Below are 230,686 nucleotides of genomic sequence, written 5' to 3' on the forward strand. Positions count from 1 at the left end.
CGCGGAGGACCTGCCGACGGGCTCACTGCACGAGCTCAAGGCCGAACTCGACCGCCGGTGGCCGCAGCTCGCGCTGCCGCCCGGCTGGCCAGCGCGGCAGCTGCGGCAGCGGGCCGAGCGCATGGTCGAACGCCTCGCCGACTACCTGGCCGACGCGGGCGCGCCGCTCGCGGTCGAGGCCGAGTTCGACCTTGAGGTGGGCCGGGCGCGGTTGCGCGGCAAGATCGACCGGGTCGAGGACGCGGGCGAGGGCGCGGCGATCGTCGCCGACCTCAAGACGGGGCGCAGCGCCCCGACCAAGGAGAAGGCGGCCACGCACCCGCAGCTCGGCGCGTACCAGCTCGCCGTCGAGGGCGGCGCGCTCGAACTGCCGCAGGGCACGCGCAGCGCGGGCGCCCGCCTCGTCTACGTCGGCGCCGACACGGTCCGAGCCACGCGCCGCGAGCAGCCCGCGCTGGTCCCCGAGCCCGACGGCACGAGTTGGGCCAGCGCCCTGGTCGCCGGAGCGGCCGATGCCATGGCCTCCGCGCGGTTCGCCGCGCACACCAATGACCTGTGCTCGATGTGCCCGGTGCGCCGGTCCTGCCCGTTGCGGCCTGAGGGAAGGGGAGTGGTCGCGTGAGCGGCGAGGACGAGCAGCGCGGGTTCGACGAGCTCGGGCACGCGTTCACCGGTGGGCTGTGGACCGGCGCCGAGGCGGCGGGCGCGTCGCTCGCGGACTGGTCGGCGCTCGACGCCGAGCCGGTCGAGGCCCCCGCGCCGGCCCCGACCCTCACCGCCCGCGAGATCGCGCGTCTCATCGGCCGTCATGAGCCGACCGACGAGCAGGTGGCCGTGATCGAGGCCCCGCTCACCCCGACGCTCGTGGTCGCGGGCGCGGGGTCCGGCAAGACCGAGACCATGGCCGCGCGCGTCGTCTGGCTCATCGCGAACGGGCTGGTCGAGCCCGAGCAGGTGCTCGGCCTGACCTTCACGCGCAAGGCGGCGGGCGAGCTGCAGACGCGTGTGACCTCCCGCCTGGCCCAGCTCGCCCGGGCGCGCGGACGGGCGCCGGGCGCCGACACCGCGATCGACCTGCTCGCGCGGCCCACGGTCGCGACCTACAACGCCTACGCCGCCTCGCTCGTCACCGACCACGGGCTGCGCCTGGGCGTGGAGCCCGGCTCACGGCTGCTCGGCGAGGCGAACCAGTGGCAGCTCGCGAGCCAGCTCGTCGAGTCCTGGGACATGGACCTGGGCACCGACCGCGCGGTGTCGAGCGTGGTGGGCGCCGTCATCTCGCTCGCAGGCGAGCTCGGCGAGCACCTCGTGCCCGTCGAGGACGCGCGCGCGGCGCTCGACGCGATGCTTGAACGGCTTGAGGCGCTGCCGCTCGGCACGCGGCAGCGCACACGCGGCGCCGACGTCGAGAAGCTGCTGCGCAGCCTGGGCGAACGCCGCAGCCTGCTCGACCTGGTCGCCGAATACCGACGCCGCAAGCGTGCGTCCGACGCCCTCGACTTCGGCGACCAGATCGCGTTCGGAGCCGACCTGGCCCGGTCGGTCCCGCACGTGGGCGAGGTGGAGCGCGCACGGTTCCGTGTGGTGCTCCTCGACGAGTACCAGGACACGTCGTACGCGCAGGTCGAACTGCTCGCCGGGCTGTTCGGCGGCGGCCACGCGGTCACCGCCGTGGGGGACCCGCACCAGTCGATCTACGGCTGGCGCGGCGCCTCGGCCTCGGGGCTCGCCCGCTTCCCCGAGCGGTTCCGCCGCGTCGACGGCGCACCGGCGCAGGTGCGCTACCTGTCGACGTCGTGGCGCAACGACGCCGCGGTGCTCACCGCCGCCAACGTGGCCTCGGCCCCGCTGCGCGCCCCCCGGCCCGCCGCCGCGCTGGTCGATCCTGTCGAGAGCACGTCGGCCGCGGTCCACGTCCCACCGCTGGCCCTGCGCCCGGGTGCGGGCCAGGGGGCGGTCGTCGCCCACGTCGCGGCGACCATCGAGGAGGAGGCCGAGACGGTCGCGCAGTGGGTCGCGGCGCGCTGGCGTCCGGGCTCGCATCCCGCCGGGCGCACGACGGCGGCGGTGCTGTGCCGGGCCCGGTCGCAGTTCGCGGCCGTCGAGGTCGCGCTGCGCCGCCGGGGCCTGCCGGTCGAGGTCGTCGGGCTGGGTGGGCTGCTGTCGACGCCCGAGGTCGTCGACGTCGTCGCGCTGCTCGAGGCGGTGCACGACCCGTCGCGCGGCGACTCGGTGCTGCGGCTGCTGACGGGACCGCGCGTCAACCTGGGCGCCGCGGACCTGCACGCGCTCGGCTCGTGGGCGCACGACCTCGCGCGTGCCGACGACCCGCGCCGTGCCGCGGCCTGGCTCGGCCGCTCGGGGCGCGACGGTGATGATGAGCCGAGCGGACCGGACGATCCCGCCGTGGTCGAGGGCGACGTCGTCGACCATCGCTCGCTCGTGGACGCGCTCGACGACCTGCCGGCCCCCGGCCGCGCCGCGCGCGACGGACGTGTGCTGAGTGCGGCGGGTCACGCCCGCCTGACGGCGCTCGGCGGGGTGCTGCGCGGCCTGCGTGGACTGACCTACCTGTCGCTGCCCGAGCTCGTGGTCCAGGCCGAGCGCGCGCTGGGCCTGGACGTCGAGGTCGCCACGGCCGATGTGCTGGGGCAGGTCGTGCCCGACGCGGGCGAGCGCGTCAGTCGCCGGGGGCGCGAGCACCTGGACGCGTTCCGCGACGTCGCCGCGACGTTCGCGCAGTCGGCCGACGTCGCGACGCTCGGCGCCTTCCTCGCCTGGCTCGGCGTCGCCCAGGCGCAGGAGCGCGGCCTCGACCTGCCGGTGCGCGAGCCCGACCCGGACGCCGTCCAGGTCATCACGGCGCACGCCGCCAAGGGCCTGGAGTGGGACGTCGTCGCGGTGCCGGGCCTGGTCGACGGCGTGTTCCCCACGATCGCGCAGACGTCCTCGGGGCAGCGCGCCGACTCCGGGTGGCTGACCGACGTCGGCGCGCTGCCGTACCCGCTGCGCGGCGACGCCGCGGACCTGCCCGTGTTCGGCTGGGCCGCGGCCGCGGACACGCGCGAGCTGGAGGAGCGTCGGGTCGAGTTCCGCCTGGCGTGCGGTGAGCACGCGCTCGCCGAGGAGCGCCGGCTCGCGTACGTCGCGTTCACCCGCGCGCGCCGCGAGCTGCTGCTGGCGGCGCACTGGTGGGGCGCCGCGGCCAAGCCGCGCAGGCTCTCACCGTTCCTGACCGAGCTCGTTGAGGCGGGAGTGGTCGAGGAGGGCGGCTGGAGCGCGCAGCCCGAGCCGGGTGAGGGCAACCCGCGCGACGCCGACGAGGTCACCGCCTCGTGGCCCGCGCCCGACGACGCAGACGGAGCCTCGCCGCGCGACGTGCTGCGCCAGGGCGCGGGGCTGGTCGACGCCGCGGCCGCCGCGCGCGCGGATCGGCCGGCGGGCGAGCTCAGCGCGCCCGCGGGTGTGCTGCGCGACGCGTCAGGCCACGACGTCGTCGAGCTCGCGCGCATGCTGCTGGCCGAGCGTGACGAGCGATCGGGCCACCGGGTCGAGCTGCCCGCGCACATCTCGGCCTCGGGCCTGGTGCGGCTGGCGGCCGACCGCGAGGCGTTCGCGCTGCAACTGCGCCGTCCCGTGCCCACCCAGCCCACGGTCCACGCGCGCCGCGGCACCCGCTTCCACGAGTGGGTCGAGCGGCACTTCACGTCGTCGTCGCTGCTCGACCTGGAGGACCTGCCCGGCGCCGACGACGCCGACCTGCCGGGCGACGCGGACCTCGACGCGCTCAAGGAGCGGTTCCTGGCGAGCGAGTGGGCCCACCGCACGCCGATCGCCGTCGAGCAGGACGTCGAGACGCCGATCGCCGGGGTCATGACCCGCTCGCGGATGGACGCCGTGTTCCCGGACCCGGAGCGCGGCCCGGACGCCGTCGTCGTCGTCGACTGGAAGACCGGGCGCCCGCCCGCCGACGACGAGGCGCGCGCGGCGCGCGAGGTCCAGCTCGCGGTGTACCGGCTGGCGTGGTCGCGCTGGACGGGCCTGCCGCTCGACCGGGTCAGCGCCGCGTTCTGCTACGTCGCGGCGGGTCAGACGGTGCGCCCCGAACGGCTGCGCACCGAGTCGGAGCTGGAGGCGCTCATCACCGCCGGCGCGTGACGCGGGCTCGGGCCCGATCGGACTCGCTCAGACCGCGTCCTCGCGCGTGGCCTCGTCCAGGTCCGCGAGCATCGCCTCGGCGTCGGCGACCACCTCGGGCAGGCCCTGGCGCACACCGTGCAGCAGCCAGCGCGCGAGCGCGAGCTCGCCGACGAGCAGCGCGCGGTCGACCAACCGCGGGTCCTGCAGCTCGGTGCGACGCAACTGGTAGGCCTCCATGATCGAGTCGACCGACTCGGGCGGCGCCGCGACCAGCAGCCAGGCGAGGTCGTCGGCGGGGTCGGCCACGCGCGCATCCGACCACCCGGTGACCGCGATGACGCGCCCGCCTGCGACGAGCACCTGGTCGGCCGCCAGGTCGCCGTGCACCACGACGGGCCGGAACCGCCACAGGGCGACGTCCTCGAGGGCCGCCTCCCAGCGGCGCAGGAGCGCGGTCGGGACGCGGCCGGTCGTGGCCGCCTCGTCGAGCTCGACCAGGCGCCGCTCGCGGTAGGTCTCGGCGGTGTAGGACGGCAGGCCGCACGTCTCGACGACCGAGGCGGGCAGCTCGTGGACGGCCGCGAGGGTGCGTCCGAGGTCGGCCGCGAGCCCGGGTCCCGGCGTCAGCGACTCGATGTCGAGCGGGGCGCCCGCGATGTGCTTGTGCACGACGGCGTGGCCACCCTCGGGCAGCAGCGCGGACCCGGCGATGCGGGGGACGGCGAAGGGCAGCACGCCCGCCTCGTGGTACCGGTGCAGCGCGTCGAGCAGCCCCATCTCGGCCTCGAGCGCGGCGCCGGCCACCGCCGACTGAGGCGCGCGCACCTCCCACAGCGTCCCGTCGCTCGCGGTCACGACGGCGACGTCGTACTCACCGGGCGCGTCCTCCTGACGGACCGCTCGGGCGTCGAGGCCCGGAACGGCCGCCGTGGCGAGCGCGGCGAGGGCGAGGGCGGAGCGTGGCACGTGACCACCGTAGCGGCGTTCCGGGCGCGTCCCGGCCTCCGGGCGCGCGTGTCGGCTCCGGTGCGACGACGGCGCCCGCGGCGCCGCTACGGTCGTGGTGTGCCCACACCCCTTGGCGCCGTGGCGGCCCTCGACCTGCCGTTCGCCCGCGCCCGCCACGACCGGGCGGCAGCGCGCCGCGACACCCCCGACCTGCTCGAGCGCCTGTGCGCGGACCCCGCCACGCGCGTGCTGGTGCTGCACGGCGACCGGCTCGCCGTCGTCGGCGATCCCGCGCGCCTGGCCGTGGTCGGGCCCGCCGGCCTGCCCGCCCCACTCGACGCGAGCCCCACGCCGCCCCCGCACCTGGACGCGGCTGACGACCCGGCCGACGCCCCGCGTGACGCGCCGCGCGAGGAGGGGCCGCCGCTGTGGCTGTTCCTGGGCGAGCACGACGGCGTCGCGTACACGGCGCTGGCGGCGCCGCAGACGACGTCCGCGCTCGCCATGCTCTCGGCGGCCGCCGCCGACGCCGCCGACGCGGGGGAGCCGCGTGGCGTTGCGTGGGCGACGCTGCGCGAGCTCGACGCGCTCGACGACCTGCACCAGGGCCTCGCCACGCAAGCCGTCGCGCTCGCGAACTGGCATGCGGTGCACGCGTTCTGCCCGCGTTGCGGCGCCCCGACGCGCGTGCGCGACGCCGGCTGGGTGCGCTGGTGCCCGGTCGAGGACCGCGAGCTGTACCCGCGCACCGACCCGGCGGTGATCATGGCCGTGGTCGACGACGCCGACCGGATCCTGCTGGGCCACGCGGCGCACTGGCCCGCGGCGCGATTCTCGACGCTCGCGGGCTTCGTCGAGCCCGGTGAGAGCCTGGAGCAGGCGGTGCGCCGTGAGGTCGCCGAGGAGGCCGGGGTGCGCGTCGGGGCGGGCGCCGACGACGTCGTCTACCGCGGGTCGCAGACCTGGCCGTTCCCGGCCTCGCTCATGCTGGGCTTCCGGGCGCGGGTCGAGGGCGTCGGGGCCGATGTCACGCCCGACGGCGTCGAGCTCACGGACGTGCGCTGGCTCACGCGAGCGGCGCTGTCGGCCGCGCTGGCGTCGGGCGACGTCGTCCTGCCACCACGCCTGTCGATCGCGCGGGCGCTCATCGAGGAGTGGCACGGCGGGCGCCTGCCTGGCGCCTGAGGTCAGCCGGCGAGCGCCCGCTTGACGTCGGCGAGCGACGGGTTGGTCGCGGCCGAGCCGTCGGGGAACACGACGGTCGGCACCGTGCGGTTGCCGCCGTTGACCTGCTCGACGAACGCCGCCGTCTCGGGCTGGTCCTCGATGTCGATCTCGGTGTAGCCGATGCCCGCGGAGTCGAGCTGCGTCTTGAGCCGGCGGCAGTAGCCGCACCACGTCGTCGAGTACATGGTGATGGAGCCGGGGGCGGGCAGCGTGGGGGCGGCGGTCATGTGTCCTCCAGAGTCGGACGTGTCAGGTGCGGCTGCAAGAATCGCGTGCGATGTCATCCGTCGCCAACTCCGCCGCGTCCTTCGGTCATCCCGACGCGATCCTCGACGCGCTCGACCCCGAGCAGCGTGAGGTCGCCACGGCCCTGCACGGGCCCGTCGTCGTGCTCGCCGGGGCCGGCACCGGCAAGACGCGCGCGATCACGCACCGCATCGCCTATGGCGTGCGCTCGGGCGTCTACAAGCCGACGACGGTGCTGGCCGTGACGTTCACGGCGCGGGCCGCGGGGGAGATGCGCACGCGCCTGCGCGACCTGGGCGTGGTCGGCGTGCAGGCTCGCACGTTCCACGCCGCGGCGCTGCGCCAGCTCGGGTACTTCTGGCCGCGCGTCATCGGCGGCGCGCCGAGCCGGATCGTGGAGCACAAGGCGGCGCTGGTCGCCGAGGCGGCGCGGCTCGTGGGGGTGAGCGTGGACCGCGTCGCGGTGCGCGACCTGGCCTCGGAGATCGAATGGGCCAAGGTGAGCCTGGTCGCCGCCGAGGACTACGCGCGCCGTGCCCTGGCCGAGGGGCGCCCGGCGCCCGCGGGCTTCGACCACCAGCAGGTCGCGCGGCTGGCGACCGCGTACGAGGAGGTCAAGGGCGAGCGCGGGGTCATGGACTTCGAGGACGTGCTGCAGATCCTCGCGGGCATCCTCGCCGAGAACCGGACGGTCGCCGAGGAGGTGCGGGCGCAGTACCGCCACTTCGTGGTCGACGAGTACCAGGACGTCTCGCCGCTCCAGCAGTTCTTGCTCGACCAGTGGCTCGGTGACCGCTCCGACCTGTGTGTGGTCGGCGACCCGTCGCAGACGATCTACTCGTTCACGGGCGCGAGCCCGCGCTACCTGCTCGACTTCCGCAAGCGCTTCCCGCGGGCGCACGAGGTGCGGCTGGTGCGCGACTACCGCTCGACGCCCCAGGTGGTGCGCCTGGCCAACGAGCTGCTGCGCCGCGGGCGTGTCACGGGGGCGCTCGAACTGCGCGCGCAGCGCCCCGCGGGCCCGCCCGTCGCCTTCACGGCGTACGACGACGACGACGCCGAGGCCGCGGGCGTCGCCGCGAAGGCGGCCCGGCTCGTGGCGGAGGGCATGCGCGCGAGCGAGATCGCCGTGCTGTACCGCACCAACGCGCAGTCGCAGGCGTTCGAGGCGGCGCTCGCGGACGCGGGGGTCGGCTACCAGGTGCGCGGCGGCGAGCGGTTCTTCCAGCGCAAGGAGGTGCGCGACGCCATCGTGCTGCTGCGCGGCGCCGCGCGATCGGCGGACCCGGACCAGCCGATGCCCGAGCAGGTGCGCGACGTGTTGACCTCGGCCGGCTGGTCGCCCGCGCCCCCGGCCGCGCGTGGCGCGGCGCGCGAGCGGTGGGACGCGATGGCGGCGCTCGTCGGGCTGGCCGACGACCTCGCGCGCACCGGCCCGGCGACGATCGCGAGCCTGGTCGCGGAGTTGGAGGAGCGCGCGGCGGCGCAGCACGCGCCGACGGTCGACGGCGTCACGCTCGCGTCGCTGCACGCGGCCAAGGGCCTGGAGTGGGACGCCGTCTTCCTGGCGGGGATGAACGAGGGGCTCATGCCGATCTCGCTTGCGGAGACCGACGACGCGGTCGCCGAGGAGCGGCGCCTGCTGTACGTGGGCGTCACACGCGCCCGGGTGCGCCTGGAGGTGTCGTACGCGCGCTCACGCGCCCCGGGCGGTCGCGCGAGCCGCAAGCGCACGCGGTTCCTCGACGACCTGTGGCCCGAGGCGGGCGGGGTCCGGCGCTCCGCGGCGCGCAGCCGCCCGCGTGAGCTGTTGACAGGGGAGCACGACGCCGCGCTGTTCGAGGCGCTGCGCGAGTGGCGCCGCCAGGTCGCGGCCGAGAACGACCAGCCCGCCTACACCGTGCTGACCGACCAGGTGCTCGCCGCGGTCGCCGAGGTGCGCCCCACCTCGACCATGCAACTGGCCCGGATCCAGGGCATCGGCCCGGTGAAGATCGACCGGTACGGGGCCGCCGTGCTGGCCGTCGTGGCGCGCTCCGACGACGCGTCGGGCGACGCGTCGAAGAAGTTCTGAAAAAAGATGTGGCATTCGCGGCGAGGGGCCCTATCCTCGGAGAGTCCCTGACCGAGGGGCGCACGCCGCAAGGCGCGCGTCCGAGCGCATAAAGGAGGTGGAACCTGTGGAGACCATGAACATGACGACGGCGCACTTCGAGCTCACGCATGCCCCCAGCTACGACGTGACGTCCCGTCCGCGTCGGCGTGACGCCATTGATCCGTTCGGCGCCAAGCGCGCTGGGCTCGGCGGCGACCGCCTCGCCATCGCACTCGACTCCGCCCCTGGGAGAAGTCCGGTCTAGCCGGAGTTCCAGGCCGCGGAGTCCTCCCAGGACCCGCGGCCTTTGTTCTCGGCGACGAGGACGGCGCACTCCGATGAGTGCGCGCCGTTCCGCAGGTCCTGAAAGAGCCACCACTGACTTTCAGCACCTGACGGAGGAACCGTGCGACTCGCGCACCTACTGGACGAGCGACACCTGGAGATGGCTCCTGGCGCCGCCGCCTGGACTCCCCACCAACCCCTGCCCAGCGCCTCGAACGGCTTGAGCGCCGCGAGCGCTGGGACTGTCCACACCCCCACGCAGGCGGGGGCCAGCGGCGTCGACCTGGAGTTCGACGCCGTGATGAGCAGCGTTCTGCCGTGCCGGTCGCACGACCCGGAGCTGTGGTTCGCCGAGCACACCGCGCAGGTCGAGCAGGCCAAGGCCCTGTGCCGCACCTGCCCGCTGCGCGAGGGTTGCCTCGCCGGCGCCCTGGAGCGCGCCGAGCCCTGGGGCGTGTGGGGCGGCGAGGTCTTCGTCGACGGCGCCATCGTGGCCCGCAAGCGCGGGCGCGGGCGGCCCCGCAAGTCGGAGAGCCAGGCTGCGTGACCCTCACTCACGGCTGAGGGTCACGCAGCCGCACCGCCGGTGCGGCCGTAGCTCGCGGGCCAGCGGCAGCACCTGGGGCAGGGCGAGCTCGACGAGCGATCCGGCCGACGCCGGCCGGATCCCGTCCAGGTGCGCGAGCACCTGGGCGCTGGCCACCGCCGCGGCGCCCGCGGCCAGCGCCGTCTCCTGTGGCGGCTCGCTCACCTGCCGCAGTTGCGCGGCCAGCGCGGGCCAGGCGGGGTCCTCGTCGGCCCGGTGCAGGTCGGCGCACCGCGCGCACGCGGTGACCCCCGGCAGCACGAACGGCCCCACGACGACGTCGGCCTCGCGCACCGTCACCGTCAGGTGCGCCACCCCCTCGCCCATGAGCCGCGCGTAGCGTGCGGGCGCCGGCGCGTGCGCCTCCACCAGGACGACGACGTCGGCGGCGCCGTCGGGCAGCACGCGCGTGCGCGGCGCGACGCGTGCGACCGCCTCGCCCAGCGCGGCGCCACGGGGCCGCCCGACGTCGGTGGGGGCGTAGGCGCCCAGGCCCAGGTCGGTGGTCAGGACGGGCGCGCGGTCGCGCGCGACGAGTGTGCCGACCCCGGCCGTCGCCAGCTCCACAGCGAGCGCCGCGCCGAGGCGGCCCAGGCCGGCGACGGCCACCGACGCCCGCGCGCGGCCGGCGAGCGTGCGCCTGCCCGCGCCGTCGGCGCGCAGCGCGCCGAGTGCGGGGGCGTCGGCGGCGCCGTCGCCGACCGCGGCCACCGCGGCCACCGCCTCGCCCGCGGGCGGCGCCGGGTGCAGGAAGCCGCCGCGGCGCAGCACGCCGACGATCTCGCAGCGGCGCGCGGGCGTCACCCCGAGCCGGTCGGCCGACGCGACGGGGGAGGTGTGCCGGCGTGTGGCCAGGTCGCGCAGCCAGGTCACCTCGGCCGGGTCGAGCCCGGCCAGCCGCAGCGCCCACCGCGGGTCGGTGCCGAGCTGCACCTCGCCGCCGCCGCGGTCGAGCACGGGTGTGCCGGAGCGCAGCCGCAGCCGCGCGAGGGTCTGGTCCGAGGTCACCGCGTCAGGGTGCCAGCCGCGGCCGATCGACGTCGGGCGTCATCCACAGGCCCGCACGTGGCCGGTCTGGGTGTGTGAATGACCACAAGGAGGGAACATTTCGGTACGGTCGGGATGTGGCCACTGACGCGCGCTCGTCCGTCGAGGTCCGTCGCAGCCGGCGGCGGACCGCCACGGTGAGCGCGTACCGCGAGGGTGACCGCACCATCGTCGCCATTCCCGCCCGCTTCTCCCGCGCCCAGGAGCAGGAGTGGGTCGCCAAGATGCTCGCGCGGCTCGAGAGCAAGGAGCGGCGGCGGCGGCCCAGCGACGACCAGCTCATCGCGCGCGCCCACGACCTGTCCGAGCGCTACCTCGACGGCAAGGCCGAGCCCTCCAGCGTGCGCTGGTCGGACAACCAGGGGCGGCGCTGGGGCTCGTGCACGCTGACCGACCGCTCGATCCGCATCTCGACGCGTGTGCGGGGGATGCCCTCGTGGGTGCTCGACTACGTGCTGCTGCACGAGTTGGCCCACCTGCTGCACGCGGGCCACGGGCCCGAGTTCTGGCGGCTGCTGGAGGCCTACCCGCGCACGGATCGCGCCCGCGGGTTCCTTGAGGGCGTCTCGTTCTCGCAGGACGACTGAGCCGCCCCTGGCGCCCGGGCGACGGCGGTCAGTCGTCGCCCAGCAGGTCGGCCAGGGCTTGGTCGAGCTCGCTGTCGGCCATGGCCTGGGCCGCGCGCCGGGCGAGGTAGCCCGCCGGGTCGTCCAGGTCGAGCGGCCCGGGCAGCAGGTCGGGGTGGTCCCACACGGCGTCGCGCCCCTCGGCGCCGCCCGCCGTGTACACGTGCGCGAACAGCGCCGCCGCGTCGCGCGATCGGCGCGGGCGCAGCTCCAGGCCCACGAGCGAGGCGAAGGTCTGCTCGGCCGGCCCGCCCGCGGCCCGACGTCGTCGCAGCATCTCGCGCAGAGGCACCGCGTGCGGCAGGTGGGGCAGCGCGGCCTGCGCGCTGACCTCGTCGACCCAACCCTCGACCAGCGCGAGCGCCGTCTCCAGCCGCAGCAGCGTGGCCTTCTGCTCGGGCGTCGGCTGCACGCCGAACACCCCGCCGCCCGACAGCGCGCGCCGCAACTGGTCCGGATCGGCAGGGTCGACGTCGCGCACCTGCTCCTCCAGTGTGTCCAGGTCGATCGTGATGCCGCGCGCGTACTGCTCGACCAGGCCGGTCAGGTGCGCGCGCACCCACGGCACGTGTGTGAACAGGCGGGCGTGCGCCGCCTCGCGCACCGCGAGGAACAGACGGACCTCGTCCGCGGGAGCGTCCAGGCCCTCGGCGAACGCGGCGACGTTGGTCGGCACCAGCGCGGTTCCCGGGTCGGGCAGCAGCGGCAGCCCGACGTCGGTCGCGCCGAACACCTCGCGCGAGAGCGTGCCCGCGGCCTGGCCCACCTGCATGCCGAACGCCGCCGCGCCCAGCCGGCGCATCACCTGGCCCGGCTCGAGCCCGCCCAGGCCGAGCTGCTCCAGGCCCAGCTCCTCGCCGCCCGCGAGGCCCGGCAGCTGCACGCCCAGGTCGACGTCCTCGGGGAGCTGGTCGCCCAGCACCGTGGCGAGCGCGTCGGCCATCGACGCCGCGACCGGCGCCACCAGGCGGCTCCACGCAGGCAGCGTCGCCTCGACCCACTCCGAGCGACTCCACGCGTGCGCCTGCCCGCCCGACGGCGGCAGCGTCGTCGCCGCGTCGAGCCACAGCTCGGCGACTCTCAGAGCGTCCGTGGCCGCCTTGGCCTGGCCGGCCGTGAGCGACGGGTCGCCCTCGGCGATCGCCACCTGGCGCGCCAGGTCGTGGGCCACGCTCGTGTTGACGGGTCCGTCGCCCGGCGTAGACAGCAGGCGCTGGACCTGGGCGAGCACCTGCCGCATGGCCGCCGAGTCGGGCAGCGGGCCGTCGCCCATCAGGGCGGACGGATCCAGCCCCTGGGCGCGCATCTGCGCCAGAACCTCGTCCGCGCGGTCGCCGAAGAGCTGACCCAGCAGCTCAAGCAGTCGGCGCTCGCGGTCGTCGGCGTCGTCGGGGTGGGTCATCGCGCTGCTCCTCGGGTGGCGCTCACATGCTCGCCCGGAGAGCCGGGCTCGGTGTTTCACCGTAACCACGACGACGACGCGGCGTGCGCCGCGGTTCCCCCTTTCGCCCACAGCGGAGCCACGTGTCCGCGAGCGCTCGTCGCGGCAGGGATGATGGGTCGGTGGCTTCGACACAACCTCGCACCCGGCTGCTCACCGGCTCGCTCCTGGTCACCGCCGCGCTTGCCGCCGCGACCCTGGTGCTGCCGACCGGATTCGTCGTGCGCGGCCCCGGACCCACCGAGGACACGCTCGGCGCCCAGAACGATGTCCCGCTGGTCGAGATCACCGGCGCGGACACCTACCCGGGGTCGGGTGAGCTGCTGCTGACCACGGTGTCGGTGGGCGGGGGCCCGGTGAGCGACGTGTTCGCCGCCGACGTCCTGTACGCCTGGGCCTCGCCGCAGCGCGCGGTGCTGCCCACGGAGGCGGTGTTCGCCGTCGGGACCACGCGAGAGCAGCAGCAACAGCAGAGCCAGTTGCAGATGACCACCTCGCAGCAGTCGGCCACGGCCGCCGCGCTGACCGAGCTCGGGTTCGAGGTGCCCGCGACGCTCACCATCGAGGGAGCGGTGACCGGCTCGCCCGCGGACGGCGTCGTCGAGCAGGGCGACGTCATCCGCACGCTCAACGGTGAGGCCGTCACGTCACACGGCGACCTGCTGTCCGATCTGGCGAAGGTCACGCCCGGCGACGACGTCGTGCTCGGCGTCGAGCGCGACGGGGTCAGCAAGGACCTCGCCGTCACCACCAGCGACGGAACCACGCCCGACGGCGGACGCCGGGCCGCGCTCAATGTGTTCGTCTCGTCCCAGTTCGACTTCCCGATCGACGTCTCGATCCGCATCGACGACATCGGCGGACCGAGCGCCGGGATGATGTTCGCGCTCGCGATCATCGACCGGCTCACACCCGAGGACGAGCTCGACGGCCAGGTCGTCGCCGGCACCGGCACGATCGACGTCGACGGCGTCGTGGGGCCGATCGGCGGCATCGAGCAGAAGATGCACGGCGCCCTGCGCGACGGCGCCGGTTGGTTCCTCGCGCCCGAGGCCAACTGCGACGAGGTCGTCGGGAACGTGCCCGACGGGCTGCGGGTCGTCGAGGTCTCGACGCTCGCGCAGGCGCGCGACGCCATCATCGCGATCGGGGCGGGCGACGGCGACGCGCTGCCGACCTGCTCCTGAGGCCCCGCGCCGCGCGCCCGGGCGAGCCGGCGCGGCCCCGCCGCGGCCTCGCTTTGGCGACAGTGCGAGCGGCTCGCCGTGCCCTGCGTGCTACCACGCAGGCGACAACGGTGGGAACCTGGGGCGACCCGAGGACGTTAGCCCAGACGGCCGCGTCTGCCACGCGGCCCGCATCCATCCGAGGTAGGTACTCGTGTCGTTCGCACCACCCCGCCGTCCATCGCCGTCCGCGCGGCGCCGTCCCAGCCCGATCGCCATCACGGTCATCGTGCTCGCCGCCCTGGTCGCGGCCGTGCTGCTGCTCGCCCAGTTCTGGACCGAGGTGATGTGGTTCCAGGCGCTCGACTTCGGGCGCGTCATCTGGACCCAGTGGATCGCGCGAGCCGTGCTGTTCGTCATCGGGTTCGCCCTGATGTCGTCCGCCGTGTACTGGTCGTTCCGGATCGCCTACCGCTCACGGCCCATCTACGCCCCCTCGACGCCCGAGCAGGCGACGCTCGACCAGTACCGCGAGGCCGTCGAGCCGCTGCGGCGGGTCGTGATGGTCGCGGCCCCGGTGATCGTGGGGTTCTTCGCGGGCGTCGCCGCGGCGTCGCAGTGGCGCACGGCGCTGCTCGCGGTCAACGCGGTGCCGTTCGGCACACGCGACCCGCAGTTCAAGATCGACCTGAGCTTCTACGTCTTCCAGCTGCCCGCGCTGCGGTTCGCGCTGAGCCTGCTCATCGCCGTCGTCATCGTCTCGGGGATCGCCGCGCTGCTGACGCACTACCTGTACGGGGGCCTGCGCGTCGGCCCGCTGCAACAGGGCGCCGAGCGCACCACGCGCGCCGCGCGCGTCCAGCTCGCCGTGACCGCGGCGGCGCTCATGCTGCTGCTGGCCGTGAACTACTGGCTCGACACGTACTCGCTGCTGACGTCGGCGGGCGACAAGTTCGACGGCGCCACCTACTCCGACGTGCACGCCGTGATCCCGTCCAAGGTGATCCTCGCGGGCGTCGCGGTGCTCGTCGCCATCGCGTTCGTCATCGCCGCCGTGCGCGGCAACTGGCGCCTGCCCGCGATCGGGGTGGGCCTCATGGTCGTCTCGGCCATCGCGATCGGCGGCGTCTACCCGTGGGTCGTCCAGCGCTTCCAGGTCAACCCCAACGCGCAGGAGCTCGAGACCCCGTACATCCAGCGCAATATCGACGCCACGCTCACCGCGTTCGGGCTCGACGACATCACGACGCGGCAGTACGACGCGGCGACGACGGCCGAGGCCGGGGCGCTGCGGCAGGACGCCGAGACGACGGCGTCGATCCGCCTGCTCGACCCGCAGATCGTCAGCCCGTCGTTCCGCCAACTCCAGCAGAACAAGCAGTACTACAACTTCACCGACAACCTCGCGGTCGACCGGTACGAGATCGACGGTGAGTCGCGAGACACCGTCATCGCGGTGCGCGAGCTCAACCTCGCCGGCCTGGGCGCGTCGCAGCGCAACTGGGTCAACGACCACACGGTGTTCACGCACGGCTACGGCGTCGTCGCCGCCTATGGCAACCAGACCGGCCCCGACGGGCGACCCGCGTTCTTCGAGGGCGGCATCCCGACGCAGGGCTCGCTGACCGACTCCCAGGAGTACGAGCCGCGCATCTACTTCAGCCCGCAGACCACGACCTACTCGATCGTCGGCGCCCCCGAGGGCGCCAACGCGTGGGAGCTCGACTACCAGGCCGACGACGACCAGGGCGGCGGCCAGGTCAACACCACCTTCCCGACGAGCCAGGCCACGGCCGGGCCGGGCATCGGCTCGATCTGGAGCAAGCTGCTGTACGCCGTGAAGTTCGGCTCGCAGGAGATCCTGTTCTCCGACCGCGTCACCGGCGAGTCGCAGATCCTCTACGACCGCAACCCGCAGGAGCGCGTCGCCAAGGTCGCGCCCTGGCTGACGCTCGACAACCGCATGTATCCCGCCGTCGTCGACGGGCGCGTCAAGTGGATCATCGACGCGTACACGACGTCGCAGGCCTACCCGTACTCCACGTCGACGCCGGTGAGCGAGTCGATCGCCGACTCGCTGACCTCCCCGCAGGGCCTGCCGCTGCAGCTGCCGGAGAGCGTCAACTACATCCGCAACTCGGTCAAGGCGACCGTCGACGCCTATGACGGCACGGTGACCCTGTACGCGTGGGAGCCGAACGACCCGGTGCTCCAGGCGTGGGAGAAGGTCTTCCCGGGCGCGGTCGAGCCGATGTCCGAGATCTCGGGCGACCTCATGAGCCACCTGCGCTACCCCGAGGACCTGTTCAAGGTGCAGCGCACGCTCCTGGAGAAGTACCACGTCACCGACGCCGGCCAGTTCTTCTCGGGCCAGGACTTCTGGAAGACCCCGCAGGACCCGACCACGGCGTCGGGCGCGACCCCCGCGACCGGCACGACGGCGGGACCGCTGCAGCCGCCGTACTACCTGACGCTGCAGATGCCCGGGCAGGACTCGGCGGCGTTCTCGCTGACCAGCCTGTTCATCCCCGGCGGCCAGTCCGACCGGCAGATCCTCACCGGGTTCCTCGCGGTCGACGCCGAGGCCGGATCGGAGCAAGGGGTCAAGGCCGACGGCTACGGCAAGCTCAGGCTGCTGGCCATGCCGCGCGACAACACCGTGCCCGGACCCGGCCAGGTGCAGACCAACTTCAACACCAACACGACCATCTCCACGCAGCTCAACGTGCTGGAGATCGGCTCGTCGGTGATCAAGCGCGGCAACCAGCTCACGCTGCCCATCGGCGGCGGCCTGCTGTACGTGCAGCCGGTCTACATCCAGTCCGCGTCGGGCACGCAGTTCCCCCTGCTGCGCAAGGTGCTGGTGGCGTTCGGCGACTCGATCGGGTTCGCCGACACGCTCGACGAGGCGCTCGACCAGGTGTTCCAGGGCGACTCGGGCGCCACCGCGGGCGACGCCGGCGAGGCGCCCGACGAGGTGCCCGTGATCCCGACGGAGCCGCCAGCGGGCGAGGAGACGCCCACACCGTCCCCCGGCGACGCGACGACCCCGCCGCCCGCCACGGGCGACGCCCGCAGCCAGCTCAACCAGGCGCTGACGGACGCGAACAAGGCGATGCAGGACGGCCAGGCGGCCCTCAAGGACGGCGACTTCGCCGCCTACGGCGAGGCGCAGGACCGGCTGCAGGACGCCCTGGAGCGCGCCGTCGCGGCCGACCAGGCGCTGGGCGACACTGCGGGGTGAGCGTGTGACCTCCGTCGCAGGAGGTCGTGACCTGCGGCCCGACCCCGGGAGCGGATTTGGAGGTTCCCGGGGTCGTGCCGTAATGTTCTGGGAGTCGACGCGGGGTGGAGCAGCTCGGTAGCTCGCTGGGCTCATAACCCAGAGGTCGCAGGTTCAAATCCTGCCCCCGCTACGAAAAAGGGCCCCTGACCAGGCAGAACGCCAGGTCAGGGGCCCTTCACTTTGCCCTCAGAACGCGAAAGTCCGTTCAAAAGTACGTACAGAGAGCTGAACGGGCCCCAGAACCGTCACCGATGTCCACAGACATGACAACCGGCGAGGGTCGCCACACTGAGAGTGTGCCGATACGCGACGGCGCGGAGCAGGCTTCGGCCAACGCGCGCGACTGTCAGTCGGTGACGACGCCGGACGCGCTGATCCCGGCCCGGGTGTGGCTCACGGCTCGGCAGACCGGCGAGTTCGAAGCCGACGGGCGCGCGGTCGCGTGGACGCCTCGCCAGGTGCGCGCGCGGTACGACGACCCGCACGGCCGCACCGGTTACGCGTGGGTGTGGTCGTCAGCCGTGACCCGGCGCTGAGGGGCGGCATGAGCCCGGATGACAGCGGCGCGGCCCGCCCCGATCACCCGAGGCGGGCCGCGCTGGCATCTGATTGTCGTCAGGGCGTCACAGACACCTCGAAGGTCGCGCCGTCGGGCAGGGCGCCCGCGCCGAAGAACGACGTCTCGAACCTGGCGCTGCCACCGGCCGGGAGCCGGTCGATGAATGTGAACGTGCTGCCGACGATCTCGCCCTCGGCGTTGCGGGCGACCACCGCCACGCGCAGCGAGGTCTGGTCCTCGGCGAACGTCGACGTCACGACGCCGGACACGCGTGTGGAGAACCGGTCGGTGGTCGAGTCGACGTCCGAGACGTCGAACGAGCCGATGCTGTCCGGGCGGATCGTGTTGGCCCGGGTGGGCTCCGGCCCGCGGACGTTCAACTCGGCGATGTCGTTGTCGCCGATCGAGAGGAAGGACCCCTCGATGACGGTGCGCCCGGGCAGGAGCGTGGCGAACGCGCTCGACGAGTCGAGGATGACGCCGTCCGCGTCCAGCGCCTCCACGGTGATGCGCGATCCGAGGCCGCCGGAGCGGGCGAAGACGAGGTCGGGGTTCGGGTTGTCGACGACGACGACGTACCACCAGCGCGACCCGTCGTCGCCGAAGGCGTGCTCGACGACGTTCAGCGGCTCGACGTCGGACGTGGCGGCGGCGTCCTCGGCGTCGGTCCCCGCGTCCGCCTCGGCGTCCGGGTCGGCGTCGTCGTCGGTCGGGTCGAGCGGCTGCCACGTGGACAGGTCGTCGGCCGCGTCCACGGTGTCGTCCGCCGCGCTGAGGAACGCGACGTTGATGGCGACGCCGACGACGAGGGCGGCCGAGCCCAGGATGACACCGGCCAGCGCCAGCCTCCTCCCGGCGCCGAGCCTCGCGGCCGCGCGCAGCCCGACGAAGGCCAGCACCGCGCCGACGACGCCCATGACGACGGCGCCGATGCCGAGCACAGGGACGACCGAACCGAGCAGGCCGAGCAGCGCCAGGATGAACCCCACGGTGGCCATCCCGTTGCCGGGCTTGGCGGACGCGGGGGGCGGGCTGACCGGGGCGGTCAGGTCAGGGGCGGGGGCAGGGGCAGCGACACTGGTTACTCCTGTGGGTGGGACCGGCGCTCCGGTCGTACCGGGAGTTCCTATCAGCCGGGCGCCGGGCCCCCAGTGCCACGGGCGCGATGCGGACGCGGTTGTGGCTCACGCTCCGCTCGCCCGTCGCCGCGGCGCACCGCCACGGCGCGCCGTGCGTCGAGGTGGCTGATCGCGGCGTCCCCGATCCGGGCCAGGCTGTGCCGCTCGTCAGAGTCCACGTCTCCGTACTTGGAGCCGTCCACGCCGCGGAACCTCACGTGGTCCTATACCTCACGGACCACCGCGTCGAGCAGGCGGGCGCGGCCGAGCCGGGCCGAGTTCGGCAGCAGGAAGCGCACCTGCGCGGCGATGTCGGCGATGTCGGCGGCTTTCACGCCCAGGAGAGTGGGCGTCCCGCGCGCCGAGGGCGGGCGGGAGCCCGTCAGACGAGCCGGTAGCGGACCGAGTCACCAGCCGCTCCGCGCGGGGCGGGAAAGGGGCCCAGTCGGACACGTCGCCGTGCCCGTGGGCGGCGGGCGCAGCCGATGAGCACGGACCCGAGGGCGGTCTTGGGCCGGCGCGCGCGTGGGAGATGACGAGCTGGACCCCGCCCAGGCCGCGGGCCGAAGGCGCCGCTGGAACGCGGTCCAGAACGTGCCGTCCTCGGAGTCGTCCACGTCGAACCCGAGGACCGCACGGCGCTCGTCGGCGCGCGCTCCGGTCGCGGTCACGACGGCCTGGGACACGATCTGCCCGCCCTTGCCCGTGCCCAGAGCAGCGACGGGAAGAACGACCGTTCGCAGCTTCGGGATCCGCAGGTCCAGGTCACCAGTCGTGGTCGTGAGCATCCGATACCGGGTCCGGGTGCGCTGGGTTGTGCGCGCACTGGTGCGTTCGAACGGGCCGCGCTGATCACGTCGGTCGCCTCCGCATCGATCAGCTCCTGGTAGAGCGTTTGGGTCGCGACCCTGATCCGGGCGCCATCGTGCGATGTGCCCTTCCGTGAGTTCCCTAGTCCGGTCTCACTGACCATCGCACGATGGCCTTCTACGTCGTGGCCATGACGCTCAGGCCCGAGGAACCCACCACCCCCGGGACGTCACCTGGCGACGGTGGTCGGGGCGGGTTTGAGTGCTCTGGCCGGATCAGCGACAACGTGGGTGCTGGTGCGGGTGAGTGCTGGTGGCAGTACCACTCGACGGCGCGGCGTTGGTGGTCGGACGTCATCCCGCGGTGGCGGCGTAGTAGGTCGCCCAACTTGAAGAGCGCGCGATTGGCTCCGCATTTGGAGAGACCGATGCCGAGGAGTCGCACCGGGCACGGCTCGGCGAATGGCCTGCCACGCCTACGCGGTGGCGAAGCGGGGCTTCTTCTCTCCGGCTCGCACGGGCGTCGTGGCGAAGCGGTTGGACGGCGGCGCCAGTGGGCAGTTGAACTGGTCGCTGAAGCCGCACGGGGGGACGACGGCGCGGTTGAAGTCGAGGACGACATCGGCCGTGCGATCGCGCTCGCCTTCGGGGAGCGCGACGTGGAGGAACCGGCCCGCGCCGTACGTCTCCGAACCCGTCGTCGCGTCGGCGAAGACAACGAGGAGCGTGTCGCCATTGTCGAGCGTCGTCAGCCGGTGGTCGGCTTCGCCGACCCGCACCACAATCTGGCCGGGGGCGTCGTGGGTTCGGGTGCGGCCGCCGTCGCGCAGATGCTCGAACGCGGCGGTCGCGCCGACCGGATTGGGCTCGTAGCGGCCGCTGAGAATCCACGACGGGTCGTACGGATACGTGTCGACCCCCTCGAAGGGATCGCGCGCGCGATCTCGGTGCGCCCCGCGTTCATCATGTGCGACGAGCCCGTCTCGGCGCTGGACGTGTCGATCCAGGCCCAGATCGTGCGGTTGCTGCGGTCGTTGCAGTCCGACCTCGGGCTGACGTACCTGTTCATCTCGCACGACCTGTCCGTAGTCCGTGACATCGCGACCCGCGTGGCCGTCATGTACCGAGGGAAGGTGGTCGAGGTCGGCCCGACGGAGCAGATCTTCACCGACCCGCAGCACGAGTACACGCGTGCGTTGCTCTCCGCGATCCCGATCGCCGACCCTCGCCGGGCCCGGGCGTGGCAGACTCGCCTTGGTCCGTCTGGGCCGCGAGGGCAACAAGGCAGACAAGAGGACTGATCGCATGCCGTCCGACGACACGCACGAAGCACCGACGAGGCCCACGCCGTCGCAGGAGGCGAGAGCGAAGTTCCGCGAGGCTCTTGAGCGCAAGGCGTCGGCCACCACGCGCCACAACGAGGGGCAGCGCAACCGCGGCTCCGTCACGGGCTCCGAAACGTCAGGACCCACCCAGCGCAGGTTCCGTCGCAAGAGCGGCGGCTGACCGACCCCGGCAGGTCGCGGCCTGCACGCGTTCCGAGATGACGGCCCCCGCAGCCGATTGCTGCGGGGGCCGTCATGTCCGCAGGGCCGGTGGCGGGGCCCGGTGGCGCTCCGCGGGATCGGCGACGACGCCGGCGCCGTGACGTCCTCGGGGTTGTGCCCGGCGAGTCTGCCCGCGATCTCATCGCGCGCCGTCTGAGCGACGGCTCCAGTTCGATGACCCGACGCGGCCGTACCCGCGCCCGCCGGACAGGTGCGCTGTGGGGAACCTCACCGGGCAGCGTCCCGGCGCCGGCGTCAGACCAGCAGCTCGGACGGCGTCGGTCTCATTGAGGAGATCAGGTCCGTGGGGGCGGACCGTTGGCGCCTGCGGCTGTTCGCGGCCTTGAGCGCCGATCGAGCTTGAGGAAGGGGAACCACAATGGTGTGGACCACAAGGCTCTTCACGCAGGGGAGGTCTGCCGACTCGGTCGGCGGGCCACGACGAAGCGGACCACGACGAGGCGGACCGTGCTGGCCGCACGCCCTCGGCGCGCAGGGGCGATCGCGACGAAAGGCACGTCTCTGGGTGCGCAGGCTCGGGGCGGCGATCATGAGCGCATTGCTCGGCGTCGGCCTTGTGATCACACCGGTGGGTCCGAGCGTCGCGGCCGGAACCGGGACTCGTCTCGACATCGAGAACCAGTTCATCTCGGTGGGCACGGCGTTCGGCGTCTACGTTCCCGAGGGCGGGACGCTTGACCTCGACCTGCACATCTTCGCTCACCGGGACACCGACCGGTCGGTCCCGAGTCTGCGCATCATCGTCACCTCGCCGTCAGGCGAGCGCACGGAGTTCAATCCGGAGATCACGCCTCAGGTCGTCAAGAAGCAGTGGTTCCGCAAGGCGAACCTGAGCGACACGTCGGCGGGTGTCTGGTCGATCGCCGCATTTGGTGGCAGTCCGCTGGCGCAGATCCCGACGATTGACGCCGACGCCCGAGTTCCGTCCCGTCGGGTCTATTACGGCCCCGAGAGCGCGATCACACCGCGGGACGCCTCCGGTGCGGCCCTTGACGGTCACGTGTGGGCTGAGGTGCTCACAGGGTGGAACGACTCGAAAGAGTATGGCAAGTTCAAGAACGCCCCCGCGGTCGCCGGCTCAGACCGCACCCTCTATCACCTTTCGAGACTCGGTGTGCTCTATCAGTCGATCGAGCACGGATTCGATGGGATCTACTCCAGTCTCCTGACCGACAATTACGGCGTGGTTGGCGCGGGGACGTGCGCGCGCACGTACAAGTCGAGCATCTTGACCAAGCCGCCCCGGGCCTCCGCTGCGTGTCCCGGGTTTGTCCAGTATCGGATTTTTCTTGAGCCGCCCAGCGCTGACCTTCCGACGCAGACGGCGAAATGGTTCGACGGTCGAACCGAGGACACCTGGGTGAGGCCGATCTACGCCCCCACGAGCCTCGAGTCGGTGCGATATGCGCCGGATGGCGCGCGCTTGGCGGCGTCGCAGTGGGGAGGCGTGTTCACGGCCGAGGCGACGGGCATGGAGGGCAACCTCGTCACAGAGATCGACACCAATGGAAATGGCGTCTACACCGACGCGGTGGACACCCGTCTGGAGTCGATCGGCGTTCCCGGGGGAACACTGAAGGTCACGTGGGATGGGAAGAACGGCAAAGGGGAGCAGTTGTCCTTGAATGCTCCGGTGCGCGCGCGCTTGAGTTGGGATATGGCCGCAGAGATCCATATCCTCTCCATGGACATCGAAGCTCGGACCGAGGGGATCGAGATCAAGATGCTCGAAGGACCTCGTCCGGGAGACCAGATCGTCCGCTGGGATGACAGTGAAGTCGCGGCCGATCTCGCTGGCGTGGCGGTTGTGGGTGTGCGCCCCGATCCGATCTCCACGGGCGGTCCTTCGGAGAACGGAGTCGACTCCGCGGGCGGAGTGCACCGGTGGGGCGAGTACATCGTCAGCGCGAACAAGGTCGCACCCATCCCCGGCTCCTGGGCCGATCACTCCATGATCGACGACTACAACATCTTCGTCGAGCACTCCGAGATCGAACTCGCGCTGGACGCCGCAATCGCGATCAGCAAGGCCTCCTCGCACGACGCGGCGGCCGGCGCCCTCGCCCCGGGCGACGTGGTGACCCACACCGTCGAGATGCGCAACTCGGGCAGCCTCGACCTTCCCGGGCAGACGGTCGTCGACGACGTGAGCGATGTCCTGACGCGCGGTGACGTCGTCGTGGACTCGCTTCAGGCATCGAGCGGAGCGGCCGTCTTTGACGCGAAGGCGAAGGCGATCCGATGGACCGGGGATCTGGGCCGAGCCGGCGTCACGGAGGACCCCGACGTTCCCGACACGGTGACGGTCTCCTATCGAGTCTCGGTCAAGGCGACTGAGGGGATCGTGACGGACGGGGAGGTGGTCGACAACGCCTGCGTCGAGGGCCGGGTCGGCGACGACGGGGCCGCGTTCTGTGACAGTGTGCGCGACCCCGTCGACTTCCCGGCGTGGGGGTTGGACCTGACCAAGGTGGGCAGGAACCTCGACGGCTCGGTGACCACCGGGCTCGAAGGCGCCGGTTTCGAGTTGCGCGTCGACGACGGCGGGGCCCCGGGGGACATGGCGACGAGGACCGTCGTGAACGACGTCGCGCACACGACGTCGGCGCAGGACGTCACGATCGACGCGGTCGTCGACACCCCAGGCCTCTATCGGGCGCGCGCGGTTCCACCGGGCACGTATTGGCTTGTCGAGGTGCAGCCCCCGCCCCCGTACGCGCTGGCGGCGAACCCGGTCTGCCTGCGGGCGACGGCTGATCGGGTTGACGGCGTGTGGGCACAGCGCCTCACGCTGTGTGAGGGCAGTGACACGCTGGTCTCGACACCTCAGGTGGTGGTCGATGGGAGCGACGGGTCGGATGCCCAGTTCGCGCTCACCTTCACCAACAACCATCCCCTCACCATGCCGCGCACCGGTGGGTCGGACGGGACGCGCCTGGTCTCGCTGGCCGCCGGATCCCTCGCGATCGCCGTGATGGGAGTGTCCATCTGGCGTCGCAGGAGGCCCACGGTGATGTCGCGGGGGGATCAGTGAGCCTCTGAGGCCGGACGGCGCGCGCGGGGCGAACGCCGTCAGCCCGCGGTCAGCTGGTGCACATAGCCGTCGGCCGGGTTGAAGTCGGTGATGCCGAGGTACTCCTGCGCCCAGCGCGTGACGTAGTCCAGGGGGTCGACGTCGCGGTACAGCTCGGGGTAGGCCCACTTGGCGAAGAAGAGCGGCGTGATCTGGTTGCCGGCGAGGTCGAAGGCCCAGGCGTTGTACAGGAACGTGTTCCCGCTCGTGACGGCGTCGAGCTGCGCCCAGCCGGGCTGACTGGTCAGCTCGGCGGCCTTGGCGGCGTAGTCGGCGTCGCTCGTGCCGCCGTAGATGTTCGTCGTCTCGACGGCGATCAGGTCGGGGCTCCCGGCGATCACGGCCTCGGGGTCGATGTCGATCTGGTTCCCGGCGACGTCCGCGAACAAGTTGCGCACTCCGGCGGCCTGGATCGCGAAGTTCTTGCCGCCCTCGTTCCCGGTGCTCTTGCCGGCGGAGTCCTGGTAGAACAGGACGGCCTGCTTCGCCGGGTCCTGGGGGCTGCGCTCAAGGAGCGTGGCGATGTCGTCGGAGAAGGCGTGGACCTTGGCGGCCTCCTCCTGACGGCCGAGGACCTTCGCCGCCAGGTCGATGGACGCGTCCCACTGGTCGAAGACCCAGGTGCTCAGCACGACGACAGGGATGTCGAACGCCTCGAGCGAGCTCGCGAGCTCCTGCCAGCCGTGATTGCGGTAGATGAGGACGACGTCGGCGCCCTTGGCCACGATGGCCTCGGCGTTGAGCTCGGTGCCGTTCGCGCCGACCGAGAGGCTCTCGGGCAGCTTCGAGGCCGCCAGGCGCTCGATGGTCTGCTCGTCGGTGCCGACGATCTGGTCACGCGCTCCGAGCGCCAGTGCGAGGTCGACGTTGAAGCTGCCGATGACGACGGCGCGCTGTGCGGGACCGTCGAGGTGGACGGCACGGCCCTGGTCGTCGACGACGTCGACGGCCGCCGACGTCGCGGGCCCCGCCTGGGGCTCGGCGCCGGCCGAGGTGGGGGCGCATCCGGCGGCGGCCCCGAGGAGGGCTGCGGCGGTGATCAGCGCGGTGGCGTGGCGGGCGATGGCGTGGCGGGCGATGGCGCGGGTCATGGGTGTGACTCCTGGGGTGCTGGTCAGGGACGGAGGAGGGGCAGGGTCTCGCCTGCGGTGACGGCGAACGGCAGCCGGTTCGCGGCCGGCGGCAGCGGGCACGAGTGGCTTGGCGCGAACGCGAACGGCGGCAGGTAGGCGCGGTTGAAGTCGAGCGTGACGACGTCGGACTCGCCCGGGTCGGGCAGCAGCAGGAACCGGAAGCGGAACGTCTCGGCGCCGCTGGTCGCGTCCGCGAAGGACACCATGAGGCCTGGCTTGCCCGGCACCGGGCTGCGGAAGGCGAGCAGCTCGTGCTCGGCGCCGTCGTAGGGGAAGACGATGCGGCCGACGAGCTCGCGGTCGTAGATCTCGCCGTCGGACTGGTCGGTGACCAGGCGGGAGCCCGGGGCGCTGCGCACCAGACGGCCTTCGATGACCCAGGCGGGGTCGGCGTCGAACGTGCCGAAGCCCTCAAGCGCGGCGCGCGACGGGTTCTCGTGGTCGAAGACGCGCAGGGCCTGGTCCTCCAGACGGCGGAACCAGGCGAGGATCAGGCGCCCGTGGCGGACCTCCTGTCCCTGACGCAGCACGATCGTGCCGTCGGTGACGGCTGGGCCGTCCCCGACAACCTGCACGTCACCTGTGGTGAGGCCTTCGGCGTGGACCTCGGCGCCGCGCGCGAACCAGCGTCCGGGCAGGTCGGGGAGCGCCTGCGGGGTGGGGGTGAGCCAGTAGGTGCCGACGACGGCGGCGCTGCCGTACGGGCCGGTGACGGCCCGCAGACGGCTGGCGCGCCAGCGCTCGAGCCCTGCGGCCCAGGTGGTGTCGGTCGTGGTGATGGTCATGCGGGTTCCTTTGGTCGGGGTGAGAACGTCGCGGGTGGAACGGGGTGTGACGAGGTCAGGCGGAGGCCCTGACGGGCTCCAGGTCCGCAGCGGCCGGTCGGGCGGCCGACGGCGACATGGAGCGGGGACGGACCTCGACGACGCCGGGCGCCGGGTGCGTGACGTCGATCTCCAGGCCGTACACCTGGCTCAGCGTGGCGGCGTCGAAGGTCTCGGCGGGGCGCCCTGCGCGCAGCACGCGGCCCTCGTGCAGGAGCGCGCTGTGGCCGCAGAACCAGGCGGCGTGGTTGAGGTCGTGGATGACGACGAGCACGGCGACCGACTTGTCTGCGGCGACCTGCCGGACGACCTCCAGAGTCTCGACCTGGTAGCGCAGGTCGAGGGCCGAGGTCGGCTCGTCGAGGATGAGCACACGGGGCTCCTGGGCCAGGGCGCGGGCGACGAGCACGCGCTGCGCCTGACCGCCCGAGAGCTCGGCCATGGGCCGCGCCGCCAGATCGCGCAGGCGCAGGCGTTCGAGCTCGCGCTCGACGATCTGGTGGTCCTGGGCGCGCGGGCGCATGCCGATGTGCGGGGTGCGTCCCAGCATGACCATGTCGCGGACCGTGAGGTCGAACGGGGTCGCGGAGACCTGTGGCACGTAGGCGACGAGCGACGCGTGCTCGCGGCGGGGGAGCCGGTGCAGGTCACGGCCGTCGACCGTCACGGCGCCCGAGGAGGGGCGCGCGATGCGGGCGACCACCTTCGCGAGCGTGGACTTGCCGGACCCGTTGGGTCCGAGCACGGCGGTGAGCTCGCCGTCGGGCACGTCGAGGTCGACCCCGAGCAGCACGCGCCGCTCGCCGTAGCTGACGTGCAGGTCACGGATCCGCAGGCTCATGCGGCTGCCCTCCGGCGGCGCAGGACGAGCTGGATGAACACCGGGGCGCCGACGACCGCCACGACGATCCCGACGGGCACGACGGCGGGGGCGATGATCGTGCGCCCGATCGTGTCGGACACCAGGAGCAGCAGTCCGCCCGCGAGCATCGACGCCGGGATGAGCACCCGATGGTCGGAGCCGAGCGCGAGGCGGGCGATGTGCGGGGCGACGAGCCCGACGAACCCGATGATCCCGCAGGTGGAGACCACGACCGCGGCCAGGAGCACCGAGACCGTGATCAGGCCCGTGCGCAGCGCGGGGACGTGCACGCCCAGGCTGGTGGCGGCGTCGTCGCCCGCGAACGCGACGGCGTTGAGCCGCACCGCGAACCACAGGGCGATGGGCGCGGCGGCGGCGAGCACCAGGGCGACCAGGCCGACGTCGGTCCACCGCGCCTCGTTGACCGATCCGAACGTCCAGCGCACGATGCGCTGGAGCGTGTTCTCGTCGGCGGTGAACTGCAGCGCCGAGGTCAGCGCCTCGAACAGCTGCGTCAGCGCGATGCCGAGCAGGAGGAGGGTCGCGGCGCCGAGGCTGCGGGCCGCTGCGACGCCGAGCAGCGCGCCCGAGACGCCGAGGGCGACTGCGAACGCGGCGAGGGCGACGACGCCGCCTGAGGCGGACGGTCCGATGAGCAGGATCGCCGCGGCGGCGCCGAACGCGGCGGCCGGCGAGACGCCGAGGGTGAACGGGCTGACGAGCGGGTTGTGGAGCAGGGCCTGCATCAGCACACCGGCGAGCGCGAGTGCGGCGCCCGCGGTGAGGGCGAGCAGGGCGCGAGGCAGGCGCAGCCCGGTGAGCACGGTGTAGGCGGAGGCGAGGTCGCCCGTGCGCTCCTGGCCGAGCGCGGTCGCCTGGACGGCCCGCCACATGGTGGCGGGGCTGACGCCGGCGGTGCCGACGCTCACCGACACGGCGAGCGCGACGACGGTCAGGGCGACGCCGGCGAGCAGGACGACGGAGGCGGGCACGCGCCGGCGGGTCGCGAGGCGACTGGGTTCGTCGGGCCTGCGATCGGCGTCTGGCGTGGGCGCCGGGTGGGTGGTGAGGGTGGAGGTCATGGGTCTCTTCCAGGCAAGGGCGTGCGGGCAGCACAAAGCGGCTCTCGACGAGCGGATGTGCGGGAGCGTGAGGTGTGGCGGGAGGGCGCGGGTCGCGGGTCAGCGACGGCGCAGGCGCACGCTCACGAGCGAGGGACAGCACATGGGCGCGCCGGACATGCCGGGGGCTGCCATGGTGACCACTCGCGTGCTGGACATGGGGGCACTGTGACACCGCGACGCCGCGATGCCAAACGGTGGACCATCCGTCCCGGATGGTGGACTGATTCGCTCAGCTCGGGTAGCGCGCCCCGACCGGGACGGCGACGTCCAGCACGTTCTGGGGCGGGGCTGCCGGGCACGTCGGCTGCGGCGAGTAGGCGCACCAGAAGTTGCGGGCCCGGTTGAAGTCGACCGTCATCACGTCCGACCCCTCCGGCAGGTCGAGGTCGATGTGTCTGCCGCGCGGATAGGTCTCGACGCCGTTCGTCGTGTCGCGGAAGATCAGCCGCGCCGCCACGCGCGCGGTCGAGATGAGGGTGAGCCTCCAGGTGCGTCCCGCGATGTCGAGGTCGAGCGTGCCCGCGTCGCCGTAGTGGTTGGTCACTCCGGCGAGGGACGACGGCAGGGCGACACGCCCCGGGCGCGCCGGGGGAGTCCAGCGACCCTGGAGCCGCCACGCGGGGTCGAGGTCGTAGGTGGGGGTGCCGGGGTAGGTCAGACGCCGCGGGTTGTCCGGGTCGCGCGGTCGGACGTAGACCCCCTCCGTCCGGTGCACGACGTCGATCCACACCGAGCCGTGGAAGATCCGGGTGGGCGAGTCGAGCGGGACCCTGACGCGCCCTGCGACCTGCTCGGTCCCGACGTGCAGGCTCTGCCCGGCGTCGAGGTCGGCGACCACATGCCCGCCCTCGACCCACCACAGCCCCGGCACGCCCGCGATCCGCGTCGGATCGGCGTCGAGCCACGTCAGTCCGGTCATCGCGAGGAAGCCGTACGGCTCGGTGAGCGCGGCCTCGGCCTCGCCATACCAGTCGCGCCACTGCGCGACGTACTGCTCGTCCGTCGTCTCCCGCGTCCCCCACCTCGACATGGGCGCGAGGGTAGGGCGACGCGGGCGTCGTGCGCGTGCTCAGGCCACTCGTCTCAGATGCCGGACACGTGGGGGTCCGAGGCGAGCGCAGGCGCGGGCCCCCGGCCTACGCCGTCGGCCCCGGGCCTACGCCGTCGTCTCTGTGACGGTGACCTGCGCGCCGTCGGCGACGACGCGGAAACTGCGGGGACCGACCCGCACTCCGTCTGCGACCACGCGCGCGCCCGGTGCGAGCGCCGACGTCGCGCGCAGCCCTCCGGCGCCGTCGGGAGCGAGGCCGAGCTGCGCGGTCAGGATGGCGACCGCCGACGCCGCGGACCACGCCTGCGGGTGGCACGAGGCGGGGTAGGGGAGCGGCGCCGGACCGTCTCCGAGCGCATTGCCGCCAAAGAGCTCGGGCATCTGGAAGTCGAAGTGCGGCGCCGCCGCGAGCAGACCGTCGGCGAGCGTCAGGGCCTGGGCGCCCAGACCCGCGCGGGCCAGGCCGAGCACGGCGATCGCCGTGTCATGGGTCCACACGCTGCCGCGGTGGTAGCCCAGCGGCCAGTAGCCCGCCGAGGTCGTCGACATGGTGCGCAGGCCGTAGCCCGAGGACATGTCCGAGGCGACGAGGCGCGCGGCGACCTCGCGCTCCTCGTCGGGGGTGAGGATGCCCGTGCCGACGACGTGGCCCATGTTGGAGGCGACCGAGTCGACGGGCGCGCCGTGCCTGTCGAGCGCGATGGCGAGATAGCGGCCCGCCTCGTCGCTGAGCCAGAAGCGCGCGCGGAAGCGGTCGGCCAGCGCGGCAGCCCACGAGCGCCACTCGGCGCCGTCGCGCCCGAACGCCTCCAGGAGGTCGGCGGCGCCGGAGGCCGCCTCATACGCGTAGGCCTGGACCTCGGCGAGCGCGATCGGACCCTCGGCCAAGCGCCCGTCCTTCCACTGGATGGAGTCGCCCGAGTCCTTCCATCCCTGGTTGGACAGGCCGTGGCCCGTGGTGTCGGCGTAGTCGAGGAATCCGTCGCCATCGCTGTCGCCGTGATCGCGCATCCACGCCAACGCGCGCTGCAGGGGATCGATGAGCGCGGCGACGTCGTCGTCCGCCATGCCCCAGCGCCAGGCGTCGACCAGAAGGGTGATCCACAGCGGGGTCGCGTCGACCGTGCCGTAGTACTCGGGCGGGAGGGACAGGCCGCCCTCGCCGGTCAGTTGCTGGCTGCGGATCTCGTGGAGGATCTTGCCCGGCTGCTCCTGGGTGCCTGGGTCGTCGGCGACGCCCTGGCGAGCCGCGAGGGTGCGCAGGGTTCCCCGTGCGAGGTCTGTGCCGAGCGGCAGGAGCAGACGGGCCGCCCACAGGCAGTCGCGCCCGAAGAGCGTGAAGAACCAGGGGGCGCCGGCGGCGAGGAAGGTCTCCTCGGGGGCGAAGTGCGCGCTCATCCGCAGGCTGGCCAGGTCGGCGAGCGACCGGCGCACGAGCGGCGCCAGGCGCGAGTCGGTCGCCTCGACCGCCGGGGCGGACCACTCCGGGGTGGGGCTCGACGGCGGGCCGACGACGGCGCCGTCGACGCGCGAGACGACCTGCCACGTCACGGTGGCGGGCGCGCCGGAGGCGACGGTGACCCGCCAGGTGAGCGTCGCGCCCGACTCGTCGACCGCGACGGTCGCCGCCGGCGCGGTGACGCTCACCTGCGTGCTGGCGTCGGCCCAGCGGGCGGAGCCGTCGACGAGGGCGGGCGCCAGCGGGGTGGTCGCCAGGCCCTGCTTGACCGTCTCGGTGCGCGCGAGGTCGCTGGTGAGCCGGATGGTGACCGTGCCGCTGACGGGGTGGGCCGTGCCCGCGGACAGCTCAAGCGACTCGGCCATGCGCCCGGGCGTCAGGGTGCGCCGGCGCCGCAGCATGGTCGTGGGATCGGCGCCCTCGCCGTCGATCATGCGCAGCACCGAGACCGACTCGTGGGCGCCGGGACCCATGGGCCCCGAGGAGATCGCCTCCGGCAGCGCGCCATCGACGCGAACAACGGCGGACGCGAGGACGCGCACGTCGGCGTGGTAGACGCCCTGGAGGCCGGTCGGGGCGATCTGCCCGTCGGCGGCGCACCACGCCTGGCTCGGGGCGCGGACGGTCGCGGTCAGGTCGTCGAGGAAGGGCTGGACAGGTGCGGTCTGACCTGCGGACATAGGGATCGCGACTCCTTCGACGCTGGGGCGTGTGGCGTGATGTGGACAGGGGACCGATCGGCATTTGATCGATCAATTGCGGTGCGACCACATCGACGGTACCTTCATGGCATTCGATCGATCAAACGTAATGATCGGCCGGCCCGGCGACGACGTCGACGAGGGGCCGGCGACGAGGGACACGACCCGCGAGGAGGCGGAGATGCGCGCAGGAAAAAAGGCCACCATGGCGGACGTCGCGGAACGCGCCGGCGTTTCGCGCCAGACGGTCTCCAACGTGCTCAACACCCCCGCGAAGGTGCTCCCCGACACTCGCGCCCGGGTCGAGGCGGTGATCGCCGAGCTCGGCTACCAGCTCAACTCCGCCGCACGCCAACTGCGCACGCAGCGCTCGTTCGTCGTCGGGATGTGCGTCCCGCCGGCCGCCGGAGGCATCTCGGGCCAGGTGCTCGACCGGTTCCTGCACGCGCTGACGGCCAAGGCGCAGGAGTCCGGCCTGCGGGTGATGCTCTTCACCGCGGCTGACGACAGCGCGCAGATCGACCAGTACGGGCGGCTGCTGTCCACCAAGTCGGTCGACGGATTCGTCCTGACCGACTCCCACCCCGACGACGCCCGCGTCGTCTGGCTCGACGAGCACCACGTCCCGTTCGTCTCCTTCGGCCGTCCGTGGGCGTCTGACGGCGACACCGAGCGCCCCGCCGCGTCCCGCCACGCGTGGGTCGACGTCGACGGCCGAGCGGGCGCGCGCGACGTCACCGAGCGACTCATGGCGGCCGGGCACAAGCGGATCGTGTTCCTCGGCTGGCCGCTGGGCTCGGGCGTCGGGGACGACCGGTACGCCGGCTACGCGGCGGCCATGGACGCCGCAGGGCTCGACGCCGTCGTCGTGCGCGCCACCGAGGGCGTCAGCGAGGGCGCCGGGGCGGCGGCACAGGCGCTCGACGACCCCGAGGTCACCGCCCTGGTCGCCGTGTCCGACGCGCTCGCGCTCGGCGCCCTCTCCGCCGCCCGGGAGATGGCCCTCACCGCCCCCGAGCGACCGCAGGTCGCCGTCACCGGGTTCGACAACTCGCCCGTCGCCGCCGCCGTCGACCTGACCAGCGTCGACCAGCGCACCGAGGAGGTCGCGTCGGCGGCGATCGACCTCCTGCTCCCTCAGCTCGCCCCGGGCGCCCAGGTCCCCGACCGGACCGCGCGCCCGGCGGCGATGCACGACGCCGACCGGCACGTGCTCATCCAGCCGCGGCTCGTCGAACGCGCGTCGAGCCGAACCGATCGCTGACGGCCCAGCACCGTCAGTCACCACCACGGGCAGCACCGATGCGGGCCCAGCGACACCACGAGGAGAAACCCATGACACGCCAGCCCACCCGCCGCCTCACGCGCGGCCTCGCCGCCGCCGCGGCGCTCTCCGCTGTCCTCGGCCTCACCGCGTGCGGTAATGGCGGAGGCTTCGCCGACGAGTCGCCCGCCGCCGACGCGGGCGACTCGACGGACACGACCCTCTCGGTGCTCATCGGCTCGTCCGGTGACGCCGAGACCGCGTCGGTCCAGGCCGCGATCGACGCCTGGTCGGCCGCCACCGGCCACAGCGCCGAGCTCAAGGTCGCCACGGACCTGAACCAGCAGCTCGCCCAGGGCTTCGCCGCCAAGACCCCGCCGGACGTCTTCTACGTCTCGACCGAGTCGTTCCCCGGCTGGGCCGAGAACGGCTCGCTGTGGGCCTACGGCGACCAGCTCGACGCCGAGTTCTACCCCGGCCTCGTCGACTCGTTCACCTTCGACGGGCAGTTCTTCGCCGCGCCCAAGGACTTCTCGACCCTCGCCCTCATCATCAACGACGACGCGTGGCAGGCCGCGGGCCTGACCGACGCCGACTACCCGACCACCTGGCAGGAGCTGGCCGACGTCGCCGAGACGCTCACGACCGACGGCCAGGTCGGCCTGTCCTTCGGCCCCGAGTGGGCGCGCATCGGCGCGTTCATGGCGCAGGCCGGCGGCGGCCTGCTCGACGCCGACGGCAACGCCGCGGTCGACTCCGACGCCAACCTTCAGGCGCTCGAGTTCGTCAAGCAGATGCTCGCCGACGGCGTCGCGGCCTTCCCGTCGGCCATCGGCGCCGGGTGGGGCGGCGAGGCGTTCGGCTCGGGCGGCGCCGCCATGACCATCGAGGGCAACTGGATCTCCGGCGCGCTCTCGGCCGACTTCCCCGACGTCAACTGGACCGCCGTCGAGCTCCCCCAGGGCCCCGGCGGCGACCGTGGCACGCTCCAGTTCACCAACGCGTGGGGCATCGCCAACGACTCGCAGAACAAGGACGTCGCGCTCTCGTTCGTCGAGTTCATGGTCTCGGACGCCCAGCAGATGCAGTTCGCCAAGGACTTCGGCGTGATGCCGTCCGTGACGAGCGTCGCCGACGAGTGGGCCGCCGAGTTCCCCGAGATGGGCGCCTTCATCCGGGGCGGCGAGTACGCCCAGGGCGTCCCGCCGCTTCAGGGAATCGGCTCCGTCCTGTCGGACTTCAACGCGCAGCTTGAGGGCCTGAGCACCGGCGACCCGGCCTCGATCCTCAGCTCGGTCCAGTCGACCCTCTCGGCCCTCCAGTAATGTCCGCCACCGCAACCGGAGGGGCGGTGGCCCGGCGCCGCCGCCCCTTCGGGGGTCGCAACGGCGGGCAGACTGCCGCGGGTTGGCTGTTCGTCTCGCCCGTCATCGTGATCCTGACCGTCTTCATGGCCGTGCCCATCGTCATGGCCCTGTGGGTCTCGGTCTCCGACTGGACCGGGCGCGGCAACCCGTTCGGTGGTGGCGCGAACTTCGTCGGCATGGCCAACTACGCCGACCTCCTGTCCGGCGAGACGCTGGCCTCGCGACAGCTCGGCACCGCGCTGCGCAACAACGTGTACTACGTGCTGCTCGTCGTGCCGATCCAGACCGCCGTGTCCCTGGGCCTGGCCGTGCTGGTCAACCGTCGGCGCCTGCGGGGGCGCGGGTTCTTCCGCACCGCGTTCTACTTCCCGTCGGTGACCAGCTCGGTCGCCATCACTGTCGTGTTCCTCTTCCTGTTCTCGGCCTCGGGCGCCGTCAACCGGACCCTCGCCGCACTCGGGGCCAACGGCCCGAACTGGTTCGCCGACCCGCGCGGGCTGATCCACATCGTGCTCGGCGGCCTGGGCGTGACCTCCCCGCCCGAGGCGCTGCGCGCGGCGCCGCTGCTCGGCGTGAGCTGGTGGGACTGGCTCGCCGGCCCGTCGGTCGCGATGAGCGTGTTCATGATCATGGCGATCTTCACGACGTCGGGCACGTTCATGCTGCTGTTCGTCGCTGCGCTGCAGAACATCAGCGCCGAGGTCGAGGAGGCGGCGCTCGTCGACGGCGCGACCGGCTGGCAGCGCCTGCGGTACGTGACGATCCCGATGCTGCGCCCCACGATCTTCACAGTTGTGACGCTCGGCCTGATCGGCACGTGGCAGGTGTTCGACCAGATCTACACCGGCTCGCAGGGCGCCCCCGCCAACACGACCATGACGCCCGCCTTCCTCTCCTACCAGATGTCGTTCATCGACCAGCGGTGGGGCAACGGCGCGGCGATCGCGTTCATCCTGTTCGCGATCATCGTCCTGATGACGCTCATCCAGCGCAACGTGCTGCGCGAGCGCGAGACGGTGCCACGCCGCAAACGCTTCTACCGCGACGGCGTCGTGCCGTCCGGCGCCGCATCGGGCGAGGGGCCGGCCGCGGGGCCGGCCGCCGGGTCGAAGGAGGCCGTGCGATGACCGCCTTCGCCGGCGCCATCGCGCCGCAGCCGCTCGCGCGCCGCCGCCTGCGGATCTCCTCGGTGATCGTCTACGCGCTGCTCATCGCGCTCGCGTTGATCTACATCTACCCATTCCTGCTGTCCATCGCCAACGCGTTCAAGACCGACGCCGAGGCGGCGGCCAACCCGCTCGCCCTCATCCCGACGACGCCGACGCTCGCCGCGCTTGAAAGGCTCTTCGCCAACTCGGACTTCCCGATCTGGCTGAAGAACTCGGCCATCGTCACGGTGTGCGTGACGCTCGGACGCGTCTTCTTCAACTCGCTCGCCGGCTACGCGCTCGCGCGGCTGCCGTTCAAGGGGCGTGGAGCCGTGTTCGGGGCGATCGTCGCGATCATGGCGGTGCCCGGCGTGGTGCTGCTCATCCCGCGGTTCCTCGTGATCAACACCCTCGGCATCTATGACACCTACGCGGGCCTGATCATCCCCTTGCTGGTCGACGCCGCGGGCGTGTTCATCATGAAGAACTTCTTCGAGTCGGTTCCCCCGGCGGTCGAGGAGGCTGCCCGGATCGACGGGGCGGGCACGTTCCGGATCTTCTGGTCCATCGTGCTGCCCATGGCCAGGCCGGCGATCGTCACGCTCGTCATCCTGTCCTTCCAGGGGTCGTGGAACGAGCTCTCCCACTTCATCGTCGCCTCGCAGTCGCCGGCGCTGACCACACTGACCCGTGGTGTCGCGGGGCTCGCCGCGGGTGGCCTCGGCCAGGGCTCGCAGTTCCCGCTGCGCCTGGGCGCCGCTGTCCTGATGACGATCCCCGTCGCCATCCTGTTCTTCGTGTTCCAGAAGCGGATCATGAACGCGAGCTCCGGAGCGGTGAAGGAGTAGCCCGGACCGCGGTTGCGATGACGCCGTGGCGCCGTGACGGCGTCCCGACGTTGTCGAACAAGGTCGGCCAGCCCAGAGGCTTGCCTCAGCCATGCAGGATGGTCTATACCTCAGCCGCTCATCATGAAGCGTCGACAACGTTATTGGCGGCCCATCTGTCTAGGCCAATCTGCTCGAAACGCTCTCGACACCGATGTGTAACCCAGCCTCTTGCCGGGAGGGTTGACAGATTGGTATACACCTGTGATGCTCACCGTGGTGTAAGCCAGACCACATCGTGGCGGGATCACAGGAGGCAGGGATGAGGAACCGACGACTGGTGGCGACCCTCGCGGGCATCACCACGGCGATGACCCTCGCAGGGTGCGGCTTGTCCGGAGCTCAGGCGGACGACGCGGGATCGGAGCCGTCGAGCTCTGATGTCACTGGCGAGATCACAGGTGACGTGACGCTGCAGACTTGGGCGCTGAAGGCGGGCTTCTCGGACTACATCGAGGGTGTCATCGCCGCTTTCGAGGAGAAGTACCCCGGCACACACGTCAACTGGATCGACCAGCCAGGCGAGGGGTACGAGGACAAGCTGCTCGCTCAGGCGAGCGCGGGGGAGTTGCCCGACGTCACCAACACGACGCCCGCGTTCGGCTTTCAGCTCGCCAAGGAGGGTTTGCTGGAGGACTTGACGCAACTCGACGATGAGCTCGACTCGACCTACGTCGCAGGGGCGCTCGAGGGCTTCCAATTCGCTGGCATCGAGGGCACCTACGGCTACCCCTGGTACCTGACGACTGAGCTGAACTACTGGAACACCGATCTGCTCACCCAGGCCGGGCTCGACCCTGAGAGCCCGCCGCGGGACTTCGACGAGCTCCTCGCAGCAGCGCGGACCGTGAAGTCGGCGACCGACGGCCAGGCCTACCTCATGAGCAAGAAGCCGAACCTGGGAGACTTCGCCTCGGCGGGCGTCAAGGTCATCAACGACGAAGGCACGGAGTTCGTCTTCAACTCCAAAGACGCCGTCGCCCTGCTCGACGAGTACCGCCAGGCCTACGCCGACGGGTTGCTGCCCCAGGACGTGCTCACCGACAAGTTTCTCGGTCACACCGAGCTGTTCAAGAAGGGCGCGGTCGGATGGACGACCGGAGGCGGCAACTTCATCGCGGGCGCCATCGCCGACAACCCGTCGCTCGAGGACAAGTTCGCCCTCTCGCCCCACTTCGGCACCCCGCCGCTCGATGTTCAGGGCGTGTCCGTGCCGAAGACGTCGAAGAACAAGGCCACGGCGATCGCGCTTGCCCGCTTCCTGACGAACGCCGAGAACCAGGAGGCGTTCGCCGACCTCGTTCCGGGCATCTTCCCGTCCACGCTGTCCTCGCAGTCGGACTTTGCCGCGTCTGACGGCAGTGACATCGCAGAGGCGAAGGCGATCGCCTTCGCCTCGCTCGACGACGCGCGTGTGCTGGAGCCGGTCCAGGTCTCCTCGGCGATGTCCACGATCATCAACCAGGAGATCGCGGCGGCGATGACCGGACAGGTGTCGTCGCGTGAGGCGCTCGACACGGCCGTCGAGAAGTGCAACCAGATGCTCTCCGAGTAGAGCCGCCCGCGGACGGGGCCGGGTCGTCGACCGTGACACGGCCCCGTCCGATCAGCGCGACCCCAAACGAACGGAGGAGCCGATGAGCGCGACGGCACAGGCCGGCGGAGCGCGGTGGTCCGCACAGGCGGGCGGCGGCGCAGAAGGTCAGAGCGAGTCGATCGGCGCCAGCCGACCGACCACGGCAGCATTCGGACGCGCCCGGAGGATCCGCACCCACAGTTGGTTCGCGCCGTGGCTGCTGTGCCTTCCGGCGATCGCCTTTCTCGTGGTCTTCAACCTCGTTCCCGCCATCAACGTCGTCGTGCTCGCTTTCACGAACGCCAAGATGCTCTCCGGCGGGACGTTCGTCGGAGCGGACAACTTCGTGCGGATGCTCCACGACGACCAGGTCGGCACCGCCTTGGTCAACGGGCTGGTCTACCTGGCGGTCTGCTTGCCCTTCCTCTTGGTCCTTCCGCTCGGTTTAGCGGTCTTGGTCGAGAAGAAGATCCCGGCGATCGGCTTCTTCCGGACGATGTTCTACACCCCGGTCGTCGCCTCCGCGGTGGTGGTCGGGCTGATTTGGACCTGGTTGCTCGACGATCGCGGCGCGATCAACGCGATCGCCAAGAGCCTCGGGCTCATCACGCGGTCGGTCCCCTTCCTGACCGACCGATGGCTGCTGCTCCTGAGCGCCATCAGTCTGACGATCTGGAAAGGCCTGGGGTACTACATGGTGATCTACCTGTCCGCGCTGGGCAGCGTGCCTCGCGAGTTGCACGAGGCGGCGGCCGTCGACGGCGCGTCCGCGTGGCGGCGGTTCTGGAGCGTGACCGTTCCAGGCGTGCGCGGCACGATGTTCCTCGTCGGGGTGCTGATCACCGTCGGGGCCCTGCGGGTGTTCTCGGAGCTGTTCATCCTGACTAACGGGACCGGCGGTGTCGGCGGCGCAAACGTATCGATCGTGATGCTCGTCCAGATGTACGCCAGCGGCTTCAACGGCAACCTCGGCTACGCCTCGGCGTTGTCAGTGCTGTTGTTCGTGGTCACGTTGGTTCCCCTCGCGGTCATCGCACGAGTCCAGCGCAGGACTGAGCAGTGACCGCGGCCGAAACCTCGACCGGCGCTGCGATGTCCAAGGTCGGCCGATCGCATCGAGGCTTCTCGTCCGTCCGCCCGAGTGAACTCGTCGTCCGGTACGCATGCCTCCTGGTCGTGCTCGCGGTGACGATCGGGCCCTTCCTGTGGCAGCTGTCGACGTCACTCAAGGGCCCGGCTGACGACATCTACAGCTCCACGCCACGACTCTTCCCCTCCGATCCGACGCTTGCGAACTTCATCGAGGCGGCCACGAAGATCCCGATCCTCGGGTTCGCCGCGAACTCTTCGCTCGTCGCGCTGCTTGTGGTCGGTGGGAACATCATCGGCGCGACCATGGCTGGTTACGCGCTCGCGCGACTGAGGTTCCGAGGCCGAGGCGTTGTCCTGGGGGCCATCCTCGCGACAATGCTGTTGCCGGCAGAGTCGACGATCGTCGCGCAGTACCTCACGGTGCGCGAACTCGGCTTGGCCGACACACTGCTCGGGGTCGCGCTTCCAGCGATGGTCTCAATGATCAACATCCTCTTGATGCGTCAGGCGTTTCTCGCGGTGCCGAAGGAGCTGGACGAGGCCGCGATCGTCGACGGCGCGAACGTCTGGCAGCGCTTCTGGCGCATCGGGCTCCCCAACGTTCGGGGCATGGTGGCGGTGATCTCCGTCTTCGCGTTCATCGCGGCTTGGGACGACTTCCTGTGGCCGTTGCTCGTGCTGACGACCCCCGAGAAGTTCACGCTGACCGTCGGGCTGCAGTACCTCTCGGGCGCGTTCTCGTCCAACCCGCGTGTCGTCGCGGCCGGCACCATGATCGCCTTCATCCCGATCGTCGTCTTCTTCCTCGTTCTCCAGCGGCAGTTCTTTCGAGGCGTCGACGCGGGCGCCATCAAAGGGTGACCGCCGACGCCTCACCCAGCGGTGCGAGCACGGCCGAGCAAGGTCGGAGCGCGCCGCCACGACCAAGGACGGTATCGAGAGGAGCAGTGAAAGGCATGAGTCACGATCGCGCAGTCTCGCCTTATCGATGGGCTGTCTTGCGGCGCGCGCCACGCGCGTTGCTGGTGCTCGCGCTGGCCGCGGTGGGGATGAGCGTCCCTCCACCCACGGCGAGCGCCGATGCCACCGAGGTCGACCGCCCGACAGTCGTGGCCGCGGACGGCGCGCAATGGGCCATCGACGCGGTCAACACTGGTCGAGGCGCTGGGATGCTCGTCCAGTACACGCCGGACTACGGGTTCTCCACCTTCACCAACCCCTGGGGAGCAGAGGCCGTCGTCGAGGCCACCGCGGAGCCGAACACGTACCAGGTGCTGACGGTCGGCTCGGCCCAGAGGGATCTGTCGACCAGCGGGAACCGCCAGATCCCGGCCGATGGCTTCGTCCTGTCTGCCGGCCCGGACGGCAGCCCCGACGCCGTCGCCTTCATCACTGACCACTTCACGCCCGGAGATCTGGTCACGATCGTGCGCCCGACGTCGCTGAACGCCAGCAACCCGCTGGCCGTGGTCGACCCGACGCCCGAGACGAACCCTTCCGGCGCCGAGTTCCCCGGTTACCGAGGCGCTGACCAGCTCATTCAGTACACTCCGGCCTTCGGGCAATCCACTGGCACCAACGAGTGGGGATATGAGCTCGTTGTACGCTCCGGGGTCGTGGCCGCGGTCGGTGGGGCGAACTCTGCCATCCCTCCTGACGGCTACGTCCTGTCCGGCCATGGCGTCGCGGACGCGTTCCTGCGCGCCAACGGCATCGTCGGCGCATCGGTCGAGATCGAGGCAGGCGCTGTCCGGATCCGCTCGGACGTCGGAACGGCGATCAGCAGCGCGACCGCCGAGGTCGCCAGGGTCGCCCAAGCTGTCTCGGAAGGCGACGCCAACTTCCTCGACGCGGACTTCGCCACTGCGAACGACGCGCTCACCCGCGCGGACGCCGCTCTGAGAGTGGCACGGTCCGCGATGGGCGTCGACGACCAGACGGCCCTATGGCAGGTCGACCAGGCCCTGGCCGCCTCGCGCGCGGCGTCGTACGCCGCGACGCCCAGCCGTGTCGCCGAGTCTCGCGGCGTCTGGTACCGACCGGTCGAGCTCGACGCCGAGGCGGTTCGAGCGACCGTGGCGAGGATGGCGCAGACGGGCGTCAACGAGCTCTACCTGGAGACCCTGTGGGGTGGATACACCATCTACCCGAGCGCGGTCGCCGCTCGGTACGGACTACCCGCGCAGCGCCCCGAGTTCGCCGGCTTCGACGCCCTGGCGGTGTGGAAGGCGGAGACCGAACGGGTGGGCATCGCGCTGCACGCCTGGGTCGACGGACTCGCCGTCGGCAATGAGCTGGGAGACGGTGTCGGTCCGATCGTGACCACTCACCCCGAGTGGCTCGCCCAGCCCCGTGACCATGCCGGCTCGGACGCCGCGTTCCCGTCCGCCAATGGGTTCTACTGGCTCGACGTCACCGATCCCCGCGCTCGGCAGTACTTCCTCGATGTCACCTCCGAGATGGTCCACCAGTACGGCCTCGCGGGCCTGAACCTGGACTACATGCGCTACCCGTCGAACGGGAGCTGGCAGAGCGCCTACAACTTCTCCACCGATGCCGTCGCGACGTTCCAGGCCGCCTACGGAACGGACCCGCTGACACTGTCGGGGGACGACGAGGCAGCGTGGTCGCAGTGGACCACGTTCGTCGAGTCCGAGGAGAATCGCATGGTCGGCGAAGTCTCCCGGGCGGTGAAGGCGGTCAAGCCGGGCGCAGTCGTGTCTGACGCGCCGGAGGCCGGGACCGAGGCGGACAAGATCGGCCAGTGGTCCCACGTGCTCGACGTCGTCATCCCGCAGGCCTACACCACGAACCTCGACGCGATCCGCCAGCGGGTCGACACGGTCGTGCACAGCATGACCGGGGGTCAGCTGGTGTACGCGGGGCTCAGCGCGATGTACGAGCGCGGCGGTGCGGACGCGACCGTCCAGCAGACCCAGGCGGCGCGAGACGTGGACGCCGGGTCGGTGATCTTCGCGTTCGGCCAGGCGGGGCCAGCGCACGTCAGCGCGCTCTCAAGCGGGCCGTGGCGTGAGTCGGCGGTGTCGCCGGGCGTCCACCCGATCGAGGCGACACGTGCCGTCGTCGACGACGCTGTGGAGCGGATCGCGGCCTCATACCTCCCCCGCAAGGGGCTCGACAGGGTCATCGCCACGACGCTCACCGCCCGGCTCAAGGCGGTCAAGGCCGTCCTGGGGGGCGAGGCGCGGCCCATCCAAGTCACCGTCGCCTCGCGCCAGGTCGCGGCGCTGCAGTCCGTCGTCGAGCGCGAGCAGTCCGCCGGGCGCATGGATGCCGCGGTCGCTGCCCGCCTGCGTGACAGTCTCGGCGAGTGCGCCACCTTCCTCGCGTACGCGTCAGCGAGGAACATGCGATGAGGATCGGGACTGACGACGTCGCGCACCTGCGCGCAGGAGGGGTCTCGCTCGTCGTGGCGGTCGGTGAGGGGCTGCCGCGCGTCGTGCACTGGGGGCCGGACCTTGGGTCATTGAGCCAGGAGCACCTGCGGGCGCTCGTGACGTCGTCAGTCCCGCCGATCGTCTCAGGTCCCGTCGACGCAGTCGTGCCGCTGGCGGTGCTGCCCGAGGCGCATCGAGGCTGGTTTGGCACCCCCGGCGTCAGTGGGCACCGGGGCGGGCGCGACTTCTCGCCGGCCTTCACATCACGGGCCGTTGAGCACACCGAGCACGATCAGGGCGCCCAGCGCCTGGTCGTTCATGCCCGCGACGCGAAAGCCCTCTTGTCACTCGTGCTCACGATCGAGTTGGCCTCGTCGGGTCTCGTCACGCTCCGAGCGACCCTCACGAACGACGACCATGACAGTGAGTACTGGCTCGACCAGATGAACCTCGCGCTGCCGGTGCCGACCGAGGCGACCGAACTGCTCGACTTCACCGGGCGGCACCTGCGCGAGCGTGCGCCACAGCGAAGCCCGTTCACACAGGGCACACACCTGCGGGAGAACCGGCGCGGACGAACCGGATCGGACGCTGCGACCCTCTTGATCGCGGGCCGCCCCGGATTCGCTTTCGAAGCGGGTCAGGTGTGGGGTGTCCACGTCGGCTGGTCGGGCAACCACCGCGTGCTTGCCGAGCGCAACGCCGAGGGACAAGGTGTTCTGGCGGGTGGCGAACTGCTGCTGCCCGGCGAGTTGCGCCTCGCGCCCGGGCAGTCCTACACCACGCCCACCGTCTACGGATCGTGGGGTGACGGGCTCAACGCATTGTCCTGGCGCTTCCATGACTACCTGCGTGCCCGCCCGAACCACCCGAGCCCGCGGCGGGCGGTCCTGCTCAACACCTGGGAGGCGGTCTACTTCGCTCAGGATGTCGAGACCCTGAGCGAGCTCGCGGACGCCGCGGCCGACGTCGGGATCGAGCGGTTCGTGCTCGACGACGGATGGTTTCGTGGCCGTCGCGACGACTCCGCGGGGCTCGGGGACTGGTTCGTCGACCCCGACGTGTGGCCCGATGGACTCGACAAGTTGGTTGAGAGGGTCCGCGAGCGCGGAATGGAGTTCGGCCTGTGGTTCGAACCCGAGATGGTCAACACCGACTCCGACCTGGCGCGCGCCCACCCGGAGTGGATCTTGTCGGCCGGAGAGCGCCTGCCTCCGGAGGCGCGCCACCAGCAGGTGCTCGACCTGACCGAGCCGGAAGCCTTCGAGTTCGTGCTCGCTCGCCTCGACGCACTCGTCCTTGAGTACGGGATCGACTTCGTCAAGTGGGACCACAATCGGGACCTCGTCGACGCCGGACACGAGGGGGCGCCCGCAGTCCACTGGCAGACGCTCGCCGCCTACCGGCTGATGGACACCCTGCGAGAGCGGCATCCGGGGTTGGAGATCGAGTCGTGCGCCTCAGGCGGTGCGCGTGTGGATCTGGGTGTTCTGGAGCGCACTGACAGGGTCTGGGCATCCGACGCGATTGACGCCCTCGAGCGGCAGCACATCGAACGCTGGACCCGTCTGCTGCTGCCACCCGAGTTGATCGGGTCGCACATCGGTTCGGCGTGGGCCGCCGCGACAGGGCGCACGCACGAGCTTGAGTTCCGCGCGGGCACCGCGTTCTTTGGCTGCCTTGGCGTCGAGCGGGACCTGCGGCGCGCCGACGCGGCAGAACGCCAGGCGTTGCGCGAGTGGATCGCCCTGTACCGGCGCCACCAGGTTCTGTTGCACACAGGCCGGTTTCACACTGTCGACCACGGCGACGATTCGCTCCACGTGCACGGTGTGGTCGCACGCGATCAGAGTGAGGCGATTTTCTCGTTCGCCGCTGTGGCGACCTCGCCGTACGCCCGGCCGGGTTTGGTCCGGCTTCCCGGACTTGACCCCGACGCCGAGTACCTGGTGACGCCTGTCGCACTGGCGTCGCAGGTCGAGAAGTTCATGGGGCGGACCGTGCCGCCGTGGTGGGCGACTGGAGCACGGCTGCCGGGAGGCGTCCTGTCGCGCCGCGGAGTGCAGATCCCCGCGCTGTTCCCTGAGAGGTTGACGATGGTGCATCTGGTCCGGACGGTGGAGTCCACGCCATGACCGTGACGCCCTCATCCCCGGCGCGCGCGGCCTGGTGGCGTCAGGCGGTCGTCTACCAGGTCTACCCGCGCAGCTTCGCGGACGGCAATGGCGACGGTGTCGGTGACTTCGCCGGCATCCTGGGCCGGATCGGTCATCTCGAGGCGCTCGGGGTCGACGCCGTGTGGATCAGCCCGTTCTATCCGTCGGCGCTTGTCGACGGAGGCTACGACGTCGACGACTACACCGACATCGATCCCCGTATCGGCACGCTTGAGCAGTTCGACCTGCTGGTGCACGGCCTGCACGAACGAGGCATCCGATTGATCATCGACCTCGTTCCGAACCACTCCTCGAACCGGCATGCTCGGTTCCAGGCAGCGCTCGCCGCAGGGCCGGGATCGCCCGAGCGGGATTGGTACGTGTTTCGAGACGGCAGGGGAGAGCACGGCGAGCTGCCGCCCGCCGACTGGCGCTCGCTGATGGGCGAGCCCGCGTGGACGCGCGTGCCGGACGGACAGTGGTACCTCCACCTGTTCACCTCCGAACAGCCCGACTTCAACTGGTCCAACCCGGCGGTCCGCGACTTCTTCACACAGGTGCTGCGCTTTTGGGGGGACCGGGGCGTGGACGGGTTCCGCGTCGATGTCGCCAACGGCCTGACTAAGCGGCTCGACGCCGACCTGCCAAACCAAGAGCAGCTTGATGACGCCTCTGCGCACGCGGTCGGCGATCACCCGCTGTGGGACCGCGACGACGTCCAGAGCGTCTACCGACAGTGGCGGCGCGTGTTCGACGAGTACGACCCGCCGCTGATGGCGGTCGCCGAGGCGTGGGTGAGCGCCGATCGGCGACTCCGGTACACCGCGCCCGGGTCACTCGACCAGGCGTTCGGCTTCGACCTGCTGCGAGCGCCCTGGGACGCGAGCGCGTTCCGTCGGGTCATCGCGGAGAGCTACGACCTCGCTGACCGCTCGGGAGCCCCGCCGACGTGGGTGCTCTCCAGCCACGACGTCGTGCGGCACGCGACCAGGTACGGGCTCGTCGGCGCCGGTGACGAGAACGACTGGCTGCGCAGCCGAGGGGCGCAGCCTATCGAGGACCGTGAGGTCGGGTTGCGGCGGGCGCGTGCGGCGACTCTGCTCGCGCTCGCCCTGCCAGGCTCGGCCTACCTCTACCAGGGCGAGGAGTTGGGTCTGCCTGAGGTCATGGTCCCCGACGACCAACGTCAGGATCCCGTGTTCTGGCGCAAGGACGGGCTGGAGGTTGGCCGTGACGGATGCCGAGTCCCGCTGCCGTGGACCACGGATGGCACGTCGTTCGGCTTTGGCGCCGGCGGTGCTCACCTGCCTCAACCGTCATGGTTCGGCGAGTACGCGGTCGACGGTCAGGAGCGCGACCCCGCGTCGACGCTCACGCTCTACCGCCGCGCGCTGAGGCTGCGCCGGGTGTTGCAGGTCGCCGAGAGCATGCGGCTCCTCGACCTCGGCAACGGTGTCGTCGGCTTCGAGCGTCCCGGTGGATGGATATCTGTCACCAACTTCGACGAGGCGCCTGTGCCCTTGCCCCGCGGGGAGGTGGTGCTCGCGAGTGACGCGGAGGCGGTGCGAGCTGGACTCCTCGGACCGAACGCCACGGTCTGGCTCACGCAGAACGGTGTTCAGGCCGCTGCCGCGTCCCGAGTCGTCGGAGGCGACCCGTCATGAGGATCGCGTTGCTGCCGCTCGATGAGCGCCCTGTCAACGTGCGCCTGCCCGCTGAGGTCGCGGCGGTCGCGGGCGCCGAGGTCGTCGTGCCTCCTGCGGGAGCGCTGCCGCGGATGCGTGTGCCGGGTGACGTGGACGTCCTCGGCGACTGGCTGGTCGGCCAGTGCCTCGACCCTGCCACCGACGCAGCGGTCGTGTCGCTTGAGATGCTCCACCACGGCGGTTTGCTCCCCTCGCGCCTGAGTCACGACGACCTGTGGAGCACCCTCGGGCGATCACAGGTGTTGCGCACCATCCGAGCCGCTCGACCGAGCCTGCCGATCGCCGCGCTGTCCGTCGTCATGCGCGCAAGCGACTCCTATGTGGCGGATGAGGAGCCCGAGTACTGGACGCTGTACGGCCGTGACCTGCACGCCGTCGGCGCGGACCTGCACAGGAGCTTCCTGGGAGAGCCGACGTCGGGCGCCGGCGCCCGCGTGCCGCATGAGGCGCGCGCGGACTTCCTGCGTCGTCGGCTCCGCAACCACCTGGTCAACCTTGCGGCGCTTGACCTCGTGGCTGACGGCGTGATCGCCCCGTTGCTCGTCACGGCCGACGACACCGCGTCCCGATCCGCCGGATCGGTCGAGCAGGCGTGGATCGCTCACTGGTCGCGTGCGCTGTGCCGGCCGGAGGGGTCTGTCGTCAGCCACCCTGGGGCCGACGAGGTCTCGGCCGTCCTGGTCTCTCGCGCGCTCGGCGCCCTCGACCCGCGACCGGTGTCGATCGCCGTCGCGTGCGCAGACCCGCTGGGGCTCAAGCGCACGGCGCCCTACGAGAACGCGCCGGTGGGTGTGGGGGCGGCGTCGCAGATTCGCGCGTCGGGCAGTGTCGTCGCTGACGGGCCGGGCGACGCGCTGCTGGTCGTGCACGCGCCCGATCCCATCGGCGGGGACTGGCGCGGGAGGATGCCCCACGACTGCGGGCGCGAGCCCGGGCCGGCCGCTCGGGGGGACGAGGCCGTGCGATCGACCGCCGCGGTCATCCGAGCCGCGCTCGACGCGGGCGCCGCCGTGGGCCTGGCCGACGTCCGATACGCCAATGGAGCAGACCCGCGGCTTGTCACGGAGTTGTTGGAGCAGGGGCTCATCGAGAGGCTGTCCGCCTACGCGGCGTGGAACACCGCAGGGAACACTCTCGGGTCGGTCGTGGCGACGCTCCGCGCCGGAGTGATCGGCAGGCGCGCCGGCGCCTTCGACGCTCACGCGGCGCGAAGGCTGCTGGTGGGGCGTGTCCTGGAGGATTGGGGGTACCAGGCCGTGGTGCGCACCCGCCTGACGGGGACGCTCGACCCTCAGGCAGGAGAGGACCCCGCCGCCGACGGCCGTGGGGACAGCTACCTCGCCCGCGCGCGCCGTGAGCTCGCGGGGCTCCTTGAGCGTGTCTCGCCCGGAGCGCGGCTCGACCGCGTCACCCTGCCGTGGCGTCGTTCGTTCGAGGTCGAGTTCGACGTCCGACTGCCCCACGACAGACCGCGGGGGGCCTGAGTGCGTTGCTTTCTGGGGGTTGACGTCGGCGGAACGAAGACCGCCGCCGCCGTGGTCGACGCGTGCGGGCGGGTGCTGCTGAGCTCCGTCGTCGCGACGCCCGCACGGCTCGGGGGAGCGGCGGTGCTGGAGGCCGCAGGCGCTGGTGCGGCCTTGACGCTCGAGCGCGCCCGTGCGGAGGGTCTGCGACCCGAGGCATGCGGCGCCGGTGTGGCTGGGGTCATCGGCCCCGACGGGGTCGTCACCAGTGCGACCGAGGCGCTGCCAGGCTGGGCCGGCGTCGATGTTCGATCGGGCCTGGCGGCAGCGACCGGCCTGCCGGTGCGTGTCGTCAACGACGTTCACGCGCTCGCTCTCGGTGAGGCTCGGTTCGGCGCCGCGGCGGACGCGCGAAGTGTCCTGGTCGTCGCCGTCGGGACCGGCGTCGGCGGCGCCTTCGTCCACGACCGGAGGTTGGTCGCGGGGCGCAGCGGAACCGCCGGGTCGATCGGGCACACTCCGGTCGCAGGTCGTGAGGGCCGCCGGTGCCCGTGCGGCGCCGAGGACCACCTGGAGGCCTACGCCTCGGGTCCGGCGATCGTGAGCCGCTACGCCGCGCGTGGTGGGCAGGGCGAGCGCCTGGAGGACGTTGTGGCCGCTGCGGGGCGCGGAGACGACGCCGCGCGCACGGTGCTGGTCGAGGCGGGGACCCTGATCGGGCAGGTCGTGGCAGGCGCCGCCAATCTCCTCGACCCGCACGCGATTGTGTTGGGCGGCGGGGTGCTGCACGCAGGGGCTCACCTGCTCGATCCGCTCAGGCGGGCCTTGATGGCGCACACGCTGCCGGGACCGCGCGCTGCGCCGGTGAGCGCTACGGCGCCGCTGCCCCATGGGAACGTCGTCGGTGCCGCAAGCCTGGTGATGGATGGTATAGACCTTTAGGATGGCCTTATGACGGCAGAACCCGGGGTCACAGCCCCGCCTCGCTCGAAGTACCTGCAGATCAAGGACGCTCTGCTCGAGGCGTACATCGACGGCAAGCCGGCCGGCAGCGCTCTTCCCCCCGAGCGGGTCCTCGCGGCTGACTTCGGCGTCACTCGCGTCACCGTGCGTCGCGCCATCGACGAATTGGAGTCCGACGGGTTGGTCTACCGGGTTCAAGGCGGGGGCACGTACTCCGTCGGCCCGTCGATCGCCAAGTCGCTGCGCCTGACGTCGTTCAGCGAGGACGTCCGGGCTCGTGGCAGGACGCCAAGCTCGCGACTGTTGGAGGTCGCTCACGGCGCCGCTGGTGACGAGGTCGGGCGCAGCCTCCACCTCAGTCCGGGGGACGGTGTCGTGACCGTCCGGCGCCTGCGCATGGCAGACGGCGAGCCGATGTGCCTGGAGGTGTGCGCTCTCGCGGCAGCGACCGTCCCTGGCCTGGAGGACCTCGATCTGACTGGCTCGCTCTACGAGTTGCTCGAGCGGCACTACGGCATCGCGCCCACGCGCGCCGAGCAGCTCATCGAGGCGACGGTGCTCGACGAGCATGACGCCGCGATGCTCGGCGTGCCGCCGTTCTCCGCGGCGCTGCGCGCGACACGGACCTCGTACGACTCGCGAGGTGGTCCCGTCGAGTACGCGGTGACGACGTACCGGGCCGACCGGTACTCGCTTCGGTTCGCCGTGCGCAGGGACTGACGGCGGATCCTCCCAAAATCGTTGCATGGCCGAGATAAATGGTATATACCAAAGCCTGTGAAATTGACTCCCGGCTCGCGCCCCCGAGGGACCGGACGTCCATCTCGTGATGTGACCGTCGCGAAGCTGGCTCACGGCCTGGTCGTCTCCGCGCAGACCCACCATCCGGGCGGACCGCTCGACCACCCCGCCACGCTGGTGCGCCTCGCCCTGGCGGCAGGGCACGGCGGGGCTGCCGGCTTCCGGGTCGCGTCCCCGGACGTCGTCGCCCTGCTGAGCGGGAGCACGGACCGACCGGTCATCGGCATCACGAAGCGTCGCGTGCCAGGCCAGGAGGTGTTCATCACTCCGTCGGTGTCCGACGCGGTGGCCCTGGTGAACGCGGGGGCGGACCTTGTCGCGGCGCATGCGGCGACCCGAGGACGACCAGCGGAGACGTTCGGCGAGATCGTCGCCGCCTGCCACGCACTCGGGGTGCCCGTGATGGCGGACTGCGCAACCGAGGCCGAGGCGCATGACGCCGTCGAGGCAGGCGCGGACCTCATCGCGACCACCATGGCTGGGTACACCCGAGAGACGAGGGACGTCGTCCCGCCCGCACTGGAGCTGGCGGAACGGTTGGTGCGCGCCCTCACGGTCCCGGTGGTCGTCGAAGGGGGTGTCTGGGACCCGGCTGTCGTCACCGCGGCCTTTGCGACGGGTGCGTATGCGGTCGTCGTCGGCTCGGCCGTGACCGACCCCGAGCGCATCACGCGACGGATGGTGGCGGCGATCCCGCCGATCCCCGAGAACAGGTCCGCTGTCGAACAGGTCGACGCGCGTGGCCCCTGGGCCTCGACCCCGAATGGAGAGTGTCGGTAACCATGAGAGTGGGAATGATCGGCGCCGGCGGAATCGCCGTCGAGCACGCCGCCGCCTGGGCGGCGCTCGGTGCTGAGATCACGGTCTTCAGCGCCGAGGGTGCGCAAGACCTTGCGACGGAATGCGGCGGGAAGGCGGTCGCCAGCCTCGACGACCTTTTGGGCCGCAGCGACGTCGTCGACGTCATGACGCCGACGGACACGCATTACGAGTACACGCTGGCCGCAATCGAGGCCGGCCGGCACGTGGTGTGCGAGAAGCCGCTCGCGCGCACGCCGGCACAGGCTGGTGAGCTCGTGTGGGCAGCCGCCCGTGCGGGGGTGCAGCTCTATCCGGCCCAGGTTGTGCGCTACTTCCCGGAGTACGTCGCCACCCGGAACGCGGTTGCCGCCGGGCGTGTCGGACGCCCCGCCGTGCTGCGGCTCACGCGAAGCGGCGTGTTCCCCTCGTGGTCGCCATGGTTCGCCGACGACGCACGGTCGGGTGGGATCGTCGCTGACCAGATGATCCACGACCTGGACATCGCGCGGTGGATTGCTGGAGAGGTCCGTGAGGTGTACGCGCTGCGCTCGCGCGCCGACCAGCGGCAGACCGCGCACGTCACGCTCACCCATGTGAGCGGAGCCGTCAGCTCGGTCGCCGGGCTGTGGGGTCCGCCGCACCTGGCGTTCCGCACCGCCGTCCACGTCGCCGGCGACCGCGGAGTCCTGCGGTACGACTCTGCTCAGCCAACTGGTGTGCGAGCCGACCTCGCCCCGGTCGCGGTCGACGGGCGACCTCGCCCCGCCGCGGTCGGAGGTGAGAGCCCCTATCTCGCGCAGTTGCGTGAGTTCGCAGCGGCATTCGACGGCGGGCCACTCCCGCGCGTCGACGCCGTCGACGGGGCGATCGCCGTCGAACTCGCCGCCGCCGCCCAGACCTCGATCGCGCGCGGTGAGCCTGTGCGCGTCGACACAGCGGCACGCGCGTGCGCACTGGCTGCCGCTGTCGGCACCACGGATCGGAGAAGCGCGTGAACCACGACAAGCCCCGCCACGCCGACCTGAAGGTCGCGGTGCTCTCCTTCGCGCACCCACACGCCGAGGCGTACGCGGACCTGCTCACCGCATGGCCTGGCGTCCAGGTACTGGCCGCCGACCCCGACGGCTCGACCGAATCGGGTGGGGGCCCCCGGGGTCGGGAGCTTGCACAGACTCTCGGCGTGGACTACGTCGAGACGTATGCCGAGGCGTTCGCCTGGGGTCCCGACGCCGTCATTGTGTGCAGCGAGAACGCCCGTCACCGCGACCTGGTCGTCGCCGCCGCCCGGGCGGGGGCGCACGTGCTGTGCGAGAAGCCGCTCGCCACGAGCGCCGCCGACGCGCGCGCCATGATCGAGGCGTGCGACGGAGCCGGCGTCTTCCTCATGACCGCCTACCCGGTCCGGTTCAGCCCCGAGTTCGCGACGCTGCGCGCGCACGTGGACGCGGGATCCCTCGGACAGGTGATGGCGTTGGTGGGGACCAACAACGGAAAGATCCCCCTGGACGGGCGGCCCTGGTTCGTCGACCCCAGGCTTGCGGGAGGTGGAGCGCTTGTCGACCACGTCGTGCACGTCGCAGATCTGCTGGATGCCTTGCTGGGCGTGCGAGCGGAGTCCGTCCGTGCGGCGACGAACCGCATCCTGCACGCTGACGATCCGCGTGTGACCGTCGAGACCGGTGGGCTGGTCAATGTCACCTACCCCGGTGGGGTGATCGCCACGATCGACTGCTCATGGAGCCACCCGAACGCAGCGCCCAACTGGGGTGGGCTCACGCTTCAGGCGGTCGGCACAGAGGGTGTCATCGACATCGACCCGTTCGGCGCCCACGTTGCCGGGACGGCCGAAGACCAGCCCGCGTGGCTAGCGTTCGGCGGCGATCTTGACCGTGCGATGCTCGGGCATTTTCTGGACGGCGTCCGCAGCGGCGTGGCTCCGCAACCAGACGGGCCCGCGGGACTCCGCAGCCTGGAGGTGATGTTGGCCGCTCAGGAGTCCGCGGCGACGGGTCAGGCGGTCCGACTGGCCACGTGAGTGTGCCGCTGCCGGGCTCGCCCGCGGGCGCTCCTGCCGTCCAGGTGATCAGTTGATGGCGGGTCCGGACCGCGGACGCATACGGTCTGCTCAGGCGCGTCCGGCGACCGGAGCGCGCACCATCGATCATGCGGTGTGGGGGATGATGAAGTCGCTTAGCAGGCCACGGCTGGCGGTCGCCGTCGTCGGCGCCGGGCAGCGCGCCGGGATCGGGCGTCATGTCGCGGCGGTCCGCGACGACGCCGCGGTGAGCGCCGTCGTCGACAGCGACCCGGTCGGCCTCGACCGCGGCCGGACCCTGTTCGGCGACGTCCAGACCTTCGCCAGCCACCGCGACCTGATCGCCGCGCGCGCCGCCGACGCGGCGATCATCACGACCCCCGACGACACCCACGCGGACATCGCGGTCGACCTGTTGCGGGCGGGCGTGGCCTGCTACTTGGAGAAGCCGCTCGCCACGACGCTCGCGGACGCCGACCGGGTGCTGGCGGCCGCGGCCGAGAGCGGGACGCCGCTGTACGTCGGGCACAACTACCGGCACGCGGGCGTCGTGCGCGCGATGCGAGGGGTGATCGAGCGCGGCGAGATCGGTGAGGTCAAGGCCATCTGGGTGCGCCACTTCGTGGGGCATGGCCCGGACTACTACTTCAAGGACTGGCACGCCGACCGGTCGCGCACCGGCACGCTCCTGCTGCAGAAGGCGAGCCACGACATCGACATCGTCCACTACCTCGCGCGGGGGTACACGCGCCGCGTGGTCGGCATGGGCGACCTCATGGTCTACGGCGAGGTGGCCGACCGTCGCGAGCGGCCCGGGCAGACGATGGCGGACTGGTTCTCGCTCGCCAACTGGCCGCCCGCGAGCAACACGGGGCTCAACCCCGTCGTCGACGTCGAGGACGTCTCGATGATGCTGATGACGCTCGACAACGGGGTGCAGGCCAGCTACCAGCAGTGCCACTTCACCCCGGACTACTGGCGCAACTACACGGTCATCGGCACGCAGGGGCGACTGGAGAACATCGGCGACACGGCCGGGGGAGTCGTGCGCGTCTGGAACCGCCGGCACGACTGGCAGATCCACGGGGACGCCGAGCATCCGATCGAGGGCGTGACCAGCGGGCACGGGGACGCGGACGTGGCGACCATGGCGGAGTTCCTCGGCCTGGTCATCGACGGCGCGCCGACCGTCGTCTCACCCGTCGCCGCCCGCGCGGCTGTCGCCGCGGGGGCGCTCGCCGCGCAGTCGCTGCGCGACGGGTCGCGCCCACGAGACGTGCCGCCGCTGGCCCGGTCGGTGCTCGACCACTTCGCCGCCACGACGCGGTCGCCGGTCTGAGCGCGGGGCCAGCCGCGTCAGCCGAGCACCTCGCGCAGCGGGCGCCGGGGCGATCGTCGCGGGTGCCTGGTCGGGTCGACGGCGCCGAGGCGCAGCACCTGCAGCAGCGCCTCGTCCCGCAGGCTCAACAGGTCGCCCGCCCGCGCGCGGGCCTCGTCGTCCTCCACGACCTGGCCGAGGAACCCGACCCGGGCCTCCTCGGCGGTCGCCGCGAGCATGGCGCGCTGCATCGCGGCGCCGGCCCGGACCCAGGTGGTGGGCCCGTCGGGGGCTCCGGCGAGCACGAGCAGCCGCGGGCTGACCTCGAACACGTCGGTGGATGGCGCCGCGGTGTCGCCCGACGGCGCAGGAGCCCTTCGCGGGGAGGTCGGTGAGACCGCGAACTCGCGCCGCGGCACGTTGCCGCTCGGGTCGCCCGGCCCGATCAGCGTGGGCGGGATGCCGCGACCGCCGTCGGGCTTTGTCCACCGTTGGACCTCGGCGAGATAGGCGACGTCGTCGCGCCATCGCGCCTCGACCGCCCGGGTGAGGTCGACCAGCGCCGCCGTCTGAGCGGGGTCGGGGCGCAGCGCGCGGATGTGCCAGCCGTCGCCCGCGGCGCTCGCGGCCGCCATGACCGTGTCCCACGCCGCCGCCTCCAGGTCGCCGTAGAGCGGGCCGCGGCTCGTGCGGCGCTCCAGGATGGCGGTGTGGAGGCGGTCGTCGAGCGGGTCGCCGCGGGCGTCGTCGGCGATCTCCACGACGGCGACGACGGCGCCGGTCAGGGTCGCGGTGGCGCCGCTGGCCGCGCCCGCCTCGTGCGGGTCGAGGTCCGGGAACACCTGGGTGCGGGTGGTGCGTCCGGTCCGCACGCGCATGCCCAGCTCCAGGTTCGCGATCGCCGCGCCGAGGGACTGCAGAAGCCAGCGGCCCTGGCGGTCGATGATCCGCGGGCGCAGGGTGGGGTCGACGCGCACGGCGACCCCCTGGGCGATCATGGTGAAGTGCCAGGGCTGGCTGTTGTGCACCGACGCGGCGAGCGTCGCGTCGCTGACGGCCGAGCGCAGCTGCCGCTTGAGGGGGCCTACGACGCCAGGCACAGCGCCCACCCCCCAGCGGGAATCACGATCGCCAGGCCGTACGTCGCGGCTCGCACGATCTCGGGCGGGTTGAGGTGCAGGTCGTGCAGGGCGTGGTAACCGCGGTGGCAGCAATGCCACAGGATCACGCCCAGCGTCGCGAGAATGGCGAACGACGCCGCCGGGTGGGTGGCGACGCCGGCCAGCGAGCGGTACGTCGTCGCCGCGTCGCCGAAGACCTCGAACGGGACGATGACGCCGAAGACGATCACGACGGCGGGCATCACGAGGACGGCCAGTTGGCCGCCCCCGGCGAACAGCGCCCACATCACGGACTCGTTGTTGCGGCTCTCCCAGCGCCTCATGACGCGCTCCTCCAGATCCAGACGACGGTCGCCGCCAGGACGGCGAGAGCGACCACGTATTGCGCCGCGACGATCCAGCGGCCGGACAGGTACGCCTGGCCGATGCGCACGCGCACGATCTTGGGCGCGGCGGCGTACCAGGTGGTGGCGTGGACCAGCGTCATCGCCAGCACGAACACGATGAGGACGACGTTGAGCGGGTGGCGCTGCAGCGTGACCCACGAGTCCCACGCCTGCGGGCCGCGGTGCAGCGCGACCATGCCGACGACGAGGTCGAGCAGGAAGAGCCCGACGATGAAGGACGAGACCTCGCGCAGGGCGTAGGCGCGCATCTGGCGCGAGCGGAGGAACCAGGTGCGCGGCATCGGCCGGGAGACCGGCCGCCGGGCGCTCGCCGGCTGGCCCACGCCGCGCGCGTCCAGGACCGCCAGGACCCCGGACATGTCGCGCCGCGGGCTCGGTGGTGCGGGACTCGATCCGGGCGTGCGGTCGGCGTGGGTCATGGTGATCCCCTCCGTGCGGTCTTGTCGCTCAGGTCGCCGGCCGTGCCCTTGTGCGGCGTGACGAACTCGGCGGCCCAGGCCAGCGCGGTGGCGATCTTGGCCTGCTGGATCGCCGCCGCGGGGTCCACGCCCTTGGGGCAGACCGTCGAGCACGCGCCGACGAAGGTGCAGGGCCACACGCCGTTCTCGGTGTCGAGCACCGGCAGACGTCGGTCGGACCCGCTGTCACGCGTGTCCTTGTCGTAGCGGACGGCCGCGGTGATGGCCGCCGGCCCGAGGAAGTCCGACGCGATGCCGACCTGCGGGCAGGCCGCGTAGCACAGCAGGCAGTTCACGCACATCGTGAAGTCGTGGTAGGCGACCATCTGCTCGGGGGTCTGGGTGTTCCCCTCGCGCCCCGGTGACCCGTCGGGCGCCTCGGCGCCGGGCACGACCCACGGCATGACCGAGGTGAGGCGCGCGAGGAACGGCTCGAGGTCGACGACGAGGTCGCGGTCGACGTCGAAGTTCTCCAGCGGCTCGACGCGCAGCCCCTCGTCGGCGTACGTGCGCAGGAACGTCTCGCACGCGAGGCGCGGGCGGCCGTTGACCATCATCCCGCAGCTGCCGCAGATGCCCATCCGGCACGACCAGCGGAACGCCAGCGACGAGTCGACGTGGTCCTTGACCCAGTTGAGCGCGTCGACCAGGGACGTCTCGGTGCTGTACGGCACCTCGTACGCCACGGTCCGCGGTCCGTCGCCGTCGTCGGGCCGGTAGCGGAACACCTCCAGCCGCACCGTGCCGAGGACCTCGGTCGAGCCGCTGCGGCTCTCGCCGGGTCCGCGACCGTCGTCCGGGCCGGGCGGGGTGGGGGCCACCGCCTCCGCGTCGTGGTCGTCGCTCATTCCTCGTCCTTCCCGGCGGCGGCCGCCGCCTTGGCGCCGGCGGCGCCGTACTCGCGCGCGGACGGTGGGGACGTGGTGATGACGACGTCCTGATACCCGATCAGCGGCGCCTGGCCGGGTCGGTGGGTGGCGACCGAGTGCGCCAGGAACCGCTCGTCGTCGCGGGCGGTGTGGCCGTCGAGGCGCTGGTGCGACCCGCGCGACTCGGTGCGCCGCAGCGCCGAGTGGACCATCGTCTCCGCCACGTCGAGCAGCGCGCCGAGCTCGACGGCCTGGGCCCAGTCGGTGTTGTAGACGGGGCAGGTGTCGCTCACGCGCACGTCGCGGTGCCGGTCCTTGAGGCCCGCGATCACCGTCGCCGCTCGGCGCAGGCCGTCGGCCGTGCGGAAGATGCCGACCTCGTCGTCCATCACCCGGCCCAGCTCGGTGCGGATCTCGCTGGGGCTCTGCGTGCCGCGGCCCATCATCGCGACATACCGGTCGGCGATCTCGGCGCCGGCGGCGCGCACCGACGTCGACGGCCCGCGCGGCTCCCGCCACGCCAGCTCTGCGGCGCGCTCGCCCGCGACGCGCCCGAACACGACGAGCTCGGCGAGCGAGTTGGATCCGAGTCGGTTGGCGCCGTGCAGGCCGCTGGAGGCGCACTCGCCGACCGCGAAGAGTCCCGGCGTCGACGTCTGGGTGGTCACGTCGGTCTCGATGCCGCCCATGGTGTAGTGCGCCGTGGGCGCCACCGGGATGGGCTCGCGCGCGGGGTCGACGCCCACGTACTGCTCGGCGAGCTCGCAGATCAGAGGCAGGCGCTCGCGCAGGTAGGCGCGGCCGAGATGGCGCAGGTCGAGGTGGACGGCGTCCCCGCGCGGGGTCGGGATGGTGCGCCCGGCGCGCTGCTCGTGCCAGAACGCCTGCGAGAGCCGGTCGCGCGGGCCCAGCTCCATGTGCTTGGTCTTCGGCTGCCCGACGGGGGTCTCGGGCCCCAACCCGTAGTCCTGCAGGTATCGGTACCCGTCCTTGTTGAGCAGGACGCCGCCCTCGCCGCGGCAGCCCTCGGTGATGAGGATCCCCGAGCCGGGCAGGCCTGTGGGGTGGTACTGCACGAACTCCATGTCGCGCAGGCGCACGCCCGCGCGATAGGCCATCGCCATCCCGTCGCCGGTGACGATGGCGCCGTTGGTGTTCTGCGCGTAGGCGCGCCCCGCACCCCCGGTCGCGATGACGACGGCGCCGGACTCCAGCAGCACCGGGTAGCCGTTGCGCTGGTCGTAGGCGACGACGCCGGCGACGGCGCCGTCCCGCACGACGAGCTCGAGCGCGAAGTGCTCGTCGAAGCGCCGGATCTGCGCGAACTGCAGGGACGTCTGGAACAGCGTGTGCAGCATGTGGAAGCCGGTCTTGTCGGCGGCGAACCAGGTGCGCGGGCGGCTCATCCCACCGAAGCGGCGCACATTGACCGCGCCGTCCGGGCGCCGGCTCCACGGGCAGCCCCACCGTTCGAGCTGGTACATCTCCGCCGTCGCGTGCTCGACGAAGTACCGCACCACGTCCTGGTCGCACAGCCAGTCGCCACCCGACACGGTGTCGTCGAAGTGCCGATCGAGTGAGTCGTCCGCGCCGACCACGCCCGCGGAGCCGCCCTCGGCGGCGACCGTGTGCGACCGCATCGGGTAGACCTTGGACACGAGGGCCACCGTGAGCGTGGGGCGGGTGCGGGCGACCTCGATCGCCGCGCGCAGGCCCGCTCCGCCCCCGCCGACGATCACGACGTCGACCCGTTCGACCAGCATCAGTCGGCGCCCGGCGCCGTGGGCGCGACCGTCATCGACAGCACGTCGAGTGCGGCGTCGAGCCGCTCGGCCGTCAGGTCGCCGTCCAGGTGGCCGAGGGCGACGACCGCCTCGCGGATCGTGAGTCCCTCACGCACGGCGTGCTTGGCGACCTTCGCGGCCGCCTCGTAGCCGATGACCCGGTTGAGCGGCGTGACCACCGACGGGGAGGACTGGGCGAACACCAGGCACCGGTCGGCGTTCGCGACGATCCCGTCGACGCACTTGCGGGCGAGGTGCCGCGACCCGTTCGCGAGCAGGGTGATCGACTCCAGCAGGTTGCGCGCGATGAGCGGCAGCTGCACGTTGAGCTCGAACGCGCCCGAGGCGCCCGCCACCGCGATGGCCGCGTCGTTGCCGATGACCTGCGACGCGACCTGAAGCACCGCCTCGGGAATGACCGGGTTGACCTTTCCGGGCATGATCGACGACCCGGGCTGCAGGTCGGGCAGCGCGATCTCGGCCAGCCCGGTGCGTGGGCCCGAGCCCATCCAGCGCAGGTCGTTGCAGATCTTGGTCAGGCTGACCGCGATCGTGCGCAGCGCGCCGGAGGTCTCCACGAGCGAGTCTTGGGCGCCCTGCGCCTCGAAGTGGTTGCGCGCCCGCGTGAGCGGCAGCCCCGTGTGCTCGGCCACGAGCGCGATGACGCGCTGCGGGAAGCCGGGCGGGGTGTTGATGCCGGTGCCCACGGCCGTGCCGCCGAGCGGGAGCTCCGCCAGGCGCGGGAGGGCTGCGCGCACGCGCTCGGCGCCGTAGCGCACCTGGGCCGCGTAGCCCCCGAACTCCTGCCCGAGCGTCACGGGCGTGGCGTCCATCAGGTGCGTGCGCCCCGACTTGACGACGTCGGCGAACGCGGACGCCTTCGCCTCCAGCGCCGACGCGAGCTCGTCGAGCGCCGGGAGCAGGTCGTGCAGCACGGCCGCGGTCGCGGCGATGTGGATCGAGGCGGGGAACACGTCGTTGCTGGACTGTGAGGCGTTGACGTGGTCGTTGGGGTGCACGGGCTGCCCGAGCCGCTCGCCGGCGAGCGTGGCGATGACCTCGTTGGCGTTCATGTTGGACGACGTGCCCGAGCCGGTCTGGAAGACGTCGATCGGGAACTGGTCGTCCCGCAGACCCGAGGTGACCTCGGTGGCGGCCGCGACGATCGCCTCGGCGACCGGCGCCGCGATGACGCCCAGCTCCTGGTTGGCGAGCGCGGCCGCCCGCTTGATCTGCCCGAGGGCGGCGATGTGCGGCGGGGACAGCCGTGCGGACGAGATGGCGAAGTTGTCCACCGCGCGCTGTGTCTGGGCGCGGTACTTGGCGCTCACGGGCACCAGGACCTCGCCCATGGTGTCGTGCTCGACGCGGTAGCCCGTCGGGTGGTCGCTGGACTGGGTCATCGGGTGCTCCCTCGTGTCGGCGGCGCTCGGTGCGCCGGGTGGCGCTCGACGGCGCCGGGTCGCGGGACGCTCGGCGCTCACCACATGCCGAGCACCTTCATCCACACGCCGCCCAGGCCCATCCAGATCGCGATGTTGAGGACGCCGATCGCCAGGCCGTAGCGCCACCAGTGGCCGATCGACACGTAGCCGGCGCCGAACAGGACGGGCGCCGGCCCGGACGAGTAGTGGGTGCAGGAGGCGAAGAGGGAGGAGATGAAGCCCAGGACGAGCGCGGCGAACAACGGCGGCGCGCCCGCGGCGATCGCCGTGGCCAGGAAGGCCGCGTACATGGCCGACACCTGGGCTGTGTTCGACGCGAACAGGTAGTGGGTGAAGAAGTACACGAGCGTCAGGATGATGAAGGCCACCACCCAGTCCATGCCGGCGACCAGGCCGGACATCTGCTCGCTCACCCACGGGATGAGGCCGAGCTTGTTGAGCTGCGTCGCCATCATCACGAGCGCGGCGAACCAGACCAGGGTGTCCCACGCCTGCCGCTCGCTCTTGACGTCCTCCCAGGTGAGCGCGCCCACCACGAGGAGCACCCCCAGGCCCGCGAGCGCGGCCGTCGTCGCCGACATGTCGAGGGCGACGTCGCCGACCGTCCACAGCAGCAGCAGGAGCACCAGGGTGCCGACGACCGCCCACTCAGGCGCCGTCATCGGGCCGAGCTCCTTGATCTGCCTGCCGGCCTGGGCGGCGGCCTCCGGCGTCCTCTTCACCTCGGGCGGGTAGATCCGGTAGAGCACCGCGGGCACGATGGTCAGCGACGCGACGCCGGGGACGACCGCAGCCAGGGCCCACTGGCCCCAGCTGATGGAGACGCCCTGGTCGCCGGCCAGCTGCGCCGCCAGGGGGTTGGCCGCCATGGCGGTCAGGAACATCGCCGAGGTGACGACGTTGACCTGGAACGCGGTCAGCGTCAGGAACGACCCCACGCGCCGCGACGACGGCGAGTTCGGCTCGCTGCCGTACGTCGAGGAGATCGAGCGCAGGATCGGCATGATGACGCCGCCCGCCCGCGCGGTGTTGGACGGCGTCGCGGGCGCGAGAATCAGGTCGGTGAGCGTCATCGCGTAGGCGACGCCCAAGATGCGCGAGCCGATCTTCGACACGAGGTACAACGCGATCCGCGCGCCGAGCCCGGACTTGATGACCGCGCGTGAGATGAGGAACGCGGTCACGATGAGCCAGATCGTCGAGTTGGAGAAGCCGGACAGCGCGTCGGCCGGCTCCAGGGTCTTGGTGACGATGACGACCGCGACGCCGATGAGGCACACGGCGCCCATGGGCAGGGGCCGGGCGATGACGCCCACGATGGTGGCGACGAACACCGCCAGGAGATGCCAGGCCTGCTGCTCGATCCCGCTCGGTGGTGGGATGAACCAGATCACGAGCGCCACCCCGACGGGGATGAGCAGTCGGCCGAGGGAAGCGGGGCTGAGCGCGGTCACCCGCGCCGGCGGTCCGGCGGACCCGGCGCCGCCTGGCGCCGCGGGTCCAGGGCCCGCGTCCGCGGGCGGTGTGGGCGTGGGTCGAACACTGGGAGTGGATGCCATCGGTATCGCCCGTCGTCGCGCTGCGTGCCTGAGCCTGGCCGGCGTCATCTCCGGCCGAGCGCTCAGACAGCGGGTCTGGGTGGCCCGTCGACGCTCACGCTATTGACGCGCCGGCGCCGCAGATCCGCGGTTTGCTGGGCTATGGAGTTGTGTGCTTTGCGATCACGGCGGAGCCTGAGATTTGTCGCCGGGTCACGCCTCTTGTGTTCATAGAGAAAGTGGGCGAGTCGGACCCCTCTCGCGAACAGCGGATGCCGCGGGCGTCAATTCCGCGTGCGCATTGTTTATCGGGGCTCCTTGGGCTGATCGCTCTCGGGTCATAATGGCGTTGTGGAGCGACCGGTCCGCGAATATCCGACAATGGCGCCGGCCCGAACGGGCGCGCGCCATCATGCGACCGACGGCGCGCCCCTGCGCGAGCGTGACAGCCGCGAGCGTCACAGCCTGGGCCGGCTGGCCGGCGGCGTCGTGGCCGTGGCGCTGATCGCCGTCGTGGGCGTCGGGGTCGTCCTCGGGTACGCCGCGGCCCGCGCCGCCGCGTTCGACCAGGCGCGCGCGACCGTGCGGTCGGCCGCCCTGCTGCTGGCCCAGGATCGCGACGTCGTCGACGGTGCGCTCGCCCCCGCCCCGGCCGCCGCTCTGCGCGCTCGCGCTGAACGGGCGCGCAAGACGGCCGGCCTGGACTTCGTCGTGGTCATGGCCGTCGACGGCACCCGCTGGACCCACCCCGACCCGGAGCGCGTGGGCGAGCCGTACATCGGGTCCATCGCCGCGGCGCAGGCGGGCGGCGTCGTCGTGGAGGAGCACGTCGGGACGCTGGGGCCCTCGGTGCGCGCCGTCGCCCCGGTCCTGGGGCCGAGCGGACGGCCGATCGCCCTGGTCGCCGCCGGGACCCGAGTGGGCGCCATCCACGCGACGGTGGCCAGGAGGGTCGCGGTGCTGGTCGCGGTGGGCGCGGCCGCCGTCGCCGCCGGCACGACGGTCGCCTCGCTGGTGCACCGCAGGGTCGACCGGCAGGCGCACGGGCTCGGCCCGCGCGCCATCGTGCGCACGCTCGCGCAGCACCAGGCGTTGCTCGGTTCGGTGCGGGCCGGTTACCTGCTCGTCGGCCCCGACCGGCGTGTCGAGCTGTGCAACGACGAGGCGGGTCGACTGCTGGGGCTCGACGACGTCGTCGGGCGCCGGATCGCCGACCTCTCGCTGGAGCCCGGGCTCGCCGAGCTGATCGCCTCGGGACGCCGAAGCGCCGGGCAGGTCCACACGGCCGCCGGGCGGACCGTCATCGTGACGCAGGTGCCCGCGCGGAGTGACGCGCACGCCCCCGGGTGGGTCACGACGATCGCCGACCACACCGATGTGGTGCGGATGGCCGGGGTCATCTCCTCCCAGAAGACGCTCATCGACGCGCTGCGCGCGCGAGCGCACGAGGCGGACAACCGGCTGCACACCGCCGTCCTGCTGGTCGAGCTGGGCCGCGACGCGCAGGCCGTCGAGTTCGCGACCGGCGCCCTGGAGCTTTCCCGCGAGGTCGCCGAGCGTCTGTCCGCCGCCGTCGACGACGCGGCGCTGGTCGCGCTCCTGCTGGGCAAGAGCGCACAGGCCCACGAGGCCGGGGTTGAGTTGCGGTTCGCGCGGAGGTTCGCCATCCCCGCGACGCACCTGCCCGCCGAGGACCTCGTGGTGATCCTCGGCAACCTCGTCGACAACGCCGTCGAGGCGGCCTGCGGCGCGGCCGAGCCGCGGTGGGTCGAGGTGCGCGCCTGGGTGTCGGACGCGCCGGCCGACGCCGGACCCGACGGGTCGACGCTCGTGGTCGAGGTCGCCGACTCGGGGCCCGGACTGCCCGCTGACGCCGTCGCCCGCGCGTTCACGCGCGGGTGGACGACCAAGTCCCCCGCCCCCCAGTCGCCGGGCGAGCGGGGGATCGGGCTCGCGCTCGTGGACAGCGCCGTGACCCGGCTGCGAGGCTCAATCGAGGTGCGCCGCGAGCGCGGCGCGACCTTCGCGGTGCGTCTGCCGCTGCGCAGCGCGGCGCCGCCCGTCCCGGCCGGGAAGGAGGCGCGCGGATGATCCGCGTGCTGGTCGTGGACGATCAGCGAGCCGTGGCGGACGGGCATCGCGTGCTGGTCGACCGGGTGCCCGGGTTCGTGACCGTCGCGGTGACGCACAACGGCGAGGACGCGCTCGTGCGGGTCGCCTCGGGCGGGGTCGACCTGATCCTGTTGGACTTCGGCCTGCCCGGCATCCACGGGCTGGAGGTGTGCCGCCAGCTCCAGCAGACCGAGGCGCCCGTCGACGTCATCGCGATCACCGCCGACCGGAACCTGGTCACGCTGCGGCAGTCGGTGCGCCTGGGCATCGTCGGCTACCTGCTCAAGCCCTTCTCGTTCGCCGCGCTGCGGCAGACGCTGGAGCGTTACGCGGCCTTCCGTGTCGCCGTCGCCGGTGACCGGCCGGTGGACCAGCAGGAGATCGACGCGGCGCTCGACCGGCTCCGGGAGCGGTCGCACACCGAGATGCCCAAGGGCATGAGCCGCGAGACGCTCGACGACGTCCGGCACGCGGTCGCCGTCGCGCCGGACGGGCTCACCGCGGCGCAGGCCGCCGCCGCGACCGACGTCTCGCGCGTGACCGCGCGCCGCTACCTCGAGTTCTTGACCCACTCGGGCGGGTGCCTGCGTGAGCCGATCCGCGGCCATGCGGGCAGACCCGAGATCCGCTACCGGGTGCGGCCCATCTGAGGGCGGCCGTGGGCGCGGCGCCCGTCGCCGCCTCGTCGCCTACTCGGGCCCCGGCCGCGTCGCCGGGCCCGCGGCGGGGCAGGAGGCGGCGATCGCGCGGACCGCGGTCTCGGACGCCGCGACGGCGGCCAGGATGCGCTCGGCGTCGTGGGCCAGCCGCAGGCCCGCGGGGGTCAGGGACACCTGCCGGGTGGTGCGGTCGAGCAGCCTGGCGCCCATCTGCGACTCCAGTTGGCGGATCGCCTGGGACAGCGCCGGCTGGGTGATGTGGAGTTGGTGCGCGGCGCGGCTGAAGTGCAGCGTCGCGGCCAGCCCGGCGAAGTACCGCAGTTGGCGAAGCTCCAACGTGACCTCCAGGTCGGTAGGTGGCGCACGCGGGTGACGTGAGGACGTCGAGAAGACTCCTCGTGGCTTCCGCACTGGTCAAGCGGCGAATCCACCTGATGAGACGGCGTCGGGCGCGCCGTGCTCGGCGCCGGGATCTATCCGACCTTCTTATGACACATCGTGGCAATACGCGTGAATCACCCGGGTGACGTGCTGCTTCTACGTTCGCGCTGTGCCGACGGCGCCCCGTGGAACCGCGGGGCGCGTGGCTCGCCAGACCGTGACCGAGAGGTAGGCAAATGACTGAGAAGTTGGATGTCCTGGACGAGAGGGCCGCCAGCGGCGTCTCTCGCCGCCGCTTCCTGCAGGCCGTCGGCATCGGCTCATCCGCCGGGGTGATGCTGGGCGCCATGGGGGCGATCGGCCTGGCCCCGACCGCCGCCGCCCACGGCAACGGGCCGGGCGGCATCGCCCACAAGCAGGACTGGCGCTGGCGCCCGCCGACCCAGGCCGACTTCCACGCCAAGGGCAAGGACAACAAGAAGCACGTCATCGTCATCGGCGCCGGCCCGGCCGGGCTCTGCTCGGCCTACGAGCTGCAGAAGGCCGGCTACAAGGTCACGGTGCTCGAGGCCCGCCACCGTCCCGGGGGGCGCACGCTCACCGTGCGTCCGGGGGACAAGGAGACCGACATCGACGGTGTCACCCAGGTCGCCCAGTGGGACGACGGCATCTACATGAACTGCGGCGCGGGGCGCGTCGCTCAGTGGATGGTCACGCTGGAGTACTACCGCGAGCTCGGTGTCCCGTACGAGGTGATGACCAACGCCAACGCCGAGGCCTACCTCTACAACGAGGGCCGCGGGTCGACTCCGGGCAACCCGACCAAGTACCGCACCGCGAAGGCCGACTTCTACGGCACCGTGGGCGAGCTGCTGACCCTCGCCACCGACCAGGGCGCGCTCGACGCGAAGCTGACCGCGCAGGACAAGGACAACCTCAAGTCCTTCCTCAGCTCTCTCGGCTCGCTGCGCAACGGCGTGTACTGGGACGCCCCCACCCACTCGAACCGCGGTTACGCGCAGTACCCCACGGCGTGGAACTTCGAGGAGACCGAGCTCCCGCCAACCCGTCCCACGATGTCCGAGACGCTCGCGAGCCGGTTCGGCAACTACTTCCAGTTCGAGCACAACTGGGAGCAGGCCATGCTCATGTTCCAGCCCGTCGGCGGGATGGACACCACCTACCAGTACTTCGTGCGCGCGATCGGCGAGAAGAACGTGTTCTTCAACTCTCCGGTCACGGGCGTCGAGAGCACGTCGAACGGCGTCAAGGTCACCTACCAGGACAAGCACGCCAAGAGCTACCAGCTCAGCGCGGACTTCGCCGTCGTCGCCTCACCGGCGCACATCGCGCGCGGGTTCACCAACAACTGGGGAGCCGACATCGACACCGGGCTCGGCGAGTTCGCCAAGGGCTCGGCAGCCGGAAAGATCGGCCTGCAGTACAAGTCGCGCTGGTGGGAGACCGACCACCACATCTACGGCGGCATCACCGAGACCGACATGGACCTGCAGCACATCTGGTACCCGTCCTACGGCTACGGCCAGCAGAAGGGCCTGATCGTCGGGTACTACAACACCGGCACGGCCGCCAGCACGTACGGCGCGCTGGCGCCGAAGGACCGCGAGGCGCGCGCCGTCGCGCAGGGCGTGAAGATCCACGGCGAGAAGTACGCCACGGAGCTTGAGCACTCGTTCTCGATCGCCTGGCACAAGGTGCCCTACATCGAGGGCTCCTGGGCCTACCCCAAGCAGGACTCGGCGTACTTCCACAAGCTCCAGGAGGGCGCCGGCAACGTGTTCTTCGCCGGCGACTGGATGTCCGAGGTCTCCGCCTGGCAGCACGGCGCGTTCTGGGCCGCGCGCTACGCCGTGCAGGCGCTGCACGAGAAGGCCCTGGCGACGGTCTGACCCTCGCCCGTCGGCGCCGGGCCGTCCGTCCGGACGGCCCGGCGCCCCGATCCCCACAGTGCGCGGCGTGCGCCGCCTGGAGCCAAGGAGTCATCGAGATGGGCATGCTCAAGCCGTGGCACATCATCGTGCTGGTCGTCGTCATCCTGCTGATCTTCGGGGCGCAGCGCCTTCCCGACCTGGCCCGCAGCGTCGGCCAGTCGCTCAAGATCTTCAAGAGCGAGGTCAAGGACCTCACCTCCGACGGCGAGCAGCCGCCCGTCGTCTCGACGGGGGCGCCGACTGCGGCGCCTGAGGCCTGACGGCGAAGGGCGCAGACGGTGCTCGACATCAACGGTGGTGAGCTGCTGGTCATCGCCGTGCTCGCCGTCGTGCTGATCGGGCCCGAACGCCTGCCGCAGTACGCGCAGCAGCTCGCGACGCTCGTGCGCGACGCCAAGCGCTGGCTGGCGCAGGCCAAGGACCGCGTCGCCGACGAGCTCGGCCCCGACGTCGACGTCGACTGGTCGCGACTCGACCCCCGGGCCTACGACCCGCGCGCGATCGTGCGCGAGGCGCTGCTCGACGACCTGCTGCCCGGCGGGGTCCGGCGACCGGCCGGCTCGGTCGAGGACGTCGCCGTGCGGCGCCCCCAGGGCGCGGTGTCGCTGCCCGACGAGCCCGACGGCCCTGACGAACCGGACGGCGTGGCGCACGGCGTCGGCGGCGGCCGCCAGGCCGAGGCGGCCTGACATGGCGTCACCGACCACGGCGCCCGCGCGCGACGCGTCCCGCGAGGCGCTGACCGACTCGCCGCCCGTCGACGGAGCGCGGGCGCCGGGCCGCCGCGCCCGCATGCCGCTGCGCGGGCACCTGCGCGAGCTGCGCACGCGGTCGTTGTGGGTCGCGGTCGGCTTGGCGGTCGGGGCGCTGTTGGGTTGGGCGCTCTACGACCCGCTGCTGGCGCTGCTGACCCGCCCGCTCCACCTCGCCGCGTCGACCGAGCACCGGGACATCGCCCTGAACTTCACGGCGCTTGGCGCGCCGCTCGACATCCGGCTCAAGGTCTCGCTGTTCCTGGCGGTGCTGGTGACCTGCCCGTGGTGGCTCTACCAGGTCTGGGCGTTCATCACCCCGGGCCTGACCGCGCGCGAGCGGCGGTACGCCGTCGGCTTCCTCGGCGCGGCCGTGCCACTGTTCCTCGGCGGCGGGGCGCTCGCCTGGTGGGTGCTGCCGCACGCCGTCAACATCCTCGCCTCGTTCGCGCCCGAGGGGACGTCTCAGCTCGTCAACGCGCAGGACTACCTGACCTTCGTCATGCGGCTGGTGCTGGCCTTCGGGGTCGCGTTCGTGGCGCCGGTGCTGCTGGTCGCGCTCAACCTCGCCGGCGTCGTCCGTCACGAGCCGCTCGCCCGGGGCTGGCGCTGGGCGGTGCTGGCCGCGTTCGTGTTCGCCGCCGTCATGACGCCGACGCCGGACGCGCTGACCATGGTGCTGGTCGCCGCGCCGATCTGCGCGCTCTACTTCGCGGCGCTCGGGGTGGCGGTGTGGCACGACCGCCAGGTCGACGTGCGCGTGTGAGCCGGATCCTTCAGCAGACGCCAGCCGGGCGATGTTTGGCGAGAGGGGGCGTCGTCAGGCTCCTGGGCGCACCGGAGGACTCGCGCCGACGGACGGTGGCCACGAGCTCCAAGCGCTTTCGGAGCACCACGGAAGCCCGGCTGCCCCATTCGGTGACGCGGTTGTTAGGAGCGCTCCGGGCCAACCTCGGACATGTGACGCCCGGCCGACGCCACAGATTGATGACCCCGCGCGGGTTGACCGCCAGAGACAGCGATGACTCTCATGGCCGATCCCAGGCATTCTCAGAGCCAGTTCCTGCCCGGGTGAGTGGCGGGGGAGAGTCACCGATCGCCTCCACCAGCGTTCGTCAGACGGATCATGCGTCGCACGCCGTTGATCCAGTTCTCGCGCAGCGCCTCCTGCGCGGCCGGGATGTCTCCGTCGCACACGGCCCTCGCGATCTTCACGTGCTCAGCGGCCACACGCGAGACGACAGTGTGGTCGGAGACAAGCAGCCGCTCGTAACGATGTATGGCCTGGCGCGTGTTCCGCATCATCTCGCCGAGCCTTTGGTTCGGGCAGCCGCTGGTGAGGAGTGTGTGCCATGCGTCGTCGTTCGCCGCGACGTGTGCGAACTGGACGTGCTCGGCGCGGAAGTCCCCGGCGAGGGTCAGCAGGCGCCTCCCGATCTCCGGGAGCTGATCCGTTGCCGTGAGCGAGACCGCCAGGCCCTCGAGTGCGGAGACGATCGGCGCGAGCTCCTCGAGCTCCTCCGCGCTGAACGGCTTGAAACGAAAACCCTTTCCCTCAACCCAGTCGATCTGGTCGGCCTCCGCGAGTCCGATCAACGCCTCTCGCAGCGGAGTGCGACTCACTCCGAGGTCAGCCGCGAGTTGCGCCTCGCTGATGCTCTGGCCGGGCTCAACAGCCCCTGAACGCATGCGAGCGAGCATCTCGTCGCGGACCTGGCTTCGCAGGGAGTGCCGTCGGATCTTCACGTTCACCGCCCTTCGTCGGTCGTTCTCTGACTCAATCTCCGGGGCCAGATCGGCGGCATCTCGAGCCCGCGCCTGTCCGCACCTGCCTTCGGCAACTCCGCTCCGCGCGCTCCTCGTGTGTCGAGAGCCTGATTGCCAGAGTTGAGGAGCCGCACGGCCTGCGCGTGAAGCTCACGTGTCCCCGCTGCGAGACACGATGTGCCGTTGTGCAGCGTGATCGGCTCACCGAAGGCGTCGGTACACCACCCACCCGCGCCGTTGACGACCGGCACGAGCGCGCACACGTCCGACTCCACGACGTCACCACTCTCCACAGCGATGTCGAGCGCCCCCGACGCGAGACTTCCAAAGCCGAAGGAGCCAGAGCCATACACGCGCCAGGCCGTCGCCGCGCGGAGCGCGTTCGCTCCCGCCTCATGCTCCAGAAGGGTGACTTCTGGATATCCCCATGCGACAACCGCGTCTTCGAGGGATCGCAGGTCTCGAGTACTCGTCTCGACGCCGTTCCTCCGCGTGGCCGAGCCGACCACGCCAACCCATCGATCTCCTGATGCGGGCGCATCGATGACGCCGATGACGGGCTCCGAGCGATGGCAAAGGGCGATCAGGGTGGTGAAGACCGGTATTCCCGCGGCAAAGGCACGGGTGCCGTCGATGGGGTCCAGGACCCAGACGAATTCGGCGTCCCTTCGCTCAGGCTCGAACTCCTCTCCGACGATGCCGTGCCGAGGATACTGGTCGTTGATTCGCGCACGAAGCGTGGACTCGACGACCAAGTCAAACTCCGTCGCCGGATTCGACTCGGATTTGCATTGAGCCGCGGCGCCCGCCGAGTTTCCAGAGAGCAGGCTGCGTGAGATGTCAGCGAGCTGCTCGGCGAACCCGACAAACTCCGCACGGCGAGGGTGATCCGAGAATGACTCAGTCTCGGACATTCTTAACCCTGCGCCGCATTCCATGCCTCTTCGAACGCCTTGCGCTCGGCTGGGCTGTCCTTATCGTCGCGCACGATGTTCAAAGAGGACAGGCTCGGCAGGTCCAGGTATTCGCCAACTTCGATGTCGGTGCGGCTCGGGCGCCGGAACGTCTTCTCGAGAATCTTGATCTGTGTCTCCTTGGAGATCATTGCGTCGACAAGTCGCCGCGCGCCGTCGGGATTCGCTGCCTTCTCGATGACGGCGACCGCCTCGTAGGTGGTCGACACTCCGTCGCTGGGGTAGACGATCCTGATGCTCTCCTGGCCGCCGGCGATGTACGCGTAGATGTTGGACTCGTAACCGAGGCTCACCGCGTACTCGCCCTGCGCGACGGCGGGGTACAGCGTGTCCGTGTCGTCCGTGACCTCAAGATTCTGCACCAGCCGTGCGAAGTCGTCCCCGAGGGCCTTGTACGCGCCGTACAGCGCGGTGTACGTCGTGCCGGAGTCGAGGGGGTTCCCGGAGAGCACCTTTCCCTTCCAGCGAGGATCGGTGAGGTCGCTCCACGAACTCGGAATCGCACCCTCGGGCGTCTGGTCGAGATTCACCATCAGCGCGGCCACATGGACGTTCTGCGCCGTCCATTTGTAGTCGGGCGCGACCGCGTCATCGGGTAGGGCGGCAGCTTCGGGCGACTGGTAGGAGGCGAAGAGTTCGGCATGCCCAGCGAGGACCCCGGGAACAGCGTTGCCGAAGACATCGGCGCTGTTGCTTCCGTCTTCGGCCGCAATGCGCTGCAGGAGCGCGCTCGTCGATCCCTGTTGCACGACGCTCACCTTGAGCGGGGGTTCGAGGGATCCGCCGGCTTCGGTGAAGTTCTGGTTCACCGTGGCGTTGTTGTTGCTGTAGAGCGTTACCGTGTCAGCGCTCGTTGGCGCGCGTTCGCCAGAGCACGAGGCAAGCGTCGCGGCAAGCACCAGCAGTGCCCCGCCTGTCGCCAGAGGTCGTCCCGTCATGGTCTCACTCCTTCTGTGCGGTGGGCTTCTACGTGAACAGTCTGACTTTGAGAACTCGCGTTGCGACGAGAATGGGAGCCAGGGCGAGCACGCAAAGGACGAGCCCGTATGCCGCTGCCTGTCCGTTCATTCCGGCGAACATGAGTTGGAAGATCCGGATATTGATGGTCTCTTGGCCGGCGGAATAGACGACGAGAGAGGCGCTCAGTTCGCCAATGATGGTGACCCAAGTGAGGATCGCCGCTGCCGCAATCCCTGGAAGCATGAGCGGAAGGACCACGCGAGCGAAAGAGCGCAGGGGTGGGACGCCCAGACTGACCGATGCCTCCTCGATCGACTCCGGAATCGAGTGGATGCTGCCGGAGGCGCTTCGCACGCCGTGGGGGAGCCTGCGCACAACGAAGACGAGTATGATGATGAGCGCGGTGCCGGACATATTCCAGGGCCGTCCTCCGAACGACATGACCACTCCGATGCCGAGCACGGTTCCGGACAGAGCCTGGGGGAACATGACGAGATAGGAGAGGAGGGGAGACAGGAGGTTCTTCTTTCGCACAATGACCGTGCTCACGACAGCGCTGAGAATGACGCCGATGATACACGCGACACCTCCGAAAACCAGCGTATTCCTGATCGGGTAGGGATCCGAGACCATGATGCTTGCGAAGTTGTCGACGGAGAACTCCCCCCAGTGGAGCACGGGCCCGGTGCTCTTGGTGAACGCCATCACCGCGGTCAACCCGAAAGGCAGGAGCGTCGCTGCGACGATGATCGTTGCGATACTCGTCAACGCGAAGCCGTGCGGTCCTCGCAGGGGGATCGGCGTCCAGGATCTACCCTGGACCATGTGGTAGCGACGCCCGCCGATAAGGAGGTTCTGTCCGAGGAGCGTGAGAGCGATGATTGCCACTGACACGGTCGCCAGGGTGCTCTGCATCTTCGGATCGGCTCCCGTCTCGGCCAGGAAGACCCTGTAGGTCATCGGGGCGAGGAGTTCGACGCGCTTTCCCACAACCGTGGCGGTTGTGAAGTTGCCCAAGGTGAGAGAGAAGACGAGGATGGTTGTTGAGAGCACGGCGGGGAGGATTGCTGGGATAGTGACTCGCACGCGGGCCCTGAAGGGCGTTGAGCCGAGGCTCACCGCCGCCTCCTCCAATTGTGAGTCGAACCCCTTGAATGCGGCCAGTGTCCCGAGGTAGACATAGGGAAATGAGAATAGCGGCATCACAAGCAGGAGGCCGGCCCAGCCGTACATGCTCGGGAACCCGATCCCCACGTCGCGCAGCCAGTTGCTGACCACTCCGTTGTTTCCCAGCAGCATGAGCCAGGACTGCGAGATGATCAGTTCGGGGATAAGGAGTACGGCGATGGGAAGTGTGCCGAGCACGGACTTTCCCCAGAACCGATAGCGCGTGTTGAAGTAGGCGAGAAAGACTCCGATGACTGTTGAGATCGCTGAGACGAGCGCAGAGAGCAAGAGCGAGTTCCTCAGCGCTCTGAAGTACTTCCCCTCCGTCACGAACTCTCGCCAGCCGTCGAGTCCGCCACCGGTGGCTACGGAGCGAAGGATCACGTTCGCGATCGGCGTCACAACGAAGATGAGCGCGAGCGCGACCGAGATCACGGTGAAGACCAGCCATGGTGAGAGGCTCTGGCCGGGAGTCCTCGGCGCCGGCGGGTGTGTCGGCGCCGGGCGGGAGAGCCTCATGACCTCATCACCAGGACGTCTTCGCGTGGAAACTCCACGCACACACGGTCACCGGGTCCGAAGCCTGGCTCCGAGGCCGCCGTGGACACCTCGATCTCCTGACCGCCCGGAACGCGCACACGGTGGACCTGGCGTGAGCCGAGGAACTGGTGCCTGGTCACTTCGCCGCGCACAGCGGCCCCCAACGTGAGAGCCGCGGCGGAGGCCCCTGACAGCCGCAGGGCCTCGGGTCGCGCAACCGCGAAGACGTCGGCGCCAACGAGTTCGGTGCGCGCGACTCCGCAGAGGGTCGAATCTCCGAGACGAACATCGACGGGGTCACCCGGGACGAACCGCCTGCCCTCGGGAAGGGCCACGCGAAGGACGTTCGCCGCGCCGATAAAGTCGGCTGTATAGGTCGATACCGGGTTGCGGTAGACGTCGGAGGGGCTCCCCAGTTGGTCGATCGTTCCTGCGCGCAGGACGGCCATCCGGTCGGAAAGAGCAAGTGCCTCCTCTTGATCGTGTGTCACGAACACTGTCGTGATGCCGAGCTCACCCTGGATGTCGCTGATCGACTCCCGCACCTGAACGCGCAGCTTCTTGTCGAGATTCGACAGCGGCTCGTCCATCAGGAGCACCCTGGGCTTGATCACGAGGGCGCGTGCGAGCGCCACCCTCTGTCGTTGCCCACCGGAGAGCGCGGCAGGCATCCGATCCCCGAGTCCTGCGATGCCCACCCTCATGAGTACCTCGTCGACCAGTTCTGCGATATCAGATCGATTCGTCTGCCGTGCCTTGAGGCCGTAGGCGACGTTAGCGTTGACAGTTCGATCCGGGAACAGTGCATAGTCCTGAAACACCATGCCGATCTCACGGCGGTACACGGGCAGCTCTGTCACTGCGGTGTCGCCGAAGTGGATTTCACCGGACTCGGGGCTGATGAAGCCTGCGATCGTGCGAAGCAGTGTTGTCTTGCCGCAGCCCGAGGGTCCGAGGAGCGTGAAGAACTCTCCGTCCCCAATAGATAGACTGAGATCGTCGAGCACTCGGTTGCCGCCATACGCGACGCTGAGTCCGTCGATCGTAATCGAAGTCATTGCGGACTCCTTTCGTTGTCGACGCTGACAACTGAACTGTGAGTGCGCTGGCCGCCCAGGGGTGGCGCCTAGGCGGTGCCTCCGCCGTCGACCACAATTGACGCACCGGTGATGTAGCTGGCTCTGTCGCTCGCGAGCCAGACGACGGCCTCGGCGACCTCGTCGGGAGTTCCCATCCTGCCCAAAGGGCGGTCGGCGGCTTGGTCCCTGAAGGCGATCTCATCCTGTCCCAACTGACGCGCCTCGTCGCGCACCATTTGGGTGAGGACGTCGCCGGGGTTGACGGAGTTCACCCGGATGCCCTGACTGCCGTGGTCGATCGCGAGCGCCCGAGACATGTTGACCACGGCGCCCTTGGACGCGCAGTAGGAGATCGCGTTGTCGCCGCCCTTCAGTCCCCATCCGGAGCCTGTGTTGACGATCGATCCGCCGCCTTGGGCGGCCATGATGGGAATCACCCGTCGTGAGACGAGGAACACCGAGCGGACGTTGACGCCCATGACGAGGTCCCAGTCGTCGACGTTGGTGTCGAGGATGTTCGTGCGGCGAATGATGCCGGCGTTATTGAAGAGCACGTCGACGCGGCCGTATGCGCTGAGCACCTCATCGACGGCGGCGTCGACGGCGATGGCGTCGCTGACATCCACCTCGATCGCGATCGACTCGCGTCCGGAGTCGCGGATGTCCTGAGCGACCTGCGCAGCCGCAGCGTGGTCGATGTCGAGCAGGGCGACCCGGGCTCCCTCGCGCGCCATGGCCTTCGATGTCGAGGCCCCGATCCCTCCGCCGCCTCCGGTGACGATGGCGACTTTTCCCTCAAGCAACACGCGCTCCTCCTTTGGTCGCGCTCCGCAATCGGTATCGGCTCGTCGTCCGGACGCCGGTGATGACTGTCACGACTCCGCTGAGTCGGTCATCGGTGGCGGCGTCTCCTGAGTCGATGAGCAGGGGGCGCCCCTGCAGGTCCAGGAGTTTCTGCTCCGACGCCACGACGATGAGGTTCGTGGGTGGGATGGCGTCCAGGACGCGATGCGAGATCTGCTGGTTTCCGCGTCCGATGACAAATCCGTGCCCGCCGATGACCGAGACGACGATGCTGAGGGGTGACCCGGTGGCGACTTCCAGGAGGTCGGCCTCTGACGCGTCGCGGACAAGAGGTACGCCGTCTCGCACGATGTCGACGCCGAGCGGGCCCTTGTCGTAGCCGATCAGCCGTGCGAGCTCCCGCATCGTGCTGCCAGGACCGATGGCCGTCGTTCGCTCGGCGCTGACCCTTGCGAACGCCCCTTGGGCGGCGGCGGCGACGGCGTCTCGCTCGCCCGTGGGGACGGAGCCCTTTCGCGCCTGAGTTCGGCCTGCGATGACCGGCACCCTCATGACGCTGTACACCGTCGGGGCGACGACCTTCTGTCGCAGCGTCTCCTCGTCGACGTCGAGTACGTCTCGGACTGCCGTCGGCACGTGGCCGCCTTCCCAGGCCGCTGCGGTCGCGCCAGCCGCCTGGGGTGAGACTCCGAAGACGCCGGAGTACATCTTGACGCCGCTTGGCACGCCGAGTCCTGCGGCGCCATCGGGTAGCGACAAGGCCACGTCCCGTGCGGTTCCGTCGCCACCGGCGAAGAGCACGAGATCCACCCCCTCGTCGATGAAGGCTCGTACGGCGGCCACCGTGTCGCATGCTCTTGTCGGGTATGTCGGGCTGAAGACCACTCGTGGCGAGAGCGCCGCTTCGCGGACGGCGTCCTCGCCCATCCTCCCCGCGACGGTGACCAGCCGGGCTGAGGGGACCTTCCGGGCGACCACACGCAGCGCCTGCGCCATGCGTTCGTGGGCGCGTGATCGTCCGCCGCGCGCCTCTGCAAGCCGCTGGATGTCGACGCCGTCGGAGCCGGACAGGCCCGCGGTTCCGCCGACCCCAGCCACGGGGTTCACCAGCACGCCGATCATGGCGACCCACGCGTTCCGAAGTACTTGCGGCGGTAGGCGCGCCAGGTGACTGCCCATCGCTCGGGATCATCGAGGTCCGCGTGCTCAGTCCGGTGCACGGTGGAGCGGTGCGGAGCAGTCTGAACTGTCTCGGGGCTCTCGTGCGCCTCGCGGCTCACCTCGGCGAGCGATGCCGCATAGAGATCGAGCTCCTGCCTCGAGTAGGACTCCGTGGGCTCGAGCGTGAACGGCTGTGGCACGACGTGCGGATGATGACTCGTCCAGTAGTGCAGGCCGTAGTCAGCCATCCGGAGTCCGATCTCCTCGGAGCTCACGCCCGTGGCCTCGAAGAGCTCTTTCCAGGAGTACCGCACTTGCTCGATCCGGCGTCGGCCCTGGGCATAGGGGACGCTCGCCCCGGGAATCCGGCGCACGAGTTCAAGCAGATAGTTATTGTTGAGCACCGCGATTTCGGCGACCTCGCGAAGACCCTCTGCGCCGAGCGAGCGAATCCAGGAGTACGCGCGCACAATGTTCGGCACGACCCCGTAGAACGGCGCGACCGCACCGATCGATCGAGGCGCCGCACCCGTCGTGACGAATCGATCGCCCTTTTTGACCACTCGTGGACCAGGCAGGAGCTCCGCGAGCTTCTCAGTCACTGCGTTCACGCCGCCTCCGGGCCCGCCAGACCCGTGGGGCGTGCTGAAGGTCTTGTGAAGGTTGAAGTGGCAGAGGTCGAACCCGGCTTCGCGTGCACGGGTGATCCCGAGTATGCCGTTGGCATTGGCCTGATCATAGGAGGCGAGGGCGCCGACGGCGTGCGCTGTCTCCACCCAGCCTCGAATGTCTGGGTTGAAGATCCCCGTATCCTCTGGATTCGTGACCATGATCGCGGCTGTGCGGTCGCTGATCGCCGACTCGAACGCGCCGCGGTCCGGATAGCCGCTCTCGTCCGGATAGATGGTGATGACGTCGTAACCCGCAGCCTTGGCCGCCGCCGCGTTCGACGGATGGCTGAAGATCGTCGTGATCACCTCGCGCCGCCGCCCGCCCTCGCCACGGAGGTCGTGATACGCGCGGATGAGCGAGGCGTTCATCCAGATTGCCGACGAGCCGCCTTGGGTCTGCAGCGACACCGCATCCATCCCGGAAATTGCCCTCATTATCTCCTGAAGTTGCCAGATGATCTCCAGCACACCCTGGACATCGTCGTCGTCCTGCATGGGGTGCAAGGACTTGAGCTTCGGTGTGTCGATGAGCCGTTCGTTGACCTTCGGCGAGTACTTCATCGTGCAGGTCCCTTGGCCGACATCGATGTTCAGATCCGCGCCAAGGGTTCCCTGCGACAGGCGCAAGTAGTGCTTCAGGACGCGCATCTGCCCGATCTCGGGGAGGTCGAGGCGCGATCTGCGACGGAGGGACTTCGGGACGAGGGCGGCCGCGTCGCCGACCACCGCGGAGACTTCGGATTCGACGGCGGACACGAGGACGCCCCGTTGCCCCGGCGCGTGGAGATCGAAGATGATCCGCTCGTCCCACCGGGCTTGGTGGAACCGGGGAAGATGCGGCTTCGGCAGGAGTGGAAGGCTCATTGCCGCGCCCCGTTCTGCGCGTCGACGTCGCCCAGAGCCGCGGCGATGGCGTCTGCGAGACGGTCGATCTCCTCGCGCGTCGTCATCTCCGTGACGCAGATGAGCAGACTCCGTTCGTCGAGCACGACACCCGCGTCGATCTGTGCGCGGCGGGTCGCCGCGACGACGTCGACCGCGCTCGCGCTCTCGAACTCGACGCAGAACTCTCGGAAGTGCAGCGCGGGGTCACTGAGCCTGGCGCCGGGGATCGCTGCGACTCGCCGCTGCGCGTAGGCGGTGCGGGCGAGGATGGTCTCGCCAATGTCGCGCATTCCGCGGGGTCCCATCAGGGCGAGATAGACGCCAGCGGCGATACCCCAGAGGGCGGCTGCCGTCCCCACCCACTCCTTCCCCTCTTCGCGCAGCGCGAACGACGTTCTTTCGTAGGCGACGTCTCCGAAGCCGAGTTCGCCCGGCACGGATGTGCTCGCGAGGCCGAAGAGGCGAGACGGCAGCTCCATCACGAACTGAGGGTCGTCGTGCAGTGCGATGAAGCCGCCGCGGGCGCCGCCAAACCACTGGTGCAGACCAAGTGACTGGATCTCGCCGGTGACGATGTCGGCACCCAACCCCGCGGGCGGCTCCAAGACGCCGTAGAGAAGCGGCTCCGTGCCGACCACGACGATTGCCCCCGCTGCGTGGGCGAGCTGCGAGATCTCTGACAGGTTCTCCTCGATCGATCCCCGCACGCTGGGTGTCTCAATCCAGACGGCCGCGACATCGTCGTCGAGTGATGCGGGAAGCGCGGAGATGTTGGCCACGCTGGCGCTCGTCGGGATTGTCTCGACGCTGAGGAACCCGCTGACGAAGTCGCGGACCTTGTCGAGCTTGTGCGGGTGAGGGTCGCTCAACTGCAACACGCGCCGACGCCCGGTGATGCGGCCCGCCATGGCGACTGCGGTTGCCGCCGCCTGGTAGCCGTCGTAGGTCGGAACGTTGACGACATCCATCCCGAGGAGCTCCCCCATCAGGGATTGGTATTCGAACAGCGCTTGGAACCGTCCGTGGTCGTCGTACGGTTCACCGGCGTAGGCGGTGAGGAACTCGCTCCGTCCGATGACCTCGTCCACTACTGCGGGCACCGAGTGCCGATAGACCCCGAAACCTAGAAACGAGGTCCGCTCATCCGTGGATGCGTTTCTGGACAGGAGATCCGCGACGTGTCGCGCGAGATCCTGCTCCACCGGCAGCGCCGGGGGGAGGTCGAGTGCACCCTGTACGCGCAACGCCTCGGGCACGTCTGCGAAGAGTTCTTCGACACTCGTCGCATTGATTGCGTCGAGCATCGCCTGACGCACCTCAGAGGCGGAGTTTGGAATGTACGGATGAACGTAAGACAGCGGCATCGCGACACCTCGCACAAGTTCGACATTGAACGGCGCAAGACTCATCGGGCATTCTGTGTGCAGTCGACAGTAGCGTCGCCGATTTGGGTGGTCAAGGGCGACGGTCAGAGTGTTCGTCTCGTTCGCGACGCCTACGCGCTCCGCACACCTCGCTTGCGTTCCGCATGACGTGAGGCGAACGGGGTACGTGGGCGCCCAGGGGCGCGTTACCACTCTCGCGCGGAACAGTAGTCGCAGCGGCCGGCACTGAGCGCCGCCGTTGAGGATCGCCCGCGGCCCAGGCCGCGGCACCGCGACCCAGACCGCGGTGCCCGCGACCCACAGGACGCGACACCGCCGCGCCTGCGCGCAGGCGCGGACGGGCCGTCGGACTACAGGTCCCGGTCGTCGCAGTACCCGCCCGCGGGGACGCGGTCACCGCAGGTGTCGCCGAAGCGCTCGTACTCGCTGTCGAACGGAGCCTGCATGTACAGCTCGTCGCAGGCCCCCATGTCGCCCGCCTCGCAGGCGTCCCACAACGTGTCGAGGACGGGGTCGTGGCCGAGGCCCGAGTCCCCGGAGCTGGCGATTGCGCCGACGACGAGCAGGACCGCCAGCACCCCGTAGGCCGCGGTCTGCAGCGCGCCGAGCACGATCCCGGCGATCGCCAGTCCGCCGCCGGAACGCCCCGTCCGGGCCACGCGCCGCAGCGCGACGATGCCGAGCGTCAACGGCACGACCGCCAGGCCGAGCAGGCCGGTGACCAGGGCGGCGATCGCCAGGCCGTCCGTGCCCTGCCGCGGGGGCTCGCCCCACACGCTGGCGGGGTGGAGGGGCGCGGCGGGGGCGCTCGAGGCGCCCGCGTACCGGTCGTCACCCGCAGGCCCGTACCCGCCGGGCGGCGGCGGGCCCGCGTCGTGCGGGCCGGGTGGCGTCGAGTGGTTGAGGGGGTTGGTCACGGCGGTCCCTTCGTCGGTGTGAGGCTGGCCTGGCAGCCGGGCGATCAGGCCGTGTCGCGGCTACTCAAGCAGTCGACGCGCATCCGAACGGCCAGGTGGCGCAGGAGGAGCGCAGGTGGCACTCAGCGTCCGCGCAGGCAAGGCGCTGAGGGGCCGAGTGATCACTTTGATGAAAAGTGCGTGAACCCTCCCTACTGTGCTCATGAGCAGTCATTCGCGGCCGCACGGGAGCGGCCTGTCGGGAGGTGGGACGTGTCCGTCGTCTTCGTCCGTGCCGAGATCGCCTCGCAGCCGCGCACCTGGCGCGAGGCGGTGGGGCTGCTGCCTGCGGTCGCGGCCGCGCTGCCGCAGCCGGGTGAGCGCGTCGCCGTCGTCGGCTGCGGCACGAGCTGGTTCATGGCTCAGGCCTACGCCGCGCTGCGGGAGGCGTCGGGGCACGGGGAGACCGACGCGTTCTCCGGCTCCGAGTACCCGCTCGGCCGCGCGTATGACCGGGTGTTGGCCATCTCGCGCTCCGGCACGACGACGGAGGTCGTCGGGCTGCTCGACGGGCTCGCCGACCGTCCGACGACGCTCCTGACGGGCGTCACCGGCTCGCCCGCGGGGGCGCGCGCCCAAGCCAGTGTCGTCCTGGACTTCGCCGACGAGCACTCGGTCGTCCAGACCAGGTTCGCCACGACGGCGCTGCTGCTCCTGCGCGCCCACCTGGGTGCCGACGTCGAGCCGGTCATCTCCGACTGCGCGGCCGCGCTCGCGGTCGACGTCGACCACCTGCTCGGCGTCGAGCAGGTGACGTTCCTCGGGCGCGGTTGGGCGTACGGCCTGGCCAACGAGGCCGCCCTGAAGGCGCGCGAGGCGGCGCAGTTCTGGGCCGAGTCCTACCCGAGCATGGACTACCGCCACGGCCCGATCGCCATCGCGCAGCCCGGCCGCCTGGTGTGGTCCCTGGGCCGCGCGCCGGGCGGCCTGCGCGAGCAGGTCGTCGCCACGGGGGCGCGCTTCGTCGAGCACCACCTCGATCCGCTCGCCGGGCTCGTCGTCGCGCAGCGCTTCGCGCTCGCGCTCGCGCTCGGCCGCGGCCTCGACCCCGACGTGCCGAGGTCGCTCACCCGCTCGGTGATCCTGCCGTGAGCCCGACGCCGTCGCTCGGCGCGGGCCCGCCCGTCCTGGCGTTCGACGTCGGTGGGACGAGCATCAAGGGCGCGCTCATCGACGCCGCGGGGACCGCTCACGGCGTCACGCGTCTGCCGACGCCGGCCGCGGGCCCGACGTCCGCGCAAGCCGTGCTCGACGCCGTCGCGCGTCTCGCCCCCTCGCTGACCGCGCAGGCGCCCGAGGGCGTCGCGCCGACGGCGCTCGGCATCGCGGTGCCGGGGGTCTTTGACGACGAGGCGGGCGTCGGCGTGTACTGCGAGAACCTCGGGTGGCGCGACGTCGACTTCCGCAGGCTGGTCCGGGCGGGCTTCGACCTGCCCACCGTGGTCGGCCACGACGTGCGGTCGGCCGGACTCGCCGAGATGGCGGTCGGCGCGGGCGCGGGCGCCCAGAACGCGCTCGTGCTCGCGCTCGGCACCGGGATCGCCGCCGCGGTCTTTGTGCGCGGCGAGCCCGTCACGAGCGGGGGCTTCGCGGGCGAGATCGGGCACACGGTCGTCGTGCGGGGCGGCGAGGCGTGCGCGTGCGGCAACCAGGGGTGCCTGGAGGCCACGGCCTCGGCCGCGGCGATCGCCCGGCGCTACAACCGGGCGCGCGGCGCCCGGGTGTCCGGATCGCGTGAGGTGCTGGCCGCCGCACGCGCCGGCGACGCGGTGGCGCGCGCGGTCTGGGCGTCCGCCACGGACGCGCTCGCCAGCGCGATCGCCCCGTGCGTCGGCCTGCTCGCGCCCGAGGTGGTCGTCCTGGCCGGTGGGCTCGCCGAGGCGGGCGACGCGCTGCTCGCCCCGGTCGTCGCGCGCCTCGACGAGCTGCTGACCGTCACCCCGGCGCCGCCCGTCGTCAAGGCGACCGCGGGCGAGAACGCGGGGCTGCTCGGCGCCGCCCTGCGCGCCCGGGCCGTGGCCGAGGCGGGCTCGCGGTGATCGTCACCCTGACCCCCAACCCCGCGGTCGACCTCACCATCGCCGCCGACGCGATCGCTCGCGGCGGCACGAGCGTCGTGGACGCCGCGTCCGCGCGCGCGGGCGGCAAGGGGATCAACGTCTCGCGCGTCCTGGCCCAGGTGGGCGTCGCGACGCGGGCCGTGGCGCCCGTGGGGTCCGCCGAGGCTGCCTGGTTCGCCGCCGACCTGGCCGGCGTGGGCCATGCGCTGATCGAGTGCGACCGGCCGACCCGCCGCTCGTACGCGCTGCACGAGGCCGCCGCCGACGTCACCTCAGTCGTCAACGAGCGCGGCGCCCCACTGGCGCCCGGGGAGTGGGCGCGCGTGCTGCGCGCCCTCGACGCGGCGCTCGCCGCCGGCCCGCGTGGCGACCCGGCCGCGGCGCTCGCGGTGTGCGGCTCGATCCCGCCCGGAGCCCCGGACGACCTGGTGGCGCGCGTCGTCGCGCTCGGCGCCCGGTGCGGGGCGCCCGTCGTCGTCGACACCTGCGGCCCCGGCCTGTTGGCCGCCGCACGGGCGGGGGCGACGCTGGTCAAGCCCAACCGCGACGAGCTCGCCGAGGCGGTGGGCGACGCCGGTCCGCTCGCCGGAGCGGCGGCGCTGCAGGCGCTCGGCGCGCGCGTCGTGATCGTCTCGCTCGGCCCGGACGGACTGGTGGTCGTCCCACCCCGCGGCCCGGCCGTCCGCGCGCGCCTGGCGGCGCCGCTGCGGGGCAACCCGACGGGCGCGGGCGACGCCGCCGTCGCCGGAGCCGTCTCGCTGCTGGTCGACGCCCCGCTCCGGCGCGCCCTGCTCGGCGGCGAGGTCGCCGCGACGACGGCGGTCGCGCGGCGCGCGGCGGCCTGGTCCGCGGCCGCGGTGCTCATGCCCCGTGCGGGCGAGCTCCACCCCGACCACCCCCGGCTTGAGCGCGAGCTCATGGTCGAGGCCATCGACCGCAGGGAGTGATGATGCCGCTCGTCCCCACGGCGCAGCTCATCGAGCGCGCCACCGCCCGGCGCCGCGGCGTCGGCGCCTTCAATGTTCTCCACCTGGAGACCGCCGAGGCGCTGGCCGGGGCCGCCGAGGACGCCGGCCACGGCCTCATCCTGCAGATCTCGCAGAACCTCGTTCGCTTCCACGGCGCCCTGCGGCCCGTCGCGTCCGCCACGATGGCCGTCGCGTCCGCGTCCAGCGCGCCCATCGCCGTCCACCTGGACCACGCGCAGGACGAGGACCTGGTCGACGAGGCGATCGCGCTCGGCTTCGGCTCGGTGATGTACGACGGCGCGGCCCTGCCCTACGGCGAGAACGTCGCCGCGACCCGGCGGGTCGTGGCCAGAGCGCGCGCCGCGGGGGTCTTCGTCGAGGCCGAGCTCGGCGAGGTCGGCGGCAAGGACGGCGTCCACGCCCCAGGGGCGCGCACCGACCCCGACGAGGCGCGCGGGTTCGTCGCGGACACGGGCGTCGACGCGCTCGCCGTCGCCGTCGGGTCGTCGCACGCGATGGCCACGCGCACCGCCACGCTCGACATCGCACTCGTCGCCGACCTCGCCGACGCGGTCGCCCCGCCGTTGGTGCTGCACGGGTCGTCGGGGGTCCCCGACGACCAGATGGTCGCGGCGATCCGCGCCGGCATCCGCAAGGTCAACGTCTCGACACACCTCAACAAGGCGTTCACCGGCGGCGTGCGCACCTGCCTCGCCGCAGACGCCGCCGTCGTCGACTCCCGCGCGTACCTGGGCGCCGGACGCGCCGCGATGCGAGACGAGGCGGCGCGCCTCCTGCGGCTCTTCGCCACGTGACCGAAGGTGGGCGCATGGACCGCGACGAGAGGCTGTCCCAGATCGCCGACGCCGTCACCGCCGACGGCTCGATGAGCGTCGAGCAGGTCATCGAGCGGTTCGGCGTGTCCGCGGCCACCGCGCGTCGCGACCTCGACGCGCTCGCGGGCCAGCAGCTCGTCACGCGCACCCGCGGCGGCGCCGTCGCGAACGCGACCTCGGGAGACCTGCCGCTGCGCTACAAGGCGGCCATCGCCTCGGGCGCCAAGCACGCCATCGCGGCGTACGCCGCCGGGCTGGTCCGCCCCGGCGCCATCGTCGCCTTCAACGGCGGCACCACCACCACACTGGTGGCGCGGCACCTCGCCATCCGCTCCTCTGCCGAGGACGCCTTCGGCGTGGCCGGGCTGACCGTCGTGACCAACGCCGTCAACATCGCCAACGACCTCATCGTCCGGCCCCGGATCCGCGTCATGGTCACCGGCGGCGTCGCCCGCACGCGCTCCTACGAGCTCGTCGGCCCGCTCGCCATGTCCACGCTCCCCAGGGTCCACGTCGACACCCTCTTCCTCGGGGTGAGCGCCGTCGACCCCGCGCGCGGCCTCTACGCCGACCACGAGGGCGAGGCGGAGGTCAACGACGCGCTGCGGCGCATGGCCGAGGCGACCTACGTCGTGGCCGACGGCTCCAAGCTGCGCGCCACGGCCTTCGCGCTGATCTGCGGCCTCGACGACGTCACCGCCGTCATCACCGACGACGGCGCCGACCCGCACGACGTCGCGGCCCTGCGCGCCCGGGGCGTCGAGGTCGTGCTCGCCCCGCGGCCGGGCGCGCCGTCGCGCGACGCCCACCGCTGACGGCCTGGCGCGCGGCGGCTCAGACGAGCACCAGCACCAGGTCGCCGCCCTCGACCGGCTGGGCGCCTGACAGCACGACGCGCTCGACGACGCCCGCGATCGGCGCGGTGATCGCGGCCTCCATCTTCATCGCCTCGATGGTCGCGACGGTGTCGCCGGCGGCGACCGTCTGGCCCGCCTCGACCCCGACGGTCACGACGCCCTGGAACGGCGCGGCGACGTGCCCGGGGCGCGCGGGGTCGGCCTTCTCGGCCGCGGCGACGGCCGCGGTGACCGAGGTGTCGCGCACGCTGGCGGGCCGCAGCTGGCCGTTGATGGTCGCGAGCACGGTGCGGAAGCCCTGCTCGTCGGGCTCGCTGATCGCCTGGAGGCCGAAGATGACGGTCTTGCCCTCCTGGAGCGTGACCGGGTGCTCCTCGCCCTGGCGCAGCCCGTAGAGGTACTCGCGGGTCGGCACGACGGACAGGTCGCCGTACCTCGCGCGCGACTCGGCGTACTCGCGGGTCGGGCCGGGGAAGAGCAGCTCGTTGAGCGTGCGACGGCGGGTCTGGCCGTCCGCGGCGAGGTCCGCCCGCTGCTGCGCCGTGAGCGCCTGCGGCGCGGGGGTGTGGCCGCGCCCCGCCAGGGCCTTGGAGCGGAACGGCTCGGGCCAGCCGCCGGGCGGGTCGCCGAGCTCGCCGTTGAGGAACCCGACGACGGAGCGGGGAATGTCGAACTTGCCGGGGTCGTCCGCGAACTGCGCCGGGTCGGCGCCCACGGCGACCAGGTGCAGGGCGAGGTCCCCGATGACCTTCGACGACGGGGTCACCTTGGGGATGTTGCCGAGGATGTCGTTCGCCGCCGCGTACATGTCCTCGATCTGCTCGAACTTCTCCCCGAGGCCCAGCGCGATGGCCTGCTGGCGCAGGTTGGACAGCTGGCCCCCAGGGATCTCGTGGCGGTAGACGCGACCGGTCGGCGCCCGCAGCCCGGACTCGAAGGGCGCGTACGCGCGCCGCGTCGCCTCCCAGTACGGCTCGAGCGCGTTGACCGCGGCGAGGTCCAGCCCGGTCTCGCGCGGGCCGTGGTCGGTCGCGGAGACCAGCGCGGACAGGGGTGGCTGCGAGGTGGCGCCGGCCATGGAGGCGGTCGCCGCGTCGACGGCGTCGACCCCCGCGTCGATGGCGGTCAGCAGCGTCGCGAGCTGGCCTCCCGCGGTGTCGTGCGTGTGCAGGTGCACCGGCAGGTCGAAGCGATCGCGCAGCGCGGTCACGAGGGTGCGCGCTGCGGGGGCCCGCAGCAGGCCCGCCATGTCCTTGATCGCGAGCACGTGCGCGCCGGTCTCGACGATGCGCTCCGCCAGCCGCAGGTAGTAGTCGAGGGTGTACAGCCGCTCGCCCGGGTCCGACAGGTCGCCGGTGTAGCACAGCGCGACCTCGGCGACGCCAGTCCCGGTCTCGCGCACCGCCTCGATCGCCGGGCGCATCTGCTCGACGTCGTTGAGCGCGTCGAACACGCGGAAGACGTCGACGCCGGTCGCCGCGGCCTCCTCGACGAACGCCCGGGTGACGTCGGTCGGGTAGGGCGTGTACCCGACCGTGTTGCGCCCGCGCAGCAGCATCTGCAGGCAGATGTTCGGCACGGCCTCGCGCAGCGCGGCCAGGCGCTCCCACGGGTCCTCGGCCAGGAACCGCAGCGCCACGTCGTAGGTCGCCCCGCCCCAGCATTCGAGCGACCAGAGCTGAGGTGTGGTGCGTGCGACGTGGCCGGCCACCGCCACCAGGTCACGGGTGCGCACACGGGTGGCGAGCAGGCTCTGGTGCGCGTCACGGAACGTCGTGTCCGTGACGGCCACGTCGTCGCGCGCGCGCAGTCGCCGCGCGAACTCCTCGGGGCCCACCGCGCGCAGCAGTTGGCGGCTGCCGTCAGGCACGGGCGCGTCCCGGTCGATCGGCGGGAGCTTGGCCGACGGGTCGACGCTGATCGGCGCCGGCCCGTAGGGCTGGTTGACGGTCACGTCGGCGAGGTAGCTGAGCAGCTTGGAGCCGCGGTCGCCCGAGCCGCGCGCCTGGAGCAGGTGCGGGTGGGTCTCGATGAACGACGTCGTCGCCCGGCCTGCGGCGAAGTCGGGGTCGGCCAACACCGCCTGCAGGAACGGGATGTTCGTGGAGACGCCCCGGATGCGAAACTCGGCCACGGCGCGGCGCGCCTTCTGCACGGCCTGCTCGAAGGTGCGGCCTCGGCAGGTGAGCTTGGCCAGCATCGAGTCGAAGTGGGCCGAGACCTCGGCGCCGGTGTACGACGTGCCTCCGTCGACGCGGACGCCGCCGCCGCCGGGGGAGCGGTAGGTGGTGATGACGCCGGTGTCGGGTCGGAAGCTGTTGGCCGGGTCCTCGGTCGTGATGCGGCACTGCAGCGCCGCGCCGCGCAGCGTGACGGCGTCCTGCGCGAGCCCGAGGTCAGCGAGCGTCTCGCCCGCCGCAATGCGCAGTTGCGACTGCACGAGGTCGACGTCGGTGACCTCCTCGGTCACGGTGTGCTCGACCTGGATGCGCGGGTTCATCTCGATGAACACGTACTGGCCGCGCGGGTCGAGCAGGAACTCGACCGTGCCGGCGTTGCGGTAGCCGATCTCGCGCGCGAACCGCACGGCGTCGGCGCACATGCGCTCGCGCAGGCCGGGCGGCAGGTGCGGGGCGGGGGCGATCTCGACGACCTTCTGATGCCGTCTCTGGACCGAGCAGTCGCGCTCGTACAGGTGGATCACGTCACCGGCGCCGTCGGCGAGGATCTGGACCTCGATGTGGCGCGGGTCGACGACCGCCTGCTCGATGAAGACGGTGGGGTCGCCGAACGCGCTTTGCGCCTCGCGCATGCAGGTCTCGATCGCCTCGCGCAGGTGCGCGGCGGCCGGGCCGGGCTCGTCGACGCGCCGCATGCCGCGCCCGCCGCCGCCGGCGACGGCCTTGACGAAGAGCGGGAACGGCAGCGCGGAGGCGGCCTCGATCAGCGCGTCCACGTCGGTCGACGGCGCGATGGACGCGAGTGTCGGCACTCCGGCCGCCCGCGCCGCGGCGATCGCGCGCGCCTTGTTGCCCGTCAGCTCCAGCACGTCGGGGCTCGGGCCGACGAACGTGATGCCCGCCCGGCGGCACGCCTCGGCCAACGCGGGGTTCTCCGACAGGAAGCCGTAGCCGGGGTAGACGGCGTCGGCGCCCGCACGCTGTGCGACCCGCACGATCGCCTCGGGGTCGAGGTAGGCGCGGACGGGGTGGCCGCGCTCGCCGATCTCGTACGCCTCGTCGGCCTTGAGACGGTGCTCGGACCGGCGGTCCTCGTGCGCGAACACCGCGACCGTGCGGGCGCCGAGCTCGTAGGCCGCGCGGAAGGCGCGGATCGCGATCTCCCCGCGGTTGGCCACCAGGACCTTGGAGAACATGCGCGGACCGGAGCCTTGCGGCTGAGACGTCATCGTTACCCCATCGTTCGTCGTCGGCGGTGGGCCCGTCGACGCACCTCGGGCCGTCGCCCTCACCAGCGGGCGACGGGAGCGATGCGGTCAGCGGGGGCCGTGTGCGGCGCCGAGACTGTCGTGATCGTCCGGTGACGGTCGGCGACGACGCCCCGACGACCGGATGGGGAATGTACCACGCAGCGCGCAGGGGCCGAGCCGCGGGCGTTCGGCCCGACCGGAGGGCGTGACGCGCTCAGGCCGCGACGAGCCCGACGACGCGCATGGAGCCGTTGGCGTAGCAGGACTGGATCATGACCGACCCGCTCAGGCCGATCACCTGGTCGGCGCCGTTCTCCAGGCCTGCGGCGACGTCGCGGGAGCTGACCACGCGGTAGACGCCGAGGCCCTGGATCTCGACCAGGTCGCCGACGCGCAGGGCGAGGACGGGCTTGCCCCCGCAGTGGCGATGGATCGCGAGGTACGTGACGCCGAGATAGTCGCCGACCCCGCGCACCTGGGTCAGCCCGCCCGTGCAGGCGTCGATCGCCGCCTGCGCGACGCCGTCTGCCGAGTTGGCCAGCCACGTCCGCCACGCAATGGGCGCCGGCTGCGCGTCATGCCCGGGTCGCTGCTCGGTCGCGGGTGGGGGTTCGGGGGCCTCGCGGGTCGCCGGCTCGACGCTCGTGAGGTAGGCGCCCGAGACGAACCCGCCGTCGAGGAGCCGGTAGAACGAGCCCCCACGGCCGTTGACCGTGACGCGGGCGCCCGCGCGCAGGACGCCGACCTTCGCATGGCCGGTTCCCGGGCCGGCGCGGACATTGAGCGTGGTCGTGGTCCACAGATCCCGCGCCGCGATGCTCTCCACGGCGATGTCCTCCACGGCGACGTCAACGGCCGCGACGGCCTGCGCGGGGGTGGCCTGCTCCTGCGCGGCCTCGGCGGCCGCGCGCTCGGCGGCGGCCGCCTGCTGCGCTGCCGCCGCTTCGGCTGCGGCCTGCTCCGCGGCCTGGCTGGCGGCGGCCTCCTCGGCGGCCGCGCTCTCGGCGGCCGCCAGCGCCGCGGCCTCTCGCGCGGCCTCGCGCGCGGCGGCCTCTTGCGCCGCGATCGCCTGCGCGACGGCGGCGCACTGGGCCTCGGCGCGCTCGCGCTCCAGGCGCGCGCGGTCGGCCGCGCTGAACGTCACCGACGGTGGTGCGGCAGCGGGCGTGGGCGGGCTCACCGCGGTGGCGGCGCACAGTGCGCCGCTGACGCCGATCGCGGTCAGCACGGTGGCGGCGCTGTGGGCGAGGCTTCTCATCGTGGTCCTCCGTGAGCGCGACGAGCCGCTGGGCTCGGCCTCCAACACGTGGAGCGGGGGCACCACAATTCTTTGTCGCAGGGAAGGATTTTGAGAGGTATGGATCTTACGTCCCGTCGTCTTATCCATGCCATCACGGGTCATGCGGGAGTATTGCGAGAATGCGGCCAGACTTCGCGCATGGTGACGAATGGCTCGCGACTCACCGACCCGGCCGGTGCGCGCCGTGCGGGCCCCGTCCCGTTCGCGCGCCGCCCGTTCGGCGGCCGAGGCCCGGGCTGACCGGCTGCGGGGAGGCGGCCCGACGGCGGCGGCACGTCCTGGCGCAGTGCGGCGTCTGCGTCGACCCGGCCCGCCGGGTCGACGCGCCCGCCCCTCATCTCTGCGCAGGTCAGCGCGCTCGTGGCGGCCCGCTGGCGGCGGTCACGTTGTCGCGGGCGGCGCCTGCGTTCACCGCGGCGCAGCGCCTCGCGCCCGTGACGGCGCGGTCGCCACGACCGATCGCGCAGGCGCCGGGCGGGACGCCAACGATGCCGGCGGCGACGTCGTCGGGAGGACGACGGGGGGTCGATGTGCGGCGCCCGACGACCCCGCGCACACTTCGCATAGCATTCCCCGAACTGCTTTGGTGAGAATGTCGCGCCTTGTGCGCGCACTGTCACCTCAGGCGCGTGGCCGCATCCGCAGGTCGTTCATCCCGCCGTCGACGGCGATGGCCGTGCCCGTGGTCGATCCGGCCGTGGGGCTGGCCAGGTAGGCGACGGCGTCGGCGACCTCCTGCGCCTCGACCAGCCGTCCGTGCGGCTGGCGTGCCTCGAGCGCCGCACGCTCGGCGGCCGGGTCGTCGGCCCTCGCGAGCAGCCGACCGATCCACGGCGTGTCGGCCGTGCCGGGGTTGACGCAGTTCACCCGGATGCCCTCGCTCAGGTGGTCGGCGGCCATGGCTCGCGTCAGCGCGAGCACCGCCCCCTTGCTGGCGCTGTACAGCGCGCGCTGCGGCAGGCCCGCGGTCGCGGCGATCGAGCCGGTGTTGACGATGGCGGCCGCCGGCGAGCGGCGCAGGTGCGGCAGCGCCGCGCGGGTGACCCGGACGGCGCCGAGCACGTTGACGTCGAGCACGCGCCGCCACTCCTCGTCGGGGTTGTCGGCGACGGTGCCCTGGGCGCCGACGCCCGCGTTGTTGACCAGGATGTCCAGGCGGCCCAGCTCGCGCACCACGGTCGCTACCGCGTCGCGCACGCAGGCGTCGTCGGCGACGTCGGCGCGCACGCCCAGCGTGCCCGCCGGGGCTGCGGCGGGGTCGAGGTCGAGCACGGCGACGCGCGCGCCGCGGGCGGCGAGCGTGGTGGCCACCGCGGCGCCGATGCCGCTCGCGCCACCGGTGACGACGGCGACCAGGCCGTCGAGGTCGCCGCTCACGATCGCGTCCACGCGCGGAACTCCTGGCGCTGGCGGCCCAGGCCGTCGATCGCGAGCTCGACGACGTCGCCGGGTGCGAGGTACGGGAACCGCCCGCTGAGCGCGACGCCCTGCGGCGTGCCGGTCAGCAGCAGGTCGCCCGGTTCGAGCGTGAGGTACTGCGACAGGTGGTGCACCAGGTGTTCGACGCCGAAGATCAGGTCGGCCGTCGTCGAGTCCTGGCGGGGCTCGCCGTTGACCCAGCTGCGCAGCCGCAGGCCGCGGTGGTCGACCTCGTCGGGCGTGACGAGCCATGGCCCGGTCGGGGTGAAGCCGGGGGAGCACTTGCCCTTGCTCCACTGCCCGCCCGACTGCTCCAGCTGGAAGGCGCGCTCCGAGACGTCGTGGACGAGCACGAACCCGGCGACGTGGCCCAGCGCCTCGTCGGGGGAGTCGAGGTAGGCCGCGCGGCGGGCGATGACGACGCCGAGCTCGACCTCCCAGTCGGTCTTGACGCTGCCGCGCGGGATGGTGACGGCGTCGTGCGGCCCGACGACGGTGTTCGGGGTCTTGAGGAACACCACCGGGACCGAGGGGGGAGCGGAGCCGGACTCGGCGGCGTGCGCGGCGTAGTTCATGCCGACGCAGATGACGGCGCCGGGGCGCGCGATGGGCGCGCCGACGCGCAGCCCGGCCGTCTCGATCGCGGGCAGTGCGCCCGCGGCGAGCGCGGCGGCCACGCGCTGGGGGCCGTCGCCCGCCAGGAACGCGCCGTCGATGTCGTCGGTGAGGCCGGACAGGTCGTAGGCGGTCTGGTCGTCGATGAGCACGGGGCGCTCGGCGTCGAGCGGGCCCAGGCGGGCGAGTCTCATGGTGCTCCCGTTCGCGGCGTTCGGCGGCGCCGGGTCGGAGGGTCGGATGTCTGAGGCAGACTAGGGCAGGCGAAAGGGCTATGTCACCCCGTTGACGCACCAGACATCAGATGTCTACGGTGACGGTGTGTCACCACACGGTGGCCGGCACCCGAAAGGAGCGCCGTGAGCCGCTTCACCGCGTTCGTCACCGACGACGTGCGGTTCCCCACGTCGCAGTCGCTCGACGGCTCCGACGCCATGAACCCCGACCCCGATTACTCGGCCGCCTCCCTGCGGCTGGGCTCCGACGCCGGCGACGGCCTGGAGGGACACGGCTTCGTCTTCACCATCGGCCGCGGCAACGACGTCCAGGTTGCGGCGATCGAGCTGCTGCGCGACCACGTCGTGGGCCGCGACGTCGAGGCGACCCTCGCCGACCTCGGCGGGCTGTGGCGCGAGCTCGCGCACGACAGCCAGGTGCGCTGGCTCGGCCCCGAGAAGGGCATCGCGCACATGGCGATCGGCGCCGTGGTCAACGCGATGTGGGACCTGCGGGCCAAGCGCGAGGGCCGGCCGCTGTGGCAGGTCCTCGCGTCCTTGAGCCCGGCCGAGCTGGTCGACCTGGTCGACTTCCGCTACCTGTCCGACGCCCTGACGCCCGGCGAGGCGCTCGAGCTGCTCGAGAAGGCCGCGCCCACACGCGCTGATCGCGAGGCCGAACTGCTGCGCTCGGGCTACCCCGCCTACACCACCACGCCCGGATGGCTCGGCTACGACGACGCCAAGCTTGTGCGGCTGTGCCGGCAGGCCGTGGCTGACGGCTTCACCCAGATCAAGCTCAAGGTCGGCGCCGACCGCGACGAGGACGTGCGCCGCCTGGCCCTGGCGCGCGAGGCGGTCGGACCCGCCGTCGCGATCGCCGTCGACGCCAACCAGCGCTGGGACGTGGCCGAGGCGATCGAGTGGACCGCCGCGCTCGCGCCCTACGACGTCGCGTGGGTCGAGGAGCCGACCAGCCCCGACGACGTGCTCGGGCACGCCGCGATCGCGCGCGGCGTGCGGCCCATCCCCGTGGCGACGGGCGAGCACGCGGCCAACCGGGTCATGGTCAAGCAGCTCCTGCAGGCCGGAGCCGTCGAGGTGCTGCAGATCGACGCGTGCCGCGTCGCGGGCGTCAACGAGAACGTCGCCAACCTGCTGCTGGCCGCCAAGTTCGGCGTGCGCGTGTGCCCGCACGCGGGCGGCGTCGGCCTGTGCGAGGTGGTCCAGCACCTGGCGATGTTCGACTACGTCGCCGTCTCCGCCTCGACCCAGGGCCGGTTCGTCGAGTACGTCGACCACCTGCACGAGCACTTCGTCACGCCCGCCGTCGTCGCCCAGGGCCGCTATGTGGCGCCGACGGCGCCCGGCAGCGGGGCCGAGATGCTCGCCTCCTCTCTCGAGGCCCACCGGCGCCGCCATGCGTGACGACGACCTGCTGCGTCGCCTCGCCGGCGCCGGACGCCTGGGCTACGGCGCCGCGAACGTCGGCAACCTCCACCGCGCGCTGTCCGACGACGACGCGCGCGCCGTGCTCGACGCCGCGTGGGAGGCGGGCGTGCGCCACTACGACACCGCGCCCCACTACGGCCTGGGCCTGTCCGAGCGCCGGCTGGGCGAGTTCCTGCGCACCAAGCCGCGCGACGAGTTCCTCGTGTCCACCAAAGTCGGGCGCCTGCTCGTTCCGCACCCCGCGGGCGCGGGCGCCGACGACCTGGCGAACGGCTTCGCGGTTCGGGCCGATTGGCGGCGCGTGTGGGACGCCTCGGGCGCGGGCGTGCGCCGCAGCCTGGAGGAGTCGCTCGGGCGGCTGGGCCTCGACGCCGTCGACATCGTCTACCTGCACGACCCGGAGCGGTACGACCTCGACCGCGCGTTGGGCGACGGGCTGCCCGCACTCGCCGCGCTGCGCCAGGCGGGCCTGGTGCGCGCGGTCGGCGTCGGGTCGATGGACCGCGAGGCGCTGACCCGTGCGGCCCGCTCCGGGCTGGTCGACCTGCTCATGGTCGCAGGCCGCCACACGCTCGCCGACCCGGGCGCCGGCGACGACGTGCTGCCCGCCTGCCGCGAACACGGTGTGCGCGTCGTGGCCGCCGCCGTGTACAACTCCGGCCTCACCGCGCGCTCGACGCCGCCCGACGACGCGCGCTTCGACTACGGCCCCGCGCCCGCGGCGCTGCTCGCGCGCGTGCGCCGCATCGCCGAGGTGTGCGCGGCGCACGGCGTCGACCTGCCCGTCGCGGCGACGCAGTACCCGCTGCGCGCCGACGTCGTCGACGCCGTCGTGATCGGCGGCGCCCGCCCCGACCAGGTGCGCGCCAACGCCGTCCGCCTCGCCACCCCCGTCCCGCAGGCACTGTGGGACGACCTCGCGCGCGCGGGGCTGGCGTGATCGTCGACGCCCACCTGCACGTGTGGGACCGCACGGTGAGCGAGTACGCCTGGATCCCGCCGGGCCCGCTCGCGCGGAGCTTCGGCCTCGACGACGTGCGCGTGGCGCTCGCAGCGGCGGGCGTCGAGGCGGTGGTGCTCGTCCAGGCCGAGGACTCCGAGGCCGACACGCACGCGATGCTCGCCGCGGCCGGCGACCCCCTGGTCGCGGGGGTCGTCGGCTGGGTGCGGCTCGACGACCCCACGACCGCGGCGGCCCAACTCGGCGCCTACGGGCGCCGTCTGTGCGGCGTGCGCCACCTGGTGCATGACGACCCGCGCGACGGCCTCCTCGACCTGCCCGCGGTGCGCGCGAGCCTGCGCCTGGTGGCCGAGGCGGGGCTCGCGTTCGACGTGCCCGACGCCTGGCCGCGCCACCTGGGCGCCGTCGCGGCGCTCGCGGACGCGCTGGAGACGCTGCCCGTCGTCGTCGACCACCTGGGCAAGCCGCCGCGCGGGACCGACGCCATGGACGCCTGGGAGCGCGCGCTGCGCGCCGTGGCGGCGCGCCCTCGCGCGGTCGCCAAGGTCTCGGGGCTGGCGCGGCCCGGGCAGCCGTTCACGGCGCAGGCGCTGCGACCCGTCTGGGACGTCGCGCTCGACGCGTTCGGACCCGCGCGGCTCATGTACGGCGGTGACTGGCCGATGACGGCGCCCGAGGGCGGGTACGGCCCGCACTGGGCCGTGGTGCGCGAGCTCATCGACGAGCTCAGCCCGGCCGAGCAGGCCGACGTGCTGGCCGGGACCGCGACGCGGACCTACGCGCTGCGTCGCTGAGACGTCCGATCCGGCTCCTGCGGCGCCGTCATGGCGCGCGCGAGCCACCGCTCCACGCCCGCGATATGCACGGTCAGGCACGCGCGCACCAGGTCGGCGTCGCCCGCCGCCATCGCCTCGACGAGCGCGCGGTGCTCATCGAGCGTGCGCCCGACGGCGTCGGACTCGGTGAGCCCTCGCCACACGCGCGCGCGGTGCGTGCCGCCCGAGAGCTGGTCGAGGATGCCGCTGAGGTAGGAGTTGCCCGACAACTCGGCGATGCGGCGGTGGAACGCGAGGTCGTGCGTGACCAGGTCTTCGACCGACGTGGTGTCGACCGCGGCGACGAGCGCGCCCAGCGCGGCGATGTCGTCGCGTGACGCGCGGCGCGTCGCGAGCGCTGCGGCGGCCGGCTCCAGGAGGCGCCGCACCTCGAACAACTCAAGCAGCGTGCTGTCGCGGTGCAGGTCGACGATGAACCCGACGGCCTCAAGCAGCAGGCGCGGCTCCAGGCTGGTGACGTAGGTGCCGTCGCCGCGGCGCACGTCGAGCACCCGGATCACCTCGAGCGCCTTGACCGCCTCGCGCAGCGAGCTTCGCGAGAGCCCGAGCCGCTCGCTGAGCTCCTTCTCGGGCGGCAGCCGGTCGCCCGGGCCGAGCTCGCCTGTCAGGAGCATCTCCTTGATCTTGACGATCGCCTCGTCGGTCACGGCCATGGGGCCGAGTCTAGGCGCCAGACATCCGATCTTTGTGCGCGTCGGGGAGCGGGGACGGGCCGCGCGTCGGGTCAGCCCGGGCCGCCGTCGTCAGTACGGGTGGCAGGCCACGCCGTGGTCGGGACGGTACGTCCAGGTGTGCGCCGTCTCGCTCACGAGGGTGCTGCCGCGGAACACCCGGCGCGTGTTGGTGATCGTGAAGCCGTCCTGCCCGACCGGGCTCGGCGCGCAGTTCGCGTCGGTCGAGACGTTGACGGTGGCCGGTCGGATGTTGCGCTTGGGGCCGGCGACCGACTCGACGCGGAAGTGCTCGGTGCCCCAGATCTCCACATGCAACTGCCCACCGCTGACCCACGAGCGCAGCACGGCGCCGTAGGGCGTGTTGTTGCGGAAGCGCAGGTCGATCGAGCCGGTGAAGATCGTCGCCTCGCGTCCGGCGGGATAGCGGGGGATCCAGACCGAGTGCGGCTGACGCTCGACGATCTCGAACCCGGCGAAGTGGGCGGCGTTGTAGACGTTGGTCGCCATCTGCGACAGGCCGCCGCCCAGCCCCGGCACGAGCCGTCCGCCCACGATCACCGGCGCGTTGCCGAACCCGCGCGCGGGCGTGATCGGACCGAGCGCGTCGAGCAGCGAGAACGTCTCGCCGGGGCGCACCAGCGTGCCGGTGAGCAGTTCGGCGCCGCGCCGCAGGTTGTTGGTCCGCACGGCGTCGGCCGTGACCCCGGTCGAGAAGCTCGCGACGACCTCGCTCACGCCGAGCGCCTCAAGCGCCTCGCGCGTGCGCTCGGGCGCCTGCTCGACCAGGTCGACCTGCGCCGTGCGACCGGCCCCGGAGGCGTCGGCCTCCTCGAAGAGGGCGGCCGCGCCCACCGCGGTCGCCAACGCGTCGGCGTCGAGCGTGGTGCCCGGGACGCCGCCGGCGATCTGGGGCCGTCCGGCCGCGAAGGTGAAGTGCGCGTTCTGCGGGGCGGCGAGCAGGCCGGTGGTGCGCTCGACGACGGCGGTGTGCAGCGCCTCGCCGTCGAACCCGACGACCAGTTCGCCGGCAGCGGGCTCGAAGGCCGCCGCGTCCGCGAGCACCGCGGCGGGCAGTTCGGGCCGCTGCCCGGCGACCTCGACGACGACGGGCGCCGCGACGATCTGGCGGGCCTGGGCGTAGGCGGCGTCGGTCGCGTCCTGGCCGATCGCGGGGGGCACGGGCTGCGCGGGCACGTCCAGCGGACCCGTCTCGACCAGCCAGCGCGAGGCGAGGGCGTGTGCGGCGTCGTCGGGAGCGACGTGCGAGCCCTCCTGGGCGGCGGTGGTCACGGCCTGCGCGTCAGCGAATCCGACAGACCCGTCGACCGGCTCGACCTCAAGCCGCTCGGCGAGGGTCAGGGCGGCGGCGTCGAGTCGGGCGCGGTCGACCAGCACGACCGGATCGGCCTCGTTGTGGCCGTCGATGTGCGCCCACAGGCGCAGGGGGTGCAGGGAGAAGCCCGTGAGCCGGTCGACGGTCGCGGCGGCGTCGAACGCGAGTCCCGCCTCAGCCGGGTCGACGGTCGCGCTCGCCGTCGCGGCGACCAGTTCGACGGGCTCGCCGACTCGGTCGGCGAGCGCGTCGTCGAGGGCCGTGACCGCGGCGTCGCGGGCGAGGCCGCCCAGGTCGACGCCTGCGACGGTGGTCCCCGCCGGGACGCGGCTCGACGCGAGCCATTGGGCCCCGGCGTAGGCGCCCGCCAGCACCGCGACGCCGGCCACGCCGGCGAGCGCGCGGCGCCTGCGGCGCGAGCGGGCAGCGCCGTCCATGGGCTCGGCGGGCGTCCCGGCGGCCGTCGCCGCTGCGGGCGTCTCTGCGGCGGGTGGGGTTGCGCTGGGCGGCTCGGTGGCCGGAGCCGCTTGCGGCCCGGCGGCGGGCGGTGGGACGGCGGGCAGCGCGAGGGTGACCGCCGTCGAGCGGGGGGTGCGCGGGCCCTGGCCGGCGCGCGGGGTCAGCGGCGCGGGCGCGAGGTCGCGCTCGGTCGAGTGGCCCATCGGGACGCTCCGTACGGTGGGTGGGGCAGCGGCGGGCGGAGGGCGGCAGCCACTGCGGGACAGCGAGCCGCGGGCAGCGGCCTGGTCGAGCCGACCCTAAGGGGCCGATGGCGCCGCGGAGCCGCCCCGTCGCGCTCGTGTGCGGGCTGGCGGCGGGCGGTGACCGTCCGCCCCGTGCCCGAGCGGCGGACTGTCCAGCCTGTGGGCACTTGCCCGGATCTGTCCCGCTCGGGCTTTCCAGCGGCGCGTCCTTCTGGAAAAGTGCGACCCATGTCGCAGACCCTCACCGCCACGCCGTCGCGCACCCTCGTCGAGATCCTGCCCGCCGGGAGGGTCCGCACCGTCGCCGCCGTCGTCCTCGGCGCCGTCGTCGTCGCCGCGCTCGGACAGGTCGCCGTCCCGCTGCCGTTCACGCCCGTCCCGCTCTCGCTCGGCACGCTCGCCGTGCTCGGTGTGGGCGCCGCGCTCGGGCCGCGGCTCGCGCTTGCGTCGGTCGGGCTGATGGTCCTCGCGGGTATGAGCGGGCTGCCGGTCTTCGCGGGCGCCACGAGCGGCTGGGCGTTCGCCTCGTTCGGCTACGTGCTCGGCTACCTCCCGGCGGCCGCGCTCATGGGTCGGCTCGCGCGCTCGGGCGGCGACCGCTCGGTGTGGCGCACGTTCGCGGGCGCGGCCGGGGCCAGCGTGCTCGTGTACCTGGTCGGCGCGCCGTGGCTCGCCGTCTACGCCCACCTCGGGCTCGCCGAGACCCTCGCCGCGGGTGTGACGCCGTTCCTCGTGGGCGACGCGATCAAGTCGGCCATCGTCGCGGGCATCCTGCCGTCCCTGTGGGCCGCCCAGCGCTTCGTCGCCGCCCGCCACTGACCGCCCGAGCCGCCCCAGCATGTCGGTGTAGGGGTTCGGCTCGGCGACTGCGGTCCAGCAGCATGCCCGTGCTCGCCGCCATCGACGCGCGAAAGGCGCCAGCACGTCGTCCGCGAAGCCGGCCGCCCAACCGCCGCTGCATGACGCCGTCGAGGGTGACGCTCTCAAAGACGCTGATCGTTCCCATCGGGCCTTCCCCTCCCAGGAGCCAGCCTCGCGGGCCATGATGGAGGGCACCACTCGACGGCGAGCAGGCAGGAGTAAGCCCATGAAGGCGACGGTGGGGGATCGGATCATCCGAGCGTCGGGCAAGGTCGACGGCACGGTGCGCGATGGTGTGGTCACCGAGGTCAGGGGCGCGGACGGCGCGCCGCCCTACACGGTGCGCTGGTCGGACACCGGAGAGGAGTCGCTGGTCTTCCCGGGCGGCGACTGCCTCGTCGAACCGGTCGACGCGCAGGCCGACGTGGCACAGGTGGAGGTCGCACACCCGCGAAGCCGCTCGTGGGTGGTGCGGGTGGCGCTCGTCGAGTCGGGACCGAGCACGACGGCGGAGGCGACGCTCGTCGCGGGCGACGTCGGCAGCCTGCGGGCCGTCGGGCGGGCGCAGAAGGACCCCGCCGACGCCGAGGTCCCCGTCGTCGGCGATGAGATCGCCGCCGGGCGGGCGCTGCGGCGCCTGGCCGACGCGCTGCTCGGCCAGGCAGAGGCGGACATCGCGGCGTCGACGGGCACGCACGGCCACGTCCACACGTGAGCAGGGCGCGCGCGCCGCGTCAGCCCAGGAGTGAGCCGCCGTACTTGAGCAGCACGATCGCGACCGTCGCGATCAACCAGGCGGCCAGGAGGAAGCCGAGGCCGCCGCTGCGCACGACCGACATCGCGACCCGTTGGACGCGGGGCGGCCAGTGGAGGTTGTTCTCCAGGATGTTGAGGTGCAGCATCGAGAAGAAGACCACCGTGGTCGCCAGTTGCACCGTCAGGCACCAGACGCACAGCGCGTGGATGGTGAACACGGCCTCGAAGAACAGCCAGTAGGCGAACACGAACCCGAACAGGTAGATCGTCTGCGCGGCGATCATGAACCACTTCGGGAACCGCGTCCCGGCCAGGCCCAGCACCGCCACCGTGATGACGACCGGCTCGGCCGCCAGCCCCAGGAACGCGTTGGGGAAGCCGAACAATGACGCCTGCCACGACAGCGCGACCGTCGAGCACGAGAAGATCGCGCTGAAGTCGCACGCCAGGGAGGCCGCGGGATCACGCGCGAGGTTCACCGCCTCGGTCGACAGCACGAACGCCGCGAACAGTGAGATGAGCGCGCCGACGAGCATCTCGCCGAACAGCCAGCGACGGGAGTGGAAGAAGCCCGACGGTCGCAGGTCGCCGTCGGGCGTCGTGTCGCCGGGCGTCAGATCGTCCGGGACGGTGGTGGGCGCTGTGGTCAACAGGGCTCCCCTGATCGTTTTCGGGAGTGTCGCGGTCGTGGTCAGGCTAACGCGCGCCCCTGCGCGCGCGATGGCAGTCTGACACGGTGAGCGACCCGCACGTACTCGGCGCCCCGCTGGCCCCGGTGACGATCGTCGAGTACGCCGACCTGGAGTGCCCTTACTGCCGGGCCGCGGCGCCCGTCCTGCGCGAGGTCGTGGAGTCCTCGCAGGGCCGCGTCAGCCTTGAGTTTCGACACTTCCCGCTGTTCGAGACACACCCGCACGCGCTGACGGCGGCGCTCGCCGTGGAGGCGGCCGCCGAACAGGGCCGATTCTGGGAGCTGGTCGACGAGCTGTTCGCTCATCAGGACAGGCTGACCGACGAGGACCTGGTCGAGCACGCGCACCGCGTGGGCCTGCCGCGGCCGCACGAGGTCGCGGGCCCCGTCGCGCAGCGCCACGCCGAGCGTGTGCGCGAGGACTACGCCACGGGTCTTGCGGCCGGCGTCGACGGCACGCCGACGATCTTTGTCGACGGCGTCCGGTTCCGCGGCCGCCCGACACCGGAGCGCCTGCGCGAGGCCGTCGAGCGGGCGGCGGCCGCGCGGTTCAGCTGACCATCCCGGCGCCCCGCCGCTCGGGCTCACCCCGCGGCGGGCTCACCCTCGAACGGCTGGTCCGCGCCCGACTCCGGCGCGAGCCACGGCCCCCCGGGCAGCGTCGGCGGCGGGCCGTCGCCGCTCCCGGGCGAGCACAGTGGCCACCGCTCGCCCATCCAGCGCAGCAGCACCGAACCGGCCGCGGCCGCGACCAAAGAGCCCGCCAGGATGCCGATCTTGGCCTGGTCGCGCAGGGCCGGGTCGTCGAAGGCCAGCGCGGTGACGAACAGCGCGATGGTGAACCCGATCCCCGCGAGGGTCGCGCCGCCCAGCAGGTGTGAGTACCGCACACGCCCGGGCAGTTGCCCCAGGCCTGTGCGCAGCGCGATCGCCGAGAAGGCGAAGATGCCCGCGGCGTTGCCCACCACGAGCGCGACGGCGACACCGATGGTCAGCGACGACGTCGCCGCGACCCGAAGCGCCTCGCCGTCGACGCGCACACCCGCGTTGGCCAGCCCGAACACCGGCACGACGACGAACGCGCTCCACGGGTGCAGCACACGCTGCAGACGCTCGCCTGCGGGGACGGCGGCGCGTGCGGCGAGCTCGGTCAGGTGCTGTTGCTGGGCCGTCGTCTCCAGCGCGAGCCGGCGGGCATAGGCGGGGACGGCGGCGACGTCGTCGGGCCGGGCGCGCGAGGCGGGCACGAGCAGGCCGAGCGCGACTCCCGCGAGCGTGGGATGCACGCCCGAGGCGTACACCGCGAACCACAGCGCGACACCCACGATGGCGTACGGGCCAAGCCGCCACTCGCGCATCCAGCGCAGCCAGCCGAGTGCGCCCACGAGCACCGCCGCCGCGCCGAGCGCGACCCAGCTCACGTGCGCCGTGTAGGCGACGGCCAGCACACCGATCGCGCCCAGGTCGTCGACGACGGCGAGGGTGAGCAGGAACAGGCGCAGTTGGTCGGGGCATCGCGGGCCGAACAGGGCCAGCACGCCGATGAGGAACGCCGTGTCGGTCGACATGACGACGCCCCACCCGTGCGCGGCGGGGCCGGAGTGGTTGAACGCGAGGTAGATCGCCACCGGCACGCACAGCCCGCCGAGCGCGCCGAGCGCGGGAACGGCGACGGCGCGGCGGTCACGCAGGTCGCCGACGGTCGCCTCGCGGCTGATCTCCAGGCCGATGACCAGGAAGAACAGCGCCATCGCGCCGTCGTTGACCCAGCCCTCCAGCGGCAGCGCGAGGCGGTGGCCGCCCAGGTCGAGGCCGAGTGGGGTGTGCCAGAACGCCTCGTAGGCGCCATGCCAGGGGCTGTTGGCCCACACGAGCGCGGCGAGCGAGGTGCCCAGAAGCAGCAGCGCGCCGCCCGCCTCGGTCGCCAGGAACGCGCGCACGCCCGGGGCGAGCGGGCGCAGCGTGACGCGCAGTGGCGGGCCCGGGCGTCGCGGATCGCTCACCGTGCCATGCTCGCAGCGTCACGCCGCTGGCGCCGCGCGGGGAGCCAGCGGGGCCGCGGGAGCGGCTGGAGCGGCGGCTCAGGGCTGGGCGTACTCGGCCTTGACCACGAGCACGGGCACCGACGCGTCGAGCAGCACGCGCTGGGTCGTCATGCCCAGCACAAAGGTGCCCTCGCTTGAGCGGTTGCGCGTGCCGATGGCCACCAGGGTCGCGTGCGCGTCGTCGGCGGCGTCGAGGATGGCGTCGCTCGGCTCGTCGTCGGCGGCGCGGAAGGTCACGGCGGGCGGGGCGACGCCCGCGGGCAGCGCGTCGAGCTCGGCGGCGAGCGAGGCGGGCACGGAGTCGCCGGGGTTGAGCACCAGGACGGCGAGAGGCAGGTGTCGCCGTGCGGCCTCGGCGATGCCCGCGCGCAGTGCGGCCACGCCGTGATGGGAGTCGTTGCAGGCCACGAGCACGGTCATGCGATCACCTTCTCACGCATGCGCGCTGGGCACAGCCACTTCGGCGCGTCATTCTCACGGGCCGACGCCCGGTGTCGTCAGGCCGGCGGGCAGCAGTGTGGGGAGGGTGTCGAGCAGGGCGCCGACGCGCGCGCGCCGCGCAGCGCCGGACAGGCGCTCGGCGGGCGCCGTGATGCTCACGGCGGCGATCGGGCGCCCGGCGCGCAGCACGGCGACGGCGACGCACGCGATTCCGGGCTCGTTCTCCTGGTTCTCCTCGGCGTATCCGCGCGCGCTGGCCTGGGCGAGCGCGTCGCGCAGCGCGGCGGGGTCGGCGTCGTCTCCCGCCAGGCGCGCCAGGGCGGCGTCGTCGAGCGCGTCGCCCGCGGCCTGCGCCGCCGCGAGCCAGGCGCGGCCCAGCGCCGTCGTCGCCGCGGGGCGGTGGCGCCCGACGGCGGACCACACGCGCACCGCCCGCTGCGGCTCGACCTTGTCGAGGTAGACGATCTCGCGCCCGGCCAGGGCGCCCAGGTGCACGAGCTCGTCGACCTGCTCGCTCAGGGCCGTCAGGGCCGGGCGCAGCAGGCCGGGCAGGTTCTCCTCGCGCAGGAACGTGCTGGCCAGCGTGAGCGCGGCGGCGCCCAGGCGGTAGGCGCCGCCGGGCGTCTGCTCGGCGTAGCCGCGGTGGCGCAGCGCGGCCAGCGTGCGGTGCAGCGTCGTCTTGTGGACGCCGACGTCGGCGGCGAGGTCGGCGAGCGGGGCGCCGTCGGCGCCGGCGCGCGCGAGCGCGTCGAGCGCGAGCAGTGCCTTGTCGACGGCGCCGATGGGGCTCGGGTCGGCCACGGGGGACTCCTTCGGGTAGTCTGCGTTTCGCAGGTTACAACATGCGTTCACCATCACGAAACGCACTTCGAACTCATCACGAAACGGAGCACCGATGGACGCCACAGTCCTCGACCGGATCGCCGCGCTGCGCATCGTCCCCGTCGTCGTCGTCGACGGCGCGGACGAGGGCGCGCGCCTCGCCGACGCCCTCGTGGCGGGCGGTCTTCCCGTCGCCGAGATCACCCTGCGGCTGCCGGGCGCGCTCGACGCGCTGCGCGCCGTCGCCGCCGAGCAGCCCGACGTGCTCGTGGGCGCCGGCACCGTGGTCACCGCCGACCAGGTCGACGAGGTCGTCGAGGCCGGCGCCAAGTTCCTCGTCTCGCCCGGCACCTTCGAGCCCGTGGTGCGGCGCGCGCACGAGCTCGGCGTGCCGATCCTGCCCGGCGTCGCGACGGCGTCGGACGTCATGCGCGCCCTCGACCTGGGCGTGCGCGTCGTCAAGCTCTTCCCCGCCTCGATCGCGGGCGGCCCCGCCGCCATCAAGGCCCTCTCGGCCCCGTTCGGCCAGGTCCGGTTCATGCCCACGGGTGGCGTCAACGCCGCCAACCTGCACGACTACCTCGACCTGCCCTCGGTCATCGCCGCGGGCGGCTCGTGGATGGTCGAGCGCCCGCTGGTCACCGCGGGCGACTGGGCCGAGATCACCCGCCGCACGGCGCAGGCCGTCGCGCTCGCCGCGCCCCGCTCGACGACCACGGAGGGCTGAGATGAGCACCTCGATCACCACCCGCCCCGCCGCCGAGTGCCGCTACGACGTCGTCGCGCTCGGTGAGGTCATGCTGCGCCTCGACCCGGGCGACCGCCGCATCCGCACCACCCGCACCTTCGACGCGTGGGAGGGCGGCGGCGAGTACAACGTGGCCCGCGGCCTGCGCCGCGCCTTCGGCCTGCGCGGCGCCGTCGTGACCGCGCTCGCCGACAACGAGGTGGGGCGCCTCGTGGAGGACTTCATCCTCACCGGCGGGCTGGACACCTCCTGGATCCAGTGGCGCGCGTACGACGGCATCGGACGCACAGTGCGCAACGGCCTCAACTTCACCGAGCGCGGCTTCGGCGTGCGCGGCGCCGTCGGCGTCTCCGACCGCGGCAACACCGCGATCGCGCAACTGCGCCCGCAGGACGTCGACTGGGACGCGCTGTTCTCGCAGGGCGTGCGCTGGCTGCACACCGGCGGCATCTTCGCCGCGCTGTCGGAGTCGTCCGCCGACGTGGCCGAGGCCGCCATGACCGCAGCGCGCAAGCACGGCACGATCGTGTCCTACGACCTCAACTACCGCCCCTCGCTGTGGAAGGGCATCGGCGGGCCCGAGCGCGCGCAGGAGGTCAACAAGCGCCTCGCCTCGCTCGTCGACGTGATGATCGGCAACGAGGAGGACTTCACGGCCTCGCTCGGCTTCGAGGTCGAGGGCGTCTCCGAGGACCTGACCGACCTGGACACGGGCGCGTTCCGCGCGATGATCGAGCAGGCCTCGGCCGCCTACCCGAACTTCCAGGTCATCGCCACCACGCTGCGCGGCGTCAAGACGGCGACGCGCAACGACTGGGGCGCCATCGCCTGGTCGCGCGCCGAGGGCTTCGTCGAGGCGACCCACCGCCCCGACCTGGAGATCTACGACCGCGTGGGCGGCGGCGACTCGTTCGCCTCAGGCCTGGCGTACGGGCTGCTCGAGCTCGACACGCTGGAGCAGGCGGTCGAGTACGGGGCGGCGCACGGCGCCATCGCGATGACCACGCCGGGCGACACGACGACGGCGACGCTGGCCGAGGTCGCCAAGCTGGCCGGCGGCGGCAGCGCCCGCGTCCAGCGCTGACCCGCCCTCCCCGCACCCGCCAACCCGCACGCGCTCGGTAGGGTCGGCGGGTGCGGCGCGTTCTGGGGCAGTGGGTCGATCCGTTCATCGTCACGCTGCTGGCCGTCCTGGCGGTCGGGCTGCTCCTGCCGCTGCCCGGCGCCGCGCTGCGCGCGCTCGACGTCCTCGCGCGCGGCGGGGTCGCGCTGCTGTTCCTGCTCTACGGCGCCCGCCTCTCGACGCGCGAGGTATGGCGCGGGCTGGCCCACTGGCGGCTGCAGGGTGGAATCCTCGCCGCGACGTTCGTGCTCTTCCCGGTCGTGGGCCTCGCGCTCGCCCGCGTGGTCGAGCCGTGGGTCGGCGCCGCGTTCGCGCTTGGGGTCGCCTATGTCGCCCTGCTGCCCTCGACCGTGCAGTCCTCGGTCGCGTTCGTTTCGGTCGCGCGCGGCAATGTCGCCGGGGCGATCTGCGGCGCCACGGTCTCGAACATGCTGGGCATGTTGGTCACGCCGCTGCTCGTGCTGACCCTCCTGAGCGACGCCGTCGCGGGCGGCGCCGACGTCGCCACGGTGGGCCTGACCCGGCTCGGTGACGTGCTGCTCGGGCTGCTGGCCCCGTTCGTCGTCGGGCAGCTCGCCCAGCCGTGGGTGGGCGGATGGGTGCGCGCGCGCCGCCCGCTGACGCTCGCGGTCGACCGCGGCGCGATCCTGCTCGTGGTGCTCGCCGCGGTCGCGGGCGCGACGGCGGCCGGCACGTGGGCGGGGGTCTCGGCGTGGGCCGTGCTCGCGCTGCTGGGCGTGTGCGCGATGCTGCTCGCCGTCGTGCTGGCGGCCACCTGGTGGGGCGGCAAGGCGCTGGGCCTGGACGTCCCCGACCGCATCGCGCTGTTGCAGTGCGGGGCGACCAAGTCCCTTGCGACCGGCCTGCCGATGGCGGGCGTGCTGCTCCCCGCAGCGGCCGTGGGCTCCGTCGTCGTCCCGGTCGTCCTGTTCCACCAGCTCCAACTGGTCGTCTGCTCCATCCTCGCCCGCCGCCTAGCCCTCCGCCCACCCCTCTAACCCCGACCTCCCCGACCCCCGACCCCGACCGCTGCCGCCGAGGTACCGGTTCTCCGGCGAGGTACCGGTCCTCGGTCACGAATCGGGGGTGTGGTGACCGAGGACCGGTATCTCGCGGGTTAGGCGGGGTGGAGTTGGGTGCGGATTTGGCGCTTGGCGCGGGTGAGCATTCCCGTCATGCCGTTGAGGCGGAGGGGGCTGACGGCGCGGGTCAGGCCGAGGGTCATCGCGAAGTCGTCCGGGACGGCGAGCACCTGCTGCGGGGTCAGGCCCGTCAGCCCCTGGGCGAGGATCGAGGCGAAGCCGCGCGTCGTCGGCGCCTCACGCGGAGCCGTCGCGTAGAAGTGCACGCCGTCGGCCTCGACCTCCGCGAACGCCCGCACGGGGGACTGGCACTCCTCGACCTTCTCCAGCAGGGCCGGGCTCGCCGCGTACCGCTCGGGCAGCTCGGGCAGCTCGCCCGCGAACTCCAGCAGGAGTTGCAGCCGGTCGCGCTCGCCGAGTTCCAGGAAGCTGTCGCGGATCTCGGCGAGCGGGGCGGGCAGGTCGGTGGAGTCGGTCATGGGTGCAGTCTCTCGCGGATGGGCCGGGGTCTCGACAGGCTCGACCGCCGGGGTCGCGGCCGGGGTCTCGACAGGCTCGACCGCCGAGACCCCGGGGCTCGGGGTCAGGCGGCCGCGACCGCGGTGCGCAGCGCGGCCGGGACCTCGCCGGGCTCGTCGCCCGTCACGATCGGCACGCGCACCGCGTTGCCCCATTCGGTCCACGAGCCGTCGTAGTTGCGCACGTTCTCCAGGCCGAGCAGGAAGCGCAGTGCGAACCACGTGTGCGAGGACCGCTCGCCGATGCGGCAGTAGGTGATGACGGCGTCGTCGGCCTGGATGCCGAGGCCGCCCTCGCGGTAGATGGCCTCAAGCTCGGCGCGCGTCTTGTACGTGCCGTCGGCCGCGACCGCGGTCGCCCACGGGACGCTGCGCGCCGTGGGGATGTGGCCGCCGCGCAGCACGCCCTCCTCGGGGTAGTCCGGGATGTGCAGGCGCTCACCCGTGTACTCCTGCGGCGAGCGGATGTCGACGAGCGGCCCGCGGCCCAGGTGGGCGAGCACGTCCTGCCGGAACGCGCGGTAGGTGACATCGTCGCGCTCGACGACGGGGTAGTCCACCGCGACCGGCTCGACGACGTCGGTGGTCAGCTCGCGGCCCTCGGCGGCCCACAGGTTGCGGCCGCCGTCGAGCAGGCGCACGTCCTGGTGGCCGAACAGCGTGAACACCCACGCCGAGTACGCGGCCCACCAGTTGTTCTTGTCGCCGTAGAGCACGATCGTCGTCTCGCGCCCGATGCCCTTGGAGCCGAGCAGCGCGGCGAAGCCGGCGCCGTCGAGGTAGTCGCGCTCGACGGGCTGCAGCAGGTCGGTGTGCCAGTCGACCTTGACGGCGCCGGGGATGTGGCCGGTCTCGTAGAGCAGCACGTCCTCGTCGGACTCCACGACGACGACGTCGGCGTCGTCCAGGTGCTGCGCGAGCCACTGCGTCGACACGAGGCGGTCGGGGTGGGCGTACTCGGCGAACTTGGGCGACGGGTCGAGCGGTGCGGTCATGGCTCCTCCTGAGGTGCGTGCGGTGTGGCGGGGACGGTCGGTGGGTCGGGTGCGCCCGGGCCTCGGGCGGGGCTCCGGTCGTGGGCCGGCGAGCGTCGACCCGTCCGCATACAGAACCACTCCGGGCCTGTCGTGCGTCCCAGACGATCACGCCGTCTCGCGATGTGGGACCGTCATATGGACCCTCGCGCCTCGCGCGCGGCGCGCCCGCGAGGGCTTCTGTGATGCGCGTCACCATGTCTACACTGACGATCAGTCCCGGACGACGACGTCGGAGGCAGCATGCGAGCGCGCACCGTCCCCACCGCGAGCGGTCGGACCGCCTCGGGCGGGCGGTCCCGTCGGGGCTCGCGGTGGGTGCGCGCCGCGCACGACAGGTTCCTCGCCACGGGCACGCCGCCCGCGGGGCTCGACCCTGTCGTCGCCGAGTCGTGGCGGCGCAGCCTGCGCTCGGGCGTCGACCCCGACGAGCCGCACCCCGGGCGCATCCTGAGCGCCGACGAGCTCGCGCAGTACCGCGAGCGCCACCCGCTCGCGGCCGCGATGCCGCTCGCGCGCGCCATGCTCATCGAGTCGGCCGTCGACGACGGCCTGGTGGTCGCGGTGTCCGACGACGTCGGCCGGCTGCTGTGGGTCGAGGGCGCCAGCCGGGCGCGCGGCGCCGTCGACCGTGTGGGTTTCGTCGAGGGGGCGGTCTGGCGCGAGGAGTCCGCCGGCACCAACGCCCCGGGCACGGCGCTGGCAACCCGCCGCCCCGTCCAGGTCCTGGGCGCCGAGCACTTTGCGCGCCCGGTCCAGGCGCTCAACTGCGCCGCGGCGCCCGTGCGCGACCTGCGCACGGGCGCCGTGCTCGGCGTGCTCGACGTGACGGGCGGACGGGCGGCGGGCTCGCGCATGGTGCTCGCGCTGGTGCGGGCCACGGCGGCGAGCCTGGAGGCCGAGCTCGCGCGGATCGCGCGCGAGCACTCCGGCGCGCACACGGCGCCCGGCGCGTACGCCGCGCCCGACGCGCTTGTCGCGGCGAACGGGCTCGTCGCGGCCAACGGGCTCGCGGCAGCCGAGGGGCTCGGCGCGGCGCTCACGCCCGGCGCCGCCGTCGACCTGTCCGTGCTCGGACCCCGCCCGGCCTTCGCCACCCCGCGTGGCCCGGCGCCCCTGCCCCTGCGCCACGCCGAGATCCTGCTGCTGCTGGCCGCCCACCCGGCAGGCCTCGGCGCCGACGAGCTCGCCGTGCTGCTGCACCCCGGCGAGCTGTCCGACGTCGCCGTGCGCGTCGAGATGTCACGCCTGCGCCACTCGGTCGGGCCGGTCCATGTGGGCTCGCGCCCCTACCGGCTCGCCCGGCCGCTGCGCACCGACGCCGACGTCGTGCGCGGCTGCCTCGCAGCCGGTGACGCCGTCGGCGCCCTGGCCGCCTATCCCGGGCCGCTGCTGCGCCGCTCCACGGCCCCCGGCGTCGAGCGGCTGCGCGCCGACCTGTCCGCAGAGGTGCGCGCGGGGGCGCTCGCCGCGGGCGGGCCCGCGCTTGAGGCGTGGGTCGCCTCACCCGAGGGCGCCGACGACCACGAGGCGTGGACTCGCCTGGCCGCGCTCGCCCCGCCCGGCGGCCCGCTCGCCGCGCGCGCCCGCGCGCACCTGAGCGTGCTCGACGACCTGCTGCGCTGAGGTCCCGTGCGTGGGTGCAACGCAGATGCAACGTCGCGCGCCCTACGGTGCGCGCAACGGCACGAGGTCGTGCCGCGACCGCTGCAGAGAGGCAGGACAGATGACCGTCTACGCAGCCCCCGGCCAGGCCGGGGCCGTCATGGAGTACAAGCCGCGTTACGACCACTGGATCGGTGGGGAGTACGTCGCGCCGTCGAGCGGGGAGTACTTCGCCAACCCCAGCCCGGTCACGGGACAGACGTTCACCGAGGTCGCACGGGGGAACGCGGCCGACATCGACCGGGCGCTGGACGCCGCGCACGGCGCCGCGCGCGCGTGGGGCCACACGTCGGCGACCGAGCGCGCCAACATCCTCAACAAGATCGCCGACCGCATGGAGGCCAACCTCGAGAAGATCGCGGTGGCCGAGGCGTGGGAGAACGGCAAGCCGGTGCGCGAGACGCTCGCCGCCGACATCCCGCTCGCGATCGACCATTTCCGGTACTTCGCCGGGGCGATCCGCGCCCAGGAGGGCTCGATCAGCGAGATCGACGGCGACACCATCGCCTACCACTTCCACGAGCCGCTCGGAGTGGTCGGGCAGATCATCCCGTGGAACTTCCCGATCCTCATGGCCACGTGGAAGCTGGCGCCGGCGCTCGCGGCGGGCAACGCCGTCGTGCTCAAGCCCGCCGAGCAGACGCCGTCCTCGATCCTGTACCTGATGGAGCTGCTGGCCGACCTGCTGCCGCCGGGCGTGGTCAACGTGGTCAACGGGTTCGGCGCCGAGGCGGGCAAGCCGCTCGCGTCCTCCGCGCGCATCCGCAAGATCGCCTTCACGGGTGAGACCACCACGGGCCGCCTGATCATGCAGTACGCGAGCCAGAACATCATCCCGGTGACGCTCGAGCTGGGCGGCAAGAGCCCGAACATCTTCTTCGAGGACGTCGCCTCGGCACGCGACGACTTCTACGACAAGGCGCTCGAGGGCTTCACGATGTTCGCGCTCAACCAGGGTGAGGTGTGCACCTGCCCGTCGCGCGCGCTCATCCAGGAGTCGATCTACGACCAGTTCATCGGTGAGGCCATCGAGCGCACGCGCGCGGTCAAGCAGGGCAACCCGCTCGACACCGAGACGATGATCGGCGCGCAGGCCAGCAACGACCAGCTCGAGAAGATCCTGTCCTACATCGACATCGGCAAGGCCGAGGGCGCCAAGGTGCTCACGGGCGGCGCGCGCGCCGACCTCGGCGGCGACCTGGCGGGCGGGTACTACGTGACGCCCACGATCTTCGAGGGCAAGAACGCGATGCGCGTCTTCCAGGAGGAGATCTTCGGGCCCGTGGTCGCGGTGACGACGTTCAGCGACTTCGACGACGCCATCAAGACGGCCAACGACACGCTCTACGGCCTGGGCGCTGGGGTGTGGACGCGGGACATCCAGAAGGCCTACCGCGCCGGTCGCGAGATCGAGGCCGGGCGGGTGTGGACCAACAACTACCACGCCTACCCCGCGGCGGCGGCGTTCGGCGGGTACAAGGGGTCCGGCGTCGGGCGCGAGAACCACAAGATGATGCTCGACCACTACCAGCAGACCAAGAACCTGCTGGTCAGCTACAGCCCGACAAAGCTCGGCTTCTTCTGATCGGCGTGCGGCGACCGGACCTGTCGGGACCGCGCGGCATGACGCGGTCTCGGCGGGCCCGCTCGCCGGGGCGCATGACGACCTCGGGGGTGTGAGATGACGACGGCGGTGGCTCGCGTCGCCGTGACCGACGACGCCGCGGCGCTGCTCGCGCGGCTGCGACGACGGCACGGCGAGCTCATGTTCCATCAGTCGGGTGGCTGCTGTGACGGCTCGAGCCCGATGTGCTACCCGCTGGGCGACTTCATCACGGGCGACGCCGACGTCCACCTCGGCGACCTCGCGGTGACGCCCGAGGACGGGGAGGCGTTCGCCGTGCCCGTGTGGATGAGCCGTGCGCAGTTCGAGTACTGGCGGCACACGCACCTGACGATCGACGTCGTGGCGGGGCGCGGGGCCGGGTTCAGCCTGGAGGCGCCCGAGGGCGTGCGGTTCCTCGTGCGCTCGCGCCTGCTGACCGACGCCGAGTGGGAGGCGCTCGGCGAGCGCCCCGGACGGTGACTAGGCCGCTGACTGGTCCCCGGGCTTGGCGGTGAAGCGCGCGTAGATGTCGGTGAAGATCGGCTTGTCGTTCTGGTACCAGAACCACACGCCGATGCCGCCCAGTGGCAGCAGGCTCCACTCGGTCAGGAACCACGTGACGGTCGCGGCGATCAGGACCAGCGCGAACACACCGAACGTCGACCGCTTGGCCATCGCGAGGTAGTAGACGGCCAGGCGCGCGACGTCGCGCGTGCGGAAGGCGAAGAACGTCGCGATGGCCACGGCGTGCAGCGCCCACACCCCCACGAGCGCCGAGATGAGCGCCAGCACGATGCGGTACGCGGCGCCTAACCCGGCGAGGTCGCCGTGCGCGAGCGTGAACCCGATGATGGCGAGCACCACGACGGCGGGCGCCCACACCCGCAGCACGTCGGCCCAGTTGAGGCGGTAGCCGCGCCAGAACGCCCGGGCGGGCGCCAGGTCCTCGTCGGTGTAGCGCGCCCGCACCGTGTACAGCGCGGCCGACAACGCCGGGCCCAGCGGCAGCGCGGCGATCGCGATGAACGGCGCGTTCGCCGGTGACGGGTCGATCACCAGCATGAACGCGAGCGTCGGCAGGCTGACGAGCGCCATGAGGGCGGTCAGCACGATGTACCAGTAGATGGACTTGGTCGCGCGGCCCAGGGCGCCCTCGCCGAAGTCGCCGGGGACGCGGCGCGCGGGGCGCTCCGGGGGCTCGAACGGGGTCGGCTGGCCGGGCTGGCCGGGCTCGTCGGTGGTCACGTTCCTGAGGCTAACGTCCGGTGAAGCGCGCATCGTCGAGCCGACGCGGCTGCGGCGGTCGGGGGACCGGCGTTCCCCTGATGCGGTCGGGTCACCGCCTCCCGTGATCGGGACGCTCGCCACCGCCGTGGGCTGTCGCGCCACTCGCTCGCGAGTCTTCCGCGATCCCGGGGTCGCTTCTGAGTGCGGTGATGACCAAAACCGTGGGCTGGCACGGGATTTGCTTGATCAAGTGGTGTGTTTCGCCCGCTCCTGCGGGCCAAACCTTGCATCTGTGCAGGTCGTCGCTTGGTGTGCTGTAGGGTCCGGCGTCTACTGAAAGTTTCGAACCCGCGGGAGCAGTCGATGACCATGTCCAAGCCGACCGTCGTGGACGTCGCGCGGGCCGCCGGCGTGTCAGCGCCGACCGTGTCGAAGGTGCTCAACGGGCGCAGCGACGTCGCGGACCGCACGCGCGCCCGCGTCGAGCAGGCGCTCGACCGCCTGGGCTACCAGGCGCGCCGCCCCGCGCCGCCCGCCGAGGGCACGGGCCTCATCGACCTCGTGTTCCACCGGATCGGCTCGCCGTGGTCCATGGAGCTCATCGCGGGCGTCGAGCGCGCCGCGGCCGAGGCGCGCCTGTCGGTCATCGTCACCGAGCTCGATGGTCGTCACCGGCCCAGCGACGCGTGGGTCGACGCCACGCTCGCCCGTCCGCCGCGCGGCGTGCTGCTGGTCGCCTCGCACCTCGCCGCGGATCAGCGTGAGCGGTTGCAGCGACGCTCGATCCCCGTCGTCGTGATCGACTCCGACGGCGACATCGGTGAGAATGAGGTGACGGTCGGCTCCGACAACTGGCGTGGCGGGCTGCTGGCGACCCGGCACCTGATCGCACTCGGGCACACGCGCATCGCCGCCGTCGGCGGTCCGGACGACCTGCTGTGCAGCCGCGCGCGCCTCGACGGCTACCGCAGCGCGCACGACGAGGCGGGCCTCGTCATCGACCCGCGGCTGATCCGGTCTGGGGACTTCTACATCGAGGCAGGGCACCGGGCCGGTCGTGACCTGCTCATGCTGCCTGAGCGCGAGCGCCCGACGGCGATCTTCGCCGGGTCGGACATGCAGGCGCTCGGCGTGCTGCGCGCCGCCCAGGAGCTCGGGGTCAGCGTGCCGGGTGACGTGTCGGTCGTGGGCTACGACGACCTGCCCGTGGTCGAGTGGGTCCATCCGGCGCTGACCTCGATCGACCCCAAGCTCGCCACACAGGGGGCGGTCGCCGCCCGGCTGCTGGTGGACCTGGCCGAGGGCCGGACCCCGCCCGCGAGCGGCATCAACCTCACCGCCGAGCTGGTGGTCCGGGCCTCGACCGCGCCGCCGCGCACCGCGGCCTGACGAGCGGGCAGCCCGCGCGCCTCAGCGCGCCGCGTAGGCCTCCAGCGGCAGGCGGTAGGCCAGGTCGACGGCGGTGTCGACCGCCTCGTCGAGGTCCAGGCGGTGCTCGGCGACCAGACGGGCCAGGTAGCCGGCGTCGATGCGCCGCGCCAGGTCGTGGCGCGCGGGAATCGAGCAGAACGCGCGCGTGTCGTCGACGAACCCGGACAGGTTGCCGAAGCCTGCCGTCTCGGTCGCCGTCTCGCGGAAGCGCCTCATGGCCTCGGGCGAGTCGATGAACCACCACGGGGCGCCCAGGCGCATGGCCGGGTACACGCCCGCGAGCGGGGCGAGCTCGCGCGAGTACACGTCCTCGTCGAGCGTGAACACGATGGTGCGGAAGTTCGGGTGGTGCCCGAACGCGTCGAGCATGGGGCGCAGCGCGTGCGTGAACTCGACGGCGAACGGGATGTCGTAGCCCTTGTCGGGGCCGTAGCGGCGGGTCATCTGGGTCGAGTGCCCGCGCACGACGCCTGGGTGGATCTGCATGACCAGGCCGTCCTCGGTGGACATCTGCGCCATCTGGAACAGCATGTGGGCCGCGAAGGCGGCCGCCTGCGCGTCGCTGACGGGCCTGCCGGCCAGGGCGGCGTCGAACAGGCGCGCGGCGTCGTCCTCGGGCAGCGGCGTGGTGTCGGCGGTGTGGCAGCCGTGGTCGGTGGCCCGGGCGCCGGCCGCCTTGAAGCGCAGGCGCTGGGCGCGCAGCGCGTCGAGATAGGTCGCGTAGTCGCGCACCTCGACGCCGGCGGCGGCGCCGGTGGCCAGCACGTCGTGGGTGAACGTCAGGTTGTCGAGCTGGAGCAGCGGGTCGGGGCGGAATGTGGGCAGCACGCGCTGGCCCAGCCCGTCGGCCGTGAGCCGCGCGTGGTGTTCGAGGGACGCCCACGCCGGGTCGGTGGTGCCGATGACCTCGATGTCGAAGCGGTCCAGCAGCGCGCGCGGGCGGAAGCCTGGGGTGGCGATCTCGGCGGCGATCTGGTCGTAGATCGCGTCGGCGGACTCGGCCGACGGGCGCTGGGTCACCCCGAAGATCTCGACGAGCACGTGCTCCATCCAGAAGCGGGTCGGCGTGCCGCGGAACGCCTTCCAGTGCTCGCAGAACCGGCGCCAGACCACGCGCGGGTCGGCCTCCGTGGTCGCCGACCCGTCGATGGCCGGCACGCCGAGCTGGTGGAGCGCGTACCGGCCCTGCGAGACGATCATGCGCAGCAGGTAGTGGTCGGGCACCACGAGGAGCTCGGCGGGGTCGGGGAACTGGGTGTCCTCGGCGAACCACTCGACCGGGACGTGCCCGTGCATCGAGACGATGGGCAGGGCCCGCGTCTGCTGGTAGATCTCGCGTGCGATCGGCCGGGTGACCGGGTCGGCGGGCAGGGCGCGATCCTCGTGGAGGGTCCAAGGCTGCGTCATCGTGCGGTGCTCCTCGCTCGGGCAGTGGCGTCGTCGCCAGGTAGTGCGAACGTTTGCAGCATAGTCAGCGGCGTGGCGCCGCCGCGGCGCTCAGCGCCGAACAGTGCGTGTGACGGTGAAGCGCGGGTCGCGCGCCGCCTGCGTCGTCGGGCCGATCGTGCGCTCCAACGCCCCGCGATGGCGCAGCGCGGAGTTGTACACGCACCACAGCTCGCCGCCCGGGCGCAGCACACGCGCCGCGGTCGCGAACATCCGGTGCGCCGCGTCGGTGGACAACGCCGCGCGGTCGTGGAACGGCGGGTTGCACACGACCAGGTCGGCGCTCGCGTCGGCGAGGCCCGCCCCCGCGTCGTCGCGCAGCACGGCGACGCGCTCGCCGACCCCGTTGGCCTGCGCCGTCGCGTGGGCCGACGTCGTCGCCGCGGCCGAGCGGTCGGTCGCCACCACGCGCGCGCCGCCGTCGCGCAGCGCCAGCACCGCGGCGAGCAGACCCGTGCCGCAGCCCAGGTCGACGGCGTCGGCGGCCGCCGGCCACTGGCCCGCGGTGCGCAGCAGCGCGCGCGTGCCCAGGTCGAGCGTCGCGCCCGCGAACACGCCGCCGTGCGCGACGACCGTCACGGCGCCGTCGGCGGGCAGGCGTGCGGCGGCCAGCAGCTCGGCGTCGCGCAGCCTCGCCGTGACGGGGTACGACGGCGGCGCCGACCGCGCCTGCGGAAGCGGGCCCGAGGCGACCAGCACGCGCGACTTGCCGCGCGCGAGCGTCGCGCGCACGTGGGCGAAGCACGCGCCGAGCACGTCGTTCATGGCGTGCGTCATGTGCTTGACGCGGCCGCCCGCGAGCAGCGTGACGCCGTCGGCGCCCTCGCGCGCGACGAGTTCGGCGACCTCCTGTAGCTCCGAGAGCGAGCGGGGGAGTTGGAGCAGCACGACGCGCGCGCCCTGCGCCAGCGCGGGGCCGAGGTGGTCGAGCACCCTCAGGCCGCCGACCGCGTCAGGCGCGGGCGAGGCCGCCTGGTTGGCGAGCACGGCGCGCTCGGCGGTGACGGCGTCGGTGTGCAGGCGCACCCGCCCGGCGCCCAGGGCCAACGCGCCGAGGCTCAGCGCGCCGAACCGGTCGCCGATCACGGCGACGTCCTGCGGCCCGGCGCCGGCGAGCAGGGCGGCGGCCTCGTCGAGCAGCAGCCGGTCAGTCGCGTCGACGGCGACGGGGCCGTCGGCCCGCGACCCGTCCTCGGGCCACGGGGTCAGCGCCGCGAGCGCCGCGGCGAGCGCGGGGCTCGCGGCGGCGTCGGCCTCGGGCACGTCAGCGTGGCGCGCGGCGGGCGGCGCGCTCGGCCTCCTGCGCGGCCTTGGCCGTGAGCCGGTCCTCCTCCTCGCGCACCTTGGCCGCGACCTCGCGCTCGTGGACGAGCCAGGCGGGCGGGTCGGCGCGCAGCGCGTCGATCTGCTCGGTCGTCAGCGCATCGGTGAGGCCGCCGCGCGCGAGCCCCGCGATCGAGACGCCCAGCCGACCGGCCACGACGGGGCGCGGGTGCGGTCCCTCGCGGCGCAGCGTGGCCAGCCACTCGGGCGGGTTCTTCTCGATCTCCTCGAGCTCGGCGCGCGTCAGGCCTTTCTCCTGGAACTCCGGGGGAGTGGCGGGCAGGTAGACGCCCAGCCGCTTGGCGGCGTTCGACGGCTTGAGGACCTGCTGCGAGAAGGGTGTGGCCATGCCGCCAAGGGTACGTGGCGCGCCGTGGACGCGGCGTCCGCCAGGCACGCCGCGGGGGCGCAGCGCCTGGCACGTAGCCTGGCCCCGTGAGCGAGCAGCCCGTCGAGACCTTCCGCCTCGGCTACGTGCCCGGCGCGACCCCCGGCAAGTGGGCGCGCACGTGGCGCGAGCGCCTGCCCGGAGTGAGGCTCGACCTGGTCCAGGTCGAGGCCGCCGACGCCGTCGCCGCGCTCGAACGCGGCGAGGTCGACGCCGCGATCGCGCGCCTGCCCGTCGACAAGACCAGGCTGAGCGCCATCGCGCTGTACGAGGAGGTCCCCGTCATCGTCGTCTCGCGCGACCACCTGCTCGCGGCGAGCGGCGACGACGAGGCGGTCACGCCCGCCGACCTCGCCGACGACGTCGTGCACCTGGCCGACGACGACGTGCTGTTCGCGCCCGGCGCGCCGGTCCCGGGCCTGCGGCCCGCGGCCTACCGCGAGGACGGGACGCTCGACCCCGGTGGCCTCGCGCCGCGCCCGACGACGACGGCCGAGGCCGTCGCGTGGGTCGCCGCGGGCGCGGGGGTGACGATCGTGCCCATGTCGCTCGCTCGGCTGCACCACCGCAAGGACGTGACTCACCGGGTGCTCGACGGCGGGCCGAGTGCGCCGGTCGGGCTCGTGTGGGTCTCCGAGCGGACGACTGACCTGGTCGACGAGCTCATCGGCATCGTGCGCGGGCGCACCGTGAACAGCTCACGTGGTCGTGGCGGGGCCCGGCGCGACGAGGACGGCACGGGTGGCCGGGACGGGCGGGATGGGCGCCGCGGCGCGGGCCGCGGCGGGCAGGGGCGCGGCGCGGGCGGTCAGGGGCGCGGCGCGGGCGGCCAGCCCGGCCGCGCGGGCGCCGGCAAGGGCTCGTCCGGCGGCGCCGAGCGAGGGTCGGCGCGCGGCTCAGGACCGGGAGCGGGCCGGGGCAAGGGCCGACCGGGCTCCACCGGCAAGGGGCGCCGGGGTCGCTGACCAAGAGGGGCGAAAGGCAACGTAGATCCTTTCTGTCCGTTTCGATACAGTTCGCTCCGGCACGTTTCCGCGCGCCATTCCCCACTGCCAAGGAGCGTCAGTGCGCACCCCCCTCCTGCCCGGAATGTCGTCGTCCCGTCGTCCGCTGACCGCTCGTGCGCTCGCCGTGGGCATGCTCGCGCTCGGCCTCGCCGCCTGGGGCGTCACCCCCGCCTCAGCCGCAGGGCCCGCAGCCGCGACCCGATCGGGCGACGGCCACGTCGGCGCCCACTGGGACGGCGGCTCGGCGCGCTCGGGCGGCGTCGAGTACTCCTGGGCGCCGCGCACCTACGACTACGAGGCCGACGCCTGCCCGCGCCTCGACTCGGGCACGCAGACCGCGCGCGGCGCACACGAGACCCTGGTGATCCAGGCCGACCCCGGCAAGGTCATCAGCGCCTACTGCGTGACCGCCGGATCGCGCCGCACGGGCGAGGGCCCCAAGCTCGTCGAACTCGACGAGCCCGTCGCCCGCCTCACCATCGCCTACCCGGCGGGCGGCCGCTGCCAGTCGATCGCGCACTACTCGTACGCGCAGCAGGACGCCCCGCGCGCCGACACGCCCGGCGCCCCGGGCGGCGGCGCCGCACCCGTCACCCCGGCGACGCCCCGCTCGGGAGGGTCCGACGAGGACGCCCCCACCGCGGGCGGCACGTCACCGTCGCCCAGCGGTGAGGGGCAGGCCCCGCAGGCGGACGCTCCCACGCCGGACGCGCAGCCCGACGACGTCGCACCCCTCTCGGCGGACGCCGAGGCGGCGGACGCCGGCACGGATGCCGCCCCCAAGGCGTCCGGTGACGCGGGCAGCCTGACGGCGGACGAGGCCGTCGCGGTGGCGAACGTGACGCAGGCGGGCGACGTCAGCACCGCGCCCGTCGACGAGGCGGCCACCGCGGCCGAGGCGACGAGCACCGCAACCGCTCCGACGCCGGCCGACGCGGCGCCGGTCGTGCGGGCGGGCGCCGAGCGGCTCGCGCTCACGGGAGGGGCGGTCGCCACGGCTGCCGTCGTCGCCGTCGCGCTCGTGGCGCTGGGCGTGCTCGCGGTCCTCGTGGCGCGCCGTCGGCGCGGCGCGCAGATCTGAGGCTCGCGACGGCATGCTCGACGGCGCCGCGCCCGCGCACGTGGCCGCGGCGTCGTCGGGCTGCGGGTGAGGTCGGCGTCAGGCGCCGACGAGCAGCGCCCGGACCGCGTCGAGGGTGTCGGCCTCGGCCGCCGTCTTGTCGTCGCGGTAGCGCACCACGCGCGCGAACCTCAGCGCGACGCCACCGGGGTACCGCGACGAGCGCTGCACGCCGTCGAACGCGACCTCGACGACCTGCTCAGGGCGCAGGCGCACGACCCAACCGTCGGCGGGGCCGTCGGCGAGCTCGGTGAAGCGCGCGGTCTGCCAGGCGAGCATCTCGTCGCTCATGCCCTTGAAGGTCTTGCCCAGCATGACCCAGCCGTCCCGGCCGTCCTCACCGGCGTCGGGCACGCGCGCGCCCAGATGGATATTCGACAGCCACCCGGCCCGGCGCCCCGATCCGCGCTCGACGGCGAGCACCACAAGGTCGAGGGTGTGCCGCGGCTTGACCTTGACCCACGCGCTCCCGCGGCGCCCGGCGTCGTAGGGGGCGGTGAGGCTCTTGACCACGACACCCTCGTGGCCCTGGGCGAGCACGTCGGCGAAGAACGCGGCGGCCTCCGTGAGGTCGGCCGTCACCGTGCGGCGCACCAGGGCCGACGGCGGGGCGACGCGCGACAGCACGGCGAACCGCTCGGACTCGGGGGCGTCGAGGAGGTCTTGGCCGTCCACGTGCAGCGCGTCGAACAGGTACGCGGTCAGCGGCGTGCGCGCGGCGGCGCCGTCGCCCTGGGAGCCCGTGCGCGCCGCGGTGTCTTGGAAGGGCAGGGGGCGTCCATCGTCACCGAGCGCGATCGCCTCGCCGTCGAGCACGACGGCGTCGGCGGGCAGGGAGCGCGCCAGCGCGACGAGTTCGGGCACGCGGTCGGTGACGTCGTCGAGCGAGCGCGTGAAGATCGCGACGTCGTCGCCGCGGCGATGCAGTTGCACGCGGATGCCGTCGATCTTGGCCTCGACGGCGACGCCCGCCGGGGCGGCCACCCCGGGGCTCTGGGGCGCGGGCGCGTCATCGGCGCGTGAGGCGGCGTCGGCGCCGCGGTGGGCGGTCGCGCCGAAGCTCGCGAGCGCCGCGGCGACGTCGGACGCCGGGGAGGCGAGCATGGGCCGCACCGGCCGGCCGACCTCAAGCCGGAACTCCGCCAGCGCCGCCTCGCCGCCCGTCAGCGCGGCGCGCGCGATCGGCCCCGACAGCGCGCTGAACATGGCCGCGCGCCGGACGGCGGTGATCGGCACGCCCGCGGCCGCCGCGACGGCGTCGAGCAACAGCGCGTCGAGCGCGCCCTGGCGCAGCTCGCCCAGCAGGAGCCCCCGCAGGAACCGCTGCTCGTCGGCGGTGGCGGCCGAGAGCAGGCCGTCGAGCGTGGCCGCGCGGGCGGCCTGCGATCCGGGGCCGGCGGTCGAGGCGAGCGCGTCGAGCGCGGCGTCCACGTCGAGCGGCGTCAGGCTCGCGGCGTCGGCCGGGTCGGGCGCGCGGGTGAGCGAACGCCAGCCGACACCCGTGCGCCGCTGCCGCGCACGCCCTGAGAGGAACGACGCGACGACCTCGACGAGCTCGCCCGCGCGGTCAGCTTGCGTTCCGTGGTGCGCGCCGCCGTGGTGCGCGCCGCCGTCGTGCGCGCCGCCGTGGTCGGAGGCGTCGGGCGCGCCGACGGCGGCCGCCGCCCGCAGCGCTGCGGCGAGCAGATCCCGCTTGGCCGTGCGCGACCGCGTGGCGGCCACCGCTGACCAGGTCGCGACGACGTCGTGGAGCAGCACGCCGTCGATGCTGCCACCGTGGCGCGAGGTGCGCCTGCGAGCGCCGCAGGCCAGCGCGACCTCGGTCCGGGCGGCGTCGCGGCCGCCCGGCCGGGAGGCGGTCGGCGCACCGCACCGTTCGCAGGAGAGCGCAGGGGCGACCCCACACCGTATGGGCTGGCCGCGATGAGCAGCCCCGTGTTGAGCAGCCCCGTGTTGAGCAGCGGGGAGTTCGCGGTCAAGGAGATCGGCGCGGGCCTGGCTCACCTCTCGATCGACGAGGCATCGCGGACGCCGGCACCCCCACTGGCTATGCGGCGACCGGGTACGGCACGCCCGTCGTCGCGTGGCAGCGGTACCCGTGCGGGTTCTTGTCGAGGTATTGCTGGTGGTAGTCCTCGGCGTAGTAGAAGGGGCCCGCCTCGGCGGCCGGGCGCAGCTCGGTGGTGATGGGGTCGTACCCGCGCGCCGCCAGGACCTGCTCGTACACGGCCTTGGTCGCGTGGACCGCGGCCTCCTGCTCGGGCGTCGTCCAGTAGATCGCCGAGCGATACTGCGTGCCCACGTCGTTGCCCTGCCGGTTGCCCGACGTCGGGTCGTGGCGCTCCCAGAACACGCGCAGCAGCTCCTCCTCGCTCACCCGGCTCGGGTCGTAGGCCACCAGTGCGGTCTCGGTGTGGCCCGTGAGCGCGGTGCACACCTCGTCGTAGGTCGGGTGCGGGGTGATCCCGCCCATGTACCCGACGGCGGTGCTCACCACGCCGGGCTCCTGCCAGAAGATCTCCTCGGCGCCCCAGAAGCAGCCCATCGCCAGGTACAGGACGCGTGTGCCCTCAGGCCACGGCCCGGTGATCGATGTGCCGAGCACGGTGTGTGGCCTGGGGCTGGCCAGGACGGGCGAGGTGCGCCCGCGCAGGGCCTCGTCGGACTGCACCATGGACTGCTTGTCGGAGCCGAACAGGCGGTCGAAGATCGTCACGTCATTTACCTCCTTGTGGGGCGCCCGGCGCTCCCGACGCCCGCGGCGGCGCTCCCGCAACCAAGAACCGCGCGCCGCCACCGGGTGTTCCACCCGCCCGCCACACCGTCCCCGAATCCGCACCGGGTTCCACCCGCCCGCCGCACCGTCCCCGAAGCCGTGCCCGAGCCGCCGTCGGGGTGTTCGAGCATTTGGGCCACGTTCGAGCATCCGCGTCGAGTTCGAGCACTCGGGCGCTCGACCACCTCGACGATTGCTCGAACGTGGCCCAAATGCTCGAACGCGTGAGGGCCGTGGCGCGCAGGTGGGGCGGGTGGGCTGCGGATGGCGGGTCGTGGGCGGGTGGGCGGCGTAGCGTGCGGCGCATGGTTGCGGGTCCGCTTCCGGACGAGTTGGTCCTTCCCGACGTCGCGGCCTGGCGCGCCTGGCTCGACGCGCATGAGGAGGAGCCTGACGGCGTCTGGCTCGTGCTCGCGCGCAAGAGCCGCGACGCGCCGACGACGCTGACACACGACGTCGCGCTGGAGGAGGCCCTGTGCAGCGGCTGGATCGACGGGCAGGCCCGCTCGCGCGACGAGGACACGAGCCTGCAGCGGTTCACCCCGTGTCGGGCCCGCAGCGTCTGGTCGGCCCGCAACGTCGGCATCGTCGGCCGGCTCACCGAGCAGGGGCGGATGCGTCCGCGCGGGCTCGCGGAGGTCGAGCGGGCCAAGGCCGATGGCCGTTGGGAGCGCGCCTACGGCGGCAGCCAGGACATCGAGGTCCCGCCCGAGTGGGCGGCGGTGCTCGCGGCCAGTCCGCTCGCAGCCGCCAACTTCGCGCTGCTGACCGCGCAGAACCGGTTCGCGATCCTTTTCCGGCTCACGCACGCGAAGCGGGCCGAGACCCGTGCGCGCAACGCCGCGATGTACGTCGCGATGCTGGAGCGTGGGGAGAGCGTCTACCCGCAGCGTCGTCGCCTGACGGCGCAGCCCGCGCCCGACGACACCGGGACTGGTGGGCAGGACGGACCATAAGGTTGACCCGTGACCACGCATGACTGGACCGAGACCGGGTTCGCCACACGAGCCATCCACGCCGGGCAGGACCCGGACGCCGCCACCGGGGCGGTCGTGCCGCCGGTCTACCTGACCAGCACCTACAAGCAGGACGGTGTCGGCGGGCTGCGTGGCGGGTACGAGTACTCGCGCTCGGCCAACCCGACGCGCACCGCCCTCGAGACGGCCCTTGCCGCGGCCGAGGCGCCCGCGGGCGGCCCGTCGCCGCACGGTTTCGCGTTCGCCTCGGGCCTGGCCGCTGAGGACACGCTGCTGCGCGCCGTGCTGCGTCCGGGCGACCACGTGATCCTGCCCGACGACGCGTACGGCGGCTCGTACCGCCTCATCGCCCGCGTCTTCGGCGCGTGGGGAGTCGAGCACACCGCCGTCGACCTGACCGACGCGGGCGCCGTCGGCGCCGCGGTGCGGCCGACGACGCGCGTGCTGTGGGTCGAGACGCCCACCAACCCGCTGCTCGGCGTGAGCGACATCGCCGCGCTGGCCGCGCTCGCGCACGACGCCGGGGCGCTGCTGGTCGTCGACAACACCTTCGCGACCCCGTACCTGCAGACGCCGCTCGCCCTCGGCGCCGACGTCGTCGTGCACTCGACCACCAAGTACGTGGGCGGGCACAGCGACGTCGTCGGCGGGGCGCTCGTCGTGGCCGACGGCGTGCCGCTGCCCGGCGGACGCCCGGCGCCGAACGGTGAGGACGACGTCGCCGCGGCCGTCCGGTTCCACCAGAACGCCTCGGGCGCCGTGGCCGACCCGTTCGCCGCATGGCTCACGCTGCGTGGCCTGAAGACCCTCGCGGTGCGCATGGACCGCCACCAGGCCAACGCGCTCGCCGTCGCCCAGTTCCTCCAGGCGCACCCGCGGGTGACGCGCGTGCTCTACCCGGGGCTCGCCTCCCACCCGGGGCACGCGCTCGCGGCGCGCCAGATGCGCGGGTTCGGCGGCATGCTGTCCTTCCAGGTCGGGTCCGAGGCCGCGGCGCTGGCCGTGGTGGACCGCACGCGCGTGTTCACGCTCGCCGAGTCGCTCGGCGGCGTCGAGTCGCTCATCGAGCACCCCGGGCGCATGACGCACGCGTCGGTCGCGGGCTCGGCGCTCGAGGTTCCGGCCGACCTGGTGCGCGTCTCGGTGGGCATCGAGGACGCCACGGACCTCATCGCCGACCTGGAGCAGGCTCTGGCCCCTACGGTGTCGCAATGACGAATGCGCGTGGACGGGCAGTGAGCGGTCGCGGGGAGAGGTCGCGGTGAGCGCTGGGCCGTCGCTGTCCGGGGCCGAGTCCGTCCCGCCCGCGGTGCGGGCGGCGGCGGCGTGGTCGTGGCGCCTGCTCCTGATCGGCGCGCTCGTCGCGGGCGTGCTGTGGTTGGTGTCGCAACTGCAGACCATCGTCGTGCCGGTGGCGGTCGCGCTGCTGGTCGCGGTGCTCCTGCGGCCCTTCCGTGACGGCTTGGAGCGCAGGGCGCGCCTGCCGCGCGGGCTGGCGACGGCGGTCTCGGTCGTCGGCCTGCTCGCGCTCGTCGCCGCGCTCGTCTCGCTCGCGGGCCGGCAGATCGTCGCGGGCTTCTCCGACCTGGCCGATCAAGCCGTCGCGGGCGTCAACGAGGTGCGCGAGTGGTTGGCCCACGGCCCGCTCGGCATCGGCAACGACCAGCTCAACGCGTACTGGGAGCAGATCAGCGACGCCCTGACCAGCGGCGACGGCACCTCAACCATCGTCACGGGCGCGCTCGGGGCCGCGACGACCGCCGGGCATGTGCTGGTCGGCGCGCTCATCGCGCTGTTCTGCACCATCTTCTTCCTCATCGACGGGCGTGGGATCTGGACCTGGCTGGTCAACCTGCTGCCGGTCACCGCGCGCGAGCGGGTCCACCAGGCGGGCCGGCGCGGCATCGTCACGCTCTCGGCCTACGTGCGCACCCAGGTGCTGGTCGCCTTCGTCGACGCCGTGGGCATCGGCGTCGGCGCCGCGTTCTTCGTCCCGGCGCTCGCGCTGCCGCTGGGCATCCTCGTGTTCGTCGGGTCGTTCGTGCCCATCGTCGGCGCGATCGTGACCGGGGCGATCGCGTGCGTCGTCGTGCTCGTGGCCCAGGGGTGGGTCGCGGCGCTGATCATGCTGGCCATCGTGCTGGCCGTGCAGCAGATCGAGGGCCACGTGCTCCAACCCTTCCTCATGGGCCACGCCGTCTCGCTGCACCCCGTGGCCGTGGTGCTGGTGGTCGCCGCGGGCTCGCTGGCCGCGGGCATCGTCGGCGCACTGTTCTCGGTGCCCCTCGTCGCGGTGCTCAACACGGTGATCCTGTACCTGCACGGCACCGACAAGTTCCCCGCGCTCGGCACCGACGACCATGTGCCGCTGCTGCGGCGGCGCCCGTCGCTGCCGGCCATCTCGCTGCCGGGGCGTACCGGGCTGCGCTGGACGGCCCGCGGCGGCGACGCCGTCGCGCAGGGCGAGAGCGCGGGCGTCCACAGCGCGGGCGGCGAGGGCGCAGAGGCAGAGAGCGCAGAGGCCGAGAGCGCGGGCGACGAGAGCGCGGGCGACGAGGACGCGCGCGGCGTGCGGCGCTCGAGCGGAGCCGACCGATGAGCGCCGGGCCGCCGACGACGTCGGGCGTCGCCCCGCACGCCGGACCTCCCGTGGTGACCATCGACGACGTGCGCGCCGCCGCACGGCTGCTGGAGGGCGTGGCGATCCGCACGCCCGTCCAGCCGTTCCGCGCGCTGGCCGAGGCCGCCGGCGTGCCCGTAGTCCTCAAACTGGAGAACCTGCAGCGCGCCGGCTCGTTCAAGGTGCGCGGCGCCTACACGCGCATGGCCCGGCTCTCGCAGGCCGAGCGCGACGCCGGCGTGGTCGCGGCGTCTGCGGGCAACCACGCGCAGGGCGTGGCGCTCGGCGCGCAACTGCTCGGCATCGACGCGGTCGTGTACATGCCCGTCGACGCGCCGCTGCCCAAGCTCGCGGCGACGCGCGGGTACGGCGCCGATGTGCGCCTGGTCGGGACCAGCGTCGACGAGGCGCTCGTCGCCGCGCGTGCCGACGCCGCGCGCTCGGGGCGCGTGCTCATCCACCCGTTCGACCACGTCGACGTCGTCGCCGGACAGGGCACCGTCGCGCTCGAGATCCTTGAGCAGACGCCCGACGTCGGCACGATCGTCGTGCCGCTCGGCGGCGGGGGGCTCGTGGCCGGGATCGCGACCGTGCTGGCCGAGGCCGCGCCGCACGTGCGCGTCGTCGGCGTCCAGGCCGAGATCGCGGCGGCCTATCCGGGCTCGCTCGCGGCCGGGCATCCGGTGTCGCGCGCGCTCGGGCCGACCATGGCCGACGGCATCGCGGTCGGCACACCGGGCGAGGTGCCGTTCGAGATCCTCGAACGCCTCGGCGTCGAGGTGCGCACGGTCAGCGAGGAGCAGATGTCGCGCGCGCTGCTGCTGGTCGCCGAGCGCGCCAAACTCGTCGTCGAGCCGTCGGGGGCCGCGGGCGTCGCCGCCGTCATGGCCGACCCGCGCGGGATGCCGGGCACCGTGGTGCCGCTGCTGACCGGCGGAAACATCGACCCGCTGCTGCTGATGCGCGTGATCCAGCACGGCATGGTCGCGGCCGGGCGCTACCTGCAACTCCAGGTGCGGGTCGACGACCGGCCCGGCGCGTTGGCGACGCTGGTGCAGACGGTCGCCGCGGCGGGCGGCAACATCATGCACGTCGACCACACGCGCACCGATGTCGCGCTCGGCGTCTTCGACGTCATGGTGACGATGCAGGTCGAGGCCAAGGGGCCCGAGCACTGCGCCCAGATCCTCGCGGCCCTGCGCGAGGCGGGATTCGAGACGCATCCCACCCGCGGGGCGCACCCGGCCGGGTAGCGGCGGCGTTCGCCCGACGCGGCCCCGAACGACAGAGCCCTCCGCCGGCCGCGGGTCGTGCCGCGGCGGGCGGAGGGCTCGGGGCCACGGGGCGTCAGCGCCCGCGGCGAAGCCTGCGCTCAGCCCACAAAAGGCTTGGCGCCGGTGATCTCGACGGTGAACACCTTGCCGTTCGGGGCGGTGTAGCTCACCGTGTCGCCGATGGAGTGGCCGTCGATGGCCGCCCCCAGGGGCGAGGTGGGGGAGTAGACGTCGACGTGCGTGGTGCCCGCGATCTCGCGCGAGCCGAGGAGGAACGTCATCGGCTCGCCGGCGAGCAGGACGTCGACGAGCATGCCAGCCTCGACCATCCCGTCGTCGGGCGGCGTGCCGATGTGCACGGTGCGCAGCTTCTCCGTGAGCTCACGGATGCGCGCCTCGTTCTTGGCCTGCTCCTCGCGGGCGGCGTGGTAGCCGCCGTTCTCCTTGAGGTCGCCTTCGTCGCGGGCAGCCGCGATGCGCTCCGCGATCTCGGTGCGGGCGGGCCCGGTGAGGTGCTCGAGCTCAGCCTTCAGCCGGTCGTGAGCCTCCTGGGTGAGCCAGGTGACAGCGGATTCGGACACGAGGGCTCTCCTTTCGTGATGCTCGGTCGCCTGGCTCTTGACCGCACGAAAGCCGCACCGACCGCGTCGGCACGCGTGTCGGTGAGGGCCAGGACTGCGTGAATCCCTCAGCCTAGCGCGCGACCACCCGGCCGAGGCAAGTCCATCAGTCCGCGACGCATCCGTCGACGACAGCGGCATCGGCCTTTTGCGACGTGCGCACGGTCACGCTGTAGCGCGCGGCGCCCGAATCGCTGGGACCCACCGGCACGCGCAGCGACCCCACCTCGGCGAAGCTCTCCGAGAGCGCGCCCACCGTGCACACCGCCGTCGTGCCGGGGCGCATCGAGACCTGGAAGTCGATCTCGATCTCCTCGGCGCTGGTCACCCGGAAGGAGACGACGTCGGCCTGGATGGGAGAGCGCTGATACTGCGCGACGGCGAACCATGCGGCCAGCGCCACGGCCACCGCGAGGGCCACCACGACGGCCACCTTGGCCAGTCGCGAGGACCCGCGCGCGGGGCGCCCGTACCGGTCGACGGGCGGTGTGGGCGGCTGTGCGGTGCTCATGGAGCATGATTGTGGTCGATGCGCGCGGCGCCGCCGACCTGCACGGGGTCGGAGGCGCGCTCCGGCGCGCACCGTAACGCCCCTGATCGTGGAGGTCAGCCTTGTCCAGCGCCCCTCTCGGCACCCCCGGCCGCCTGCGGCTGATGGCAGTGCACGCCCACCCTGACGACGAGTCGAGCAAGGGCGCCGGCACGACGGCGCGCTATGCCGCCGAGGGCGTCGAGGTGCTGGTGGTCACGTGTACGGGAGGTGAGCGCGGCGACGTGCTCAACCCCGCGTTCGAGGTCCCGCCGGGTCACGAGTTCGAGACGCTCGCGGGCAAGCGCGCCGTGCGCAGGCTGGAGATGGCCGCCGCGGCGAGCGCGCTCGGCGTGCGGCAGCACTGGCTCGGCTTCGTCGACTCGGGGCTGCCCGAGGGCGACCCGCTGCCGCCGCTGCCGCAGGACGCCTTCGCGCGCGTCCCGGTCGAGGTCGCGGCCGCGCCCGTGGTCGAGGCGGTGCGGCGCTTCCGTCCGCACGTGCTGACGACGTACGACCCGAGCGGCGGCTACCCGCACCCCGACCACGTCTACACGCACACGGTCTCGATGGAGGCGTGGCGGGCCGCGGGTGACCCGGCGCGCTACGTCGTCGACGGCGGAGCGCCACCGTGGACGCCGCTCAAGCTGTACTACAACCACGGCTTCTCGCTCGCCCGGCTGCGCGCCGTGCACGAGGCGATGGAGGGTCTGGGCCTGGAGTCGCCGTTCGGGGACTGGATCGAGTCGCGCGCGGCGCGCGAGATCCCCGAGCGTCAGGTGACCACACGCGTCACCGTGGCCGACTACTTCGGCCAGCGCGACGCCGCGTTGGTCGCGCACGCCTCGCAGATCGACCCGACCGGCTTCTTCTTCGCGGTGCCGCGCGACGTCGAGGCGGATGTGTGGCCCTGGGAGGAGTACGAGCTCGCGGCATCGCGCGTGCCGGTCGAGCCCGAGGAGGACGACCTGTTCGCGGGCGTCCGCGGAACGCAGGAGGCACGATGAGCGCGCTCGCCCTGGCGACGGGGATCACGGCCGGGCTGGCGGCCGCCGCGCCGTCGCCCTCGCCCTCGCCCGCCAAGCAACTCGACGCGACCACGGTGACGCCCGGGATCGCCGGGTTCATCGCGACGTTCCTGCTGGTCCTCGCCGCGATCGGGCTGTTCCTGCTCATGTCGCGCTCGCTGCGGCGCACGGGGCACAACGCGCGGTTGCGCGGGCTGGAGGTCCCCGAGTCCGCGCAGGGTGTGCGGCGCGGGAGGCTGCCCGTGCGCCGCGCCGAGCCCACCGCGCCGGGCGTGCTCGACGGCGGCACGCCGTTCGCGGCGCCGGACGCTCCCGGGCAGAGCCCGGACGCGTGACGGCGCCGGACGAGGCGGCGAGCACGGCGGGCGTGCGCGTCACGGTCGCGCAGGTCGAGGTCTCCCGCGACCACGCCGCCAACCGCGATGCCGTCACCGCCGTCGTGCGCGAGGCGGCCGAGGCGGGCGCCGACCTGGTGGCGCTGCCCGAGTACGCCTCGGGCTACGAGCGGCGCGGGGTCGGCCCGGCGCACGCCGAGCCGCTCGACGGGCCGTTCGTCACGCTGCTGCGCTCGCTCGCCGCCGAGCACGGGCTGGCGGTGGTCGCGGGAATGACGCTGCCGGGTCGGTCGCCGCAGCGGGCCGTCAACGCCGTCGTCGCGGTGGGGGCCGACGGCGAGGTCGCGGGCGTCTACCGCAAGGTGCACCTGTACGACGCGTTCGGGTCGCGTGAGTCGGACACGCTGGAGCCGGGGCCGCTCGACGCCCGGCCGCTGACATTCGCCGTCGGCGGCCTCACGTTCGGCGTGCTGACGTGCTACGACCTGCGCTTCCCCGAGTCGGCGCGGCGCGCGGTGGACGCGGGGGCACAGGCGCTGCTGGTGCCCGCGGCGTGGGTCGCCGGGCCGCTCAAGGCCGACCACTGGCGGACGCTCTTGCGCGCCCGCGCGATCGAGAACACCGCGGCCGTGGTCGGCGTCGGCATGGCGGGCCACGGGACGACGGGCCGCTCGCTGGTGGCGGGCCCGGACGGCGTCGTGACCCTGGAGTTGGGCGATGGCCCGCAGACGGCGACGGTCACCCTGGACCCGGCCGCGATCACCCGCACGCGCGCGGCCAACCCGTCGCTGGCCAACCGCCGCTACACCACCGCGCCGCGGTAGCCGCCGAAGCGCCCAGGGCGGGCGCACAGCGCGGCGCGCGCACCGGGCCGCTATCGCACCGGACCGCTATCGCACCGGGCCGCTATCGCGCGGCGAGGGCGGCGATGAAGATGGCGACCGTGTGGCAGCCGAAGCCGACGACCGTCAGGGCGTGGAAGATCTCGTGGAAGCCGAACCAGCGCGGGGACGGGTTGGGGAACTTGGTGCCGTAGATGACCGCGCCGAGCGTGTACGCGACGCCGCCGGCGATGACGAGCCACACGACGGCGGGGCCGCCGCTGGCCCAGAACTGGTGCATGTAGGCGACCGCGACCCAGCCGAGCGCCACGTACACGGGCACGTAGACCCATCGCGGCGCGCTCATCCAGAACACCCGCGCGAGCAGCCCGACAACGGAGCCGCCCCATACGAGGGCCAGGAGCACCGTCGCGGTCCGCGTGTCGAGCAGCAGCACCGCGAGCGGCGTGTAGGTGCCGGCGATGATGAGGAAGATGTTCGAGTGGTCCATGCGCCGCAGCACCGCGGCGACCTTGGCCGACCAGGTGCCGCGGTGGTAGACGGCGCTGGTGCCGAACAGCGACAGCGACGTCACGGTGAAGACGGTCGCGGCGACCCGGCCGGCGACGGGTGGCGACAGCACGATGAGCACGATGCCCGCGGCGAGCGCGAGCGGCGTCGTCACGGCGTGGATCCACCCGCGCAACTTGGGCTTGATCTGTGCGACGGCGGTGCTCATCGAGGTCCCCATCGTCTGGACGGTCTGGGTGACCGCGTTGCGCGCGACGTCGATCGCGTCGGGCACGAGGTCGCCGGAGCGAGGGTCGGCGTGCGTTGCCACGGGGCCTCCTGAGGTGGGTGGGGTGTGGTGGTCGACCACGAACCTACGCTTGCGTAGGTTACGCCACCGTAGCCGACGGCGCCCAGCGGCGGCGGCCGTGCGCCGTGCGCAACGGGTGAAGATCTGGGATCGGCGCTGAACGCGAGGCAGGGCGTCGTCGGACGTGCGCGTCGCGGCCCGGTAACGTTGACGCGTGCGACAGCCTCAAACGCTTTACCGTCTGTACGAGCGTCGCCTCGCCGCCGGACTCACCCCCGACCGTGTGCCCCGACACGTGGGCGTGATCCTCGACGGCAACCGCCGTTGGGCGAAGTCCTTCGGCGAGACGGCGGCCACCGGTCACCGTCGCGGCGCCGACAAGATCGCCGAGTTCCTCGGCTGGGCCGAGGACCTGGGCATCGAGGTCGTCACGCTGTGGATGCTGTCGACCGACAACCTCAGCCGCTCCGCCACCGAGCTCGGCGACCTGCTCGACATCATCGAGGACGCCGTGCGCGGCCTGTCCGACTCGCGGCGCTGGCGCCTGCGCGTCGTGGGGCGACTGGACCTGCTGCCCGAGCGCCTGGCCGCCGCGGTGCGCGACGCGTCCGAGCGCACCGCCGGGGTCACGGGCCTGCAGGTCAACGTCGCGATCGGCTACGGCGGGCGGCACGAGATCGCCGACGCCGTGCGCGCCTACCTGCGCCAGCAGGCCGAGGCCGGCGCGACGCTCGCCGAGCTCGCCGAGCGCATCGACGTGGGCGACATCGCCGAGCACCTGTACACCGCAGGCCAACCGGACCCCGAGCTGGTCATCCGCACCTCGGGTGAGCAGCGCATCGGCGGGTTCCTCATGTGGCAGTCGGCCCACTCGGAGCTGTATTTCTGCGAGGCGTACTGGCCCGACTTCCGCCGCGTGGACTTCTTGCGAGCGCTGCGCGACTTCACCCAACGCGAGCGCAGGCTCGGGCGGTGACCTCGCCGCGCGGCGCCGCACCGCCCGCCGACGAAGGCGCGGCGGGGCGCGGCGAGCGCGTCCACGAGGGCGACCGGCGGGCCGCCGCCACCTGGCAGGCCCTCTTCCGCACGCAGGCCCTGCTGCTGCGGCGCCTGCAGGACGACCCGATCTGGGACGACGTCTCCCTGCGCGAGTACGACGTGCTGTTCGCGCTGGCCTCCGCGGGCGGCGCGCTGCGCCTGCGCGATCTGACCGAGAGCCTCTACCTGGTCCAGTCGTCGGTCTCGCGGCTCGTCGCGCGCATGGCGGCGCGCGGCCTGGTGAGCCGCTCGGTGCCGTCCGACGACGCGCGCGGCACGCTCGTGACCATCACCGGCGAGGGGCGCCGCGTGCAGCGTGAGGTCGGCGCCCGGCACGTGCAGGCCATCGGCCGCTACGTGGGCGACGCGCTCGACGACGACCAGCAGCGCGCGCTGCGCGCCCTGCTCGACGCGCTGCGCAAGGCCCAGCCGCGCATCGCGGACATCGAGCGCCCCTGACGCGAGCGCCGTGCGCGCCGCCCGACGCGCGTGCGACGGCGCGCCCGGCCCGCGGGTCGACGCCCAGTATCGTCGCCCAGATGACCCTCACCACCACGGACCCCGCCTCCGCCGGCCCGCACGTCGTCGTCGCCCCCGACTCCTTCAAGGGGTCGCTCGACGCGATCGAGGTGGCCGAGGCCATCGCCGCGGGCGTGCTCGCCGCCGTCCCGACGGCCCGGGTCACGCGCCTGCCGATGGCCGACGGCGGTGAGGGGTCGCTCGCGGCGCTCGCCGCGGCGTGGCGGGTGCCGCAGCACGAGCTCGACACGGTCGACGCCCTGGGGCGCCCGACCACGGCGCGTTGGGCGACCTCGCCGGACGGGCGCACCGGCGTCGTCGAGCTCGCCTCGGCGTCCGGGCTGCCCGCCGTCGCCGACGCCGAGCCGCAGCCGCTGCACGCCCACACGCGCGGCACGGGTGAGGTCGCCGCGGCGGTGCTCTCGGCGGGCGTCGAGGAGGTGCTGGTGTGCCTGGGCGGCTCGGCGTCGACCGACGGCGGCGCCGGGGTGCTCGCCGGGCTGGGTGCGCGCATGCTCGACGCCGACGGCGTCGAGGTGCCCGACGGCGGGCAGGGCCTGGCGCGCGTGGCCTCGCTCGACCTGACGGGCCTGCACCCGCGGGCGCGTCAGGTGCGCTGGCGGCTCGCCGTCGACGTCACGAGCTCGTTGACCGGTGAGCACGGCGCCGCGGCGGTTTACGGGCCGCAGAAGGGCGCCGGGCCGGGCGACGTCGCGTTCCTCGACGAGGCCCTTGCGCGCTGGGCGGGCGTGCTCGAACGCGAGACGGGGCGCGCGGTGCGCTCGCTGCCGGGCGCGGGAGCCGCGGGCGGCGTGCCCGCAGCGCTCGTCGCCGTGTTCGGCGCGGCCGTCGAGCGCGGGGCCGACCTGGTCGCCGAGGCCGTCGGGCTGCCCGCGGCGCTCGCGGACGCCGACCTGGTCATCACGGGCGAGGGGTCGTTCGACTCGCAGTCCTCGCGCGGCAAGGCGCCCGACGGCGTCGCGCGCGCCGCGGCGGCCTCGCCCGCCCACCCGCCGGTGGTCGTCATCGCCGGGCAGGTGTTGATGCCCGCGGCGCAGTCGCGCGCCTCCGGCATCCGGGCCGCGTTCTCGATCGCGAACGGGCCGCTCGGGCTCGACGAGCTCGTGGCGCACACGGCGCAGCGGCTGACCGAGACGGCGGCGCACGTCGCCGCGCTGGCGCTCGGCGAGGGCTGAGCGGCGCTCGCGGCGCCCCGTGCGACCTGCGCCGTCTTGACTGGCGGGCGCCCGAGGCAGAGGTCTGACCACGCTGGAATACTGGCGGCGCAAGCGCTGTTCTTCACAAGTCGCCTGCCGACGAGCCTGTCGGCGCGCAGCGCATGGCAGGAGGTTCACATGACCCGCCGCAATACGAGCCGCGTGGAGTTCGAGGAGTACGGGCGCACGGTGGTCTACCGGCGTCACCGCAATGGCGGAGGGCTCGTGTCGCCGAACGCCTCGGTCGACGCCACGGCGTTCGTCGCGAGCGACGCGTGGATCGAGGACGGCGCCCGGGTGGGCGCGCGGACGACGGTGGGCGCGGGCAGCTGGGTCGACGTGGACGCGGACGTCGGCGACGGCGTCGTCATCGGGCCCAACGTGCACGTGGGCCAGCGCGCCGAGGTCGGCGACGAGGTGCACCTGGGCAAGGGCGTGCGCCTCGGCGCCGACGTGCGCGTTGCGGCGCGCACGCGTCTGCCGGAGGACTTTGTGGTCGCGCCGGGCGAGGTCGTGCACCGCACCCGCTGGGGCGTCGCCGCCTGACGCGACGCCCGCGCCGCGGGCCGAGCCCCACCCCGTAGTGACACGCCGTCTGGACAACGTCACGTCGGGCGGGCCGCCTGACGGTCCGAACCCCAGGGCGGCGGTGGAATGATGCCTACCATGCCGACTGAGACCGCGGCGCTTGACGCGCGCCCTTACGACGCCCTGATGCTCTACTCCTTCGGCGGGCCCGACAAGCCCGAGGACGTCGTCCCGTTCCTGCGCAACGTGACCGCCGGCAAGGGAATCCCCGACTCACGGCTCGAGGCCGTGGGCGAGCACTACTACGGGTTCGGCGGCAAGAGCCCCATCAACGAGCAGAACCTCGCGCTCAAGGCCGCGCTGGAGAAGGAGATCGCCGAGCGCGGACTCGACCTTCCCGTGGTGTGGGGCAACCGCAACTGGGCGCCCTACACGACCGACGCGGTCGACGAGCTCGAGGCGATGGGCGCCACGCGCGCCGTGACCCTGGTGACCAGCGCGTACTCCTCCTACAGCGGCTGCCGCCAGTACCGCGAGGACCTGGCGACCGTGCTCGACCAGCGCGGCCAACTCGGCCCGGAGGGCTCGACGGGAGTGCGGTTCGACAAGATCCGCTCCTACTTCAACACCCCCGGCTACGTGCAGGGCAACGCCGACGCCGTCGTCGAGGCCTACGCGACGCTCGCCGCGCAGGGCGGCGACCCGGCCGCGGCCCGGCTCCTGTTCGTCACGCACTCCATCCCGGCGACCATGGACGCCGCGTCCGGCGTCGGTCACGCAACCTACCGTGAGCAGCACCTCGACATCGCCGCGCTCGTGGCGGCGCAGGCGGGCGAGCGACTGGGCCACGCCGTCGAGTGGGAGCTCGCCTACTGCTCGCGCTCGGGCCCGCCGCACCAGCCGTGGCTTGAGCCCGACGTCAACGACCGCCTCGGCGAGTTCGCCCAGGCCGGGGTGCGCGACGTCGTGATCTCCCCGATCGGGTTCGTCTCCGACCACATGGAGGTCGCCTACGACCTCGACACCGAGGCGCTGGCCACGGCCCGCGAGCACGGCATGGTCGCCGTGCGCGCCGGGACCGTCGGCACGCGTGAGGTGTTCGTGAGGCAGCTCGTCGACCTCGTGCTCGAGCGCGCCGCGCTCGCGCGTGGCGAGGACGTCGAGCAGGCCGTGGTGGGGTCGCTCCCCGCCTTCCCATCCGTCACGCCGAATGACTGCTGTCTGCGCGTTCACGAGCAGCCCAGCGGCATCCCGGCCCTGTGCAGTGAGGACATGCACCGATGAGCGAGTCTCACCACCACGCCGACACCGGCGACGCCGTCGACACCACCGCCATCAACGAGACCATCCGCTACGCCATCATCGCGACCTTCGCGACGACGCAGCCGCTGCCCGCCGACGACGACGAGCGCGCCGCGCTGGTCCGCGCCGCCGAGGACGCGCTGTGGGCTGGCCAGCCCGAGTCCGCGCGCGACGCGGCCCGCGCGAGCGGCGACGTCGTCGTGCGCGGCGTGTACGACGTCGCCGGCCTGCGCGCCGACGCCGACCTCATGGTCTGGGCGCACGGCCCCTCGGTCGAGTCCGTGCAGGGCGTGTTCCACCGGCTGCGCGCGTCCGACCTGGGCGCCGCGCTCGAGCCCGTCTGGTCGGTCGTGGCGCTGCACCGCGCCGCCGAGTTCAACAAGGGCCACGTGCCGGCGTTCCTCGCGGGCGAGCAGCCGCGCGGGTACCTGTGCGTCTACCCGTTCGTGCGCTCGTACGACTGGTACCTGCTACCCGACGACGAGCGCCGCGCCATGCTGCGCGACCACGGCATGGCCGCGGCCGGGTACGCCGACGTGCGCGCCAACACCATGAGCACGTTCGCGCTGTCGGACTACGAGTGGCTGCTCGCGTTCGAGGCCGACGAGCTGCACCGCATCGTCGACCTCATGCGCGATCTGCGCGCCACCGAGGCGCGCCGGCACGTGCGCGAGGAGGTCCCGTTCTTCACGGGCCCGCGCGTCACGCTCGCCGACTGGGCCGCGTCCCAACCCCGCGCCTGACCGCCGCGCCCGCCCGGTGGTTGAGCCTGTCGAAACCACGCCGCCGCGCCCGCCCGGTGGTTGAGCCTGTCGAAACCACCCCAGTCATGACGCGTGGTTTCGACGGGCTCAACCAGCGGGGTGGGCGGTTTCGACGGGCTCAACCAGCGGGGTGGGCGGTTTCGACGGGCTCAACCGGCGGGGGCGCGCGTCGCGACGACGACCATCGCGGCCGTCTCGTCGTCCTCATGGACCTGGGCGCGCAGCCCGGCCTGCGCCAACAGCGCCCGCGCCGCGGTGAGCTGCCGCCCGTCTCCGAGCTCGAACAGCAGGGCCCCGTCGTGTGCGAGCCACGTGGGCGCCGCGGCGATCACCCGTCGCAGCACCGCCAGGCCGTCGGCCCCGCCGTCGAGCGCGCGCACGGGCTCGTGCTCGCGCGCCTCGGGCGGCAGCAGCGCGATGGCGGCCGTCGGCACATAGGGGGCGTGGCACAGCAGCAGGTCGACGCGCCCGCGCAGCGTGGGTGGCAGCGGCGCGTCCAGGTCGCCCGTGTGGACGGCGGCGCCGAGGTCCGCGAGGTTGCGCGCCGCGCACGCGCTCGCGGCCGGGTCGACGTCGGCCGCATGGAGAGTGACGGCGCGTCCGGCCTCGCGTAGCGCGATCGTCACCGCGCCGCCCAGCGCGCCGACGCCGCAGCACAGGTCGACCACGGTGACCGTCGCGTCGCCCGGTCCGCCATCGCCCGGTCCGCCATCGCCCGGTCCGCCATCGCCCCATCCGGGATCGACCCGTGCGTCGCCGCCGTCGTCGTGCCGCACCACCCGCACCGCCGCCTCGACCAACAACTCCGAGCGCTGCCGCGGCACGAACACCCCCGGCGCGACGGCCCAGCGCCGCCCGGCGAACGCGACCCAGCCGAGCACGTGCTCCAGCGGCTCACCCGCCACGCGCCGCGCGACCAGGCGTTCGAGTCGGGCGTCCGCGTCGGGGCCTGCCGCCTCGCGCAACAGCGCGGCCTCCTCCTCGGCGAACACGCAGCCCGCCGCGCGCAGACGCGCCACGAGCGGGTCTGGCACGAGCGGGTCCGGCGAGGGCGGTGCGCTGGCCACCCGGCGATGGTAGGTCAGGGGTACAGGCCGCGGGTCTTGTGCGCCTCGGCGACGCGCTTCACACCGATCGCCAGCGCGGCGTCGCGCAGCGACAGGCCCTCACGCCGCGCGAGGTCGGCCACGGCGGAGTACGCCGCGACCATGCGGTGCTCCAGCCGCTCCGCGATCTCCCGCTCGGTCCACCAGTACGTCTGATTGGCCTGGACCCACTCGAAGTAGGAGACGACGACGCCGCCCGCGTTGGCCAGCACGTCGGGCACCACCGTCACGCCGTTCTTGGCGAGCACCTCGTCGCCCTCGGTCGTGGTGGGGCCGTTGGCGCCCTCGACCACGAACCGCGCGCGCACGTCGTGCGCCGTCACCTCGTCGATGACCCCCTGGGTCGCGGCGGGCACCAGCACGTCGACGTCCAGGGCCAGCAGCTCGTCGTTGGTGAGCGCGTCGGCGTTGTCGAAGCCCACAACCGTCCCGGTCGCCGCGACGTGCTCGGTCAGCCGGCCGACGTCGAGGCCGTCGTCGGCGCGCACGGCGCCGTCGACGTCGGACACGGCGACGACGCGCGCTCCGGCCCGCGCGAAGATCTGCGCGGCGTGCGAGCCGACCTTGCCGAAGCCTTGGACCGCGATGGTGCGGCCGTCCAGCGGCTCGCCTGCGGTGCGCAGCGCCGACTCGGTGACGTGGACGACGCCGGCGCTGGTCGCGGTGCTGCGGCCCAGCGACCCGCCGACGGCGATGGGCTTGCCGGTGACGATCGCGGGGATGGTGTGGCCCTGATTGACCGAGTAGGTGTCCATGACCCAGGCCATGGTCTGCTCGTCGGTGCCCATGTCGGGGGCCATGATGTCGGTGTCCGGGCCGATCATCGGCATGATCTCGGAGGTGTAGCGCCGCGTGACGCGCTCGAGCTCCGAGGCCGAGTGCTCGCGCGGGTCGATCGCGACACCGCCCTTCGCGCCGCCGAACGGCAGGTCGACGACGGCGCACTTCCACGTCATCCACATCGCCAGCGCGCGCACCTCGTCGATGTCGACGGAGGGGTGGTAGCGCAGGCCGCCCTTGCCGGGCCCGCGCGAGACGTTGTGCTGCACGCGGAAGCCGTGGAACAGGCGGATCTCGCCCGAGTCCATGCGCAGCGGGACCGAGACGTGCACCTCGCGTCGCGGCGTGGCGAGGTTGGCGTGCAGGCCGTCGTCGTACCCGAGATGGCGCACGGCGGCGGCGAGCTGCGCTTGGGCGGTGGCGAGTGGGGACTGGGTGTGTGGCTCGGACGGCGTCGTCACGCACCCCAAACTAGCCATCGCGGGGCCAGTTGGCGACGGCGCCCGTCGTGAAGGGCCCGTTCAGTGCCCGAACGAGTCGGAGTCGGTCACGTGCGCCTCGCCGCGGTCCAGCGCGTCGATCGCCGCGACCTGCGCGGCGCTCAGCGTGAAGTCGAAGATGGCGAGGTTCTCGGCCTGCCGCCGCGGGTCGGCGGACTTGGGGATGGGCACGTAGCCGTGCTGGGTGTGCCAGCGCAGCACGACCTGGGCGGGCGTGACGCCGTGCTCGCGCGCCGCCGTCACGACCGCGGGCTCGGCCAGCATCGCGGCGGGCTTGATCGGGCTCCACGACTCGGTCACGGCGCCGTGCGCGGCGTTCGCGGCGACGCTCGCGGTGCGCAGCGCGTACGGGTTGAGGTTGATCTGGTTGACGTCGGGCGTCACGCCGGTCGCCGCCACGACGCGCTCCAGGTGTGCGGGCTTGAAGTTGGACATGCCGATCGCGCGCACCTTGCCCGCATCGAGCAGCGCGGCCAGCCCTCCCACGCCTGCGGGTAGGCGCCCTGGTCGGGGTTGGGCCAGTGGATGAGGAACAGGTCCAGGTAGTCGAGGCCCAGGCGGCGCACGCTGTTCTCCCATGCGGTGCGCACCCCCTCGACGGAGTGCCACTGGCGGTTGAGCTTGGTGGTCACGAAGACGTCCTCGCGCGGCACGCCCGCGTCACGCAGTCCCTGCCCGACGCCGGCCTCGTTGCGGTAGTTCTCGGCGGTGTCGACCAGGCGGTAACCGGCCTCGACGGCGGTGGCGACCGCGCGGGCCGCCTCGGCGTCGTCCATGGGCCAGGTGCCCAGGCCGATCGCGGGCAGCGCCGCGCCGTGGGTGAGCGGGATCGTGGGGATGGTGGTGGGTGCGCTCATGGCGTCAACCTACGTCGTGGGGCGTGGGCGCCGCGCTCGGCGCCGCCTGGCGCCACGGCGCCGTCAGCGCCGGCGCGCCCGACGCCGGAACGACGACGGCGTCTCGCCCGTCAGACGGGCGAACTGCCGCGAGAACGACGGCTGGTCGTAGAACCCCGCGGCGTGCGCGACCTGGGCGAGCGGAGTCGTCGTCTCCGCCAGCAACCGCGCGGCGCGGTCGGTGCGCGCGCGCAGCACGAGTTGGCGCGGGGAGATGCCGAACACCCGGCGCACCTGACGGTCGAGCGTGCGCGGCTCGCAGCCGGCCAACGCGGCGAGCGCCGCGAGGCTCAGCGGCGCCGACGGCGTCGCCTCCAGGTGCGCCGCCACGCCCGCGCTCAGCCGGGACATGGCGTCCATCGTGGCGTCGTCGGCGTCCCGCGAGCGCAGGTCCTGGGACACCGACACGAGCCCGACGACCTGGCCGTCGTCGCCGCGCACCGAGAGCTTGGAGGTCAGGAACCAGCCCGGCTGGCCACCCGGCCGGCGGATGAGCTCGAGCTCGCCGCGCAGCGGGCGGCCGGTGCGCAGCACCTCGCCGTCCTGCGCCTCGTAGCGCTCGGCGAGGTCGGGGACGAACAGGTCGACGGCGCGGCGCCCGACGACGTCGCGCCGTGAGCGGGCGTGCGCGCGGCGCACGAACACCTCGTTGACCAGCACGTAGCGGCCCGAGGTGTCCTTGGCGCAGAACATGACCTCCGACAGGTCGTCCATGAGACCGACCATGGCGGGGGAGAGGGCGGTGAGCAGCGCGTCGCCCTCGGGCCACCCCACGGTGTCCCCGTCTGACTTGTCGGATTCGCGCGCCATGGAGCCCACAACAGTACAAGACGGCCGCCGCGCCGCGGGGGCACGCTGGGGGCATGACCCATGCCACGGCCGCGCCCGGGTCCGCGGGCGCCCCTGACCAGCCGCCCACCTCTGGCCCGCCGCCCACCCCGATCTCCGGACTCGTCGAGCCCGCCGTCGCCCTCGCGGGGCGTTGGGCCGCGGCGTCGGGCGGCGGGACGGGGCGCGCGGACCGCCGCGCCCACGCCGAAGCCGAGCGCCTCGCCCGCCTCGTGTCCGACCCCGCCGGGCTCGACCTCGCCGTGGGGTTCGTCGACGACGTCGCCCGCCCGCAGGACGTGCGGGTGGCCGCCAAGGCGCTCGCCCGCCTCGGGGATCGCGCCGGGGAGGCGAGCTTCCTGGGCGGCGCCGACCGCCTGCTGCTGCGCGTGGGCGCGCGCCTGGCGACCACGCTGCCCGGCGTCGTCGTGCCCGCCGCGCGCATGCGGCTGCGCCAGCTCGTCGGCCATCTCGTGGCCGACGCCGGGCCGGGCCTGAGCCGGCGCCTGGCGCGCACCCGCGCCGACGGGTTCGCGCTCAACGTCAACCTGCTCGGCGAGGCCGTGCTCGGCGAGGACGAGGCGCGTGCGCGCCTGGCCCGCACCATCGCGCTCGCCGAGCGCCCCGACGTCGACTACGTGTCGGTCAAGGTGTCGTCGGTCGCCGCGCAGCTCGTGACGTGGGACCTGGAGGGCTCGCGCGCCCGCGTCGTCGAGCGGCTGCTGCCGCTGTACCGCGCGGCGCGCGACCACGGCGTGTTCCTCAACCTCGACATGGAGGAGTACCGCGACCTCGCGCTGACCACGGCGGTGTTCCAGGACGTCCTGGGCCGGGAGGAGTTCCGCTCGCTCGAGGCCGGCATCGTGTTGCAGGCGTACCTGCCCGACGCGCTCGGCGCGCTCGACGAGCTCACCGCGTTCGCGCGCGCACGCCTCGCCGCGGGTGGGGCGCGCGTCAAGGTGCGGCTGGTCAAGGGCGCCAACCTCGCCATGGAGCAGGTCGAGGCCGAGGCGCACGACTGGCCGCAGGCGCCCTACCCGTCCAAGGCCGAGGTCGACGCCAACTACGTGCGCGTGCTCGACACGGCGCTGACGGCCGAGCGCACCGCCGCCGTGCGCCTGGGCGTCGCGTCCCACAACCTGTTCGACCTGGCGCTGGCCGTGCTCACCGCGCGCGCCCGCGGCGTCACCGAGGGGCTCGACCTCGAGATGCTGCAGGGCATGGCGCCGGGCGAGTCGCGTGCCGTGCGCGAGGAGGTCGCGCGCGACGGCGGACGCGTCGTGCTCTACACGCCCGTGGTGCGCGCGCAGGACTTCGACGTCGCCATTAGCTACCTGGTGCGGCGCCTGGAGGAGAACGCCGCGCCGCAGAACTTCCTGCACGCCGCCGCGGCGCCCGGGCGCGAGGCGATGGTCGCCCAGGAGGCCGCCTTCCGTGCCTCGGTCGCCGCCGCGGTCCCGTACGCGCCCGACGACGTCGCCCCGCGCCGCACCCCCCGCCAACCCGCCTCGGTGGTTGAGCCTGTCGAAACCACCTCACCATCCATGCCCGGGGTCTCGACAGGCTCGACCGCCCAGGTTGGCTCGACCGCCCAGGTTGGTTCGACCGCCCAGGTTGGCTCGACCGCCCAGGTTGGCTCGACCGCCGAGGTCCGCTCGACCGGCGCGCCCACCGCCGCCGGGTTCCACAACGCCGCCGACACCGACCCCGCCGTCGCCGCGCACCGCGCGTGGGCCGCGCGGATCGTCTCGCGCACGCAGTCGGGATACCGCCCCCTGCAGACCGCCCCGGTCGCGACGACCGCCGCGGTCGACGACGCCGTCGCCCGCGCGTCCCAGGCGCAGCGCGCATGGGCCGCCGTGCCCACCGCCGCCCGCGCGGCGGCGCTGCGCGCGATCGGCGACCGCCTGGAGGGGCGCCGCGCCGACCTGGTCGCGGCGATGGTCCACGAGGCGGGCAAGACCGTCGCCGAGGCGGACCCCGAGGTCAGCGAGGCCGTCGACTTCGCGCGCTACTACGCGGGCTCGGCTCAGGCGCTCGACGCCGTCCCGGGCGCCCGGTTCACGCCCGAGGGCGTCACGCTCGTGACCCCGCCGTGGAACTTCCCGGTGGCGATCCCCGTGGGCGGTGTGCTCGCGGCGCTCGCGGCCGGATCGAGCGTGCTGGCCAAGCCGGCCTCGCCTACGCCGCGCTGCTTCGAGGTCGCGGTCGAGGCGATCGGCGCGGGACTGGCCGACGCGGCCGCCGCGACCGGCCTCACCGACGCCCAGTGCGCGGGCGTGCTCCAGTTCCTGCCCGTGCGCGACCGCGCCGTCGCCCGCCACCTGGTGACGCATGACGGCGTGGCGCGCGCGATCCTCACGGGCTCGATCGAGACGGCGGAGCTGTTCGCGGGCTGGCGCCCGCAGCGGCCGGTGCTGGCGGAGACGAGCGGCAAGAACGCGATCGTCGTGACGCCGTCGGCGGACCTCGACCTGGCCGTGGCCGACCTGGTGCGCAGCGCGTTCGGCCACGCAGGGCAGAAGTGCTCGGCGGCCTCGCTCGCGATCCTGGTCGGCTCGGTGGGCGATCCGACGACGGCGACGGGCGAGCGGTTCCGCCGCCAGCTCGTCGACGCGGTGCGCTCGCTGCGGGTCGGGCCAGCGACGGACCTGGCGACGGTGATGGGGCCGCTCACCGAGCCTGCGGCGGGCAAGTTGGAGCGCGCGCTGACCACACTGGAGCCCGGCGAGTCGTGGCTGGTGCGTCCCGAGCGGCTCGACGAGACCGCCGACGCCGCCGGCCTTGACCCGCGTCGGCTGTGGACGCCCGGATTGCGCGACGGGGTCGCGCGCGGCTCGTTCTTCCACCTGACCGAGGTCTTCGGCCCGGTGCTCGGCCTCATGACCGCCGCCGACCTCGACGAGGCGATCGCGCTGCAGAACGGCGTCGCGTTCGGCCTCACCGCAGGCCTGCACTCGCTCGACGACGACGAGGTCGCCACGTGGTGCGACCGGGTCGAGGCGGGCAACCTCTACGTCAACCGCCACATCACGGGCGCCATCGTGCGCCGCCAGCCGTTCGGCGGGTGGAAGGCGTCGAGCGTCGGCCCCGGAGCCAAGGCGGGCGGTCCGCACTACGTGGCGCAGCTCGGCGCCTGGTCCGACGGTGAGGGCGTGCCGTCGCGCGCGTCCGACCCCGGCGCTTGGCTCGCGTGGGCGCAGGCCGACGACGCGCGCGCCTGGCCGCTGCTCGTCGCGGGCCAGGACCCGTCCCGGCTGCGCGCCGAGGAGAACACCTTCCGGCTGCGACCGGTCGACGAGGTCACGGTGCGCGTCGGCGAGGGGGCGCTGCCCGTCGAGGTCGCCCGGGTGGTCGCGGCCGCCGGGCGCGCGGGGGTGCGCGCCGTCGTCGTGCCCGCCGCCGATCAGGGGTGGGGTGTGCCGCACGAGGCGCCGATGGGTGACGCCGACTTCGCCGCCGCGGTCGCGTCCGGGCAGGTCAGCGGCCGAATCCGGGTCATCGGCGGTGCGCCCGGGCTGCGTGCGGCGGCCGCCGCGCACCCCGGCTCGACGACGGTGCTGGACGCGCCCGTGGTCGCCTCGGGTGAGCGCGAGCTGCTGGTGTTCCTGCGCGAGCAGGCGGTCAGCCGCACGCGCCACCGCTACGGACATGTGCGCCACTGAGCGAGATGACAACGTTTGCAGGATTCTCTGCTACCGTCGCGTGGCGCGGGTGACGTGGGTCACTAGCGCGGTTCGGCCAAGGAGGCCCGGACCGGGATCCGAGCGATGAGGCGAGGCTGACGTGGCGACGAGCGACACGACGAGAGCGCGGGTGTACACGGCACGGCCCATCACGTTGGCCCGCAGCGTGGGGTTCGGCGTGCTGGACTTCATGGGCGGCGGTTGGAACACCATCGTCGGCGGCCTGATGCTGTACTTCTTCACCACCTACGGCGGTGTGAGCGTCGGGCAGAGCGCCACCATCTTGTTCGTCGCCCGCATCGTCGACGCGCTGGCGTCGCTGCTCATCGGCCCGGCGACCGACAACTTCTACCGCACGCGCCTCGGCCGGCGGTTCGGCCGCCGCCACTTCTTCCTGCTGGTCGGCGTCCCGGCGCTGCTCGTGGTCTTCCCGCTGCTGTGGGTCTCGGGCGGAGGATTCTGGTACTACCTCGTGGTGTACCTGGCCGTCGAGGTGGTCATGGCGTTCATCCTCATCCCGTGGGAGACGCTGCCCACGGAGATGACCGACGACTACGCCCAGCGCACCAAGCTGAGCTCGACGCGCATGTTCCTGTCGGCGCTCGGCACGTTCGTCGTGTTCTTCGTGCCCGCGATGGTCAAGGAGACCGGCAACCCGCACGCGTTCACCATCACGGGCGCGATCTTCGCCGTGCTGTTCGGCGCGGCCGTGGCCACGACCTACCTGACGACGTGGGAGCGCGAGCTGACGCCCGAGCTGATCGCCGAGCTCGACGCCCGCCCACGCCTGACGGCGCGCGAGGCTGTGGTCTCCACGGCCAAGGACTTCGCCTCCACGTTCCGCAACGCCAGCTTCCGCAAGCACCTGACGATCTACCTGTTCTCGTTCACGGGCAAGGACGTCTACGCCTCGGCGCTGACCTTCTTCACCGTGTACGCGGTGACCATCGCCGACGGCGAGCAGATCGGCTTCGTCCTGCAGACCCTGTCGATCGTGGGCCTGCCCGTGACCGTCGCCGCCGGGTTCCTCATGGTCAAGAGGGGGCCGCGGTTCCTGTGGGCGACGTCGTACACGCTCATCCTCCTGGCGCTCGTGGCGACCGGGGCGATCTACGCGCTGCGGCCGGGCGCCGTCGTCGCGCTGCTCGTCGTCGTCAACGTCGTCTACCAGGCCGGGCGGGCGCTGCTGGAGTTCACGCCGTGGAACGTGTTCCCGTTCATCCCCGACGTCGACCGCATCATGACGGGCAAGGACCGCGCCGGGATCTACGCCGCGGTCATGACATTCGGCCGCAAGTCGACCGGCGCGCTGGCCACGCTGCTGGTGGGCTGGCTGCTGGAGGTCGGCGGGTTCGTCTCGCCGGGCGCCGACGGCGCCCCCGTGGCGCAGACCCCGCAGGCGCTGCACACCGTCGCACTGGTCACCGTGCTGGCCCCGGCGGCGCTCATTCTCGTCGCCTTCGTGACCTCACGCCTGTTCCGGCTCGACGCGACCACGCACGCCGTGCTGCGCGCCGAGATCGACCGCCTCGCCGCCGGGGGCGCGAAGGCCGACGCGACGCCCCGGGCGCGCGCCGTGGCCGAGCAGCTCACCGGCCGCCCCTATGACGAGTTGTGGCCGGTGCCGCCGGTCGCGGAGGCCAGGGCGCTCGTGTGAGCCCCCGGCGGGCGCCCGACGCCAGTTCTGAACACCCCGTTCACCATTCGAGATGGTGCGGTATCGTCAGGCGGCGCCGGCGCTTGCGGCGATCGGCGCGCCTGCGGGCCCGGAGCGCGCGCCACTGAACACCGAAAGAGGTACCTCGCATGGAGCTCATGCGCAGGCGGTCGATCGAAGCGACGATCGCCGCATCCGACGAGCCTGAACGCCATCTGCGCCGGACGCTCGGGGCATGGGACCTCGTCGTCCTCGGCATCTCCGTCGTGATCGGCGCCGGCATCTTCTCCAAGGCCGCGATGGTCTCGGCGACGCAGACCGGCCCCGCCGTCGTCATCTCGTTCCTCATCGCGGGGACCGTGTGCGCGCTCGCGGCGCTGTGCTACGCCGAGTTCGCCTCGCACATGCCCGTCGCCGGGTCCGCGTACACCTACTCCTACGCCTCCATGGGCGAGGTCGTCGCGTGGATCATCGGCTGGGACCTCATCCTCGAGCTGTTCTTCGCCGCGGGCGTCGTGTCCAAGGCGTGGGGGCTGTACCTCGACAACGTCCTGAACCTGTTCGGCCTGGGCGGCGTCGACACCGACGGCGTCGCCTCGGGCGTCCACAACACGGTCCACCTGGGCGGGGGCGTGACGTTCGACCTGGGCACCGTCATCCTGATCGCCGTGCTGGCCACGTTGCTGACGGTCGGCACTCGGCTCTCGACGCGCTTCACCGGCGTGCTGACGGCGATCAAGGTCGCCATCGTGCTGCTCATCATCGTCGTGGGCTTCTCGTACTTCTCGGCCTCGAACCTCAGCCCGTTCATCCCGTCGAGCGAGTCGTTCGGCGACTCCCTGACGCACGGCTCGGTGTGGACGCAGACCCTGTTCTCGTTCGCCTCGGGCTCCGAGCTGTCGGTCGGCGGCGTGTTCGGCATCCTCGCCGGCGCCGGCACCGTGTTCTTCGCGTTCATCGGCTTCGACGTCGTCGCCACCGCCGCGGAGGAGACCCGCGACCCGCGGCGCAACGTGCCCCGAGGCATCATCGGCGGCCTCGTGGTGTGCACCCTGCTGTATGTCCTGGTCTCGCTCGCGCTGTCGGGCATGGCCACCCCGGAGCAGCTGCGCGACGCCACGCCCGACGGCGGGGCGTCCGCCACGATCATCACCGCGTTCCAGCTCCAGCCCAACGCGCCCGAGTGGGCGACGAAGGTCATCGCCGTCGGCATCCTCGTGGGCCTGACCACGGTGGTCATGGTGCTCATGCTCGGCCTGACGCGCGTCGTGTTCGCCATGTCGCGCGACGGCCTGCTGCCGCGCGGCCTGTCCAAGACCTCGGCGCGGTTCGGCACGCCCGTGCGCCTGCAGATCGGCGGCGCGGTCCTCATCGCCCTGGTCACCGCGTTCACCCGGGTCGACGTGCTGGGCAACATGGTCAACATCGGCACCCTGTCGGCCTTCGTGCTCGTGAGCTTCGGCGTGCCGCTGCTGCGCAAGCGCCGCAAGGCGGCCCTGGCGCTGGAGGGCAAGGACGACGCCTCCGACCACTTCCGTGTGCCGTGGTCGCCCGCCCTGCCGATCATCTCGGGCGTGCTGTGCATCTGGCTCATGCTGCAGCTCGACGTCGAGACCTGGGTGCGGTTCCTCGTGTGGCTCGCGGTCGGATTCGCGATCTACTTCGGCTACTCCTACCGCAACTCCCAGCTGCACAAGAACCCGGACTTCATCGCCGCCGACTACCGCGAGGCCCTGCAGGAGTCCGTGGGCATCGAGGAGCCCCGCCGCTGACGCTCGCTGGGGACCGCTGAGTGGGAACCGCTCCCGCTCAGCGGTCCCGCGCCCGGACGGCCGCGTATGCTTCGCGTGTGGGAGCGCTCCCATGTCCCATGCTCGTCCGACTCTCGACCGCCCTGGAGGCGCAACGATGCGTTACGGCCACTTCGACGACTCGGCGCGCGAGTACGTCATCACCACGCCGCACACGCCGTACCCGTGGATCAACTACCTCGGGTCGGAGCAGTTCTTCTCGCTGCTCAGCCACCAGGCCGGCGGGTACTCCTTCTACCGCGACGCGAAGCTGCGCCGTCTGACGCGGTACCGCTACAACAACATCCCCACCGACGTCGGCGGACGCTACCTGTTCGTCAATGACGGCGGCGACGTGTGGACGCCGTCGTGGCTTCCCGTCAAGGCCGACCTCGACCACTTCGAGGCCCGGCACGGACTCGGCTACTCGACCATCACGGGCGAGCGCGGCGGGCTGCGGGTGTCCACCACATTCCTCGTGCCGCTGGGCGAGAACGCCGAGGTCCAGAAGGTCACGCTCACCAACACCTCCGACGCCGCCAAGTCCGTCTCGGTGTTCCCGTACGTCGAGTTCTGCTTGTGGAACGCCGAGGACGACCAGACCAACTACCAGCGCAACCTGTCGATCGGCGAGGTCGAGGTCGAGCCGTCGACGCCGTCGGGCGGCTCGGCGGTCTACCACCGCACCGAGTACCGCGAGCGCCGCGACCACTACGCGGTCTTCGCCGTGAATGTGCCCGCGGCCGGGTTCGACACCGACCGCGACGCGTTCGTCGGCGCGTACAACCACCTGGGCGAGGCGGCCGTGCCGCGCGCGGGCCGGGCCACGGGCTCGGTCGCGTCCGGGTGGTACCCGGTGGGCGCGTTCCAGGTCGACCTGACGCTGGAGCCGGGCGAGTCGCGCGACGTCGTCGTCATGCTGGGCTACGTGGAGAACCCCGAGGCGGAGAAGTGGGCCGACGACGCCCACCAGGTCGTGGACAAGCGGCGTGCCCACGCGCTGCTGGAGCGCTTCGCGACCGGCGACGCCGTCGACGCGGCGCTGGCCGCGCTGCGCGAGCACTGGACGGCGCTGCTGTCGACCTATGAGGTGCGCTCGGGCGACGAGCGGCTGGACCGGATGGTCAACATCTGGAACCAGTACCAGTGCATGGTCACGTTCAACATGTCGCGCTCGGCGTCGTACTTCGAGACGGGCATGGGGCGCGGGATGGGGTTCCGCGACTCGTCGCAAGACCTGCTCGGGTTCGTGCACCTGGTGCCCGAGCGGGCGCGTGAGCGCATCGTCGACATCGCGTCCACGCAGTTCCCCGACGGCTCCGCCTACCACCAGTACCAGCCGCTGACCAAGCGCGGGAACCACAACCTCGGGTCGGGGTTCAACGACGACCCGATGTGGCTCGTGGGCGGCGTGGCCGCGTACGTCAAGGAGACCGGCGACTGGGGGATCCTCGACGAGCCCGTGCCGTTCGACAACGAGCCCGGCACCGAGGCGCCACTGTTCGAGCACCTGGTGCGCTCGGTCGAGTTCGTGCTGAGCCACCTGGGCCCGCACGGGCTGCCGCTCATCGGGCGCGCCGACTGGAACGACTGCCTCAACCTCAACTGCTTCTCGACGACGCCGGGCGAGTCGTTCCAGACCACGGGCAACAAGACGGGCGGGGTCGCGGAGTCGACCTTCATCGCCGCGCAGTTCGTGCTGTACGGGGAGCAGTTCGTCGAGCTCGCCCGCCGTCGCGGCGACGACGCGCAGGCGGCGCGCGCGGCGGACGCCGTCGCCGCGATGCGCCAGGCGCTGCTGACCGACGGGTGGGACGGGCGCTGGTTCCTGCGCGCCTACGACTACTACGGGCGCCCGATCGGCACCGACGCCGACCCCGAGGGCAAGATCTGGATCGAGCCGCAGGGCTTCGCCATCATGGCGGGCGTCGGGGTCGAGTCGAGTGACCCGACCACGCCCGAGTGGGCCGCGAGCCCCGCGGGCAAGGCGCTGACCGCCGTCGAGGAGTTGCTGGGCACCGAGCACGGCATGGTGTTGCAATACCCCGCCTACACCACCTACCAGGTGCATATGGGGGAGGTGTCCACCTACCCGCCGGGGTACAAGGAGAACGGCGGCATCTTCTGCCACAACAACCCGTGGGTCATCATCGCCGAGACCGTCGCGGGCGACGGGGCGCGGGCGTTCGACCACTACAGGCGCATCACGCCCGCCTACCGCGAGGAGATCAGCGACGTACATCGGCTTGAGCCGTACGTGTACGCCCAGATGATCGCGGGCAAGCAGGCCGTGCGGCACGGCGAGGCCAAGAACTCGTGGCTTACGGGCACCGCCGCGTGGAACTTCGTCGCGGTCAGCCAGTACCTGCTGGGCGTGCGCCCGGACTTCGACGGCCTGGTCGTCGACCCGCAGATCGGCCCCGACGTCCCCGAGTTCACCGTCACGCGCGTCGCCCGCGGCGCCACCTACGAGATCACGGTCCACAACAGCGGCCGCCCCGGCGCCCGCGCCACCCTCACTGTCGACGGCGCCCCGATCAAGGGCCGCACCGTCCCCTACGCCGCCCCCGGCGCCCACGTCACCATCACCGCCACCCTCTAGCGCCACCCCACCCCCCACCCCCCCTCACCTGCCGAAATGGGACCCTGGCGGTCCGGTTCTGGGCCCCTTAACCGGACCGTCAGGGTCCCATTTCGGCCACCGGGTGTGACATGTGGGTGGGCGAGTTAGTGGGGGAGGTGAAGGGTGGGTGGCGTGGGGCGGCGGGGGCGCCAGCCTGCTGTGGTGAGGCGGCGGGCGACCTCATCGGCGACGCGCCCGCTCCACGCGTCGCGTCCGGTGAAGCGCAACACCGCCCCGAGGTCGGCGAGAAGGTTCTGCCGGGTGCGGTCGCGCACGACGGCGAGAGGGGTGCTGTGGACGTCCTGCCCGTCGATCTCCGCGAACAGCCACCCGCCGCGGGGCAAGAGCCAGGCCATGTCGACGCGCGCGATAAGGATGCCGGCGTGGTTCCTGACCTCCAGTTGAAGCCGGTCGGGCGGGCATCCAGCGTCCTCACAGGAGAGCCGTGCCCAGGTCTCGGCCGGCGACTGAGAGCCGGGATTCACCTGGTCGAGCCACTCGCGCGCTTGCGCGGCCCCCGGCCGGTGCCACACCCGACGCCTGACCTCCCTCAGTCCGTCAAGGTCGATGAGGCCGCGGCTGACGACGTCGTCGAGCAGAGCGACGGCGTAGCGCCGGCGCCCGGGACGGCTGGCGAGTTCGAGCAGCGCTTGCGCGACGGCGCAGGGCAGGGGAGCGGCGCGCAGACCGCGGACGATGACGACGTCGTCCGACCGGCGTGCGCGCCGGACCGAGCCACGGCCGGGTGACGTTCGCGGTGCGCGCCGGGGGATGGTGACCGCGGGGTCGAAGTCCGCGGGCAGGCCGCGCACCTCGTGGAGGGCGAGCGCGGCGAGTCCGACCGCAATCGCGGCCGATCCCCGCTCGAACAGGGCGAGGATCGCGGCGCGACGATGAAGGTGGTCGACGACGGCGCCGGGCCGCTCCCACCCCTGTGCGCGCGCCCAGTGCGGCGTGCGGTCCACCACGGGGACGAGTTCGACGTCGAACACGCCCCGCGAGACCCGCACGAGCGTTCCCTGCGCCACCTTGTCGGCGACGCGCTGCCGTGGCACGCCGCACGCGGCGAGCTGCCGACTCGTCACGAGCCCCTCCTGCTGCGAGGCGAGCCTGACCACCCCGTCCGGCACCCCACTCGACCGCCTCACCGCCCCATCCCACCCCACCCCCACCCCCCACCGCCGCACCCACCCCCACCCCTGTGGACAACGCGGGACTTCCGGGCACTTCTGCAGAAACGGGACCCTGACGGTCCGGTTCTGGGCCTCATAACCGGACCGTCAGGGTCCCATTTCGGCAGGTGGGTGGGTGGGGGGTGGGTGGGGGTTAGGCGCTTTCGCCCTCGATGAGGGTGGGGGTGAAGATTTGGGGGGTTGTGGGGACGGGGGCTCCGGCGAGGAGGGCGAGCAACGCGGCGGTGGCGGCCATCGTCGTGCGGATCACCGGGTTGTGCACCGTCGTCAGCCGTGGGCTGGTGTGTTGTGCGATCCCCAGGTCGTCGAAGCCGACCAGCGCGACGTCGTCGGGCACCCGCGCCCCGCGCGAGTGCAGCGTGCGCAGCACCCCCTCGGCCATGAGGTCGGACGCGGCGAAGATGCCGTCGAGGTCGGGGTGCGCGTCGAGCAGGCGGGAGGCGGCCGCCGCGCCCCCTGAGGCCGTGAAGTCGCACTCGACGACGGCGTCGTCACGCAGGCCGTGCTCGCGGAGTGTGTCGCGCCACCCCTGGAGCCGGTCGATGCCGGCCGGCATGTCGAGCGGCCCGGTGATCGTGCCGATGCGCCGTCGCCCGCTGTCGATGAGCCGCTGGGTCGCCAGGCGCGCGCCCGCGACGTTGTCGACGTCGACGTAGTGGTGTGTCGCGTCGCCGAACGGGCGGCCCACGAACACCGCGGGCAGTTGTGCTCGCGCGAGCGCCGACTCGAGCTGGTCGCGGCGGTGGTGCGAGGCGACGATCGCCCCGTCGACGTGACCCGAGGCGAGGTAGCGCGCGAGGCGGCCGGGGCCCTCGTCGACGCGGTTGAGCAGCAGCACGAGCTGCAGGTCGGCGCCCACCAGGCCGTCCGACACGCCCCGGATCACGCCGGTGAGGAACGGGTCGGTGAGCACGAGCGTGTCGGGCTCGGGCACCACCAGTGCGATCGAGTCGGTGCGTCGCGTCACGAGCGAGCGCGCCGCGCGGTTCGGCGAGTAGCCCAGGCGTGCGACCGCGTCGTCGACGGCGGCCTGAGCCTCGGGCGAGACGCGCTCGCCGCCGTTGATGGCGCGCGAGGCCGTCGAGCGCGAGACGCTCGCCTCGCGCGCGACGTCGTCGAGTGTCGGCTGCGCGCCGCTCACGAGTCAGCCCCTCGCGGCCCGACGGCGCCGCGCGCCGCAGCCCTCGCGCCCCCGGCCCCGTCATCGCCCCCGGCGGCGCGCCCGTCAGCGGCCCCGCCAGTGACCCCGTCAGCGCTCTGGTCGGCGCCTGCGACGGCGCTCGCATCCGGCACGACGCCGGTGCGCGCCACCTGCCCGTACCAGCGCCCCGACGCCTTGACGGTCCGCCGTTGTGTCGCGTAGTCGGTGCGCACGATCCCGAACCGCTTGGAGTACCCGTGCGCCCACTCGAAGTTGTCGAGCAGCGACCAGGCGAAGTACCCGCGCACGTCGGCGCCCGCGTCGATGGCGTCCTTGACGGCCCGCAGGTGCGCGTCGAGGTAGGCCAGGCGGTCGCCGCTGTCGTCGACGAACCCGTCGTCGTCGGCGACGTCGTCGTAGGCGGCGCCGTTCTCGGTGACGTACAGCGCCACGCCCGCCGGCCCGGTGTAGTCGCGGTGCAGGCGCGTGAGCAGGCGGGTCAGCCCCTCGGGCTGCACCTCCCAGCCCATCGCCGTGCGCGGCAGACCGCGACCGTGGTGGTGGACGCCCTCGGGGGACGGCGTCGGCGCCTGCGTGTGGCGGCGGGGCGCGTCGGCGTCGTCGCGCACGCCGTCGGGCCGGTCGGTCACGCCCGCGTCGACGACGGCGGGGGGCGTCGCGGCGACGGATGAGCCGTTGTAGTAGTTGACGCCCAGGGCGTCGATGGGCGTCGAGATGAGCGGCAGGTCGCCGTCGCGCACGACGTCGTCGAGGCCGTAGGGCGCGAGCCACTCGCGCACGTCGGCGGGGTAGTCGCCGCGCAGCACCGGGTCGAGGAACGTGCGGTTGAACAGCCCGTCGTGCTTGGCGGCCGCGGCCACGTCGGCGGGGTTGGCCGGGTCGACGGGGTCGGCGACCGTGAGGTTGACGGTCAGGCCGACGACGGCGGTGGGGTCGACCTCGCGGATCGCGGCGGCGGCCAGGCCGTGGCCCAGCAGCAGGTGGTGCGCGGCGGCGACGCCGTCGCGGCGCGAGGTGCGGCCGGGCGCGTGCTCCCCGCCGATGTAGGACAGGAACGACGAGCACCAGGGCTCGTTGAGCGTGGTCCACACGCGCACACGGTCACCCAGCGCCTCGTGCGCCGTCATCGCGTAGTCCGCGAACCGGTAGGCGGTCTCGCGCGCGGGCCACCCGCCGGCGTCCTCGAGCGCCTGCGGCAGGTCCCAGTGGTAGAGCGTGACCCACGGCAGGATGTCCGCGGCGAGCAGCTCGTCGACGAGCCGGTCGTAGAACGCCAGGCCGCGCGGGTTGGGGGCGCCGCCGTCGGGCCGCACCCGCGCCCACGACGTCGAGAACCGGTAGGCGCCCAGATGGAGCGAGCGCATGAGGGCGACGTCGTCGCGGTAGCGGTGGTAGTGGTCGCACGCGACCGCGCCGTCGTCGCCGCCCGCGACGGCGCCCGGCACGCGCGCGAACACGTCCCAGATCGAGTCGGTGCGTCCGTCCTCGGCGGTGGCGCCCTCGATCTGGAAGGCGGCTGTGGCCGCGCCCCACACGAACCCCGGGGGGAAGGCGACCGCGCCCGTCGCGTTCGACGTCGGGGCGAGCGGCGCGCTCGGAGCGAACGGGAGGGTGGTCCCCGGGGCGGGGCGGCGGGGGCCGGCGGCCGGCACGGCGAACGGCATCGATGCTCCTCAGGTCGGCGCGCGGGCTGGCCGCGCGGCAAGGGCGGGGCGCGGCCAGTCTCTCAGGCCGCGCCCCGGTGACGGCGGACCACGGCGCCGTCGCGTCGTCGGCCGCGTGGTCGGTGGGGTGACTCAGCCCTTGACGGCGCCCGCCATAATCCCGGACACGAGCTGACGGCCCGCGAAGAAGAACACGATGATCAGCGGGAACGCCGTGAGCACGACGCCGGACATCACCAGTGTGTAGTCGGTGAACCGCGCGCCCTTGAGCGCGGCGGCGGCGACCGTCAGCATCGAGTTCTTGTTGGGGCCGAGGATCAACATGGGCCAGTAGTAGTTGGTCCACTGCGCCACGAAGGTGAACAGTGCGAGCATGGCGGCGGCCGGGCGGGCGGCGGGCAGCGCCACCGACCAGAACGTGCGGATCATCGACGCGCCGTCGACGCGGGCCGCCTCGATGAGCTCGAACGGCAGGGCGCCGTCGAGGTACTGCGTCATCCAGAACACGCCGAACGCGGTGACCAGGCCGGGGATCATGACGGCCGCGAGCGTCCCGAACAGGTGCAGGCGGGCCATCATGATGTACAGCGGCACGACGGCGAGCTGCGTCGGGATCGCCATCGTGCCGATGACGAAGAACAGCAGCGGGCCGCGGCCGCGGAAGCGCAGCTTGGCGAACGCGTACCCGGCGAGGGTCGAGAACAGCACGGTCGACAGCGCGCACACGGTCGAGACCAGCAGCGTGCCGCTGAGCGCGGTGAGGAAGTCGATCTCGCCGAACGCCGTGCTCAGGTTCCGGAACAGGCCCGAGCCGAGCTTGAGGGCGGGCAGCCCGTACTGGGTGTCGGTGGTGGGCTGCGACGCGATCGAGATGGCGTAGTACAGCGGGAACACCGAGACGAGCAGGACGGCCGTCAAGATCGCGTAGGACACCCAGCCGGGGCGGCGGCCCTCGCTCGTGACGACGATGCGACGCTTGCGCGCCGCGGCGTTTGCGACGCCCTTGCCGCCGACCTGGCGGATCGCGGCGACGGAGACCTCGCGGCTCATCGAGCCACCTCCTTGGCGTGGTGCTTGCGGGCGGGGGCGCCGCCGGCCGACGCGATACGCCGGGTGAGCAGGAAGTTGACGATCGCGAACGCCACCACGATGAGGAACAGCAGCCAGGCGACGGCGGCCGACCGGCCGAGGTTGGGCTGCCCGATCGAGACGTGGTTGAAGCCCAGGTCCCACAAGTACAGCGACACGGTCAGGAACTGGCGGTTGGGCCCGCCGTATCCCGAGGTGCCCTGGGTGAACATCTGCGGCTCGTCGAAGATCTGCAGGCCGCCGATGGTCGAGGTGATGATGACGAAGATCAGCGTGGGCCGCAGCATCGGGATCGTCACCGACACGAGTTGGCGCACGCGCCCGGCGCCGTCGACCACGGACGCCTCGAACACATCGCGCGGAATGGCCTGCATGGCCGCCAGCAGGATGAGCGTGTTGTAGCCCGTCCAGCGGAAGTTGACGATGCTCGCGATGGCGATGTGGCTCGCGAGCGTGTTGGCGTGCCAGGGCACGGGGCTGACGCCGATCCACCCCAGGAACGTGTTGATGAGGCCCGACTGGTCGCTGAAGATCTGCGAGAAGATGATCGCCGCCGCGGACGGGGCGATGACGTAGGGCAGCAGCACGCCCATGCGCCAGAACGTCTTGGCCTTGAGGTTGGCGTCGAGGATGGCGGCCAGGATGAGCGCCGCGATGAGCTGCGGGATGGTCGAGATCAGGAAGATCGAGAACGTGTTGCGCAGCGCGTCCCAGAACGCGGGCTGGTTCAGCACCCACTGGAAGTTCGCGAAGATCGACGGGTCGGTCGATCCGCAGACCGCGCCGCAGACGGCGACGCCGCCGTCGCCCGTGATGGTGTTCCACTGCCGGGTCGCGACCCAGGCCGTGTAGATGAGGGGGAACAGGCCGGTCAGCGCGAACAGCAGGAAGAACGGCGAGATGTAGAGGTAGGGCGAGAGCCGGACGTCGAGGCGTCCGCGCCGGCCGCGTGCGCGCAGACGGCGCTCGTGGGCGTCGTCGTGGGCTGGGGGAGGGGTCTGGGGTTTGTCGGGGGCGACGGGGTTGGCGGTCACGGCACGTCCTTGGGCGCTGGCACGGTCTCGACGGTGGGATGGCCCGTCCGGGGGCGCGGTGCGCGCCCCCGGACGGGCGTGGCCGGGCGGTCAGGCCCGGCGAGGCTCCGTCAGGACAGCGCCTTGACGTCCTGCAGCCACTGGTCGAACGACTGCTGCGGTGACTGCTCCTTGGTGACGTCGACGCGGTTGAGCGCGTCGGCCATCTTGGTCTGGATGTCGAAGTACTGCGCGCCCTTGAACGGGACGACGGTCACGGCCTTGGCGCGGTTGGCGAAGATCTGCCCGACCGGGGCGTCGTTGAGGAACGGCTCGGTCTTGTCGGCGACGGACGGGTCGGCCTGCGCGGTCGGCGAGCTCGGGAAGTTGGACGCCGCGGCGAAGACGGCGGCCTGCTGCTCGGGCGCGGTGATCCACGCGGCGAGCTTGGCGGCCTCCTCCTTGACCTTGGACTGCTCGGGGACGACGAGGAACGAGCCGCCCCAGTTGCCGCCGCCGCCGGGGAAGACGTCGGCGATGTCCCAGCCGGTGAAGTCGGCGCCGGCGTTGCCCTTGATGTTGTTGATGAACCAGGCGGGGCACAGTGTCGTGGCGAACTTGTCGGACTTGAACGCCGCGTTGAAGTCGTCGCTCCACTGCTGCAGGCCGGCGGACTGGCCGGCGAGGGCCGCCGCGGTCACCTTGTCGAAGGCGGCCTTGACGTCGGGGTTGGTGCCGGCGATGACGTTGCCGTCCTTGTCGACGTGCGAGTACTCGATCTGGTTGACCATGCCCTGGAAGACGGCGGCCGAGGAGTCGAACCACGCCTTGCCGGTCGCGTCGGTGTACTGCTGGCCGACCTCGAAGTACTTGTCCCAGGTGGCGTCGGCGCCGCCGAGCAGGGTGGCGACCTCGGCGCGGTCGGTCGGCAGGCCGGCGGCCGCGAACAGGTCGGAGCGGTAGCAGATGCCCTCGGGGCCGATGTCGGTGCCCAGGCCCACGACCTTGCCGTCGGGGGTGGTGCCCTGCTCCTTCTTCCAGTCGAGCCAGTCGTTGTCGCCCGCGTAGGCGCCCAGGTCCACGAACGCGTCGGGCTGGGCCATGATCGAGGGCATCCAGTCGACGTCGACGGCCTGGATGTCGTAGGCGCCCGTGCCGGTCGAGATGGCGGTGTTGAAGGCCGCGCGCGCGTCGTCCGACGACGCCGCCACGACCTCGTCGATCTTCACGTTGGGGTGTTCGGCCTCGTACTTGGCCCACAGGTCCGCGCCGGGGCGGGTGTCGCTGGGGGCGCCCAGGCCGAAGTTGTTGAACGTGCTCACCTTGATGGTGACCTGGCCGCCGGCGTCGGTCGTGTCGCCCGAGGCGTCGTCCGAGCCGCCGTTCGAGCATGCCGAGGCGGCGAGCGCCAGGACAGCGGCGCCTGCGACGGCGCCGAAGCCCTTCCTGGTCGCGTTCTTCACAGTGACCTCCTTGTCTGAGGGCGGCCGGTCGGCGGCCCTTCCAGCCGTGCGACGGCGAGTGTGGGCCCGGACCCCGCGGCGGTGCAGTGGTCGTGGGCCGTGCCCCTGGACTTCCTCGTCTGTCGCCCGCGAGTGGTAGCGCTCCCACACTGATGTGGTAGCGCTCCCACGCACTGTCTGAACTGTGGATCGGCCAGGGGGCGCCCGTCAAGGCCAAGCGGCTGCGGGCCCGGTCCGAGGCGACCACTCGAAAGCGTTTTCGCAGGTCAGGCGCGAGAGGCCATCGTGCGCGTGATCAGATCGTTATGGGTCGCTTGGTCACACCTCGGCGTGCGCCCTCGTCCTGGGCGTCAGCGCCCTGGGTGTCAGCGCACCCCGGCGAGCCAGTCGCGCCCGGCGGCCTCCTCGGCCGTGAGCGTCGATCGCACCGTGCCCGCGGTGGCCTGCTCGACGACCGAGGCGAACAGCGGGACCGTCGCGCGCACGTCACCCGTGTAGACCTGGCGAGCGCCCCCGTCCGCAAGCGGCTCCAACGTCACCGTGCCGGTCAGGCGCACCGGCGCCCCCGTGATCTCGAGCGCCACGGTGCCCACGCGGCGCCCGCCCCGAGCGGCCTCCCACACCTCGGCCTGGCGCACCTCGAGCCGCGCGCCGACGAACGGGCGCGCCTGCGCGGGGATCTGGTCGGTCGGCAGGGTGCGGCGCACCAGCACCGTGAACCCGCCGTCGGGGTCAGAGTCGACGTCCGCCTGCTCGACGGTGCCCGCACCCGTCGTGCGCTCGGCCCGCCAGCGGACGAACGAGGCGTCGGCCAACATCGCGGCGACGTCCTCGACGCTCGCGGGATAGGTCTGCTCGACGTTCAGGTGCACGGGTCCCTCCCAGGCGGGTTGCCGGTGGCTGAACTCTAGCGCCAGCGAGCCCGCCGTTCAGGCGGGACGTGCGCATCCGCGCACGTAGGCTGGTCGCGTGTCCGCCATGAGTGATCTCGTCGCCCAGCATGCCGACCTCGCCCCGGGCGATGTCGAGTGGTTGCACCTGCTCGTGGGTGACTGGCAGATCGTCTCCGACCTGGCGTTCGCCGACCTCGTGCTGTGGCTGCCCTCGCGCGACGGCGGGTTCGTCGCCGTCGCGCAGTGCCGCCCGTCGACCGGCGCCACGATCCACTACGACGACATCGTGGGATCCATCGCGTCGGGCGGGCTGCGCCCGCAGCTTGAGGCGGCGCTGCGCGAGGTGCGCCCGCAGCGCCCGCGCGAGCCGCGCTGGTTCGGCGCGTACGCGGTGCGCGAGGAGGCCGTGCCGGTGGTGCACGCGGGGCGGGCCATCGCCGTCGTCGCGCGCCAGACCAACCTGGGCTCAGGTCGCACGCCCTCGCGCCTGGAGCTCAACTACGTCGAGTCGGCCGACGACCTCATGGCGATGATCGCGCGCGGCGAGTACCCCGTGCCCAACGCGGCGACCGGGCCGCGGCGCGGCGCCCCGCGCGTGGGCGACGGGCTCATCCGCCTCAACTCGGAGGGCGAGGTGCTCTACGCCTCGCCCAACGCGCTGTCGTGCTTCCACCGCCTGGGCATCATCGGGCCGCTCGTCGGGCAGTCGCTCGTCGAGGTCACCAGCGGCACGATCGAGTACCAGTCGACCGTCGACGAGGCGCTGCCGCTCGTGGTCATGGGCCGCGCGCCCTGGCGCACCGACATCGAGACGCGCGGCGTCGCGCTGTCGCTGCGCGCGCTGCCGCTAACCGACCACGGGCAGCGCATCGGCGCCGTGCTGCTGTGCCGCGACGTGTCCGAGCTGCGCCGCCGCGAGCGCGAGCTGATGACCAAGGACGCGACGATCCGCGAGATCCACCACCGCGTCAAGAACAACCTCGCCACGGTCGCGGCGCTGCTGCGCCTGCAGGCCCGTCGGGTCGAGATCCCCGAGGCGCGCGAGGCGCTGGCCGAGGCCACCCGGCGCGTGGCGACCATCTCGCTGGTCCACGAGTTCCTGTCGCAGACCCTCGACGAGCAGGTCGAGCTCGACGGCATGCTGCAGCGCGCGCTGCGCATGACGGCCGAGGTCGCCTCGACGCGCACCTCGGTGCGCACCGTCCAGAACGGGTCGTTCGGGCTCGTCCCGGCCGAGGACGCGACGCCGCTCGCACTCGTGCTGACCGAGCTGGTCACCAACGCCGTCGAGCACGGGTTCCCCGACGAGCGCGAGACCGGAACGGTGCAGATCGACGTCGAGCGCGACGGCTCGCAGCTGCGGGTGCGGGTCACCGACGACGGCGTGGGCTTGGGCGACGGCGACATCTCCGACCTGGGCAAACAGTCCCGGTCGGGGCTGGGCAACCAGATCGTGCGCACGCTCGTGACCAACGAGCTCGGCGGGTCGATCGAGTGGCGCGTGCGCGAGGGCGGCGGCACCGAGGTGGAGATCCAGGCGCGGCTGCGCGACACCCCGCGACCGTGAGGTCGCCCGTGGGGCATGCGCGCGGTGTCGTCGTCGCGCGACGGGTCGCCGATGCGAGTCGATGCGAGTCGATCGTGAAGGGCCCGCAGACGTGACTGCGGCCCGGCCCCCAGGCGGGGACCGGGCCGCAGGCGCGAGCGGGTGGCGTCAGCCGGCGCGGCGGGCGCGGGCGGTGCGGCGCTTGAGCGCGCGGCGCTCGTCCTCGGACATGCCGCCCCAGACGCCGGCGTCCTGGCCGGACTCGATGGCCCACTTCAGGCAGGTGTCGACGACCTCGCACCGACGGCAGACCTGCTTGGCCTCTTCGATCTGGAGGAGCGCGGGTCCCGTGTTGCCGATCGGGAAGAAGAGCTCCGGGTCCTCGTCGAGGCAGGCTGCCTTGTGGCGCCAGTCCATGTCATCTCCTTGCGTCAAATGTGCCCCGGCGCGCCGATGATGCACGAGGCTGAGAGCCGAGTGCGGGCGCACGGATGCCGGGAAGACTGTGTCTGGGGTGGGGACTCCACCAGTGGTGCGGTGGGAACTCCATCTAGGTTCACACCTCGTGAAGAACCGCACAAGAGGTGTCAGGCGGGTTTCTGGTGCATGAACCGTGAGGTTTTGCTCACATTGTCGTGAAACCGCAGGTCGCCGGTACTCTGGGGGGTCATGTCCGTGAGTCCGGAGCCCCTGCGAGACCCTGGTCAACACAGGTCCTCGATCGATCATCCCGCGCCAAGGCCGAGTGTGCGCGCGCTCGTCGGCGCTCTCCGCGTCGAGGCCGCGCTACTCGCCATCGCCGCACTCGCCGTCGTCGTCGATCTGATCGCCCGCGGCGGTCCGCATGACGGACGCGAGATCGGCATGGGGGCGTTCCTCGCGGCCTGCGCGCTCGGCGTCGGCTGGGCGCTGTGGTCCGCCGCCCGCGCGCTGCGCGCCGGACGCCGGTCAGGCCGGGCCGTGGCCATGACCTGGCAGATCTTCCAGGTGGTCGTCGGTGTGAGCGCGATGGGCGCCGGGTCGGCGGGAGCCGTGGCGCTCGGCGTGGTGCTGATCGCGCTCGCCGTGGGCGTCGGGGTGCTGCTGCTCCTGCCGCGTGTGGTCGAGGCGACGACGAGCCGCTGAGGCCGCGTCGGCGGCGCGCGGCCCCGTCGCGGCGTGGTCCGTGGGCCCCGCCGCGTCGAGGTCCGGTGAGGCGACCTGGACCGGAACGACGACGCCGTCGACGACGAGCGCGCCGCGTCCCGGGTGCGGCGCCCCCGGCTCAGCCGCGTCGTCGAGCGCGGTGGCGAAAACCTCCTCGCTCCCGCGCTCGGCCGGCGCCAGCACGAGCCCGGTGCGTGTCGCGCGCAGGTGCGCGAGCAGCCCGCGATGGGCCATCGAGGCGGACAGGGTGGTGGCGGACGCGACGACGGCGAGGGCGCCGTCGGCGGCGAGCTCGGCGAGCCGGTCGACCTCGAGCGGGCACGTCTGCGCGACCGTGTCGGCGTCGTCGAGCAGCAGCAATGGCGTCGCGGGGTCGCCCACCGCGGGGTCGCCCACTGCGAGGGCGTCGAGCGCGGTGCGCAGCGCGCCGGGCGTCGGCGCCACCAGTGCGGCGCCGAGACGCGCGGCGTCGGCGCACAACGCGCGGTCGCGCCCGACGACCACGACCCGGCGGGATCCGCGCGCCAGGCCGCGGGCCAGCGCCCGCAGCACGGACGTGCGGCCCGCGCCGCGCGGCCCGGTGACCAGTGCGCCCGCGGTGACGTCGAGGCGGACGGGAGTGGCGCCGTCGCCGCCGACGCCGACCAGCGGGGCGCCGGACTCGTCGCCGGGATGTGCGTCGCGGTCCAGGTCCGCGAGGCTCACGGCGTGGGGCAGCGGCAGCACGCGCGCCGGCGTCGCGACCGGTCCGGTCCGGCGCGCGGCGACGCCCGCGGCCGTGATGGCGTCGGTCATGTCCCCGGGCCTGGCGACCTGGCACTCGACGGGGTCGGCGCCCAGCCAGACGCCGCGGCCCGGCGTTCGGCCCCTGCCGGCCAGCGCGGTCGGGGACCCGAGGATCGCGTCGCCCGCGGCGTCGGCCGAGAGCAGCACGAGGCGCGGCCCGAACCGCGTGGCCAGCCCGCCGAGGCTCGCCGTGTCCGCCGTGACCGCGAACACCGCCCCGCCCGCCGCGAGCGCGGTGGCCAGGGGGTCGTGCGTGGGGGTGGCGAGCGCACCGCGCAGCTCCTCGACGCCGTCGACCAGCACGAGCGTCGGCGCTTGCTCTCGGTCGCGCCGTCCGCTCACGATCCGCAGCAGCCGCAGGGCTCGGCGCGGGTCGTCGGGTCCGGCGAGCGTGCCGAACCCCGGGTGGGCGGCGAGCGGTTCCAGCACCGTGGCGGCCGACGACGGAGCGAGCGCGTGCACGTGCCATCCCCGCGCCAGCGCGGCGTGGGCGAGTGTGCGCAGCGCGGTGGTGCGACCGGTGCGGGCGCGCCCGAGGACCGCGAGGTGGCCGGACGCCGGGTCCCACGCGACCGCGGTGCGCGACTGGGTCGACGGCGAGTCCCCGAGCGCGAGGGGGAGGGAGCCGGGTGGGACGGCGCCGATCTCGGCCTCCTCGACCGTGGGCGGCAGTGGCGGCAGCCACGGGGCGGGCCATCGGGGCGGGGCGTCCCCGGCCGCCGCGCGGGCGCGCGCGACGAGGTCAGCCACCGGGTCGGGCGCCGGGTCGCTCAGCGGGCGCGTCGTCGGGTCGCCCAGCGCGTTGGAAGCCGGCCCGGTCCCATGGTCGCTCAGTGGACGCGCCGCCGGGTTCGCCCACACGCCTCCGGGCATGTCGGACCATGCGGGCGCGCGCCGCGCGGGGGAGTGCGCCTGCCCGGGCACGGCGCCCGCGTACGCGCACTGCAACGCGATCGGCGCCGACGCGCCGACCCGCAGCACGGCGCGCCCGGGCGTCCCGGAGGGGATGAGCGCCGCCGCGGGGGAGTCGAGCACGTCGTGCGAGTCGGCCACATCGACCACGCGCAGGGCCAGGCGCGCCGAGACGTTCGCGCGCACGTCGGCCGATACGGCGCCCGCGGGGCGTTGCGTCGCCAGCACCAGGTGCACACCGAGGGAGCGGCCTTGGGCGGCGACGCGCAGCAGACCCGGCAGCAGGTCGGGCAGGTCGTCGGCCAGCGCGCGGAACTCGTCGACCACCACGACGAGGCGAGGCAGGACGCCCGGCGCCAGCGCGTCGGCGTCGGCGACCGCATGCTCGGCGAGGACCTCCTTGCGCCGCCGCAGCTCGGCGCGCAGCCCCTCCAGCGCGCGCGCCGCGAGCGCTGCGTCAAGGTCGGTGACCTGGCCGACGACGTGCGGCAGGTGGGCGCAGGCCCCGAACGACGCGCCGCCCTTGAAGTCGATGAGCGCGAGGGCGAGGTCGCGTGGCGTGCGCCGCAGTGCGAGGGCGAGCACGAACGCCTGCAGCAGTTCGGACTTGCCGGCGCCCGTGGTTCCCGCGACCAGCAGGTGGGGGCCGTCGGCGACCAGGTCGAAGGTGACCACGCGCCCGGCCGCGTCGACTCCGAGCGGCGCCGCCCAAGTGCCGACGGGGCCGGGCCTACCCGGCGCCCGCGCGCCCGCCAGTCCGTCCGCGAGCGCTCCCGCCGGCCCGTCCGGGAGCGGGTCAGCGGGCGCGTCCGGGAGCAGGTCGGCGAGCGGCACGACGGCGGGCAGTCGCGGGTCGGCCGGGTCGGCGCCCGCGGGCAGGGGAGACTCCTCGGCGCCCGACGCACCCCGTGGGCCCACGGCCCACAGCGCCGCCAGGTCGCGGCCGAGACTGCGGATGGCCGCCAGCCGGCGGGCGAACCGCTCGGCCCACGCGGCGCTGACCCCCACCAGGGGCTCGACCGCGGCGCCGCCGTCGGGTGCCGAGCGTCGCACGCGCGCCACGTCGTCCGAGCCGGGTTCCACGTCGATCGTCGCCCGGCACCACGACGGCGTGTCGGCGCCTGGCGGCAGGCACAGCACGACGGCGTCGCCCGCGCGGTGGGCGGCATGAGCCGCGTCGAGGTCGGCCTGGGTCGGGCAGTCGACGATCAGGGCGCGCGGCGTCGCGCGCGAGGGCTCACTTACGCCGAGCCAGCGGCACCACGCCCACTCGGGCCGTCCCGCTCCGGTCACGGCCACGGGCGACCCGCGCGCCGCGAGCTCGGCGGCGACCGCGCGTGCGGCGGCGCGCGCGTGGGGCAGCGTCCCGCGGATCGCCAGGGCGCCGTCGGGCACGGGGTCGGCGAGCGGTCCGTGTGGCGCGCGCAGCGCCGCCTGCCACGCGCTGGCGGTCGCGGCGAGCCCGGCCAGCGCGGCCTGGGCGACACGCGCGGGATCGACCGCAGGCCCCGGCGGCGCGCTTGCCCCGGCGCCGAACAGCGGGTCGGACGGTGGGGGGCCGGGGGTGCCGCCCGTCCGGGCCGCTCGGCGCCGGCGCAAAGCCGTGGTGATCTGCGGGAGCGCGGCGAGCAGGCCGACGAGCGAGAACAGCATGAAGGCCGGATGGCGCAGCGCGATCGCGAGCCCGACCGAGCCGAGCACCGGCAGCAGGGCCATGGCGAGCGTGAGGCCGATACCCGGCGACGCGGCGTCCGGCGCCGCCGCGCCTGTGGGTGGGCGGCCGAGCAGGGTGGCGGCGTCGCCCGAGCGGCGCAGCTCATAGCGGGCGTCCGCGTCCAGCACGTCCCCTGGCCGCCAGGTGCGGGCGGTACGGCCGAGGCGTCGTCGGCGCTCGCGGCCCGCGGTTCGGACGATGGCGACGCCGCGGCGCCGCGGGCAGCGCGCCCGCACCCGCCCGCGCGCCGAGACCCACACGCGCACGCCGGGGGCGAGGTCGACCGCTCGGCCGGGCGCGAGCGCGTGGAGCTCACCCGCGTCAGGCCCCGTCAGACGGGACACCATCCACGGCGAGCGCAGCGCGTCCTGGTCAGCGGCGCCCCGCGGCCTGCTGGCGCCGGCTTCGACGCGGAGCGTCGCCCCGGCGAGCAGCGGCCGCTCGCCCGCCACGTCGCCAGGGCCGAGCCGCACGCCGTCGGCCCAGACGGTGGCGTGCCGCAGCTCGGGACGTCGCAGCAGGTCGGCGAGCGGCTCGCGCAGCGCCGCGAGCGTGCGTCCCGCGGGCAGCAGCACATCCTCGCCAGGGTGCACGGTGACGCGGACGTCGGGGCACGCGGCGTTCGTCGAGGTCACGCGCCCAGGATGCCGCCCGCGCGAGCGCCCCGGATCGCCCCTGTGGACAGCGGAAGCCCCGCCGGGCGCCGCCGCGGGCACGGCCGAGCCCGGGCGCGCGCGAGGCCCCCCGCCGCACGGGCGGGAGGCCTCGGACGCGCCCAGCCGGCGCTACTCGGTCGCGAGCGCCGCGACGGGCGAGGGGCGCACCGCGGAGCGTCCGGGCGCCACCGAGGCGACCAGCCCCGCGGCCAGCGCGATCGCGGCGACCAGGGCGACGTCGCGCCACGGCACCGCGAGGCGCACGTCGCCGATGGAGCCGAGCGCCGCGAGCGACCCGCCCCAGCCGTAGACAAGCCCGAGCGCGATGCCGAGCACAGCCCCGACGCCCGCGATGAGCATGCCCTCGACGGCCAGCATCCAGCGCAGCTGCCCGCGCGTGACGCCGATGGCCCGCAGGGTCGCCGACTCGCGGCGCCGCTCGAGCACGCTCAGCGACAGCGTGTTGGCCACACCGATGAGCGCGATGACGACGGCGACGGCGAGCAGTCCCACGACGACGCCCAGCGCGGTGTCGATGACGCTCTCGAACGACGCGCGCTCGACGGCCGCGCCCTCGACCGAGATCTGCGCGTCGGCGTCCGCCACGGCGTCCTGGATCGCGGCGACGGCGGACACGTCACCGCTGGTGAGCGCGACCCACAGCCGAGAGGCGTCGGGGTGGGCGTCGAGCGTCGCGAGGTCGGCGGGCACCACCATGAGGTCGGTGACCGCGCCGATCGGCGCGGTCGCGACGGTGAGCGTCTCGCCGCCGTCGGGCCCCTGGAGCGTCAGGTGGTCGCCGGCGGCCAGGCCCCAGGCGTCGGCGAGCGAGTCGGCCGCGAGGACCGTGCCGGGCGCGAGCGCGTCGAGCGCGGACCCGTCGGCCAGCGTGGCGCGCGCCTCGGCGGCGTCCACCCCCACGACGTGGGCGCTGACGGGCTCCGTCCCGGCGGGCGCGGCGCCCGCGGCGACGTGGCCCGCGGCGTCGAAGTACCGGTCGATGGTGACCTGCGTGGACGCGGGCTGGGCGATCGACGCCACGCCGTCGACGCCCCTGACGGTCGCGACGACGGCGGCCGGCACCGACGGCGCCGAGTCCTCGCCGCCGTCGAGCGCCACGAGGGCCACGTCGACGGGGTACTGCGTGTCGAGCAGCGCCGTCAGGCTCGTGCGGGCGCTGGCCGCGCCGGTCGACATCATCGCCACGAGCGTGACGCCGATGAGCAGCGCGGTCGACGTCGCCGCGGTGCGCCGCGGGTTGCGCAGCGTGTTCGCGGCGGCCAGGCGCGCCGTCGGTCCGGTCAGGCCCACGAGGCGCCCGGTGAGCGCGGTGACGCGCGGCAGCCAGAACACCGCCGAGACGGCGACGCCGACGAACGACAGCGCGCCGCCGGCGACCCCGGCGAGCAGCCCGAGCTGTGGGTCCTCCTCGACCGTGCCGAGCGCGGCGCCGGCGCCCAGGAGGGCGAAGCCGCCGAGGATCGCGAGCACGGAGAGCACCAGGCGCACGCGCCCGGCCGAGCCCTTCTCGACCGACGGGCCGGTGTCGGGGCGCAGCGCCGCGAGCGGCGCGACCCGTGTGGCGGCGCGCGCGGGCACGAGCGCGGCCAGCACGGTCACCGCCGTGCCGACCAGCACCGGGATGACCACGACCTGCCAGGTGACGGTGATCGCCGAGGGCAGGAACGGGGCGGCGTCACCGTTGCTCGCGACCAGCAGCGCGAGCTGGCCGAGCCCGCAGCCGACCAGCACGCCCGCGAGCGAGGCGGCCACGCCGAGCATGGCGGCCTCGAGCAGCACGCCCGCGCCGACCTGCCGCTTGCCCGCGCCCACGGCGCGCAGCAGCGCGAGGGTGCGGGTGCGCTGGGCGACCAGCACCTGGAAGGTGTTGGTGATGACGAGCCCGGCGACCAGCAGCGCGATCGCCGCGAACGTCAGCACGAACACGAGGAAGATGACGTCCTGGCCGCCGGTCATCGCCCGGGCGGTCGCCGCGGCGTGCTCGGCGGGCGTGACGACCTCGGCGCCCCGGGGCAGGGCCTGGGCGAGCGCGGCGCGCACCTCGCCGAGCGAGGCGCCGTCGGCCAAGAGCACGGAGACCTCGGTGACCTGCGGGTCGCCGCCGCGCTGGGCCGCGGCCCGCTCGGCGAGCGTGGCGGCGTCCAGGACGGCGGCGCCGCCCTGCATGCCGTAGGCGTTCTTGGGGTCGGCGACCAGGCCGGTGACGGTGAACTGCTCGGTCTGGGTCTCGCCGTCCTCGTCCCAGGTCTCGACGCCGACGTCGGAGCCGACGCCGACGCGCAGGCGCTCGGCGACGTCGGGCGGCAGCGCGACCTGGCCCGGCCCGGTCGGCCACGCGCCCTCGCTGAGCTCGAGCGGCATGAGGCGCGGGTTGGCGGTCGTGCCGATGACGCCTTGGTAGATGGTGCGCCCGCCTCCGGTGAACAGCTCGGACGAGACGATCTGGTCGGCGGTGGCCGCCACGCCCGGCGCCGTGCGCAGCGCCTCGCGCTGGGCCTGCGTCAGCGGGGCGCCGACGGGGGCTTTGACGACGAGGTCGGCGCTCGCGTACTGCGCGGCGATCGCGTCGTACGTCGAGCGGGTGATGAGGTTGCCGGCCAGGAGGGTCGCGGCGACGAACGCCGTGCCGATGAGGATGGCGACGCCGGCCGCCGTGAGCCGGCCGACGCTGCGGCGCATCTGCGCCAGGGTCAGGCGCAGCATCACGCGCCCGCCTTCGCGCCCAGGCCCTCGGCGTCGTCGAGGGGCTGTTCGAGCGAGCGCAGCGCGTCGAGTCCGGCGAGCACCGCCTCGGGCGTCGGGTCGGTGATCTCCCCGGCGATGCGCCCGTCGGCGAGCAGGACGACGCGGTCGGCGTAGGCGGCCGCGGCCGGGTCGTGCGTGACCATGATGATGGTGCGGCCCAGCTCGCGCACCGAGCGGCGCAGGAACGAGAGCACCTGGGCGCCGGAGCGTGAGTCGAGGTTGCCGGTCGGCTCGTCGGCGAAGACGACGTCGGGCTTGGCGATGAGCGCGCGGGCGATGGCGACGCGCTGCTGCTGGCCGCCCGACATCTCGGCGGGGCGGTGCTCGAGGCGGTCGGCGATGCCGAGGGTGCGGGTGAGCGTCGCGAGCCACTCGCGGTCGACCTTGCCGCCCGCGAGCTCGACGGGCAGCGTGATGTTCTTCTCGGCGGTGAACATCGGCAGCAGGTTGAACTGCTGGAAGACGAAGCCGACGCGGTTGCGGCGCAGCAGCGTGAGCTCCTTGTCGCCCAGCCCGGTGATCTCGGTCGAGCCGATGAAGGCCTGCCCGCTCGTGGCCGAGTCGAGGCCGGCGAGCAGGTGCATGAGCGTCGACTTGCCCGAGCCCGAGGGGCCCATGATCGCGGTGAAGCGGCCGGCCTCGAAGTCGACGTCGACGGCGTCGAGCGCGCGCACCTGCGCGGCGCCGCGGCCGTAGGTCTTGGCGAGCGAGCGCGCCCGGACGGCGGCGACAGAGCGGGGGGAGCCGCCGGACGCGGCGCCCGAGGCGGCGTCGGCGAGCGGGACGAACACGGTGGTGTCCACGGGGTTCTCCGGTTCGAGTGAGGGATCGGTGCGGAACACCTCGAAACTACGGAGCGTGGCGGGGGCGGGGCGTCGCCCCTGAGGCTGGTCCTGGCGGGACTCAGGTCATACCCAGGTCGTACGCGCCGTCATCCGCCCCAGTCGCCCAAGGCGCCCTGTAGGGCGCCGAGCGCGGCCTCGACGAGCGGCCACCGGTCCTCGGGCGGGCAGCCCTGCTCGGCCCAGCGCGCGCAGGCCGACTCCAGGAACCCGAGGTAGCCCCACAACGCGTATTCGAACCGCCGGTCGACGCGGTCCGCGAGCAGGTCGCGCAGCCGCGTGGCCTGCTCGGCGCGCGCCTGGCGGCGCACCTGTGCGACGACGGCGGGCTCGTCGCCGGGGCGCAGCACGGCCCCGGCCCATGCGTGCGGGTGGGCGGCGACGTCGTCGAGCTGGACGAGCGTGACGGCGCGCACGCGGTCGCGGCGCGGCACGCCGGGGCGCAGCGCGGCGACGGCGGCCTCTTGGCGTGCGGCGAGGTCGGCGACCGTGTGGCGCACGACCGTGGCGTACAGGTCGTCCTTGCCGGCGAAGTACCGGTAGAGCAGCGCCTCGGAGGCCCCGGCCCGCGCGGCGACCTGCGTGATGGTGACCTGCGCGTAGGGGGCGCGCGAGAACTCCTGCGCGGCGGCCGCGACGATCGCGGCCCGCCGTGAGTCGGGGTCGAGCCGGCGGCGCGGGCTGGCGTCGGTGCGCGTCACGTTGCCCAGCCTACGAGAGCGGGCTATGGTCACTAGTGAATCCCATTCACTAAGGAGCTGGCATGGCCTCTCACGCGGCCTGGTCCGAGCACGCGGTGCTCTGGCACGTCTACCCGCTCGGCTTCTGCGGGGCGCCGATCCGCCCCGAGCGCCCCGAGCCCGCCCCCGTCCACCGCCTGCGCCGCCTGACCGCCTGGCTCGACCACGCCGTCGCGCTGGGCGCCTCGGCGCTGCTGCTCGGACCGGTGCACGCCTCGGCGACCCACGGCTACGACACCCTCGACCACCTGCGGCTCGACCCGCGGCTGGGGACCGAGGAGGACTTCGACGCCCTCGTGGCCGCGTGCCACCAGCGCGGCCTGCGCGTGGTGCTCGACGCCGTCCTGAGCCACGTCGGGCGGGAGCACCCCGCGCTCGTGCGCGCGCTGCGCGAGGGGCCCGGCAGCCCGGACGCCGCGCTCTTTGACATCGACTGGGACGCGCCCGGCGGGCCTGCACCGCGCGTCTTCGAGGGGCACGGCTCCCTCGCGCGCCTCGACCACTCCGGCCAGGCCGCGCGTGAGCACGCCGTGCGGGTGCTGACGCACTGGCTCGACCGCGGCGTCGACGGCTGGCGCCTGGACGCCGCCTACTCGGTGCCCACCGACTTCTGGGCCGACGTCGTCGCGGCCGTGCGCCGTACGCACCCCGACGCGTGGCTCCTCGGCGAGGTCATCCACGGCGACTACGCGGGCTTCGTGCGCGCCAGCGGCGTCGACACCGTCACGCAGTACGAGCTGTGGAAGGCCGTGTGGTCCTCGCTGCGCGACCGCAACCTGTACGAGCTCGACTGGACCCTGCGCCGGCACTGCGCGCTGCTGGAGGAGTTCGTGCCGCAGACGTTCGTGGGCAACCACGACGTGACCCGCATCGCGTCGCTCGCCGGGCGCGACGGCGCTCTCGTGGCGCTCGCGGTGCTCATGACGGTCGGCGGCGTCCCGTCGGTCTACGCCGGCGACGAGCACGGCTTCACCGGGGTCAAGGAGGAGCGGCTCGGGGGAGACGACGCCGTGCGGCCCGCGTTCCCCGACACCCCGGGCGAGCTGGCGCCCTGGGGGATGGACGTGCTGCGCGCCCATCAGGACCTCATCGGGCTGCGCAGGCGCCACCCCTGGCTGACGACCGCGCGCACCGAGGCCGTCGAGCTGAGCAACACGCGGTTCGTCTACCGGACGGTCGCGGCCGACGGCGGCGCGTCGCTGCGCGTCGAGCTCGACGTCGCCGACACGCCGCGCGCGGTGGTCCGCGCCGCCGACGGCGCACAACTGTGGCCCCTGCCCACCGCCCCCACCGCTGGTGGTTGAGCCCGTCGAAACCACCCCACCACCCCACCGCTGGTTGAGCCTGTCGAAACCACGCGACCCGAACGTGGTGGTGGTTTCGACAGGCTCAACCACCGGGTGGGGCTCAACCACCGGGTGGGCTCAGGCGCCGGGGCGGACCAGGCCGGTCTCGTAGGCCACCACCACCGCCTGCACGCGGTCGCGCGCGCCGAGCTTGGCCAGCACCCGCCCCACGTGCGTCTTGACGGTCGCCTCGGCCACGAACAGGTCCGAGGCGATCTCGGTGTTGGACCGCCCGCGCGCCATGAGCACCAGCACCTCGCGCTCGCGGTCGGTGAGCGTGGCGAGGGCCTCGTGCTCGGGCGTCGAGGCATCGGCGGTCGGCTCGGGCAGCGCCGTGACGAGGTGTTCGAGCAGTCGACGTGTCGAGGACGGCGCGATGACCGCGTCACCGTGGTGCACGGTGCGGATCGCCGTCAGCATCTCCTCGGGCGGCGCGTCCTTGAGCAGGAACCCCGACGCCCCGGCCCGGATGGCCTCGAGCACGTACTCGTCGAGGTCGAACGTGGTCAGCACGACGACGCGCGGCGCGTCGGGCGCCTGCGTCAGCCGCGCGGTCGCCGTCAGCCCGTCCATGCGCGGCATGCGCACGTCCATGAGCACGACGTCGGCGGGCACAGGCAGCACGCCCAGCACTCGCAGCGCCTCGACGCCGTCGCCCGCCTCGGCGACCACGGTGAGGTCAGGCTGGGAGTCGATGACCATGCGGAAGCCCGCGCGCACGAGCTGCTGGTCGTCGATCAAGGCCACCCGGATCGGCCCGCCGTCGCCGTCCCCGGAGTGCTCGCGGACGCCGATGTCGGCTCCCCGCGCGTCGTGCGCGCTCGTGCTCATGCCGGCTCCCTTGTCTCGGTCGTCGCGTCGGTCGCGTCGGTCGTCTCGCTGCTCCCGGTCCCACCGGTCGCCTCGCCGGGCCTGATCTCAGCGGGCCTGATCTCAGCGGGCCTGGCCTCAGCGGGCGCAGTCGGGCTGGGCGCGGTCGGGCTGGGCCCGGCCTCGGCGGGCCGCGACTCCGGCGGCAGCGGCATCGCGAACCGCACGCGCCAGCCGCCCCCGGGCCGCGGACCGGCCGTCGCCGAGCCGCCGAACAGGGCCGCCCGCTCACGCATGCCCAGCAGGCCGTAGCCGGGCCCGCCCGGCTGGGCGTCGACGGCCGCGGCGCCACGCCCGTCGTCGGAGACCTCAAGCTCGACGCCCGCCGCGGCCCAGCGCACGACGACGGTCACCGACACCCCGGGTCCGGCGTGCTTGCGCACATTGGTCAGCGCCTCCTGGCACACGCGGTGCAGCGTCAGCCCGGCCCCGGGCGGCAGGCGCCGCGGCTCGCCGACGCGCACGAGCGACACCTGTGTGCCGGCGTCGCGCGCCTGGTCGATGAGCGAGCCGAGGTCGGCGTCGTCGAGCGGCGCGGCGATCGGGGTTGGCTGGTACGCCTGGCCGGCTGGCGTGGCGCCCGCTCTGGCGGCGCCTGTCCCCGTCGCGGCGGTCGGGGACATGCCGGGCTGGGGCGCGCGCGGCGCGGCGGCGCCGTCGTCCGAGCGCAGCACCCCCAGCAGGCGCCGCATGTCGGCGAGCGCGGCGCGCCCGGTCTCGGAGATGACCTCCAGCGCCCGCCCCGCGGCGCCCGGGTCGCCCACCGCGGCGTAACGGCCGCCGTCGGCCTGGGCGATGACGACCGACAGCGAGTGGGCGACGATGTCGTGCATCTCGCGCGCGATGCGGGCGCGCTCGGCGGCCGTGGCGAGCTGCGCCTGCTGGTCGCGCTCGATCTCCAGGCGGCGGGTGCGGTCGTGCAGGGCTTCGAGCATTTCGCGGCGGGCGCGGCGCATCAGGCCGAACGCCCACGCCGACAACGCCATGATGGATGCGACAACCGTCACGCCCACCAGGTCGGCCTGCGCCGCGCGGCCGCCCGCCTGGTAGGCCATCGCGGCGCCGAGCAGCGCGGCGCCGCCCAGCGCGGTGACCATGGCGGCCCGGTGCGCCCAGACGGGGCCGTTGACGGTGACCGAGTAGAGCGCGATGAGGATGGCGAAGTCCGCGGGCAGGATGAGGGGATTGCCCGTGAGCACGTGGGCGAGGGCGACCGCGGCGACGGCCGCGGTGGCGGGCACGGGCCGCACGCGCCGCCAGGCGAGCGGCACGACGAGCAGCGTCGACCAGATCAGCGCCGCCAGCGGGCTCTCGTACGTCACGAACCGGGCGGCGCTGCCGAACGCCACGACCGAGAGCGCCACGGTCGGCAGCCCGAGCGCGACGGTGGCCACCACGTCGACGCCGAAGCGGTGCGCCTCCGCCCAACGCACGAGGCGCTCGTACCAACTCATGGACATCGAGGCTAGGGTGTGAGGCGTGCGGGCGCGTCAGCCCGCGGGATGGTTCGGCGCGCGAAGCGTCATCCCTGGGGTGGGTGAGGCCCGTGGGTGACACCACCCGCCGGGTTTGCGGCGTGGCGTCGCAACGACGGCCTGACGCCTGCCTGGATGCCGCTACCATGGCGGAATGACCCACGTGCTGCTAGCTGAGGACGACCCGGCGATTGCCGAACCCTTGGCCCGGGCCCTCACTCGTGAGGGTTACGACGTGATCGTGCAAGGAACTGGTCAAGGCGCCCTCGACAATGTGGGCACCGCGGACGTCGTCGTCCTCGACCTGGGCCTTCCGGACATGGACGGGCTCGATGTCGCGCGCAAGGTGCGCGCCAGCGGCCTGACCGTCCCGATCCTCGTGCTGACGGCCCGTGCCGACGAGGTGGACCTCGTCGTCGGCCTCGACGCCGGCGCCGACGACTACGTCACCAAGCCGTTCCGCCTGGCCGAGCTGCTCGCCCGCGTGCGCGCGCTGCTGCGCCGCACGCACGGCGAGGTCGCGGACGAGGAGGAGCTGCGCGCGCAGGACGTGCGCGTCGACGTCTCGGCGCACCGCGCGTTCCAGGGCGACCGCGAGCTGCACCTGACGACCAAGGAGTTCGACCTGCTGCGGGTGCTGGTCGCCAACGCCGGCTCCGTCGTCGTGCGCGACACGCTCATGCGCGACGTGTGGGGCTCGGACCCGGTCGGCTCGACCAAGACGCTCGACATGCACGTGTCGTGGCTGCGCCGCAAGCTCGGCGACGACGCGAACTCGCCTCGCTACGTCTCGACCGTCCGGGGGCTCGGCTTCCGCTTCGAGGCCGGGGCGAGCTGACCCGTGCGTCGGCGGGTCCTGCTGTCGACCATCGCCGCCGTCGCCGTAGCGGTCATCCTCCTGGGAGTGCCGCTGGGCTTCTTCGGCGCGCAGATCGTCATGAACAACGAGCGGCAGCGCCTGTCGGACCGCCTCGACCGCCTGGTCAGCAACGTCCAGACGGCGCAGGAGGGCGCGTACGCCATCCCCGAGGCGGCGATGCGCCGCGCCGTCGAGGGGCGTGAGGGCGACATCCCCGCCTACGTGAGCGTCGTGCTGCCCGACGGCACGCTGGTCGAGGCGGGAACGCCCGTCGACGGCCCCGACATGACGGTGGGCGCGACGACGTCGCTGGCCGCGAGCGTCTCCCTGTCGGTGTCGAGCGTGTCGACGTGGATCAGGGCCGCGTATGTGGTCACGCTCGTGGTCGTGGCCGGGGTCGTGGCCATCGCCGCGGGCGTCGCGGTCGCGGTGTGGCAGGCCAACCGGCTCTCGGCGCCCCTGGTGTATCTGGCGGCCTCCGCAGAGCAGGTCGCCAGCGGGCAGGTGCGCCCGCGACTGGAGCCGAGCGGTGTCGAGGAGATCGACCTGGTGGCCGCCGAGCTGGCCCGCACGAGTGACCGGCTGGCCGCCCGCCTGGCCGCCGAACGGCAGTTCACCTCCAACGCCTCGCATCAGCTGCGCACGCCCCTGACCGCGCTGACCATGCGCTTGGAGGAGATCCAGGCGGCCTCCAAGGATCCGGACGTGCAGGAGGAGGCCCGCATCTCGCTGGAGCAGGTCGAGCGCCTGGTCGCCGTCGTCGACGACCTGCTGGCGGCCTCGCGCCGCTCCCAGGGCGGCACGACCGAGCCGGTGCTGCTGATCGACGTCGTGCGCCAGCAGGAGGAGGAGTGGGGCCCGACGTTCGCGCGCGAGGGCCGCCGCCTGGTGCTCGACGTCGCGCCCGACCAGCGCGTGCTGGCCACGCCGGGGGCGCTGGCGCAGGTGCTCGCCACCCTCATCGAGAACTCGCTGCGCCACGGCGACGGCACGACGACGGTGCGCTCGCGTCCCTCGGGGACCACGGGCGCCGTGCGTGTCGAGGTCACCGACGAGGGTCCGGGGGTGCCCGACGAGCTCGCCGGGAAGGTGTTCGAGCGTGGCGCGACCTCGGGGGCGGGCACGGGCCTGGGGCTCGCGCTGGCGCGTGACCTCGCGGCGGCCGACGGCGGCCGGCTGGAGCTCGCGCAACGCCGCCCGCCGGTGTTCGCGCTGTTCCTCGCGGGGGTGCCCAAGACCCTCGACCCGGGGGTGGTGCTGCCGCCTGGCACAACCATCTCCTCGCACGGGAGACGCGGACGGCGGCGCGCGAGCGGCTGACGCGTGCCTGGACCCGGATCAAGGGCCGTGCCCGTCGGCGGGTAGCCTGGTCACCCGTGACAGCACCTGTGATCGCCGTGGTCGGCGGAGGACAGCTCGCCCGCATGATGGCCCCGGCGGCCGGAGAGCTCGGCGTCCACCTGCGTGTTCTGGTCGAGGAGCCCGGCAGCTCGGCGGCCCAGGTCCTCGCCGACGCCCCCGTGGGCGCCGCATCCGACGAGGCCGCGATCCGCGCGCTCATCGCGCCCGGTGGCGACGACGCCGCGCCCGCCGCCGTCCTGACCTTCGAGCACGAGCACGTGCCCAACGCCCTGCTGCGGGACCTGCTCGAGCACGGCACCCCCGTGCGGCCCGGCCCCGACGCGCTGGTGCACGCGCAGGACAAGATCGTCATGCGCACGCGCCTGACGCAGCTCGGCCTGCCGTGCCCGCGCTGGGCGCCGCTGCCGCTCGACCCGGACGCCGCGCGCGCCGCGCTGGGGGAGTTCCTCGCGGGCGCCCCGGACGGCGAGGCCGTGGTCAAGACCTCGCGCGGCGGGTATGACGGCAAGGGCGTGCGCGTGGTGTCGGCCGCGAGCGACGTCGACGACTGGATCGCCGCCGCGGCGGCCGGCGCCCCGCAACTTCTGGTCGAGGAGAAGGTGCCGTTCACGCGTGAGCTCGCGGCGCTGGTGGCCCGGCGCCCCAGCGGCGAGGTGCGCACCTGGCCCGTCGTCGAGTCGATCCAGCGCGACGGCGTCTGCTCCGAGGTCATCGCGCCCGCGCCGGGCATCTCGGCCGAACTGGAGGCGCGCGCCGAGCAGATCGCGCGCGACGTCGCCACGGGCGTCGGGGTGACCGGGGTGCTGGCCGTCGAGCTGTTCGAGTACCCGGACCCCGTCACTGGCGAGCCGAACGTCGCCGTCAACGAGCTGGCCATGCGCCCGCACAACAGCGGGCACTGGACCATCGACGGGGCGGTGACCAGCCAGTTCGAGCAGCACCTGCGCGCGGTGCTCGACCTGCCGCTGGGCGCGACCGAGGCGACCGCGCCGTGGACCGTGATGGCCAACGTGCTGGGCTCGTCGCTGACCGAGCTGACCGACGCGCTGCCGCAGGTCATGGCCCGGTTCCCCGAGGCGCGCGTCAACCTGTACGGCAAGGGCATCCGCGCCGGGCGCAAGCTCGGCCACGTCAACGTGAGCGGCGCCGACCTCGCGCAGGTGCGCAGCCGCGCCGTCGAGGCCGCCGCCCTCCTGCGCGGCGAAACCCTCTAGCCCCGACCCCGCCCCGGTGGTTGAGCCTGTCGAAACCACCCGCCCCACCCCGCCCCGGTGGTTGAGCCTGTCGAAACCACCCGCCCCGTACCCTCAAGGTGGTTTCGACAAGCTCAACCACCGCGCCCCCGAAGGAGCCCCCATGACCACCCACCCCGTCGTCGGCATCGTCATGGGGTCGGACTCCGACTGGCCGACCATGGAGGCCGCCGCCACGGCGCTCGACGAGTTCGGCGTGCCGTATGAGGCCGACGTCGTCTCCGCCCACCGCATGCCCGTCGAGATGGTCGAGTACGGCCGCTCGGCCTCGTCGCGCGGTCTGCGCGTGATCATCGCCGGCGCGGGCGGCGCCGCGCACCTGCCGGGCATGCTCGCCGCGGTGACGCCGCTGCCCGTCATCGGTGTGCCGGTGCCGCTGCGCTATCTGGACGGCATGGACTCGCTGCTGTCGATCGTGCAGATGCCCGCAGGAGTTCCGGTCGCGACGGTCTCGATCGGCGGGGCGCGCAACGCGGGGCTGCTGGCGGCGCGCATCCTCGGCGCCGGGACGAGCGAGCAGGACGCGGCGCTGCGGGCGCGCATGGAGGAGTTCCAGGCCGAGCTGGGCGAGGTCGCGCACGCCAAGGGCGCGGCGCTGCGCGAGCGCCTCCGCGGCTGACCCACCCCGGGGCCCCGGTGGTTGAGCCTGTCGAAACCACCCCAGCTGCCGGGTCTCGACAAGCTCGACCGCCGGGTTGGCTCGACCGCCGGGTTGGCTCGACCGCCGAGTGGGCTCGACCGCTGGGTTGGCTCGACCGCCGGGTCCAACCGGTCGCCGAGCGGCCCGAGGGCCCTCAGCTCGGCATGCCCCCGACCTGCCCCGGCGTCAGGTTTCCGTCGCGCAGGTCGGCCCAGAGCTGGGCGTTGCGCTCGGCGTCGAGTTGGACGGTGGAGCCGACGCCGCCGCCTGGCCGGTAGTTGACGCTGGCGATCCAGGGCGTCCCCGTCACGCCGCCGGGGCCGTTGGCCGCGCGGAACGCGAGGGCGAGGCCGACGAAGTTGAGGATGTTGGTGTCCTCGTCCACGGTCAGCGCGCCGAGGCCCGCGTCCGCGAGTGACACCTGCGCGCTCGGACGGAAGATGAGGCCCGGGTCGGCGACCTTGCCGGTCACCGCGCTGATGAGCTGCCGCTGCCGCTCGGTGCGCCCGATGTCACCCTGCGGGTCGGAGTAGCGCATGCGGGAGAACGCGATCGCCGTCGCGCCGTCGACGTCATGGCAGCCGCTGGTCCACTGCAGCCCGCTGTTGGCGTCGTTGACGTCGAGGTCGAGGCACAGGTTGACGCCGTCCACCGCGTCGACGACGTCGGCGATGCCGCCGAACCCGACCTCGACGTAGTGGTCGACGGTGAGGCCGGTGAGGTGCTCGACAGTCGCGACCAGGAGCGGCGCGCCGCCGAACGCGAACGCGGCGTTGAGCTTGTTGGAGCCGTGCCCCGGGATCTCGACGAACGAGTCGCGCGGCAGGCTGAGCAGCGCCGCAGGCCCGCTCGAGGGCTTGTGCAGCAGCATGATCGTGTCGGTGCGCGCGCCCGTGGTCTCGTCCTCGATGCCGCCGCTGCCGCGCGCGTCCGAGCCGGCGAGCAGGTAGGTGGTGCCGGGTGTGCCGGGCGCGCCCGAGAGCGCCTCGATGTGCTGGATCTTGCCGTTGGCCCAGATCAGCAGGCCGACCGGCCAGGCGAGCACGAGCACGAGCACGACGGCGGCCACCGCCGCGATGACGCGGCCCTTGCGCCGCCGACGACGGCCCGGGGCGGCCGTGAGGGGCGCGCCGTCGGCGGAGGCGGGGCGCGACAGGCGACCGGCTGCGACGGAGCGGGTGCCGTGGGGGTGCGCGGCGCCTGAGGGACGGGCCGCGCCGTGGGGGCGCGCGGTCCCGGCGGTTCGGGAGGCGCCGGCGGTTCGGGGGGCGCCTGCACCCCGGGGGGCGTCGCCGGACGCCGTCGGACGCCCGTCGGCCGCTCGGCCAGCGTCGACGGTGCGGCCCGCGTCGGCCGAACGGCCCGCGACGGCGCGCGGCGCTGCCGCGGATGCCCCGTCGGCGGCCTGCCGTCGGGGTGGGATCGCCCGCGGGGCTCCCGCGGGAGAGGGGCCCTGTGTCGAGGGACGCTGCGCCGAGGGACGCTGCGCCGAGGGACGCTGGGGAGCGGCGGACGGTGCGGCGTCGTGTTGCTCGCCGCCGCGCCGCTCGGACCCGCGGGGCGTCGCACCGCTCGCGCGCGGCGTCGCGCCCGGCGGGAAGGCCTGGGGGCGGGCGATGCGGGGGCGGCGCTCGGGCGGGGTCACGGGGACCTCACGCGAGGACTGACGGCGCACGCGGGGGGAGTCGCCGCCGACGACGGCGTCGTCGGGCTCGGTGGCGCGAGGCGCAGGCGCGTCGCCGCGCCGCCCGTGGACGGGCACGGCGCCGTCAGGCCCAGGCGGACGCTGTCGGGTTCCCGAGGGGCTGAAGGACGGGGGGATGCGGGGGGTGTCAGTCATGGCCTCACCCACAGACCGAGGTGACGTCGGCGCCCGTGAAGGCCTCCTTGCCAGCCTGCTTGGTCTCTGTCGGAGTCGGGGTCGGGGTGGCGTCGGCCGCAGGGGGCGCAGCGTCGTCGGGCTGGTCGGTCGGCGACTCGTCGGGCGCGGCGGCCGAGCCGGCGGCGTCGTCGGCCGGGGCGGGGCTGGTGACGCCGCCCGCGGGCGTGCCGACCGGCACGTCGTTCCGCATGTTCTCCCAGACGACGCCGGCCGCGCTGGTCCACACGACGGTGTTCTTGTCGGCGGGGTTGGCGCCCCACGGAACGGTCATGAACGTGATGGTGTCAGGCCGCACGTTGCGCAGGCTGTAGGCGAGGCCGGTCAGTCCGGTCAGCGAGGCGAAGTTGCTCGACATCGTGAGCGACTGCGTCACCGCGTTGAGGAACTGGATCAGCGCGGGGGAGTCGGTGAGCATGTTCTTGCTGAGCACCTCGCGCGCGAGCGCCGCCATCATCTCCTGCTGGCGGCCGATGCGGCTGGTGTCCGAGCCGTCGCCCAGGCCTTGGCCGGTGCGCGCGCGGGCGTACTGGAGCGCCTGAAGCCCGTCGAGGGTCTGGTTGCCCGCCGCCAGGCGCAGGTGGTCCGCCTTGGGCGAGTACACCTCCTCGGGGATGCACATCGTGACGCCGCCGAGCGCGTCGATCATGTTCTTGAACCCGGCGAAGTCGACGACGATGAAGCCGTCCATGCGCACGTTCGTGAGGCTCTCGATCGTGGCCATGGCGCACAGCGCGCCGGACTGCACGTCCTTGCCGTAGGCGACGCCCTGCGCGAAGGCCGCGTTGAACCGTGTGCCCTTGAGCGCCGGGGCGAGCTTGCCGTCCGACGTCGGGCACTGCGGAGTGTTGACGATCGAGTCGCGCGGGATCGAGACGAGCTCGACCCGGGTCCGGTCGGCGGAGATGTGCATGACCATCGTCGTGTCCGACCGCATGCCGTCGTTCGCGCCGCCGAGGTCGGCGTTCTCACCGCTGCGATCGTCACTGCCCATGAGCACGATGTTGAGCGGGGTGCCGGCGTTGGGGTCCTCAGGCTCGACCACCGTGGGGCGCTCGACGGCGGCGAGCGCCTCGTCCGCGTCGACCGTCTCGATGTTGCCCGTGAACTTGATGGCCGCCGCCGCGCCGCCTCCGAGCGCGAACGCCAGGACCGCCGTCATGCCCATCGCCACCACGCGCAGCACACTGTGGTGGCGCAGTGTGCGGGCGTGGGAGGGCCGACGCGGTCCTGCGGGATCGCCCGCGTCAACGAGGGCGCCGGGCGCCAGCGCGCGCACGTGCCGGGGCGCGTTCCGGTGCGCCGCGTGGCGTCGGTTCGGGCTGGTCACGGTCGTTGAGCATACGTGGGCCGTGTTACCGGCATCGGTGCCGACGGCGTTCAGACGGTGCAGGGTTTGTGAAACGAACACACGACTCGGCCCCGCACCCGAACGGGTGCGGGGCCGAGGAGGTCACTGGCCCTGGGCCGCGTACTTCGCCTCGGTGGCCTCCTTGGCCGGCCGCCACCACGCGTCGTTGGCGCGGTACCAGTCCACCGTCGCCTCCAGGCCCGTGCGGAAGTCCGTGTACCGCGGGGTCCACCCGAGCTCATCGCGCAGCTTGGTCGCGTCGATCGCGTAGCGCAGGTCGTGGCCCGGGCGGTCGTTGACGTGCTCGAAGTCGTCCTTGTCCAGCCCGAAGATCTCCAGGAGCGTCTGTACGACCTCCAGGTTGTTCTTCTCGCCGTCGGCGCCGATGAGGTACGTCTCGCCGATGCGGCCCTTCTCGATGATGGCCCACACCGCCGAGTTGTGGTCCTCGACGTGGATCCAGTCGCGCACGTTCTGGCCCGCGCCGTAGAGCTTGGGGCGCACCCCGTCGATCAGGTTCGTGATCTGACGCGGGATGAACTTCTCGATGTGCTGGTACGGCCCGTAGTTGTTCGAGCAGTTGGAGATCGTGGCCTGCACGCCGAAGCTGCGCACCCACGCGCGCACCAGCAGGTCCGATCCCGCCTTGGTCGACGAGTACGGCGACGACGGGTTGTACGGCGTCGTCGGCGTGAACTTCGCCGGGTCGTCGAGCTCAAGGTCGCCGTAGACCTCGTCCGTCGAGATGTGGTGGAAGCGCACCCCGTGCTTGCGGACGGCCTCCAGCAGCGTGAACGTGCCGACCAGGTTGGTCTGGACGAACGGGCTCGGGTCGTTGAGCGAGTTGTCGTTGTGCGACTCGGCGGCGAAGTGGACCACCAGGTCGCTGTTGGCGACGAGCCCGTCGACCAGCGGCGCGTCCGTGATCGAGCCCTCGACCAGCGTGATCTTGTCGGCCACCGGGGCGAGCGAGGCGCGGTCACCCGCGTAGGTGAGCGCGTCCAGGACGGTGACCTGGACCTCCGGGCGCTCGCGGACGGTCTGGTGGACGAAGTTCGAGCCGATGAAGCCGGCTCCGCCGGTGACGAGCACGCGCATGGGAAGGTTCTCCTGGGGGAAGGGCGGTCAGGGCCAGCGTATCGGAGTGGCCACGCGCACGGTCCTCGCGCGTCAGCGGCAATCGAGGAATGGCCGACGTGGGCGTGTGGTGTTGCCCGTTCGCGCTTCACAGCGTTCACTCAGGCACGACCGAAGTGTGCAGGAGGGTGATCTCATGGGTTGTCGCAAAGCGGCGGGATCTGTGGCGGTATGCGCTGTCGTCGTCATTGCCGGGTGCGGCGGGCCGGCCCCGCTCGGCGCCGTCGAGCGCGGCGGGTCGGCCAGAGCGCTGAGCGTGGCGGTGGCCGATCCGGATCCGTCAGATCCGCCGACGATCACCGAGATTCCGGTCGTCGTCGGCGACGAGGTGACCGCGGCGCTCGACGCCGGGCCCGCCCTGCCAGCGGCCGACGAGCTCGACGCGCAGGTCGAGGTGGTGCCTGACGTCCTGGCGGCCACGCCGCCCACGGTCTCCGCGCTCGCCGACGGCACGCCCATGGAGCTCGACACCCTCGACGCGGAGGACCGCGCGGCCGGACCGACCGTTGAGAGCGACACGACATTCCAGACCGTGGCGGTCACCTGGCCGAGCGACGCGCAGGTCGCCCCCGAGCTCCAGGCGCGGGTCCGCGGGCAGGACGGCGAGTGGAGCCGGTGGTTCCCGCTCGAGGACGACGGCGCCGCCCCGGACCCCGGCTCGCCCGACGCGCTGCGGGAGACGCGCGCGGGGACTGACGCCATCCACGTCGGCGACGCGAGCGCCGTGCAGGTCGCCACCGTCGGGCCAGCCGACGAGTCGCTCAGCGTCGACGGCGTGAGCCTGACGCTGATCGGATCGCAGGCGCCCACGGCGGGCCTCCACGCCTCGGCTCAGAGCGCCGTCCACCGGCCGGGTGGGCCGAGCGTGGTGTCCGACATCGCGTCGGGTCCGATCGTGCGGCAGGCTGCGGCGAGGCCAGCGTTCGTGACGCGGGCGCAGTGGGGCGCCGCGGCCCCCACGTGCGCCTTGGACTCGGCGCCGGCGCTGCGGGGCGCCGTCGTCCACCACACGGCTGGCGGGAACTCGTACTCGACGCAGGCACAGGCCATGCAGCAGATTCGCAACGACCAGGCGTACCACATGGGCACGCGCGGATGGTGCGACCTCGGGTACAACTTCGTCGTCGACAAGTGGGGCACCTTGTACGAGGGCCGCGCAGGCAGCATGGACTCGGCGGTGGTCGGGGTCCACGCCTCCGGGTTCAACACGGGGTTCGTCGGCGTGTCGTTCCTCGGGAACTACGACACGGTGGGACTCCCGGCCGCCGCGCTCGAGACCGCCGGGCGCGTCATCGGCTGGAGGCTGGGCGCGTACGGCGTCAACCCGAATGGCACGGGCACGTTCACGATCTCGGTTGCGGGCACGAAACTCCCGATCGGGTCACAGGTGAGCCTTCCGCTGGTGATGGGCCACAAGGACGTCTCCTCGACGGCGTGCCCAGGCCGGTACGTCTACCCGAGCGCCGGTCAGGCGGGGACGAACCTCATGCCGTCGATCAGGGCGATCGCCGCGGCCAACCTCGGTCCGGCGCTCAACCCGCCGCCGGTGGGCGCGCTCGACGTCGTGACGCAGGTCGCCCACGGGTCGGTCATTGTCGCCGGGTGGGCCTTTGACGATGACGCGGCCACGATCCCGATCCATGTCTACGTCGACGGAGCGATCGCCGTCGGGACGACGACGGGACGCGAGCGGCCCGACATCACCGCGATCTTCGGCAAGCCGGGCGCGGGCTACTCGGTGACGATTCCCGTGAGCGACGGGACTCGCGAGGTGTGCGCCTACGCGATCAACGTTCCGGCGGGCGCCAACGCGCTGCTGGGGTGCAAGACGGTCGCCGTGCTGTCGAACCTCCAGCCGACCGGCGTGCTCGACGCGGTGACCGCGGCCCAGGGGTCGATCTCGGCCGTCGGGTGGGCGTTCGACGAGGACACGCAGGAGTCGATCCCTCTGCACCTCTACGTCGACGGCAAGATCGCCGCGGGTGTCACGACGGGCGGAGCCAGGCCTGACGTCGAGGCGGCGACGGGTCGCGCCGGCGCCGGCTTCTCGTTCGACGTGGCCGCGTCCATCGGCACTCACAACGCGTGCGTCTACGCCATCAACGTGCCGGCCGGGCTCAACGTGCTCCTCGGATGCCGCACGGTGACGCTCGCCAACGCGCAGCCCTTCGGGTTTCTCGACGTCGTCTCGGCGTCAGGCGGCACGATCACCGCCGCCGGCTGGGCCATCGACCACGACGCGGCGTCGATCCCGGTCCACGTCTACGTGGACGGCGCGATCGTCGGGCAGGTGACGACCGGCGCGGCGCGGCCCGACGTCGAGGCGGCCTTCGGGCGAGCGGACGCGGGGTACACCATGTCCTTCCGCGCCGCGCCGGGCGCGCGGCAGGTGTGCGTCTACGCGATCAACGTGCCGACGGGTCTCAACACGCACCTGGGGTGCATGTCGGTTCGGGTGTGACGGGTCAGGCGCCGGGCTCGTCGGGAGCCGGGGTCGGAGAGATCGGCCGGTCGGTGTCGGGTCGGGCCGGGCCGGGCGCGTTGAGCGGGGTCGAGGTCTCCGCCTCGAGGATCGCCAGACGTCGTGTGGTGAGCGTGATCATGCGCGCGAGCTCGGTGGCGCGCCGGGAGTTCATGGCGAGCGACCCGATGAACGCGACGACCAGCGCGTAGAGCAGGAGATCGGCGCCGCGCCCGACGCCCAGGAGTTGAGCGAACCGGCTCAGCAGGTTGGGGAACGCGATCGCGACCATGGAGGCGATCGCGAACACGAGCAGGAAGAGGCGCCTGAACGCCATGTGCCGGGCGTTGCTGGTGCTGCGCCCGAGCAGGACCACCAGCAGGAGGATGGCGGTGACGAGGAGGAACTGGATCAGCATCGGCGGACCTACCGGAACATGAGGTCGACAAGGATGTTGACGGAGTTCCACAGACTCTGTCCCTTGCCGCGCGAGTAGTCGGTGTACAGCACGTGGACGGGGTACTCGGCCCACGGGGCGCGAGTGCGCCCGAGCTGCCGCACGATCTCCGTGGCGTGCGCCATGCGGTTCTGGTGGAGATCCACCTGCGCGGCGACGTCGGCGCGGATGACTCGCAGGCCGTTGTGCGCGTCGGTGAGGCGCATCCCGGTGCTGTGCCGGGTGAACCAGGCCGCGAATCGCAGCACGAGCCGCTTGAGCGTGCCCGTGTCCGTCCGGTCGTCGAGGAAGCGGGAGCCGAAGACGAACCCGAGGTCGTTGGTCGCGGCGAGGCTCAGCATCGCGACGGCGTCCTCCACTTGGTGTTGCCCGTCCGCGTCGAACGTGAGGACGTAGGCGGCGCCACGGCGCAGGGCGAACTCGATCCCCGTCTGGAGCGCGGCCCCTTGGCCGAGATTGGTCGCGTGGCGGACCACGACGGCGCCGGCCGCGCGGGCGAGGTCGCCCGACGCGTCGCTCGACGCGTCGTCGACGACGACGACTGGGAATCCCGCCGCGCGAACCTCGTGGACGACACCGCCGATGACAGGGCCCTCGTTGAATGCGGGCACCACGAACCACGCGTCGGCGCGCCGAAACTCGGCTGCGGTGGCTCGGGGCATGCGAGCATTCTGCCAGGGTCGCCAAGCCGGCTCCTGATGCCGGGCTGCGAGCCCTCCAACGCTTTCGAAGTCGAAGGAGTCATATGGCTGTGCGAATCGTGCCGAGCGCCGACGTGTCCGACGACGCCGTCATCGGCGACGGGACGTCCGTCTGGCACCTGGCCCAGGTGCGCGAGCAGGTTGTCATGGGTAGGGGCTGCGTCGTGGGCCGGGGCGCCTACATCGGCACGGGCGTGCGGATGGGTGACCACTGCAAGGTCCAGAACTACGCCCTCGTCTACGAGCCGGCGGTGCTCGGCGACGGGGTGTTCATCGGCCCGGCGGTGGTGCTGACGAACGACACCTATCCTCGCGCCATCAACCCGGACGGCTCGCTCAAGAGCGCCGACGACTGGCACGCGGTCGGCGTGACCATCGGGAAGGGCGCGTCGGTCGGCGCGCGGGCGGTGTGCGTCGCCCCGGTGACGATCGGCGCCTGGGCGACGGTCGCCGCCGGCGCCGTGGTGACGCGCGATGTCCCTGCCCACGCGATCGTCATGGGCGTCCCCGCGCGCCAGGTCGGGTGGGTGGGACGCGCCGGAGTGCCGTTGGAGCAGGCAGACGGCGCGTGGGTCTGCCCGCAGACGGGTACGGTCTACGAGGAGTTTGAGGACACGATCCGAGAGGTGGCCAGCAAGTGAGCACGTTCATCCCGGCAGCGAAGCCGATCGTTGGTGACGAGGAGCGTGAGGCCGTCGACCGCGTCCTGCGCAGCGGCATGATCGCCCAGGGCCCTGAGGTGGCCGCGTTCGAGCAGGAGTTCGGCGCACAGATGGTCGGCGGGCGCGCCTGCGTCGCCGTCAACTCGGGCACGGCGGGGCTGCACCTCGGACTGCTCGCCGCGGGCGTCGGCCCCGGCGACGAGGTCATCGTCCCGTCCTTCACGTTCGCCGCGACGGGCAACTCGGTCGCGCTGGCCGGCGCGACCCCCGTCTTCGCCGACATCGACCCGGTGACGTTCTGCCTGGCCCCGGAGTCGGTCGAGGCGTCGATCACCGAGCGCACCAAGGCCGTCATGCCCGTGCACCTGTACGGCCACCCGGCTGACATGGACGGCTTCGCCGCGCTCGCGGACAAGCACGGCCTCGCGGTGTTCGAGGACGCGGCGCAGGCGCACGGCGCCACGCTGCACGGCAAGCCCGTCGGCTCTTTCGGCGCCTTCGGCATGTTCAGCCTGTACCCGACCAAGAACATGACGTCAGGCGAGGGCGGCATGGTCTCGTGCGCCACCGACGAGATCGCCCGCAACGTGCGCCTGCTGCGCAACCAGGGCATGGAGCGCCAGTACGCGAACGAGCTCGTCGGCTTCAACGCGCGCATGACGGACATCCACGCCGCCATCGGCCGCGTGCAGCTGACCAAGGTGGACGCCTGGACGCAGCAGCGGCGGGCGAACGCCGCATTCCTCGACGCGAACCTCGAGGGCGTCGTCGTGCCGACCATCGCGGCGGGCGCGACGCACGTCTACCACCAGTACACGATCCGTGTCGCCGAGGACCGCGACCGTGTCGTGGCGGCGCTGCGCGAGGAGCACCAGGTCGGCTCGGGCGTCTACTACCCGATCCCGAACCACCGCCTCGACTCGCTCAAGCACTTCGCACCGGGCCTCGAGCTGCCCGAGACGGAGAAGGCGGCGGCCCAGGTCATCTCGCTGCCGGTGCACCCGTCGCTCACACCAGGCGACCTCGAGCGCATCGTGCACGCGGTCAACACCGTTGTGAAGGCGGGCGCCTGATGGGGAACCTGCGCGCCGGACTCCTCGGCATCGGCTCGATGGGCCGTCACCACGCGCGCGTGCTGCGGGAGATCGACGGCGTGGACCTGGTCGCCGTCGCGGATCCGGGCGGCGACAAGTTCGGCGTCGCACGCGACCTCGAGGTGCTGCCCGACGTCGAGAGCCTGATCGCCGCCGGACTGGACATGGCGATGGTGGCCGTGCCGACGGCGTTCCACGAGGACGCCGCGCTCAAGCTGGCCGCCGCAGGCGTGCACACGATGGTCGAGAAGCCCATCGCGAACACGTCCGAGGAGGGCGAGCGCATGGCCAAGGCGTTCGCCGAGGCCGGCCTGGTCGGCGCCGTCGGGCACGTCGAGCGCTACAACCCCGCGCTGCAGGAGCTGCGCCGCCGCATCGAGGCCGGAGAGCTCGGCGAGGTCTACCAGATCGCGACGCGCCGCCAGGGCCCGTTCCCGGCGCGTATCGCCGACGTCGGCGTGATCAAGGACCTGGGCGCGCACGACTTCGATCTGACGGCGTGGGTCGCGCAGAGCGAGTACGCCTCGCTGTCGGCGCAGACGACGCACCGCTCAGGCCGCGAGCATGAGGACATGGTCGTGGCCACCGGCAAGCTCGCCAACGGCGTGATGGTCAACCACACCATCAACTGGCTCTCACCCATGAAGGAGCGCCTCACGGTCGTGACGGGTGAGCGTGGCGCCTTCGTCGCCGACACCTCGACCGGTGACCTCACCTTCTTCGCGAACGGCGTGATCCCGACCGAGTGGGAGGCCGTCACGGCGTTCCGCGGTGTGTCCGAGGGCAACATCACGCGGTTCGCGTTCGCCAAGCGTGAGCCGCTGCGGGTCGAGCAGGAGGCGTTCCGCGACGCGGTGCTCGGCAAGCCGGCGGACATCGTGACGATGGAGCAGGGGCTCAAGACGCTGCGGGTGTGCGAGGCCGTGCTCGAGTCAGCGAGAGATGATCGGACGCGCACGTTCTGAGTTGCCGGGTCTGAATGCCGCGAGAGCGGGGTTGGCCTTGTCGAGCCGACCCCGCTCTGCGTTGGTCCGGTCGGCGCCCAGGCACCGCAGGGCTACGTGAGAGTCGGCCCCAGAGGCGGTCCTGTGGCCCAGAGACCGGTCGGACCTGATGAGGGTTCATCGGCAACTGGGCGGACCGCTGCGGTGGCGCGAAAAGCTCGGTTCCGAGAACGACCAGGGATCCGGAGCACGCGGCCCGGCCGCGGCAGAGACGCCGCTGGTGTGCTCGACAGGCCAGTCGAGCACGCACGTGCGCTCGAGGACCGCCTCGACCCGCGGATCGCCGCCTTCGCCGCGGACTCGACGCTTGCTCCTGGGTAGCGCAGCGGCACCGTAGAGTCTTCCCGTGAGTCATACGCCGCGAGTCATCATCGCGACACGGATCTATCAGCCAGAGGCGGCTGCGGCGTCGTTCCGGCTCGCGGCTCTCGCGACGGCGCTTGTGAGTGCCGGTGCGGACGTCACCGTGCTGACCACACGGCCACCACGGGGCTTCGCGCTGACCGATTCAGGTCCCGTCCGCGTGCGGAGGGCGCGCGTGCTGCGCGACTCGCAGGGCTACGTCCGTGGATACCTGCAGTACATGAGTTTTGACGTTCCGTTGTTCTTCCGGCTGCTGTTTTCCCCGCGCCCTGACATTGTCGTCGCCGAGCCTCCTCCCACGACGGGGCTCGTTGTGCGGTGGGTGTGTGCGCTAAGACGTGTCCCCTATGTGTACTACGCGGCCGACATCTGGTCTGACGCATCGGCCTCGCTCGATGCGCCAGGTGTGGTCGTGAGGCTCCTGCGCGTTGTGGAGTCAACGGTGCTACGGGGTGCTCAGAGCGTGATCGCCGTCACTGGCGGGCTCGCCGCGCGGGCGCGTGACTTGGGCGCGCGGCGCGTCGAGGTGGTGCGCAACGGCGTCGACACCGCGGTGTTCAGTCCGGACGGCTCCACGTCCTCGGAGGCCCCCGTGCGGGCGTACGCGGTCTACGCGGGCACCGCGTCGGAATGGCAGGGGGCTGAGGTGTTCGTGCAGGCGATGCGCCAGGTCCTGACTCGTGTCCCGGAAGCGTCGCTCATCTTTATCGGCCAGGGCAGTGCTTGGGACGGGATCGCTGAGACGGCACACGCTTTGCCGGATGGTGGGCGCTGCGTGCGGATGCTCGGGCCGGTGCCGCCGGCGGAGGTGTCGTCATGGTTGCGGGGGGCGCGTGCGGCGCTCGTGAGCTTACGCCCCGGCCAGGGTTACGACTTCGCCTTCCCGACCAAGGTGCTCGCTGGACTCGCATCGGGTGCGCCGGTGCTCTACGTCGGTCCCGGCGAGGCCGCCGAGACGATCACGCGTGTCGGGCTCGGCCGGGCCGTCCCGTTCAAGGTCGACGCGGTCGCGAACGCGCTCGCCGAGATGCTGGCCCAGCCCGTTCTGGAGGAGGAGAGGCGGCGGCTGTCGACGTGGGTGGAGGCGAACCTCTCCGCTAGCAAGATGGGGTCGGACGCGGCACGCTGCGTTCTTGCCTCTGTTCGGCGGCAGCCATGAGCGGTGTGCTGGCCCAGGTCACGCGCGTCGGCGCCTCCGCGTGGAGGCGTGTTCCCCTTCGAGCGCGGCGATTCGCCTGGCGGGTCGCTGGTCTGTTGCCGGTCACGGTCATCGCAAGGGTGCAGGCGCTCGCCTCGGGACGTCGGTACATCGCACCTGCGCGTCTTGGGGTCCCCGATGCGCCGGTGAGACTCCTTGTCGCGCCTGCGAACTTTGCCGGCCAGGGACATGCGTGGGCGCATGCCGCGGAGCGGTCGCTCCCGGGCGTGGCGGCGCGGAATCTCGCATTCGGCACCGCGTTCGGGTTCCCCTCCGATGTCGACGTTCCGCCCAGCGTGGCCTGGTCGAGGGCGTGGGCGCGCAGCGCTCGACGTGACGTGTACCGCTACAGCCATGTGCTCGTCGAGGCGGAGCGTGCGCTGCTGCCGGGCGTCGAGCGCGACGTCTCAAAGGCGATTGCTGACCTGCGTGGGCGGGGCGTCTCGGTGGCCACCGTCTGTCACGGAAGCGACATCCGGTCGCCGTCGGCCCATGCAGACCGTGAGCCTTGGTCGCCGTTCGCGCTGGACACGTACAAGGACGCGCAGGTGCTCCAAGCGCAGGCGGAGAGGAACCGCGCACTGCTGGAGGATCTGCGCGCCGCGGACGTGCCGGCGTTCGTGTCAACGCCCGACCTGCTGCTCGATGTGCCATGGGGCACATGGCTTCCTGTGGTCGTCGACGTCGACGCGTGGAGCGCCGATACCGTGCCGCTCGCGGGCGAGGTGCCGGTGGTTGTCCACGCCCCGAGCCGAAGCGCGCTCAAGGGCACCGACGTCATCGATCCTGTTCTCCGGGGCCTCCATCGCTCTGGGTTGATTGAGTATCGGTCGGCATCCGGTCTAGACCGCGACGGGATGCAGAAGCTGTACCGCGGGGCGGATGTCGTCGTCGACCAACTGCGGATGGGTATCTACGGGGTCGCCGCGTGTGAGGCGCTGGCCGCAGGGCGCGTCGTCATCTCACAAGTCAGCGACCAAGTCAGAGCAGCGGCCCGTGACGCGTCGGGTCAGGACCTCCCAGTCGTCCAGGCGACTCCCGACACACTGGAGGAGACGATTCGCGGAGTGCTTGACGACGTCACCGGCGCCAGGAACGTCGCGTCCCGAGGACCGGGGTTCGTGCGACAACTCCACGACGGGCGCGCCTCGGCCCGTGTGCTGCGGCCTTTCGTTCTGGGGGCCGCGTCATGAAGCAGATCCTCAAGGCTGTCCGGGAGGTCTTTCCGCTCCTGCCCCAGGGCGCGCGTCGCTTCTGCGCAGGCTATGCCGTCGTCACCTGCCTGCTCTCCGTGCTCGATGTCCTGGCGCTCGCCCTTGTCGCGGCCGTCACCGCACCCCTCGTCGCGGGGACGGCCGTTCGCTTCCCTGTGATCGGTGACGTCTCCGGTCAGGGTCTGGTCTGGATGCTCGTCGTCGTCTCGGCGCTCATAGTCGTCAAGGGCGTGCTCGCTCTCGCGGCGAGCTGGGTCGCGACCCGCCGCTTCGCCCGGTTCGAGTTGGAGATCGGTGACCGGCTCTTTGGCGCCTACATCCGGGCGCCGTGGATTCAGCGGCTTCAGCGCAGCACTGCCCAACTTGTCCGGATGGCTGACGTCGGAATTGCGGCGGTGACGACAGGCTTCCTGCTACCCGTGGTCGGGCTTCCCGCTCTGATCACCACGTTCGTCGTCGTGATCGGTGTATTGGTCGTCGCGGCGCCCCTGACCGCGCTCGTCACCCTCATCTACCTCGGATTCGTCGGGGGAGTCCTCTATCTCGTCGTCTCCCGCAGGGCGATCCGGTCGGGGCGGGTGAACCGTGACGTCTCATTCCGAGTCGCGTCACTGATGAGCGAGATGATGGGCGCGCTCAAAGAGATCACGCTGCGCGACAAGGCCGGCGAAGTCGCCGCCGTCGTCCACGAGCGTCGGATCGCAGCGACGAGCGCAAGGGCGAGCATCGCGTTCCTCGGCCAGGTACCGAGGTATGTGCTCGAGTCTGCGCTGGTCCTTGGGTTCCTCGTCGTCGGCGGCGTGTCGTACCTGACGTCCGGGGCGGGGGGCGCGTTCACCGCGATCGCACTGTTCGGTGTCGCGGGCTTTCGAATCATCCCGTCGTTGACGGCGTTCCAGTCGGTGCTCACCAGCGCTTCCTCGAACTTGCCGCAGGTCACAGCTGTCATCTCCGACATTCACGCCGCCGAGCGGTACGCCGCCGAGAACGAGCAACTCGGGCGCCGCCGTATTGAGGGGCGCCCCCGCGAGCTACGACTGAACGACGTGTCGTTCACCTATCCAGGTGCGGAGACACCTGCCGTGCGGGATGTGGATCTCACTATTCCCATCGGTAGCACGGTTGCTCTCGTGGGCGCGTCCGGGTCCGGGAAGTCCACCCTTGTCGACCTGATTCTCGGGCTGCTAACGCCGTCTGCAGGCTCGATCGACCTGGACGGCACTCCGATCGGCGACGTTCTCGGGGACTGGCGCGCGCGTGTGGGCTACGTGCCGCAGGAGGTCGCGCTGTTTGACGCCAGCGTTGCGCAGAACGTCGCGCTCGCTTGGGACGAGTCCGCGGATGACCAGCGAGTTCGTTCGGCGCTCGCTCAAGCACAACTCCTCGATGTGGTCGCGGCTCGGCCCGGAGGCCTCGACGCACCGATCGGCGAGCGTGGCGGGGCGCTCTCTGGCGGCCAGCGACAGCGACTCGGAATCGCACGTGCCTTGTATGGCGACCCGCTGGTGCTGGTGCTCGACGAGGCCACGAGCGCGCTCGACACCCAGACTGAGGCCCAGGTCGCCGCTGCGATCGCAGAGCTCAGCGGCGATGTCACTGTCGTCGCAGTCGCCCACCGGCTCGCCACGATCCGGCACAGTGACCAGGTATGTTTCATGAGTGATGCGCGCATCGTCGCCGTCGGCACGTTCGATGACCTGGTGGCGCGGGTTCCCGAGTTCGCCGCGCAGGCCGCGCTGGCCGGACTCGCCGAGGAACAGGGCACGGACGGAGCGTGGTCGAAGTGACCCTTCGCGTCGACATGGTCGTGGCCCTGCATGACCCGCGCCGTCCCATCGAGCGGGCTGTGGCGTCGCTGCTTGCCGACGGCGTGCCCGTTCGCGTCACCGTGGTGTGCCACGGGATCGACCCGTCGCCGATCGCCGAAAGGTTGGCGACCGTCGGGGCAGTCCCCGGATCGGTTCGCGTCGTGGCGTTCGCCGACGGAGTCCAGAGCCCGACAGGTCCGTTCATGTACGGGCTGCGTATGGCGACAGCAGAACACGTGGGAATCATGGGCTCGGACGACTGGCTCGATCCTGGAGCGCTCCGAGCCTGGCTGGAGGCCGCTGATTTGGGCGCCGACGTGGTTGTCGGCAGGTTGCGCCATCAGTCCGGGCAGACGGTCCGGGCTCCGCTGGTCCGCCCGTGGCGTACTCGTCGTCTGGACCCGGTGCGCGACCGGCTCGCCTATCGCACGGCACCTCTGGGGCTCTTCCGTCGGTGCTTGCTCAGCGACCCCGAGTGGAGCCTCACGCCGGGGCTGCGTACGGGCGACGACCTCGCGTTTGGCGTCCGCATCTGGACGTCGGCAGCGCGGATCGACTATCCCCGCGGCAGAGCCGCGTACGTCATCGGTTCCGATGCCACAGAGCGCGTGACCACCGCGCCCCATCCCGTGAGCGACGTTCTCGCGCCCATCGAACACCTACTGGACCGGCCATGGTTCGCGGACCTTCCCGCCCCCGTGCGTCGAGCGGTGGCGATCAAACTCGTCCGCGTCCATCTCCTGGGCGCCGTCGCTGCGCGTACTGAAGCGAGCCGTTGGATGCCGGGCGAACCCGAGCGCCTGGCGCACGTTCTCGCACGCTGCGTCGCCCAGGCTCCGAACGTCCCCGCGCCGTTCAGTCGGGCGGACCGCTGCGTCATCGACGCGGCGTTGCGTCCCGGCGTGAGCGCGGTCACGCTAGCGGCGGTGGCCGAGCGCCGACGGACCGCGTCGCGCCTGGACGGTGTGCTCACCGCGCGCCTGCGCGATGCGCTCATGCGCGAGAGTACCGCCCGGCGCTACCTCAACTATGCTTTGTCCCGCTTCGTCGAGCGGGTCCGAGGAGATCGATGACCACCCAGCGCACCCGTCCCACGATGGTGATTGTCGCGTTCTCGCCCCTCGCGCGCGATGCACGTGTGCTCAAGCAGATCCGACACTTCGCCGACCACTACGCCGTCACCACTGTGGGGTATGGGCCGGTGCCCGACCCGAGGGTTGAGCACCTTGAGCTCCCGGCTTCTTCTCAAAACGAACTCGACGGGCGGCTAATCACGTTGCGCGCCTACCGCTTGGCGCACCGTGCAGTCCCTGCGGTGCGGGCGACACGCGCGCTGCTGCGCGGGCGGCGCTTCGACGTTGGGATCGCCGACGACGTCGAGACCATCCCGGTGGTGTTTGGCGTTGTCGACAGGACGAGCGTGCTCGCTGACCTGCACGAGTACTCGCCACGCCTGCATGAGGAGAATGCCGCTTGGAATCGCCGCATCGCGCCGTACTACGCGTGGCTCACCAGGCGCTTCGCCGCGCGTTCCGGAGTGGTCACCACGGTGGGACAGGGGCTCGCGGACGAGTACCTGCGCTCGGAGGGCGTGCGCTGCCAGGTGGTCACGAATGCGGCGCCGTACGCCGAACTCGCGCCCGCGCCCGTAGGTGGGAACATCCGGCTGGTCCACTCGGGCGCTTGCCTGCGCAATCGGCAGCTCATGGAAATGATCGACGCGGTCGCAGCATCGAGCACGCCCGTGAGCCTCGACCTCTACCTCACGCCCAACGATCCCCAATACCTCCAAGAGCTCCGCGATCGGGCGGCGTCGTTGTCGAATGTCCGGGTCAACGACGCTGTGCCTTACGAGTCGCTGGTGGCGACGCTGAACGGGTTTGACGTCGGCATCGCGCTGATCCCTCCCGTCACGTTCTCTTATCGGTGGTCGTTGCCCAACAAGCTTTTCGACTACGTGCAGGCGCGGCTCGCTGTCGCCATTGGGCCGTCGCCGGAGATGGCCCGGATTGTCGAAGACCACCGCCTCGGGCCGATCGCTGATGGATTTGCGACAGGCGATCTGACGAATCTCCTTGACGCGCTCACACCTGAGGCGGTGACGCGGTTCAAGGCTGCGTCACACGCCGCGGCGCGCGAGCTCTCCGCCGGGACCCAGATCGCCGTATGGGAGCGTCTTGTCCGCTCGCTTCCGGGGAGCCGCCGGTGAGTGCGCGCCCGACCGTCTTGGTTCTGTCGTTCTCGATCATCGCCGCCGACGCCCGCGTGCTCAAACAGGTGCGGCTGCTCGCCTCTGACTTCGATGTCGTCACGTGTGGCCACGGCCCGCAGCCCGAGGGGACCGTCGAGCACATCGAGGTGCCCGTCGAGCACCAGGCATGGGTCAAGGACCCGCGGTGGCTGCTGCTGCGTCAGTACCGTCGCGTGTATCGCACCAACCCCGCGGTTGCGTACGCACGGCCGCTGCTGAAGCGCCGCCGGTTCGACGTCGTCCTCGCCGACGACATCGAGACAGTGCCGCTGGCGCTCGACCTCGCGCCGCTCGGGGGCGTGCATGCCGACTTGCACGAGTACGCGCCCGGGCAGCGGTCCGAGTTGCGCAGGTGGCGCTGGTTCGTCCGGCCCTACGTGCGCTGGCTGTGCCGACGGTTCGTGCCTCAGGCGGCGAGCGTCACCACCGTCGGGCCGAGCATCGCCGAGCGGTTCCGACGAGAGTTCGGCTTCTCCGCCGAGGTCGTGATGAACGCGGCCCCGCTCGCCGACCACGCTCCCGGCACGGTCACGGAGCCCATCCGCCTCGTGCACAGTGGCATCGCGCAAGCGAACCGCCATCTGGAACTCATGATCGAGGCAGTCGAGAACGCTGCCCGGCCTGTGACGCTCGACCTCTTCCTCATGGCGAACGATCAGGACTATGTTGACCGGCTCACGACAATGACCGCTGGTTCTGCGCGCGTGCGGGTCCGGGGTCCTGTGCCGTACAACGAACTCGTCACCACACTCAACGGCTACGACGTCGGGGTGTTCCTCCTGCCGCCAGTCAACGAGAACTACCGCTGGGCCTTGCCGAACAAGCTGTTCGACTTCGTGCAAGCGCGCCTGGGCGTCATCGTGGGTCCCTCGGTCGAGATGGCCAAACTCGTGCGCGAGCACGGCCTCGGGGCCGTGACCGAGGGGTTCACGGCGCAGGATCTCACTCACGTCATCAACGGGCTCACGCCGCAGCTCGTGCGAGGGTGGCGGCAGGCCGCCGACGCCGCCGCCCGCGAGCTCTCCGCCGAAGAGCAATCCGGGCCGTGGCTCGAGGCCATCCGACGTCTGGCGGCGCGTGGCTGAGGCGTCTGTGCCGTTCGTTCGCTGGCGGTCGTGGGCGTGCTGCGACCATGTGAGGGTGGCATCGTCGCGTTTGGACGCATCTGCCACCTCCAGCTGGCATACCGCGCCCTTGCCCTCGGTGGCGCCGGGGCCACTGATACGGTCGGCCGCGTGAAGGTCGTCGTTGTCACCACGTGGTATCCCAATGCCGCAAACCCTTCGATGGGCACCTTCGTTGAGAAGGACGTCACGGCGATCCGCTCCGTGGGACACGATGTCAACGTCGTCCACCTCGTGAGTCCGTCGTTGCATGACGGCGGCCAGGAACGAGAGGTCCGCAACGGGATCTCCGTGCACCGCATCCCTATGTCGACGTCGAACCCGATGTCGATTGCGCGCGCCGCTCGCGCCGTGCGCCCGCTGCTCGGTCGCGCGAACCTCGTGCACACCATGGCGTTCTCTACGCTTCTGCCGTTCGCGCTCATTCGGCCGTCACTGCCGTGGGTTCACACGGAGCACTGGTCTGGCCTGACGACGCCGACGACCCTGCCCACCGCGTGGCAGGTTGTGCTTCCCGTCCTCAAGCGGCTCTTCCGCCGCCCTGACGTCGTCACCGCAGTCTGCGAGTATCTGGCGCAGCCAATCCGAGCCGTGCGGTCCGGGCCGGTCGTGGTAGTGCCCTGCATCGTCCCGCCCGTGTCGCTCGTCCCACGATCAGTCCGCGACGGCGTCGTGCGACTCGTCGCCATCGGGGCCCTGGTCGATCGGAAGGACCCGCTCGTCGCCGTCGACACACTCACCGAGCTCCGAAGCCGGGGGGTCGACGCCTCCCTCACATGGGTGGGCGATGGGCCGCTCCGGGCCGAGGCGGAGGCACGTGCCGCGGCGGCGGGTCTGGCCTTCCACGTCTCCATCACCGGGATTCTCGACGCTGCTGGGGTGCGGGCGGCGCTCGGCGCGAGCGATCTCTTCTTCCTCCCCACGAAGGCCGACAACTTCTGTGTCTCGGCTGCCGAGGCTCTGGTATCCGGGCGGCCGGTCGTCGTCGGTGCGACCGGCGGGCAGCGCGAGTACATCAGTCCGGGCGTCGGAGCACTCGTCGGCGTCCAAGACGCGCGCCTGTACGCCGACGCGATCGAGGACGTGGCCGCGCGCACGGCATCGCTGACGGCGGAGGAGATCGCTGCGACGATCGGCGGTCGGTTCGACGCGCCTGCTGTCGCTGAGGGTTATGACACCGCCTACGCCCTCGCGCGCGAGGTTCGGGCAACTCGCCGTGGCTGAGGTGCCGGCCGTTGACCTGGTCATCGCGTCGCACGACCCCAGGCGGCGTGTGGGGCGCGCCGTGGCGTCGGTGCTGGAGGGTCCGCAGGTGCGCACACGCGTCACCGTGGTCGCCCACAACACGGATGTGGCGGGGATGGAAGAGGCGATGCGCCGTGACGGTGTCGATGTCACTGAGCTCATCGCGCGCGGGTCACTTCGCGTCCTGTCGCTGACAGACGGCGTCGCGAGTCCTGCGGGGCCGTTCAACCTAGGCCTCGACCGAGCCGACGCGGAGTTCGTCGCGGTCATGGGCTCGGACGACGAGCTCGAGCCGGGCGCCGTTGCCTCGTGGCTCGCGCTAGCCGGGCTGGCGGGAGCCGCAGCCGTGATCCCGCGGCAGCGCCATGCGAGCGGGGTAGCCATCACGACACCTGTCGCGCGGCCAGGCCGAACGGTTGGGCTTGACCTGGTTCGGGATCGCCTCGCCTATCGCTCCGCGCCACTGGGCCTCGTCGCGCGTGCGGAGGTGGCGCGGCTCGGGCTGCGCTTCCTCGAGGGTGTCGCGGTGGGCGAGGATATCGCGTTCGCGACGCGTGTCTGGGCTGAGGGGAGCGTCGCATTCGACCGGAACGGGCCGGCATACGTTGTCAGGGACGATGCTCCTTTCCGGGTGACGACCGCGCCGCGGCCGCTTCGCTCTGAGTTCGCGTGGCTCGATGCGATGCTCGATGACGGATGGCTCACGGGGCTGGACCGGCTGCGTCGTGCGGCAGTCGTCACCAAGTTTGTGCGGACGCACGTATTCGGCGCGGTGCTCAACCGGCCCGACCCGGCGATCTGGACGGATGTCGAGCGCGGCGCGCTTCGACACGCGGCGGTGCGGCTCATCGCCGTTGAGCCGACCGCTATCGAGCCGCTCTCCGTAGCGGATCGCCGACTGCTCGATGCGATGCTCGATGTGACGGTTCCGGCCGGGCGGCTTGTTGGTCTCGCGGCGGCGCGCCGCCACTTCGGTAGACCCACGACGCTTGTGCCGCGGAACCCGCTGTGGATCGCCCATCGGGAGGCGCCGCCTCGCTTCATGGCGGCGTCCCTGCTCGTCCGCTGACCCGGCGGCTGAGGTGTCGGCCCCTCTAGACCACGGGTTCCCAGAGCGGGGTCTGTACGGTCTGCGGCTCTGGCGCACTTTCGGTGGTGTGGCCTGCGGTTGTGGCCTGCGGTGACGCTCATGCGGTCAGGAGGATGCGGTGGCGTAGGAGGTCGAATCCGGCGCGTCCGTACATTTGGCGTTTGAGCATCTTGGTGCGGGTGTTGACGCCCTCGGTGCGCCCGTTGTGGTGCGGGAGGGTGACCGCGGCGACGACGGCGTCGCGGTCTTGTTCCAGGCCGCGGACGAAGGAGTGCAGGTGCGGCAACACCGCCGCGCGGGCCTGCTCGATCCAGGTGGTCAGGGCGTCGGCGTTCGACTCGTCGGGGGCGAGCAGCCGGGCGAACCCGGCGACGAGGTCGTGCAGGGCGGTCATCTCCGGGCACGCCGCGACGAGCCGTCCGAGGCGTTCGGTCTGCCGCTCGGTCAGGGCGGTGGGTCGGGTGAGCAGGAGCCGGGTCGCGCGCCGAGGCGACAGGTGCGGGTGCTCGCCCGGGTGGCGGTGCTGGTTCAGGTACCGGTAGAGCAGGTTCTGGCTGCCCGTGTAGCCGAGCTCGCGGATCTCGGCCAGCAGGACGGTGACGCTCACACCCGGCTCTGCGTCCCGGCGTCGGCGTAGGGGGTCGCGGTAGGGGTCGACCAGAGTGGCCCGATACCGCGGTGGGCGGGCGATCTGCTCGGGCTTGGCGGCGCGGGCGTACCGCTTGACGGTGTTCAGCGCGATCCCGAGGCGGCGCGAGCAGTCCAGCAAGCCCGACCCCGGCGTCGAGCAGGCCGTGGACCTGATCCCACCGCTGCGTGGTGGTCTCGGCGAGCCGTCCTTCGCGCATGCCGGTCGCGGTGGCCGCCGCCCAGCACGCCGAGTGCGCCGCGACCTCCTTGCCGACGGCGTCACCGAGGCCGTGCCACAGGTGCCACCGGTCGGCGACCTGTGTCGCGTCCGGCAGGACGTCGCGCACGGCCTGGGCGTAGACGGTCGACCCGTCCCTTGTGACGACCTGCACCCCGGGATGGGCGGTCAGCCACGCCTTGACGACGGCGCCGTCGCGGCCGGGGACGACGTCGACCCGGCGGCCGGTGTCCGCGTCGATCAAGACGGTGGCGTAGACCTGCCCGCGCCGCAACGCGAAGTCGTCGATCCCCAGTGTCCCGCGTCAAGCTGCTGGCAGGTTTTGGGTCTCGGGAAAGTTGGGGGTCAGGGGGTCAGCCAGGCCCAGGTGCACCTCCAGGGGCCGGTTCCAGGCGATGGCCTCGTGCGGGCGGACGGTGTTGTAGTCGGCCCGGTAGTCGTCGGCGTGGGCGACGAGGGACAGGACGTCGTCGATCTCTTCGAGGAAGAGTCGCTCGTACTTCAGGGAGCCGAAGCCGCGTTCGCGTGACCCGTTCTGCCCGGGCGTGCGCACCCGGGTGCGCATGTGCCGCAGCTCGGGGTGGGCGGTGATGAAGTGCTCGAACCGGAACGAGCGGAACGGGCCGCCGTTGTCGGTCACTACCGTCACCGCCGGCACGACGTTGCCGTCGCCGTCGCGGGCGCACGTGTCGATCAGGGGGCGGCCGAACAGGGTCTCGTAGTCGGCCAGCGCGAGCTCGATCGCCGCGATCGCGTCGTGCTGGTTCGCGGTCGGGGACACGTGCCACGGGTGCTCGTACTTGGACCAGTAGTCCCGGCAGCCCGCGATGCGCCAGGTGCCACCGGTCGTGGTCTCGAACTCGGAGAAGTCGAGTTGCCACACCTGGTTGGGCCCCGTGGGCTCGGTGGCGAACGCGGCCTTCCTGCGGGCGGCGAGCTGGCGGCGTTCCCGCTGGTAGGCCGCGGGCAGGATCAGCCCTTCGTCGCGCAGCAGGCGCAGCACGGTGGCCTGGGAGACCCGGTGGCCGTCGTGGCGCACCATGGCCCACACCTTGCGGTGCCCCCACGCCGGGTGCGCGAGCGCATGCCGCCGGGCCGCCTCACGCACGTTCTGCCGGGCCGGGCGCGGCCACGGCCGCTTGACCGGGGAACCGGCCCGGGCGCGGGCCTGCCAGCGCCGCCAGGACCGCTCGGGCACGCCGACCAGCCAGCAGAACCTCGTGGTCGGCATGCCCGCCTCCACACGGATCACCTCGAGGTCCTCGAAGGGCCCAGGCGGCCCTCCGCGGACTTCTTCCACACCCGGACCTCCAGGTGCGCCTCACCCAGGGCCTGGGTCAGCTCGGCGACCTCGGCCTCCAACTGCTGCTCCCGCGTCGAGGGCCCCGACTTCCCCGCCACCAGGCCGGTCTTGCCGGCCTCGAGGAACTGCCGCTTCCAGTTCCCGACGGACTGCTCGGACACCTTCGCCCGCCGGGCGGCCTCGGCGACGGTGACCTCGCCGGCTAGGACCGACAACACGATCCTGGACTTCTCCTCCACCGGAACGGCTGGTGGTCTTGCCATGAACGATCAGAATCCTCACAGGTCAGGCCCGCAAGCAACGGGCCCTGCCACAAAGTCTGACGCGCGACACCCAGGACCCGCGGCACGACCAGCGCCGGGAGCTCGATCCTGCGCAGGACGCGCAGCGCGGTCTCTCGCCGCAGGCGCATGCCGAGAGCGGGGGCGAGCCGGGCCGAGGCGCGCCCCGCGAGCTCGGTCACCACGGCCTCGAGGGCTTCGGTCAGCCGGGCCGTGCGCCGTTGATAACGCTCGAGCACGCCCGGGACCTGCTCACGGAACGTCCTGCGCGGGCAGTGCGGCGACTGGCAGACCAGGCGCCGCACCCGGACCCGCAGCACGACCCGCAGCCCAGCGACGGGCAGGTCAGCCGGCGCGCGCTCGTGCCAGGCATGCAACCGCGTCGACGGCTGACTACAGACCGGGCAACCCGCTGGCCCGCCACGTGTCGTCACGGCGAGGACGAGCCCGCCCTCGCCCTCCTCCACGTCCTGGACGATCAGCCCGTCCAGCCCCGCGAACACCGCCCTGACCAGCACCGACGCATCGAGCACGGCAGATCATTACAGATCCGCCAACCGCCATCGGACACCACCGAAAGTGCGCCAGAGCCGCTGGCTTTACAGACCCCAGGCCGGGACTTCCGCAGGAACGGTGGGTGAGCCCAGCGGTTTCTAGTTGTTCGCCGGCTCGAGTCGGCCAGCGAAGGTGATGGCGAACGCGTTCAGTGCGGGCTTCCACCTGATCATCCAGCGTGCCCTGCCGCCCCCGGTCGGGTCCAGGGACCGGGTGACCAGGTAGAGGCACCGTAGCGCGGACGCCTCGTTGGGGAAGTGCCCGCGGGCGCGCACGGCCCGTCGGTACCGGGCGTTGATCGACTCGATCGCGTTCGTCGTGCAGATCACGCGGCGGATCTCCACGTCGTAGGCGAGGAAGGGCACGAACTCAGCCCACGCGTTCTCCCAGAGCTTCACGATGGCCGGGTAGCGCCCGCCCCACTCTTGTGTGAACTCCGCGAACCGCTCCCGAGCGGCGGCCTCCGTGGGCGCGGTGTAGACCGGCTTGAGCGCCTTGACGATGCCGTCGCGGTGTTGCCGGCCGGCGTAGCGGAACGAGTTGCGGATCAGGTGCACGACGCACTGCTGGACGATCGTGCGCTCCCACACGGTGGTGATCGCGTCGGGCAGGCCCTTGAGCCCGTCGCACACAGCGATCAGGACGTCGTCCACGCCGCGGTTCTTGATCTCGGTGAGGACCTGGAGCCAGAACCGTGCCCCTTCGGCGCCGTCACCGGCCCAGATCCCCAGGATGTCCCGCTCACCGTCCGTGGTGACGCCCATGACGACGTAGAAGGAGGTGTTACGCACCTGCCCGTCACGGACCTTGACGACGATCGCGTCGACGAAGATCACCGGGAAGACGCGGTCGAGCGGCCGGTTGGCCCACTCGGCCATCTCCCCAGACACCTTCTCCGCGATGCGGCCGATGGTGTCCTGGGAGACCTTCGCGCCGTACACATCGTCGAAATGCGCGGCGATCTCTCCGGTCGTCAGCCCACGCGCGGACAAAGACAAGACGAGCGCGTCGATACCGTCCAAACGGCGCTTGCGCTTGGGCACGACGACCGGCTCGAATGTGCCCTCCCGGTCCCGCGGGACCTCGATCTCGACCGGGCCGATCTCCGTGAGCACGGTCTTGGCGCGGGTGCCGTTGCGCATGTTCGTCCCCGCCGGGACGCCGCCGTGCTCGTGACCGAGGTGCTCGGTCATCTCGGCCTCCAACGCCGTCTGAAGCACCTGCCTGGTCAGCGAGGCGAGCAGCCCGCCGGGCCCAACCAGAGAGACTCCCTGGGACTTGGCCTGCGCGAGCAACTGCTGCGCGAGCTCGCGCTCATCGATGATCTCTCCGGTCACCTGATCGATCATCAGATCCGGGTCCTGCTCGACCGCCGCAGCGGTCATGGTCGTGTCTGTCACAGCCCTACCTCTCGGTCAGGCTGAGCCACCCACCGTTCCTGCGGAAGTCCCGGAAACACGGCGTTGGCCCGGCCGGTGTGGGTGGGTCTGTACGGTCTGCGGTGTATCTCCTGACCAGGAGGAACACGGATGAGTACGCAGGTCGACATGGTCGCGGAGGCGATCAGCGAGGAGCAGGTGCACGTGACGACGACGCCGCAGGCGCCGCAGTTGGACAAGACGCTGATCGCTCAGCTGGTTGGTGACGCGCAGGCGTCCGGGCTGGGCATCGATGGGGAGAACGGGTTGTTGGCGCAGCTGACGAAGCTGGTCCTGGAGTCCGCGCTCGAGGGTGAGCTGACTGCTCACCTGGGCTACGAGAAGCACGAGAAGGGCGCCTCGACGGACGGCAACGCCCGTAACGGCACCCGTGCGAAGACGGTGCTGACCAAGGGCGGCCCGGTGCAGGTCGAGGTGCCCCGGGACCGGGCGGGGACGTTCGAGCCGGTCGTGGTCGCCAAGCGGCAGCGCAGGTTGGGGTCGATCGAGGACATCGTGCTGTCGTTGTCGGCTCGGGGGATGACGCACGGGGACATCAGCGCGCACCTGGCCGACGTGTACGGCTCGGAGGTGTCGAAGACGACGATCTCGACGATCACGGACAAGGTCCTGGACGAGATGGCCGAATGGCAGTCCCGGCCCCTGGACCCGGTGTATCCGGTGGTGTTCGTTGACTGCATCCACGTCAAGGTGCGTGACGGGCAGGTCGCCAACCGGCCGATCTACGTCGCACTGGCCGTGACCGTCGACGGGAACCGGGACATCCTGGGGCTGTGGGCCGGGGACGGTGGTGAGGGCGCGAAGTACTGGCAGCAGGTCCTGACCGAGATCAAGAACCGCGGCGTGCAGGACCTCCTCATGCTCGTGTGTGACGGCCTGAAGGGGCTGCCCGACTCCGTGAGCGCCGTGTGGCCGGACACCATCGTGCAGACCTGCGTCGTGCATCTGATGCGGGCCAGCTTCCGGTACGCCGCCCGGCAGGACTGGGACGCGATCTCCCGGGACCTGAAGCCCGTCTACCAGGCCGCGACCGTCGAGGGGGCCGAGGAACGCTTCTTGGAGTTCTCCGAGAAGTGGGGCGCCAAGTACCCCGCGATCGTGCGGCTGTGGACGAACGCGTGGGCCGAGTTCGTCCCGTTCCTCCAGTTCGACCGGGAGATCCGCCGGATCGTGTGCACGACGAACGCGATCGAGTCGGTCAACGCCCGGATCCGTAAGGCCGTGCGTGCCCGCGGGCACTTCCCGAACGAGCAGGCCGCGCTCAAGTGCGTCTACCTCGCCGTCATGGCCCTGGACCCCACCGGCAGGGGACGAGCCCGCTGGACCCAACGCTGGAAGGGCGCGCTGAACGCGTTCGACATCACCTTCGACGGTCGGCTCACCGCCGGCCGCCGCTGACCAACAACACCCAGAGATACACCGCTGGCTTTACAGACCCGTGTGGGTCGGCGGGGCCAACGCCGGTGGTGGGTTATCAGGGCGCGTAGGGGGAGTTTTCGGCGAGGTTGCTGAGTTGGGTGGCGAGGGTGTCGCTGATGGCGCCGGTGCCGCCGAGGATGATGATGCGGCGGGGCAGGATGCGTTTGATCTCGGCGATGACCTCGGGGCTGGCGGTGTTGGTGCGGGTGAGCAGGACGGGTCCGTCGAGGTGTCCGGCTGCTGCGGCGCCGGCGAGGGCGTCGGGGAAGTCGAGGCCGTTGGCGATGTAGAGGGTCTCGACGCCGTTCAGGTTGGGGTTCGTCTTGGTGTAGGTGGCCTGGCTGATGGCGGCGGAGGTCGCGAAGCGGTCGGCGCCGGCTTGGCGGGTGACGGTCGTGGCGTACGACTTGAGCTGGTTCAGGACGGTGTCGCTGATGGCTCCGGTGCCGCCGAGCACGACGATGCGGGTGGGCTTGAGTCGCTTGAGGTCGGTGGCGACGTCGGCGCTGATGCTGTCGGTGCGGGTGAGCAGGACGGGTCCGCCGAGGTGTCCGGCTGCTGCGGCGCCGGCGAGGGCGTCGGGGAAGGTGAGGCCGTTGGCGATGTAGGCGACCGGGACGCCGGGGCTGTAGGTGGCCTTGCTGATGGCGGCGGAGGTCGCGAAGCGGTCGGCGCCGGCTTGGCGGGTGATGGTCGTGGCGTACGACTTGAGCTGGTTCAGGACGGTGTCGCTGATGGCTCCGGTGCCGCCGAGCACGACGATGCGGGTGGGCTTGAGTCGCGTGAGTTCGGCGCTGATCTCGGCGCTGATGCTGTCGGTGCGGGTGAGCAGGACGGGTCCGCCGAGGTGTCCGGCTGCTGCGGCGCCGGCGAGGGCGTCGGGGAAGGTGAGGCCGTTGGCGATGTAGGCGACGGGGACGCCGGGGGTGTAGGTGGCCTGGCTGATGGCGGCGGAGGTCGCGAACCGGTCGGCGCCTGCCTGGCGCTTGACGCCCGACAGCGCGGGTCCGGGCACGGTGCCGCACGTGTCGGGGATGACGATGTTGGTCGCCTCCGCGGCCGTGTTCGCCCCACCCGCGAAGTACTCCTCGCCATCGTAGTAAAGCGCGACGTCATAGGAGCCGGGGGCGAGCCCGGTTACTGAATAGGCGCCTGACGCGCTGACCAAGAAGTTGGTGCTGCGGGTGACAAGGTCCGGGTCGGAGTCGTTGAAGACCACCGCCCGCGCGTTGTTGTTGACGGGCAGCCCAGTGAACGACCCGGTCACGACGCCGCACTGCGAGGCCTTGAAGTCGATTCCCGTCGCGCTCTGGCCCTCGGTGAGAGTCAGAGGAGAGGCCTGGGCGAACTTCACCGTTCCCTGGGGTGACCCAGCCTTGTAGTACACACCGGTGCTCAGTGAGTAGCCGCTGTCTCGATTGAACCCCACGAAGTAGGTCCCCTCCAGGGGCGGGAACCCAGCGATGAACGAGTACACCCCGTTGCGCGCGATCCACCCGTCCCTCAATGGGAGCGTCGTCATGAGGCTCGCGTTGTCAGAGCCGTACAAGGTCAGCGCAGGGGGATACGACTCATTCTCCGGCACTCCTGACACCGTGCCAGTGATCGTGTCTGGCGGCACGTCGTCCGCAGTCGCCGGGACGGCAGGGGCGAGGAAGAGGACCGCTGCGGCGACTACGCCGAGTGTGCGCGGAAGGTTCTTCCGGATTCTGTGGTGGGCATTGTGCATGGGTTCCATCCGTCTCGATGAGGGTGCTCTGCACGTTCCCAGTGAGCCGTTTGTCTCGCAAGCGGAGGCGGAGAAGTCACCCGGGTGAAGTTGTGCGCATCGAGTGTGGACGATGTCATCGCCGCTATTGGGGCCCGGATGGCGATGACGACGCATGGCGAGTTCCGGCATTCTCGCGATGTAGATGACGGTTCTTCATCTTCTTGGCGGGTCTTCTTCTGGACGCGCGGAAAGGAAGGGCCATCAGGCTGCGGTGCCGTTCGCGCAACGGGCCCTCTTTTTCTGGGTCGATAGCGCGCTGTCGGGCCGCATCTCGGTGAGGCGATCGTGCTCCCGGACAGTCGTCAGGGGGCATAAGGTCTGGGACATGCGGATCGCCCATGACCGAGCGCCTGTCATGGCGATAGTTCTCCTCGGCGCCGCTCCGCTGGCCTTCCTTCCTGGAGGTCTCTATCGGTTCGCTTTGCCCAAGCTCGCGGTGCTGGCGGTCGGTGCCTTGGTGGCTGCGTATGCCGCACCGCGGGGACGTCTGCCGCGCTCGGTTGTCACCGGGGCCGCAGTCGGGTGTGTCCTGTTCGTCACTGCCGCGCTCGCAGGAGCCGCTCCGCTCGCACAACTCGTGGGGCGCTGGCCGCGATACGAGGGCGTGCTCGGGCTCGTCGTATACCTGAGCGCCGTGTGGGCAGGTGCGCGAGTGCTCGGACCGCAGTCTCGTCCGCAGGACTTCGGTGTCGCGGTGCGCGTGGCCGCGGGCGTCGCCGTGATTCTCGCGGCCATCAGTGTCGCCGAACTGTGTGGGTTGCGACCGCTCGGCGGTGATGTGGCGCGGCCCGGCGCGCTGCTGGGCAATGCGACCGACCAAGGCATCGTCGGCGCCTGTCTGGCGGCGAACCTCGTCGGTCCCGCGTTGCGGAGGCAGGCGCGCCTCGGTCGCGCGGTCGCGACTTTGGGGCTGGCAGCGGCGCTCGTCACGGTGGTGGCCTCGGGGTCTCGGGCGGCGTTGCTCGGCGGTCTGATCGGTCTCGGCGTGGTGGGCTTGGCCCAACCGCGCGCCCATCGACGTCGCACACTGGCCGGTACGTGCGCGAGCGCCGCAGCGCTCGTTGCGCTGGCGCTCGTCGTTCCCGGAACGCGCAGCCGTGTGACGGGTGAGAGCCCGTTGGCGGTCACAACCATCACGAGTCGCCTCGAGCAGTGGTCCGCGACGGTGAGCTTGGTGCGCGACCACCTGTGGCTGGGCGTCGGACCGAGCGGGTTTGTCGAGGCGTTTCCAGCCTACCGACCGCTGTCATGGACGGTGACGCAGAATCCCGCAGGCGTGCTGGACTCGCCGCACAACTGGGTGTTGCAAGTCCTCGCGGCGGGTGGTGTGGCGCTGGCCCTGTGCTCGGTTGTCCTCGCCGCCGTGGTCGCATCGGCCGCACGGGCGTCGATCGTCGAAGCGGCCGACGGGGCCCGCCGAGAGTATCTGGTGGGCGGCGCGGCAGGGGCCGTGGTGGTCGCTGTGGCGGGGCTCACCCACTTCACCAGTCCAGGCATCGTCGCTGTGGTCGCAGCGCCCCTAGGCACCCTGGTCGCCGCGCGCCATGTGCGGGCACCCAATCCTCGCCCTGTCATTGTGTTCGTCCGTGGCGGGATGGCGCTCCTGGTCGCTGTCCTCGGGGTGGCGTGTGCGGCAGAGATTCCGCTCGCTCGCGGAGCCGCCGCTGCGGCCCGGGGCGACGTGGCGAACGCAGAACACGACTTCGCCGTTGCTGAACACCTTCGGCCGTGGGATGCCGACGTGCCGCTGATCGCCGCGCAGTCGTTCGTGCCTGAGACGGCCGCGGGGGACAAGTCGGCGGCGCAGGCCGCTGGGCGATGGTCCGCACGAGCGCTCGATCGTCTCCCGGGGTCGATCGAGGCCGGCAGCATCCACGTGCTGGCCTTGCTGGGCGTCGGTAAGCCTGAGGCGGCAGCGGATGAGGCGTCGGTCCTGGTGGTGGTTTCGACGACGGATCCATACCTGCGCTTGCTCTACGGGCTTGCGCTCGCGCGGTCCGGTGAGCCCACGCGAGCCATCGAGGAACTGCGGCTCGCCAGCCAGAATCCCTACCTGAGAGAGTTGGCGCAACGGGCGCTTGGTGTGGTGATGGGTTCGGGCAAGTGAGTGGGCGCTCGCGCCAGGCCCCACGAGTGTGGGTCGGCCGGGCCAACGGTGGTGGTGGCGCAGGGCACGATGGGGGAGTTGTCGGCGAGGTTGCTGGGGTGGGTGGTGAGGTGTCGCCGATGGCTCCGGGGCCGCCGAGGATGATGACGCGTCGCGGCCGGATCCGTTTGATCTCGACGATGACCTCGGGACTGGCGGTGTCGGCGCGGGTGAGGGCTGAGAGCGCGCGCTGCGCCGCGCTTGCGGCGCTATGGGGCTTCGCGTCGATCGCTGACGGCGTCGGGCGTGTGAGAGCGGCGGCGATCGTGTCGACGCAGCTCCCCGCCAAGATCGGGGCGAACCCGTGTCGCTATCGTTCCTCGCGGAGAGCCGAGAGCGTGCGTTGCGCCGCGCATCCGTCGCCGTAGGGCTCCGCGTCGGTCGGCGGGGGCGTCGGGCGTGCGAGCGCGGCGGTGATCGTGTCGATGTTGTTCGCGAGCACGTTCCAGCCGAGATCGACTGTCTCGGTCCACTCGGTCTCCGTTCGCACTGTGGTGCAGGGGACGCGGAGGAGGAATGCCTCCTTCTGAAGGCCGCCCGAGTCTGTGACGACCCCCGCGCTACGTAGCGCCGCCGCGATCAGGTCGGGGTAGGTCAGGGGTGGGTGGCAGCGCAATGCCCCCTGGTTGAGTGCGATGCCGTGCGCTGCGGCCTTCGCGAGAACGCGCGGATGGGCGAGGAGGATGACGGGACGGTCTGCGCGCGCGAGGGCCTCAATGATCATGGCCATCCGCTCGGGGTCGTCAGTGTTCTCGGCGCGGTGAATGGTCGCAACGTAATACTCACGGTCTTTGAGGTCGAGGTCGGGCAACAAGCGGGGCGCGCGGCTCGAGACGATGTCGCGCACCTGGATGAGGACGTCGCTCATCACGTCGCCGACGAGGACGGAACGCGGGGCAAGTCCCTCAGCCGCGAGATGGCTCATCGCCACAGCGGTCGGCGCAAGACATAGATCGGCCGCGTGGTCCGTCAGCACGCGGTTGTGCTCCTCTGGCATGCGCCGGTTGAAGGAGCGCAGCCCAGCCTCCAGGTGGGCCAAGGGCACGTGGAGTTTGACCGCGGCGATGGCTGCGGCGAGCGTGGAGTTCGTGTCACCGTAGGCGAGGAGCCAATCAGGCTCGTGCTCGACGAGCACGCTGTCGAGGGCGCCGAGGATCGCACCGGTCTGGACCCCGTGGCTGCCGGATCCGACTCCGAGATGCACATTCGGCTCAGGGATGCCGAGGTCGCGGAAGAACACGTCGGAGAGCATGGGGTCGTAGTGCTGACCAGTGTGGACGATGACGTGCTCGACGCCCGCTTCCTCCGCAGCCCTGGCGATCGGTGCGAGCTTGACGAACTGCGGGCGCGCACCGACGACGCTGAGGATTCTCACGGAGACCGATGCTATCGGCGCTGTGGATGTGTCGGCTCAGTTCGCCATGCCGTAGGTCGCCCGCAGGAGGGCGTGTGACGCAACTCGTCGCGGGCGACGCGTACTCAACAGACTCGGTTCCCGTACGTTTGCCCCCAATGAGGTCCGCGTCCGCGCCGGCTTCTGGCATCCGACGGAAGATGACTCCCTGTGCATAGGCTCCCGTCCCCTGCGCCGTTGGGGTACTCCGGCAGCCGAGCGCGGGTGGCGAGGACCGCGTTGGTGTTGCTGGTGTCGCCCTCTGTGTGGCTTCCCTGATGGCGCTCGGCGCGTTCCCGCGGTGGCCGCCTGCCGCATGAGACGGCATCGCGACATTCGCGTGGCCTCGCCGCAGATTCGGCTCTTCCGTCACGGGGAACGGCGACGGTCGAAGTCGAGTCGCACAAGGTGACTCAAGTCCCAGCGGAGCGCAGCGTTCCTGATGTTCGGCACGCCGCTCCGGGCAACGCTGGCGAGTCCGTGGGACTCGTGCTCGACGCGGTTGACGAGATCGGTGTCGCGATGGTCGGAACCTTCACGACCACGGCCGGCGTGACGCCGACGGACGCGATGCTCGCCGGTGTCGCCCGGATCGTTGGCTATCGCCTGGCGCAGTACGGCGTTGACCCTGGCGGCTCCGCGACGTTCACCGCCGCCAGCCAGACGGCGGGAGGGCGATTCGCGGCCAGCCAGCAGGTGGCGCTGCCGCGTGTCTTCAGTCACCGAGACACTCACCGGACGAAGTGCCCTGGCGAGCTCGCATACCAGCAGCTCCCGCGAATCCGGGCGCAGGCCGCGCTGTATGCGCAAGCGTTCTCCGCCGTGTCGCGGTTGGCGGGAGATGATCGGTATGCGACGTCGGCGGCGGTCTCGGCGGCGACGTTCGCTCCGGGGGTTCCGGTGGCGTATGTCGCGAACGGACTGCTGTTCCCGGATGCGTTGTCGGGGGCGCGGTGGTCCCGTGCTGTTGGTCCGGTCGGATTCGGTTCCGTCGGTCGTGGCCCAGGAGTTGGCGCGGTTGCGGCCGGGGCGGATCGTGGTGCTGGGCGGCTCGGGGGCCGTCTCGGACTCGGTCGCTGGGCTGCTCCTCCGCTACGCGACAGGTGTCGTCGGATAGCGATGGAGCGGACGGCGCGCAGGTGGGCCACCGCCGCGCGCCCGCCGCAGACGCGACCTGGGCTGCTCGCGTATCCTGCGTGGTGGCTCGATCGTCGCGCCGGAATGGCGTCCGTCGGCGCCTCGCCGGGACGGTTGTCAGGCCGACCGCCGCCTCGCCGACCGCCGCCTCGTCGAAAGGAACGCTCGATGCGCATCGCCGTCATCGCCCTGGGCAAGATCGGACTGCCGCTGGCCGTCCAGTTCGCGAGCAAGGGTCACGAGGTGATCGGCGTTGACGTGAATGCCGAGACGGTCGCGACGGTGAACGCCGGCGAGGAGCCGTTCCCTGGCGAGGCGCGCCTGGCTGAGCGTCTTGCCGAACTGGTCCCGTCAGGCGCGCTGCGCGCCACGACCGACTACGCCGACGCGGTGCCGGGTGCTGACGCCGTCGTCGTCGTCGTGCCGCTGTTCGTCGACGAGGAGACGGCGAAGCCTGACTTCGGGTGGATGGACGCCGCCACCAAGTCGCTCGCCGAGCATCTGTCGCCTGGCGCCCTGGTCTCCTACGAGACGACGCTGCCCGTGGGGACCACGCGCACTCGGTGGAAGCCGATGATCGAGGAGATCTCGGGGCTGACGGAGGGAGAGGACTTCCACCTCGTCTTCTCGCCCGAGCGCGTACTGACGGGCCGCGTGTTCGCGGACCTGCGCAAGTACCCCAAGCTGATCGGCGGGCTGAGCGAGGCAGGCGCGGCTCGTGCGCGCGAGTTCTACGAGGCCGTGCTCGACTTCGACGAGCGCCCCGATCTCGACCGCCCGAACGGGGTCTGGGACCTGGGCGCGGCCGAGGCCTCCGAGCTCGCGAAGCTCGCGGAGACCACGTACCGGGACGTCAACATCGGCCTGGCGAACCAGTTCGCGCTCTTCGCCGACAGGCAGGGCATCGACGTGCACGCCGTGATCGCCGCGAGCAACTCCCAGCCGTACAGCCACATCCACCGCCCGGGCATTGCCGTCGGCGGCCACTGCATCCCCGTCTACCCGCGCCTGTACCTGTCGGTGGACCCGGAGGCGACGATCGTGCGCGACGCGCGCCGCGTCAACGCCGAGATGCCCGAGCGCATGGTGGCGCGGGCGGAGGAGATCCTCGGTGACCTGACGGGCCTGCGCGCTGTTGTCCTGGGCGCCGCCTATCGGGGCGGCGCCAAGGAGACGGCGTTCTCCGGCGTGTTCGCCACCGTCGACGCGCTGACGCGCCGAGGCGCCACCGTCACCGTGCACGATCCGCTGTACACCGACGGAGAGCTCGAGGGCATCGGCTTCGCCGCCCACCATCTCGGAGATCCGGCCGACGTCGCCATCGTGCAGACCGACCACCCGGAGTACGCGACGCTCGCGCCCGCCGATCTGCCTGGCATTCGCCTGCTGGTCGACGGGCGCCGCGTCACGGATGGCGCGCGGTGGGCGGGGACCGCGCGAATCGTCTTGGGCGCCGGCTCCCGCCTGAGCTGAGACGGCGGGGACGCTCCCGGACACGAGCGAGCAGGACATCCCTGACCGGTTAGGCTGCGCGTCCGGGCCCCCACGAGGTCGGCCCGTTCGCAGCCATGAACAAGCAGGGAAGTGTCGAAACGTGAGAGCAAGCGTCGTGCGCTATCTCGTCGCGGGCGGGCTTGCCTTTCTCGTGGACTTCGGCATGCTCGCGTTCCTCCGCATGGTTCTCGGGTGGCGGACGGGCATCGCCGCCGCGGTGGCCTTCCTGCTGAGCTTCGCCTTCACCTACACCGTTCAGCGCCGGATCGGCTTCGTGTCGCGTGCGCCCCACGGTCGCGCGTTGGTGCGCTACACGGTTCTCGTGGCCTTCAACACCCTGGTCACGTCCGTCATCGTCGCCCTCATCGACCAGACCGCGGGCGGTTGGGGTGTGGGCAAGGTCGTCGCGACGGCGGTGACCACAGTGACCAACTACTTCGTCTACCGCTCGTGGGTGTTCGCGGGCTCTGGGCCAGCCGCGCAGGACGACGAGCCGACCACGGTCTGCGACGGGCAGACCACAACAGAACGGGAGCCGTGATGGTGTTCGAAGGAGCGCGGATCGCCGCCGTTGTGCCTGCGTACAACGAGGCGAAGATGATCGCCACGGTCATCGAGACGATGCCCCACTTCGTCGACCACATCATCGTCGTCGACGACTGCAGCTCCGACGGCACCAGCGACGTCGTCCAGGCGTCGGCCGACGAGCGCGTCGTGCTCGTGCGCCACGAGACCAACAAGGGCGTGGGCGGCGCGATCATCACCGGCCACCGCAAGGCGATGGCGCTCGGCGCCGACGTGAACGTGATCATGGCCGGCGACGCGCAGATGGACCCCGACTACCTGCCCCCGCTCCTCGAACAGGTCACGACTCACGGGTACGGCTTCGCCAAGGCCAACCGGTTCTTCGCTCCGGAGTCGTTCCACGGGATGCCCCGCTACCGGGTCTTCGGCAACATCGTGCTGTCGTTCATGACGAAGTTCGCGAGCGGATACTGGCACCTGTTCGACCCGCAGAACGGCTACACGGCCATCCGGACGGAGGTGCTTCGGCGTCTTGACCTCGACCGCATCGCACCGCGCTACAGCTTCGAGAACGACCTGCTGATACGCCTGAACATCCTCCAGGTGCCGGCAGTCGACGTGCCGATCCCCGCGGTCTACGGCAACGAGGTCTCAAGCATCCGGCTGAGCAAGGTCGTGCCGGAGCTCCTCACGCTGCTCACCGTGGGGTTCTGGCGTCGCATCTGGTACCGGTACGTCCTCTGGTCGTTCTCGCCGATCGCGCTGCTCCTCGTCCTCGGTCTCCTCCTGAGCGGATTCGGGCTCGCCGTGGCGATCTGGGTGTGCTTCCAGATCGCCGCCTCCGTCGTCGCGACGGCGGCCACGGTGATGCTCGCCGCCGTGCCGCTCATGGTGGGCGCGCAGATGCTCATCGGCGCACTTCAGCTCGACATCCAGGCGAGCCCCTCGACGCCGAGCGGCGAGCCCTTCGAGCGGACGGCGCCCCGGTAGCCGTCGCCGAGGGGCCGGCTCACGTGGAGGCGGCCTCAGACGCCGGAGGCCGCCGGCGCGGACCGCTCCCGAACGGCGAACAGGGCGAGCAGGAGGAGCGTGAACCCCACCGTCCCGAACGCCCAGGTGGCCATCGGCGACGGCCCCCCGTGCCACCACTCGACATCCGCGTTGAGGTTGAAGCCGGAGACGTCGAGGCCGGTGACGAACCGCCGGATCTGCGTGTGCAGCGCGACGCTGTGCGCGACCGCGAGCCCGCTGACCAGTGCGAGCGTCTGGGGCGTTGCGATCGTCGGAGCCCCGCCGTCCTGCGGTGACCACATGACGACGGCCATGAGCACGAACAGGAGCGGGAGCGTGTACCGAGCCTGGAACGCGATGCCGACGTGCGCGCTGCTCACCTGGAGGAAGATCAGCGGCAGCGCGACGTAGAGCAGCGCGACCCCGCCCAGCGCGATCCACTTGCGCGGGCGCATCGACGCCAGGCCGCTCCACGCGACCGCCGCGCTGAGAGCGATCACCGTGACCCAGGTGATGGCCGGCACGGGAGTGTCGAGCCAGTTCAGCATCGTCGGCTGAACGGCCGCGAATCCGAACAGCAGCGGCAGGAAGTCCCGGACGTTCGCGAACAGCAGGGTCCAGCCCGTCTCCGTCGCCGTTCCGCCGGAGAAGCCGCGGAGCAGGAGGGCGGACTGCCCGGAGGCGAGGAAGGCGGTCACGGTGGCCGCGAGCAGGGCCGTGAGCGCGCCGCCGGCGATCCAGGTCCTGCGCGACCATGTGAGACGCACGAACATCACCGCGACGGCGATGATCGCCACGCCGACGAACGCGGCCGCGTCTGCGCGCGCCGCCGCGGCCAGGAACGCTCCGACGAGGGCCAGTGCCGCGAGCGCGACCCTCCTCGCGCGGCTCACCGGTTGGAAGAGTCCGTAGCTCCCGAAGAACGCGACGATGACTCCGGTGATGGCCCAGCTGCTGGGGTTGACGCTGGCGACGAGGAAGATCGGGAACGGCGCCACCACTGGCAGGACTGCGTACAGGACGTGCCGGCGCCCGCCGAGGGGAAGGAGCAGGACCACCGCCGTGATCAGGCCGACCGCGAGCAGTCCGTTGACGATCCGGATCGTGACGACCGTTGCCGCGGGATCGTCGCCCACGAGGTGATGGACGATGTCGTAGTAGGTCCCCGGGTACCCGCCGCCGTGGTCGAGGCGTGAGGTCCAGGCCGTGCCCTCGACGCCGAGTGCGCAAGCGCCCGACTCGGCGGGCTGGAACATGTTGCAGGAGGAACTCTCCACCAACAGCCTGGGCACCTCGGCCTGGGTGACACCCGTGTCGCCCACGCGGGTCTCGCACGCGCCGTCGATCGGCGTCGGGCACCAGATCGACGCCAGGTGGAAGTCTTCGTCGGGCGAGGAGCCGGGAGGCGACGCCGTCGCCCACGCGACCACGGACAGAACCGCGCCGAGGATGGCCAGTGCGCCCAGGAGTGATCGGCCGCGGAGCGTCAGCGCGTGGAGGGGGTTCGGTGGCACCAGTGAAGGCTAGAGGACGAACTCGGCGTGACGCGCGCCCCCACCAATGCGGGGTCGCGATCGTCCTGCTAAGCGGTCGCCAAGTGCCTCCGGGGACGGCCGGGCGGGTAGGCTCGACGCCGTCGTGCGAACAGAGAGGGAGTGCCTGCGTGAGCCACTACCAGACCGTGGTCGACCTGACGGTGCGGAACTCGAGCCAGACGCTCGAGGTCGAGATGGTCGGTACCGGCAAGCGCGTGCTCGACGTCGGTTGCGCAGGGGGGTTCCTCGCCGACGCGCTCAACCTCCAGGGGTGCACGGTGAGCGGAGTCGAGTATGACGCCGACGCCGCGCAGGAGGCGCGCCCGAAGCTGAGGCGCTTGGAGATCGCCGACATCGAGAAGAGCCCGCTCGCCGAGCTGTTCCGCGGGGACGAGTTCGACCGGATCGTCTTCGGCGACGTCCTTGAGCACCTGCGCGACCCGGCCGCGGTGCTGCGCTCGGCCATGGAACTGCTGCCCCCCGACGGCCGCATCGTGATCTCCGTGCCGAATGTCGCGCACGGGTCGCTGCGGCTCGCGCTCCTGCAGGGGCGCTGGCGCTACCGCGACACGGGTCTGCTCGACCGCACGCACATCACCTTCTTCACGCTCGAGAGCCTCGTCGCGATGCTCACGTCGCTCGGGCTCGTCATCCACGACGCGTGGTCGCCGCAGCTCGACGTGCTCGGGACCGAGGTGGAGGTCGCCCCGGACACGTTCCCTGGCGGCCTGGTCGACTGGGTGCGGCACCAGCCGCGCGCGCTCGACTATCAGTATGTCGTGAGCGTCGGTGTCGGTGAGCCGACCGGTGAGTTGCCCGACGTCAAGCCTGCGGCCACGTGGGAGGAGATCGTCCCGGACGACCGGTTCGCCCAGGAGGCGAGGGACCGCGTCGCAGGAGAGCACGCGCGCATGTACCAGCGCGACCACGTCATGGGCCTTGAGGCCGGTCTCGCACGGGCCGAGCTCACCTACGCCGACGCCGCGGCGCGCGCCAAGGCGGAGTACGCCGACGCCGTCGAGCAGGCGAACGCGAAGCTCGAGAGGGCGAGGGCGACGGTGGACGAGATCCAGGCGGAGCGGGAGCGATTGTCGCGGCTTGTCGAGGATCTCGACTCACAGAGCAAGGAGCTGCGCGCGTCGACGACATGGAGGATCGGCTCGCTGGTGATGGCGCCGCTGCGGTTCGTCAAGCGTGCCCGGCGATGACGGCCCCGCTCTTCTCGATCGTCACGCCCGTCTACAACCCGCCGATCGACGTGCTGCGAGACATGATCGACGCGGTTCGCGCGCAGACGTTCGCGGACTGGGAGCTCATCCTCGTCGACGACGTCTCACCCGATCCGGCCGTGCGGGAGACGTTGCGGGCGTCGGCGGCCGCCGACAGCCGCATCGTCGTGGTGGAGCGTGAGGAGAACGGCCACATCGTCGCCGCCTCCAACGATGGGATCGAGCGAGCCCGCGGTGAGTTCGTGGTGCTCGTCGATCATGACGACCTGATCACGGCGAACGCGCTCAAGGCCGTGGCCCGGGCCATCGAGGCCACACCGACCGCCGACTACCTGTACTCCGACGAGGACAAGGTCGACGCCGAGGGCAACCTCTACGACACGTTCCGCAAGCCCGACTGGTCACCTGAGCGGCTCCGCGGGCACATGTACACGGGCCACCTGTCGGTGCTGCGCACGTCGCTCGTTCGCGCCGTCGGGGGGTTCCGTGAGGGCTTTGACGGGTCGCAGGACCACGACCTGGTGCTGCGGGTGACGGAGCGCGCACGCGACGTCGTGCACCTGCGCGAGGTGCTCTACCACTGGCGCGTGGTGCCGGGGTCCGCCGCTGGGGACCCGAACGCCAAGCCCTATGCGTGGATCGCGGGGCGCAAGGCCGTACAGGAGCACCTCGACCGGCTCGGGGTCCGCGCGACCGCGCAGTTCGCGCAGCACCCGAGCACCTACCGCATCGTGCGCGACCCGGTCGGTGACGACGTGCTGGTGTCGGTGATCATCCCGACGCGTGGCGGAGCCGGGTACGTGTGGGGCGAGAGGCGCGTCTTCGTCATCGACGCCGTGCGCTCACTCCTCGAGCGAGGCGGGCACCGCAACCTGGAGATCGTCGTCGTCTACGACGCCGCGACGCCCTCAGACGTGCTCGACGGCCTCAGACGGCTCGCAGGGGAGCGGCTGGTGCTCGTCGCGTACGACAGGCCGTTCAACTACAGCGAGAAGTGCAATCTCGGCGTGCTCGCCTCGCACGGCGGGGTGATCCTGCTGTTGAACGACGACATCGAGGTGATCGCCCCCGGGTTCGTCACCAAGCTCGTCGCGCCGCTGTCGGAGCCGGGAGTCGGCATGACCGGAGCGCGGTTGCTGTACTCCGACAACACGATCCAGCACGCGGGCGTGGCCGTGTGGGCCGGGAACTACGTGCACCGCTTTCGCAAGGCGCTCGACGAGGATCCCGGTGGTTTCGTCACGCTGTGCGTCGACCGCGAGGTGAGCGCGCTGACGGCCGCCTGTGCGGCGCTGACCCGCGGAACCTACGAGCGGGCGGGGGGCCTTAGCGAGCAGCTCCCGGTCAACTTCAACGATGTCGACCTCTCGCTCAAGGTCGGTCTGCTCGGCCTGAGACGGTTGTGGATCGCCGAGGCCCGCGCTTACCACTTCGAGTCCCAGACGCGCGAGGTCTGCGTGGAGGCGTGGGAGCCGGCCTTCATGGTGAACCGCTGGCACATGCCGGACCAGGACCCCTACCTGCCCGAGTGAGCCCCAGGGAGTGGGCGGTCGGCACCGATCAGCTCAGCACCTCGAACTCGGCGTCGGCTCCGACGAACCCCGCCGACGTTCCCGGGCCCGTCACGGAGAACTGCGCGGCGTCCGGCACGCGGTGGACCTCGGTGCCGTCGTCAAGGGTCAGGCCGACCTGGATCGAGTAGTCACCCTCGCCGAGGCGCATGCCCCCCAGGTGAACCTGGAACTTCGACGTCGGGCGAAGTGTTCCCGGCTCGACTCCCAGCAGCGTGGTGTTGGTGGAGTAGACGCTCATCCCGAGGGGCGTGGCGATGCCGATCTCGATGATCGGACGCGCCACCGGCACGGGGGAGTCGATCTCCATCGCGACCAACAGACCCTCGCCCTGAGCGAGAGTGGGCTGGCCGATCGCCCCCGAGTCCGAGCGCAGCGCGATCCCGGTGAAGTGGGCGTCGAGTTCCTTGCGCGCGTCGGGGGCCGCCTGCTGGCGCGACCGCTCCTCCTGGCGGGCGTCCTCGAAATCGGCCCTCAGGGTCCGGAGCGCCTCGCGCGCCGTGCCGTCCGTGACCACGCGTCCGTTCTCCAGCACGACCGCGCGGTCGCAGAACTCATCGACCTGGTCGAGGCCGTGGGTGACCAGGATGATCGTGCGGCCCTCGGCCTGGAACTGCCGGATCCGCTCGAGGCACTTGCGCTGGAACGGCTCGTCGCCGACGGCGAGCACCTCGTCGACCAGCAGGATGTCGGGATCCACATGCACGGCCACGGCGAATGCGAGGCGCACGTACATGCCGGACGAGTAGAACTTCACCTGCGTGTCGATGAACTTCTCGATCCCGGAGAAGTCGACGATCGCGTCGAAGTACTTGTCCGTCTGCTCCCGTGAGATCCCCAGGATCGACGCGTTGAGGTAGACGTTCTCGCGTCCGGTCAGGTCGGGGTGGAACCCGGCGCCGAGCTCGAGCAGAGCGGCCAGGCGACCGCGGATGCTCACTGATCCGGTGTCAGGCTGGAGGATCCCGCCGATCATCTTCAGCAGCGTGGACTTGCCCGACCCGTTCGGTCCGATGAGGCCGACCGTCGTGCCCGCCTCGATCGACACGTCGATGTCGCGCAGCGCCCAGAAGTCCTCCTTGTGCGCGCGCGAGCGTCCGAAGTTGACGACGCGCTCCTTGAGCGACTTTTCCTTGCGGATCGTGAAGTGCTTGGACAGGTTCGCGATCTCGACGACGGTGGTCATCACAGCTCCTGGGCGAAGTTTGCTTGCAGCCGGGCAAACACGCGCTGCGCGACCCACAGAAGGACGACGCCCACGGCCAGCGCGACGCCCAGGCGCAGTGCGAGGTCGGAGATCGGGTGCGGGACAAATCCCATGCTGGGATCCGGGGTGTCACCGGCGACCCAGAAGGTCTTCTGGAAGCCGAGCACGGCGAGCGTCGCGGGGTTGGCCAGGTACACCTCCATCAACGCGGACTGTGTGCTGGCCGACATGCTTGTGCGGCCGAGCGCGTCGACGACAAAGTGCCAGGAGTACACGATGGGGGAGACCCACATGAAGATCATGATCGCGATCTCGACGAGGTACTGGACGTCTCGCAGGTACACGTTGACGGCGCCGAGGACGAGTCCGAGCGCAAGCGAGTAGACGAGCAGCACAGCGAGGGCCAGGACGGCGTAGAGCCACCGCGAGCCCGTGGGAACCTGCCCGACCAGCACGGTTCCCAGGAGCAGGATGATCATCTGCATCGCGAAGTTGAAGAGCGACGAGCCCACCGACGCGAGGGGGAAGACCTCGCGAGGGAGGTAGACCTTCTTCACGAGTCCGCTGTTGGCGACGATCGAACCCGTGCCGGCGGAGATCGTCTCGGAATAGAAGCCCCACGCGGTCAGGCCGGCGAAGATGAAGATCGCGAAGCCCGGGATGCCCCGGGCCGCGCCCATGAACTGCCCGAGCACGATGTAGTAAATGCCGAGCATTGCCAGCGGGCGCAGGAGGCTCCAGACGAACCCGAGCGTGCTGTCCTTGTAGCGCGCCTTGAGCTCGCGGCGCACCAGCATGCCCAGCAGTTCGCGGTGGGCGGCGAGGTCGCGAAGCGAGTCGAGCGTCCCTGTCGCGAACCCACGGCGGGGTCCTGCGGGCCGAAGCGGCTCAGCCGCGAGCAGCGCAGCGCGATGGCTGACATCCGAGGTCATACGAGAGGTCTCCTCCGAGAGGCCTGGCCGCGGTCGCGAGCAGGCCGGGTCACTCTACCGTCTCCACCACACATGCCCTGCTCCGCGGGCAGACAGAGCGCGCTCTCTGGTCGATCCGAACGCGACGGGCAACCGACGGGCCAGTGAACGACGGCGCCTTACGAGGCTGGCGCAAAGAGAGTGATGAAGACGGTGTACATGCATGCCGCGTGAGCGAGAGTTAAGGCGCCGTATACGCAAATCAGAACAGGGCGAACGCTCGTGATCGCTGGCAGAGCTCTCCGGAGGGAGACGAGTCCGTGAGTCGAAAGCAGCACTAGCCCGGGAAGCGCGGACATCAAGTACCGTCCTTGTGCCTGGAAGTCCGAAGTGTAAGAGCGGTACACAGACAGCGCCAGCGGGACCAAGATTCCGACGAAGAGCCAGGGTGCGATTGCCGCCACGGTGTCGCCGGACTTGTGACCGTGTCTGACGATCACTCTCACCAAAAGGCCCAGACAGGCAGCGATGAGAAGCGCGCTGTAAAACTGGACGACGAACGCTGGCGCGAACACGGTCATGTTCCCAAAGCGCGCGATAAAAGTCTCGTACGACGTCGCGAGCCAACCCGGGTCACCGAATACCATCTCCGTGAAGGACCACCACGTGCTGCCGGCGCGCTGGCCTACCTGAACGATGTCAGCGCCGTAAGTGAGGCGCAGTGCCTCAGCCGTTCGGAGCCCGAGGGCATCTCCATCGAACATGAGCATGTTCCGGAGATAGAACCAACCGGCCATGCTGGCGACACATGCGCAGATGAGGGCAGCGCTGGCCGACCATGTGCGCCCTGGCCTTCGCGTCGACCTACGAACTGCGTTGCACCAGAGCCAGAGTGCGCCGCTGAGCAAGCCCCAACCAAATGCGTTGTAATATGAGATCGCGAGCAGACCGAGTCCGATCGCAAGTGCGCAGTTCGAACGCAGATCCCATGAAGTCTTCAGACCGCGGACCCACGAGTAGAGGATGACCGTCGTCGCGAGAACTGCAAACGTGTCGACGTTCGAATAGCCAGCAAGAAATGCGAACTGGGGCCAGGTCATGAACAGCACCGTCGCGAACCAAGCCCCGCGCCGGCTGAAGATCTGGCTGCTCGTCAGCCAAAGGAACCAGCCCGAGACGACGCCAGAGACGATGACGGGAAGTCGAATGGCGTAGAGGATCAGCCACGGGCTCGACGTGAGCCAGGAGGCGATATTCCCCGTGATTGCGCCGAGAATCTGAGGTGTGAACGGAAAGAAGGCGTAGCTGAATCCCCAGTTGGGTTCCCTGATCATCGGATCGTCGGCGGCTGGGAGTCGACCATGGTCCATCATGTAGTGGACGAGCGTGAGGCGCATCGCCTCATCCGGCGCATAGGCTGTCGGAGTCAGGAAGGACCACGCTGAGTAGAGCGCGAAACTGAGTCCGAGAAAGAGAAGGATCGCCCGGTTGCGATCGAGCGCCGCACCGACCCTCTCGGAAACGTGGGTCAACCCGCGGAGCGTCGTCAAAGGTTCTCCTGCGTGCTCGGAGGGCGCGCCGGGTCGATCCGACGCGAGTCGGAGGGCTCTGCAGTTCGGCCACGACGAAAGGAGAACCGTGAATGCGCGAGGTATGTGATGACAGCCACGGTGATCGTGGCGAAGCCCTGAGCAACAAGTGGTGTCGCGCTCGTCGCCTCGATGATCACGGGAAGTAGCACGCTATTGAGTGCCAATCCACCGATCTGCACGAGTGAGAACCGCGCGAGGTCAAGCCAGAAGTGGCCGCGCGGCCGAAAGACGAGTGCCCGCTGGGTGAGATAGGAAAGGAATACGCCAACCGTGTAAGACAGATAGAGCGAGACCATGTAGCCGAAGCGGCCGAGATGCGCTCCGACAAGGTGCTGGGCCAAGGCGAACAGAGCCCATCCCAGAGCAGTATTGAATCCGCCAACCACGAGGAACGCCAGACGCCGATCCTTGAGGACCCCAAGCGACGAGTCCCGGTCTTCTCTTTCGTGGCGGCGGGTACCGGTCACGGACTGCCATCCGCAGGAGAGGAGGGATCCGGCGGCGTCGTACTCTCGGCGTTGATCTGCTCCTTGATGACGAACTGAGGCGCCTGGCTGATGGAGATGTATGCGCGCCCGAGGTACTCGCCGACGAGGCCCAGCGCGGAGAGGATGAGACCGCCGAGGACGAGGAGCGCGACCATGAGCGAACTCCATCCAGGCGGTGCCGATGGAGAGATGATGGCCCTGATCGCCGTGACGCCGCCGTAGACGATTCCGCAAGCGGCGACAGCGACGCCCAGCACCGCGGAGACACGGAGCGGGCGAACAGAGAATGCTGTGAAGCCATTGAGCCACAGGCTGATGAGCTTCCGAAGGCTATAGCCCGAGCGCCCGACGGCTCGGGCCTTGTGCTCGACCGTGACGTTGGCTATCGAGCGCGTCGTTCGCAGGATCAAGCCAATGATGTACGGATATGGGCTGGTATATCGGGCGACTTCATCGATGACATACCGTCGTGCCCCGAAGAAGCTCGAGAGATAGAGACCACGGGGCTTGCCAAGTAGTGCGCGCGCCATTTGCTCGTTGAGTGCGCTCCCGACGTTGCGCAGCGCCGTGTGCTCCTTTTGGTCGTACCGTCCATAGACCACATCGAAGCCCTCATCAAGGCGCTGCAAGATCTTCGTCACCTCGCGAGGGGGCGTCTGTCCGTCGTCGTCGAGGCACACCACGACGTCTCCAGAGGCGTGACGCAGCCCCGCCATGAGCGCCGAGTGCTGCCCGAAGTTCCGTGCCAGGGCGAGCACCGTGATGTGGGGCCTGGCGGCGGCGAGTGAGCGAAGATGCGTGAGCGTGTCGTCAGGCGAGCAATCGTCGACGAGAATCACCTCATGCTCCAGTTGCGCCCGCCGCATCGTCTCGTCGAGTTCGTCGACGACATCGACGATTGTCAGGGCAGAGCAGTAGCAGGGTATGACGAAGGAGATCACCGGGCCCAGTCTTCCTTGAGAACTGCCATCACAACAATGTCTGTTGCGACGCCGTCGAGATAGACGTCCTGTCGAAGGTACCCTTCGTGCGTGAACCCGACCTTCTCGTAGGCGCGGATCGCCTGCCGATTGTGAGCGAGGGCGCGTAGGGTAATCCGGTTGAGGTTGAGCTCGGCGAATCCGAAGGCAAGGATCTGGCGCGCGGCCTCGGTCCCGACTCCGCATCCTCGAGCGGACGGATCTCCGATGAAGATCCCGAACTCACCCTTGTGGTGAGGGGTGTCGAGATCGCGAAGATAGGTTGATCCAACAGGAACGCTCGACTTGCCCAATTCGATGATGAACTGCGCGACTCTGCCGCGATCAACCATCTCGGTCATCCAACGGTGCTGGTCCGCGACGGTGAGTCGGTCGCGGAAGATGAAGTTGCTGCGAACCGAGTCGGTGTTGCGCCATGCCACCACACGCTCTGAGTCGTGCCGGGTGATCGGCCGGAGTCGCACCAGTGGAGTTGAGGAGGTCACCTGATGTGCTCCCGTCGCGCGGTTGGTGGCGCGAAGAACTCCAGAACGCTCTCGATGACCTTGTTGGCGTCAGAATCTTTGAGGCCGTAGTACATCGGCAAGCGCAGTAGTCGTTCGCTTTCACGTGTCGTAACGACATCCGCGCCCGAGAATCGCCCGAAGTGACGACCCGCGGACGACGAATGCAGTGGCACGTAGTGGAACACCGCCATGATCCCCCGGGCCTTGAGGTGGGAGATCAACTCAGCTCGCTGGAGGTGGTCACGGACCTTGATGTAGTACATGTGTCCGTTATGATCACACCCTTGAGGAATGGTCGGAACGTCAATCACTCCCGTCTCGGCCAGAGGAGCCAGCCCCTCGTTGTATATCCCCCAGGTGCGAAGCCTGCTGTTGTTGATCGTCTCTGCGAGCTCGAGTTGTGCGCGCAGATACGCCGCATTGAGTTCGCTCGGAAGGTAGGAGGATCCGGTGCCGACCCAAGTGTATTTGTCCACTTGTCCTCGGAAGAACCGCGATCGGTCGGTGCCCTTCTCGCGGACGATCTCGGCGCGATAGTAGGCATCGTCGTCGTTTGTGACGAGCGCCCCGCCCTCGCCCATCGAGTAGTTCTTGGTTTCGTGGAAACTGAACGCTCCGAAGTCGCCGAATGAGCCGAGCGATTTCCCGTGGTAGCGCGCCATCAACGCTTGAGCCGCGTCCTCGACGACCGCGATGCCATGCTTCCTTGCGACTGACATAATGGCGTCCATCTCGCATGCGACGCCTGCGTAGTGGACCGCGACGATCGCCTTCGTCCGCGAGGTGATCGCGGCCTCGATTCGTGTTTCGTCGATGTTCATCGTGTCTTTGCGGATATCGACGAAGACAATGCGGGCGCCTCGCAGCACGAAGGCGTTCGCCGTCGAGACGAATGTGTACGATGGCATGATCACCTCGTCGCCCGGGCGGATGCCCAGCAGCAGTGCGCTCATCTCGAGCGCATGGGTGCATGACGTTGTCAGGAGCGCGTGCCGCACCTGGAGTTCTTGCTCCAGCCATCGGTGGCACCATTCCGTGAACTCGCCGTCGCCCGAGATCTTCCGCGCGCGGACAGCTTGCTGCGCGTACTCGAGCTCGCGCCCTGTGAACGGCGGAACGTTGAAGTTGATCATCGAGGGATCCCTGTCTGGGTCGGCCGGTTCCTCCACGGGAAGCCCAAGCGGAGTGTAGCGGGGCCGCGCTCTTGGTTCATGCATCCGGTGCTTGGCCGACGAGCCGTGCCCGACCGGTTTCGGCCTTGGCGGGCGTCCGCGAACGCTCGCGAGGCGTGGTCAGACCGTGTGGTGCTGCGGGCTGGGGAGCCGGGTCGTCGCCGAACTACGATGTGGATCGAGTCCCGCCCGGTCCCTGAGGTCGGCGGGCCATCTGTACGCCGCATGCCGCGCTGACATCGAGGAGCTGTTCTGAACGCACGCCGGGCGCTCGTATACGTCCACTTCAACCCGCTGGGCCTCCTCGCCGACCATGTCGTGTACCAGCTCGCGGCGCTGCGGCCGCTGTGCGAGAGGGTCGTCGTCGTCTCGAACAGCGCTCTCGACGCGCCCGCCCTCGCACGTGTGGAGACGCTCGCCGACGGCGTCATCCTGCGCGAGAACGTCGGGTTCGACTTCGCGGCGTGGCGAGAGGGCCTGGCCTCGATCGGCTGGGACGAGCTGGCGGGCTTCGACTCGGTCACCCTGATGAACGACACGTGCTTCGGCCCGGTGGGAGACCTCGGCGAGGTTTTCGCGACCATGGAGGCGCACGGCTGCGACTTCTGGGGCGTGACGAATCACCGCGCGACGCCCGCCGTGCCGTTGGGCGGCGTCCCCACGGACGTGCCGGAGCACCTGCAGAGCTACTTCGTCTCCTATGCGCGCAGCGCGGTCCAGCACCCGGTGTTCCGCGAGTTCTGGGAGTCCGTGCCGGACTACACCGACGTGAATGACGTCGTGCGCAACCTGGAGATCCGGGCGACCGCGCGGTTCGCCAAGGCGGGCCTGCGCTACCGGGCCGTCTTCGACACCGTCGACGAGGACTACGCCCCCGCCCCCTGGCCCGACTTCTCCTACAGCCTGCCCGACAGGATGCTCGCGGCGGGAGCGCCGCTGCTCAAGGTCAAGTCCTTCCTGACCAGGCCCGAGTTCGCCCCGTTCGCGCTGGCGCACATGCAGGCGCGCGGCTACCCGGCGCGCCTGGCCGCCGCGCACCTGTCCCAGATCGACCGGCCCGACCGCACCGGCTATCTGGCAGCGAAGCAGGGCGACTACTCCCACGACACGGCGGCGCCCTCGCCGGGCCTGCGGGTCGTCGTCCACCTGCACGTGCACTACGTGGACCTGCTTGCGGAGTTGCTGGACGCGCTCGACGCGCTCACCTTCGACCACGCGCTGATCGCGACGACCGACGACGCGGACAAGGTCGCCCAGATCGAGGCCGCCTTCGCGGGCCGGGGGCGCGTCGGCGAGGTCGTCGTCGTCCCACCCCGGGGGCGCGACATCTACCCCCTGATGCTGATCGCCGACCGCCTGCGGGAGTACGACGTCGTCGGGCACTTCCACACGAAGAAGTCCGTCGGCGACAAGCCCTTTGTCGGCGAGGCATGGCGCCATGAGCTGATGGACATGCTCATGGCGCCGGGGTCGGCGATCGTCGCAGACCTGGAGGCGAACCCCAGCCTCGGCGTGGTCATCGCGGACATGCCGATGTACTTCCGCTACAACAAGATCGTCACGGCGGACAACGAGGCGCTCATGGCCCCGCAGATGAACGAGCTGTGGCGCCGGATGGGCATGGAGCGGGAGATCGACTTCCGGTCACGTGACACCTTCGTGATGAGCTACGGCACGTTCTTCTGGGCCCGCCGCGACGCGATCGCGCCGCTGCTCGCCCTCGAGCTCGAGGGCGAGATCCCGCCGGAGCCGCTCGGCGTGAACACGATCCTGCACTGCCTGGAGCGGATGCTCGTGTACGTGGCCTGGGGGCGCGGGTACGACTTCCGCATCGCGCAGGGACGCTATGTCACGCCGTTCGTCGACAGCGGCGTGCTCAATCTCCACACGCCGTCGCCCGTCGCCGCGATCGTGAGCATCCCGCCCTCTGCGCGCTCGCGCCTGGCGCGCTACGTTCCCCGGAGGGTCGCCGATCTCCTGAGGAGAATGCTGCGGTAGCGCCCTGGTCGTTCGGGTCAGGGCGGGCGCGGCGGTCCCGGTGCTAGCGTTCGCGTCGGCGCTGCGCCGGCGTGCGGCTGCGCGCCGCCGCGGGAGGTGTCAGCAGGCGGCTGAGGTGAGGAGATCTATGCGGTGCTTGGTGATCGGCGGGAACGGGTTCATCGGATCCCATGTCGTCGACGCGCTCATCGAAGACGGCCATGAGGTGACCGTGTTCGACCGGTTCGACGACGATCCGACCTATGTCGGCGCGCCAGCGGCGGAGATTGTGGGCGACTTCCTCAACAACGGCGACGTCCGCGGAGCCGTCAAAGGCCAGGACGTCATCTATCACCTGCTGTCGACGACGACCCCCGCCACCGCGGAGGAGGACCCGCTCATCGACGTGCGCACCAACATCCCCGGCTCGATCGACCTGTTCCGGGAGGCGGTCGACGCAGGGGTGGGCCACGTGTACTACGCCTCGTCGGGCGGTGCGATCTATGGGTCGCACACCGAGGGCGCCGTGAGCGAGGAGGCCGTCGCGGCCCCCGTCTCTCCGTACGCGATCGGCAAGCTGGCGATCGAGCAGTACCTCGCCTACTTCGAGCGGAAGCACGGGCTGAGGTCGACGGTCTTCCGCATCTCCAACCCGTACGGCCCGCGTCAGCACGCGCTGCGCCGCCAGGGCGTGATCCCGATCTTCCTGCGCAACCTCGCCGACGGCCGGCCGCTGACCGTCTTCGGCGATGGGACGATGGTGCGCGACTACATCTACGTCACTGACCTCGCCGCGATGCTCGTCACCCCGCTGGGCCGCGACGCGGCCCATCGCGTCTACAACCTCGGCAGTGGGACGGGCCACTCGATCAACGAGATCATCGACGGCATCCATCAAGCGACAGGGATCGAGCCCACGTTGGTGCGCCAGCAGGTCCCCTCCACCTTCGTCGACCGGATCACGCTCGATGTCTCTCGCTTCCACGCCGAGTTCGGCGCGATCGCGAACCCGACGACGCTGCTGGACGGCATCGTCGCCACCTGGAACGAGATCAAGGCCCAGGACGCGGCCCGCCGCAGCGTCAGGGCGTTCTGACCCACTACCACCTCGGCGCGCAGACCCCCCGCGCCGGACTTATCGACAACCGCAACCCGCGGCCGACGGCCGGCGGCGGGCGAAAGGACCGTTCGTGCGCACACCACAAGGCCGAGCCAGCGAGAGCCTTCTGTCGAAGGCCGCACGAGTCGCGCGTCGCGAAGGACCGCGGGGGGTGGCGCGCAGGGTGATGCGCCTGGTGCGCCCCGGCCGCGCGCAGGTCGCGGCGGAGGCGCCCCGTGCGCTCGTCGACATGGACCGCCTGCCGCAGATGCCGCGGATCTGCGACATCACCGCCATCGCCGAGCTGCCCGCCTACACGCCGCCCGCCAAGGTCGCCAAGACCGCGCTGCGCATCACGTGGCTCTCGCCGCCCATTGGTCCCGGAGGCGGCGGACACATCAACATCGTGCGGTTCGCCAAGCACTTGCAGAGCAAGGGCCACAGCGTGAGCTTCGCCGTCTACGAGACGAACACCGTGCCGCAGTCGCCGTCGCAGGCGCACGACATCCTCAAGCACTCCTACGGCATCGACGCGCCGGTGCGCCGGCTGGAGGACCTGGGGTCGCAGGACGTCATCTTCGCCTCGAGCTGGGAGACCGCGTACGGGCTGCGTTCGCTCGACGTCCCGGCCCACAAGTTCTACTTCATCCAGGACTTCGAGCCCTACTTCTTCCCCAGGGGCTCGCGTTCCGTCCTCGCCGAGGAGACCTACCGCTTCGGGTTCTACGGCATCGCAGCCGGAAGGTGGATCGAGAGCCAGGTCAAGCCGTTCGGCATGCCGTGCGACCACTACGAGTTCGGCGCCGACGCCGAGCTGTACCGGCCCCGCGACCTCGCCGCCCTGCGCAAGCGGAGGCGGGTGCTCTTCTATGCGCGTCCGTTCACCGAGCGGCGCGGGTTCGAGCTCGGCGTCATCGCGCTGTCGATCTTCGCGAAGCGGCATCCCGAGTACGAGATCGTCACGGTCGGCCAGGATCTTCGCGACTACGACCTCCCGTTCGAGCACACCGACCTCGGCACCCTGACGCTCGACGAGCTCGGGCCGCTCTACCGCGAGGCCACCGCGTGCCTCGTGATCTCGCTGACGAACGCGTCGCTGCTGCCGCTCGAGCTCGCTGCGGCGGGGTGCGTCACCGTGATCGACTCCGGTGCCAACAACCACGAGATCTTGGGCGACATCGACGGCATCGTCTACGCCCGCGCGTTCCCGACAGAGCTCGCCGAGGCCCTGTGCCAGGTCGTCGAGCGCGATGACATCGACGAGCACGCGCGGGAGGTCTCCCGGTCCGTGCACGACCGCGACTGGCAGGCGAGCCTGGAGAAGGTCGAGCGGATCATCCTGCGCGAGGTGACGACCGGTGGGACGGACGATGAGTGAGGACGCCGTGACGGCGGCGGTGACGGCCACCGTCGTCATCCCGACCTACAACGGTGAGCACGACCACCTGGTGGAGACGCTCACCGCCGTGATGGCCCAGCAGGCGCCGTTCTCCTGGAACGTCCTCGTCATCGACTCGGGCTCGTCGGACGGCTCCGTCGCGATCCTAGAGCGGTTCGCCGCCGCCTACGACACCTTCCGGCTCCACCAGATTCCCAACGCCGAGTTCTCGCACGGTGGGACGCGGCAGCGCGCGGCCGAGATGGCGGACGGCGAGTTCGTCGTGTACCTCAGCCAGGACGCCGTCCCCGCGGACCCCACCTGGCTGGCGCGGATGGTCGACGGATTCTCCCTCAGCGACAGGGTCGCGGGCGTCCTGGGACGCCAGGTTCCACGCAGGTGGTGCTTCCCCCTGCAGAAGCGGGACATCGGGCTCGTGTTCGCCGCACAGGGCGTCGACGGCGCGCACACGGTGTATGACGCGAGCTCGCTGGAGCAGGGGCGCGCGCGCTACTACTCGGATGTCTGCTCGGCCGCGCGCCGTTCGGTACTGCTCGGTGACGTTCCCTACCGGGACGTGCCGTACGCCGAGGACCAGGCGTTCGGCGCCGACCTCATCGAGGCGGGCTACCTCAAGGTGTACGCGGACCCCGCGCGGGTGGTGCACTCCAACGACATCGCGCTCCGGGACTACCGCCGACGGATTCTCGACGAGTTCGCCGGACTGGAGAAGGTCGGCGTGGTGCTGGGGCGTCCGCCGGTGCGCGAGCTGCTTCGCGAGCTCACGGGCGGCGTGGCGCGCGACATCCTGTTCACGTGGCGTGACCGCACGTACACGGCGAAGCAGAGGCTCAAGTTCACCGTGACCGCGCCGCTCTACCGCTACAGCCGGTGGCGGGGCAAGCTCATGGCCTTCCGGCGGGAGGAGGGCCAGTCGCTCGAGGCGCGCCGCAAGTCGGAGCGCGGCGACTGACTACGCGGCGGGCGTCAGGGCTGGGCTGACCGCCGCGAGGGGCTCGCCCGTGAGCTCGGGCCGCTCGTCGCTCGGGTCTGCGCGCTGGACTCGGAAGAGCACGAGCGCGAGCACCGCGAACCCGAGGCTGCCCAGGAACCAGGTGGCCATCGGGCTGACCGGGGATCCCCACCACTCGACCGCCGAGTTGAGGTTGAGCCCGCCCACGTCGAGGCCCGTGACGAACCGGCGGATCTGGATGTGGAGGATCACCGCGTGGGCGCCGACGAGGCTGGCGTAGACGAGGGCGCTCTGGCCCGTGCCCAGGCGAGGCATCCCCCCGCGACATGGCGTCCACAGCGTGGTGGCCATGATCGCGGGGACGAGGGGAGCGACGTACCGGGCCTGCACCTCCAGCCCGACCGGGGTGCCGGAGAGCTGGAGCACGAGCAGCGGCAGCGCGACGTACACGCCGACCATGCCGAGCAAGGCAACGCCCTTGGGGACGTCGACGACGCGCATCCCGCGGAACGCGAGCGCTCCGGCGACCAGGACCAGGGGGACCCAGGCGATCGGCGGCACCGGGGTGTCGAGCCAGTTGAGGCTCTCGGTCTGGGCGCCGAGCAGGAGTGACGGCAGGGCGAAGAGATTGGCGAAGAACAAGTCGCCGTCGCCGGGCCCTTGCGTGCCGTACATGCCCGTCAGCGCGCCGGTCTGGCTCGCCGAGAGAAAGCCGACGACGCCGATGGCCGTGACGAGGAGGGGCAGGATCCCTGTCCGCACCCGCGCGCGGACCGTCCGGATGTGGAGCGCAACCACTCCCGCCGCGACGACTCCGAGGTAGGCGCCGGCGTCGGCCCGCGCCGTGGCGGTCAGGACGGCCGCGAGCAGCGCGACCGCCGCCAGGCCGTAGCGTCGGCGCCGATCCGGCTGGGTCATGAACCCGTGCATGCCGGCCCACGCGACGGCGACCCCCGTGACGGCCCAGCTCGAGGGGTTGATGGAGGCGATCAAGTAGACGCCCAGCGGGACGGACACGGTCAGAAAGCCGTAGGCGAGCACGCGCCGCGACGCGGGCGGTGAGAGCACGGCGACGGCGGTGAACAGGGCGATC

General features: G+C 72.1%; 193 protein-coding genes, 1 tRNA gene and 3 pseudogenes (1 of these 197 cut by a window edge). 104 read left to right on the top strand and 93 right to left on the bottom strand.

Features of this window, described 5'->3' with window-relative positions; genetic code table 11:
- On the top strand, nt 1-622 hold a 622-nt coding region (locus EV386_RS00005; RefSeq protein ID WP_130411183.1), incomplete at its 5' end, for a RecB family exonuclease.
- The gene (locus tag EV386_RS00010; protein ID WP_423218949.1) at nt 619-4,158 is read left to right on the top strand and encodes an ATP-dependent helicase; all 3,540 of its coding nucleotides are present in this window, start codon (nt 619-621) and stop codon (nt 4,156-4,158) included. The genes EV386_RS00005 and EV386_RS00010, both read left to right, overlap by 4 nt.
- A 27-nt stretch (nt 4,159-4,185) precedes the next feature.
- Here EV386_RS00010 and EV386_RS00015 read toward each other — a convergent pair whose 3' ends face one another.
- A complete protein-coding gene (locus EV386_RS00015; protein ID WP_130411185.1) occupies nt 4,186-5,106 on the bottom strand; it encodes a phosphotransferase in 921 nt (306 codons plus the stop codon).
- Between the two features lie 99 nt (nt 5,107-5,205).
- Between EV386_RS00015 and nudC the strand changes: the two genes are divergently transcribed.
- Nucleotides 5,206-6,273: an NAD(+) diphosphatase gene (nudC, locus tag EV386_RS00020; protein ID WP_242607750.1), complete on the top strand. Its 1,068-nt coding sequence runs from the start codon at nt 5,206-5,208 to the stop codon at nt 6,271-6,273.
- Between the two features lie 2 nt (nt 6,274-6,275).
- Here nudC and EV386_RS00025 read toward each other — a convergent pair whose 3' ends face one another.
- Nucleotides 6,276-6,542 (bottom strand): mycoredoxin, encoded by a 267-nt coding sequence (locus EV386_RS00025; RefSeq protein WP_130411187.1) that lies wholly within the window; start codon nt 6,540-6,542, stop codon nt 6,276-6,278.
- Nucleotides 6,543-6,592: 50 nt separating this feature from the next.
- Here EV386_RS00025 and EV386_RS00030 point away from each other — a divergent pair, with 50 nt between their 5' ends.
- From EV386_RS00030 to EV386_RS18795, 3 genes are all read left to right on the top strand, one after another.
- Entirely contained in the window at nt 6,593-8,635 is a 2,043-nt protein-coding gene (locus EV386_RS00030; protein WP_130411189.1) for an ATP-dependent DNA helicase UvrD2, read from the top strand.
- A 106-nt stretch (nt 8,636-8,741) separates the two neighbouring features.
- Nucleotides 8,742-8,921, top strand: coding sequence for a hypothetical protein (locus EV386_RS00035; protein WP_130411191.1), 180 nt, complete (start codon nt 8,742-8,744; stop codon nt 8,919-8,921).
- Nucleotides 8,922-9,062: 141 nt separating this feature from the next.
- A complete protein-coding gene (locus EV386_RS18795) occupies nt 9,063-9,488 on the top strand; it encodes a WhiB family transcriptional regulator (protein WP_278025397.1) in 426 nt (141 codons plus the stop codon).
- A gap of 3 nt (nt 9,489-9,491) precedes the next feature.
- Here EV386_RS18795 and EV386_RS00045 read toward each other — a convergent pair whose 3' ends face one another.
- A complete protein-coding gene (locus tag EV386_RS00045) occupies nt 9,492-10,535 on the bottom strand; it encodes a ThiF family adenylyltransferase (protein WP_130411193.1) in 1,044 nt (347 codons plus the stop codon).
- Nucleotides 10,536-10,651: 116 nt separating this feature from the next.
- Between EV386_RS00045 and EV386_RS00050 the strand changes: the two genes are divergently transcribed.
- Nucleotides 10,652-11,161 (top strand): SprT-like domain-containing protein, encoded by a 510-nt coding sequence (locus EV386_RS00050; RefSeq protein WP_130411195.1) that lies wholly within the window; start codon nt 10,652-10,654, stop codon nt 11,159-11,161.
- A 28-nt stretch (nt 11,162-11,189) separates the two neighbouring features.
- On the opposite strand, the gene EV386_RS00055 is transcribed toward EV386_RS00050, so the two are convergent.
- On the bottom strand, nt 11,190-12,602 hold the full coding sequence (locus EV386_RS00055) for a zinc-dependent metalloprotease (RefSeq protein WP_130411197.1): 1,413 nt from the start codon (nt 12,600-12,602) through the stop codon (nt 11,190-11,192).
- A gap of 161 nt (nt 12,603-12,763) precedes the next feature.
- Between EV386_RS00055 and EV386_RS00060 the strand changes: the two genes are divergently transcribed.
- From EV386_RS00060 to EV386_RS00075, 4 genes are all read left to right on the top strand, one after another.
- The gene (locus tag EV386_RS00060) at nt 12,764-13,828 is read left to right on the top strand and encodes a YlbL family protein (protein WP_130411199.1); all 1,065 of its coding nucleotides are present in this window, start codon (nt 12,764-12,766) and stop codon (nt 13,826-13,828) included.
- Nucleotides 13,829-14,021: 193 nt separating this feature from the next.
- On the top strand, nt 14,022-17,051 hold the full coding sequence (locus tag EV386_RS00065; protein WP_130411201.1) for a UPF0182 family membrane protein: 3,030 nt from the start codon (nt 14,022-14,024) through the stop codon (nt 17,049-17,051).
- 98 nt (nt 17,052-17,149) lie between these two features.
- A tRNA-Met gene (locus EV386_RS00070) sits at nt 17,150-17,223 on the top strand.
- 223 nt (nt 17,224-17,446) lie between these two features.
- A complete protein-coding gene (locus tag EV386_RS00075; RefSeq protein ID WP_165399780.1) occupies nt 17,447-17,629 on the top strand; it encodes a hypothetical protein in 183 nt (60 codons plus the stop codon).
- A gap of 79 nt (nt 17,630-17,708) precedes the next feature.
- Here EV386_RS00075 and EV386_RS00080 read toward each other — a convergent pair whose 3' ends face one another.
- The 3 genes and pseudogenes from EV386_RS00080 to EV386_RS18555 form a co-directional block, all read right to left on the bottom strand.
- Complete coding sequence (locus EV386_RS00080; protein ID WP_130411205.1) at nt 17,709-18,641, bottom strand: hypothetical protein; 933 nt, start codon at nt 18,639-18,641, stop codon at nt 17,709-17,711.
- Between the two features lie 604 nt (nt 18,642-19,245).
- Nucleotides 19,246-19,743, bottom strand: a pseudogene (locus EV386_RS18550) (transposase); the annotation flags it as partial.
- 312 nt (nt 19,744-20,055) lie between these two features.
- A complete protein-coding gene (locus EV386_RS18555; RefSeq protein ID WP_341272788.1) occupies nt 20,056-20,760 on the bottom strand; it encodes a DUF1684 domain-containing protein in 705 nt (234 codons plus the stop codon).
- Here EV386_RS18555 and EV386_RS18885 point away from each other — a divergent pair.
- The 3 genes from EV386_RS18885 (at nt 20,698) to EV386_RS00100 (ending at nt 24,181) form a co-directional block, all read left to right on the top strand.
- A complete protein-coding gene (locus EV386_RS18885) occupies nt 20,698-20,880 on the top strand; it encodes an ABC transporter ATP-binding protein (RefSeq protein ID WP_341272789.1) in 183 nt (60 codons plus the stop codon). The genes EV386_RS18555 and EV386_RS18885 overlap by 63 nt on opposite strands.
- Nucleotides 20,881-20,884: 4 nt before the next feature.
- The gene (locus EV386_RS00095; protein ID WP_130411209.1) at nt 20,885-21,085 is read left to right on the top strand and encodes a DUF5302 domain-containing protein; all 201 of its coding nucleotides are present in this window, start codon (nt 20,885-20,887) and stop codon (nt 21,083-21,085) included.
- Nucleotides 21,086-21,676: 591 nt separating this feature from the next.
- Nucleotides 21,677-24,181 carry a DUF7927 domain-containing protein gene (locus tag EV386_RS00100; protein ID WP_130411211.1) on the top strand — a complete coding sequence of 835 codons (2,505 nt, stop codon included), beginning with the start codon at nt 21,677-21,679 and terminating at the stop codon, nt 24,179-24,181.
- A 38-nt stretch (nt 24,182-24,219) separates the two neighbouring features.
- On the opposite strand, the gene EV386_RS00105 is transcribed toward EV386_RS00100, so the two are convergent.
- From EV386_RS00105 to EV386_RS00130, 6 genes are all read right to left on the bottom strand, one after another.
- A complete protein-coding gene (locus EV386_RS00105; protein ID WP_130411213.1) occupies nt 24,220-25,311 on the bottom strand; it encodes an ABC transporter substrate-binding protein in 1,092 nt (363 codons plus the stop codon).
- Nucleotides 25,312-25,334: 23 nt separating this feature from the next.
- Nucleotides 25,335-26,138, bottom strand: coding sequence for a DUF1684 domain-containing protein (locus EV386_RS00110; RefSeq protein WP_130411215.1), 804 nt, complete (start codon nt 26,136-26,138; stop codon nt 25,335-25,337).
- A 55-nt stretch (nt 26,139-26,193) separates the two neighbouring features.
- Nucleotides 26,194-27,018, bottom strand: coding sequence for an ABC transporter ATP-binding protein (locus tag EV386_RS00115; RefSeq protein WP_130411217.1), 825 nt, complete (start codon nt 27,016-27,018; stop codon nt 26,194-26,196).
- Nucleotides 27,015-28,121: a FecCD family ABC transporter permease gene (locus tag EV386_RS00120; protein ID WP_130411219.1), complete on the bottom strand. Its 1,107-nt coding sequence runs from the start codon at nt 28,119-28,121 to the stop codon at nt 27,015-27,017. Before EV386_RS00120 ends, EV386_RS00115 begins: the two co-directional genes overlap by 4 nt.
- Before the next feature lie 271 nt (nt 28,122-28,392).
- On the bottom strand, nt 28,393-29,193 hold the full coding sequence (locus EV386_RS00125) for a DUF1684 domain-containing protein (protein ID WP_130411221.1): 801 nt from the start codon (nt 29,191-29,193) through the stop codon (nt 28,393-28,395).
- A 126-nt stretch (nt 29,194-29,319) separates the two neighbouring features.
- On the bottom strand, nt 29,320-31,353 hold the full coding sequence (locus tag EV386_RS00130; protein ID WP_130411223.1) for a glycogen debranching N-terminal domain-containing protein: 2,034 nt from the start codon (nt 31,351-31,353) through the stop codon (nt 29,320-29,322).
- A 106-nt stretch (nt 31,354-31,459) separates the two neighbouring features.
- Here EV386_RS00130 and EV386_RS00135 point away from each other — a divergent pair, with 106 nt between their 5' ends.
- The 17 genes from EV386_RS00135 (at nt 31,460) to EV386_RS00215 (ending at nt 53,370) form a co-directional block, all read left to right on the top strand.
- Nucleotides 31,460-32,638: a LacI family DNA-binding transcriptional regulator gene (locus EV386_RS00135; RefSeq protein WP_242607751.1), complete on the top strand. Its 1,179-nt coding sequence runs from the start codon at nt 31,460-31,462 to the stop codon at nt 32,636-32,638.
- 71 nt (nt 32,639-32,709) lie between these two features.
- On the top strand, nt 32,710-33,963 hold the full coding sequence (locus tag EV386_RS00140) for a sugar ABC transporter substrate-binding protein (RefSeq protein ID WP_130411225.1): 1,254 nt from the start codon (nt 32,710-32,712) through the stop codon (nt 33,961-33,963).
- Nucleotides 33,963-35,132, top strand: coding sequence for a carbohydrate ABC transporter permease (locus EV386_RS00145; RefSeq protein ID WP_130411227.1), 1,170 nt, complete (start codon nt 33,963-33,965; stop codon nt 35,130-35,132). Before EV386_RS00140 ends, EV386_RS00145 begins: the two co-directional genes overlap by 1 nt.
- Nucleotides 35,129-36,001: a carbohydrate ABC transporter permease gene (locus EV386_RS00150; RefSeq protein ID WP_130411229.1), complete on the top strand. Its 873-nt coding sequence runs from the start codon at nt 35,129-35,131 to the stop codon at nt 35,999-36,001. The genes EV386_RS00145 and EV386_RS00150 overlap by 4 nt, the downstream gene beginning before the upstream one ends.
- 301 nt (nt 36,002-36,302) lie before the next feature.
- Entirely contained in the window at nt 36,303-37,595 is a 1,293-nt protein-coding gene (locus tag EV386_RS00155) for an ABC transporter substrate-binding protein (protein ID WP_130411231.1), read from the top strand.
- The gene (locus EV386_RS00160; RefSeq protein WP_341272790.1) at nt 37,543-38,679 is read left to right on the top strand and encodes a carbohydrate ABC transporter permease; all 1,137 of its coding nucleotides are present in this window, start codon (nt 37,543-37,545) and stop codon (nt 38,677-38,679) included. The genes EV386_RS00155 and EV386_RS00160 overlap by 53 nt, the downstream gene beginning before the upstream one ends.
- Nucleotides 38,680-38,801: 122 nt before the next feature.
- Nucleotides 38,802-39,569 (top strand): carbohydrate ABC transporter permease, encoded by a 768-nt coding sequence (locus EV386_RS00165; protein ID WP_242607752.1) that lies wholly within the window; start codon nt 38,802-38,804, stop codon nt 39,567-39,569.
- Nucleotides 39,570-39,706: 137 nt separating this feature from the next.
- On the top strand, nt 39,707-42,085 hold the full coding sequence (locus EV386_RS00170) for a glycoside hydrolase family 10-like protein (protein ID WP_165399781.1): 2,379 nt from the start codon (nt 39,707-39,709) through the stop codon (nt 42,083-42,085).
- The gene (locus EV386_RS00175; RefSeq protein WP_130411235.1) at nt 42,082-44,241 is read left to right on the top strand and encodes an alpha-galactosidase; all 2,160 of its coding nucleotides are present in this window, start codon (nt 42,082-42,084) and stop codon (nt 44,239-44,241) included. The genes EV386_RS00170 and EV386_RS00175 overlap by 4 nt, the downstream gene beginning before the upstream one ends.
- Complete coding sequence (locus EV386_RS00180) at nt 44,238-45,926, top strand: glycoside hydrolase family 13 protein (RefSeq protein ID WP_130411237.1); 1,689 nt, start codon at nt 44,238-44,240, stop codon at nt 45,924-45,926. The genes EV386_RS00175 and EV386_RS00180 overlap by 4 nt, the downstream gene beginning before the upstream one ends.
- A complete protein-coding gene (locus tag EV386_RS00185) occupies nt 45,923-47,452 on the top strand; it encodes a DUF4127 family protein (RefSeq protein ID WP_130411239.1) in 1,530 nt (509 codons plus the stop codon). The genes EV386_RS00180 and EV386_RS00185 overlap by 4 nt, the downstream gene beginning before the upstream one ends.
- Complete coding sequence (locus tag EV386_RS00190; RefSeq protein ID WP_130411242.1) at nt 47,453-48,373, top strand: ROK family protein; 921 nt, start codon at nt 47,453-47,455, stop codon at nt 48,371-48,373.
- A 9-nt stretch (nt 48,374-48,382) separates the two neighbouring features.
- The gene (locus EV386_RS00195; RefSeq protein WP_130411244.1) at nt 48,383-49,114 is read left to right on the top strand and encodes a GntR family transcriptional regulator; all 732 of its coding nucleotides are present in this window, start codon (nt 48,383-48,385) and stop codon (nt 49,112-49,114) included.
- Nucleotides 49,115-49,225: 111 nt separating this feature from the next.
- Nucleotides 49,226-49,975 carry an N-acetylmannosamine-6-phosphate 2-epimerase gene (locus EV386_RS00200; RefSeq protein ID WP_165399782.1) on the top strand — a complete coding sequence of 250 codons (750 nt, stop codon included), beginning with the start codon at nt 49,226-49,228 and terminating at the stop codon, nt 49,973-49,975.
- A gap of 2 nt (nt 49,976-49,977) precedes the next feature.
- Nucleotides 49,978-50,991 (top strand): Gfo/Idh/MocA family protein, encoded by a 1,014-nt coding sequence (locus tag EV386_RS00205; RefSeq protein WP_130411248.1) that lies wholly within the window; start codon nt 49,978-49,980, stop codon nt 50,989-50,991.
- Nucleotides 50,988-52,031 carry a Gfo/Idh/MocA family protein gene (locus tag EV386_RS00210; protein ID WP_207216435.1) on the top strand — a complete coding sequence of 348 codons (1,044 nt, stop codon included), beginning with the start codon at nt 50,988-50,990 and terminating at the stop codon, nt 52,029-52,031. Before EV386_RS00205 ends, EV386_RS00210 begins: the two co-directional genes overlap by 4 nt.
- Before the next feature lie 145 nt (nt 52,032-52,176).
- Nucleotides 52,177-53,370, top strand: coding sequence for a Gfo/Idh/MocA family protein (locus EV386_RS00215; RefSeq protein WP_207216436.1), 1,194 nt, complete (start codon nt 52,177-52,179; stop codon nt 53,368-53,370).
- 17 nt (nt 53,371-53,387) lie between these two features.
- Here EV386_RS00215 and EV386_RS00220 read toward each other — a convergent pair whose 3' ends face one another.
- The 7 genes from EV386_RS00220 to EV386_RS00250 all read right to left on the bottom strand — a co-directional run bounded on the left by EV386_RS00220 (nt 53,388) and on the right by EV386_RS00250 (nt 60,887).
- A complete protein-coding gene (locus tag EV386_RS00220) occupies nt 53,388-54,449 on the bottom strand; it encodes a nitroreductase family protein (RefSeq protein WP_165399783.1) in 1,062 nt (353 codons plus the stop codon).
- Nucleotides 54,434-54,793 (bottom strand): fumarate reductase subunit FrdD, encoded by a 360-nt coding sequence (gene frdD / locus EV386_RS00225; RefSeq protein ID WP_130411254.1) that lies wholly within the window; start codon nt 54,791-54,793, stop codon nt 54,434-54,436. The genes EV386_RS00220 and frdD overlap by 16 nt, the downstream gene beginning before the upstream one ends.
- Entirely contained in the window at nt 54,790-55,296 is a 507-nt protein-coding gene (locus tag EV386_RS00230) for a fumarate reductase subunit C (protein WP_130411256.1), read from the bottom strand. The genes frdD and EV386_RS00230 overlap by 4 nt, the downstream gene beginning before the upstream one ends.
- On the bottom strand, nt 55,293-56,183 hold the full coding sequence (locus EV386_RS00235; RefSeq protein WP_130411258.1) for a succinate dehydrogenase/fumarate reductase iron-sulfur subunit: 891 nt from the start codon (nt 56,181-56,183) through the stop codon (nt 55,293-55,295). The genes EV386_RS00230 and EV386_RS00235 overlap by 4 nt, the downstream gene beginning before the upstream one ends.
- Nucleotides 56,180-57,967 (bottom strand): fumarate reductase (quinol) flavoprotein subunit, encoded by a 1,788-nt coding sequence (gene frdA / locus EV386_RS00240; RefSeq protein WP_130411260.1) that lies wholly within the window; start codon nt 57,965-57,967, stop codon nt 56,180-56,182. Before frdA ends, EV386_RS00235 begins: the two co-directional genes overlap by 4 nt.
- Complete coding sequence (locus tag EV386_RS00245) at nt 57,967-59,391, bottom strand: class II fumarate hydratase (protein WP_130411262.1); 1,425 nt, start codon at nt 59,389-59,391, stop codon at nt 57,967-57,969. The genes frdA and EV386_RS00245 overlap by 1 nt, the downstream gene beginning before the upstream one ends.
- A 77-nt stretch (nt 59,392-59,468) precedes the next feature.
- Nucleotides 59,469-60,887 (bottom strand): anion permease, encoded by a 1,419-nt coding sequence (locus EV386_RS00250; protein WP_242607753.1) that lies wholly within the window; start codon nt 60,885-60,887, stop codon nt 59,469-59,471.
- A gap of 465 nt (nt 60,888-61,352) precedes the next feature.
- On the opposite strand from EV386_RS00250, the gene EV386_RS00255 reads away from it, so the two are divergent.
- Nucleotides 61,353-63,062: a sensor histidine kinase gene (locus EV386_RS00255; protein WP_130411266.1), complete on the top strand. Its 1,710-nt coding sequence runs from the start codon at nt 61,353-61,355 to the stop codon at nt 63,060-63,062.
- Nucleotides 63,059-63,733 (top strand): response regulator, encoded by a 675-nt coding sequence (locus EV386_RS00260; protein WP_130411268.1) that lies wholly within the window; start codon nt 63,059-63,061, stop codon nt 63,731-63,733. The genes EV386_RS00255 and EV386_RS00260 overlap by 4 nt, the downstream gene beginning before the upstream one ends.
- A gap of 39 nt (nt 63,734-63,772) precedes the next feature.
- Here the strand turns inward: EV386_RS00260 and EV386_RS18890 are convergent, their stop codons facing one another.
- On the bottom strand, nt 63,773-64,078 hold the full coding sequence (locus EV386_RS18890; RefSeq protein WP_130411270.1) for a LysR family transcriptional regulator: 306 nt from the start codon (nt 64,076-64,078) through the stop codon (nt 63,773-63,775).
- 281 nt (nt 64,079-64,359) lie between these two features.
- Here EV386_RS18890 and EV386_RS00270 point away from each other — a divergent pair, with 281 nt between their 5' ends.
- The 4 genes from EV386_RS00270 to tatC all read left to right on the top strand — a co-directional run bounded on the left by EV386_RS00270 (nt 64,360) and on the right by tatC (nt 67,593).
- The gene (locus EV386_RS00270) at nt 64,360-66,033 is read left to right on the top strand and encodes a flavin monoamine oxidase family protein (protein WP_130411272.1); all 1,674 of its coding nucleotides are present in this window, start codon (nt 64,360-64,362) and stop codon (nt 66,031-66,033) included.
- A gap of 98 nt (nt 66,034-66,131) precedes the next feature.
- A complete protein-coding gene (gene tatA, locus EV386_RS00275; protein WP_130411274.1) occupies nt 66,132-66,335 on the top strand; it encodes a Sec-independent protein translocase subunit TatA in 204 nt (67 codons plus the stop codon).
- 18 nt (nt 66,336-66,353) lie between these two features.
- Nucleotides 66,354-66,764: a twin-arginine translocase TatA/TatE family subunit gene (locus EV386_RS00280; RefSeq protein WP_207216437.1), complete on the top strand. Its 411-nt coding sequence runs from the start codon at nt 66,354-66,356 to the stop codon at nt 66,762-66,764.
- Nucleotide 66,765: 1 nt separating this feature from the next.
- A complete protein-coding gene (gene tatC / locus EV386_RS00285; protein WP_130411276.1) occupies nt 66,766-67,593 on the top strand; it encodes a twin-arginine translocase subunit TatC in 828 nt (275 codons plus the stop codon).
- A 323-nt stretch (nt 67,594-67,916) separates the two neighbouring features.
- Here tatC and EV386_RS00290 read toward each other — a convergent pair whose 3' ends face one another.
- From EV386_RS00290 to EV386_RS00335, 10 genes are all read right to left on the bottom strand, one after another.
- Entirely contained in the window at nt 67,917-68,579 is a 663-nt protein-coding gene (locus tag EV386_RS00290) for a GntR family transcriptional regulator (RefSeq protein WP_341272791.1), read from the bottom strand.
- Nucleotides 68,576-69,508, bottom strand: a complete 933-nt coding sequence (locus EV386_RS00295; RefSeq protein WP_165399784.1) for an inositol monophosphatase family protein — start codon at nt 69,506-69,508, stop codon at nt 68,576-68,578. The genes EV386_RS00290 and EV386_RS00295 overlap by 4 nt, the downstream gene beginning before the upstream one ends.
- A 2-nt stretch (nt 69,509-69,510) precedes the next feature.
- Complete coding sequence (locus EV386_RS00300; RefSeq protein ID WP_130411280.1) at nt 69,511-70,506, bottom strand: extracellular solute-binding protein; 996 nt, start codon at nt 70,504-70,506, stop codon at nt 69,511-69,513.
- 28 nt (nt 70,507-70,534) lie between these two features.
- Entirely contained in the window at nt 70,535-72,214 is a 1,680-nt protein-coding gene (locus EV386_RS00305) for an ABC transporter permease (RefSeq protein WP_130411282.1), read from the bottom strand.
- Nucleotides 72,211-73,293, bottom strand: a complete 1,083-nt coding sequence (locus tag EV386_RS00310; protein WP_130411284.1) for an ABC transporter ATP-binding protein — start codon at nt 73,291-73,293, stop codon at nt 72,211-72,213. Before EV386_RS00310 ends, EV386_RS00305 begins: the two co-directional genes overlap by 4 nt.
- A gap of 68 nt (nt 73,294-73,361) precedes the next feature.
- Nucleotides 73,362-74,120 carry an SDR family NAD(P)-dependent oxidoreductase gene (locus EV386_RS00315; protein WP_130411286.1) on the bottom strand — a complete coding sequence of 253 codons (759 nt, stop codon included), beginning with the start codon at nt 74,118-74,120 and terminating at the stop codon, nt 73,362-73,364.
- Complete coding sequence (locus tag EV386_RS00320) at nt 74,110-75,240, bottom strand: ATP-NAD kinase family protein (protein ID WP_165399785.1); 1,131 nt, start codon at nt 75,238-75,240, stop codon at nt 74,110-74,112. Before EV386_RS00320 ends, EV386_RS00315 begins: the two co-directional genes overlap by 11 nt.
- Complete coding sequence (gcvPB, locus tag EV386_RS00325) at nt 75,237-76,814, bottom strand: aminomethyl-transferring glycine dehydrogenase subunit GcvPB (protein WP_130411290.1); 1,578 nt, start codon at nt 76,812-76,814, stop codon at nt 75,237-75,239. Before gcvPB ends, EV386_RS00320 begins: the two co-directional genes overlap by 4 nt.
- Nucleotides 76,811-78,244, bottom strand: coding sequence for an aminomethyl-transferring glycine dehydrogenase subunit GcvPA (gcvPA, locus tag EV386_RS00330; RefSeq protein ID WP_242607755.1), 1,434 nt, complete (start codon nt 78,242-78,244; stop codon nt 76,811-76,813). The genes gcvPB and gcvPA overlap by 4 nt, the downstream gene beginning before the upstream one ends.
- 326 nt (nt 78,245-78,570) lie before the next feature.
- Nucleotides 78,571-79,137: a DUF4190 domain-containing protein gene (locus tag EV386_RS00335; RefSeq protein WP_165399786.1), complete on the bottom strand. Its 567-nt coding sequence runs from the start codon at nt 79,135-79,137 to the stop codon at nt 78,571-78,573.
- 252 nt (nt 79,138-79,389) lie between these two features.
- On the opposite strand from EV386_RS00335, the gene EV386_RS00340 reads away from it, so the two are divergent.
- From EV386_RS00340 to EV386_RS00360, 5 genes are read left to right on the top strand one after another with little or no spacing between them, the layout of a single operon-like run.
- Entirely contained in the window at nt 79,390-80,268 is an 879-nt protein-coding gene (locus EV386_RS00340) for an SIS domain-containing protein (protein ID WP_130411294.1), read from the top strand.
- Nucleotides 80,265-81,215: an ROK family protein gene (locus tag EV386_RS00345; RefSeq protein ID WP_130411296.1), complete on the top strand. Its 951-nt coding sequence runs from the start codon at nt 80,265-80,267 to the stop codon at nt 81,213-81,215. The genes EV386_RS00340 and EV386_RS00345 overlap by 4 nt, the downstream gene beginning before the upstream one ends.
- Nucleotides 81,212-82,183: a 1-phosphofructokinase family hexose kinase gene (locus EV386_RS00350; protein WP_130411298.1), complete on the top strand. Its 972-nt coding sequence runs from the start codon at nt 81,212-81,214 to the stop codon at nt 82,181-82,183. The genes EV386_RS00345 and EV386_RS00350 overlap by 4 nt, the downstream gene beginning before the upstream one ends.
- A 2-nt stretch (nt 82,184-82,185) precedes the next feature.
- Nucleotides 82,186-83,019: a class II fructose-bisphosphate aldolase gene (locus tag EV386_RS00355; protein ID WP_130411300.1), complete on the top strand. Its 834-nt coding sequence runs from the start codon at nt 82,186-82,188 to the stop codon at nt 83,017-83,019.
- Between the two features lie 14 nt (nt 83,020-83,033).
- Nucleotides 83,034-83,855: a DeoR/GlpR family DNA-binding transcription regulator gene (locus EV386_RS00360; protein WP_130411302.1), complete on the top strand. Its 822-nt coding sequence runs from the start codon at nt 83,034-83,036 to the stop codon at nt 83,853-83,855.
- Nucleotides 83,856-83,874: 19 nt separating this feature from the next.
- Here EV386_RS00360 and EV386_RS00365 read toward each other — a convergent pair whose 3' ends face one another.
- The 4 genes from EV386_RS00365 to EV386_RS00380 form a co-directional block, all read right to left on the bottom strand.
- Complete coding sequence (locus tag EV386_RS00365) at nt 83,875-87,273, bottom strand: pyruvate carboxylase (RefSeq protein ID WP_130416674.1); 3,399 nt, start codon at nt 87,271-87,273, stop codon at nt 83,875-83,877.
- 268 nt (nt 87,274-87,541) lie between these two features.
- Entirely contained in the window at nt 87,542-88,585 is a 1,044-nt protein-coding gene (locus tag EV386_RS00370) for an SH3 domain-containing protein (protein ID WP_130411304.1), read from the bottom strand.
- Nucleotides 88,586-89,248: 663 nt separating this feature from the next.
- Nucleotides 89,249-90,016: an SDR family NAD(P)-dependent oxidoreductase gene (locus EV386_RS00375; RefSeq protein ID WP_242607756.1), complete on the bottom strand. Its 768-nt coding sequence runs from the start codon at nt 90,014-90,016 to the stop codon at nt 89,249-89,251.
- The gene (locus EV386_RS00380; RefSeq protein WP_130411306.1) at nt 90,001-90,855 is read right to left on the bottom strand and encodes a fumarylacetoacetate hydrolase family protein; all 855 of its coding nucleotides are present in this window, start codon (nt 90,853-90,855) and stop codon (nt 90,001-90,003) included. The genes EV386_RS00375 and EV386_RS00380 overlap by 16 nt, the downstream gene beginning before the upstream one ends.
- Nucleotides 90,856-91,020: 165 nt before the next feature.
- Here EV386_RS00380 and EV386_RS00385 point away from each other — a divergent pair, with 165 nt between their 5' ends.
- Genes EV386_RS00385 through EV386_RS00395 form a run of 3 tightly spaced genes read left to right on the top strand, consistent with a single transcriptional unit; the run spans nt 91,021 to nt 94,083 of the window.
- Complete coding sequence (locus tag EV386_RS00385; RefSeq protein ID WP_130411308.1) at nt 91,021-92,304, top strand: enolase C-terminal domain-like protein; 1,284 nt, start codon at nt 91,021-91,023, stop codon at nt 92,302-92,304.
- A complete protein-coding gene (locus tag EV386_RS00390) occupies nt 92,297-93,268 on the top strand; it encodes an aldo/keto reductase (RefSeq protein WP_130411310.1) in 972 nt (323 codons plus the stop codon). Before EV386_RS00385 ends, EV386_RS00390 begins: the two co-directional genes overlap by 8 nt.
- Nucleotides 93,265-94,083 carry an amidohydrolase family protein gene (locus EV386_RS00395; RefSeq protein ID WP_242607757.1) on the top strand — a complete coding sequence of 273 codons (819 nt, stop codon included), beginning with the start codon at nt 93,265-93,267 and terminating at the stop codon, nt 94,081-94,083. Before EV386_RS00390 ends, EV386_RS00395 begins: the two co-directional genes overlap by 4 nt.
- Here EV386_RS00395 and EV386_RS00400 read toward each other — a convergent pair.
- On the bottom strand, nt 94,065-94,778 hold the full coding sequence (locus EV386_RS00400; protein WP_130411312.1) for a FadR/GntR family transcriptional regulator: 714 nt from the start codon (nt 94,776-94,778) through the stop codon (nt 94,065-94,067). The genes EV386_RS00395 and EV386_RS00400 overlap by 19 nt on opposite strands.
- 90 nt (nt 94,779-94,868) lie before the next feature.
- Nucleotides 94,869-96,794 (bottom strand): VanW family protein, encoded by a 1,926-nt coding sequence (locus tag EV386_RS00405; RefSeq protein WP_130411314.1) that lies wholly within the window; start codon nt 96,792-96,794, stop codon nt 94,869-94,871.
- A 270-nt stretch (nt 96,795-97,064) separates the two neighbouring features.
- On the opposite strand from EV386_RS00405, the gene EV386_RS00410 reads away from it, so the two are divergent.
- On the top strand, nt 97,065-97,655 hold the full coding sequence (locus EV386_RS00410) for a biotin transporter BioY (protein ID WP_130411316.1): 591 nt from the start codon (nt 97,065-97,067) through the stop codon (nt 97,653-97,655).
- A 268-nt stretch (nt 97,656-97,923) separates the two neighbouring features.
- The gene (locus EV386_RS00415; RefSeq protein WP_130411318.1) at nt 97,924-98,412 is read left to right on the top strand and encodes a dsRBD fold-containing protein; all 489 of its coding nucleotides are present in this window, start codon (nt 97,924-97,926) and stop codon (nt 98,410-98,412) included.
- A 19-nt stretch (nt 98,413-98,431) separates the two neighbouring features.
- On the opposite strand, the gene EV386_RS00420 is transcribed toward EV386_RS00415, so the two are convergent.
- On the bottom strand, nt 98,432-99,103 hold the full coding sequence (locus tag EV386_RS00420; protein ID WP_242607758.1) for a vitamin K epoxide reductase family protein: 672 nt from the start codon (nt 99,101-99,103) through the stop codon (nt 98,432-98,434).
- An 86-nt stretch (nt 99,104-99,189) separates the two neighbouring features.
- On the opposite strand from EV386_RS00420, the gene EV386_RS00425 reads away from it, so the two are divergent.
- Nucleotides 99,190-99,702 (top strand): DsbA family protein, encoded by a 513-nt coding sequence (locus EV386_RS00425; RefSeq protein ID WP_242607759.1) that lies wholly within the window; start codon nt 99,190-99,192, stop codon nt 99,700-99,702.
- A gap of 26 nt (nt 99,703-99,728) precedes the next feature.
- On the opposite strand, the gene nhaA is transcribed toward EV386_RS00425, so the two are convergent.
- The 3 genes from nhaA to EV386_RS00440 form a co-directional block, all read right to left on the bottom strand.
- Entirely contained in the window at nt 99,729-101,147 is a 1,419-nt protein-coding gene (gene nhaA, locus EV386_RS00430) for a Na+/H+ antiporter NhaA (protein ID WP_130411322.1), read from the bottom strand.
- A gap of 78 nt (nt 101,148-101,225) precedes the next feature.
- On the bottom strand, nt 101,226-101,609 hold the full coding sequence (locus EV386_RS00435) for a universal stress protein (protein ID WP_130411324.1): 384 nt from the start codon (nt 101,607-101,609) through the stop codon (nt 101,226-101,228).
- A 54-nt stretch (nt 101,610-101,663) separates the two neighbouring features.
- On the bottom strand, nt 101,664-102,431 hold the full coding sequence (locus tag EV386_RS00440) for an IclR family transcriptional regulator (protein WP_242607760.1): 768 nt from the start codon (nt 102,429-102,431) through the stop codon (nt 101,664-101,666).
- A 94-nt stretch (nt 102,432-102,525) separates the two neighbouring features.
- On the opposite strand from EV386_RS00440, the gene eda reads away from it, so the two are divergent.
- From eda to EV386_RS00455, 3 genes are read left to right on the top strand one after another with little or no spacing between them, the layout of a single operon-like run.
- Entirely contained in the window at nt 102,526-103,179 is a 654-nt protein-coding gene (gene eda / locus EV386_RS00445; protein ID WP_130411326.1) for a bifunctional 4-hydroxy-2-oxoglutarate aldolase/2-dehydro-3-deoxy-phosphogluconate aldolase, read from the top strand.
- Nucleotide 103,180: 1 nt separating this feature from the next.
- Nucleotides 103,181-104,284: a sugar kinase gene (locus EV386_RS00450; RefSeq protein ID WP_130411328.1), complete on the top strand. Its 1,104-nt coding sequence runs from the start codon at nt 103,181-103,183 to the stop codon at nt 104,282-104,284.
- Between the two features lie 50 nt (nt 104,285-104,334).
- Nucleotides 104,335-105,321: a bile acid:sodium symporter gene (locus tag EV386_RS00455; RefSeq protein WP_130411330.1), complete on the top strand. Its 987-nt coding sequence runs from the start codon at nt 104,335-104,337 to the stop codon at nt 105,319-105,321.
- 119 nt (nt 105,322-105,440) lie between these two features.
- Here the strand turns inward: EV386_RS00455 and EV386_RS00460 are convergent, their stop codons facing one another.
- Complete coding sequence (locus tag EV386_RS00460) at nt 105,441-105,884, bottom strand: SufE family protein (RefSeq protein ID WP_130411332.1); 444 nt, start codon at nt 105,882-105,884, stop codon at nt 105,441-105,443.
- Between the two features lie 104 nt (nt 105,885-105,988).
- Entirely contained in the window at nt 105,989-106,918 is a 930-nt protein-coding gene (locus tag EV386_RS00465; RefSeq protein ID WP_130411334.1) for a sulfurtransferase, read from the bottom strand.
- 282 nt (nt 106,919-107,200) lie between these two features.
- On the opposite strand from EV386_RS00465, the gene EV386_RS00470 reads away from it, so the two are divergent.
- The 3 genes from EV386_RS00470 to EV386_RS00480 all read left to right on the top strand — a co-directional run bounded on the left by EV386_RS00470 (nt 107,201) and on the right by EV386_RS00480 (nt 110,708).
- Nucleotides 107,201-108,583 (top strand): GAF domain-containing protein, encoded by a 1,383-nt coding sequence (locus EV386_RS00470; RefSeq protein ID WP_130411336.1) that lies wholly within the window; start codon nt 107,201-107,203, stop codon nt 108,581-108,583.
- 100 nt (nt 108,584-108,683) lie between these two features.
- Nucleotides 108,684-110,207, top strand: a complete 1,524-nt coding sequence (gene exaC / locus EV386_RS00475; RefSeq protein ID WP_130411338.1) for an acetaldehyde dehydrogenase ExaC — start codon at nt 108,684-108,686, stop codon at nt 110,205-110,207.
- A 96-nt stretch (nt 110,208-110,303) separates the two neighbouring features.
- Nucleotides 110,304-110,708, top strand: coding sequence for a DUF779 domain-containing protein (locus EV386_RS00480; RefSeq protein ID WP_130411340.1), 405 nt, complete (start codon nt 110,304-110,306; stop codon nt 110,706-110,708).
- On the opposite strand, the gene EV386_RS00485 is transcribed toward EV386_RS00480, so the two are convergent.
- Entirely contained in the window at nt 110,709-111,473 is a 765-nt protein-coding gene (locus EV386_RS00485; protein WP_165399787.1) for a DUF624 domain-containing protein, read from the bottom strand.
- Between the two features lie 345 nt (nt 111,474-111,818).
- Here EV386_RS00485 and EV386_RS00490 point away from each other — a divergent pair, with 345 nt between their 5' ends.
- A complete protein-coding gene (locus tag EV386_RS00490; protein ID WP_130411344.1) occupies nt 111,819-112,844 on the top strand; it encodes a LacI family DNA-binding transcriptional regulator in 1,026 nt (341 codons plus the stop codon).
- Between the two features lie 21 nt (nt 112,845-112,865).
- On the opposite strand, the gene uxaC is transcribed toward EV386_RS00490, so the two are convergent.
- The 3 genes from uxaC to EV386_RS00505 form a co-directional block, all read right to left on the bottom strand.
- Entirely contained in the window at nt 112,866-114,293 is a 1,428-nt protein-coding gene (gene uxaC / locus EV386_RS00495) for a glucuronate isomerase (RefSeq protein ID WP_130411346.1), read from the bottom strand.
- Between the two features lie 90 nt (nt 114,294-114,383).
- A complete protein-coding gene (locus EV386_RS00500; RefSeq protein ID WP_130411348.1) occupies nt 114,384-115,595 on the bottom strand; it encodes a class I SAM-dependent methyltransferase in 1,212 nt (403 codons plus the stop codon).
- A 1-nt stretch (nt 115,596) separates the two neighbouring features.
- Nucleotides 115,597-116,004, bottom strand: coding sequence for a DUF5997 family protein (locus tag EV386_RS00505; RefSeq protein ID WP_130411350.1), 408 nt, complete (start codon nt 116,002-116,004; stop codon nt 115,597-115,599).
- Between the two features lie 86 nt (nt 116,005-116,090).
- Here EV386_RS00505 and EV386_RS18800 point away from each other — a divergent pair, with 86 nt between their 5' ends.
- On the top strand, nt 116,091-117,008 hold the full coding sequence (locus EV386_RS18800) for a LysR substrate-binding domain-containing protein (RefSeq protein WP_130411352.1): 918 nt from the start codon (nt 116,091-116,093) through the stop codon (nt 117,006-117,008).
- A gap of 100 nt (nt 117,009-117,108) precedes the next feature.
- The gene (locus EV386_RS00515; protein WP_130411354.1) at nt 117,109-118,131 is read left to right on the top strand and encodes a hypothetical protein; all 1,023 of its coding nucleotides are present in this window, start codon (nt 117,109-117,111) and stop codon (nt 118,129-118,131) included.
- 78 nt (nt 118,132-118,209) lie between these two features.
- Here the strand turns inward: EV386_RS00515 and EV386_RS00520 are convergent, their stop codons facing one another.
- Together EV386_RS00520 and msrA are read right to left on the bottom strand one after the other, a co-directional pair.
- Entirely contained in the window at nt 118,210-119,928 is a 1,719-nt protein-coding gene (locus tag EV386_RS00520) for an ATP-dependent DNA ligase (RefSeq protein WP_130411356.1), read from the bottom strand.
- A gap of 289 nt (nt 119,929-120,217) precedes the next feature.
- On the bottom strand, nt 120,218-120,844 hold the full coding sequence (gene msrA / locus EV386_RS00525) for a peptide-methionine (S)-S-oxide reductase MsrA (RefSeq protein WP_130416679.1): 627 nt from the start codon (nt 120,842-120,844) through the stop codon (nt 120,218-120,220).
- A 407-nt stretch (nt 120,845-121,251) separates the two neighbouring features.
- Here msrA and EV386_RS00530 point away from each other — a divergent pair, with 407 nt between their 5' ends.
- The 4 genes from EV386_RS00530 to ilvA are packed head-to-tail and all read left to right on the top strand — an operon-like array spanning nt 121,252 to nt 125,796.
- Nucleotides 121,252-121,902, top strand: coding sequence for a YdeI/OmpD-associated family protein (locus EV386_RS00530; protein WP_130411358.1), 651 nt, complete (start codon nt 121,252-121,254; stop codon nt 121,900-121,902).
- A 9-nt stretch (nt 121,903-121,911) separates the two neighbouring features.
- Nucleotides 121,912-123,138: a cystathionine gamma-synthase gene (locus EV386_RS00535; RefSeq protein WP_130411360.1), complete on the top strand. Its 1,227-nt coding sequence runs from the start codon at nt 121,912-121,914 to the stop codon at nt 123,136-123,138.
- Between the two features lie 46 nt (nt 123,139-123,184).
- Complete coding sequence (locus tag EV386_RS00540; RefSeq protein ID WP_130411362.1) at nt 123,185-124,522, top strand: AI-2E family transporter; 1,338 nt, start codon at nt 123,185-123,187, stop codon at nt 124,520-124,522.
- Nucleotides 124,519-125,796: a threonine ammonia-lyase gene (gene ilvA, locus EV386_RS00545; protein ID WP_130411364.1), complete on the top strand. Its 1,278-nt coding sequence runs from the start codon at nt 124,519-124,521 to the stop codon at nt 125,794-125,796. The genes EV386_RS00540 and ilvA overlap by 4 nt, the downstream gene beginning before the upstream one ends.
- Before the next feature lie 119 nt (nt 125,797-125,915).
- Here the strand turns inward: ilvA and greA are convergent, their stop codons facing one another.
- Together greA and EV386_RS00555 are read right to left on the bottom strand one after the other, a co-directional pair.
- On the bottom strand, nt 125,916-126,398 hold the full coding sequence (greA, locus tag EV386_RS00550; RefSeq protein WP_130411366.1) for a transcription elongation factor GreA: 483 nt from the start codon (nt 126,396-126,398) through the stop codon (nt 125,916-125,918).
- A 145-nt stretch (nt 126,399-126,543) separates the two neighbouring features.
- Nucleotides 126,544-126,948: a DUF4307 domain-containing protein gene (locus EV386_RS00555; RefSeq protein WP_130411368.1), complete on the bottom strand. Its 405-nt coding sequence runs from the start codon at nt 126,946-126,948 to the stop codon at nt 126,544-126,546.
- A 143-nt stretch (nt 126,949-127,091) separates the two neighbouring features.
- Here EV386_RS00555 and mca point away from each other — a divergent pair, with 143 nt between their 5' ends.
- The 3 genes from mca to EV386_RS00570 are packed head-to-tail and all read left to right on the top strand — an operon-like array spanning nt 127,092 to nt 129,153.
- Nucleotides 127,092-127,973: a mycothiol conjugate amidase Mca gene (gene mca, locus EV386_RS00560; protein WP_130411370.1), complete on the top strand. Its 882-nt coding sequence runs from the start codon at nt 127,092-127,094 to the stop codon at nt 127,971-127,973.
- On the top strand, nt 127,970-128,329 hold the full coding sequence (locus tag EV386_RS00565; RefSeq protein ID WP_130411372.1) for a hypothetical protein: 360 nt from the start codon (nt 127,970-127,972) through the stop codon (nt 128,327-128,329). Before mca ends, EV386_RS00565 begins: the two co-directional genes overlap by 4 nt.
- Nucleotides 128,326-129,153, top strand: coding sequence for a carbon-nitrogen hydrolase family protein (locus EV386_RS00570; RefSeq protein WP_242607761.1), 828 nt, complete (start codon nt 128,326-128,328; stop codon nt 129,151-129,153). Before EV386_RS00565 ends, EV386_RS00570 begins: the two co-directional genes overlap by 4 nt.
- Nucleotides 129,154-129,235: 82 nt before the next feature.
- Here EV386_RS00570 and trhA read toward each other — a convergent pair whose 3' ends face one another.
- Entirely contained in the window at nt 129,236-129,901 is a 666-nt protein-coding gene (gene trhA, locus EV386_RS00575) for a PAQR family membrane homeostasis protein TrhA (RefSeq protein ID WP_130416681.1), read from the bottom strand.
- Between the two features lie 283 nt (nt 129,902-130,184).
- On the opposite strand from trhA, the gene EV386_RS00580 reads away from it, so the two are divergent.
- The 6 genes from EV386_RS00580 to hemQ all read left to right on the top strand — a co-directional run bounded on the left by EV386_RS00580 (nt 130,185) and on the right by hemQ (nt 135,317).
- Nucleotides 130,185-130,946 carry an isoprenyl transferase gene (locus EV386_RS00580; RefSeq protein WP_130411374.1) on the top strand — a complete coding sequence of 254 codons (762 nt, stop codon included), beginning with the start codon at nt 130,185-130,187 and terminating at the stop codon, nt 130,944-130,946.
- Complete coding sequence (locus EV386_RS00585) at nt 130,943-131,467, top strand: MarR family winged helix-turn-helix transcriptional regulator (protein WP_130411376.1); 525 nt, start codon at nt 130,943-130,945, stop codon at nt 131,465-131,467. The genes EV386_RS00580 and EV386_RS00585 overlap by 4 nt, the downstream gene beginning before the upstream one ends.
- A gap of 80 nt (nt 131,468-131,547) precedes the next feature.
- Nucleotides 131,548-132,723: a glycerate kinase gene (locus tag EV386_RS00590; protein WP_130411378.1), complete on the top strand. Its 1,176-nt coding sequence runs from the start codon at nt 131,548-131,550 to the stop codon at nt 132,721-132,723.
- 159 nt (nt 132,724-132,882) lie between these two features.
- Nucleotides 132,883-133,290 carry a transferase gene (locus EV386_RS00595; protein WP_130411380.1) on the top strand — a complete coding sequence of 136 codons (408 nt, stop codon included), beginning with the start codon at nt 132,883-132,885 and terminating at the stop codon, nt 133,288-133,290.
- A 120-nt stretch (nt 133,291-133,410) separates the two neighbouring features.
- Complete coding sequence (locus EV386_RS00600; RefSeq protein WP_130411382.1) at nt 133,411-134,556, top strand: ferrochelatase; 1,146 nt, start codon at nt 133,411-133,413, stop codon at nt 134,554-134,556.
- Nucleotides 134,553-135,317, top strand: a complete 765-nt coding sequence (hemQ, locus tag EV386_RS00605; protein ID WP_130411384.1) for a hydrogen peroxide-dependent heme synthase — start codon at nt 134,553-134,555, stop codon at nt 135,315-135,317. The genes EV386_RS00600 and hemQ overlap by 4 nt, the downstream gene beginning before the upstream one ends.
- A 170-nt stretch (nt 135,318-135,487) precedes the next feature.
- Here the strand turns inward: hemQ and EV386_RS00610 are convergent, their stop codons facing one another.
- The 5 genes from EV386_RS00610 to EV386_RS00625 all read right to left on the bottom strand — a co-directional run bounded on the left by EV386_RS00610 (nt 135,488) and on the right by EV386_RS00625 (nt 139,430).
- Nucleotides 135,488-136,405 (bottom strand): class I SAM-dependent methyltransferase, encoded by a 918-nt coding sequence (locus EV386_RS00610; RefSeq protein ID WP_242607762.1) that lies wholly within the window; start codon nt 136,403-136,405, stop codon nt 135,488-135,490.
- 14 nt (nt 136,406-136,419) lie between these two features.
- The gene (locus tag EV386_RS00615; protein ID WP_423218950.1) at nt 136,420-137,685 is read right to left on the bottom strand and encodes a Glu/Leu/Phe/Val family dehydrogenase; all 1,266 of its coding nucleotides are present in this window, start codon (nt 137,683-137,685) and stop codon (nt 136,420-136,422) included.
- Nucleotides 137,686-137,745: 60 nt separating this feature from the next.
- Nucleotides 137,746-138,159: an aldo/keto reductase gene (locus EV386_RS18895; protein ID WP_341272792.1), complete on the bottom strand. Its 414-nt coding sequence runs from the start codon at nt 138,157-138,159 to the stop codon at nt 137,746-137,748.
- Nucleotides 138,105-138,581, bottom strand: coding sequence for an aldo/keto reductase (locus EV386_RS18900; RefSeq protein ID WP_341272793.1), 477 nt, complete (start codon nt 138,579-138,581; stop codon nt 138,105-138,107). Before EV386_RS18900 ends, EV386_RS18895 begins: the two co-directional genes overlap by 55 nt.
- 63 nt (nt 138,582-138,644) lie before the next feature.
- Entirely contained in the window at nt 138,645-139,430 is a 786-nt protein-coding gene (locus tag EV386_RS00625) for a helix-turn-helix domain-containing protein (RefSeq protein WP_242607763.1), read from the bottom strand.
- A gap of 53 nt (nt 139,431-139,483) precedes the next feature.
- Here EV386_RS00625 and EV386_RS00630 point away from each other — a divergent pair, with 53 nt between their 5' ends.
- From EV386_RS00630 to EV386_RS00645, 4 genes are all read left to right on the top strand, one after another.
- On the top strand, nt 139,484-143,113 hold the full coding sequence (locus tag EV386_RS00630; protein WP_130411390.1) for a proline dehydrogenase family protein: 3,630 nt from the start codon (nt 139,484-139,486) through the stop codon (nt 143,111-143,113).
- A 121-nt stretch (nt 143,114-143,234) separates the two neighbouring features.
- Nucleotides 143,235-144,791, top strand: coding sequence for an MFS transporter (locus EV386_RS00635; protein ID WP_207216438.1), 1,557 nt, complete (start codon nt 143,235-143,237; stop codon nt 144,789-144,791).
- Between the two features lie 149 nt (nt 144,792-144,940).
- Nucleotides 144,941-146,563: an APC family permease gene (locus EV386_RS00640; RefSeq protein WP_130411392.1), complete on the top strand. Its 1,623-nt coding sequence runs from the start codon at nt 144,941-144,943 to the stop codon at nt 146,561-146,563.
- A 136-nt stretch (nt 146,564-146,699) separates the two neighbouring features.
- Nucleotides 146,700-149,183 carry a glycoside hydrolase family 94 protein gene (locus EV386_RS00645; protein ID WP_130411394.1) on the top strand — a complete coding sequence of 828 codons (2,484 nt, stop codon included), beginning with the start codon at nt 146,700-146,702 and terminating at the stop codon, nt 149,181-149,183.
- 125 nt (nt 149,184-149,308) lie between these two features.
- Here EV386_RS00645 and EV386_RS00650 read toward each other — a convergent pair whose 3' ends face one another.
- From EV386_RS00650 to EV386_RS00680, 7 genes are all read right to left on the bottom strand, one after another.
- Nucleotides 149,309-150,391, bottom strand: a complete 1,083-nt coding sequence (locus tag EV386_RS00650) for a type IV toxin-antitoxin system AbiEi family antitoxin domain-containing protein (protein ID WP_341272794.1) — start codon at nt 150,389-150,391, stop codon at nt 149,309-149,311.
- A 139-nt stretch (nt 150,392-150,530) separates the two neighbouring features.
- Nucleotides 150,531-151,538 carry a LacI family DNA-binding transcriptional regulator gene (locus EV386_RS00655; protein ID WP_130411398.1) on the bottom strand — a complete coding sequence of 336 codons (1,008 nt, stop codon included), beginning with the start codon at nt 151,536-151,538 and terminating at the stop codon, nt 150,531-150,533.
- A complete protein-coding gene (locus tag EV386_RS00660; RefSeq protein ID WP_130411400.1) occupies nt 151,535-153,223 on the bottom strand; it encodes a glycoside hydrolase family 1 protein in 1,689 nt (562 codons plus the stop codon). The genes EV386_RS00655 and EV386_RS00660 overlap by 4 nt, the downstream gene beginning before the upstream one ends.
- Nucleotides 153,224-153,355: 132 nt before the next feature.
- A complete protein-coding gene (locus tag EV386_RS00665) occupies nt 153,356-154,273 on the bottom strand; it encodes a carbohydrate ABC transporter permease (RefSeq protein ID WP_130411402.1) in 918 nt (305 codons plus the stop codon).
- Nucleotides 154,270-155,346, bottom strand: a complete 1,077-nt coding sequence (locus EV386_RS00670; RefSeq protein ID WP_165399789.1) for a carbohydrate ABC transporter permease — start codon at nt 155,344-155,346, stop codon at nt 154,270-154,272. The genes EV386_RS00665 and EV386_RS00670 overlap by 4 nt, the downstream gene beginning before the upstream one ends.
- Before the next feature lie 110 nt (nt 155,347-155,456).
- Nucleotides 155,457-156,788, bottom strand: coding sequence for an ABC transporter substrate-binding protein (locus EV386_RS00675; RefSeq protein WP_130411404.1), 1,332 nt, complete (start codon nt 156,786-156,788; stop codon nt 155,457-155,459).
- 365 nt (nt 156,789-157,153) lie between these two features.
- Nucleotides 157,154-157,660, bottom strand: a complete 507-nt coding sequence (locus EV386_RS00680; RefSeq protein WP_130411406.1) for a DUF2505 domain-containing protein — start codon at nt 157,658-157,660, stop codon at nt 157,154-157,156.
- A gap of 106 nt (nt 157,661-157,766) precedes the next feature.
- Here EV386_RS00680 and EV386_RS00685 point away from each other — a divergent pair, with 106 nt between their 5' ends.
- Nucleotides 157,767-159,248 (top strand): sensor histidine kinase, encoded by a 1,482-nt coding sequence (locus EV386_RS00685; RefSeq protein WP_130411408.1) that lies wholly within the window; start codon nt 157,767-157,769, stop codon nt 159,246-159,248.
- Nucleotides 159,249-159,395: 147 nt separating this feature from the next.
- Here EV386_RS00685 and EV386_RS00690 read toward each other — a convergent pair whose 3' ends face one another.
- The 5 genes from EV386_RS00690 to EV386_RS00710 form a co-directional block, all read right to left on the bottom strand.
- Nucleotides 159,396-159,644 carry a WhiB family transcriptional regulator gene (locus EV386_RS00690; RefSeq protein WP_066133069.1) on the bottom strand — a complete coding sequence of 83 codons (249 nt, stop codon included), beginning with the start codon at nt 159,642-159,644 and terminating at the stop codon, nt 159,396-159,398.
- Between the two features lie 531 nt (nt 159,645-160,175).
- The gene (locus EV386_RS00695; RefSeq protein ID WP_130411410.1) at nt 160,176-164,420 is read right to left on the bottom strand and encodes an FtsK/SpoIIIE domain-containing protein; all 4,245 of its coding nucleotides are present in this window, start codon (nt 164,418-164,420) and stop codon (nt 160,176-160,178) included.
- A gap of 150 nt (nt 164,421-164,570) precedes the next feature.
- The gene (locus EV386_RS00700; RefSeq protein ID WP_130411412.1) at nt 164,571-167,165 is read right to left on the bottom strand and encodes an ABC transporter permease; all 2,595 of its coding nucleotides are present in this window, start codon (nt 167,163-167,165) and stop codon (nt 164,571-164,573) included.
- The gene (locus tag EV386_RS00705; RefSeq protein WP_130411414.1) at nt 167,165-168,010 is read right to left on the bottom strand and encodes an ABC transporter ATP-binding protein; all 846 of its coding nucleotides are present in this window, start codon (nt 168,008-168,010) and stop codon (nt 167,165-167,167) included. Before EV386_RS00705 ends, EV386_RS00700 begins: the two co-directional genes overlap by 1 nt.
- Before the next feature lie 128 nt (nt 168,011-168,138).
- Nucleotides 168,139-168,750, bottom strand: a complete 612-nt coding sequence (locus EV386_RS00710) for a TetR/AcrR family transcriptional regulator (protein ID WP_130411416.1) — start codon at nt 168,748-168,750, stop codon at nt 168,139-168,141.
- A gap of 62 nt (nt 168,751-168,812) precedes the next feature.
- Here EV386_RS00710 and EV386_RS00715 point away from each other — a divergent pair, with 62 nt between their 5' ends.
- Nucleotides 168,813-170,093 carry an alpha-amylase family protein gene (locus EV386_RS00715; protein WP_130411418.1) on the top strand — a complete coding sequence of 427 codons (1,281 nt, stop codon included), beginning with the start codon at nt 168,813-168,815 and terminating at the stop codon, nt 170,091-170,093.
- A 120-nt stretch (nt 170,094-170,213) separates the two neighbouring features.
- Here EV386_RS00715 and EV386_RS00725 read toward each other — a convergent pair whose 3' ends face one another.
- Together EV386_RS00725 and EV386_RS00730 are read right to left on the bottom strand one after the other, a co-directional pair.
- On the bottom strand, nt 170,214-170,966 hold the full coding sequence (locus tag EV386_RS00725; RefSeq protein WP_130411420.1) for a response regulator: 753 nt from the start codon (nt 170,964-170,966) through the stop codon (nt 170,214-170,216).
- Nucleotides 170,963-172,459, bottom strand: a complete 1,497-nt coding sequence (locus EV386_RS00730; RefSeq protein ID WP_130411422.1) for a sensor histidine kinase — start codon at nt 172,457-172,459, stop codon at nt 170,963-170,965. The genes EV386_RS00725 and EV386_RS00730 overlap by 4 nt, the downstream gene beginning before the upstream one ends.
- A 175-nt stretch (nt 172,460-172,634) precedes the next feature.
- Here EV386_RS00730 and EV386_RS00735 point away from each other — a divergent pair, with 175 nt between their 5' ends.
- The 4 genes from EV386_RS00735 to purE all read left to right on the top strand — a co-directional run bounded on the left by EV386_RS00735 (nt 172,635) and on the right by purE (nt 176,573).
- Nucleotides 172,635-173,318 (top strand): response regulator transcription factor, encoded by a 684-nt coding sequence (locus tag EV386_RS00735; RefSeq protein ID WP_130411424.1) that lies wholly within the window; start codon nt 172,635-172,637, stop codon nt 173,316-173,318.
- 3 nt (nt 173,319-173,321) lie between these two features.
- Nucleotides 173,322-174,659, top strand: a complete 1,338-nt coding sequence (locus tag EV386_RS00740; RefSeq protein ID WP_130411426.1) for an ATP-binding protein — start codon at nt 173,322-173,324, stop codon at nt 174,657-174,659.
- 56 nt (nt 174,660-174,715) lie between these two features.
- Entirely contained in the window at nt 174,716-175,915 is a 1,200-nt protein-coding gene (locus tag EV386_RS00745) for a 5-(carboxyamino)imidazole ribonucleotide synthase (protein ID WP_130411429.1), read from the top strand.
- A gap of 142 nt (nt 175,916-176,057) precedes the next feature.
- Complete coding sequence (gene purE, locus EV386_RS00750) at nt 176,058-176,573, top strand: 5-(carboxyamino)imidazole ribonucleotide mutase (RefSeq protein ID WP_130411431.1); 516 nt, start codon at nt 176,058-176,060, stop codon at nt 176,571-176,573.
- A gap of 175 nt (nt 176,574-176,748) precedes the next feature.
- Here the strand turns inward: purE and EV386_RS00755 are convergent, their stop codons facing one another.
- The 3 genes from EV386_RS00755 to rfbB all read right to left on the bottom strand — a co-directional run bounded on the left by EV386_RS00755 (nt 176,749) and on the right by rfbB (nt 180,922).
- Nucleotides 176,749-178,434 (bottom strand): LCP family protein, encoded by a 1,686-nt coding sequence (locus tag EV386_RS00755; protein WP_130411433.1) that lies wholly within the window; start codon nt 178,432-178,434, stop codon nt 176,749-176,751.
- Between the two features lie 4 nt (nt 178,435-178,438).
- Nucleotides 178,439-179,803, bottom strand: a complete 1,365-nt coding sequence (locus EV386_RS00760) for an LCP family protein (protein ID WP_242607764.1) — start codon at nt 179,801-179,803, stop codon at nt 178,439-178,441.
- A gap of 123 nt (nt 179,804-179,926) precedes the next feature.
- Nucleotides 179,927-180,922, bottom strand: a complete 996-nt coding sequence (rfbB, locus tag EV386_RS00765; protein WP_130411435.1) for a dTDP-glucose 4,6-dehydratase — start codon at nt 180,920-180,922, stop codon at nt 179,927-179,929.
- 202 nt (nt 180,923-181,124) lie between these two features.
- On the opposite strand from rfbB, the gene EV386_RS00775 reads away from it, so the two are divergent.
- A complete protein-coding gene (locus EV386_RS00775; RefSeq protein ID WP_165399790.1) occupies nt 181,125-183,422 on the top strand; it encodes an N-acetylmuramoyl-L-alanine amidase in 2,298 nt (765 codons plus the stop codon).
- 4 nt (nt 183,423-183,426) lie between these two features.
- Here the strand turns inward: EV386_RS00775 and EV386_RS00780 are convergent, their stop codons facing one another.
- The gene (locus tag EV386_RS00780; protein ID WP_242607765.1) at nt 183,427-183,840 is read right to left on the bottom strand and encodes a DUF2304 domain-containing protein; all 414 of its coding nucleotides are present in this window, start codon (nt 183,838-183,840) and stop codon (nt 183,427-183,429) included.
- 8 nt (nt 183,841-183,848) lie between these two features.
- Nucleotides 183,849-184,541, bottom strand: a complete 693-nt coding sequence (locus EV386_RS00785) for a glycosyltransferase family 2 protein (RefSeq protein WP_130411442.1) — start codon at nt 184,539-184,541, stop codon at nt 183,849-183,851.
- A gap of 83 nt (nt 184,542-184,624) precedes the next feature.
- Here EV386_RS00785 and EV386_RS00790 point away from each other — a divergent pair, with 83 nt between their 5' ends.
- The 11 genes from EV386_RS00790 to EV386_RS00840 all read left to right on the top strand — a co-directional run bounded on the left by EV386_RS00790 (nt 184,625) and on the right by EV386_RS00840 (nt 197,612).
- Complete coding sequence (locus EV386_RS00790; RefSeq protein ID WP_130411444.1) at nt 184,625-185,221, top strand: acyltransferase; 597 nt, start codon at nt 184,625-184,627, stop codon at nt 185,219-185,221.
- Nucleotides 185,218-186,315: a DegT/DnrJ/EryC1/StrS family aminotransferase gene (locus tag EV386_RS00795; RefSeq protein ID WP_130411446.1), complete on the top strand. Its 1,098-nt coding sequence runs from the start codon at nt 185,218-185,220 to the stop codon at nt 186,313-186,315. The genes EV386_RS00790 and EV386_RS00795 overlap by 4 nt, the downstream gene beginning before the upstream one ends.
- Entirely contained in the window at nt 186,315-187,301 is a 987-nt protein-coding gene (locus EV386_RS00800; protein WP_130411448.1) for a Gfo/Idh/MocA family protein, read from the top strand. Before EV386_RS00795 ends, EV386_RS00800 begins: the two co-directional genes overlap by 1 nt.
- A 385-nt stretch (nt 187,302-187,686) precedes the next feature.
- Nucleotides 187,687-188,862: a glycosyltransferase gene (locus tag EV386_RS00805; protein ID WP_130411450.1), complete on the top strand. Its 1,176-nt coding sequence runs from the start codon at nt 187,687-187,689 to the stop codon at nt 188,860-188,862.
- A gap of 95 nt (nt 188,863-188,957) precedes the next feature.
- The gene (locus tag EV386_RS00810; RefSeq protein ID WP_130411452.1) at nt 188,958-190,094 is read left to right on the top strand and encodes a glycosyltransferase; all 1,137 of its coding nucleotides are present in this window, start codon (nt 188,958-188,960) and stop codon (nt 190,092-190,094) included.
- Complete coding sequence (locus tag EV386_RS00815) at nt 190,091-191,902, top strand: ABC transporter ATP-binding protein (protein WP_130411453.1); 1,812 nt, start codon at nt 190,091-190,093, stop codon at nt 191,900-191,902. The genes EV386_RS00810 and EV386_RS00815 overlap by 4 nt, the downstream gene beginning before the upstream one ends.
- Nucleotides 191,890-192,996: a glycosyltransferase gene (locus EV386_RS00820; protein ID WP_130411455.1), complete on the top strand. Its 1,107-nt coding sequence runs from the start codon at nt 191,890-191,892 to the stop codon at nt 192,994-192,996. Before EV386_RS00815 ends, EV386_RS00820 begins: the two co-directional genes overlap by 13 nt.
- Nucleotides 192,993-194,132, top strand: a complete 1,140-nt coding sequence (locus tag EV386_RS00825; RefSeq protein ID WP_130411457.1) for a glycosyltransferase family protein — start codon at nt 192,993-192,995, stop codon at nt 194,130-194,132. The genes EV386_RS00820 and EV386_RS00825 overlap by 4 nt, the downstream gene beginning before the upstream one ends.
- Nucleotides 194,129-195,259 (top strand): glycosyltransferase, encoded by a 1,131-nt coding sequence (locus EV386_RS00830; protein ID WP_242607766.1) that lies wholly within the window; start codon nt 194,129-194,131, stop codon nt 195,257-195,259. The genes EV386_RS00825 and EV386_RS00830 overlap by 4 nt, the downstream gene beginning before the upstream one ends.
- A 150-nt stretch (nt 195,260-195,409) precedes the next feature.
- The gene (locus EV386_RS00835; RefSeq protein ID WP_130411461.1) at nt 195,410-196,522 is read left to right on the top strand and encodes a glycosyltransferase; all 1,113 of its coding nucleotides are present in this window, start codon (nt 195,410-195,412) and stop codon (nt 196,520-196,522) included.
- The gene (locus tag EV386_RS00840) at nt 196,515-197,612 is read left to right on the top strand and encodes a glycosyltransferase family 2 protein (protein ID WP_130411463.1); all 1,098 of its coding nucleotides are present in this window, start codon (nt 196,515-196,517) and stop codon (nt 197,610-197,612) included. The genes EV386_RS00835 and EV386_RS00840 overlap by 8 nt, the downstream gene beginning before the upstream one ends.
- Before the next feature lie 118 nt (nt 197,613-197,730).
- Here the strand turns inward: EV386_RS00840 and EV386_RS18585 are convergent.
- The 5 genes and pseudogenes from EV386_RS18585 to EV386_RS00870 all read right to left on the bottom strand — a co-directional run.
- Nucleotides 197,731-198,796: pseudogene (locus tag EV386_RS18585) on the bottom strand (ISL3 family transposase); the annotation flags it as partial.
- Between the two features lie 9 nt (nt 198,797-198,805).
- Nucleotides 198,806-199,732 (bottom strand): integrase core domain-containing protein, encoded by a 927-nt coding sequence (locus EV386_RS00855; protein WP_242607767.1) that lies wholly within the window; start codon nt 199,730-199,732, stop codon nt 198,806-198,808.
- A gap of 17 nt (nt 199,733-199,749) precedes the next feature.
- Complete coding sequence (locus EV386_RS00860; RefSeq protein WP_242607768.1) at nt 199,750-200,022, bottom strand: helix-turn-helix domain-containing protein; 273 nt, start codon at nt 200,020-200,022, stop codon at nt 199,750-199,752.
- Nucleotides 200,007-200,618, bottom strand: coding sequence for a transposase family protein (locus EV386_RS00865; protein WP_130411471.1), 612 nt, complete (start codon nt 200,616-200,618; stop codon nt 200,007-200,009). The genes EV386_RS00860 and EV386_RS00865 overlap by 16 nt, the downstream gene beginning before the upstream one ends.
- A 120-nt stretch (nt 200,619-200,738) precedes the next feature.
- On the bottom strand, nt 200,739-201,989 hold the full coding sequence (locus EV386_RS00870; protein WP_130416687.1) for an IS256 family transposase: 1,251 nt from the start codon (nt 201,987-201,989) through the stop codon (nt 200,739-200,741).
- A gap of 198 nt (nt 201,990-202,187) precedes the next feature.
- Between EV386_RS00870 and EV386_RS00875 the strand changes: the two genes are divergently transcribed.
- Nucleotides 202,188-203,477, top strand: coding sequence for an IS256 family transposase (locus EV386_RS00875; protein WP_423218988.1), 1,290 nt, complete (start codon nt 202,188-202,190; stop codon nt 203,475-203,477).
- A 76-nt stretch (nt 203,478-203,553) separates the two neighbouring features.
- Here the strand turns inward: EV386_RS00875 and EV386_RS00880 are convergent, their stop codons facing one another.
- On the bottom strand, nt 203,554-205,020 hold the full coding sequence (locus tag EV386_RS00880) for a cell wall-binding repeat-containing protein (protein WP_165399792.1): 1,467 nt from the start codon (nt 205,018-205,020) through the stop codon (nt 203,554-203,556).
- A gap of 574 nt (nt 205,021-205,594) precedes the next feature.
- On the opposite strand from EV386_RS00880, the gene EV386_RS00885 reads away from it, so the two are divergent.
- Nucleotides 205,595-207,376: an O-antigen ligase family protein gene (locus EV386_RS00885; protein WP_165399793.1), complete on the top strand. Its 1,782-nt coding sequence runs from the start codon at nt 205,595-205,597 to the stop codon at nt 207,374-207,376.
- Nucleotides 207,377-207,725: 349 nt separating this feature from the next.
- Here EV386_RS00885 and wecB read toward each other — a convergent pair whose 3' ends face one another.
- Nucleotides 207,726-208,790 (bottom strand): non-hydrolyzing UDP-N-acetylglucosamine 2-epimerase, encoded by a 1,065-nt coding sequence (gene wecB / locus EV386_RS00890; protein ID WP_130411479.1) that lies wholly within the window; start codon nt 208,788-208,790, stop codon nt 207,726-207,728.
- A 387-nt stretch (nt 208,791-209,177) separates the two neighbouring features.
- The gene (locus EV386_RS18590; protein WP_242607769.1) at nt 209,178-209,618 is read right to left on the bottom strand and encodes a hypothetical protein; all 441 of its coding nucleotides are present in this window, start codon (nt 209,616-209,618) and stop codon (nt 209,178-209,180) included.
- 12 nt (nt 209,619-209,630) lie between these two features.
- Between EV386_RS18590 and EV386_RS18925 the strand changes: the two are divergent.
- The 4 genes and pseudogenes from EV386_RS18925 to EV386_RS00905 all read left to right on the top strand — a co-directional run.
- Nucleotides 209,631-209,759 (top strand): annotated as a pseudogene (locus EV386_RS18925) (cell wall-binding repeat-containing protein); the annotation flags it as partial.
- Between the two features lie 354 nt (nt 209,760-210,113).
- Nucleotides 210,114-211,418: a nucleotide sugar dehydrogenase gene (locus tag EV386_RS18595; protein ID WP_242607770.1), complete on the top strand. Its 1,305-nt coding sequence runs from the start codon at nt 210,114-210,116 to the stop codon at nt 211,416-211,418.
- A gap of 121 nt (nt 211,419-211,539) precedes the next feature.
- Nucleotides 211,540-211,980, top strand: a complete 441-nt coding sequence (locus tag EV386_RS00900; RefSeq protein WP_130411483.1) for a GtrA family protein — start codon at nt 211,540-211,542, stop codon at nt 211,978-211,980.
- Nucleotides 211,980-212,954: a glycosyltransferase family 2 protein gene (locus tag EV386_RS00905; RefSeq protein WP_130411485.1), complete on the top strand. Its 975-nt coding sequence runs from the start codon at nt 211,980-211,982 to the stop codon at nt 212,952-212,954. Before EV386_RS00900 ends, EV386_RS00905 begins: the two co-directional genes overlap by 1 nt.
- Before the next feature lie 35 nt (nt 212,955-212,989).
- Here the strand turns inward: EV386_RS00905 and EV386_RS00910 are convergent, their stop codons facing one another.
- On the bottom strand, nt 212,990-214,489 hold the full coding sequence (locus EV386_RS00910; protein WP_165399794.1) for a DUF2142 domain-containing protein: 1,500 nt from the start codon (nt 214,487-214,489) through the stop codon (nt 212,990-212,992).
- A 149-nt stretch (nt 214,490-214,638) separates the two neighbouring features.
- On the opposite strand from EV386_RS00910, the gene EV386_RS00915 reads away from it, so the two are divergent.
- Both EV386_RS00915 and EV386_RS00920 read left to right on the top strand, forming a co-directional pair.
- A complete protein-coding gene (locus tag EV386_RS00915) occupies nt 214,639-215,718 on the top strand; it encodes a class I SAM-dependent methyltransferase (protein ID WP_130411489.1) in 1,080 nt (359 codons plus the stop codon).
- A complete protein-coding gene (locus EV386_RS00920) occupies nt 215,715-217,271 on the top strand; it encodes a glycosyltransferase family 2 protein (RefSeq protein ID WP_130411491.1) in 1,557 nt (518 codons plus the stop codon). Before EV386_RS00915 ends, EV386_RS00920 begins: the two co-directional genes overlap by 4 nt.
- A gap of 28 nt (nt 217,272-217,299) precedes the next feature.
- Here the strand turns inward: EV386_RS00920 and EV386_RS00925 are convergent, their stop codons facing one another.
- From EV386_RS00925 to rffA, 7 genes are all read right to left on the bottom strand, one after another.
- Nucleotides 217,300-218,496 (bottom strand): ABC transporter ATP-binding protein, encoded by a 1,197-nt coding sequence (locus EV386_RS00925; protein ID WP_130411493.1) that lies wholly within the window; start codon nt 218,494-218,496, stop codon nt 217,300-217,302.
- Nucleotides 218,496-219,449 (bottom strand): ABC transporter permease, encoded by a 954-nt coding sequence (locus tag EV386_RS00930; protein WP_130411495.1) that lies wholly within the window; start codon nt 219,447-219,449, stop codon nt 218,496-218,498. The genes EV386_RS00925 and EV386_RS00930 overlap by 1 nt, the downstream gene beginning before the upstream one ends.
- A 158-nt stretch (nt 219,450-219,607) precedes the next feature.
- Nucleotides 219,608-220,978 carry a glycosyltransferase family 39 protein gene (locus tag EV386_RS00935; RefSeq protein ID WP_130411497.1) on the bottom strand — a complete coding sequence of 457 codons (1,371 nt, stop codon included), beginning with the start codon at nt 220,976-220,978 and terminating at the stop codon, nt 219,608-219,610.
- Nucleotides 220,975-221,487 carry a GtrA family protein gene (locus EV386_RS00940; protein WP_165399795.1) on the bottom strand — a complete coding sequence of 171 codons (513 nt, stop codon included), beginning with the start codon at nt 221,485-221,487 and terminating at the stop codon, nt 220,975-220,977. Before EV386_RS00940 ends, EV386_RS00935 begins: the two co-directional genes overlap by 4 nt.
- Nucleotides 221,484-222,449: a glycosyltransferase family 2 protein gene (locus EV386_RS00945; RefSeq protein WP_207216439.1), complete on the bottom strand. Its 966-nt coding sequence runs from the start codon at nt 222,447-222,449 to the stop codon at nt 221,484-221,486. Before EV386_RS00945 ends, EV386_RS00940 begins: the two co-directional genes overlap by 4 nt.
- Complete coding sequence (locus EV386_RS00950) at nt 222,446-222,973, bottom strand: GNAT family N-acetyltransferase (RefSeq protein ID WP_130411501.1); 528 nt, start codon at nt 222,971-222,973, stop codon at nt 222,446-222,448. Before EV386_RS00950 ends, EV386_RS00945 begins: the two co-directional genes overlap by 4 nt.
- Nucleotides 222,970-224,127: a dTDP-4-amino-4,6-dideoxygalactose transaminase gene (gene rffA, locus EV386_RS00955; protein WP_130411503.1), complete on the bottom strand. Its 1,158-nt coding sequence runs from the start codon at nt 224,125-224,127 to the stop codon at nt 222,970-222,972. The genes EV386_RS00950 and rffA overlap by 4 nt, the downstream gene beginning before the upstream one ends.
- 357 nt (nt 224,128-224,484) lie before the next feature.
- Here rffA and EV386_RS00960 point away from each other — a divergent pair, with 357 nt between their 5' ends.
- From EV386_RS00960 to EV386_RS00975, 4 genes are all read left to right on the top strand, one after another.
- Nucleotides 224,485-226,164 carry a rhamnan synthesis F family protein gene (locus EV386_RS00960; protein WP_165399796.1) on the top strand — a complete coding sequence of 560 codons (1,680 nt, stop codon included), beginning with the start codon at nt 224,485-224,487 and terminating at the stop codon, nt 226,162-226,164.
- A gap of 127 nt (nt 226,165-226,291) precedes the next feature.
- On the top strand, nt 226,292-227,239 hold the full coding sequence (locus EV386_RS00965) for an NAD-dependent epimerase/dehydratase family protein (protein ID WP_130411507.1): 948 nt from the start codon (nt 226,292-226,294) through the stop codon (nt 227,237-227,239).
- A 175-nt stretch (nt 227,240-227,414) separates the two neighbouring features.
- Nucleotides 227,415-228,620 carry a rhamnosyltransferase WsaF family glycosyltransferase gene (locus EV386_RS00970; protein WP_130411509.1) on the top strand — a complete coding sequence of 402 codons (1,206 nt, stop codon included), beginning with the start codon at nt 227,415-227,417 and terminating at the stop codon, nt 228,618-228,620.
- Nucleotides 228,613-229,593: a glycosyltransferase family A protein gene (locus tag EV386_RS00975; RefSeq protein ID WP_130411511.1), complete on the top strand. Its 981-nt coding sequence runs from the start codon at nt 228,613-228,615 to the stop codon at nt 229,591-229,593. The genes EV386_RS00970 and EV386_RS00975 overlap by 8 nt, the downstream gene beginning before the upstream one ends.
- Here EV386_RS00975 and EV386_RS00980 read toward each other — a convergent pair whose 3' ends face one another.
- Nucleotides 229,594-230,686: the 3' portion of a DUF2142 domain-containing protein gene (locus EV386_RS00980; protein WP_130411513.1), read on the bottom strand. The gene runs 461 nt beyond the window's last position; only the last 1,093 of its 1,554 coding nucleotides appear in the window; its start codon lies beyond the right edge, outside the window; it ends in the stop codon at nt 229,594-229,596. It abuts the gene before it with no gap.

Origin of the sequence: Xylanimonas ulmi (assembly GCF_004216535.1) — a bacterium.
GTDB classification, from domain to species: domain Bacteria; phylum Actinomycetota; class Actinomycetes; order Actinomycetales; family Cellulomonadaceae; genus Xylanimonas; species Xylanimonas ulmi.

What these genes read in the sequence shown, in the direction of transcription:
- EV386_RS00025 (WP_130411187.1), bottom strand. Translation starts at nt 6,542, where the DNA reads ATGACCGCCGCCCCCACGCTGCCCGCCCCCGGCTCCATCACCATGTAC.
- EV386_RS00030 (WP_130411189.1), top strand. Translation starts at nt 6,593, where the DNA reads ATGTCATCCGTCGCCAACTCCGCCGCGTCCTTCGGTCATCCCGACGCG.
- EV386_RS00055 (WP_130411197.1), bottom strand. Translation starts at nt 12,602, where the DNA reads ATGACCCACCCCGACGACGCCGACGACCGCGAGCGCCGACTGCTTGAG.
- EV386_RS18885 (WP_341272789.1), top strand. Translation starts at nt 20,698, where the DNA reads ATGTACCGAGGGAAGGTGGTCGAGGTCGGCCCGACGGAGCAGATCTTC.
- EV386_RS00095 (WP_130411209.1), top strand. Translation starts at nt 20,885, where the DNA reads ATGCCGTCCGACGACACGCACGAAGCACCGACGAGGCCCACGCCGTCG.
- EV386_RS00100 (WP_130411211.1), top strand. Translation starts at nt 21,677, where the DNA reads ATGAGCGCATTGCTCGGCGTCGGCCTTGTGATCACACCGGTGGGTCCG.
- EV386_RS00105 (WP_130411213.1), bottom strand. Translation starts at nt 25,311, where the DNA reads ATGACCCGCGCCATCGCCCGCCACGCCATCGCCCGCCACGCCACCGCG.
- EV386_RS00110 (WP_130411215.1), bottom strand. Translation starts at nt 26,138, where the DNA reads ATGACCATCACCACGACCGACACCACCTGGGCCGCAGGGCTCGAGCGC.
- EV386_RS00115 (WP_130411217.1), bottom strand. Translation starts at nt 27,018, where the DNA reads ATGAGCCTGCGGATCCGTGACCTGCACGTCAGCTACGGCGAGCGGCGC.
- EV386_RS00120 (WP_130411219.1), bottom strand. Translation starts at nt 28,121, where the DNA reads ATGACCTCCACCCTCACCACCCACCCGGCGCCCACGCCAGACGCCGAT.
- EV386_RS00125 (WP_130411221.1), bottom strand. Translation starts at nt 29,193, where the DNA reads ATGTCGAGGTGGGGGACGCGGGAGACGACGGACGAGCAGTACGTCGCG.
- EV386_RS00130 (WP_130411223.1), bottom strand. Translation starts at nt 31,353, where the DNA reads ATGTCCGCAGGTCAGACCGCACCTGTCCAGCCCTTCCTCGACGACCTG.
- EV386_RS00135 (WP_242607751.1), top strand. Translation starts at nt 31,460, where the DNA reads ATGGCATTCGATCGATCAAACGTAATGATCGGCCGGCCCGGCGACGAC.
- EV386_RS00140 (WP_130411225.1), top strand. Translation starts at nt 32,710, where the DNA reads ATGACACGCCAGCCCACCCGCCGCCTCACGCGCGGCCTCGCCGCCGCC.
- EV386_RS00145 (WP_130411227.1), top strand. Translation starts at nt 33,963, where the DNA reads ATGTCCGCCACCGCAACCGGAGGGGCGGTGGCCCGGCGCCGCCGCCCC.
- EV386_RS00150 (WP_130411229.1), top strand. Translation starts at nt 35,129, where the DNA reads ATGACCGCCTTCGCCGGCGCCATCGCGCCGCAGCCGCTCGCGCGCCGC.
- EV386_RS00155 (WP_130411231.1), top strand. Translation starts at nt 36,303, where the DNA reads ATGAGGAACCGACGACTGGTGGCGACCCTCGCGGGCATCACCACGGCG.
- EV386_RS00175 (WP_130411235.1), top strand. Translation starts at nt 42,082, where the DNA reads ATGAGGATCGGGACTGACGACGTCGCGCACCTGCGCGCAGGAGGGGTC.
- EV386_RS00180 (WP_130411237.1), top strand. Translation starts at nt 44,238, where the DNA reads ATGACCGTGACGCCCTCATCCCCGGCGCGCGCGGCCTGGTGGCGTCAG.
- EV386_RS00185 (WP_130411239.1), top strand. Translation starts at nt 45,923, where the DNA reads ATGAGGATCGCGTTGCTGCCGCTCGATGAGCGCCCTGTCAACGTGCGC.
- EV386_RS00195 (WP_130411244.1), top strand. Translation starts at nt 48,383, where the DNA reads ATGACGGCAGAACCCGGGGTCACAGCCCCGCCTCGCTCGAAGTACCTG.
- EV386_RS00205 (WP_130411248.1), top strand. Translation starts at nt 49,978, where the DNA reads ATGAGAGTGGGAATGATCGGCGCCGGCGGAATCGCCGTCGAGCACGCC.
- EV386_RS00215 (WP_207216436.1), top strand. Translation starts at nt 52,177, where the DNA reads ATGAAGTCGCTTAGCAGGCCACGGCTGGCGGTCGCCGTCGTCGGCGCC.
- frdD (WP_130411254.1), bottom strand. Translation starts at nt 54,793, where the DNA reads ATGAGGCGCTGGGAGAGCCGCAACAACGAGTCCGTGATGTGGGCGCTG.
- EV386_RS00230 (WP_130411256.1), bottom strand. Translation starts at nt 55,296, where the DNA reads ATGACCCACGCCGACCGCACGCCCGGATCGAGTCCCGCACCACCGAGC.
- EV386_RS00235 (WP_130411258.1), bottom strand. Translation starts at nt 56,183, where the DNA reads ATGAGCGACGACCACGACGCGGAGGCGGTGGCCCCCACCCCGCCCGGC.
- frdA (WP_130411260.1), bottom strand. Translation starts at nt 57,967, where the DNA reads ATGCTGGTCGAACGGGTCGACGTCGTGATCGTCGGCGGGGGCGGAGCG.
- EV386_RS00245 (WP_130411262.1), bottom strand. Translation starts at nt 59,391, where the DNA reads ATGACCCAGTCCAGCGACCACCCGACGGGCTACCGCGTCGAGCACGAC.
- EV386_RS00255 (WP_130411266.1), top strand. Translation starts at nt 61,353, where the DNA reads ATGGCGCCGGCCCGAACGGGCGCGCGCCATCATGCGACCGACGGCGCG.
- EV386_RS00260 (WP_130411268.1), top strand. Translation starts at nt 63,059, where the DNA reads ATGATCCGCGTGCTGGTCGTGGACGATCAGCGAGCCGTGGCGGACGGG.
- EV386_RS00270 (WP_130411272.1), top strand. Translation starts at nt 64,360, where the DNA reads ATGACTGAGAAGTTGGATGTCCTGGACGAGAGGGCCGCCAGCGGCGTC.
- tatA (WP_130411274.1), top strand. Translation starts at nt 66,132, where the DNA reads ATGGGCATGCTCAAGCCGTGGCACATCATCGTGCTGGTCGTCGTCATC.
- tatC (WP_130411276.1), top strand. Translation starts at nt 66,766, where the DNA reads ATGGCGTCACCGACCACGGCGCCCGCGCGCGACGCGTCCCGCGAGGCG.
- EV386_RS00295 (WP_165399784.1), bottom strand. Translation starts at nt 69,508, where the DNA reads ATGTCCGAGACTGAGTCATTCTCGGATCACCCTCGCCGTGCGGAGTTT.
- EV386_RS00300 (WP_130411280.1), bottom strand. Translation starts at nt 70,506, where the DNA reads ATGACGGGACGACCTCTGGCGACAGGCGGGGCACTGCTGGTGCTTGCC.
- EV386_RS00305 (WP_130411282.1), bottom strand. Translation starts at nt 72,214, where the DNA reads ATGAGGCTCTCCCGCCCGGCGCCGACACACCCGCCGGCGCCGAGGACT.
- EV386_RS00310 (WP_130411284.1), bottom strand. Translation starts at nt 73,293, where the DNA reads ATGACTTCGATTACGATCGACGGACTCAGCGTCGCGTATGGCGGCAAC.
- EV386_RS00320 (WP_165399785.1), bottom strand. Translation starts at nt 75,240, where the DNA reads ATGATCGGCGTGCTGGTGAACCCCGTGGCTGGGGTCGGCGGAACCGCG.
- gcvPB (WP_130411290.1), bottom strand. Translation starts at nt 76,814, where the DNA reads ATGAGCCTTCCACTCCTGCCGAAGCCGCATCTTCCCCGGTTCCACCAA.
- gcvPA (WP_242607755.1), bottom strand. Translation starts at nt 78,244, where the DNA reads ATGAGTCTTGCGCCGTTCAATGTCGAACTTGTGCGAGGTGTCGCGATG.
- EV386_RS00355 (WP_130411300.1), top strand. Translation starts at nt 82,186, where the DNA reads ATGCCGCTCGTCCCCACGGCGCAGCTCATCGAGCGCGCCACCGCCCGG.
- EV386_RS00360 (WP_130411302.1), top strand. Translation starts at nt 83,034, where the DNA reads ATGGACCGCGACGAGAGGCTGTCCCAGATCGCCGACGCCGTCACCGCC.
- EV386_RS00365 (WP_130416674.1), bottom strand. Translation starts at nt 87,273, where the DNA reads ATGTTCTCCAAGGTCCTGGTGGCCAACCGCGGGGAGATCGCGATCCGC.
- EV386_RS00370 (WP_130411304.1), bottom strand. Translation starts at nt 88,585, where the DNA reads ATGAGAAGCCTCGCCCACAGCGCCGCCACCGTGCTGACCGCGATCGGC.
- EV386_RS00380 (WP_130411306.1), bottom strand. Translation starts at nt 90,855, where the DNA reads ATGAGACTCGCCCGCCTGGGCCCGCTCGACGCCGAGCGCCCCGTGCTC.
- EV386_RS00390 (WP_130411310.1), top strand. Translation starts at nt 92,297, where the DNA reads ATGCGTGACGACGACCTGCTGCGTCGCCTCGCCGGCGCCGGACGCCTG.
- EV386_RS00400 (WP_130411312.1), bottom strand. Translation starts at nt 94,778, where the DNA reads ATGGCCGTGACCGACGAGGCGATCGTCAAGATCAAGGAGATGCTCCTG.
- EV386_RS00405 (WP_130411314.1), bottom strand. Translation starts at nt 96,794, where the DNA reads ATGGGCCACTCGACCGAGCGCGACCTCGCGCCCGCGCCGCTGACCCCG.
- EV386_RS00410 (WP_130411316.1), top strand. Translation starts at nt 97,065, where the DNA reads ATGTCGCAGACCCTCACCGCCACGCCGTCGCGCACCCTCGTCGAGATC.
- EV386_RS00415 (WP_130411318.1), top strand. Translation starts at nt 97,924, where the DNA reads ATGAAGGCGACGGTGGGGGATCGGATCATCCGAGCGTCGGGCAAGGTC.
- EV386_RS00435 (WP_130411324.1), bottom strand. Translation starts at nt 101,609, where the DNA reads ATGACCGTGCTCGTGGCCTGCAACGACTCCCATCACGGCGTGGCCGCA.
- eda (WP_130411326.1), top strand. Translation starts at nt 102,526, where the DNA reads ATGGACGCCACAGTCCTCGACCGGATCGCCGCGCTGCGCATCGTCCCC.
- EV386_RS00450 (WP_130411328.1), top strand. Translation starts at nt 103,181, where the DNA reads ATGAGCACCTCGATCACCACCCGCCCCGCCGCCGAGTGCCGCTACGAC.
- EV386_RS00460 (WP_130411332.1), bottom strand. Translation starts at nt 105,884, where the DNA reads ATGACCGACTCCACCGACCTGCCCGCCCCGCTCGCCGAGATCCGCGAC.
- EV386_RS00465 (WP_130411334.1), bottom strand. Translation starts at nt 106,918, where the DNA reads ATGACCGCACCGCTCGACCCGTCGCCCAAGTTCGCCGAGTACGCCCAC.
- EV386_RS00470 (WP_130411336.1), top strand. Translation starts at nt 107,201, where the DNA reads ATGCGAGCGCGCACCGTCCCCACCGCGAGCGGTCGGACCGCCTCGGGC.
- exaC (WP_130411338.1), top strand. Translation starts at nt 108,684, where the DNA reads ATGACCGTCTACGCAGCCCCCGGCCAGGCCGGGGCCGTCATGGAGTAC.
- EV386_RS00480 (WP_130411340.1), top strand. Translation starts at nt 110,304, where the DNA reads ATGACGACGGCGGTGGCTCGCGTCGCCGTGACCGACGACGCCGCGGCG.
- EV386_RS00490 (WP_130411344.1), top strand. Translation starts at nt 111,819, where the DNA reads ATGACCATGTCCAAGCCGACCGTCGTGGACGTCGCGCGGGCCGCCGGC.
- uxaC (WP_130411346.1), bottom strand. Translation starts at nt 114,293, where the DNA reads ATGACGCAGCCTTGGACCCTCCACGAGGATCGCGCCCTGCCCGCCGAC.
- EV386_RS00505 (WP_130411350.1), bottom strand. Translation starts at nt 116,004, where the DNA reads ATGGCCACACCCTTCTCGCAGCAGGTCCTCAAGCCGTCGAACGCCGCC.
- msrA (WP_130416679.1), bottom strand. Translation starts at nt 120,844, where the DNA reads ATGGTGCAGTCCGACGAGGCCCTGCGCGGGCGCACCTCGCCCGTCCTG.
- EV386_RS00530 (WP_130411358.1), top strand. Translation starts at nt 121,252, where the DNA reads ATGGTTGCGGGTCCGCTTCCGGACGAGTTGGTCCTTCCCGACGTCGCG.
- ilvA (WP_130411364.1), top strand. Translation starts at nt 124,519, where the DNA reads ATGAGCGCCGGGCCGCCGACGACGTCGGGCGTCGCCCCGCACGCCGGA.
- EV386_RS00555 (WP_130411368.1), bottom strand. Translation starts at nt 126,948, where the DNA reads ATGAGCACCGCACAGCCGCCCACACCGCCCGTCGACCGGTACGGGCGC.
- mca (WP_130411370.1), top strand. Translation starts at nt 127,092, where the DNA reads ATGGCAGTGCACGCCCACCCTGACGACGAGTCGAGCAAGGGCGCCGGC.
- EV386_RS00565 (WP_130411372.1), top strand. Translation starts at nt 127,970, where the DNA reads ATGAGCGCGCTCGCCCTGGCGACGGGGATCACGGCCGGGCTGGCGGCC.
- trhA (WP_130416681.1), bottom strand. Translation starts at nt 129,901, where the DNA reads ATGGGGACCTCGATGAGCACCGCCGTCGCACAGATCAAGCCCAAGTTG.
- EV386_RS00590 (WP_130411378.1), top strand. Translation starts at nt 131,548, where the DNA reads ATGACCCTCACCACCACGGACCCCGCCTCCGCCGGCCCGCACGTCGTC.
- EV386_RS00595 (WP_130411380.1), top strand. Translation starts at nt 132,883, where the DNA reads ATGACCCGCCGCAATACGAGCCGCGTGGAGTTCGAGGAGTACGGGCGC.
- EV386_RS00600 (WP_130411382.1), top strand. Translation starts at nt 133,411, where the DNA reads ATGCCGACTGAGACCGCGGCGCTTGACGCGCGCCCTTACGACGCCCTG.
- hemQ (WP_130411384.1), top strand. Translation starts at nt 134,553, where the DNA reads ATGAGCGAGTCTCACCACCACGCCGACACCGGCGACGCCGTCGACACC.
- EV386_RS18895 (WP_341272792.1), bottom strand. Translation starts at nt 138,159, where the DNA reads ATGTCCAACTTCAAGCCCGCACACCTGGAGCGCGTCGTGGCGGCGACC.
- EV386_RS18900 (WP_341272793.1), bottom strand. Translation starts at nt 138,581, where the DNA reads ATGAGCGCACCCACCACCATCCCCACGATCCCGCTCACCCACGGCGCG.
- EV386_RS00625 (WP_242607763.1), bottom strand. Translation starts at nt 139,430, where the DNA reads ATGGCGCGCGAATCCGACAAGTCAGACGGGGACACCGTGGGGTGGCCC.
- EV386_RS00630 (WP_130411390.1), top strand. Translation starts at nt 139,484, where the DNA reads ATGACCCATGCCACGGCCGCGCCCGGGTCCGCGGGCGCCCCTGACCAG.
- EV386_RS00640 (WP_130411392.1), top strand. Translation starts at nt 144,941, where the DNA reads ATGGAGCTCATGCGCAGGCGGTCGATCGAAGCGACGATCGCCGCATCC.
- EV386_RS00645 (WP_130411394.1), top strand. Translation starts at nt 146,700, where the DNA reads ATGCGTTACGGCCACTTCGACGACTCGGCGCGCGAGTACGTCATCACC.
- EV386_RS00660 (WP_130411400.1), bottom strand. Translation starts at nt 153,223, where the DNA reads ATGCCGTTCGCCGTGCCGGCCGCCGGCCCCCGCCGCCCCGCCCCGGGG.
- EV386_RS00665 (WP_130411402.1), bottom strand. Translation starts at nt 154,273, where the DNA reads ATGAGCCGCGAGGTCTCCGTCGCCGCGATCCGCCAGGTCGGCGGCAAG.
- EV386_RS00685 (WP_130411408.1), top strand. Translation starts at nt 157,767, where the DNA reads ATGAGTGATCTCGTCGCCCAGCATGCCGACCTCGCCCCGGGCGATGTC.
- EV386_RS00690 (WP_066133069.1), bottom strand. Translation starts at nt 159,644, where the DNA reads ATGGACTGGCGCCACAAGGCAGCCTGCCTCGACGAGGACCCGGAGCTC.
- EV386_RS00700 (WP_130411412.1), bottom strand. Translation starts at nt 167,165, where the DNA reads ATGCTGCGCCTGACCCTGGCGCAGATGCGCCGCAGCGTCGGCCGGCTC.
- EV386_RS00715 (WP_130411418.1), top strand. Translation starts at nt 168,813, where the DNA reads ATGGCCTCTCACGCGGCCTGGTCCGAGCACGCGGTGCTCTGGCACGTC.
- EV386_RS00725 (WP_130411420.1), bottom strand. Translation starts at nt 170,966, where the DNA reads ATGAGCACGAGCGCGCACGACGCGCGGGGAGCCGACATCGGCGTCCGC.
- EV386_RS00730 (WP_130411422.1), bottom strand. Translation starts at nt 172,459, where the DNA reads ATGAGTTGGTACGAGCGCCTCGTGCGTTGGGCGGAGGCGCACCGCTTC.
- EV386_RS00735 (WP_130411424.1), top strand. Translation starts at nt 172,635, where the DNA reads ATGACCCACGTGCTGCTAGCTGAGGACGACCCGGCGATTGCCGAACCC.
- purE (WP_130411431.1), top strand. Translation starts at nt 176,058, where the DNA reads ATGACCACCCACCCCGTCGTCGGCATCGTCATGGGGTCGGACTCCGAC.
- EV386_RS00755 (WP_130411433.1), bottom strand. Translation starts at nt 178,434, where the DNA reads ATGACTGACACCCCCCGCATCCCCCCGTCCTTCAGCCCCTCGGGAACC.
- rfbB (WP_130411435.1), bottom strand. Translation starts at nt 180,922, where the DNA reads ATGCGCGTGCTCGTCACCGGCGGAGCCGGCTTCATCGGCTCGAACTTC.
- EV386_RS00780 (WP_242607765.1), bottom strand. Translation starts at nt 183,840, where the DNA reads ATGCTGATCCAGTTCCTCCTCGTCACCGCCATCCTCCTGCTGGTGGTC.
- EV386_RS00785 (WP_130411442.1), bottom strand. Translation starts at nt 184,541, where the DNA reads ATGCCCCGAGCCACCGCAGCCGAGTTTCGGCGCGCCGACGCGTGGTTC.
- EV386_RS00790 (WP_130411444.1), top strand. Translation starts at nt 184,625, where the DNA reads ATGGCTGTGCGAATCGTGCCGAGCGCCGACGTGTCCGACGACGCCGTC.
- EV386_RS00800 (WP_130411448.1), top strand. Translation starts at nt 186,315, where the DNA reads ATGGGGAACCTGCGCGCCGGACTCCTCGGCATCGGCTCGATGGGCCGT.
- EV386_RS00815 (WP_130411453.1), top strand. Translation starts at nt 190,091, where the DNA reads ATGAAGCAGATCCTCAAGGCTGTCCGGGAGGTCTTTCCGCTCCTGCCC.
- EV386_RS00825 (WP_130411457.1), top strand. Translation starts at nt 192,993, where the DNA reads ATGACCACCCAGCGCACCCGTCCCACGATGGTGATTGTCGCGTTCTCG.
- EV386_RS00855 (WP_242607767.1), bottom strand. Translation starts at nt 199,732, where the DNA reads ATGCCGACCACGAGGTTCTGCTGGCTGGTCGGCGTGCCCGAGCGGTCC.
- EV386_RS00870 (WP_130416687.1), bottom strand. Translation starts at nt 201,989, where the DNA reads ATGATCGATCAGGTGACCGGAGAGATCATCGATGAGCGCGAGCTCGCG.
- EV386_RS00875 (WP_423218988.1), top strand. Translation starts at nt 202,188, where the DNA reads ATGGTCGCGGAGGCGATCAGCGAGGAGCAGGTGCACGTGACGACGACG.
- EV386_RS00880 (WP_165399792.1), bottom strand. Translation starts at nt 205,020, where the DNA reads ATGACGACGCTCCCATTGAGGGACGGGTGGATCGCGCGCAACGGGGTG.
- EV386_RS00885 (WP_165399793.1), top strand. Translation starts at nt 205,595, where the DNA reads ATGCGGATCGCCCATGACCGAGCGCCTGTCATGGCGATAGTTCTCCTC.
- EV386_RS18595 (WP_242607770.1), top strand. Translation starts at nt 210,114, where the DNA reads ATGCGCATCGCCGTCATCGCCCTGGGCAAGATCGGACTGCCGCTGGCC.
- EV386_RS00905 (WP_130411485.1), top strand. Translation starts at nt 211,980, where the DNA reads ATGGTGTTCGAAGGAGCGCGGATCGCCGCCGTTGTGCCTGCGTACAAC.
- EV386_RS00920 (WP_130411491.1), top strand. Translation starts at nt 215,715, where the DNA reads ATGACGGCCCCGCTCTTCTCGATCGTCACGCCCGTCTACAACCCGCCG.
- EV386_RS00925 (WP_130411493.1), bottom strand. Translation starts at nt 218,496, where the DNA reads ATGACCACCGTCGTCGAGATCGCGAACCTGTCCAAGCACTTCACGATC.
- EV386_RS00930 (WP_130411495.1), bottom strand. Translation starts at nt 219,449, where the DNA reads ATGACCTCGGATGTCAGCCATCGCGCTGCGCTGCTCGCGGCTGAGCCG.
- rffA (WP_130411503.1), bottom strand. Translation starts at nt 224,127, where the DNA reads ATGATCAACTTCAACGTTCCGCCGTTCACAGGGCGCGAGCTCGAGTAC.
- EV386_RS00965 (WP_130411507.1), top strand. Translation starts at nt 226,292, where the DNA reads ATGCGGTGCTTGGTGATCGGCGGGAACGGGTTCATCGGATCCCATGTC.
- EV386_RS00975 (WP_130411511.1), top strand. Translation starts at nt 228,613, where the DNA reads ATGAGTGAGGACGCCGTGACGGCGGCGGTGACGGCCACCGTCGTCATC.